The sequence below is a fragment of the Pseudomonas putida genome (genome assembly GCF_025905425.1).
In the GTDB taxonomy this organism is placed as follows: Bacteria; Pseudomonadota; Gammaproteobacteria; order Pseudomonadales; family Pseudomonadaceae; genus Aquipseudomonas; species Aquipseudomonas putida_AF.
The window spans coordinates 113163-340293 of record NZ_CP109603.1 but is presented as its reverse complement, the minus strand read 5'-3'; the positions used below and the strand labels follow the sequence as shown (position 1 = coordinate 340293).

At 62.5% G+C, this 227131-nt stretch carries 211 protein-coding genes, 1 tRNA gene, 1 other RNA gene and 1 pseudogene (3 of these 214 cut by a window edge); 95 read left to right on the top strand and 119 right to left on the bottom strand.

Annotated features, from left to right (window positions below; translation table 11 throughout):
- Positions 1-5, bottom strand: the 5' portion of a protein-coding gene (era, locus tag OGV19_RS01595) for a GTPase Era (RefSeq protein ID WP_027594149.1). Its footprint begins 898 nt before the window's first position; 5 of the gene's 903 nt are visible here — the first part of the coding sequence; it begins with the start codon at positions 3-5; its stop codon lies beyond the left edge, outside the window.
- A protein-coding gene (gene rnc / locus OGV19_RS01590; RefSeq protein ID WP_264311826.1) for a ribonuclease III crosses the window boundary here: on the bottom strand, positions 1-687 show its 5' portion. It extends 3 nt beyond the left edge of the window; the window shows 687 of its 690 coding nt (coding positions 1-687); its start codon is at positions 685-687; the stop codon falls past the left edge of the window. The genes era and rnc overlap by 8 nt, the downstream gene beginning before the upstream one ends.
- A 161-nt stretch (positions 688-848) precedes the next feature.
- Positions 849-1703 (bottom strand): signal peptidase I, encoded by an 855-nt coding sequence (gene lepB, locus OGV19_RS01585; RefSeq protein WP_264311825.1) that lies wholly within the window; start codon positions 1701-1703, stop codon positions 849-851.
- 5 nt (positions 1704-1708) lie between these two features.
- Positions 1709-3508 carry a translation elongation factor 4 gene (lepA, locus tag OGV19_RS01580; RefSeq protein ID WP_264311824.1) on the bottom strand — a complete coding sequence of 600 codons (1800 nt, stop codon included), beginning with the start codon at positions 3506-3508 and terminating at the stop codon, positions 1709-1711.
- A gap of 363 nt (positions 3509-3871) precedes the next feature.
- Positions 3872-5272, bottom strand: coding sequence for a DegQ family serine endoprotease (locus OGV19_RS01575; protein WP_413470123.1), 1401 nt, complete (start codon positions 5270-5272; stop codon positions 3872-3874).
- 208 nt (positions 5273-5480) lie between these two features.
- A complete protein-coding gene (locus OGV19_RS01570; protein ID WP_264311822.1) occupies positions 5481-6446 on the bottom strand; it encodes a MucB/RseB family sigma factor regulatory protein in 966 nt (321 codons plus the stop codon).
- A gap of 8 nt (positions 6447-6454) precedes the next feature.
- Entirely contained in the window at positions 6455-7051 is a 597-nt protein-coding gene (locus OGV19_RS01565) for a sigma-E factor negative regulatory protein (RefSeq protein ID WP_264311821.1), read from the bottom strand.
- 31 nt (positions 7052-7082) lie between these two features.
- Positions 7083-7664: an RNA polymerase sigma factor RpoE/AlgU gene (gene rpoE / locus OGV19_RS01560; RefSeq protein ID WP_010220971.1), complete on the bottom strand. Its 582-nt coding sequence runs from the start codon at positions 7662-7664 to the stop codon at positions 7083-7085.
- Between the two features lie 434 nt (positions 7665-8098).
- Between rpoE and nadB the strand changes: the two genes are divergently transcribed.
- The gene (gene nadB, locus OGV19_RS01555; protein ID WP_264311820.1) at positions 8099-9703 is read left to right on the top strand and encodes an L-aspartate oxidase; all 1605 of its coding nucleotides are present in this window, start codon (positions 8099-8101) and stop codon (positions 9701-9703) included.
- A gap of 117 nt (positions 9704-9820) precedes the next feature.
- Here the strand turns inward: nadB and OGV19_RS01550 are convergent, their stop codons facing one another.
- The gene (locus OGV19_RS01550; protein WP_264311819.1) at positions 9821-10279 is read right to left on the bottom strand and encodes a protein YgfX; all 459 of its coding nucleotides are present in this window, start codon (positions 10277-10279) and stop codon (positions 9821-9823) included.
- Complete coding sequence (locus OGV19_RS01545; RefSeq protein WP_027594141.1) at positions 10263-10517, bottom strand: FAD assembly factor SdhE; 255 nt, start codon at positions 10515-10517, stop codon at positions 10263-10265. The genes OGV19_RS01550 and OGV19_RS01545 overlap by 17 nt, the downstream gene beginning before the upstream one ends.
- A gap of 134 nt (positions 10518-10651) precedes the next feature.
- On the opposite strand from OGV19_RS01545, the gene OGV19_RS01540 reads away from it, so the two are divergent.
- Positions 10652-11593, top strand: a complete 942-nt coding sequence (locus tag OGV19_RS01540) for a CAF17-like 4Fe-4S cluster assembly/insertion protein YgfZ (protein ID WP_264311818.1) — start codon at positions 10652-10654, stop codon at positions 11591-11593.
- Positions 11594-11648: 55 nt separating this feature from the next.
- On the top strand, positions 11649-12455 hold the full coding sequence (locus OGV19_RS01535; protein WP_264311817.1) for an HDOD domain-containing protein: 807 nt from the start codon (positions 11649-11651) through the stop codon (positions 12453-12455).
- 106 nt (positions 12456-12561) lie between these two features.
- On the opposite strand, the gene OGV19_RS01530 is transcribed toward OGV19_RS01535, so the two are convergent.
- Positions 12562-13941, bottom strand: a complete 1380-nt coding sequence (locus OGV19_RS01530; RefSeq protein WP_264311816.1) for a two-component system sensor histidine kinase TctE — start codon at positions 13939-13941, stop codon at positions 12562-12564.
- On the bottom strand, positions 13934-14605 hold the full coding sequence (locus OGV19_RS01525; protein ID WP_264311815.1) for a two-component system response regulator TctD: 672 nt from the start codon (positions 14603-14605) through the stop codon (positions 13934-13936). The genes OGV19_RS01530 and OGV19_RS01525 overlap by 8 nt, the downstream gene beginning before the upstream one ends.
- A 201-nt stretch (positions 14606-14806) precedes the next feature.
- Here OGV19_RS01525 and OGV19_RS01520 point away from each other — a divergent pair, with 201 nt between their 5' ends.
- From OGV19_RS01520 to OGV19_RS01500, 5 genes are all read left to right on the top strand, one after another.
- Entirely contained in the window at positions 14807-16096 is a 1290-nt protein-coding gene (locus OGV19_RS01520; protein ID WP_264311814.1) for an OprD family porin, read from the top strand.
- A gap of 32 nt (positions 16097-16128) precedes the next feature.
- Positions 16129-17109, top strand: coding sequence for a Bug family tripartite tricarboxylate transporter substrate binding protein (locus OGV19_RS01515; protein ID WP_264311813.1), 981 nt, complete (start codon positions 16129-16131; stop codon positions 17107-17109).
- Between the two features lie 140 nt (positions 17110-17249).
- The gene (locus tag OGV19_RS01510) at positions 17250-17708 is read left to right on the top strand and encodes a tripartite tricarboxylate transporter TctB family protein (RefSeq protein ID WP_264311812.1); all 459 of its coding nucleotides are present in this window, start codon (positions 17250-17252) and stop codon (positions 17706-17708) included.
- Positions 17709-17711: 3 nt separating this feature from the next.
- A complete protein-coding gene (locus tag OGV19_RS01505; protein ID WP_264311811.1) occupies positions 17712-19226 on the top strand; it encodes a tripartite tricarboxylate transporter permease in 1515 nt (504 codons plus the stop codon).
- Positions 19219-20250 carry an AbrB family protein gene (locus OGV19_RS01500; protein ID WP_264311810.1) on the top strand — a complete coding sequence of 344 codons (1032 nt, stop codon included), beginning with the start codon at positions 19219-19221 and terminating at the stop codon, positions 20248-20250. Before OGV19_RS01505 ends, OGV19_RS01500 begins: the two co-directional genes overlap by 8 nt.
- 44 nt (positions 20251-20294) lie before the next feature.
- Here the strand turns inward: OGV19_RS01500 and ung are convergent, their stop codons facing one another.
- Positions 20295-20987, bottom strand: a complete 693-nt coding sequence (ung, locus tag OGV19_RS01495) for a uracil-DNA glycosylase (RefSeq protein ID WP_264311809.1) — start codon at positions 20985-20987, stop codon at positions 20295-20297.
- Positions 20988-21114: 127 nt separating this feature from the next.
- On the opposite strand from ung, the gene OGV19_RS01490 reads away from it, so the two are divergent.
- Entirely contained in the window at positions 21115-22221 is a 1107-nt protein-coding gene (locus OGV19_RS01490) for an enoyl-CoA hydratase/isomerase DspII (RefSeq protein WP_264311808.1), read from the top strand.
- 41 nt (positions 22222-22262) lie between these two features.
- Here OGV19_RS01490 and OGV19_RS01485 read toward each other — a convergent pair whose 3' ends face one another.
- Positions 22263-22703: a hypothetical protein gene (locus tag OGV19_RS01485; RefSeq protein ID WP_264311807.1), complete on the bottom strand. Its 441-nt coding sequence runs from the start codon at positions 22701-22703 to the stop codon at positions 22263-22265.
- 212 nt (positions 22704-22915) lie between these two features.
- Between OGV19_RS01485 and OGV19_RS01480 the strand changes: the two genes are divergently transcribed.
- The 8 genes from OGV19_RS01480 (at position 22916) to nadS (ending at position 29548) form a co-directional block, all read left to right on the top strand.
- Positions 22916-24406 (top strand): sensor domain-containing diguanylate cyclase, encoded by a 1491-nt coding sequence (locus OGV19_RS01480; RefSeq protein ID WP_264311806.1) that lies wholly within the window; start codon positions 22916-22918, stop codon positions 24404-24406.
- Positions 24399-24620, top strand: a complete 222-nt coding sequence (locus OGV19_RS01475) for a cysteine-rich CWC family protein (protein WP_264311805.1) — start codon at positions 24399-24401, stop codon at positions 24618-24620. The genes OGV19_RS01480 and OGV19_RS01475 overlap by 8 nt, the downstream gene beginning before the upstream one ends.
- A 33-nt stretch (positions 24621-24653) precedes the next feature.
- Positions 24654-25346 carry a pseudouridine synthase gene (locus OGV19_RS01470; RefSeq protein ID WP_264311804.1) on the top strand — a complete coding sequence of 231 codons (693 nt, stop codon included), beginning with the start codon at positions 24654-24656 and terminating at the stop codon, positions 25344-25346.
- 450 nt (positions 25347-25796) lie between these two features.
- On the top strand, positions 25797-26681 hold the full coding sequence (locus tag OGV19_RS01465) for an alpha/beta fold hydrolase (protein ID WP_264311803.1): 885 nt from the start codon (positions 25797-25799) through the stop codon (positions 26679-26681).
- A 111-nt stretch (positions 26682-26792) separates the two neighbouring features.
- Positions 26793-26866 (top strand) — tRNA-Gly (locus OGV19_RS01460).
- Between the two features lie 226 nt (positions 26867-27092).
- Entirely contained in the window at positions 27093-28790 is a 1698-nt protein-coding gene (locus tag OGV19_RS01455; RefSeq protein WP_264311802.1) for a SulP family inorganic anion transporter, read from the top strand.
- A 153-nt stretch (positions 28791-28943) separates the two neighbouring features.
- On the top strand, positions 28944-29264 hold the full coding sequence (locus OGV19_RS01450) for a type II toxin-antitoxin system RelE/ParE family toxin (protein WP_264311801.1): 321 nt from the start codon (positions 28944-28946) through the stop codon (positions 29262-29264).
- Complete coding sequence (nadS, locus tag OGV19_RS01445) at positions 29261-29548, top strand: NadS family protein (protein ID WP_264311800.1); 288 nt, start codon at positions 29261-29263, stop codon at positions 29546-29548. Before OGV19_RS01450 ends, nadS begins: the two co-directional genes overlap by 4 nt.
- A 14-nt stretch (positions 29549-29562) precedes the next feature.
- Here the strand turns inward: nadS and OGV19_RS01440 are convergent, their stop codons facing one another.
- The 4 genes from OGV19_RS01440 to OGV19_RS01425 form a co-directional block, all read right to left on the bottom strand.
- A complete protein-coding gene (locus tag OGV19_RS01440; protein ID WP_264311799.1) occupies positions 29563-31146 on the bottom strand; it encodes an esterase family protein in 1584 nt (527 codons plus the stop codon).
- A 7-nt stretch (positions 31147-31153) separates the two neighbouring features.
- Entirely contained in the window at positions 31154-33535 is a 2382-nt protein-coding gene (locus tag OGV19_RS01435; protein ID WP_264311798.1) for a TonB-dependent receptor, read from the bottom strand.
- 71 nt (positions 33536-33606) lie between these two features.
- Complete coding sequence (locus OGV19_RS01430; RefSeq protein WP_264311797.1) at positions 33607-34569, bottom strand: FecR family protein; 963 nt, start codon at positions 34567-34569, stop codon at positions 33607-33609.
- Entirely contained in the window at positions 34562-35101 is a 540-nt protein-coding gene (locus OGV19_RS01425) for an RNA polymerase sigma factor (protein WP_264311796.1), read from the bottom strand. Before OGV19_RS01425 ends, OGV19_RS01430 begins: the two co-directional genes overlap by 8 nt.
- Before the next feature lie 134 nt (positions 35102-35235).
- Between OGV19_RS01425 and OGV19_RS01420 the strand changes: the two genes are divergently transcribed.
- Positions 35236-36246 (top strand): DUF4917 family protein, encoded by a 1011-nt coding sequence (locus OGV19_RS01420; protein WP_264311795.1) that lies wholly within the window; start codon positions 35236-35238, stop codon positions 36244-36246.
- A gap of 19 nt (positions 36247-36265) precedes the next feature.
- On the opposite strand, the gene OGV19_RS01415 is transcribed toward OGV19_RS01420, so the two are convergent.
- The 3 genes from OGV19_RS01415 to OGV19_RS01405 form a co-directional block, all read right to left on the bottom strand.
- Positions 36266-36775 carry a helix-turn-helix transcriptional regulator gene (locus OGV19_RS01415; RefSeq protein ID WP_264311794.1) on the bottom strand — a complete coding sequence of 170 codons (510 nt, stop codon included), beginning with the start codon at positions 36773-36775 and terminating at the stop codon, positions 36266-36268.
- 258 nt (positions 36776-37033) lie between these two features.
- Positions 37034-38248 (bottom strand): class I SAM-dependent methyltransferase, encoded by a 1215-nt coding sequence (locus OGV19_RS01410; RefSeq protein WP_264311793.1) that lies wholly within the window; start codon positions 38246-38248, stop codon positions 37034-37036.
- Positions 38249-38343: 95 nt separating this feature from the next.
- Complete coding sequence (locus tag OGV19_RS01405) at positions 38344-38961, bottom strand: TPM domain-containing protein (RefSeq protein WP_264311792.1); 618 nt, start codon at positions 38959-38961, stop codon at positions 38344-38346.
- Positions 38962-39147: 186 nt separating this feature from the next.
- Here OGV19_RS01405 and bglX point away from each other — a divergent pair, with 186 nt between their 5' ends.
- From bglX to OGV19_RS01380, 5 genes are all read left to right on the top strand, one after another.
- Entirely contained in the window at positions 39148-41439 is a 2292-nt protein-coding gene (bglX, locus tag OGV19_RS01400) for a beta-glucosidase BglX (protein ID WP_264311791.1), read from the top strand.
- Between the two features lie 63 nt (positions 41440-41502).
- Entirely contained in the window at positions 41503-43260 is a 1758-nt protein-coding gene (locus OGV19_RS01395) for a two-component system sensor histidine kinase MifS (RefSeq protein ID WP_264311790.1), read from the top strand.
- Positions 43254-44582: a two-component system response regulator MifR gene (locus OGV19_RS01390; protein ID WP_264311789.1), complete on the top strand. Its 1329-nt coding sequence runs from the start codon at positions 43254-43256 to the stop codon at positions 44580-44582. The genes OGV19_RS01395 and OGV19_RS01390 overlap by 7 nt, the downstream gene beginning before the upstream one ends.
- 280 nt (positions 44583-44862) lie before the next feature.
- Positions 44863-46182, top strand: a complete 1320-nt coding sequence (locus OGV19_RS01385) for an MFS transporter (protein ID WP_264311788.1) — start codon at positions 44863-44865, stop codon at positions 46180-46182.
- Positions 46183-46371: 189 nt separating this feature from the next.
- Positions 46372-47511: a Fic family protein gene (locus tag OGV19_RS01380; RefSeq protein ID WP_264311787.1), complete on the top strand. Its 1140-nt coding sequence runs from the start codon at positions 46372-46374 to the stop codon at positions 47509-47511.
- On the opposite strand, the gene OGV19_RS01375 is transcribed toward OGV19_RS01380, so the two are convergent.
- On the bottom strand, positions 47490-48242 hold the full coding sequence (locus OGV19_RS01375) for a COG4705 family protein (RefSeq protein ID WP_264311786.1): 753 nt from the start codon (positions 48240-48242) through the stop codon (positions 47490-47492). The genes OGV19_RS01380 and OGV19_RS01375 overlap by 22 nt on opposite strands.
- Before the next feature lie 340 nt (positions 48243-48582).
- On the opposite strand from OGV19_RS01375, the gene OGV19_RS01370 reads away from it, so the two are divergent.
- The gene (locus OGV19_RS01370) at positions 48583-48909 is read left to right on the top strand and encodes a hypothetical protein (RefSeq protein ID WP_264311785.1); all 327 of its coding nucleotides are present in this window, start codon (positions 48583-48585) and stop codon (positions 48907-48909) included.
- Between the two features lie 117 nt (positions 48910-49026).
- Positions 49027-49638, top strand: a complete 612-nt coding sequence (locus OGV19_RS01365) for a flavin reductase family protein (protein WP_264311784.1) — start codon at positions 49027-49029, stop codon at positions 49636-49638.
- Here the strand turns inward: OGV19_RS01365 and OGV19_RS01360 are convergent, their stop codons facing one another.
- Both OGV19_RS01360 and OGV19_RS01355 read right to left on the bottom strand, forming a co-directional pair.
- Positions 49639-49872 carry a hypothetical protein gene (locus tag OGV19_RS01360; protein ID WP_264311783.1) on the bottom strand — a complete coding sequence of 78 codons (234 nt, stop codon included), beginning with the start codon at positions 49870-49872 and terminating at the stop codon, positions 49639-49641.
- A gap of 56 nt (positions 49873-49928) precedes the next feature.
- Positions 49929-50222, bottom strand: a complete 294-nt coding sequence (locus tag OGV19_RS01355) for a putative quinol monooxygenase (protein ID WP_264311782.1) — start codon at positions 50220-50222, stop codon at positions 49929-49931.
- Between the two features lie 200 nt (positions 50223-50422).
- On the opposite strand from OGV19_RS01355, the gene OGV19_RS01350 reads away from it, so the two are divergent.
- Positions 50423-51343, top strand: a complete 921-nt coding sequence (locus OGV19_RS01350; protein WP_264311781.1) for an AraC family transcriptional regulator — start codon at positions 50423-50425, stop codon at positions 51341-51343.
- 20 nt (positions 51344-51363) lie between these two features.
- Here the strand turns inward: OGV19_RS01350 and OGV19_RS01345 are convergent, their stop codons facing one another.
- The gene (locus OGV19_RS01345; protein ID WP_264311780.1) at positions 51364-53001 is read right to left on the bottom strand and encodes a 5-guanidino-2-oxopentanoate decarboxylase; all 1638 of its coding nucleotides are present in this window, start codon (positions 52999-53001) and stop codon (positions 51364-51366) included.
- 114 nt (positions 53002-53115) lie between these two features.
- On the opposite strand from OGV19_RS01345, the gene OGV19_RS01340 reads away from it, so the two are divergent.
- The gene (locus OGV19_RS01340) at positions 53116-53988 is read left to right on the top strand and encodes a LysR substrate-binding domain-containing protein (protein WP_264311779.1); all 873 of its coding nucleotides are present in this window, start codon (positions 53116-53118) and stop codon (positions 53986-53988) included.
- A gap of 43 nt (positions 53989-54031) precedes the next feature.
- Here OGV19_RS01340 and OGV19_RS01335 read toward each other — a convergent pair whose 3' ends face one another.
- Together OGV19_RS01335 and OGV19_RS01330 are read right to left on the bottom strand one after the other, a co-directional pair.
- A complete protein-coding gene (locus OGV19_RS01335; RefSeq protein WP_264311778.1) occupies positions 54032-54649 on the bottom strand; it encodes an NAD(P)-dependent oxidoreductase in 618 nt (205 codons plus the stop codon).
- 27 nt (positions 54650-54676) lie between these two features.
- Positions 54677-55552: an MBL fold metallo-hydrolase gene (locus tag OGV19_RS01330; RefSeq protein ID WP_264311777.1), complete on the bottom strand. Its 876-nt coding sequence runs from the start codon at positions 55550-55552 to the stop codon at positions 54677-54679.
- A 104-nt stretch (positions 55553-55656) separates the two neighbouring features.
- Between OGV19_RS01330 and OGV19_RS01325 the strand changes: the two genes are divergently transcribed.
- Entirely contained in the window at positions 55657-56565 is a 909-nt protein-coding gene (locus OGV19_RS01325) for a LysR family transcriptional regulator (RefSeq protein ID WP_264311776.1), read from the top strand.
- Between the two features lie 66 nt (positions 56566-56631).
- The gene (locus tag OGV19_RS01320; protein ID WP_264311775.1) at positions 56632-56805 is read left to right on the top strand and encodes a hypothetical protein; all 174 of its coding nucleotides are present in this window, start codon (positions 56632-56634) and stop codon (positions 56803-56805) included.
- 19 nt (positions 56806-56824) lie between these two features.
- On the opposite strand, the gene OGV19_RS01315 is transcribed toward OGV19_RS01320, so the two are convergent.
- Positions 56825-57694, bottom strand: a complete 870-nt coding sequence (locus OGV19_RS01315; protein ID WP_264311774.1) for an oxaloacetate decarboxylase — start codon at positions 57692-57694, stop codon at positions 56825-56827.
- 347 nt (positions 57695-58041) lie between these two features.
- On the opposite strand from OGV19_RS01315, the gene OGV19_RS01310 reads away from it, so the two are divergent.
- Positions 58042-59493, top strand: coding sequence for an MDR family MFS transporter (locus OGV19_RS01310; RefSeq protein WP_264311773.1), 1452 nt, complete (start codon positions 58042-58044; stop codon positions 59491-59493).
- A 70-nt stretch (positions 59494-59563) separates the two neighbouring features.
- Here the strand turns inward: OGV19_RS01310 and ttgR are convergent, their stop codons facing one another.
- Positions 59564-60196, bottom strand: a complete 633-nt coding sequence (gene ttgR / locus OGV19_RS01305) for an efflux transport transcriptional regulator TtgR (RefSeq protein ID WP_264311772.1) — start codon at positions 60194-60196, stop codon at positions 59564-59566.
- 255 nt (positions 60197-60451) lie between these two features.
- Between ttgR and ttgA the strand changes: the two genes are divergently transcribed.
- From ttgA to OGV19_RS01275, 6 genes are all read left to right on the top strand, one after another.
- Positions 60452-61606 (top strand): toluene efflux RND transporter periplasmic adaptor subunit TtgA, encoded by a 1155-nt coding sequence (gene ttgA / locus OGV19_RS01300; RefSeq protein ID WP_264311771.1) that lies wholly within the window; start codon positions 60452-60454, stop codon positions 61604-61606.
- A 3-nt stretch (positions 61607-61609) separates the two neighbouring features.
- The gene (ttgB, locus tag OGV19_RS01295; RefSeq protein WP_264311770.1) at positions 61610-64762 is read left to right on the top strand and encodes a multidrug efflux RND transporter permease subunit TtgB; all 3153 of its coding nucleotides are present in this window, start codon (positions 61610-61612) and stop codon (positions 64760-64762) included.
- Positions 64759-66213, top strand: a complete 1455-nt coding sequence (locus OGV19_RS01290; RefSeq protein WP_264311769.1) for an AdeC/AdeK/OprM family multidrug efflux complex outer membrane factor — start codon at positions 64759-64761, stop codon at positions 66211-66213. The genes ttgB and OGV19_RS01290 overlap by 4 nt, the downstream gene beginning before the upstream one ends.
- Positions 66214-66568: 355 nt before the next feature.
- A complete protein-coding gene (locus OGV19_RS01285) occupies positions 66569-67822 on the top strand; it encodes an OprD family porin (protein ID WP_264311768.1) in 1254 nt (417 codons plus the stop codon).
- 138 nt (positions 67823-67960) lie between these two features.
- Entirely contained in the window at positions 67961-68884 is a 924-nt protein-coding gene (locus OGV19_RS01280) for a LysR family transcriptional regulator (protein WP_047583969.1), read from the top strand.
- A gap of 193 nt (positions 68885-69077) precedes the next feature.
- Entirely contained in the window at positions 69078-69590 is a 513-nt protein-coding gene (locus OGV19_RS01275) for an Mpo1 family 2-hydroxy fatty acid dioxygenase (protein WP_264311767.1), read from the top strand.
- A 46-nt stretch (positions 69591-69636) separates the two neighbouring features.
- On the opposite strand, the gene pcaC is transcribed toward OGV19_RS01275, so the two are convergent.
- The 9 genes from pcaC to pcaR form a co-directional block, all read right to left on the bottom strand.
- The gene (gene pcaC, locus OGV19_RS01270) at positions 69637-70029 is read right to left on the bottom strand and encodes a 4-carboxymuconolactone decarboxylase (RefSeq protein WP_027594092.1); all 393 of its coding nucleotides are present in this window, start codon (positions 70027-70029) and stop codon (positions 69637-69639) included.
- Positions 70030-70039: 10 nt separating this feature from the next.
- Entirely contained in the window at positions 70040-70831 is a 792-nt protein-coding gene (gene pcaD / locus OGV19_RS01265) for a 3-oxoadipate enol-lactonase (RefSeq protein ID WP_264311766.1), read from the bottom strand.
- Positions 70832-70842: 11 nt separating this feature from the next.
- Positions 70843-72207 carry a 3-carboxy-cis,cis-muconate cycloisomerase gene (locus OGV19_RS01260; RefSeq protein ID WP_264311765.1) on the bottom strand — a complete coding sequence of 455 codons (1365 nt, stop codon included), beginning with the start codon at positions 72205-72207 and terminating at the stop codon, positions 70843-70845.
- A 9-nt stretch (positions 72208-72216) separates the two neighbouring features.
- On the bottom strand, positions 72217-73506 hold the full coding sequence (locus OGV19_RS01255) for an MFS family transporter (RefSeq protein ID WP_264311764.1): 1290 nt from the start codon (positions 73504-73506) through the stop codon (positions 72217-72219).
- Between the two features lie 185 nt (positions 73507-73691).
- Positions 73692-74897, bottom strand: coding sequence for a 3-oxoadipyl-CoA thiolase (gene pcaF / locus OGV19_RS01250; protein ID WP_264313873.1), 1206 nt, complete (start codon positions 74895-74897; stop codon positions 73692-73694).
- Complete coding sequence (locus OGV19_RS01245; RefSeq protein ID WP_264311763.1) at positions 74894-75673, bottom strand: CoA-transferase subunit beta; 780 nt, start codon at positions 75671-75673, stop codon at positions 74894-74896. The genes pcaF and OGV19_RS01245 overlap by 4 nt, the downstream gene beginning before the upstream one ends.
- Entirely contained in the window at positions 75670-76530 is an 861-nt protein-coding gene (locus tag OGV19_RS01240) for a CoA transferase subunit A (protein ID WP_264311762.1), read from the bottom strand. Before OGV19_RS01240 ends, OGV19_RS01245 begins: the two co-directional genes overlap by 4 nt.
- Before the next feature lie 134 nt (positions 76531-76664).
- Positions 76665-78011, bottom strand: coding sequence for a 4-hydroxybenzoate transporter PcaK (locus OGV19_RS01235; RefSeq protein WP_264311761.1), 1347 nt, complete (start codon positions 78009-78011; stop codon positions 76665-76667).
- A gap of 328 nt (positions 78012-78339) precedes the next feature.
- A complete protein-coding gene (pcaR, locus tag OGV19_RS01230; RefSeq protein ID WP_264311760.1) occupies positions 78340-79215 on the bottom strand; it encodes a pca regulon transcriptional regulator PcaR in 876 nt (291 codons plus the stop codon).
- A gap of 535 nt (positions 79216-79750) precedes the next feature.
- Here pcaR and OGV19_RS01225 point away from each other — a divergent pair.
- Positions 79751-79951, top strand: a complete 201-nt coding sequence (locus OGV19_RS01225; protein WP_264311759.1) for a hypothetical protein — start codon at positions 79751-79753, stop codon at positions 79949-79951.
- 313 nt (positions 79952-80264) lie between these two features.
- A complete protein-coding gene (locus OGV19_RS01220) occupies positions 80265-81737 on the top strand; it encodes an inorganic phosphate transporter (protein ID WP_264311758.1) in 1473 nt (490 codons plus the stop codon).
- A 60-nt stretch (positions 81738-81797) separates the two neighbouring features.
- Here the strand turns inward: OGV19_RS01220 and OGV19_RS01215 are convergent, their stop codons facing one another.
- Entirely contained in the window at positions 81798-83273 is a 1476-nt protein-coding gene (locus tag OGV19_RS01215) for a helicase HerA-like domain-containing protein (RefSeq protein ID WP_264311757.1), read from the bottom strand.
- 167 nt (positions 83274-83440) lie between these two features.
- Between OGV19_RS01215 and OGV19_RS27690 the strand changes: the two are divergent.
- The 6 genes and pseudogenes from OGV19_RS27690 to OGV19_RS01190 form a co-directional block, all read left to right on the top strand.
- Positions 83441-84457, top strand: a pseudogene (locus OGV19_RS27690) (cache domain-containing protein); the annotation flags it as partial.
- A 93-nt stretch (positions 84458-84550) separates the two neighbouring features.
- A complete protein-coding gene (locus OGV19_RS27685) occupies positions 84551-85315 on the top strand; it encodes a methyl-accepting chemotaxis protein (RefSeq protein WP_371097681.1) in 765 nt (254 codons plus the stop codon).
- 250 nt (positions 85316-85565) lie between these two features.
- Positions 85566-86501: an IS110 family transposase gene (locus tag OGV19_RS01205; RefSeq protein WP_264309399.1), complete on the top strand. Its 936-nt coding sequence runs from the start codon at positions 85566-85568 to the stop codon at positions 86499-86501.
- A 256-nt stretch (positions 86502-86757) separates the two neighbouring features.
- Positions 86758-87879, top strand: a complete 1122-nt coding sequence (locus OGV19_RS01200; protein ID WP_264311755.1) for an N-acetylglucosaminyl phosphatidylglycerol synthase — start codon at positions 86758-86760, stop codon at positions 87877-87879.
- On the top strand, positions 87872-88636 hold the full coding sequence (locus OGV19_RS01195) for an N-acetylglucosaminyl phosphatidylglycerol deacetylase (protein ID WP_264311754.1): 765 nt from the start codon (positions 87872-87874) through the stop codon (positions 88634-88636). Before OGV19_RS01200 ends, OGV19_RS01195 begins: the two co-directional genes overlap by 8 nt.
- Complete coding sequence (locus OGV19_RS01190) at positions 88633-89625, top strand: glucosaminyl phosphatidylglycerol flippase (protein ID WP_264311753.1); 993 nt, start codon at positions 88633-88635, stop codon at positions 89623-89625. Before OGV19_RS01195 ends, OGV19_RS01190 begins: the two co-directional genes overlap by 4 nt.
- 185 nt (positions 89626-89810) lie before the next feature.
- On the opposite strand, the gene purU is transcribed toward OGV19_RS01190, so the two are convergent.
- Positions 89811-90662 carry a formyltetrahydrofolate deformylase gene (purU, locus tag OGV19_RS01185; RefSeq protein ID WP_264311752.1) on the bottom strand — a complete coding sequence of 284 codons (852 nt, stop codon included), beginning with the start codon at positions 90660-90662 and terminating at the stop codon, positions 89811-89813.
- A gap of 282 nt (positions 90663-90944) precedes the next feature.
- Between purU and mvaT the strand changes: the two genes are divergently transcribed.
- Positions 90945-91322, top strand: a complete 378-nt coding sequence (gene mvaT / locus OGV19_RS01180) for a histone-like nucleoid-structuring protein MvaT (protein ID WP_264311751.1) — start codon at positions 90945-90947, stop codon at positions 91320-91322.
- Between the two features lie 70 nt (positions 91323-91392).
- On the opposite strand, the gene sbcB is transcribed toward mvaT, so the two are convergent.
- The 3 genes from sbcB to OGV19_RS01165 all read right to left on the bottom strand — a co-directional run bounded on the left by sbcB (position 91393) and on the right by OGV19_RS01165 (position 93766).
- Positions 91393-92829, bottom strand: coding sequence for an exodeoxyribonuclease I (gene sbcB, locus OGV19_RS01175; RefSeq protein ID WP_264311750.1), 1437 nt, complete (start codon positions 92827-92829; stop codon positions 91393-91395).
- 67 nt (positions 92830-92896) lie between these two features.
- Complete coding sequence (locus OGV19_RS01170) at positions 92897-93256, bottom strand: PilZ domain-containing protein (RefSeq protein ID WP_264313872.1); 360 nt, start codon at positions 93254-93256, stop codon at positions 92897-92899.
- 123 nt (positions 93257-93379) lie between these two features.
- Positions 93380-93766, bottom strand: a complete 387-nt coding sequence (locus OGV19_RS01165; protein ID WP_264311749.1) for a tetratricopeptide repeat protein — start codon at positions 93764-93766, stop codon at positions 93380-93382.
- 206 nt (positions 93767-93972) lie between these two features.
- Here OGV19_RS01165 and pyk point away from each other — a divergent pair, with 206 nt between their 5' ends.
- Positions 93973-95427: a pyruvate kinase gene (pyk, locus tag OGV19_RS01160; RefSeq protein WP_264311748.1), complete on the top strand. Its 1455-nt coding sequence runs from the start codon at positions 93973-93975 to the stop codon at positions 95425-95427.
- Between the two features lie 139 nt (positions 95428-95566).
- On the opposite strand, the gene OGV19_RS01155 is transcribed toward pyk, so the two are convergent.
- Positions 95567-96487, bottom strand: a complete 921-nt coding sequence (locus OGV19_RS01155; RefSeq protein WP_264311747.1) for an iron-sulfur-binding ferredoxin reductase — start codon at positions 96485-96487, stop codon at positions 95567-95569.
- Positions 96488-96737: 250 nt separating this feature from the next.
- Between OGV19_RS01155 and OGV19_RS01150 the strand changes: the two genes are divergently transcribed.
- A complete protein-coding gene (locus OGV19_RS01150) occupies positions 96738-98261 on the top strand; it encodes a fumarate hydratase (protein WP_027594070.1) in 1524 nt (507 codons plus the stop codon).
- A 50-nt stretch (positions 98262-98311) separates the two neighbouring features.
- Here the strand turns inward: OGV19_RS01150 and OGV19_RS01145 are convergent, their stop codons facing one another.
- Positions 98312-99184: a carbon-nitrogen hydrolase family protein gene (locus OGV19_RS01145; RefSeq protein WP_264311746.1), complete on the bottom strand. Its 873-nt coding sequence runs from the start codon at positions 99182-99184 to the stop codon at positions 98312-98314.
- A complete protein-coding gene (locus OGV19_RS01140) occupies positions 99181-99771 on the bottom strand; it encodes a GNAT family N-acetyltransferase (protein ID WP_264311745.1) in 591 nt (196 codons plus the stop codon). Before OGV19_RS01140 ends, OGV19_RS01145 begins: the two co-directional genes overlap by 4 nt.
- Before the next feature lie 115 nt (positions 99772-99886).
- On the opposite strand from OGV19_RS01140, the gene OGV19_RS01135 reads away from it, so the two are divergent.
- A complete protein-coding gene (locus OGV19_RS01135; protein WP_027594067.1) occupies positions 99887-100285 on the top strand; it encodes a nuclear transport factor 2 family protein in 399 nt (132 codons plus the stop codon).
- Positions 100286-100390: 105 nt separating this feature from the next.
- On the opposite strand, the gene OGV19_RS01130 is transcribed toward OGV19_RS01135, so the two are convergent.
- The 6 genes from OGV19_RS01130 to OGV19_RS01105 form a co-directional block, all read right to left on the bottom strand.
- Positions 100391-100972, bottom strand: coding sequence for a DJ-1/PfpI family protein (locus OGV19_RS01130; RefSeq protein WP_264311744.1), 582 nt, complete (start codon positions 100970-100972; stop codon positions 100391-100393).
- 48 nt (positions 100973-101020) lie between these two features.
- Positions 101021-102178, bottom strand: coding sequence for a phospholipase D-like domain-containing protein (locus OGV19_RS01125; RefSeq protein WP_264311743.1), 1158 nt, complete (start codon positions 102176-102178; stop codon positions 101021-101023).
- Position 102179: 1 nt separating this feature from the next.
- Positions 102180-102761 (bottom strand): YceI family protein, encoded by a 582-nt coding sequence (locus OGV19_RS01120; protein WP_264311742.1) that lies wholly within the window; start codon positions 102759-102761, stop codon positions 102180-102182.
- 43 nt (positions 102762-102804) lie between these two features.
- A complete protein-coding gene (locus OGV19_RS01115) occupies positions 102805-103113 on the bottom strand; it encodes an amidase (RefSeq protein WP_264311741.1) in 309 nt (102 codons plus the stop codon).
- Complete coding sequence (locus tag OGV19_RS01110; protein ID WP_264311740.1) at positions 103110-104171, bottom strand: serine hydrolase domain-containing protein; 1062 nt, start codon at positions 104169-104171, stop codon at positions 103110-103112. Before OGV19_RS01110 ends, OGV19_RS01115 begins: the two co-directional genes overlap by 4 nt.
- A 154-nt stretch (positions 104172-104325) precedes the next feature.
- Positions 104326-105213: an acyl-CoA dehydrogenase middle domain-containing protein gene (locus OGV19_RS01105; RefSeq protein WP_264311739.1), complete on the bottom strand. Its 888-nt coding sequence runs from the start codon at positions 105211-105213 to the stop codon at positions 104326-104328.
- A 150-nt stretch (positions 105214-105363) separates the two neighbouring features.
- Between OGV19_RS01105 and olsB the strand changes: the two genes are divergently transcribed.
- The gene (gene olsB, locus OGV19_RS01100; RefSeq protein WP_264311738.1) at positions 105364-106119 is read left to right on the top strand and encodes an L-ornithine N(alpha)-acyltransferase; all 756 of its coding nucleotides are present in this window, start codon (positions 105364-105366) and stop codon (positions 106117-106119) included.
- Positions 106119-106907 (top strand): lysophospholipid acyltransferase family protein, encoded by a 789-nt coding sequence (locus OGV19_RS01095; protein ID WP_264311737.1) that lies wholly within the window; start codon positions 106119-106121, stop codon positions 106905-106907. Before olsB ends, OGV19_RS01095 begins: the two co-directional genes overlap by 1 nt.
- Positions 106908-107039: 132 nt before the next feature.
- On the opposite strand, the gene OGV19_RS01090 is transcribed toward OGV19_RS01095, so the two are convergent.
- Positions 107040-107624, bottom strand: a complete 585-nt coding sequence (locus OGV19_RS01090; protein WP_264311736.1) for an acyl carrier protein phosphodiesterase — start codon at positions 107622-107624, stop codon at positions 107040-107042.
- Between the two features lie 152 nt (positions 107625-107776).
- Between OGV19_RS01090 and OGV19_RS01085 the strand changes: the two genes are divergently transcribed.
- Positions 107777-108079 (top strand): ArsR/SmtB family transcription factor, encoded by a 303-nt coding sequence (locus OGV19_RS01085; RefSeq protein ID WP_264311735.1) that lies wholly within the window; start codon positions 107777-107779, stop codon positions 108077-108079.
- 12 nt (positions 108080-108091) lie between these two features.
- Positions 108092-109141 (top strand): alkene reductase, encoded by a 1050-nt coding sequence (locus OGV19_RS01080; protein WP_264311734.1) that lies wholly within the window; start codon positions 108092-108094, stop codon positions 109139-109141.
- Positions 109142-109188: 47 nt separating this feature from the next.
- On the opposite strand, the gene OGV19_RS01075 is transcribed toward OGV19_RS01080, so the two are convergent.
- From OGV19_RS01075 to OGV19_RS01065, 3 genes are all read right to left on the bottom strand, one after another.
- Positions 109189-110103, bottom strand: a complete 915-nt coding sequence (locus OGV19_RS01075; protein ID WP_264311733.1) for an ATPase — start codon at positions 110101-110103, stop codon at positions 109189-109191.
- A 79-nt stretch (positions 110104-110182) separates the two neighbouring features.
- Positions 110183-111187, bottom strand: coding sequence for an NAD-dependent epimerase/dehydratase family protein (locus OGV19_RS01070; RefSeq protein ID WP_264311732.1), 1005 nt, complete (start codon positions 111185-111187; stop codon positions 110183-110185).
- A 49-nt stretch (positions 111188-111236) separates the two neighbouring features.
- Positions 111237-112127 carry a LysR family transcriptional regulator ArgP gene (locus tag OGV19_RS01065; protein WP_264311731.1) on the bottom strand — a complete coding sequence of 297 codons (891 nt, stop codon included), beginning with the start codon at positions 112125-112127 and terminating at the stop codon, positions 111237-111239.
- Between the two features lie 103 nt (positions 112128-112230).
- Here OGV19_RS01065 and OGV19_RS01060 point away from each other — a divergent pair, with 103 nt between their 5' ends.
- From OGV19_RS01060 to OGV19_RS01020, 9 genes are all read left to right on the top strand, one after another.
- Positions 112231-112830, top strand: coding sequence for a LysE/ArgO family amino acid transporter (locus OGV19_RS01060; protein WP_264311730.1), 600 nt, complete (start codon positions 112231-112233; stop codon positions 112828-112830).
- Positions 112831-113035: 205 nt separating this feature from the next.
- Entirely contained in the window at positions 113036-113632 is a 597-nt protein-coding gene (locus OGV19_RS01055) for a superoxide dismutase (RefSeq protein WP_095064204.1), read from the top strand.
- Positions 113633-113897: 265 nt separating this feature from the next.
- Positions 113898-115949, top strand: coding sequence for a putative bifunctional diguanylate cyclase/phosphodiesterase (locus tag OGV19_RS01050; protein ID WP_264311729.1), 2052 nt, complete (start codon positions 113898-113900; stop codon positions 115947-115949).
- A 147-nt stretch (positions 115950-116096) separates the two neighbouring features.
- Positions 116097-117431 carry an imelysin family protein gene (locus tag OGV19_RS01045; protein WP_264311728.1) on the top strand — a complete coding sequence of 445 codons (1335 nt, stop codon included), beginning with the start codon at positions 116097-116099 and terminating at the stop codon, positions 117429-117431.
- 270 nt (positions 117432-117701) lie between these two features.
- A complete protein-coding gene (locus OGV19_RS01040; RefSeq protein ID WP_264311727.1) occupies positions 117702-119129 on the top strand; it encodes a di-heme oxidoreductase family protein in 1428 nt (475 codons plus the stop codon).
- An 18-nt stretch (positions 119130-119147) separates the two neighbouring features.
- Positions 119148-120212: an imelysin family protein gene (locus OGV19_RS01035; RefSeq protein WP_264311726.1), complete on the top strand. Its 1065-nt coding sequence runs from the start codon at positions 119148-119150 to the stop codon at positions 120210-120212.
- Positions 120213-120214: 2 nt separating this feature from the next.
- Positions 120215-121312, top strand: a complete 1098-nt coding sequence (locus tag OGV19_RS01030; RefSeq protein WP_264311725.1) for a DUF1513 domain-containing protein — start codon at positions 120215-120217, stop codon at positions 121310-121312.
- A gap of 191 nt (positions 121313-121503) precedes the next feature.
- Positions 121504-122667, top strand: coding sequence for an efflux RND transporter periplasmic adaptor subunit (locus tag OGV19_RS01025; protein ID WP_264311724.1), 1164 nt, complete (start codon positions 121504-121506; stop codon positions 122665-122667).
- Between the two features lie 12 nt (positions 122668-122679).
- On the top strand, positions 122680-125724 hold the full coding sequence (locus OGV19_RS01020) for a multidrug efflux RND transporter permease subunit (RefSeq protein ID WP_264311723.1): 3045 nt from the start codon (positions 122680-122682) through the stop codon (positions 125722-125724).
- A gap of 67 nt (positions 125725-125791) precedes the next feature.
- Here the strand turns inward: OGV19_RS01020 and OGV19_RS01015 are convergent, their stop codons facing one another.
- The 5 genes from OGV19_RS01015 to colR all read right to left on the bottom strand — a co-directional run bounded on the left by OGV19_RS01015 (position 125792) and on the right by colR (position 129495).
- The gene (locus OGV19_RS01015) at positions 125792-126019 is read right to left on the bottom strand and encodes a hypothetical protein (protein ID WP_264311722.1); all 228 of its coding nucleotides are present in this window, start codon (positions 126017-126019) and stop codon (positions 125792-125794) included.
- Positions 126016-126717, bottom strand: a complete 702-nt coding sequence (locus OGV19_RS01010; RefSeq protein ID WP_264311721.1) for a lipopolysaccharide kinase InaA family protein — start codon at positions 126715-126717, stop codon at positions 126016-126018. The genes OGV19_RS01015 and OGV19_RS01010 overlap by 4 nt, the downstream gene beginning before the upstream one ends.
- Positions 126718-126723: 6 nt before the next feature.
- Positions 126724-127404, bottom strand: coding sequence for a class I SAM-dependent methyltransferase (locus OGV19_RS01005; RefSeq protein WP_264311720.1), 681 nt, complete (start codon positions 127402-127404; stop codon positions 126724-126726).
- A gap of 107 nt (positions 127405-127511) precedes the next feature.
- Positions 127512-128822, bottom strand: coding sequence for a sensor histidine kinase (locus OGV19_RS01000; RefSeq protein ID WP_264311719.1), 1311 nt, complete (start codon positions 128820-128822; stop codon positions 127512-127514).
- On the bottom strand, positions 128812-129495 hold the full coding sequence (colR, locus tag OGV19_RS00995; protein ID WP_003255215.1) for a two-component system response regulator ColR: 684 nt from the start codon (positions 129493-129495) through the stop codon (positions 128812-128814). The genes OGV19_RS01000 and colR overlap by 11 nt, the downstream gene beginning before the upstream one ends.
- Positions 129496-129675: 180 nt before the next feature.
- Here colR and OGV19_RS00990 point away from each other — a divergent pair, with 180 nt between their 5' ends.
- Positions 129676-130404: a phosphatase PAP2 family protein gene (locus OGV19_RS00990; RefSeq protein WP_264311718.1), complete on the top strand. Its 729-nt coding sequence runs from the start codon at positions 129676-129678 to the stop codon at positions 130402-130404.
- A 103-nt stretch (positions 130405-130507) separates the two neighbouring features.
- On the opposite strand, the gene groL is transcribed toward OGV19_RS00990, so the two are convergent.
- The 5 genes from groL to OGV19_RS00965 form a co-directional block, all read right to left on the bottom strand.
- Complete coding sequence (groL, locus tag OGV19_RS00985) at positions 130508-132151, bottom strand: chaperonin GroEL (RefSeq protein ID WP_264311717.1); 1644 nt, start codon at positions 132149-132151, stop codon at positions 130508-130510.
- A gap of 48 nt (positions 132152-132199) precedes the next feature.
- Positions 132200-132493, bottom strand: coding sequence for a co-chaperone GroES (locus OGV19_RS00980; RefSeq protein WP_012274036.1), 294 nt, complete (start codon positions 132491-132493; stop codon positions 132200-132202).
- Positions 132494-132741: 248 nt separating this feature from the next.
- Positions 132742-133206: an FxsA family protein gene (locus OGV19_RS00975; RefSeq protein ID WP_264311716.1), complete on the bottom strand. Its 465-nt coding sequence runs from the start codon at positions 133204-133206 to the stop codon at positions 132742-132744.
- A 65-nt stretch (positions 133207-133271) separates the two neighbouring features.
- Positions 133272-134003: a HugZ family pyridoxamine 5'-phosphate oxidase gene (locus tag OGV19_RS00970; protein ID WP_264311715.1), complete on the bottom strand. Its 732-nt coding sequence runs from the start codon at positions 134001-134003 to the stop codon at positions 133272-133274.
- A gap of 90 nt (positions 134004-134093) precedes the next feature.
- On the bottom strand, positions 134094-135104 hold the full coding sequence (locus OGV19_RS00965) for a DUF481 domain-containing protein (protein ID WP_264311714.1): 1011 nt from the start codon (positions 135102-135104) through the stop codon (positions 134094-134096).
- 153 nt (positions 135105-135257) lie between these two features.
- Here OGV19_RS00965 and OGV19_RS00960 point away from each other — a divergent pair, with 153 nt between their 5' ends.
- Together OGV19_RS00960 and OGV19_RS00955 are read left to right on the top strand one after the other, a co-directional pair.
- Positions 135258-135611: an MGMT family protein gene (locus OGV19_RS00960; protein ID WP_264311713.1), complete on the top strand. Its 354-nt coding sequence runs from the start codon at positions 135258-135260 to the stop codon at positions 135609-135611.
- 43 nt (positions 135612-135654) lie between these two features.
- The gene (locus OGV19_RS00955) at positions 135655-137202 is read left to right on the top strand and encodes an AmpG family muropeptide MFS transporter (RefSeq protein WP_264311712.1); all 1548 of its coding nucleotides are present in this window, start codon (positions 135655-135657) and stop codon (positions 137200-137202) included.
- Between the two features lie 61 nt (positions 137203-137263).
- Here the strand turns inward: OGV19_RS00955 and OGV19_RS00950 are convergent, their stop codons facing one another.
- The 3 genes from OGV19_RS00950 to OGV19_RS00940 form a co-directional block, all read right to left on the bottom strand.
- The gene (locus tag OGV19_RS00950) at positions 137264-138508 is read right to left on the bottom strand and encodes an MFS transporter (RefSeq protein WP_264311711.1); all 1245 of its coding nucleotides are present in this window, start codon (positions 138506-138508) and stop codon (positions 137264-137266) included.
- A gap of 208 nt (positions 138509-138716) precedes the next feature.
- Positions 138717-139559, bottom strand: a complete 843-nt coding sequence (locus OGV19_RS00945) for a mechanosensitive ion channel family protein (RefSeq protein WP_264311710.1) — start codon at positions 139557-139559, stop codon at positions 138717-138719.
- A 113-nt stretch (positions 139560-139672) separates the two neighbouring features.
- Entirely contained in the window at positions 139673-140158 is a 486-nt protein-coding gene (locus tag OGV19_RS00940) for a YajQ family cyclic di-GMP-binding protein (protein ID WP_264311709.1), read from the bottom strand.
- A 100-nt stretch (positions 140159-140258) separates the two neighbouring features.
- Here OGV19_RS00940 and OGV19_RS00935 point away from each other — a divergent pair, with 100 nt between their 5' ends.
- Genes OGV19_RS00935 through OGV19_RS00925 form a run of 3 tightly spaced genes read left to right on the top strand, consistent with a single transcriptional unit; the run spans position 140259 to position 143814 of the window.
- Positions 140259-141176 (top strand): putative 2-dehydropantoate 2-reductase, encoded by a 918-nt coding sequence (locus OGV19_RS00935; protein ID WP_264311708.1) that lies wholly within the window; start codon positions 140259-140261, stop codon positions 141174-141176.
- 39 nt (positions 141177-141215) lie between these two features.
- On the top strand, positions 141216-143246 hold the full coding sequence (locus OGV19_RS00930; RefSeq protein WP_264311707.1) for a HAMP domain-containing sensor histidine kinase: 2031 nt from the start codon (positions 141216-141218) through the stop codon (positions 143244-143246).
- 1 nt (position 143247) lies between these two features.
- The gene (locus tag OGV19_RS00925) at positions 143248-143814 is read left to right on the top strand and encodes a cob(I)yrinic acid a,c-diamide adenosyltransferase (RefSeq protein ID WP_264311706.1); all 567 of its coding nucleotides are present in this window, start codon (positions 143248-143250) and stop codon (positions 143812-143814) included.
- Positions 143815-143994: 180 nt separating this feature from the next.
- Here the strand turns inward: OGV19_RS00925 and OGV19_RS00920 are convergent, their stop codons facing one another.
- The 5 genes from OGV19_RS00920 to secA all read right to left on the bottom strand — a co-directional run bounded on the left by OGV19_RS00920 (position 143995) and on the right by secA (position 151052).
- A complete protein-coding gene (locus tag OGV19_RS00920; protein WP_264309399.1) occupies positions 143995-144930 on the bottom strand; it encodes an IS110 family transposase in 936 nt (311 codons plus the stop codon).
- A 262-nt stretch (positions 144931-145192) separates the two neighbouring features.
- Positions 145193-146137, bottom strand: coding sequence for a Nudix family hydrolase (locus OGV19_RS00915; RefSeq protein ID WP_264311705.1), 945 nt, complete (start codon positions 146135-146137; stop codon positions 145193-145195).
- The gene (locus OGV19_RS00910) at positions 146134-146766 is read right to left on the bottom strand and encodes a glutathione S-transferase family protein (protein WP_264311704.1); all 633 of its coding nucleotides are present in this window, start codon (positions 146764-146766) and stop codon (positions 146134-146136) included. The genes OGV19_RS00915 and OGV19_RS00910 overlap by 4 nt, the downstream gene beginning before the upstream one ends.
- Positions 146767-146902: 136 nt before the next feature.
- Positions 146903-148120, bottom strand: a complete 1218-nt coding sequence (argJ, locus tag OGV19_RS00905; protein WP_264311703.1) for a bifunctional glutamate N-acetyltransferase/amino-acid acetyltransferase ArgJ — start codon at positions 148118-148120, stop codon at positions 146903-146905.
- 196 nt (positions 148121-148316) lie between these two features.
- A complete protein-coding gene (gene secA / locus OGV19_RS00900) occupies positions 148317-151052 on the bottom strand; it encodes a preprotein translocase subunit SecA (RefSeq protein ID WP_264311702.1) in 2736 nt (911 codons plus the stop codon).
- A gap of 390 nt (positions 151053-151442) precedes the next feature.
- Between secA and OGV19_RS00895 the strand changes: the two genes are divergently transcribed.
- Positions 151443-151898, top strand: coding sequence for a DUF721 domain-containing protein (locus OGV19_RS00895; RefSeq protein ID WP_264311701.1), 456 nt, complete (start codon positions 151443-151445; stop codon positions 151896-151898).
- Between the two features lie 52 nt (positions 151899-151950).
- Here the strand turns inward: OGV19_RS00895 and lpxC are convergent, their stop codons facing one another.
- The 18 genes from lpxC to rsmI form a co-directional block, all read right to left on the bottom strand.
- Positions 151951-152862 carry a UDP-3-O-acyl-N-acetylglucosamine deacetylase gene (lpxC, locus tag OGV19_RS00890; protein ID WP_264311700.1) on the bottom strand — a complete coding sequence of 304 codons (912 nt, stop codon included), beginning with the start codon at positions 152860-152862 and terminating at the stop codon, positions 151951-151953.
- A 112-nt stretch (positions 152863-152974) separates the two neighbouring features.
- Positions 152975-154171, bottom strand: a complete 1197-nt coding sequence (gene ftsZ, locus OGV19_RS00885) for a cell division protein FtsZ (RefSeq protein ID WP_016488958.1) — start codon at positions 154169-154171, stop codon at positions 152975-152977.
- A 55-nt stretch (positions 154172-154226) separates the two neighbouring features.
- Positions 154227-155489 carry a cell division protein FtsA gene (gene ftsA, locus OGV19_RS00880; protein WP_264311699.1) on the bottom strand — a complete coding sequence of 421 codons (1263 nt, stop codon included), beginning with the start codon at positions 155487-155489 and terminating at the stop codon, positions 154227-154229.
- Positions 155490-155503: 14 nt separating this feature from the next.
- Positions 155504-156373 carry a cell division protein FtsQ/DivIB gene (locus OGV19_RS00875; RefSeq protein WP_264311698.1) on the bottom strand — a complete coding sequence of 290 codons (870 nt, stop codon included), beginning with the start codon at positions 156371-156373 and terminating at the stop codon, positions 155504-155506.
- 5 nt (positions 156374-156378) lie between these two features.
- On the bottom strand, positions 156379-157335 hold the full coding sequence (locus OGV19_RS00870; protein ID WP_264311697.1) for a D-alanine--D-alanine ligase: 957 nt from the start codon (positions 157333-157335) through the stop codon (positions 156379-156381).
- The gene (gene murC / locus OGV19_RS00865) at positions 157332-158780 is read right to left on the bottom strand and encodes a UDP-N-acetylmuramate--L-alanine ligase (protein WP_264311696.1); all 1449 of its coding nucleotides are present in this window, start codon (positions 158778-158780) and stop codon (positions 157332-157334) included. The genes OGV19_RS00870 and murC overlap by 4 nt, the downstream gene beginning before the upstream one ends.
- The gene (gene murG, locus OGV19_RS00860) at positions 158773-159852 is read right to left on the bottom strand and encodes an undecaprenyldiphospho-muramoylpentapeptide beta-N-acetylglucosaminyltransferase (RefSeq protein ID WP_264311695.1); all 1080 of its coding nucleotides are present in this window, start codon (positions 159850-159852) and stop codon (positions 158773-158775) included. The genes murC and murG overlap by 8 nt, the downstream gene beginning before the upstream one ends.
- Entirely contained in the window at positions 159842-161056 is a 1215-nt protein-coding gene (gene ftsW, locus OGV19_RS00855) for a putative lipid II flippase FtsW (RefSeq protein ID WP_413470109.1), read from the bottom strand. The genes murG and ftsW overlap by 11 nt, the downstream gene beginning before the upstream one ends.
- Complete coding sequence (murD, locus tag OGV19_RS00850; protein WP_264311694.1) at positions 161053-162399, bottom strand: UDP-N-acetylmuramoyl-L-alanine--D-glutamate ligase; 1347 nt, start codon at positions 162397-162399, stop codon at positions 161053-161055. Before murD ends, ftsW begins: the two co-directional genes overlap by 4 nt.
- A 6-nt stretch (positions 162400-162405) precedes the next feature.
- The gene (gene mraY, locus OGV19_RS00845) at positions 162406-163488 is read right to left on the bottom strand and encodes a phospho-N-acetylmuramoyl-pentapeptide-transferase (RefSeq protein ID WP_264311693.1); all 1083 of its coding nucleotides are present in this window, start codon (positions 163486-163488) and stop codon (positions 162406-162408) included.
- On the bottom strand, positions 163488-164855 hold the full coding sequence (locus tag OGV19_RS00840) for a UDP-N-acetylmuramoyl-tripeptide--D-alanyl-D-alanine ligase (protein ID WP_264311692.1): 1368 nt from the start codon (positions 164853-164855) through the stop codon (positions 163488-163490). The genes mraY and OGV19_RS00840 overlap by 1 nt, the downstream gene beginning before the upstream one ends.
- Entirely contained in the window at positions 164848-166335 is a 1488-nt protein-coding gene (locus tag OGV19_RS00835) for a UDP-N-acetylmuramoyl-L-alanyl-D-glutamate--2,6-diaminopimelate ligase (protein ID WP_264311691.1), read from the bottom strand. Before OGV19_RS00835 ends, OGV19_RS00840 begins: the two co-directional genes overlap by 8 nt.
- Positions 166335-168071 (bottom strand): peptidoglycan D,D-transpeptidase FtsI family protein, encoded by a 1737-nt coding sequence (locus OGV19_RS00830; protein WP_264313870.1) that lies wholly within the window; start codon positions 168069-168071, stop codon positions 166335-166337. Before OGV19_RS00830 ends, OGV19_RS00835 begins: the two co-directional genes overlap by 1 nt.
- The gene (gene ftsL / locus OGV19_RS00825; RefSeq protein ID WP_264311690.1) at positions 168071-168364 is read right to left on the bottom strand and encodes a cell division protein FtsL; all 294 of its coding nucleotides are present in this window, start codon (positions 168362-168364) and stop codon (positions 168071-168073) included. The genes OGV19_RS00830 and ftsL overlap by 1 nt, the downstream gene beginning before the upstream one ends.
- Positions 168361-169308, bottom strand: coding sequence for a 16S rRNA (cytosine(1402)-N(4))-methyltransferase RsmH (rsmH, locus tag OGV19_RS00820; RefSeq protein WP_413470108.1), 948 nt, complete (start codon positions 169306-169308; stop codon positions 168361-168363). The genes ftsL and rsmH overlap by 4 nt, the downstream gene beginning before the upstream one ends.
- Positions 169305-169760 carry a division/cell wall cluster transcriptional repressor MraZ gene (gene mraZ / locus OGV19_RS00815; RefSeq protein WP_004575120.1) on the bottom strand — a complete coding sequence of 152 codons (456 nt, stop codon included), beginning with the start codon at positions 169758-169760 and terminating at the stop codon, positions 169305-169307. The genes rsmH and mraZ overlap by 4 nt, the downstream gene beginning before the upstream one ends.
- A gap of 308 nt (positions 169761-170068) precedes the next feature.
- Positions 170069-170442: RNase P RNA component class A (rnpB, locus tag OGV19_RS00810), an RNA gene on the bottom strand.
- Between the two features lie 67 nt (positions 170443-170509).
- Positions 170510-171385 carry a 16S rRNA (cytidine(1402)-2'-O)-methyltransferase gene (gene rsmI, locus OGV19_RS00805; RefSeq protein ID WP_264311689.1) on the bottom strand — a complete coding sequence of 292 codons (876 nt, stop codon included), beginning with the start codon at positions 171383-171385 and terminating at the stop codon, positions 170510-170512.
- Between the two features lie 187 nt (positions 171386-171572).
- Here rsmI and OGV19_RS00800 point away from each other — a divergent pair, with 187 nt between their 5' ends.
- The 5 genes from OGV19_RS00800 (at position 171573) to OGV19_RS00780 (ending at position 175337) form a co-directional block, all read left to right on the top strand.
- The gene (locus OGV19_RS00800; RefSeq protein ID WP_264311688.1) at positions 171573-173390 is read left to right on the top strand and encodes a penicillin-binding protein activator; all 1818 of its coding nucleotides are present in this window, start codon (positions 171573-171575) and stop codon (positions 173388-173390) included.
- The gene (locus OGV19_RS00795) at positions 173390-173761 is read left to right on the top strand and encodes a YraN family protein (protein WP_264311687.1); all 372 of its coding nucleotides are present in this window, start codon (positions 173390-173392) and stop codon (positions 173759-173761) included. Before OGV19_RS00800 ends, OGV19_RS00795 begins: the two co-directional genes overlap by 1 nt.
- An 86-nt stretch (positions 173762-173847) precedes the next feature.
- On the top strand, positions 173848-174441 hold the full coding sequence (locus OGV19_RS00790; protein WP_012274070.1) for a phosphoheptose isomerase: 594 nt from the start codon (positions 173848-173850) through the stop codon (positions 174439-174441).
- The gene (locus OGV19_RS00785) at positions 174438-175016 is read left to right on the top strand and encodes a BON domain-containing protein (protein ID WP_264311686.1); all 579 of its coding nucleotides are present in this window, start codon (positions 174438-174440) and stop codon (positions 175014-175016) included. Before OGV19_RS00790 ends, OGV19_RS00785 begins: the two co-directional genes overlap by 4 nt.
- Positions 175017-175118: 102 nt before the next feature.
- On the top strand, positions 175119-175337 hold the full coding sequence (locus OGV19_RS00780; RefSeq protein WP_264311685.1) for a YgdI/YgdR family lipoprotein: 219 nt from the start codon (positions 175119-175121) through the stop codon (positions 175335-175337).
- A gap of 62 nt (positions 175338-175399) precedes the next feature.
- On the opposite strand, the gene OGV19_RS00775 is transcribed toward OGV19_RS00780, so the two are convergent.
- The 8 genes from OGV19_RS00775 to rplM form a co-directional block, all read right to left on the bottom strand.
- Positions 175400-176619, bottom strand: a protein-coding gene (locus OGV19_RS00775) for an IS3 family transposase (RefSeq protein WP_264311684.1) whose coding sequence is annotated in 2 segments (ribosomal slippage) — positions 175400-176271 and positions 176271-176619 — 1221 coding nt in all. Because the reading frame shifts where the segments join, the coding sequence is not laid out codon by codon here.
- Positions 176620-176714: 95 nt separating this feature from the next.
- Positions 176715-177146 carry a ClpXP protease specificity-enhancing factor gene (locus OGV19_RS00770; protein WP_264311683.1) on the bottom strand — a complete coding sequence of 144 codons (432 nt, stop codon included), beginning with the start codon at positions 177144-177146 and terminating at the stop codon, positions 176715-176717.
- 10 nt (positions 177147-177156) lie between these two features.
- Complete coding sequence (locus tag OGV19_RS00765; RefSeq protein ID WP_264311682.1) at positions 177157-177780, bottom strand: glutathione S-transferase N-terminal domain-containing protein; 624 nt, start codon at positions 177778-177780, stop codon at positions 177157-177159.
- Positions 177781-177898: 118 nt separating this feature from the next.
- Positions 177899-178678 carry a cytochrome c1 gene (locus OGV19_RS00760; protein ID WP_264311681.1) on the bottom strand — a complete coding sequence of 260 codons (780 nt, stop codon included), beginning with the start codon at positions 178676-178678 and terminating at the stop codon, positions 177899-177901.
- Positions 178678-179889 (bottom strand): cytochrome b, encoded by a 1212-nt coding sequence (locus OGV19_RS00755; RefSeq protein ID WP_024717460.1) that lies wholly within the window; start codon positions 179887-179889, stop codon positions 178678-178680. The genes OGV19_RS00760 and OGV19_RS00755 overlap by 1 nt, the downstream gene beginning before the upstream one ends.
- Positions 179889-180482, bottom strand: a complete 594-nt coding sequence (gene petA / locus OGV19_RS00750) for a ubiquinol-cytochrome c reductase iron-sulfur subunit (RefSeq protein ID WP_264311680.1) — start codon at positions 180480-180482, stop codon at positions 179889-179891. The genes OGV19_RS00755 and petA overlap by 1 nt, the downstream gene beginning before the upstream one ends.
- A 262-nt stretch (positions 180483-180744) precedes the next feature.
- Entirely contained in the window at positions 180745-181137 is a 393-nt protein-coding gene (gene rpsI, locus OGV19_RS00745; RefSeq protein ID WP_264311679.1) for a 30S ribosomal protein S9, read from the bottom strand.
- Positions 181138-181151: 14 nt separating this feature from the next.
- A complete protein-coding gene (gene rplM / locus OGV19_RS00740; RefSeq protein ID WP_008097538.1) occupies positions 181152-181580 on the bottom strand; it encodes a 50S ribosomal protein L13 in 429 nt (142 codons plus the stop codon).
- A 257-nt stretch (positions 181581-181837) separates the two neighbouring features.
- On the opposite strand from rplM, the gene OGV19_RS00735 reads away from it, so the two are divergent.
- Positions 181838-182878: an NADP(H)-dependent aldo-keto reductase gene (locus OGV19_RS00735; protein ID WP_264311678.1), complete on the top strand. Its 1041-nt coding sequence runs from the start codon at positions 181838-181840 to the stop codon at positions 182876-182878.
- 213 nt (positions 182879-183091) lie between these two features.
- A complete protein-coding gene (locus tag OGV19_RS00730) occupies positions 183092-184012 on the top strand; it encodes a GlxA family transcriptional regulator (protein WP_264313868.1) in 921 nt (306 codons plus the stop codon).
- 32 nt (positions 184013-184044) lie between these two features.
- Here OGV19_RS00730 and zapE read toward each other — a convergent pair whose 3' ends face one another.
- From zapE to OGV19_RS00715, 3 genes are all read right to left on the bottom strand, one after another.
- Positions 184045-185139 (bottom strand): cell division protein ZapE, encoded by a 1095-nt coding sequence (zapE, locus tag OGV19_RS00725; RefSeq protein WP_264311677.1) that lies wholly within the window; start codon positions 185137-185139, stop codon positions 184045-184047.
- A gap of 85 nt (positions 185140-185224) precedes the next feature.
- Positions 185225-186574 carry a tryptophan--tRNA ligase gene (locus tag OGV19_RS00720; protein WP_264311676.1) on the bottom strand — a complete coding sequence of 450 codons (1350 nt, stop codon included), beginning with the start codon at positions 186572-186574 and terminating at the stop codon, positions 185225-185227.
- 25 nt (positions 186575-186599) lie between these two features.
- Entirely contained in the window at positions 186600-187235 is a 636-nt protein-coding gene (locus OGV19_RS00715; RefSeq protein ID WP_264311675.1) for an alpha/beta hydrolase, read from the bottom strand.
- A 135-nt stretch (positions 187236-187370) separates the two neighbouring features.
- Between OGV19_RS00715 and OGV19_RS00710 the strand changes: the two genes are divergently transcribed.
- Positions 187371-187808: a Z-ring associated ZapG family protein gene (locus OGV19_RS00710; RefSeq protein ID WP_264311674.1), complete on the top strand. Its 438-nt coding sequence runs from the start codon at positions 187371-187373 to the stop codon at positions 187806-187808.
- A 105-nt stretch (positions 187809-187913) separates the two neighbouring features.
- Here OGV19_RS00710 and OGV19_RS00705 read toward each other — a convergent pair whose 3' ends face one another.
- Positions 187914-189110, bottom strand: coding sequence for a methionine gamma-lyase (locus tag OGV19_RS00705; RefSeq protein WP_264311673.1), 1197 nt, complete (start codon positions 189108-189110; stop codon positions 187914-187916).
- Between the two features lie 127 nt (positions 189111-189237).
- On the opposite strand from OGV19_RS00705, the gene OGV19_RS00700 reads away from it, so the two are divergent.
- Positions 189238-189717 (top strand): Lrp/AsnC family transcriptional regulator, encoded by a 480-nt coding sequence (locus OGV19_RS00700; RefSeq protein WP_027595326.1) that lies wholly within the window; start codon positions 189238-189240, stop codon positions 189715-189717.
- 90 nt (positions 189718-189807) lie between these two features.
- Here the strand turns inward: OGV19_RS00700 and cysN are convergent, their stop codons facing one another.
- The 3 genes from cysN to OGV19_RS00685 all read right to left on the bottom strand — a co-directional run bounded on the left by cysN (position 189808) and on the right by OGV19_RS00685 (position 193635).
- Complete coding sequence (gene cysN / locus OGV19_RS00695; protein ID WP_264311672.1) at positions 189808-191709, bottom strand: sulfate adenylyltransferase subunit CysN; 1902 nt, start codon at positions 191707-191709, stop codon at positions 189808-189810.
- A gap of 15 nt (positions 191710-191724) precedes the next feature.
- Positions 191725-192642: a sulfate adenylyltransferase subunit CysD gene (gene cysD, locus OGV19_RS00690; RefSeq protein ID WP_003251799.1), complete on the bottom strand. Its 918-nt coding sequence runs from the start codon at positions 192640-192642 to the stop codon at positions 191725-191727.
- 234 nt (positions 192643-192876) lie between these two features.
- The gene (locus tag OGV19_RS00685) at positions 192877-193635 is read right to left on the bottom strand and encodes a Nif3-like dinuclear metal center hexameric protein (RefSeq protein ID WP_264311671.1); all 759 of its coding nucleotides are present in this window, start codon (positions 193633-193635) and stop codon (positions 192877-192879) included.
- A 158-nt stretch (positions 193636-193793) separates the two neighbouring features.
- Between OGV19_RS00685 and algW the strand changes: the two genes are divergently transcribed.
- Positions 193794-194954, top strand: coding sequence for a Do family serine endopeptidase AlgW (gene algW, locus OGV19_RS00680; RefSeq protein ID WP_264311670.1), 1161 nt, complete (start codon positions 193794-193796; stop codon positions 194952-194954).
- A 113-nt stretch (positions 194955-195067) separates the two neighbouring features.
- Here algW and OGV19_RS00675 read toward each other — a convergent pair whose 3' ends face one another.
- The 4 genes from OGV19_RS00675 to OGV19_RS00660 form a co-directional block, all read right to left on the bottom strand.
- Positions 195068-195832, bottom strand: a complete 765-nt coding sequence (locus OGV19_RS00675) for an amino acid ABC transporter ATP-binding protein (protein ID WP_003251792.1) — start codon at positions 195830-195832, stop codon at positions 195068-195070.
- Positions 195833-195842: 10 nt separating this feature from the next.
- The gene (locus OGV19_RS00670) at positions 195843-196940 is read right to left on the bottom strand and encodes an amino acid ABC transporter permease (RefSeq protein ID WP_264311669.1); all 1098 of its coding nucleotides are present in this window, start codon (positions 196938-196940) and stop codon (positions 195843-195845) included.
- 10 nt (positions 196941-196950) lie between these two features.
- Positions 196951-198129, bottom strand: coding sequence for an amino acid ABC transporter permease (locus OGV19_RS00665; protein ID WP_264311668.1), 1179 nt, complete (start codon positions 198127-198129; stop codon positions 196951-196953).
- 67 nt (positions 198130-198196) lie between these two features.
- Positions 198197-199225, bottom strand: coding sequence for an amino acid ABC transporter substrate-binding protein (locus tag OGV19_RS00660; RefSeq protein WP_264311667.1), 1029 nt, complete (start codon positions 199223-199225; stop codon positions 198197-198199).
- Between the two features lie 332 nt (positions 199226-199557).
- On the opposite strand from OGV19_RS00660, the gene OGV19_RS00655 reads away from it, so the two are divergent.
- On the top strand, positions 199558-200214 hold the full coding sequence (locus tag OGV19_RS00655) for an alpha/beta hydrolase (RefSeq protein ID WP_264311666.1): 657 nt from the start codon (positions 199558-199560) through the stop codon (positions 200212-200214).
- Positions 200215-200315: 101 nt separating this feature from the next.
- The gene (rhlB, locus tag OGV19_RS00650) at positions 200316-201779 is read left to right on the top strand and encodes an ATP-dependent RNA helicase RhlB (RefSeq protein WP_264311665.1); all 1464 of its coding nucleotides are present in this window, start codon (positions 200316-200318) and stop codon (positions 201777-201779) included.
- Positions 201780-201953: 174 nt separating this feature from the next.
- On the opposite strand, the gene OGV19_RS00645 is transcribed toward rhlB, so the two are convergent.
- The 6 genes from OGV19_RS00645 to OGV19_RS00620 all read right to left on the bottom strand — a co-directional run bounded on the left by OGV19_RS00645 (position 201954) and on the right by OGV19_RS00620 (position 207285).
- Positions 201954-202889: an IS110 family transposase gene (locus OGV19_RS00645; protein ID WP_264310357.1), complete on the bottom strand. Its 936-nt coding sequence runs from the start codon at positions 202887-202889 to the stop codon at positions 201954-201956.
- A gap of 263 nt (positions 202890-203152) precedes the next feature.
- The gene (gene moaE, locus OGV19_RS00640; RefSeq protein ID WP_264311664.1) at positions 203153-203599 is read right to left on the bottom strand and encodes a molybdopterin synthase catalytic subunit MoaE; all 447 of its coding nucleotides are present in this window, start codon (positions 203597-203599) and stop codon (positions 203153-203155) included.
- A gap of 2 nt (positions 203600-203601) precedes the next feature.
- Positions 203602-203847 (bottom strand): molybdopterin converting factor subunit 1, encoded by a 246-nt coding sequence (moaD, locus tag OGV19_RS00635; protein WP_264313867.1) that lies wholly within the window; start codon positions 203845-203847, stop codon positions 203602-203604.
- Positions 203847-204317, bottom strand: a complete 471-nt coding sequence (gene moaC / locus OGV19_RS00630; protein ID WP_033702868.1) for a cyclic pyranopterin monophosphate synthase MoaC — start codon at positions 204315-204317, stop codon at positions 203847-203849. The genes moaD and moaC overlap by 1 nt, the downstream gene beginning before the upstream one ends.
- A 170-nt stretch (positions 204318-204487) precedes the next feature.
- Positions 204488-205882 carry a PhoH family protein gene (locus OGV19_RS00625; RefSeq protein WP_264311663.1) on the bottom strand — a complete coding sequence of 465 codons (1395 nt, stop codon included), beginning with the start codon at positions 205880-205882 and terminating at the stop codon, positions 204488-204490.
- A 266-nt stretch (positions 205883-206148) separates the two neighbouring features.
- Positions 206149-207285 carry a polysaccharide deacetylase family protein gene (locus OGV19_RS00620; protein ID WP_264311662.1) on the bottom strand — a complete coding sequence of 379 codons (1137 nt, stop codon included), beginning with the start codon at positions 207283-207285 and terminating at the stop codon, positions 206149-206151.
- A gap of 136 nt (positions 207286-207421) precedes the next feature.
- Between OGV19_RS00620 and yaaA the strand changes: the two genes are divergently transcribed.
- On the top strand, positions 207422-208201 hold the full coding sequence (gene yaaA, locus OGV19_RS00615; protein WP_264311661.1) for a peroxide stress protein YaaA: 780 nt from the start codon (positions 207422-207424) through the stop codon (positions 208199-208201).
- 8 nt (positions 208202-208209) lie between these two features.
- On the opposite strand, the gene OGV19_RS00610 is transcribed toward yaaA, so the two are convergent.
- On the bottom strand, positions 208210-208416 hold the full coding sequence (locus tag OGV19_RS00610; RefSeq protein WP_264311660.1) for a hypothetical protein: 207 nt from the start codon (positions 208414-208416) through the stop codon (positions 208210-208212).
- 651 nt (positions 208417-209067) lie between these two features.
- Here OGV19_RS00610 and OGV19_RS00605 point away from each other — a divergent pair.
- The 14 genes from OGV19_RS00605 to OGV19_RS00540 all read left to right on the top strand — a co-directional run bounded on the left by OGV19_RS00605 (position 209068) and on the right by OGV19_RS00540 (position 226746).
- Entirely contained in the window at positions 209068-210384 is a 1317-nt protein-coding gene (locus OGV19_RS00605) for a nucleotide sugar dehydrogenase (protein ID WP_264311659.1), read from the top strand.
- A gap of 81 nt (positions 210385-210465) precedes the next feature.
- Positions 210466-211947 carry a glycosyltransferase family 2 protein gene (locus tag OGV19_RS00600; RefSeq protein WP_264311658.1) on the top strand — a complete coding sequence of 494 codons (1482 nt, stop codon included), beginning with the start codon at positions 210466-210468 and terminating at the stop codon, positions 211945-211947.
- A 36-nt stretch (positions 211948-211983) separates the two neighbouring features.
- Positions 211984-213150 carry an alginate biosynthesis protein Alg44 gene (locus OGV19_RS00595; protein ID WP_264311657.1) on the top strand — a complete coding sequence of 389 codons (1167 nt, stop codon included), beginning with the start codon at positions 211984-211986 and terminating at the stop codon, positions 213148-213150.
- Between the two features lie 12 nt (positions 213151-213162).
- The gene (gene algK, locus OGV19_RS00590; protein WP_264311656.1) at positions 213163-214614 is read left to right on the top strand and encodes an alginate biosynthesis TPR repeat lipoprotein AlgK; all 1452 of its coding nucleotides are present in this window, start codon (positions 213163-213165) and stop codon (positions 214612-214614) included.
- A complete protein-coding gene (locus OGV19_RS00585) occupies positions 214611-216089 on the top strand; it encodes an alginate export family protein (RefSeq protein WP_264311655.1) in 1479 nt (492 codons plus the stop codon). Before algK ends, OGV19_RS00585 begins: the two co-directional genes overlap by 4 nt.
- Before the next feature lie 22 nt (positions 216090-216111).
- Positions 216112-217671, top strand: a complete 1560-nt coding sequence (gene algG, locus OGV19_RS00580) for a mannuronan 5-epimerase AlgG (RefSeq protein WP_264311654.1) — start codon at positions 216112-216114, stop codon at positions 217669-217671.
- A gap of 13 nt (positions 217672-217684) precedes the next feature.
- Positions 217685-219124, top strand: a complete 1440-nt coding sequence (locus OGV19_RS00575) for an alginate O-acetyltransferase (RefSeq protein WP_264311653.1) — start codon at positions 217685-217687, stop codon at positions 219122-219124.
- 7 nt (positions 219125-219131) lie between these two features.
- A complete protein-coding gene (locus OGV19_RS00570) occupies positions 219132-220235 on the top strand; it encodes a mannuronate-specific alginate lyase (protein ID WP_264311652.1) in 1104 nt (367 codons plus the stop codon).
- Positions 220236-220428: 193 nt separating this feature from the next.
- Positions 220429-221886 (top strand): MBOAT family O-acyltransferase, encoded by a 1458-nt coding sequence (locus OGV19_RS00565; RefSeq protein ID WP_264311651.1) that lies wholly within the window; start codon positions 220429-220431, stop codon positions 221884-221886.
- A gap of 11 nt (positions 221887-221897) precedes the next feature.
- Entirely contained in the window at positions 221898-223055 is a 1158-nt protein-coding gene (locus OGV19_RS00560) for an alginate O-acetyltransferase (RefSeq protein WP_264311650.1), read from the top strand.
- A gap of 20 nt (positions 223056-223075) precedes the next feature.
- Complete coding sequence (locus tag OGV19_RS00555; protein ID WP_264311649.1) at positions 223076-223723, top strand: alginate O-acetyltransferase AlgF; 648 nt, start codon at positions 223076-223078, stop codon at positions 223721-223723.
- A gap of 37 nt (positions 223724-223760) precedes the next feature.
- Positions 223761-225215: a mannose-1-phosphate guanylyltransferase/mannose-6-phosphate isomerase gene (locus OGV19_RS00550; RefSeq protein ID WP_264311648.1), complete on the top strand. Its 1455-nt coding sequence runs from the start codon at positions 223761-223763 to the stop codon at positions 225213-225215.
- A gap of 152 nt (positions 225216-225367) precedes the next feature.
- Complete coding sequence (locus OGV19_RS00545; protein ID WP_264311647.1) at positions 225368-225832, top strand: multidrug transporter; 465 nt, start codon at positions 225368-225370, stop codon at positions 225830-225832.
- Positions 225833-225921: 89 nt separating this feature from the next.
- On the top strand, positions 225922-226746 hold the full coding sequence (locus tag OGV19_RS00540) for an SDR family oxidoreductase (RefSeq protein ID WP_264311646.1): 825 nt from the start codon (positions 225922-225924) through the stop codon (positions 226744-226746).
- A gap of 133 nt (positions 226747-226879) precedes the next feature.
- On the opposite strand, the gene OGV19_RS00535 is transcribed toward OGV19_RS00540, so the two are convergent.
- Positions 226880-227131 carry the final stretch of an efflux transporter outer membrane subunit gene (locus tag OGV19_RS00535; protein ID WP_264311645.1) on the bottom strand. 1200 nt of this gene lie beyond the right edge of the window, so the window shows 252 of its 1452 coding nt (coding positions 1201-1452); its start codon lies off the right edge, out of view — the gene reads right to left on this strand; its stop codon occupies positions 226880-226882.

The window sequence follows — 227131 nt, the reverse complement described above, 5'->3', positions numbered from 1 at the left end:
GTCATTGCCATTCTCCACGCCCAGGGCGATCAGTGCAGCCGCAGCGGCGACTTGCTCGGCGATACGCCGGCTCACACCCTGACCACGGCTCTTATTGTTCAGCAGCACCACTTCGCATTCGACGAAGAAGGTCCGGCAGTGCGGTTCGCCCTGGATATCCACCACCTCGTAACGCGGCAACTCACAGCTGCGCGACTGCAGAAACTCCTGCAGGCGGGTCTTGGGATCCTTGTTGGTGTCGACCAGGGTCAGGCTTTCGAATTCATCGGCCAGCCAGGCCAGGACACGCTCCCGGGCGGTCTGCATGTCCGCGTCCAGATAGATGGCGCCAATCAGCGCTTCCAGGGCATCGGCCAGGATCGATTCGCGGCGGAAACCGCCGCTTTTCAGCTCACCAGAACCCAGGCGCAGGTATTCGCCCAAGTCAAAGCCACGCGCCAGACGGGCCAGGGTCTCGCCCTTGACCAGGCGGGCACGCAAGCGCGATAACTGGCCTTCGCGGGCCTGTGGGAAGCGCTCGAACAGCGCCTCGCCAGCCACGAAGTTGAGAATGGCATCGCCGAGAAACTCCAGGCGCTCGTTATTGCGCCCGGCGTAGCTGCGATGGGTCAGGGCCAGCAACATCTGGTCCTGGTCTTTGAAGGTGTAACCGAGCTTTCGCTCCAGAGGGGCGAGGGAAGCACTCATGCGGCCACCCGTTCGTTGTTCAACGCGTTGTTCAAATCAACATCCTGAAAGACTGTTTGGCTGTGGTCCGCCGCTGCAAGCGACGAAACTCTCGATCCCTGAGAACACAGCCTATGTCAGAAATGCATTCGGCGCTGTCTGCTGGACAGCGCCGATGGGTATCAATGGATCAGGCCGACCCGCGACAGATTGGGCATGTGGCTGAGCTTGGGCTCTGGCCAGCTCAGCCAGACCGCGAAGGCCTTGCCGACAATGTTCCGGTCCGGAACCATGCCGTGCAGTTCCTTGGGAATGTTCGGATCGTCCCAGTAGCGGCTGTCGTTGGAGTTGTCGCGGTTGTCGCCCATCATGAAGTAATGGCCGGCCGGTACGGTCCATTGCTGGTCCGGCGGCATGCGATAACGGCTCATCTCCTTGCGGATCAGGTGTTCAGCCTCGCCCAGCTTCTCCTTGTACAGCTCGGCGCTGCCCAAGGTGCCCGGCTCGGTGCCCACCAGTTGCTCGGCAATCGGCTGGCCGTTGACGTACAGCCGCTTGTCGTTGGTGTAGCGAATCTGGTCGCCCGGCAGGCCGACCACACGCTTGATGTAGTTGACGTTCGGGTCGCTCGGATAGCGGAACACCATCACATCACCGCGTTGCGGGTCACCCACCTCGATGACCTTCTTGTCGATCACCGGCAGGCGAATGCCATAGGAGAACTTGTTCACCAGGATGAAGTCGCCCACTTCCAGGGTCGGTTTCATCGACCCCGAAGGGATCTGGAACGGCTCGACCAAAAACGAGCGCAGTACCAGCACGATGAACAGCACCGGGAAGAACGACTTGCCGTATTCGACCAGCAGCGGCTCCTTGTTCAGGCGCTCGACCACCGCCATCTCGGGCGGATTGACGCGGCCCTGATAGGTAGCGATTGCCGCTCGCCGGCGCGGGGCCAGGAACAGCAGGTCGATCAAGCCCAACAAGCCACAGACGGCTACGGCGATGACTAGCAACAGCGGGAAATTTAGCGACATAGGACCTAGCTATCCAACCTGAGCACGGCGAGGAAGGCTTCTTGTGGAATCTCCACGTTGCCCACCTGCTTCATGCGTTTCTTACCGGCCTTCTGCTTCTCCAGCAGTTTCTTCTTACGGCTGACGTCACCACCGTAGCACTTGGCCAGTACGTTCTTTCTGAGCGCCTTGACGGTTGTCCGCGCGATGATCTGGCCGCCGATGGCTGCCTGGATCGCCACATCGAACATCTGCCGAGGGATCAGTTCCTTCATCTTCTCGGTCAACGCACGGCCTTTATAGGCCGCGTTGTCGCGGTGCACGATCAAGGCCAGGGCATCGACCTTGTCGCCGTTGATCAGTACATCCAGCTTGACCAGGTTGGCCGACTGGTAGCGATCGAAATGATAGTCCAGCGAAGCGTATCCGCGACTGGTCGATTTGAGGCGGTCGAAGAAGTCCAGCACCACCTCGTTCATCGGCATGTCGTAACGCACCTGAACCTGGCTGCCGAGGAACTGCATGTCGCGCTGCACGCCACGTTTCTCGATGCACAGGGTAATAACGTTACCCAGGTGTTCCTGCGGGACCAGGATGGTCGCGGTGACGATCGGCTCGCGGAAATCAGTGACAGCCGAGACATCCGGCAGCTTCGACGGGTTGTCGACGATGATGGTCTCGCCGGTCTTTAGTTCGAGCTCGTAGATCACGCTAGGAGCGGTGGTGATCAGGTCCAGGTCGTACTCGCGCTCCAGGCGCTCCTGGATGATTTCCATGTGCAGCATGCCCAGGAAGCCGCAGCGGAAGCCGAAGCCCAGAGCGTCGGAGCTTTCCGGCATGTACTGCAACGAAGAGTCGTTGAGCGTCAGCTTCTGCAGCGCGTCGCGGAAGTCTTCGAAATCGTCGGAGCTGACCGGGAACAGGCCGGCATAGACCTGCGGCTGGATCTTCTTGAAGCCCGGCAGCACTTCGACATCCGGCGTCGAGGACAGGGTCAGGGTGTCACCGACCGGCGCACCGTGAATGTCTTTGATGCTGGCGATGATGAAGCCCACTTCACCGGCCTTGAGGTCGGCGGTCTGGGTGTGTTTCGGGGTAAAGACGCCGACGCTGTCGACCAGGTGCACCTTGCCGGTGGACTTGACCAGGATCTTGTCGCCTTTCTTGACGCGGCCCTGGCGTACACGCACCAGAGAGACGACGCCCAGGTAGTTGTCGAACCAGGAGTCGATGATCAGCGCCTGCAACGGCGCGTCGATCTCGCCCTCGGGAGCCGGAATGGTGTGCACCAGGCGCTCAAGCACCTCGTCGACACCCATGCCGCTCTTGGCACTGCAGGCCACGGCGTCGGTGGCGTCGATGCCGATGATCTTCTCGATCTCGTCCTTGACGCGGTCCGGGTCAGCCTGGGGCAGGTCCATCTTGTTCAGCACCGGCATGACCTCAAGGCCTTGCTCGATAGCGGTGTAGCAGTTGGCCACGGACTGGGCTTCGACGCCTTGACCGGCGTCCACCACCAACAGCGCGCCTTCACAGGCGGCCAGCGAGCGCGAGACTTCATAGGTGAAGTCGACGTGGCCGGGGGTGTCGATGAAATTCAGCTGGTAGGTCTTGCCGTCTTGCGCCTTGTAGTGAAGCGTGACGCTGTGGGCTTTGATAGTGATCCCGCGTTCGCGCTCCAGGTCCATGGAGTCGAGGACCTGTGCTTCCATTTCGCGCGCCGACAGGCCACCGCACATCTGGATGAAACGGTCGGCCAGCGTCGACTTGCCATGGTCGATGTGGGCGATGATGGAGAAATTGCGGATATGACTCAAATCACTCACGGGTCAACACTCGAAAAGGCTGCGAGCCGGGACGCCCGCCGAAAAATAGCCGGGAATTGTACCTCAAGCAGCAGGGATATGGGAGATTCCTCTATCGGGGTGTACATAACGCCCTCCTAATATTCTGCTCACTATCTGAGCACGCCCATCCCGGTGGGAGCGGGCTTGCCCGCGAACACCGGCGCAGCCGGTGCCATACAGCGCAGTGCCAGCTTCGCGGGCAAGCCCGCTCCCACAGGGCCTGCGCCGTGTTCACGATCATTGACCACGACAACACAAGGTACATCTGAGCGACAGGGATTGATTTGTGAATACTCACGAAAAAGGCAGCCGAAGCTGCCTTTTTCCTACCGAAAAAACCGCTTATTCAGCCAGCTTGAAGGTAATGAAGCTCGCACGCCCTTGACGCAGCACGCGCATCGACACCGAGCGATTCTTCGGCAGGTCCTTGGCAATTTCGGTGAATTCCTTGGCCGAGCCGATCGCCTGGTTGTTCAGGTGGCTGATAACGTCACCTGGGCGCAGGCCGATCAACGCGGCCGGGCCATCCTGGACTTCCTTGATCACCACGCCGCCTTTGAGTTCCAGGGCTTTCTTCTGCTCGGCGCTCAGGTCAGCGACGGAAACGCCCAGACGATTGCTGCTGCGCTCGGCACTGCCGTCGGCACCGGTACCAATCTCGGCGTCATCGTCCGGCAATGCGCCGACGCTGACGTCCAGGTTCTGGCGCTTGCCGTTGCGGATGATCTCGAGTCTGGCTTTGTCGCCATCCTTGAGGCTGCCAACCAAGTGCGGCAGATCGGCCGACATGACGATCGGCTGGCCGTTCATGCTCAGGATCACATCACCCACCTGCAGGCCACCCTTGGCGGCCGGGCCGTCTTCCAGCACCTGGGCTACCAAGGCACCGGCTGGCTTGTCCAGGCCGAAGGACTCAGCCAGGTCCTTGTTGACCTCCTGAATCACCACGCCCAGCCAGCCACGGCTGACCTTGCCGTCTTTTTTCAGCTGGTTGGACACATCGATCGCCACATCGATCGGGATCGCGAACGAAAGGCCCATGAAACCGCCGGAGCGGGTGAAGATCTGCGAGTTGATACCCACCACCTCGCCCTTCATGTTGAACAGCGGGCCACCGGAGTTACCTGGGTTGATGGCTACGTCGGTCTGGATGAACGGTACGTAGGTATCGTTCGGCAGGGTCCGCCCCTTCGCGCTGACGATACCTTTGGTCACCGAGTGATCGAAGCCGAACGGCGAACCGATAGCCAGTACCCACTCACCTACCTTGAGTTTTTCGGAGTCGCCCAGTTTGACGGTCGGCAGGTTCTTGCCCTCGACCTTGAGCAGCGCCACGTCGGTGCGCGAGTCGGTGCCGACCAGCTTGGCCTGCAGCTCGCTGCGGTCCGACAGGCGGACGATGATCTCGTCAGCGTCAGCCACCACATGGTTGTTGGTCAGCACGTAGCCATCGCTGGAAATGATAAAGCCCGAGCCCAGCGACTGGGCCTCACGCTGGCGATCACCACGCGGCGAGCGGGGCTGCTGCGGCATGTTGCGCTCGAAGAACTCGCGGAACATCGGCGGCAGGCCTTCGAGGTCCGGCATCTGCCCGGCGGCAACGCGGCGGTCCGGCAGCTTCTGCTTGGTACTGATGTTGACCACCGCTGGCGAGGCTTGCTCGACCAACGTGGTGAAGTCCGGCAGGGCTTCCTCGGCCTGGGCGCTGAGCACCTGGCCGAGCATCAGCACGGCGGCGAACATCGATAGGTAGGATTTCAAGCGTGGTATTGACATACGGCTCCCGTCACAACGAGCGTGGTTAGCGTAAGGCCCCTGCACAAGCAGGAAAGGCCAGGCTCCAAGAAGCCTGACCTATAGAAAATTTACCGAAAGATTGCAAATGACAATGCTTTAATTTCATTTCAGAAGCACGTCTCTCACGCCGCAAACCTCCTGGAAAAGCACGCCATCATTGCCGCGCCTGGGCATCCTGGGCCCGCATCGAAAGCGCGATGCGCTCGGCGGTACCCAAGGGTATTTCACCTACCACAGTGACCAACACCTTGCCTTTAGGTGTATTCAGACGGCGCGATACCGCCACGGTCGGCCCCAGTTGCACGCGCGTGTCGATGCCTGAGTTGTCGTTGACCGGTTCGACGAACACCGAAACGCGGGCCAGGCCATCGTCATACATCAGGCTGCTGACCGTACTGTTGCGGGCCGGGTCGCGGCGCACCGAGCTGTTGACCAGTTCGAAACCCGGTGGCAGCCAGTCCGAGTGCCAGCCAGCGACGGCTGCCTGAGAGGTGGGCGCGCCATGCTGCACCGGTTTGCAGGCAGCACTGGCTTGCAAGTCCTGGTCGGTAGGCAGGTTATCGGTATCGAGACGGATCATCTGGAAACGCTCGAGCAATTGCCCCTTGTCGTTGAGCATGAACGAGCGCAGAGGCAAGCCGGTTCGGCGGTCCAGATGCAATTCGAAAGCGTAACGGTGCTGGTCGCGCGGAGTGAGGGTGACAATCACCGCATCGCGCCCGGCGACACGTGACTTGCCCCTGACGCGCAGATCGTACCAGCCCATCAACTTGAGGGGATCGAGCACACGCGGCGCAGCATCGGGCGGCGGCGTCACGCCGCCTACCAAGGCACCACTGACGCACGCCACTTTGCCGTCCACGCGCACGATTTCCTGGGCGGCGCCGTCGAGCTGCAAAAGCCGCTCGTTGACCTTGCCGTCCTCAACCTTGTGCCAGATCTCGTGGGAAGAAAAGCTGCCGTTGCGTTCGTAGACGAAAGAGCCTTGGTAGCTCTGCTCTTGCTCGGCCTGTGCCAGCTTGTTCAGCCACTCATTTGCCTCGGGCGAAGAGTTGGCCGCCAACGCTGGCACCGTCATGCAGCTGCCTATGAGCAGCGACAGGAGAGGTAGCGCGCGCATGATCCTCCTTACTTAGCGGGGTTATCCAGGCTGACGGCGCGGGCGTAAGGCAGAGCGGTTTCACTGCCCTTGAGCGCAGATTCCTGGGCATGCTGGCGCAGATACCCTGGCAGACGCTGATCCCAGCCGGCCTGGTTCTGCAGCACGCCGTTGGCCATCGGCCCGGTCGGTTGCTCACTGCTCTCACTATAGCCTGCCAATACAGCCGGGCCCTGAGTTTGTGGCACGCTCAGCCCCTGCTGCGCAGGTTGCTGGGAAGCCAGCTCGGCACCGGTGATCTCATCCTGGTTGTACATGCGTACACCCGCCAGCACCGCGACCGTCACCGAGGCGGCAACCGCCAGGCGGCCAATGCTGCGCCATGGGCCTTTCTTGACCTTGGCCGGTACCGCTTCGTCGGCCAATGCTGCAGAGACCGCCGAGGCGATATCGAGGTTAGGCAGCAGCAGTTCCTTGTGCATCGCTGCGCGGGCGACCTGGTAACGCGACCAGGTAGCACGGGTTTCGGCATCGTCGACGGCACTCAGTACCCGACGTAATTCCAGTTCGTCCGCTTCGTTATCCATTACCGCGGACAGCGATTCCTGCAACGCTTCACGACTCATGGCGGTTCCTCTCTTGGCTGTAGCCGCTGTCTCAGGTTTCCTGCAACAACGGCTGCAGGGCTTTGTCTATGGCCTCCCGAGCGCGGAAGATTCGAGAGCGCACGGTGCCCACCGGACATTGCATGACACTGGCAATGTCTTCGTAACTCAGTCCGTCGAACTCGCGCAGGGTCAACGCCGTGCGCAGGTCTTCGGGCAGCTGCTGGATGGTGCGATGGACAGTGCCTTCGATTTCATCCCGCAACAACGCGCGCTCTGGGGACTCGAGATCCTTGAGACCATGATCGCCGTCATAAAACTCCGCATCCTCGGAGCTCACATCGCTGTCTGGTGGCCGTCTGCCACGTGACACGAGGTAGTTCTTCGCCGTGTTGATGGCGATGCGGTACAGCCAGGTATAAAACGCACTGTCTCCGCGAAAATTGCCAAGCGCACGGTAGGCCTTGATAAAAGCTTCCTGTGCCACATCCTGGGCCTCGTGGGTATCGTGAACGAACCGCACGATCAACCCGAGAATCTTGTGCTGATACTTCAGCACCAACAGATCGAACGCTCGCCTGTCGCCGCGCTGAACGCGCTCGACAAGCTGCTGATCCTCTTCCTGGGTTAGCATGAACACTCCTCAGTGAACTCGAAGGAGCGTTGCAACAGCCATCGTTCAGGCTTGCAAACATAGACTCGGGCTTTGCGCAAAAGTTCTCCCCTCCAAGCAAGTTTCCTGCAGCCCTTGGTCGGCTCGCACGGAAGACGCGGCGCGGTCACGGCCGGCTGCGTCGATAATCAGGTTTCGAATACGCAGGAGTCAGCCCGAATAGAGCTGCCGCCGTACGTCGCCGCGACATTTGTGGCGTGCGGGCAGCCTTCATAGGATTTCCGTCGATATCGGAAAGTTCCCACAAAGGTTACCGCAACCTGGCAAGTGGCATGGAAATGGGCCACCCGGGGCTGCTATAAAGGCAACCCGGCCTGGTTTGACGATAGTTTCACAATGCCATCGGCGCGTGACTATTGTGCCGTGCCCCTTCCGAAGATTACTAGTGTCCCGACATGAGCCAACAATTCCAACATGATGTCCTGGTGATCGGCAGCGGTGCCGCCGGTCTCAGCCTGGCACTGAACCTCCCCAGCCACCTGCGTGTCGCGGTGCTCAGCAAAGGCGACCTGGCCAATGGCTCGACGTTCTGGGCCCAAGGTGGTGTCGCCGCGGTGCTGGATGACACCGATACCGTGCAGTCGCATGTCGAGGACACCCTCAATGCCGGCGGCGGCCTGTGCCATGAAGATGCCGTGCGCTTTACCGTCGAGCATAGCCGCGAAGCCATCCAGTGGTTGATCGAGCAAGGCGTGCCCTTTACCCGGGATGAGCAGCATAGCGACGACGATGGCGGCTTCGAGTTCCACCTGACCCGCGAAGGTGGCCACAGCCACCGGCGCATCATCCATGCCGCCGACGCCACCGGCGCGGCGATCTTCACCACCTTGCTGGCCCAGGCCCGTCTACGCCCCAACATTCAGTTGCTGGAGCAGCGGGTGGCGGTCGACCTGATCACCGAACGCCGCCTGGGCCTGCCTGGCGAGCGCTGCCTGGGCGCCTACGTGCTGAACCGCAATAGCGGCGAAGTGGACACCTTCGGTGCGCGTTTCACCGTACTGGCCACCGGTGGCGCGGCCAAGGTCTACCTGTACACCAGCAACCCGGACGGTGCCTGCGGCGACGGTATCGCCATGGCCTGGCGGGCCGGCTGCCGGGTGGCCAACCTTGAGTTCAACCAGTTCCACCCGACCTGCCTGTACCACCCTCAGGCCAAGAGTTTCCTGGTGACTGAAGCCCTGCGTGGCGAAGGCGCTCTGCTGCGCCTGCCCAACGGCGAGCGGTTCATGCCACGCTTCGACCCGCGTGAAGAGCTGGCGCCCCGCGATATCGTGGCCCGCGCCATCGACCACGAGATGAAACGCCTGGGCGTGGACTGCGTGTACCTGGACATCACGCATAAGCCGGCCGAGTTCATCAAGGGCCACTTCCCCACCGTGTACGAACGCTGCCTGGCCTTCGGCATCGACATCACCCGCCAGCCGATCCCTGTGGTGCCAGCAGCCCACTACACCTGCGGTGGGGTGGTGGTAGACGACCGTGGCCACACCGACGTGCCGGGGTTGTACGCCATCGGCGAGACCAGCTTCACCGGCCTGCATGGCGCCAACCGGATGGCCAGCAACTCACTGCTCGAATGCTTCGTTTATGGCCGCGCGGCGGCCGCCGACATCGAGGCGCACCTGGATCAGGTCAGCATGCCCAAAGCCCTGCCCGGCTGGGATGCCAGCCAGGTCACCGACTCGGACGAGGACGTGATCATCGCGCACAACTGGGACGAACTGCGGCGTTTCATGTGGGACTATGTCGGCATCGTGCGCACCAGCAAGCGCCTGCAACGCGCCGAACACCGCATCCGCCTGCTGCTCGACGAGATCGACGAGTTCTACAGTAACTACAAGGTCAGCCGCGACCTGATCGAGTTGCGCAACCTGGCCCAGGTGGCGGAGTTGATGATTCGTTCGGCCATGCAGCGCAAGGAAAGCCGTGGGCTGCATTACACTCTGGATTACCCGGGGATGCTGGACGAGGCCAAGGACACCATCCTCAGCCCGCTCTGAGTCGGCGTCGCGCCCTTCGCGGGCAAGCCCGCTCCCACAGGTACTGCGTAGGCCTCGAGCCGGGCGCGGTATCGGTGGGAGCGGGCTTGCCCGCGAAGAAGCCCACTCTGTCCTGACCTATGTCCGAGATACCTCAACCCACCTACGCCGGCTGAACTTCAGCCTCACCCGTAACCGGCGGTGCTCATCAGCCCCAAGGGCATCCTTCGCCACACACTGCCCCTCCCCCAGCCAACGCCCTTCCCGCACAAAGCGCAGCACCACCATTCCTGGCAACGCGACCGTGTCGCGGCACAAACGCACCGGCTGCCAACCCTGGGCGCGGCTAAATACCCGCCAGCCAAGCAGGTCTCGGCGCAGCCCGGTAACGGCATGACGATGCGTAAGCAGAATACGGCGGGGAATAACCCAGCAGGCGTGGGCAAAAGACGCGGCAGTGGCCGCCACGGACAGCCACCAGGGCAGCGCGCTCACCCACACGGTGAACACCGCCAGCACCTGGCAACTCAGGTAAGCCGTCAGCAGTAGGCGCGAGCCTTGCCAACGGCTTTCGAAACACTCACTTGGGCTGGACACGGTCCAGGATGATGCGGACCATGCGCTGCAGCTCCGGGTCTTCGGACTCGGTGCGCTCCATGAACCAGCCGAACATGTCCTGATCCTCGCAGCTCAACAGGCGTACATAGAGTTCGCGGTCAGCTTCGTTGAGGGTGGCATAGACTTCCTGAGTGAAAGGCACCAGCAGTACGTCCAGTTCCAGCATGCCGCGACGGCTGTGCCAGAAAAGCCGGTTGAGTTCAGTTTGTTCGACCATGGGGCCCTCCTCGAATGGCCCGCCAGTATACAGCCAGGCGAGCCAAGCGGCACAGGGCGTTGGTCTAGTCACCTACCTATTTTGTTACTGGCGTTCTATGATGGCCGCCAGTCTTTAAGCCACCGCGATGACCCATGGCCGATTCCGCTTTCTTCAGCCCCTTGTCCCACGAGGGCATCCTCGCTGTCCGCGGCTCCGATGCAGGCAAATTCCTGCAGGGCCAGCTGACCTGCAACATCAACTACCTCAGCCAGGAACATGCCAGCCTCGGTGCCCGCTGCATGGTCAAAGGGCGCATGCAGTCGAGCTTCCGCATCGTGCCGGAAGGCAACGGCTACCTGCTGGCCATGGCCAGCGAGCTGCTCGATGCGCAGTTGGCCGACCTGAAGAAGTACGCCGTGTTTTCCAAGGCCACCCTCAGCGACGAGAGCGCTGCCTGGGCCCGCTTTGGCCTGCAGGACGGCGATGCGGCGCTGCAAGCGCTGGGTTTGACACCGCCCACCGAAGCAGGGGCCACCGTGCGCCACGAGGGCCTGATCGCCATTGCCGTGTCGGCGGGCCGGGTTGAACTGTGGGTACCCGCCGAGCAGGCCTCCACTGTGCGCTCCACGCTGGCCGCCACCTTGCCTGAAGGCCGCCTCAACGACTGGCTGCTGGGCCAGATTCGGGCGGGCATCGGCCAGGTCACGGGCACTACCCGCGAGCTGTTCATCCCGCAGATGATCAACCTGCAGGCCGTCGACGGCGTCAGTTTCAAGAAGGGCTGCTACACCGGCCAGGAGATCGTCGCCCGCATGCAGTACCTGGGCAAGCTCAAGCGCCGCCAGTACCGCCTGGCGCTCGATCAGCAGGATATCCCGGCGCCCGGTGCCGAGATTTTCTCGCCCACCCATGGCTCGTCGGTCGGTGAAGTAGTGATCGCAGCCAGTACCGGTACTGGCTGCGAATTGCTCGCGGTGCTTAGCGCCGATGCGGTAAACGATGACAACCTGCACCTGGGCAGCCTCGAAGGGCCACGCCTGCACGTGCTGAGCCTGCCCTACGAACTGGACCGCGACCGGGAAATCCAGCGCTGACCAGCCTGCCCCGTCCGCGTGACGGGGCCGCACCACCACTGCGGTAGAGAAGTCCATGAACAAGCTGGCCGAGATGGTTCAAGCACAGTTGCTCGATGCCATCGAAAAGGATGACCTGGTCCTGCCGACCCTCCCCGAGGTTGCCTTGAGCATCCGCGAGGCCGCTGAGGATAGCGAGATCAGCGTGTCGGCCCTGAGCAAGGTGATTGGTCGCGACGCGGCCCTCTCGGCGCGCCTGATCAAGGTGGTCAACAGCCCACTGCTGCGTGCCGCAGTAGAAGTTACCGACCTGCACACCGCGATCACCCGGCTGGGTATCAACTACAGCAGCAACCTGGCCATCGGCCTGGTGATCGAACAGATCTTCCATGCGCGTGCACCGGCCGTTGAACAGAAACTGCGTGATGTTTGGGCGAACAGCCTTGAAGTGGCAGGCATCAGCTATGAAATCTGCCGCCGTTATACTGACCTGAAACCGGACCAGGCCACCCTGGGTGGGCTGGTCAACCAGATCGGGGCGCTACCGGTGCTGATCTACGCCGAAGAACACAACGAGCTGCTTTCCGACCCGGTCTGCCTGCATTACGTGATCGAGCAGATCCAGCCGGCGCTGGGCGACAAGATCCTCAAGGCATGGGAGTTTCCCGAGCAACTGGTCAACCTGCCGAGCCAGGTTCAGGACCTTGACCGGCAGACCGACAAAGTCGACTACATCGACGTCGTGCAGATCGCCCGCTGCATCAGCCAGCGAGGGCGCAACCGGCCGCTGGCGGCACTGCCGGCGTATCGGCACCTGGGGCTGCCGTTCGGGACCGAACTGGAAGTGGAAGAGCTGCTGGAAGCGCGGAGCCTGTTGCGCTAGAAGCCGCGTAGCCTGTGCGGCCCCTTCGCGGGGCAAGCCCGCTCCCACAGGTACGGCACAGCTCTCAAGGCCTGTGTTCTACCTGTGGGCCGCGAAGGCGCTGGCATCAATCAGCGATGAAACTCACACGCACCCGCAAACCACCCTTCTCCCCATCGTGCAGGCTGATCTGCGCCAGGTGCGCTCGGCAGATCTCGCCGACAATGGCCAGCCCCAGCCCACTGCCTTGGGCACTGCGGCGGTAGAAGCGCTCGAACACCCGCTCACGCTCATCTTCGGGGATCCCGGGGCCATCGTCCTCGACCTCCAGCACCGCCGGGGCCAACACCCGCAGAATCACGTTGCCACCGGCCGGGGTATGCGCCAGGGCGTTATCCACCAGGTTGCTCAGCAGTTCGTTGAGCAAGGTCGGCTCACCTTTGAGCCACACCGGCGCCTCGGCCTCCAGCGCCAGCGCCACCCCACGCTTGTGGGCCAGGGGCGCCATGGCCATGCCCAGTTCGCGGGCCAGCTGGCTGAGGTCCAGGCGCTGCGCGCCACCCTCGGCGATTGCCCTGGCGCCGTTCTCGACCCGCGCCAAGGACAGCAACTGGTTGGCCAGGTGCGTCAGGCGGTCGGTGCCTTGGGCTGCGGACTCAAGGGTCTGGCGCCACTCCTCGGGCGCTGACGAGCGCAGGCCCAACTCGACTCGCGCCTTCAGCGCTGCCAGGGGGGTGCGCAGTTCGTGGGCAGCGTCGGCGATGAACTGCGCCTGGCGTTCGAACTGGCCGCGCAGGCGCTCGGTGAAGTGGTTCAGGGCACGCACCAGCGGGCCCAGTTCGCGCTGCACCTGCACCACCGGCAAGGCCCGCAGATCGTCGGGCTGACGCTCTTCCACGGCCGTGCGCAGGCGCTCCAGCGGGCGTAGCGCCGCACTGACGGCAAACCACACCATCACCAGAGCGCCCAGCGCCAGCATCCCCAGGCGCAGCAGGGTGTCGGCCATCAGCCCACGCGCCATGCGCACCCTGGCTTCCTCGGTCTCGGCCACGCGGATCTCCGCCATGCCGTTCATGTTTGGCTCACTGACCGGTTTGAGCAGGCTGACCACCCGCACGTCCTGGCCCAGATACGTCGCGTTGTAGAACCGCGCCAGTGCCGGGTAGTCATCGGTGCGTGGCGTGCCGGGCGGCGGCGGTGGCAGGTTCTCGTAGCCGGATATCAACCGCTGCTTGATGTCCAGCACCTGGTAGTAGATGCGCCCGGCGCTGTCGTAGGCGAAGGTATCCAGGGCTACGTAGGGCACGTCCGCGCTCAACGAGCCATCGCGCTGGGACAGGCCTGCGGCAATGGTCCGTGCCGAGGCCAGCAGGGTTCGGTCGTACGCCGTGTCGGCCGCTTCACGGCCGTTCCAGTAGGCGCTCAGGCCACTGGCCAGCATCAGCACCACCAACAGTAATGCCAGGTTGCCCAGCAGCCGCCCGCGCAGGCTGCCGTTGTCACGCATCGCGATGCTCAAGCAGATAGCCCAGGCCACGGAAGGTGACGATGGCCACCGCATGGCCGTCGAGCTTCTTGCGCAGGCGATGAATGTAGATTTCGATGGCGTCGGGGCTCGCCTCCTCGTCCAGGCCAAACACCTGGGCGGCCAGTTGTTCTTTGCTCATCACCCGGCCTGGGCGGGCGATCAGTGCTTCGAGCACGCTCTGTTCGCGCGAGGTCAGGGTCAGGTTGTCCTCGCCCAGGCTGAAGCGCCGAGTGTCCAGGTCGTATACCAGCGGCCCACAGCGCTGCTGGCGCTCGCCACCCAACACGCTACGCCGCAGCAGGGCCTTGACCCGCGCTTCGAGCTCGGTCAGTTCGAACGGCTTGGCCAGGTAGTCGTCAGCCCCCAGGTTCAGCCCGTGGACCCGGTCCTTGACGTCACTGCGCGCCGTCAGCATCAGCACCGGCAGGGTCTTGCCACGGCCGCGCAAACGCGCCAGCACCTCGAAGCCGTCCATGCGCGGCAAGCCGACATCGAGCACGGCAACGGCGTATTCCTCACTGGCCAGGGCCAGGTCGGCGGCCACGCCGTCATGCAGTACATCCACGGTCAGGCCGTGGCTTTTCAAGGCCTGGGCCACGCTTTCGGCCAGTTGCAGGTGGTCTTCGACCAGCAGCACACGCATCGGATTCTCCCTGCTCGGGTGGGGGCGGTGGCGCGGAGTGTACCGCTGTGGACCCGCCTGTGAAGCCCCTTGTGACAAACCTTTCTCGCTGAAAGGTTAGCGAAAGGTTCGTTACCTAGCATCGCACCACGGTCGCCCCGCGCGCCGAAAAAAAGCACCAGCAAGGTGCGACGAATAAGAACAATAAACGGAGTCATCTCGATGCTGTCATCGCAGCCGCAGGCGTACGCGCCTACCCGTTCCTTTGCCGCACGCCCTTCTGCCATCGCCAGCGCCCTTGCGCTTGCCGGTGTCGCGCCCATGAGCCAGGCCGCCTTCTTCGAAGACAGCACGGCGACCTTCGAAACCCGCAACATGTACTTCAACCGCGACTTTCGCGACGGCACCAGCGCGCAGCAGTCCAAGCGCGACGAATGGGCCCAGGGTTTCATGCTCAACTTCGAGTCCGGCTACACCGACGGCACCGTAGGCTTTGGCCTGGATGCGCTGGGCATGCTCGGTATCAAGCTCGACTCCAGCCCCGACCGCACCGACACCGGCCTGCTGCCGACCCATGACGACGGCAAGGCCGCCGACGAGTATTCCAAGCTCGGCCTGACCGGTAAGGTCAAAGTGTCCAAGACCGAACTCAAGGTCGGCACGCTGATCCCGGAACTGCCGACCCTGCAGCCCAACGACGGGCGCATCCTGCCGCAAACCTTCGAGGGCGGCCTGCTCACCTCGAAAGAGATCAAGGGCCTGACCTTCACCGGCGGTCGCCTGGACAAGGCCAAGGACCGCAACGACACCAACTGGGAAGACCTGGCCCTCAACAACAAGAACGGCCGCTTCGGCGGCTCGTTCAGCGCCGACAACCTCGACCTCGGCGGGCTGGACTACCAGTTCACCGACCGCATCACTGGCAGCTACCACTTCGCCCAGCTCGACGACATCTATCGCCAGCACTTCCTGGGCATGGTCGCCACTCAGCCGTGGGGCCCGGGCACCTTCGGCGCTGACCTGCGCCTGGCCGTGAGTGACGATGCCGGCGCCGCCAAGGCCGGCAACATCGACAACACCACCGTCAACGGCATGCTCAGCTACGCCCTGGGCGGGCACAAGGTCAGCGCTGCCTACCAGCACCTGTCCGGCGACAGCGCCTTCCCCTACATCGATGGCGCCGACCCGTACCTGGTCAACTTCGTGCAAATCAACGACTTCGCCGGTGCCGACGAGCACTCCTGGCAAATGCGCTACGACTACAACTTCGCAGCCCTGGGCATCCCCGGCCTGACCTTCATGACCCGTTACATCAGCGGCGACAACGTCAGCCGCGCCGATGGCAGCGAGGGCAAGGAGTGGGAACGCAACACCGAGTTCAAGTACGTGGTACAAAGCGGCCCGTTGAAAAACGTCGCCGTGCGCTTGCGCAACGCCACCTTCCGCTCGAATTTTGCCCGCGACGCCGACGAAGTGCGGCTGCTGGTGAGCTACAGCGTGGCCCTGTGGTAACCCAATAACAACAATGCTCACGGAGATTGACGATGACCTTTTCACTGCGCCGCCTCGTCCTCGCTACCGGCTGCCTGCTGCTGGCCGGCAACGCCCTCGCTGGCGAACCGAAACGCCCCGAATGCATCGCCCCCGCCTCGCCTGGCGGTGGCTTCGACCTGACCTGCAAACTGGTGCAAAGCGCCCTGGTGCAGGAGAAGATCCTCAGCAAGCCCATGCGTGTCACCTACATGCCCGGCGGCGTTGGCGCTGTGGCCTACAACGCCGTGGTGGCCCAGCGCCCAGGTGATGCCGGCACCTTGGTGGCCTGGTCCAGCGGCTCGCTGCTGAACCTGGCCCAGGGCAAGTTCGGCCGCTTCGACGAGAACGCGGTGAAATGGCTGGCCGCCGTCGGCACCAGCTACGGGGCCATCGCCGTGAAAAGCGATTCGCCCTACAAGACCCTCGACGACCTGGTCGCCGCGCTGAAAAAGGACCCGAGCAAGGTCGTGATCGGCTCCGGTGGCACTGTCGGCAGCCAGGACTGGATGCAGACCGCGCTGATCGCCAAGGCCGCCGGCATCAACCCGCGTGACCTGCGTTACGTGGCGCTGGAAGGCGGCGGCGAAATTGCCACCGCACTGCTGGGTGGGCACATCCAGGTCGGCTCCACCGACATCTCCGACTCCATGCCGCACATCCAGAGCGGCAACATGCGCATCCTCGCGGTGTTCTCCGAAAACCGCCTGGACGAGCCAGAAATGAAAGACATCCCCACTGCCAAGGAGCAGGGCTACGACATCGTCTGGCCAGTGGTACGCGGCTTCTACCTGGGGCCGAAGGTGAGCGACGAAGACTACGCCTGGTGGAAGGCTTCGTTCGACAAGATGCTGGCTTCCGAAGACTTCGCCAAGCTGCGTGACCAGCGCGAGCTGTTCCCGTTCGCCATGACCGGCGAGGAGCTGGACGGCTATGTGAAGAAGCAGGTGGCTGACTACAAGGCACTGGCCAGGGAATTCGGCCTGATTCAGTAAGCCGCCAACGACCTGTCACCGATCCCTGTGGGAGCGGGCTTGTCCCGCGAATCCAGCACCGCGATCCATGGCACCGGCTTTGCCGGTGTTCGCGGGGCAAGCCCGCTCCCACAGAGTCCGCGTCCAACGAGGATTTCAAAATGATCCTGCAACGTATTTTCGCCCTGGCTCTGCTGGCGGTGTGCGCCGCCCTGGCCGTGATGGCCTGGCCGTACCAGGCTGCGTTTTCCTACGAACCGGTCGGCCCCCGCGCCTACCCGCTACTGATGCTCGGCCTGATGGGCCTGGGCCTGCTTTACCTGGCCATCCGCCCTACGCCGATCGTGCGCAAGGACGACGAGCCGGAACTGGACCGCGAAACCCTGACCAAGATCGCCATCTGTGTCGGCCTGCTGATTGTCTTTGCGGCCACCTTCGAACCCCTGGGTTTCATCCTCAGCGCCATCCTGGTCGGCCTGCCCATGGCCCGGCTGTACGGAGGCCGCTGGCTGCACAGCGCCATCGTGGTGGTCGGCATGAGCCTGCTGCTCTACTGGCTGTTCGACCGCGTGATGGACGTGCCCCTGCCCCTTGGCCTGCTGAGCGTACTGGAGAACTGACACATGGATACCTTGAGCTACCTGGGCCAGGGCTTCGGCGTCGCCCTGACCCCGTACAACCTGGTCACCGCCCTCAGTGGCACCCTGATCGGCACCGTGGTCGGCCTGCTGCCGGGCCTGGGCCCAATTAACGGCGTGGCCCTGCTGATCCCCATCGCCTTTGCCCTGGGCTTGCCGCCTGAGTCGGCGCTGATCCTGCTGGCGGCGGTGTACCTGGGCTGCGAATACGGCGGGCGCATCAGTTCGATCCTGCTGAACATCCCGGGCGAAGCCTCGACCGTGATGACCACCCTCGACGGCTACCCGATGGCCCGCCAGGGCCTGGCAGGCGTGGCCCTGTCGCTGTCTGCCTGGAGTTCGTTCATCGGTGCCTTCATCGCCACCTGCGGCATGGTGCTGTTCGCGCCGTTGCTGGCGAAATGGGCGATCGCCTTCGGCCCGGCGGAATACTTCGTGCTGATGGTGTTCGCCATCGTCGCCCTGGGTGGCATGGCTGGCGACAAGCCGTTGAAGACCTTCATTGCTGCGTTGATCGGGTTGTTCCTGTCGGCGGTCGGCATCGACGCCAACAGCGGCGTGTACCGCTTCACCGGTGACAGCGTGCACCTGGCCGACGGCATTCAATTCGTGGTGCTGGTGCTGGGGCTGTTCTCGATCAGCGAGATCCTGCTGCTGCTGGAAAAGACCCACCACGGCCACCAGGCGGTCAAGGCCACCGGGCGCATGCTGTTCAACTTCAAGGAGGCGGCTTCGGTGTTCGTGGTCAACATCCGTTGCGGCCTGCTGGGCTTCATCATGGGTGTGCTGCCTGGCGCGGGAGCGACCCTGGCCAGTGCCGTGGCCTACATGACCGAAAAGCGCATCGCCGGTGAAAGCGGCAAGTTCGGCAAGGGCGATGCCCGCGGCCTGGCGGCTCCGGAAACGGCCATCGGCGCATCCTGCTGTGGCGCCCTGGTGCCGATGCTGACCCTCGGTGTACCGGGTTCTGGCACCACTGCGGTCATGATCGGCGCACTGACCCTGTACAACATCACCCCCGGCCCGATGCTGTTCGAACAGCAACCCGACATCGTCTGGGGCCTGATCGCCTCGTTGTTCATCGCCAACATCATGCTGGTGATCCTCAACATCCCGATGATCCGCATCTTCACCCGCATCCTCGCCGTGCCGAACTGGGCACTGGTGCCGGTGATCGCGATCATCACCGGGATCGGCGTGTATGCCGTGCACGCCACCACCTTCGACCTGTTCCTGATGGTCGGTATCGGCATCATGGGCTACATCCTGCGCAAGCTGGACTTCCCACTGTCGCCGATCCTGCTCGGGTTCATCCTCGGCGGGCTGATGGAGCAGAACCTGCGCCGCGCGCTGTCGATCTCCAACGGCGAGCTGGGCATTCTCTGGTCGAGCCCGATCAGCATGGGTGTGTGGGCTCTGGTGGTGTGCATGCTGTGCCTGCCGTTGCTGCGTATCTTGCGCAAGCGCAGCCTGCAGCGTCGGGCCATGGCTGATGCCTGATCGGTCGTTGCCCCTGTATTGGGCGACCGGGCTGGTCGGCCTTGCTGGCGGGTACCTCGCCAGCCGGGTCGGCTGGCCATTGCCGTGGATGGTCGGCTCGTTGCTGGCGATCATCCTGGTGCGCTGCCTGACCCCCTGGCAGCTTTCGGAAATACCCAACGGCCGAAAATGCGGGCAATTCATCATTGGCCTGGGCATCGGCCTGCACTTCACGCCCGCCGTGATCGAACAGGTGGGCAGCCATTTCCTGCTGATCTTTTTCGCCGCACTGTTCACCACTGTTTCCAGCGGGGTCGGTGTGTGGCTGCTGCGGCGCACCGGCGAAGACCGCGCCACAGCGTTTTTCGCCAGCATGCCGGGCGGCTCGGGTGAGATGGTCAACCTGGGCGCGCGCAATGGCGCGGTGCTCAGCCAAGTGGCGGCCGCGCAGAGCCTGCGCGTGCTGGCGGTGGTGCTGTGCGTGCCGGCGCTGTTCAAGTTGCTGATGGGTGACGGGGTGTCACTGAACCACGCAGGCAGCGTCAGTTGGGGGTGGCTGGCCGTGATCGCACCGTTGGCGGTTGCCGTTGCGCTGCTCTGGCAACGCTTGCGCCAGCCCAACCCGTGGCTGTTCGGCCCCTTGCTGGTAGCGGCCACGGTGAGCCTTGCCGGTAACCTGCAAATCGCCCTGCCCAATGGCGCCAGCCAGGTCGGCCAGTGGTTGATCGGCAGCGGATTGGCGTGTCACTTCAACCGTGCGTTTTTCCGCCGGGCGCCATCCTTCCTGGGGCGCACGCTGGTGGCCACGGGCCTGTGCATGGTGATCGCTGCCAGCGCAGCCTGGGCACTGAGCGTGATGACCGCACTGGACTTGCGCTCGCTGACGCTGGGGATGATGCCGGGCGGGATTGCAGAGATGAGCCTGACGGCCGAAACCCTGCAATTGTCGGTGCCGCTGGTGACGGCGTTGCAGGTGATGCGCTTACTGTTCGTGCTGTTTCTGGCAGAGCCTTTGTTCCGGTTGTGGAACGCTGGGCAGGGCTGAAAAACGCGTCGCCTGCTTCGCGGGCGACACGGTGTTTCATGCCATCAAAGCGGTGGCAACACCCAGTTGATCGGTGCCAACCCACGCTGTTCGAGGAAGCTATTGGCCCGGCTGAAATGCCCGCAGCCAAGAAACCCGCGATAAGCCGACAAGGGCGACGGATGCACCGACTTGAGCACCAGGTGCTTGGTGCCATCGATCAGCTTCTGCTTGCCCTGGGCATGCGCCCCCCACAACAGGAACACCACGTTCGGGCACTGCTCGCTGACCACCTGGATGACGCGGTCGGTAAAGAACTCCCACCCCTTCTTGGCATGCGACGCGGCATTGGCACGTTCCACGGTCATGGTCGTGTTCAGCAACAGCACGCCCTGCTCGGCCCAACTCTGCAAGTAGCCGTGGTTGGCAATCGGGATGTTCAGGTCGCGCTGCAGCTCTTTGTAAATATTCACCAGCGACGGCGGCGTGGCGATGCCCGGCTGTACCGAAAAGCACAGGCCGTGGGCCTGGCCTGGGCCGTGATAGGGGTCCTGGCCGAGGATCACCACCTTGACCTGCTGCAGCGGCGTCGAATTGAGCGCATTGAAAATCAGTGGGCCGGGCGGATAGATCTCTTTGCCGGCCGCGTGCTCCTGGCGCAGAAATTCACGCAGCTGATGCATGTAGGGCTGGTCGAACTCGTCGCGCAATGCGGCTTTCCAGCTGGGTTCGAGTTTGATGCGATCGTCGTCAGTCATGGGGCCATCCGTAAACAATGGCGCGACACTAGGTAAGCCACTCCCGCTTGTCAAACGATCCGACCGACGACCGGCATGATCGCCCAGGCAGGCCATACTTTGTGCGATGACCTGCGAGAGGTAGTCCATGTCTATTCATTGCGAGGTACTCACCGGTGCTGATGGCGCCCACATCGGCATTGCCACCCTGGATGCGCCCAAGGCACTCAATGCGCTGAACCTGCGGATGATCGAAGTGCTCGCCGAGCAACTGCATGCCTGGGCCCGTGACCCCGAAATCGTCTGCGTGCTGCTGCGCGGCAATGGCGTCAAGGCGTTCTGCGCCGGGGGCGATGTGCGCGCCCTGGCCCAGGCCTGCCAGGCACACCCCGGCAGCGTGCCGTGGCTGGCCACCGCCTTCTTCGCCGCCGAGTACCGCCTCGACTTCGCCCTGCATACCTACCCCAAGCCCCTGCTGTGCTGGGGGCATGGGCATGTACTCGGCGGGGGTATGGGGCTGCTTCAAGGCGCGAACGTACGCATCGTCACACCCAGCAGCCAACTGGCCATGCCCGAGATCAGCATCGGCTTGTACCCGGACGTTGGCGCCAGCTGGTTCCTTGCCCGCTTGCCAGGCAAGCTCGGGTTGTTCCTGGGGCTGACGGGCGCGTCGATCAACGCCCACGACGCTTTGGACTTAGGCTTGGCCGATCGCTTCCTGGGCGAACGCCAACAGGACGCGTTGATCGACGAACTGCTGCAAATGAACTGGCAGGAACAAACTGCGGCGCAGCTGAACAGTCTGTTCAAGGCCGAACAGCACCGCGCCTGCGCCGAACTGCCCGAAGCCCAGTGGCTGCCCCGCCGGCAGGAAATCGATCAATTGCTCGACGTTGCCGACCCTGCCGCAGCCTGGCGTGCACTGGAAGGGCTGAAATACCATGATGACCCAGTGCTGGCCGACGCGGGCAGGCGGCTGCACGAGGGTTGCCCGCTGACTGCGCACCTGGTTTGGGAGCAGATTCGTCGTGCGCGGCATTTGTCGCTGGCGCAGGTATTCCAGATGGAATACAGCATGAGCCTGAACTGTTGTCGCCACCCGGAGTTCAGCGAAGGGGTGCGCGCACGCCTGCTGGACAAAGACAATCAGCCGCGCTGGCACTGGCCGGATGTGGCGCAGGTACCGGCGGCGGTGGTCGAGGCGCATTTTGCCAAGGTCTGGGAAGGGCGGCACCCGTTGGCGGATCTGGGCTGAGCACAAACAGAAAGGGCCGCTGAGCGGCCCCTTTTGTCACTTCACCGCTGCCAGTTGCGGCCCTGCCCCCGGCCGCCGTCCGGCCTGCGGTCACGATCCCCGTGCCCATTGGAATGCCAACGGTCGTTCTGATACCGCTGGCTGCCATTGCGATAGTCGTGGCGATCACGGTCGCGCCCGTAGTCATAACGCTGGCGATTGCCATAGTCATAGCGCGGGTTGCCGTGCCACTGGTTCATCCCAGGCTGCGGGTGGGACCGGTATTGCGGCACTGGCGCCGGGCGGTAATAGCGAGGCGCTGGCTGGTAGTAGTAGCGCGGTTGTGGCGCTACATAGTAGCGGTCATAGCGGTAGTACCCCGGCGATACATAGCGGTCGGTGGAGTAGTAATCCGAACGGTAGTAGCCCCCGCCACCGTAGTAAGGGGCACAGGCAGACGTCATCAGACCCAGCAGGGCGATCAACAGAATTCGATAGGACATGGCGGCCTCCTGGACCGCTGGAGTGCCCGAACAGCGGCGCTGGCGAGCATCGATGCAAAACGCGTTCATCGACACTGAATAAGACCGTCATACCTGGGTGCAGTGCCATTTTTGCAATAATTTGAAACATGTGTGATAACCCTGAAAAACTTGCAGTCAATTGCCGGTCATCTCACTAGAATGAGCGCCTCGGCACACATCACGGGAAGATCATGCCTGCACGTTCCGCTCTGTTTTCCCAGCGCTCGCTGATCATTACCTTGCTGATGTTGCTGGCCAGCGGCTTTCTCGCCACCTCCCTGCTCAGCTATTTCGCCTCACGCAGTGCCATCCGTGATGGCATCGTCAATACCGAACTGCCACTGACCTCCGACACGGTCTATTCGGAAATCCAGAAAGACCTGATCCGCCCTGTGCTGATCGCCTCGATGATGGCCCAGGACACCTTTCTGCGGGACTGGGTGCTGTCAGGTGAGCAGGATAACCAGCGCATCACCCGCTACCTCGGCGAGATCATGGGCAAGCAGGACACCTTCACCTCGTTTTTCGTCTCCGACCGCAGCCTCACCTACTACCAGGCCAAGGGCGTGCTCAAACAGATCCAGCCAGGCGCCTGGCGCGATGCCTGGTATTTCCGCCTGCGCGACCTCAAGGCCCCCTACGAGATCAATGTCGACCTGGACATGGCCAACCAGGACAGCCTGACGGTGTTCATCAACTACCAGGTGCTGGATTACCAACACCGCTTCATCGGCGCCGCCGGGGTGGGGTTGAGCGTGTCGTCGGTGGTCAAGCTGATCGATGAATACCAGCGGCGCTACCAACGCTCGGTGCTGTTCACCGACGCCAAGGGCAGGGTCCTGCTGACCGGCGCCGAGGGTGGCCCCCACGGCCTGCGCGTCGGCCAGCCGCTAAGCGACAACCCCGAACTGAGCGACCTGCTTGCCCAGCAACCCGTACCTGGCGAGGGCAGCCACGAATACCGCGACAGCGACAACCACAGCCACTTTCTCAATGTGCGCCACCTGCCAGAGCTGGACTGGTACCTGCTGGTGGACAAGCGCGAAACCGGTACCCTGGACCGCATCCGCCACTCCCTGTACCTGAACCTGGCGATCTGCACGATGATCACCCTGGTGGTGCTGTCACTGGTGCATGCGATGGTCAAGCGCCACCAGGCCAGCACCGAGGCCCTGGCCACCCTCGACAGCCTCACCGGCCTGCCCAACCGCCGCAGCTTCGACCTGCTGGCCGCCCAGGCCTTGCATGAAGCCCAGCGCGACAGCGGCCCGCTGGTGGCCCTGCTGATCGACCTTGACCACTTCAAGGCACTCAACGATACCCATGGCCACCTGGCAGGTGACGAGGTGCTGCGCCAGTTCGCCAATGTGCTGCAGGGCAGCCTGCGCCAGTCGGATATACTGTGCCGGTGGGGCGGTGAGGAGTTCATCGTGCTGCTGCGTGAGGCAGAAGGCCGGCCAGCCATCGATGTGGCGGAGAAAATCCGCCGCCGCACCGAACAACTGACCTTCAGTTACGACGACCAACCGTTGCGCCTGACCACCAGTATCGGCCTGAGCAGCCTGCAACCGGGTGATACCCTGCATGCCCTGCTGACCCGCGCCGACCGTGCGCTCTATCGGGCCAAGCAGGCCGGCCGCAACCGCGTCTGCACTGAAGCCCCTGGACCCGACCATGAATGACAGCCAGCACTGCCCCGCCTGCGGCGCCCTCAACCAGTGCAGCCTGGCCGACCCTCGCAGCGCCACGCAGGCCTGTTGGTGCTACAGCGTGACCATCGACCCCGCAGTGCTTAAGGCCCTGCCCGCCGAGCTGCGTGACAAAGCCTGCCTGTGCCCGCGCTGCGCCGCAGTCGAAGCACAACTGCAGGCAGCGCCGCCCGGTGCAAAGCGTTAGACTGCGCGGCCTTTTACTTCAGCCCTGTTCGCCATGCGCCTCGACCGTTTTCTTGCCAACCTGCCCTGCTACAACCGTCAGCATGTTCGCCTGCTGCTGGTGCAGCGCCGCGTGCGGGTCGATGGCGAAGTGGCGGCCGACCCGTTGACGGAAGTACGTGAGTTCAGCCGCGTCGAAGTGGATGAGCAACTGCTGCAGGCTGGGCGCCCAGCACGCTACCTGATGCTCAACAAACCGACCGGATGCGTCAGCGCCACGCAGGACCCCCAGCACCGCACGGTGCTTGAGCTACTGCCCGCCGAGCTGCGCGACGACCTGCACATTGCCGGGCGCCTGGACTTCAACACCACCGGCCTGCTGATCCTGACCAACGATGGCCAATGGTCACGTCGCCTGACCCAGCCAACCACCAAACTGCCCAAGCATTACCTGGTCGAGACCGAGGACGAGATTGGCGAGCACTATGCAGCCACGTTTCACGAAGGCCTGTATTTCGCCTTCGAAAACCTCACCACCCTGCCCGCCCAACTCGACATCCTCGGCCCACGCCAGGCGCGGCTGGCGATCGTCGAAGGGCGGTACCACCAGGTCAAACGCATGTTCGGCCATTTCAACAACAAGGTGGTGGGGTTGCACCGCGAGAGCATGGGCACGATTTGCCTGGATCCGGCGTTGGCGCCGGGGGCATTCAGGGCGTTGACGGCCGAGGAAATCGCTTCGGTCTAGGTTGCCTGTACCGGCCTCTTCGCGGGCAAGCCCGCTCCCACAGGTACTGCACAAGCTTCCAAAGCTGTGGAGCTCCTGTGGGAGCGGGCTCGCCCGCGAAGAGGCCAGAAAAGACAACACTGGCCGTGTCACACGACCGCCCAGCGGTCCAAGTCACATTTTCCCCCGAACGGCACTTGCGGGATCCGCAAGCCACTGCTTGAATCCAAATCGTCAGTCTGCATGTGACTCACGAGTCACGCTCGCAGTCGAAGACACCTTTTTGCCGGCTACCCAAGGCCTAGATGCCTTGGGGCACGGTAAATTGCCCGCCAAAAACAATACCGTCGACACGTGTGCCAAGGATCGACACTGGGCCCCCGGTTACTCTTCAAGGCAAATGCCTACCTGTCATAAAGAACGTGCACCCTAGGTGACGCGAATACCCTTTTTGCGCCAGGAGTCGATGACATGAGGCCAGAAATCGCTGTACTTGATATCCAAGGTCAGTATCGGGTTTACACGGAGTTCCATCGCGCGGATGCGGCCGAGAAGACGATCATCCTGATCAACGGATCGCTGGCCACCACGGCCTCGTTCGCCCAGACGGTGCGTAACCTGCACCCGCAATTCAACGTCGTGCTGTTCGACCAGCCGTACGCTGGCAAGTCAAAACCGCACAATCGCCAGGAACGGCTGATCACCAAGGAGACCGAGGCGCATATCCTCCTTGAGCTGATCGAGCACTTCCAGGCCGATCACGTGATGTCGTTCTCGTGGGGCGGTGCGAGTACGTTGCTGGCGCTGGCGCACCAGCCGCGGCGGGTGAAGAAGGCAGTGGTCAGCTCGTTCTCGCCGGTGATCAACGAACCGATGCGCGACTACCTGGATCGGGGCTGCCAGTACCTGGCCGCCTGCGACCGCTATCAGGTCGGCAACCTGGTCAATGACACCATCGGCAAACACCTGCCGTCGCTGTTCAAGCGCTTCAACTATCGCCACGTGAGCAGCCTGGACAGCCACGAGTACGCGCAGATGCACTTCCACATCAACGAAGTGCTGCAACATGACTTGGAACGGGCATTAAGCGGTGCGCGCAACATCGACATCCCGGTGCTGTTCATCAACGGCGACCGCGACGAGTACACCACCGCCGAAGATGCCCGAGAGTTTGGTCGCCATGTGGGCAAGAGCCACTTCAGCGTGATCCGCGATGCTGGCCACTTCCTCGACATGGAAACCAAGGCTGCCTGCGAAGACACCCGCAGCGTGCTGCTGGGCTTCCTCAAGCCAACCGAGCGTGAACCACGTCAACGCTACCAGCACGTACAGGGGCAGCATGCACTGGCCCTCTGAGCGCCTCGGCGTCCTGTAGCCTCTACCCGCAGGTTATGGGTCGCCGACAAGCTTTTTTATAACTTGGGCTTCTAATTCGTGGAAGGTTCTGGTAAAAAGTCGAACGCAGACGCGGGTATAGTTTAGTGGCAAAACGAAAGCTTCCCAAGCTTTAGTTGAGGGTTCGATTCCCTCTACCCGCTCCACATCGCATTCCCGCATGGCGTTCCAGCAACGTCATCGCTGTCAAAAGGAGCCTCGGCTCCTTTTTTCGTTTCTGCCTGTCGGTTTTCATGCCCTTCTCTTGATCTGGCCCATGGCCACTTCCCGGCCGCTGCGCTTGAATGCGCGACCGACGAATCCGCTTGCAAGCGAAACGGCTTGAAGCGCATATGCTTACCGGATTCGTGAAACATTTCGAAAGGACCGCGCATGTTTCTGTCCCGCTGGCTACCCGGCCTCGCCAACCTGTTGCACTACCGCCGCGAGTGGTTTCACGCCGACCTGCAGGCTGGGCTGTCGGTAGCCGCTATCCAGATCCCCATCGCCATCGCCTACGCCCAGATCGTCGGCCTACCACCGCAATATGGCCTGTATGCCTGCGTGCTGCCGATGATGGTGTATGCGCTGATCGGCAGCTCGCGCCAGCTGATGGTCGGGCCGGACGCTGCCACCTGCGCGATGATTGCCGGCGCCGTGGCACCACTGGCGCTGGGCGACCCACAGCGCATTGCCGAACTGTCGGTGATCGTCACCGTGCTGGTGGGCGTGATGTTGATCGGCGCCGGCCTGGCCCGTGCCGGGTTCATCGCCAGCTTCTTCTCGCGGCCGATCCTGATCGGCTACCTCAACGGCATTGGGCTGAGCCTGATCGCCGGGCAGTTGTCCAAGGTGGTGGGGTTCAAGATCGAGGGTGATGGGTTCATCCTGAGCCTGGTCAACTTCCTCCAGCGCCTGGGCGAGATCCACGTGGTGACCCTGGCCATCGGCCTGTCCGCACTGGCGCTGCTGATCTGGCTGCCTCAGCGCTACCCAAGGTTGCCGGCCGCGCTGGTGGCAGTGGCGCTGTTCACGGTGGTGGTGGGTCTGTTCGGCCTGGACCGCTTCGGTGTCGCCATCCTCGGCCCGGTACCGGCCGGCATGCCGCAACTGGCCTGGCCGCAAAGCAACCTGGCCGAAATGAAGAGCCTGCTGCGCGATGCCCTGGGTATCGCCACCGTCAGTTTCTGCAGCGCCATGCTCACGGCCCGCAGCTTTGCCGCGCGCCACGGCTATGCCATCAATGCCAACCATGAATTCGTGGCGCTCGGTGTGAGTAACCTGGCTGCCGGGATGTCCCAGGGCTTTGCCATCAGCGGCGCCGACTCGCGCACCGCGGTCAACGACATGGTCGGCGGCAAGAGCCAACTGGTAGGCATCATCGCCGCGTTGGTGATCGCCCTGATCCTGCTGTTCTTCACCGCCCCCATGGCCTGGATTCCTCAAGCGGCCCTGGGTGCCGTGCTGTTGATGGCAGGCTGGGGGCTGATCGACATCAAGTCGCTGAAGACCATCAAGCGCCTGAGCCGCTTCGAGTTCTGGCTATGCCTGCTGACCACGGTCGGCGTGCTGGGCCTGGGCGTGCTGCCGGGCATCGTGTTTGCCGTGACCCTGGCGATCCTGCGCCTGCTGTACAGCATCTACCAGCCCACCGACGCGGTGCTGGGCTGGCTGCCGGGCACCGAGGGCCAGGTCGACATTCGCAAGTTCAAGGACGCCCGCACCGTACCGGGGTTGGTGGTGTACCGCTTCGACGACGCGATCCTGTTCTTCAACGCCGACTACTTCAAGATGCGCCTGCTCGAAGCGGTGCAGAGCCAGGCCCAGCCCAAGGCCGTGCTGTTCGATGCCGAAGCGGTGACCAGCATCGACGTCAGCGGCATTGCCGCCCTGCGCGAAGTCCGCGACACCCTGGCCGCCCAAGGCATCTTCTTTGCCATCGCCCGCGCCCGCGGCACCTTCCTGCGCATGCTGGTGCGCTCGGGGATGGCGCGGGAGATGGAGGATAAGCTGCTGTTCGGCTCGGTACGGGCCGGGATCCGCGCGTATCGGGTGTGGCGGAATAGGAGTCGTGCTGTAGCAGCTAATTAAAGAAAAAGACTACATGCCTGCGGGAAAGAGACGATCCGTCCATTGAAGCACCATTCGTTAGCATCGCTAACCCACGCTTGATGATGCGACGGGATCTCCTCACCCCTGTAGAGCTGGGCAACCAGCGACTACGCCAATGGCGTACACCCTGCTATGCTGTTCACTGAAACTCCTCTGTTCACGAAGCGTGTGAAAGACCTCCTTGAGGATGACGAATACCGCCTTCTCCAGATCAGGCTGATGGCCCAACCTGACACTGGAGACCTGATTGAAGGAACCGGTGGGCTACGCAAGGTGCGCATCGCTGCTAATGGGCATGGAAAACGCGGCGGAGCCAGGGTCATCTATTACCATTTCATTAGCAAATCACAGATTGCAATGCTCTACATCTACCCAAAGAACGAGCAGCCTGACTTGTCCGCTGAACAGCGAAAAGCCCTGAAAAAAATCATCGAAAACTGGAGGCATGCATGAGCCGATTCTTTGAAGAGCTGATGGAAAGCGTTCAGCAGATGGATGACATTGTCCAAGGAAGGCAGGTGCCCTCCCGTGTATTCGAGGTCGATGCGCTGCAGGTCAGAAGCATCCGCAAGTCAACGGGCCTCTCTCAGGTTCGGTTTGCCGAGATGATCGATGTTCAGGTTGCGACCTTGCGTAACTGGGAGCAAGGTCGCAGAGAGCCTACTGGCCCCGCCAAAGCACTGCTGCGGGCGATTCGCAACGACCCTGAACATGTACTCAAGGCCTTGGCGTATTGAGCATGCACTTGGGACTACTTCCGCCGACACGCCTGAGAACTTGTCTCCCCCTGCCTGCCAATCAGGCTGATCAAGCCGCACGGCAGTGACCCGCGCCATTGCAGATAATCATGCCCCGCCGGGTACTCCACCGCTTGCACCGCATAACCCTTGGCACGCAGTACATCACGCAGGTGGCGGTTGGTATCCAGAATCGTCGGCCCTTCGAACAGCCCCGATTGCAGGTAGAAGCGCAGCGGCTTGGGCGCTGCCTTGACGTATTCGCGGGTCAGCCAGCCCGCCTCTTCCCCGTCCTTGGCCCACCAGTACGACCCCGACATGCTCAGCACGTTGCCGAACAACTCGGGGTGCTTCAGGCCCAGGTAGGAAGCGGCCAGCCCCCCATAGCTGGAGCCCGCGATCACCGTACTGGCTGCGGGTGCGCTCAAGCCTTGTTCTCGCGCCCAGGGCATCAGTTCTTCGGCCATGAAGCGGGCGAACCGTGGGTTGGGTGGCAGTTCCTGCTGGCGGCTCAGGTCGCTGGGGTTGGCAATGATGATGGCTGCCGTGGGCGGGATCAGGCCATCGGCGATCAGGTTGTCAAGAATCGTCGGTGTAGGCACTTGGCGGGTATAGGCATGGGCGTCGAACAGCACCAGCAAGGCCTGGCCTGCAGCAGCCGGGCGATACAAGTAGACATCGCGCGCGTTGCCCAGCACGTCGCTGGCCAGGCGCTTGCGCTCAAGCGTGCCCCGCGCGATGCCCGGCCGTTCGGCTACCCACGGTTGTGGTGGTGCATCCGCCAGCTCCAGGCGCGAGCGCGACAGCCACGGATCACCGCTGCTGTCGGCGAACGTGGCAGGGTTGAGCGGATCGCGGCGCGTGGTGGCAAGAATCACCCGGCGATCATCCGACCGTGGTACATCAGGCGCCATCTGGTAGCTGAGCCGGGTACTGGCCGGGACTTCGAAGCTGGCGTACCAGACATCGCTGGTGCCCAGCCGTTGCAGCGCTTCGTGGCGGCCCGAGGGCGCGCCGAACATGCGCACATTGTGCTGGGCGCCGCGCCACAGAAAGGTCACCAGACGCAGCTGCGGCTGGCCCGGTAGCAGCTCGACCAGCGGCGTGCCCTGGGCCTTTCGCGCGTGCCAGAAGGCCTCGGTATCGCCGCCCTGGGCAAGCTGCCCGGCCAACTGGGCCAGGGTCGGGCTGGCCAGCGGTGGTGCGCTTTGCTGCTGTTCGGCGAGCGCCAGCACCTGGTCCAGACGCAGGCTGAAAGGGGCGCCCGCGCGCCCGTCCAGTGGCTCTGCACGCAAGCCGTATGGCCCCGGGCTGTCGGCGACAAAGATGAACGCGCGGGGCTGGTCCTGGCCGTCGATCAGCAAGCGCAGGGGCCTGCCCTGCGGGTCCAGCAGGCGCAGGCTGACGTCGCCGTCGACCCGGCCGCGCACCAGGTCGCCCGCCTTGAGCGCAACGCGCCAGACCGCGCTGTCTGCCGATACAGCCTGGCCGTTTACAGTCTGACCGGGCTGCAGCGTAGGGCCTGTTGCCGCCTGCGCTGTAGCCGCGCAGGTCAAGGCCAACAGCACGGCGCAACTGAGATGAGTGATGCGGTCCATGCTCACCTCAGAAGTCGACGCTGGCGGACAGCTTCAAGGTGCGCGGTTCGCTGACGGTGGCATACCCTGGGTTGAACACCCCTGCCCAGTACGCGCGATTCTCGACGTTCTCAAGGCTCGCGCGCAGCGTCACATCCTTGCTCAGTACACGGGTGGCGTAGCGCGCGCCCAGGTCGTAGCGCGTCCATTGTGGGATTTTCAGCGTGTTCTCGTCGTCCAGGTACTGCGAGCTGCTGTGGATACCCAACGCCGTCAGGGTCAGGCCTTCGACCCAGGGCAGGTCCCACTCGGCGCCGAGGTTCGCCGACCAGGCAGGCACACCGCGCGCGGTGTTGCCATCCAGGGTGCCGTTGGCTGTCTTGCTCAGTTCGGCTCGGGTGTAGGTCACCCCGCCCAGCAGGCGTACACCAGGGGCTGCTTCACCGAACATGTTCCATTCCACGCCACGGTTGCGCTGCTCGCCATCATCGGTGTACCAGAAGGTGTCGCCGCGGGTGTTCTTGACCATGCTGGGTTTTTCGATCTGGAACATTGCCAGGGTATGGCTGAACCGGCCCAGGTCCCACTTCACACCCGCTTCCATCTGCTTGGCCACGTACGGCGCGAACTGCTCATCCTTGTTCAGCGCCCCCACTTCGGTCACCGTACCACCCTGGGTCAGGCCTTCGATGTAGTTGGCGTACAGTGAAACTGGCGCATCCCAAGGCTTGACCACGATGCCGAAGGCTGGGGTCAGTTTGCGTTCGTCATAGGCCGTTGGCTTGCTCATCTTCTGCCGCACCCGCTGGGCACGCGCGCCCAGCGTCAGCAGCACACGCTCGTCGAAGAAGCCAAGTGTGTCGGCCAAGGCAAAGCTGGACAAGGTATTGTCGCCGGTCTTGACGTTGGAGCCGTGATCACCGGCGATCACCCCTTTTACCGGGCGATACAGATTGGTGTCGTAGGTCGGGCCGGTAACCGTGGGCGCACGCCCGATGTCCTGGTGCAGCAAGGATGTGCTGAACACCAGTTGGTGGGTAACCGGGCCGGTCATGAAGTTGCCGCGCAGGCCCGCCTCGCCGGACAAGCTGTGGGTGTAGCCGGCCTGGTTGTAGGTCTGCCCCTTGGCGCTGCCATCGGCCGCCTGCACCCGGATGCGGGTGCCGTTGAGGAAACCGTCGTAGTAAGTGCGCGCACCGCCGACACTGGCAAAGGCCGTCCAGTCGTCGTTGAGCTGGTATTCACCACGCAGCATCAGCGCCTTGCTGACCTGCTTGGCATAGATGCCTTCGAGCACGTTGGTGTCGGGCTTGGGCGCCTTGGTCACGTAGCCGAGCTCGCTGAAGCCCGCCATCATCGGGCTGCCGTTATCGAGTTTTTCATGGGTCTCGTAGGCATCCAGTTCCAGCTTGAAATCGTCACCTCGGTAATCGAGCCCCAGCGAGGCCAAGGTGCGGTCCTTGGACTGCTTGTCGACACCGGTGTCGCCGCTGCCGTACACCCCGTTGAAACGAATACCGAAACGTCCGTCCTCAGAGCGCCGGCCCACGTCGATGTGCTGAGCAAAGAAGCCATCGGATACGTAGCTGGTGGTCAAGCGGGTCAGCGGCGCATCGCCGGCGCGCTTGGGAATCAGGTTGATATTGCCGCCCACCCCACCATTGGGCGCCATGCCGCTGAGCAACGCGCTCGGGCCTTTGAGCACCTCGACCCGTTCTAGGAATTCGGTGGGCACATGACCATCCGGCGCCAGGCCGTACAGGCCATTCACGGCCAGCTCGGACGATTCGAGGCCATAGCCGCGGATCATGAAGTTTTCGTAGGCATGGCCTTCGCCCGTGCTGAAGCGGATCGACGGGTCATTGCGCAACACCGCGCCAACCGTGCCGCTCTGCTGGTCGGCGATGGTCTTGGCGGTGTAGGCCGTAATGTTGAACGGCGTGTCCATGATGTCGCGATTGCCCAGCATGCCAAGCCGTGCACCGCGCGCCACCTGGCCGCCACTGTAGGTCTCGGGCAGGTCACTGTTGAAACCGGCAGCGTTGACGTTGGTGGCCCCGAGGGTCAGGGCACCGTCCTCAGCGGTGCTGCGCAGGATCACCACGCCGTTCTGCTCCTCGGCCACCAGGTCGGTGCCGACCAGCAACTGCTGCAGGGCCTGCAACACGCTGAAGCGCCCATGCAGGGCCGGAGCATTGCGGCCCGCCAGTACGCGGCTGTCGGCAGCAATGGCCACACCGGACTGCCGGGCAAGGGCATGCACGGTGGCTTCCAGCGGTTGGCTCGGAAAATCCAGGGCCAATGGCTGGCTGTCGGCCAGGGCCATGCCCGGCGACAACAGGCTGCCCAATGCACAGGCCAGGGCCAGGTGGCGCAGCGGCGCAGATAAGCGGGTGGTGGCGAACGACATGAAGGGTCCTTGCTCTTGGAGGGGTTCACCGTTGATGACGCCGCTCCAGCGCCTTACCCCTCAAAACTTTTTCAGCGGGGCAAAAGCGCCACCCTGCCCTGCCGTTCACTCACGCGCACCGGCAGAATCCGTGGCAAAGCGTCCAGCAGCTTCTGGGGTTGGTCACTGGGGAAACTTCCGGTCAGCTTCAGCTCGGCGACTTCCGGCGCCAGCAGCACGGGCTGCGCCAGATAAGCGTTGAGTTCGCCGATCACTTCACGCAGCGACTGATCAGTGTAAGACCACCAACCGCGTTGCCAATGGTCCCTGTCCGGGCCGAGCTGCCCCTGTGCATGCAGACTGCCCAGATGCCCCTGGCCATCGATGCAGACACGTTCCCCCGCGCCAAGGGTACGTTCACCACCGTGCAGGTCACGGACCTGCACCCGGCCGCGGGCCACCGCCACGAATACCCGGTCGCCCCGGTCACTGACCGTAAAGGCCGTACCCAACACCTGCACACTGCCCACCCGGGTGCTGATGTGGAAAGGCCGCCAGCGCTCATGGGCGACGTCGAAGAAGACATTGCCGTGCAGCAGCATCACCTGGCGCTGGCCGTGATCGAAACGGATGCGCAGGTTGCTCTCGGCCGCCACCAGCAGTTGGCTGCCATCGGGCAAGGCCAGGCTGCGGGGCTGTTCGCCGTGTGCGGTCTGCAGGTCCTGCTGGAATGCTGCGGTGCGCTGCCACATCCAACCCAACCAGCCACCTGCCGCCAGCACCACTGCCAGCGCGCCGCCTTGGCGCAACAGGCGCCGTCGGCTCGGATCGAACGGCTGCGGTTGCAGGGCGCCGCGCAGTTGCGGCGCCAGGCGGTGCACCAACTGCCAGCGCTGTTCAGCCTCTTGCCAGGCCTGCTCATGCTCATCGCTCTTGTGCCGCCAGCGCTGTGCCTGGCCGCTGGCTTCGCGCACCCGTGCGGGGTCGTCACCATGCATGGCGGCGAGGTAGACCAGGGCCTGCTGTACCTTGCGTGCGGCTGCAGGTTCAGCCATGACGGCTGGCCATGCGCAGTTCGGAGAGGTCGAACACCGCGCGGGCGATGTGCAATTCCACCGACTTGGCCGACAGCCCCAGCGCATCGCACACTTCCCGGTGGCTCTGGCCATACAGCCGCACCCGCACGAACACTTCGCGGCGCAGGCGTGGCATGCGCTCGATCATCGCGATCAATTGCTGCAGTTGCTCACGCGCGATCATGATGTCTTCGACGCTGGGGCTCAGCCCGTCCACCCGCACCAGCCAGTCTTCCAACGCCGCCAGTTCAGTACTGCGACGGCGGTACTGGTCAATGCACAGGTTACGCGCGGCCTGAAACAACAACGCGCGGGCATTGAGCACCGGCGCATTCAGGGCATGGGCGTAGGCCTGGGCGAAACTGGACTGGGCAATGTCTGCGGCGTCGTCGGGGTTACGCAGGCGCCCGCACAGGTAGCGACGCAAATCACTGTAGTTGGCCAGCAGGTCATCGACGACTGCCTGAAACGTCGAAGCAGTGCCAGCCCAGGGCGTGGTAATGGAGGTCATTGAAGGCGAGCGTCGTTAATAGGAATTCCTATCATTCTCACACATGACTTCTTGCCATCGCCAGCCTCAATAACCGGGTGTTTGCATGGCATGCTAAAGTCGCCCCGTTTTCCGCTTCGCCCAACGGACCCCGCATGCCCGCACTTGACGCTCACCTCGCCCCTTGGCCTGAACTCGACCAACGCCACCCTTGCGACGCCCTGTTGCTGGGCAATGGCGCCAGCCGTGCACTGTGGAAGCCGTTCGGCTATTTCTCACTGTTCGAGCAAGCGCAACGCGCGGGCCGCAAAAAGGGCCTGGCAATCAGCGACCAGGCCCTGTTCAAGTCGCTCGCCACGGAGCTGTTCGAGCCTGTGCTCAGCGCCCTCAATACCACCGTACGAGCCAACGCCGCCCTGGCTATCAACTCCACCGCACCGCTGAACCGCTACTACTCGATCAAAGAAGCGTTGATTCATGCCGTGCGCACGGTGCATCTGCCATGGCCGCTGATGCCGGCAGCCGCGCTTGCCAAGCTCAACCAGGCGCTGCGTGGCTATCGCAGCATCTACACCAGCAACTACGACCTGATCCTGCCGTGGGCCGTGCAGCACGCCCCACAAGGCTTTGCTGAACTGTTCGATGAGCAAGGCTTCTTCGACGTACGCCGCACCCGCACCGAAGGCACCCGGCTGCTGCACCTGCATGGCGGCCTGCACCTGCTGAAACTGCCTGATGGCGCCACCCGCCAACGCAGCGCCGAAAGCGCCGAATTGCTTGATGGCTTTGCTGTGAACATTCCGGGTGAAGTGCCGCTGTTCATCAACGAAGACCGTAGTGACGAAAAGCTGCGCGCCATCCGTCACTCGGACTACCTGAGCTGGTGCCTCGGCCAACTGGCGCAGGAAAGCCAGGGCCTGTGCCTATTCGGGCAGCATCTGGACAGCAGTGACCAGCACCTGGTCGAGGCTGTGCGCCAGGCACAACCCCGTCACTTGTCGATAGCCATTCGGCCGTTGGGGGATGCTTCGGTGATCAATCAGAAGCAGCATTTCATTGATCGGTTCGGGGATTTGCCGGCGACTGGGCTGCACTTTTTCGACGCGAGCACGCACCCGTTGGGGTTGGCCGAACTGGCGATCGAGGTACCGGTTGCTCGACGTTGAGGCGCGCCCTGGCTTAGGTTCAATAGGCCTGTTTCGGTGAATGACCGAAGACCCGCTCATAGGCACTCGAAACATTGACCGTCATCGCTACGCGAGCCAGGTCAAGGGTTTCCGGGCCGATAGCGTAGCTTCCGCGTGCCTGTAACCAGATCAGAACCTCGGCCAGGTGCCAAAGCGAAGTACTGCCCTCGTGAATAGGTGCAGGAAAACTATGGCTGTGTACGAGCATCAACTTACGCATGTTCTGGCGCGATACGCCCACAATTTCGGCTACATCGGTAAGCCCGACGAGGTCTGGCGTCGCCTCGATCAGACGCGCGCCCGGCACCGCCTCACGAACATCATTGAGGGCGCTCTCTATGGCTTCTCTGGCCGTTGAAGACTCGCGGATAAAAGCCAGTGCCAAGCGACCGGGCTGCCCTACGCCAACCAAAGCGTCCTCACAACCTGCCTTGGCCAGACGTTCCAGAAGCGCATCGGGATCTTCGTTTTCGTTCAGTTGATACTTGAGGGTGAACTCGTATTCCATCGCTACTGTTCCTCAGCAGCATGACTGGGGCGTGACATCAGCTTTTCTCCAGTGTGGACTCACACCCATCAGGTTGTCAAACGACAACCATGAATGGCTTGCACGTGCAGGCCACACTACAGATTTCTTCACGCCAAACACCGTCGAGAGATGCTCGGGAGGAATTTCCTACTTACATTCAGGATCAGCGCTCAGCGAGCGTTGGGAGCGCCAGCGGGGAGGAAGGGACTTATCGGCGCTTCATCCAGTTTGCCGCATTCAGATCAACCCATCCCCTCGCAACAACGTCTCCAGGCAATGCTCCTGCACCCCATAAAACCCCTTGAGCTGCGCAATCTTCTCCAGCAGCGCCCCGTTATCCACCGGCTGTTTGCGCTTCACTGCCAGAATCATCTTGTTCTTGTTGGTGTGCTCCAACGAAATGAACTCGAACACCTTGGTTTCATAACCACAGGCTTCCAGGTACAGCGCGCGCAGGCTGTCGGTGAGCATTTCGGCCTGCTGCCCCAAGTGCAACCCATACTGCAGCATCGGCTGCAGCAACCCTGGGCTGTGCAGTTGCGGGCGGATCTGTTTGTGGCAGCACGGCGAGCACATGATGATTGCGGCGTTGCAGCGGATGCCGGTGTGGATGGCGTAGTCGGTGGCGATGTCGCAGGCGTGCAGGGCGATCATCACCTCGATGGCTTCGGGCACCACGCTGCGCACATCACCGCACTGAAACTCAAGGCCTGGGTGCTCCAGGCGCGAGGCCGCGGCGTTGCACAGGTCGACCATCTCCTGGCGAAGCTCCACGCCAGTCACCTGGGCTTCGCGGCCCAGGGTATTGCGCAAGTAGTCGTGCATGGCAAAGGTCAGGTAACCCTTGCCCGAGCCAAAATCGGCCACGCGCAGGGCCTGCTCGGCAGGCACCGGCGCGCTGGCCAGGGCGTGCTCGAACACCTCGATGAACTTGTTGATCTGCTTCCACTTGCGCGACATCGACGGAATCAACGCGCCTTGTGCATCGGTCACGCCCAGGTCACGCAGAAAAGGCCGCGACAACTCCAGGTAACGCTTTTTCTCCCGATCATGGCCGCTGCTTGCCGCCGCTTCACGCGGCGCCTGGGCGCCGTGGCGCTGGAGCATGGGCTTGCCCTTCTTGCTGAAGGTCAGCTGCACTTCGCCGTCGGCCTCGAACAGGTGGGCATTGCGAAAGCTTTCAGGCAGCAGTTCGGCAACCAGTGCCTCGGCCTGCTCCAGCGGCAGGTTACGGGTGATGTCACGGGTCTGGTGGCGATACACCAGCGACAGGCAGGGCTGGCCCTTGACCTGCAACGGCTTGGCGATGATCCGCTGCAGGGTCTGATCGGCACCGACATGGCGCGCCAGCACCAGTTTGACCAAGGTATTACCGTGCAGGGCAGCGCTCAGCAGCTCAAGGAACTGGGCGCGCGCATCTGGCGCAGTGGAAGCGGAAGGACTGGCGGACATGAAAAACGGTGCCTCGAGTTGCAGGGAGCGCGTTGCGCAATGCCACGCATTCTACAGGTGTGGAGCTGGCCCCCCAATCCGTATGCCCGCTTTTGTCAGTCCAGAATCACCAAACGGTTGGGCAGTTCGTTGCGGCTATGGGTGGGCGGCACATGTTCGCTGAGCAACTCGCCGCAGGCCTCGATGCAATCGACAAAGCCCTGCAAGGTCCGGCCCTGGCGGACCTGTTCGGCAAAACGGCCGACGATGGCTGCACGGGCGGTGGCATCGAGGCACTGCTCGACCCCCTGATCGACCAGGATTTCCACATGCCGCTCCGCCTCACTGACGAAAATCAGCACCCCCGTGGCACCTGTGGTGCGCTGCAGGTTCTGCTCGCGAAACTGCTGACGGGCCAGGCTCGACGCACGCCGGCGGCGCCAGGCACGGGGGATCAGCCAGCCGGCCAGGCGCGGGTTGCGCAACAGCAGGCACAAACCGATGAACAGCACGACGTTAGCCACCAGCAAACCACGCACACCGGGCCAGCCCAGCAGCATCTGCAGCAGGCCAGGCACGGCCAGCGCCAGCACAGCAGCCCATAACAGTGGCAGGTAGGCGTAATCGTCGGCACGGCGGGCCAGCACCGTCACCAATTCGGCATCGGTGCGCCGTTCGGCACGGGCAATGGCTTCGGCGATCTGGCGTTGATCGTATTCATTGAGGGGGGTCATGCCAGCGGTCTCTCGATCGTTCTTATTGTTGTAATACGGGCATTCAGGGTGCCATCGGCAGCCGACATATTCAGGCATAATCCGCCGCTGGAAGAATCGCCCCCGAACTGTACAACAATAGCCGCCTGAAAACTTCGGCCGCGCGCGTATCACTGTGGATACGGCACAGGCCCCACAACGGAATCCATGATGAAACTGTCTTTGCTGGGCCTGGCCATGGGCCTTGTCAGTCAGGTGGCCCTCGCCGCCCCCACCGCCCCGCCTCTGCAGGACAAGCAGGCGTTCATCGATCACCTGATCAGCCAGATGACCGAAGCCGAAAAAATCGGCCAACTGCGCCTGATCAGCATCGGCCCGGAGATGCCGCACGACAAGATCCGCGAAGAAATCGCCGCTGGCCGCATCGGCGGCACTTTCAACTCGCGCACCGCGCCCGAGAACCGGCCGATGCAGGACGCGGCCATGCGCAGCCGCCTGAAGATTCCGATGTTCTTCGCCTACGACACCGTTCATGGCGAGCGCACCATTTTCCCGATCGGCCTGGGCATGGCCGCGACCTGGGACATGGACGCCGTCGCCAAGGTCGGCCGCACCGCGGCCATCGAAGCCGCTGCCGACGCCCTGGACATGACCTTCGCACCGATGGTCGATATCGCGCGCGACCCGCGCTGGGGCCGTACCAGTGAAGGCTTCGGCGAAGATACCTACCTGACGTCGAGAATCGGCCAGGTGATGGTGCGCTCGTTCCAGGGCAGCAGCCCGGCCAACCCCGACAGCATCATGGCCATCGTCAAGCACTTTGCCCTGTACGGTGCGGTGGAAGGCGGCCGCGACTACAACACAGTCGATATGAGCCTGCCGAAGATGTACAACGACTACCTGCCGCCCTACCGCGCCGCGCTCGATGCCGGTGCTGGCGGGGTCATGGTGGCGCTCAACTCTATCAATGGCGTGCCGGCCACCTCCAACACCTGGCTGATGAACGACCTGCTACGCAAGGAGTGGGGCTTCAAAGGTGTCACCATCAGCGACCACGGCGCCATCCAGGAACTGATTCGCCACGGCGTCGCCCGCGACGGCCGAGAGGCCGCCAAGCTGGCGATCAAGGCCGGCATCGACATGAGCATGAACGACACCCTGTACGGCGAAGAACTGCCCGGGCTGCTGAAGTCCGGCGAAGTGACCCAGGGCGAACTGGACCAGGCAGTGCGCGAAGTGCTTGGCGCCAAGTACGACATGGGCCTGTTCAAGGACCCGTACGTGCGTATCGGCAAAGCCGAAACCGACCTCAAGGACTACTACGGCAACGACCGCCTGCACCGAGAAGCCGCGCGTGACGTGGCCCGCCGCAGCCTGGTCCTGCTGGAAAACCGCAACCAGACCCTGCCACTGAAGAAGGCTGGCACCATCGCCCTGGTCGGCCCGTTGGCCGACGCGCCGATCGACATGATGGGCAGCTGGGCAGCCGACGGCAAACCGATGCATTCGGTGACGGTACGCGAAGGCCTGCGCCGCGCCGTGGAAGGCAAGGCCAAGCTGGTCTACGCCAAGGGTTCCAACATCACCGGCGACAAGGCGATCTTCGACTACCTGAACTTCCTCAACTTCGATGCCCCGGAAATCATCAATGACCTGCGCCCCGCCGCAGTGCTGATCGATGAAGCGGTCAAGGCCGCCCAGCAGTCCGACGTGGTCATTGCGGTGGTCGGCGAGTCGCGTGGCATGTCCCACGAGTCGTCGAGCCGCACCACCCTGGAAATCCCGGCCAGCCAGCGCGAACTGATCAAGGCCCTGAAAGCCACTGGCAAGCCGCTGGTCCTGGTACTGATGAATGGCCGGCCGCTGTCGATCGCCTGGGAGCGTGAGCAGGCCGACGCCCTGCTCGAAACCTGGTTCAGCGGCACCGAGGGCGGCAATGCCATCGCCGACGTGCTGTTCGGCGACTACAACCCGTCCGGCAAGCTGGCCATCACCTTCCCGCGTTCGGTCGGGCAAATTCCAATGCACTACAACCACACGCGCATTGGCCGGCCGTTCACACCCGGCAAGCCAGGCAACTACACCTCCCAGTACTTCGAGGAGCCCAACGGGCCGCTGTATCCGTTTGGTTATGGCTTGAGCTACAGCAGCTTCGAGTTGTCGGGCCTGGCCCTGTCGAGCAAGGACCTCAAGCGTGGCGCTACGCTTGAGGCCAAGGTCACGGTGAAGAACACCGGCAAGCGAGACGGCGAGACTGTGGTGCAGTTGTATCTGCAGGATGTTACGGCGTCCATGAGCCGCCCGGTCAAGGAGTTGAAGAACTTCCAGAAGCTGATGCTCAAGGCCGGCGAATCGCAGACATTGACCTTCCGCATCAGCGAGGAAGACCTGAAGTTCTACAATGGCCAACTGCAGCGGGTTGCCGAGCCTGGGGAATTCAATGTCCAGGTAGGGCTGGATTCCGAGGCGGTGCAGCAGAAGAGTTTCGAATTGCTGTAAGCAGTTGAACGCCAGTACCGGCCTTATCGCCGGTACTGATTCTCCCTCTTTCGGATCCGCCCCATGCCGTTTTCCTTTCGCGCCCTGCGTCTGGGGCTGATGATCTTGTTCATCTTGCTTGGCACCGCCCTCAGCGCGGGCTGGGCCATGCACCAGGCCAAGCGCCAGGCCATGGAAGACGACGCCCAGCGTGCCAGCCAGCAGCTGGGCTTGTATGCCAACGCATTGCATACCCTGATCGAACGCTACCGCGCGCTACCTGCCGTGCTGGCGCTCGACCCTGAACTGATCGAAGCCTTGCGCGGCCCGGTCAGCGAGCCGGTACAGGACGCTTTGAACCGCAAGCTCGAACGCATCAACGGTGCCGCCAATTCGTCCACCCTCGAACTGCTCGACCGCACCGGGCTGGCCATCGCGGCCAGCAACTGGCGGCTGCCGAGCAGCTACGTGGGCTCCAACTATGGTTTTCGCCCCTATTTCAAGCAGACCCGCAGCCAGGGCAGTGGCCGCTTCTACGCGGTGGGTGTGACCAGTGGCGTGCCGGGCTACTTCCTGGCCAGCGCAGTGAGTGATGAGCATGGCCGCTTCCTCGGCGCCATGGTGGTCAAGCTTGAGTTTCCGGAGCTGGAACGTGAATGGCGCCAGGGCAGCGATATCTTGCTGGTCAGCGATGCCCGTGGCATCACCTTCATCGCCAACCAGGACGGTTGGCGCTACCGCGAGCTAAAGCCGCTCAGCGGCCCTGACCGTGCAGAACTGGCCGAAACCCGCCAATACGACAAACAACCCCTGGTGCCCCTGCAGCATCAGGTACTGACCCGCTTTGCCGACAACAGCCACCTGACCCGCGTGCAAGGCCCGGAGGGCGTCGCCGAATACCTGTGGGAAAGCCTGCCACTGCAAGGTGAGGACTGGACCTTGCACCTGCTGCGCAAACCCCAGGTCACCGCCGACAGCCGCGCCGCAGCCCTCGGCGCTGCCGCCGTGTGGCTGAGCCTGGTCTTCGCGGCGCTGTTCGTCAGCCAACGGCTGCGCCTGGCGCGCTTGCGCCAGCGCAGCCGCGAAGCGCTCAAGCGCCAGGTCGAGGAACGCACCCGTGAGCTGCGCACCGCACAGGAAGGCCTGGTGCAATCGGCCAAGCTGGCCGCCCTCGGGCAAATGTCCGCGGCCATGGCCCACGAGATCAACCAGCCGCTGACCACTCAGCGCATGCAGCTGGAAACCCTGCGCCTGCTGCTCGACCATGGCCGCTACGACGAAGCCCGCAAGGCCCTGGAGCCACTGGAGCAGATGCTCACGCGCATGGCCGCGCTCACCAGCCACCTCAAGACCTTCGCCCGTAACAGCCCGGTCGGGCTGCGCGAGCGCCTGGACTTGGCCGGCGTGGTCGACCAGGCCCTGCACCTGCTCGATACGCGCATCCGCAGCGAAGGTGTCGAGGTGGCGTTGTACCTGGCGCGCCCGGCCTGGGTACGCGGTGATGCGATCCGCCTGGAGCAAGTGCTGATCAACCTGCTGCGCAATGCCCTCGACGCCATGGCCGACAAGCGCTACAAGCGCCTGGAAATCCGCATCGAGCGGGATAACGAACAGTGGCGCCTGAGCGTGCTCGATTCGGGGGGCGGTATTTGCGAGGCACACCTGGCCAAGGTCTTCGACCCGTTCTTCACCACCAAACCCGTGGGTGAAGGGCTAGGCCTGGGCCTGGCCATTTCCTATGGCATCGTCCATGAGGCCGGTGGCCAACTGCAGGCCGAGAACCTGGCCGGCGGCGCACGCCTGAGCCTTACCCTGCCCCGCGACCTGGAGCCTGTATGTTGAATTCAGTGATCGTCGTCGATGATGAAGCCAGTATCCGTAGCGCGGTCGAGCAATGGCTGAGCCTGTCTGGCTTCAGCGTGCAACTGTTCGCCCGCGCCGAGGATTGCCTGGCGCAGCTGCCAGAGCACTTTGCGGGCGTGATCATCAGCGATGTGCGCATGCCGGGCATGGATGGCCTGCAACTGCTCGAACGCCTGCAAAAGGACGACCCCGACCTGCCGGTGATTCTGCTGACCGGGCACGGCGACGTACCGATGGCGGTAGATGCCATGCGCAACGGCGCCTACGACTTCCTCGAAAAACCCTTCACCCCGCAGCATCTGCTGGGCAGCCTGCGCCGCGCCCTGGAAAAGCGTCAACTGGTGCTGGAGAACCGCCGGCTGCACGAACAGGCCGACCTCAAGTCGCGCCTCGAAGACATGCTGCTAGGCATGTCCCAAGGCTTGCAGCAACTGCGCCGGCAGGTGCTGGACCTGGCCGGGCTGCCGGTCAATGTGCTGATTCGTGGTGAAACCGGCAGTGGCAAGGAGCGCGTGGCCCGCTGCCTGCACGACTTCGGCCCGCGTGCGGGCAAACCCTTCGTGGCCCTCAACTGCGCGGCGATCCCCGAGTCACTGTTCGAGGCCGAGCTGTTCGGCCATGAGAGCGGTGCCTTTACCGGCGCCCAAGGCAAGCGGATCGGCAAGCTTGAGTATGCCAACGGTGGCACGGTGTTTCTCGACGAGATCGAGAGCATGCCGCTGGCCCAGCAGGCAAAACTGCTGCGGGTGATCCAGGAGCAGAAGCTCGAACGGTTGGGGGCCAACCAGAGCATCAGCGTCGATTTGCGCATCATCGCCGCGACCAAACCGGACCTGCTGGAAGAAGCCCGGGCCGGGCGCTTTCGGGAAGACCTGGCCTATCGCTTGAACGTAGCCGAGCTGCGGCTGGCACCCTTGCGTGAGCGACGTGAGGATATTCCCTTGCTGTTCGAGCACTTTGCCCGTGCTGCAGCTGAAAAACTGGGCAGGACAGCGCCGGCGCTCAGTGGCAGCCAGTTGGCGCAGCTGCTTTCCCACGACTGGCCGGGCAACGTGCGCGAGTTGGCCAACGCGGCCGAGCGGCACGCCCTGGGGCTAGGCTCGCCGAACATTGAAGCAGCGCCGGCCGGCCAGTCGCTGGGCGAGCAGATGGAGGCGTTTGAAGCGCAGTGTTTGCGGGTGGCGTTGCGTCAGTGCAAAGGGGAGATCAAGGGAGTGATGGAAGCATTGCAGCTGCCGCGGCGTACGCTGAACGAAAAGATGCAGCGGCATGGGTTGGTGCGGGAGGACTACCTGCAATAGGCGAATTTCTGCTTACTACCAGAGCGTGATAAGCGGAAATCCGCTGATCACTGATGCCTCGGCTGTACCTGCAATGGGCTGCCTTGCAGCCCTTCGCGGGGCAAGCCCGCTCCCACCAAACCCATTGAACATGAGGGCTCGGTGGGAGCGGGCTTGCCCGCGAAGGGGGGCGCCGCGCCCCCAAATGAATCACCCCGCACCCATTTGGCACACCTTCTGCAATCACTGTGGCAAGCAGCGCTCAGGCGCGCTCCACAAAAACAACGAGAAGGTATCCCTGATGGATAACGCCACCTCCCTGCCAACCGGGGCGGCCATCGCGCCGGCCGCCGAAAAAACCACCGCCAGCCGCCTGAAGTCGATCTTCAGCGGGTCCATCGGCAACATGGTCGAATGGTACGACTGGTACGTCTACGCCGCATTCTCGCTGTACTTCGCCAAAGCCTTCTTCCCCGCTGGCGACACCACCGCACAACTGCTCAATACCGCTGCGATCTTTGCCGTGGGCTTCCTCATGCGCCCGATCGGTGGCTGGCTGATGGGCCTGTATGCCGACCGCAAAGGCCGCAAAGCCGCGCTGATGGCCTCGGTTCTGCTGATGTGCGGGGGCTCGCTGCTCATCGCCCTGACGCCCGGCTACGAAACCATCGGCGTCGCCGCCCCGATCCTGCTGGTCTTCGCACGCCTGCTGCAGGGCCTGTCGGTGGGCGGTGAGTACGGCACCTCGGCCACCTACCTCAGTGAGATGGCCAGCAAGGAGCGCCGTGGTTTCTTCTCCAGTTTCCAGTACGTGACGCTGATCTCTGGCCAGCTCATCGCCCTGGCGGTACTGATCATCCTGCAACAGACGCTCACCACCGAGCAGCTGTATGCCTGGGGCTGGCGTGTTCCCTTCGTGATCGGCGCGCTGTGCGCGGTGGTGGCGCTGTACCTGCGTCGCGGCATGGAAGAGACCGCCTCCTTCACCAAGAAAGAGAAGTCCAAGGAAAGCCTGATGCGCACCCTGATGCGTCATCCCAAGGAGCTGATGACCGTGGTCGGCCTGACCATGGGCGGCACCCTGGCCTTCTATACCTACACCACCTACATGCAGAAGTACCTGGTCAACACCGTGGGCATGAGCATCAGCGACTCGACCACCATCTCGGCCGCCACGCTGTTCCTGTTCATGTGCCTGCAACCGGTGATCGGCGGCCTGTCCGACAAGATCGGCCGGCGCCCGATCCTGATCGCCTTCGGCGTGCTCGGCACGCTGTTCACCGTGCCGATCCTCAGCACCCTGCACACTGTGCAAACCTGGTGGGGCGCGTTCTTCCTGATCATGGCGGCGCTGATCATCGTCAGCGGCTACACCTCGATCAACGCAGTGGTCAAAGCCGAGCTGTTCCCGACCGAGATCCGCGCCCTGGGTGTTGGCCTGCCGTACGCCCTGACCGTGTCGATCTTCGGCGGCACCGCCGAATACGTGGCCCTGTGGTTCAAGAGCAACGGCATGGAAACCGGCTTCTACTGGTACGTCACCGGCTGCATCGCCTGCTCGCTGCTGGTGTATGCGACCATGAAAGACACCAAGCAGCACTCGCGGATCACCACTGACTGATACGGATTCGGTGGTTATTAAAAAGGGGCGCTCCGTTGTACGGGCGCCCCTTTTTTGTCGCGTTCACGGTGAATGAGCCGATTAGCTGCGTTATTCGGCTCACATAATGAGCCGAATAGCAGTATTATTCGGCTCATCCAGTGAGCCGAATAAGCTGCTCATTCGGCTCACGGGCAGGGTGAAACCATCATGAACAGCACGTTGTGGATCTGGCAGCAATCCGACTGGCCCCATTTTCAATGGCAAAGCGACGCTCTCGCACCCTTGCTCCGCAGTTGTGTCGAAACCCAAGGACGCTTGCTGGGCAAGATCGGGGGCGTCGATGAGCTCAGCGAATGCCAGAATGTCCTCGATACGCTGCTGCAGAACATAGTCACCTCATCGGCGATCGAGGGTGAACAGTTGAACGTGGGTTCGGTGCGCTCCTCCCTCGCACGGCGGCTGGGCGTCCAGGAACAAGGCCCGACCAACGCCCGTAGCGAAGGGCTCGCGGAGCTGATGCTGGATGCGACACAGAAGTACGACCAGCCACTGACCTTGCAGCGCCTGTTTACCTGGCATCACTGGTTGTTTCCTACGGCGGAGGAAGGCCTTAGCAAAGCGGTACTAGTGGGCCAGCTGCGTGACGAGACAACCATGCAGGTGATCTCCGGTCGCCTCGACAAGCCAACGGTGCATTTCCAGGCACCGCCCCGTGACGGCCTGAAAGACCAGGTCAGCGTTTTTCTCGACTGGTTTGCCAGTAGCCGTCACGCACCCCATCTGGACCCGCTATTGCGTGCAGGTATCGCGCACTTCTGGTTCGTCACGCTGCACCCTTTCGACGACGGCAATGGCCGCCTGACCCGTGCCATTACCGACTTAGCGTTGGCCCAGGCCGAACAGCAGGCAATCCGTTTCTATGCCATGTCTGCCAGCATCCTCGACGACCGGGCAGGCTATTACCAGATACTGGAGAGCAGCCAGAAAGACGGCCTTGATATCACCCGGTGGCTGATGTGGTTCCTCGAAACCCTGCTACGCAGCCTCGAACAGGCGTTGGTGAATATCGACCGCATACTCACCAAAGCCAGGTTCTGGCATGTGCATCGGGCAGACGGCCTGTTACCCGAGCAGGTCAAGGTGCTCAACCGACTGCTCGACGGGGGCCCACGCGGATTCGAAGAAGGCATCAGTGCCGCGCAGTACCAGGCCGTTGCGAAAGTCTCCAAGGCCACTGCAACCCGCCACCTCACCGACCTGCTCGACAAGGCGTGCCTGGCCCGCCTGCCAGGTGGAGGCCGCAGTACACGTTATCGAGTCAATACTCAGGACATCTCCAGCACCTGACGCGGCTCACGCCGCTGGTAATAGGTCGCCATCAGCACCAGTACCAGCAACACCCCTGCCAGCACTGCCGATGAACCGACCGTGCCGAAATCCAGCCCGCCCTTCTCGTGGGGCTTGGTCAGGAAGTCGCCCAGGGTGGCGCCGAACGGGCGGGTCAAGACGAACGCGACCCAGAACAGCACCACGCCTGGGATGCGTGTCCAGTAACGGGCCACGACCACCAGCGCGATGGCACTGCCGACCAGCAGTGCACCACCGGCGAAGCCGAGCCCCGAATCATCCGCCAGGTAATCGCCCAGGGCGGTCCCCAAGGTGTTGGAGAACAGAATCGCCACCCAGTAGAACAACTCACCCGCGCGGTTCTTGATGCGGGTGACGTCCAATGGGTTTCCACTCAGGCGCCACACCAGGAAGGTCAGCAGCAAGATGCCGATCAAAATCGACGAACCCGCGGCGTAGCCCAAGCCAAGCGTGCGGTCCATGAAGTCGGACATGGTGGTGCCCGCCGTGCTGGTGGAGAGGATCACCAACCAGTAGAGCATCGGGTGGTAGCGCCGTGAGTAGAGCTGGCCAAGCAAGGTCAGCAGAAACACGCTGATCAACATCAGCGAGCTCAACGCGTAGCCAATATTCAGGGTCATCGACAGCAAGTCGCCCGCCGTTTCACCTAACGTGGTTGCGCAGATCTTCATGACCCAGAAGGCCAGGGTGATTTGCGGAAGTTTATTCATTGTTTGCCGCTCCGGTTTTGAGTGCGGCGATGGTGCTGAGCAAAGCCTGAAAAATCGGTTTATGGCGTATGAAAAAAGCGTTCATTACTGCCTACAGACTGATTTTCGTTCTTAACGCCCCATTAATTCGACGTCGTCATCCTGCAATGGCTGGCGAAACGCTGATCCATACCCTGCTAGATGCCCGTCAGTCCATTGGCTGATTCACCGTTCTCGCGGGCACATGCATCGATTAAATAGATATTTAGACGCTATTTTTTGCGCTTTTTTATCAATTTTATCGGCGTAGGATTAAACCCATAGAAGCAAACAACCTCTCGCAACCCCTGGAGCAACGACCATGAAAAACAAACTGATCCTCACCCTGGCCCTCTCGGTTATCGCGACTGGCGCCTTCGCCGAAGACGGCTTCGACCGTACCAACGCCCACACCTTCGCAGCCGTGCAGAGCCAATCGGCCGCGTACGCTGAAGATGGTTTTGACCGCACAGGCGGCCAGCGCTTCGCTGAAGACGGCTACGACCGCACTGGCGCCCAGCGCTTTGCCGAAGATGGCTACGACCGCACCGGCGCGCAACGCTTCGCTGAAGATGGCTTCGACCGTACCGGCGGCCAGCGCTTCGCCGAAGACGGCTTCGACCGCACCAATGCTCACCGCATCAGCTAACCCCTGATGCGCGCACCCAGCCCGGCTTCGGCCGGGCTTGATCATTTCCAGACGGGCACAGGCTTGGCACACTAGCGCCTCGTTCCCCAAGAGGTAGGGCCAGCAAGCCCAGCACCGATGTACTACTACGAACCCGCCAAAGGCCATGGCCTGCCCCACGACCCCTTCAACGCCATCGTCGGCCCCCGCCCTATCGGCTGGATTTCCTCCCACGACCGCGAAGGCCGCCTGAACCTGGCGCCCTACAGTTTCTTCAACGCCTTCAACTACATCCCACCAATCATCGGCTTCTGCAGCGTCGGGCGCAAAGACAGCCTGAACAACATTGAGCAGACCGGCGAGTTTGTCTGGAACCTGGCGACCCGGCCTTTGGCCGAGGCGATGAACCAGAGCTGTGCGGCGGTAGCGGCAGACATCGATGAGTTCGAATTGAGCGGCCTGACGGCAACGCCGTCGCGCATCGTCGAGGTGCCACGCGTGGGCGAAGCCCCGGTGGCGTTCGAGTGCAAGGTCAGCCAGATCGTCCAGCTGAAGCGGGCAGACCAGGAGCTGGTGCCCAGCTGGCTGATCCTCGGCGAAGTGGTGGCGGTGCACATTGCCGAGCACCTGCTGAACAACGGCATCTACGACACCGCTGCCGCCGAACCGATCCTGCGTGGTGGCGGCCCGGCGGACTATTTCGAACTGGGCAACCTGTTCAAGATGGCCAGGCCCCAGGTGGGCAACTGATCACCAGATCAGCTCACCCTCTTCACTAACGCCCTGCAGGCGTGCCAGCTCGGCGCAGGCGGCCTCATCGGCCGCCATGGCGCCCTTGAACACCTGGCCATCCAGTACCTTGTGAAAGCGCGGCGCCCCGCCCATGCCCAGCGCTTTCACCGCGATGGCTGCGTTGTAGCCACCACCTTCCACCGGGACCATCGCCGAAACCGCTTCGAACTGCGGGAATTCTCTACGTGCCATGCTGCGCTCTGGGTAATTGATAAAGGGGCAGCATTCTAACCCGTGCCCCTGCGCAATCAATCGAAGGTATGCAGGTCCAGGCTGCTGACCACCTGGGCCTGCACCAGCTCACCGAACAGTTCCAGGGTCGGCGATGCAAAGTAGCCGCTCATCGCTTGCTGATCGCGCCAGCTGCCGCTGAGCAGCCAGAGGTCAGCGTCGGCCTGCGAGCGCTGGACCGTGAAGCTCAGGCAACCCGGCGTGCGCAACGAGGGTTCGAGCAGGTCGCGCAGGCGCGCGCCGAGCTCCGCCGAACGTCCGTTGCTGGCACGAATGAAAGCCAAGTGAGTGACCGGTTGTCGTTGGGTCATTGCACGATCTCCTTGAACAGGCGGACGAAAAACCAGGCTGCCAAGGTTAAGGGCTGGCCCGCGCGCCGCGTTAGGCCATTACTGCTGGCCGATTGCCTGATCCTGCAGCGTGGCAGGATCAGGCAATCGGCGTGCAGCTTTCGACTAGCGCCCGCCATTGCCCAAACCTATGCTGCGTCAGTCAGTAGAGGAAAGCCATCATGACCACCGCCACGTCCATCGACCCAACCCTGGAAGTGCAACGCCAGGAGCTGGCCGAACTGATCCGCCGCCATGCCGCCGAACCCCACAGCACGATGTCGGCCATCGACGACCTGTACCTGGTCAGCTATCGGGAAAGCGTCCGCTCGGTGCCCACCCTGGCCCAGCCGGCTTTGTGCGTACTGGCCCACGGTAGCAAGAGCCTGTTTCTGGGCGACGAGCAGTATATCTACGACCCGCTGCATTACATGGTGGTGTCGGTGACCTTGCCGCTCAGTGGCGTGAAGCTCGATGCCAGCCCCGAAAACCCAAGCCTGGGCCTGCGGCTGGACCTGGACCCGGCCGAGATCAGCCAGCTGATCGCCGAAAGCGGTCCGATGCTGGTGCCCAGCCTGCCTTCCGGGCGTGGCTTGTACGTGGAGAGGACCGATGCGCAGTTGCTCGATGCCCTGCTGCGGCTGATCCGCCTGCTGGATTCGCCACGGGACATTGCCATGCTGGCGCCGCTGATCCGCCGCGAGATTCTCTACCGCCTGCTGCGTGGGCCGCAGGGTTATCGGCTGTACGAAATCGCCTTGGCCAACAGCCAGACTCATCGGGTCTGCCAGGCCATTACCTGGCTCAACCAGAACTTCCAGCAACCGTTGCGCATCGAGGACCTGGCCCGTGAGGTCAACCTCAGCACCTCGACCTTGCACCATCGGTTCAAGGCCGTGACGTCCATGAGCCCGTTGCAGTACCAGAAGCAATTGCGCCTGCAGGAAGCCCGGCGGCTGATGCTCAACGACGGGCTTGAGGCGGCGGTGGCGGGGTATCGGGTGGGGTATGAAAGCCCTTCGCAGTTCAGCCGCGAGTACAGCCGGCTGTATGGCGCGCCGCCGATACGCGATGTGGCGCGGTTGCGCGCCACAGCGGAGTAATGTGTTGCCGGCAGCTTCAGTTAACCTGCAACTGCCGCCTGCCACTGATTCTGATCAACCTGAATCAACGTCGGCCCCTTGCGCTCCACCGCACGCCCCAGCGCCGCCTGCAACTGCGCGACATCCGCCACATGCTCCGCGTCAGCGCCCAACGCACGGGCCACGCCGATGAAGTCCGGGGTATGGATATCCACCCCGACCGGCTCGATGGCGCGGTTGACCATGTACTTCTTGATTTCCTCGTAGCCTTGGTTGTTCCACAGCAGCACGATCAGCGGTACCTGCGCCTCTACCGCACTGGCCAGCTCCGGCAAGGTGAACTGCATGCCACCATCGCCAATCAGGCAAACCGACGGCGCACGCTCGGCGATCTGCGCGGCGCTGCCCAGCCAGGCGCCCATCGCCGCCGGCAATGCATAGCCCAGGGTGCCGTAGCCGGTCGAGGCATTGAACCAGCGGCGTGGCTGATCCATGTCCAGCGTGAGGTTGCCGGAGTACACCGGCTGGGTCGAATCCCCGACCAGGATGGCATTGGGCAGCGTCTCGAGGATACTGGTCAGCAGGCGAGTCTGGCTCAGGGTCGGCTGATCCCAGCTGCCCGCCAGCGACTGGCGCAGACGCGCGACGCGCGCTTGCCCCCAAGCACTTTCACGCGCTGGCAGCGGCTGATGCTGCAAGGCGGCGACCAGCGCCTCGGCGGCCAGGTCTGCGTCTGCAACCAGCGCCAGCTCCGGCAGATAGTTGCGCACGGTCTGGTCCGGGTCGATGTCGATCCGCAGCAGGCTGCCGGGGATCTCGAAGCCGCCCTTGAAGGTCACGTCATAGTCGGTCTCGGCCAGCTCGGTGCCGATGGCCAACACCACATCCGCCTCCGCCACCAGTGCACGGGTAGCCGGCAGCGACTGGGTAGAGCCGATTTGCAACGGATGGTCAGAGGCCAGCAACCCTTTGGCATTGATGGTCAATGCCACCGGTGCCTGAAGCTGCTCTGCCAAACGTGCCAGCGAAGCGCCAGCGTTCAACGCACCACCACCGGCCAGGATCAACGGGCGCTTCGCCTGCGCCAGGCGCTCGGCCATCAGCGCCACGGCCTGCGGTGCGGCACCGGCACGGCTGCTACGGACCGGGCGGGCCGGCAACAGGTGATCGGCCGGTTCGACCAGTACGTCCAGAGGAATCTCGATATGCACCGGGCGCGGTCGGGCGCCATCGAACACGGCAAAGGCCCGGGCCAGTACCTGGGGCAGGTCGTCGGCGCTCATCAGGGTCTGGGAGAAGGCAGCCACACCCGACACCAGTGCAGACTGGTTGGGCAACTCGTGCAGCTTGCCACGGCCTCCGCCCAGCTGATCGCGCGATTGCACGCTGGAGATCACCAGCATCGGGATCGAATCGGCATAGGCCTGGCCCATGGCGGTGGTGATGTTGGTCATCCCCGGGCCGGTGATGATGAAGCACACACCCGGTTTGCCACGTGTCCGTGAATAGCCATCAGCCATGAAACCGGCACCTTGCTCATGGCGCGGGGTGATATGACGAATGGAGGACGTTGCCAGGCCGCGATAGAGCTCAACGGTATGCACGCCTGGAATGCCGAAGACATGGTCCACACCATAGCCTTCAAGGAGTTTGACCAGTACTTCGCCGCAGGTTGCCATGTGTATTTACCTTGAGTCTCGTTGGAATCTACGCGTATTGGACCCAAGGCAGCGCTATCGCCACAATGCAAAAAAACACATACTAGCCATGTCTTCAAATCATGGCTCAGCGCAATGAAACGGCTCCCGCCCCTGCCCGCCCTGCACACCTTCCTGATCACTGCACAGCACTGTAATTTCACCCGTGCCGGGCAGGAGTTGCACATCACCCAAGGCGCCGTCAGCCGGCAGATCGCCGCACTGGAGGAGCACCTCGGTTACGCCCTGTTCCAGCGCCAGGCGCGCGGCCTGAGCCTGACGCGTGAAGGCCAGGACTGGCTGCCGCGGGTGCAGCAGGTGTTTGCGCTGATCGAACAAGGGGTACGGGAAGTCGGCGGGCATCACGCCACCTTGCAGCTCAAGGCCCCGACCTGCGTGATGCGCTGGCTGCTGCCGCGTTTGATGGAATGGCAGGCGCTGCGCCCCGATGTACCGGTAGAGCTGACCACCACGGTGCAGCATGGCGTGGATTTTCGCCGCGAAGGCTTCGACGCAGCGGTGGTGTACGGCAGCCTGCCGAACCATGGGCTGCAGGTGCGCAAACTGTTCGACGAACAACTGACCCCCGTGTGTGCACCTTCGCTGCTGCAAGGCCCCTTGCCGCTGGTGAAGATCGACGACCTGATGCGGCACATGCTCCTGCACCCCTCGCGTGACGAGCATGACTGGCGGTTATGGCTGCAGGCGGCCGGCGCAACATTCGATGCACAGGGGCCGAAACAGCATTTCGAGACATTGGACATGGCGATGGCCATGGCATCGCAAGGGACTGGCGTGGCCATCGGCGATTGGTCGCTGATCGGCGATGACTTGCACAGCGGTCGGCTGTGCATGCCATTTGCCTTGAAGGTGACCACCGGCAAAGGCTATTACCTGGTCAGCCAGGCCAAGCACCTGCCAGCCGGGCTGGTCGAGTTGATGGACTGGCTGCAGGCGCGAGCCTTGTAGGAGCGGCCTTTCGTGACGCAAGGCCGCTCCTACAGGTCCCCAGCTAGAGGTAACCGACCGTGAACCGCGTCCGCGAATGCGCTGGTTTCTCAAGCTCATCGAGCATGGCAATCGCATAGTCGGCAAAAGTGATCCAGCTCTTGCCCTCGGCACCTATCAGCAGATGATCCTTGCCCAGCGTGTAATGCCCGCTGCGTTCGCCTTCGACAAACTCCGCCGACGGCGACAGGAAGGTCCAGTCCAGGTTCGGCTCCTGGCGCAATACCTCAAGAAAGCGCACCCCGGCACTCGCCTCGGCCTTGTAGGCCTCGGGGAAGTCCGGGCTGTCGATCACCCGATGCCCCGATGGCAGCAGCAGGCTACCGGCCCCGCCCACCACCAACAGGCGCTTGACCCCGGCACGCTTGACCGGCTCGATGATCGCGTGCGCTTCGAGGGTCGAAAAATGCGCAGCGCTCAACACCGCGTCCACACCGGCGACAGCCGCTTGCAGCGCCGCCCTGTCCTTGGCGTCCAGTGCCTTGACCGTTACCCCCTCACGCCCCTGCAGCCGCGACGGGTCACGGGCAATGGCCACGACACTGTGGCCGCGACGCAGGGCCTCTTCCAGCAACTGGCTGCCGGCGCGGCCGGTGGCACCAATGATTGCGATCTTGCTCATGGGAAATACTCCATCAATTGAACGGAATTACCACTTCATCTCGCCCTTGGCGACCTTGGCGCCGAGCTCCAGCGAGCTCTCATCGGCCAAGTCGGGGTAGCGTTTTTTCATCGCGACGACCAATGCAGCAGCATCGTTCGCCTTGGCGGCTTCGGCATCGAACGCCTGTATATAGTCGGCGGTGAAGCGCACGGCTGTGAGCGAACGGCTGCTCTGGCCCAGGTAATGCCCAGGCACCACGGTGCGCGGGGCCAACTGCTCGATCCGCGCGAGCGTGCCTAGCCAGTCGGCATGCGACTTGGCCGACTGGGTATCGGCCATCCACACATGGATATGTTCTGCGACCACCACCCCGCCGACGACCGCCTTGATCGACGGAATCCAGACAAAGCTGCGATCGGGCTGCGGGCCGTCCAGGCCAACCACATCGAGCGCTTGGCCTTCCAGGGTCAGGCGATGGCCTTCAAGCACCTGCGGCACGACCAGCCGAGCCGGCTTGTCCGCGCCCATCTGCGGGCCCCAGTAGGCCAACTTGGCGTCCATGGTCTGGCGGATATGGGCGACGGTGGCGGCCGAGGCGACCACCTTGGCAGCGGGGAAGGCCTGGGTCAGCGTGTCGAGACCGAAGTAATAATCCGGGTCGCCATGGCTGATGTAGATGGTTGTCAGCCGCTTGCCACCGGCGCGCAAGCGCTCGACCACCTGTTCGGCCTGGGCCTTGCCGAACTGGGCATCGACCAGGATGGCATCCTTCGCGCCACTGACAATCACCGAACTGACCGGGAAAATTGCCTCGTGCCCAGGGTTGTAGACGTCCAACTGCAACGGTTCGGCCGCCAGCGCCTGGCCGGTCAGTGCAACACAGGCCAGCAGCAGGCCACGCAAGGGAGTGAATAGTGACATCGCAACGATCCGTCCTTTAGAAGAATGCTCAACAGCTTAGTTGCCCGATCCATGACAAAAAATGCGATGCTCGAACATAGTTTGTTTCTAAAATCGAGCAAATCATGGACCGTCTCAACGCGATGCGCGTTTTTGTCACTGTCGTCGACCTGGGCAGCCAGTCTGCGGCAGCCGATCACCTGCAGCTGTCCCGGCCAGTGGTTTCACGCTACCTGGCGGAGCTTGAGGATTGGGTCGGCGCACGGCTGATGCAGCGCACCACGCGCAAGTTGAGCCTGACCGCCGCCGGCCAGGAAACACTGCCCCGCTGCCGCCAACTGCTGGAACTTGCCGGCGACCTGCAGGTTGCCGTGCGCCAACCGGACGACGCCCCCCGTGGTGCGCTGCGCATCAGCGTCAGTACCTCATTCGGCCAGGCTCAATTGGTGGACGCAGTGGCCGCGTATGTACGGCGCTATCCCGGGGTGAAGGTCGAGCTGCAGATGCTCGATCGCACGGTCAACCTGGTGGACGAGCGCATCGACCTGGCCATCCGCACCAGCAACGACCTGGACCCGAACCTGATCGCCCGGCGCCTGACCGTGTGCCGCTCAGTGGTGTGCGCGGCCCCAGGCTACCTGCGTGAGCATGGCACGCCGCAGCGGGTCGAGGAGCTGAGCGGGCACAACTGCCTGACCCATGCCTACTTCGGCCACCACCTCTGGCACTTCGAGGTGGAAGGCCAGGCGATTGCCGTTCCGGTCGAGGGCAACATCAGTGCCAATGAAGCCATGACGCTGCAAAAGGCGGCGCTGGCTGGCGCGGGCATTGCCATGTTGCCGACCTACCAAGCCGCCGCCGCCCTGCGCACGGGCGAGCTGGTGCGCCTGTTGCCCGAAGCACGGCCACGGGAGCTCAATTTGAATGCGGTGTACACCTCACGCAAGCACATGCCGGCGACCTTGCGCAGCATGCTGGACTTTCTTGCGCAGCGGTTCAGGGACGAACCGGAATGGGATCAGGACCTGGTGTAACCCAGCGCCGGGGGATTGGCCTACGCTTAGAGGTATCACCTGGCGTTGTAACAGGAGGTGAGCACCATGGGCATCAAAACAAGAAGGTTTGCGCTGGTGATGGCGCTGTTTGCCGTCGCCGGGCTATACGGCTCGGCCTGCTGGCGGGTCGAGTTGCTGCGCAACCAACCCAGCTCGGCAGCCAACTGTCAGCACGCGCACTGCGTGCCACAAAGCGCAACCTTGAGCGCCGTCCGTTGAGCTGACGGCGCCCTGCCGGTCACTCCTCGACGCTCATGTACTCCTTGGCCCAGCGGATGTAATCCTCGGGTTGGGTGTAGGTGTGCGAGAGTTCGGTGGCGCTGAGGTTCTCGGACTTGTTCTGCTGGCCGCGCTGCAGGCGCAGGCAGTCGTAGGTAGCCTTGATGGCGGCAAAGTATGCCGCATGGCCATCGACCACGATGCGTACGCCCAGGCGCGCCAGACGCTCGTCATCGCGCAGGTTGGGGTTGGCGTAGGTCACCAGCATCAACGGCACGGTCAGGTGCTCGGCGATCTGTTCAAGCTGCTCGAAGTCCTTCACCCCAACCATGCAGATACCGTCAGCCCCGGCCTTCTGGTAGCTCTGGGTGCGTACGATGATTTCTTCGGTGGTGAGCACACCGGCGTTGGTGCGAGCAATGATCGACAGCGACGAATCGACCCGCGCTTCAAGCGCTGCGCGAATCTTGCCGACGCCTTCATCGACCGGAATCAGATCGGTGGACTTGCGCCCGAACTGGGCCGGCAGCAGCGTATCTTCGAGGGTCAGTGCCGCCACGCCGGCACGCTCCAGCTCGATGACCGTACGCATGACATTCAGCGCGTTGCCATAGCCGTGGTCGGCATCGGCGAGCACCGGCAACTGCGCCACACGGCCAATGCGCGTGGCCTGCTCGACGAACTCGCTCAAGGTGATCAAGGCAAAATCCGGTGCGGCCAGTACCTGCAGCGAAGCCACCGAACCGCCAAGAATGCCGACCTCGAAGCCCAGGTCAGCGGCGATGCGTGCCGACATCGGGTCGAATACCGACGCTGTGTGGTAGCAGGAACCTGAAGCGAGCAGCTCGCGGAAGGCAAAACGCAAATCTTGGTGGGAAGCCCTGGGCATGATCACTCCGCAATAACGTGAAATTGAACGGTTGCTACCGACCCCTGAATCGGGTCTACCTGACCTGTTCCAACCGTCGCCATCTGGGCGGTCATGCTCGACATGCAGGCAGAGGAATAAAAGGTGTGGGATACAGCGGCACGAAAACCCTGCGGCAAATCGCTGCACCAAGCTGGTGCAGGCCACGGATTACAGCCCCTGCGGTAAAGCCACGATATCACGCAGCCATGCCTCACTGGATGAATGCGCCAATGCCGATCTTGCATAGGGGATGCAGATAGTACATAGGAAGCTACCTAAGTCAGGTTACAATTCATCGGCCTCATCGCCATTGCCAAGGTAATTCCGTGACCGCCGCCCTGCCCCCGACCGTCCTGCGCAACGTGCTGACAGCCCTGATGCTGGCCATCTTCCTCGGCGCGCTCGACCAAACCATCGTCGCCGTCTCGCTACCGGCCATTTCCGCACAGTTCAACGATGTCGGCCTGCTCGCCTGGGTGATCTCCGGCTACATGGTGGCGATGACGGTGGCGGTGCCGATCTACGGCAAACTGGGCGACCTGTATGGTCGGCGGCGGATGATCCTGACCGGTATCTCGCTGTTTACCTTGGCGTCGATTGCCTGCGCCCTCGCTCAGGACATGCAGCAGTTGGTGCTGGCGCGCGTGCTGCAAGGGGTTGGCGCGGGTGGCATGGTGTCGGTAAGTCAGGCGATCATTGGCGACTTCGTGCCACCGCGGGAGCGTGGCCGTTACCAGGGCTATTTCAGCAGTATGTACGCCGTGGCCAGCGTTGCCGGGCCGGTGCTTGGCGGCTGGCTGACCGAGTACCTGTCCTGGCGCTGGGTGTTCTGGATCAACCTGCCACTGGGTGTGGTGGCGTTGTGGGCGATTCAGCGCGCGCTCGGCGACATGCCGGTCAAGCGGCGCAACGCCCAGGTGGATTACCTCGGCGCCGTGTTGCTGACGGTTGGCCTGGGCAGCCTGCTGCTGGGCATTACCCTGGTCGGCCAGGGCCAAGCCTGGACCGCGCCGCCGGTGCTGGCGCTGTTTGCCTGCGCCGTGCTCGGCCTGGTGCTGTTCATCGGCCATGAGCGGCGCTGCCAGGAGCCACTGCTGCCCCTCGGCCTGTTCGGCAACCGCGTGGCGGTGCTGTGTTGGGGTGTGATCTTTTTCGCAAGCTTCCAGTCGATTTCCCTGACCATGCTCATGCCCTTGCGCTATCAGGGCATCACCGGTGCCGGTGCCGACAGCGCTGCGCTGCACTTGCTGCCACTGGTCATGGGCCTGCCCATGGGGGCCTATACCGGTGGTCGCATGACCAGCCGCACCGGGCGCTACAAACCGCAGATTCTGGCCGGTGCGCTATTGATGCCCGTGGCCATCTTCGCCATGGCGATGACACCGCCGCAGTCGGCCCTGCTCAGCGCTGTGTTCATGCTGCTGGCCGGCATTGCCTGCGGGCTGCAGTTTCCGACTTCGCTGGTGGGCACGCAGAGTGCGGTGGACAGCAAGGACATCGGCGTGGCCACCAGTACCACCAACCTGTTCCGCTCGCTCGGGGGGGCCATGGGGGTGGCGTGCATGTCCAGCTTGCTGCTAGCGCTGCTGCACCAGGGTGGGTTCGAGCTGCTGGGCAATCCATTGCTGGGGAGCCTGAAAGCTGGCGAGGCAGACCCCGTGACACAGGCAAGGTTGCTGGAGACCTTCAGGCATCTGCTGATGGGCAGTGGCGGGGTCGCACTGCTGGGGCTGGTGGTGGCGCTGGCGTTGCCGGACCGGCAACTTCGCGGGCATTAAAAGCACAGGCCGCTTTTAATGCCCCGTTAATACAATGAGGAAACACTCCCTCACAATCCTTAACAAAGAGTCATTTGCGCAGAGCCGGGCTCAAGCGCAGCATATCCAGCCCGGTGTCGACCCATTTTTCGACATCACGCAGCAGATCGAAACTGTCCGGCAGCAGCAACCAGCGCCCGATCAGGCCATCGACATAGGCAAACATGGCCACCGCCGCGCGCTCGGCATCCAGCTCGGCAGGCAACTGGCCCCGGCGTACTGCATTGGCAAGCGCCAGGGTAATGCCCTTGTGGCAATCCAGCACCGTGCTCTGGCGCTGCTGGCGAATTTCACACATGTCATCGGTGAACTCGCACTTGTGATGCAGGATTTCGTTGATACGCCGGGTTCGGGCATCGAGCACCAGCTCGTTGAACACTTGCAGCAGCAGCTTGCGCATGCAACCCAACGGGTCGAGTTCGTCCTCGCTTTCGCTGGCGCGGGCCAGGTGGTCATGCGCTTCGTGCAGGCTGTCGAGCAGCGCCTGCACCAGTTCCGCCTTGTTATTGAAGTGCCAGTAGATCGCACCTCGGGTCACACCCGCCAGTTCGGCAATGTCAGCCAAGGTGGTTCGCGCAACCCCGCGCTTGTAGAAGGCCTTTTCCGCCGCCTCGATGATCTGGGCGCGGGTTTCCTGGGCTTCTTCTTTGGTTCTACGGACCATGGCAGTACAACCTCATCTGGGCCCGGGCGCGCGGCGCGCTCGGGGAAACCGCCGGGGTCGCCTCTGCAGGGCGTCTCCCGGATGGGCTAATCAAGGGCTGGGGGAGTAATCAACTACTCCCCCAGCGGTATTTACAAACAACCATGAATGTAAGTATATTCCTTAGCAAGCTATTTATCCACCGGATAGCATTTTTCTGATCAGACTCTTCCATTACTCTTGAGCGTCTCCTGCTCCAGCGACCCGAGGATCCTCATGCAATTCAAGCCAGCCGTTACCGCTCTGGTTTCCGCCGTCGCCCTGGCAACTCTGCTCAGTGGCTGCAAGAAAGAAGAAGCAGCGCCCGCGGCGCAGGCTCCTCAGGTCGGCGTCGTGACCCTCCAGCCACAAACCTTCACCCTGACCTCGGAATTGCCGGGGCGTACCACGTCCTATCGCGTCGCCGAAGTGCGCCCGCAGGTCAATGGCATCATTCTCAAGCGCCTGTTCAAGGAAGGCAGCGACGTCAAGGAAGGCCAGCAGCTGTACCAGATCGACCCTGCCGTCTACGAGGCCAACCTGGCCAATGCCCAGGCCAACCTGCAGGCGACCCGCTCGCTCGCCGAGCGCTACAAGCAGCTGATCGATGAACAGGCTGTCTCCAAGCAGGAATACGACGACGCCAATGCCAAACGATTGCAGGCAGAAGCTGCACTGAAAAGTGCCCAGATCGACCTGCGCTACACCAAGGTTCTGGCACCGATCAGCGGCCGCATCGGCCGTTCCACGTTCACCGAGGGCGCGCTGGTGAGCAATGGCCAGACCAACGCCATGGCCACCATCCAGCAACTCGACCCGGTCTACGTCGACGTAACCCAGTCCACCGCCGAGCTGCTCAAGCTGCGCCGTGACCTGGAAAGCGGTCAGTTGCAGAAGGCCGGCGATAACGCCGCCTCGGTGCAACTGATCCTCGAAGACGGCAGCCTGTTCAAACAGCAAGGTCGCCTGGAGTTCTCCGAAGTCGCGGTCGACGAGACCACCGGTTCGGTGACCTTGCGCGCGATCTTCCCGAACCCCGACCACACCCTGCTGCCAGGCATGTTCGTGCATGCCCGCCTGCGCGCCGGGGTCAACGCCAACGCCATCCTGGCCCCACAGCAGGGCGTGACCCGCGACCTCAAGGGCGCACCGACCGCACTGGTGGTCAACCAGGAAAACAAGGTCGAACTGCGCCAGCTCAAGGCCAGCCGTACCCTGGGCAGTGACTGGCTGATCGAGGAAGGCCTGAACGCAGGCGACCGCCTGATCACCGAAGGCCTGCAGTACGTACGCCCAGGTGTCGAGGTCAAGGTCAGCGAAGCCACCAACGTCAATAAGCCGGCCAGCCCTGATCAGGCCAACGCGGCGAAAGTAGACGCCAAAGCGGAGTAAACCATGTCGAAGTTCTTTATCGATCGCCCGATCTTCGCCTGGGTGATCGCCTTGGTGATCATGCTGGTCGGGGCACTGTCGATCCTGAAGTTGCCGATCAACCAGTACCCGAGCATCGCGCCACCGGCCATCGCCATCGCCGTGTCCTACCCGGGCGCCTCGGCGCAGACGGTGCAGGACACCGTGGTGCAGGTCATCGAGCAGCAGCTCAACGGTATCGACAACCTGCGTTATGTGTCTTCGGAGAGTAACTCCGACGGCAGCATGACCATCACCGCCACCTTCGAGCAAGGCACCAACGCCGACACCGCGCAGGTTCAGGTTCAGAACAAGCTGAACCTGGCCACCCCGCTGTTGCCGCAAGAAGTCCAGCAACAAGGTATTCGCGTTACCAAGGCGGTGAAAAACTTCCTGCTGGTGATCGGCCTGGTGTCCGAAGATGGCAGCATGACCAAGGACGACTTGGCCAACTACATCGTCTCGAACATGCAGGACCCGATTTCGCGGACTGCCGGCGTGGGTGACTTCCAGGTGTTCGGTGCCCAGTACGCCATGCGTATCTGGCTCGATCCGGCCAAGCTGAACAAGTTCCAGCTGACGCCCGTCGACGTCAAGACCGCAGTCGCTGCGCAGAACGTGCAGGTGTCGTCCGGCCAGCTCGGCGGCCTGCCGGCCATGCCGGGTACCCAGCTCAACGCCACCATCATCGGCAAGACCCGCCTGCAGACCGCCGAGCAGTTCGAGAAGATCCTGCTCAAGGTCAACAACGACGGCTCGCAGGTTCGCCTGGGCGATGTCGCCGAGGTTGGCCTGGGCGGCGAGAACTACGCCGTCAGCGCCCAGTTCAACGGCAAGCCTGCTTCGGGCCTGGCGGTCAAGCTGGCGACCGGCGCCAACGCCCTGGACACCGCCAAGGCACTGCGCCAGACCATCAGCGACCTCGAACCGTTCTTCCCGCCGGGCGTGAAGGCCGTGTTCCCGTATGACACCACACCCGTGGTCACCGAATCGATCAGCGGGGTAATCCACACCCTGATCGAAGCCGTGGTCCTGGTGTTCCTGGTGATGTACCTGTTCCTGCAGAACTTCCGTGCCACCATCATCACCACCATGACCGTGCCGGTGGTGTTGCTGGGTACCTTCGGCATCCTTGCCGCTGCGGGCTTCAGTATCAACACCCTGACCATGTTCGCCATGGTCCTGGCCATCGGCTTGCTGGTGGACGATGCCATCGTCGTGGTGGAGAACGTCGAACGGGTGATGTCCGAGGAAGGCTTGCCGCCCAAGGAAGCCACCAAGCGCTCCATGGAGCAGATCCAGGGTGCTCTGGTGGGTATTGCCCTGGTGCTGTCGGCGGTACTGCTGCCAATGGCCTTCTTCGGCGGCTCCACGGGTGTGATCTACCGGCAGTTCTCCATCACCATCGTCTCGGCCATGGGCCTGTCGGTGCTGGTGGCGCTGATCTTCACCCCGGCATTGTGCGCAACCATGCTCAAGCCGCTGAAGAAGGGCGAGCACCACACGGCCAAAGGCGGTTTCTTCGGCTGGTTCAACCGCAACTTCGACCGCAGCGTGAACGGCTACGAGCGCAGCGTGGGTACCATCCTGCGCAACAAAGTGCCGTTCCTGCTGGCCTACGCCCTGATCGTGGTGGGCATGATCTGGCTGTTCGCCCGCATCCCGACTGCGTTCTTGCCTGAAGAAGACCAGGGCGTACTGTTCGCCCAGGTGCAGACCCCGGCTGGCTCCAGTGCCGAGCGCACCCAGGTGGTGGTCGACCAGATGCGTGAGTACCTGCTCAAGGAAGAAGCCGACACCGTGGCTTCGGTATTTACCGTGAACGGCTTCAACTTCGCGGGCCGCGGCCAGAGCTCGGGCATGGCGTTCATCATGCTCAAGCCATGGGGGGAGCGTTCGGCAGAGAACAGCGTGTTCAACCTGTCTACGCGCGCCCAGCAGCATTTCTTCAGCTTCCGCGATGCGATGGTGTTCGCCTTCGCCCCGCCGGCTGTACTCGAACTGGGTAACGCCACCGGCTTCGATGTGTTCCTTCAGGACCGCGCCGGGGTTGGCCATGCCAAGCTGATGGAAGCGCGCAACCAGTTCCTGGCCAAGGCCGCACAAAGCAAGATCCTCATGGCAGTGCGCCCGAACGGCCTGAACGATGAGCCGCAGTACCAACTGACCATCGACGACGAACGTGCCAGTGCCCTGGGCGTGACCATCGCCGACATCAACAACACCCTGTCGATTGCCCTGGGTGCCAGCTACGTCAACGACTTCATCGACCGTGGTCGGGTCAAGAAGGTCTACATCCAGGGTGAACCGAACGCCCGGATGAGCCCGGAAGACCTGCAGAAGTGGTACGTGCGCAACGGTAAGGGCGAGATGGTGCCGTTCTCCTCCTTCGCCAAGGGCGAATGGACCTACGGTTCGCCGAAACTGTCGCGTTACAACGGCGTGGAAGCGGTCGAGGTGCTGGGTGCTCCGGCTCCGGGCTACAGTACCGGTGAGGCCATGGCTGAAGTCGAGCGAATCGTCGGCGAGTTGCCTAGCGGCATCGGTTTCTCCTGGACGGGTATGTCCTACGAGGAAAAACTGTCTGGCTCGCAGATGCCAGCGCTGTTCGCCCTCTCGATCCTGTTCGTGTTCCTGTGCCTGGCAGCCCTGTACGAAAGCTGGTCGATCCCGATCGCGGTCGTACTGGTAGTACCGCTGGGTATCATCGGTGCGCTGATCGCCACCAGCCTGCGCGGGTTGTCCAACGACGTGTACTTCCTGGTCGGCCTGTTGACCACCATTGGCCTGGCGGCGAAGAACGCGATTCTGATCGTCGAATTCGCCAAGGAACTGCACGAGCAGGGCCGTAGCCTGTATGACGCCACCATCGAAGCATGCCGCATGCGTCTGCGCCCGATCATCATGACCTCGCTGGCGTTCATCCTCGGCGTGGTACCGTTGACCATCGCCAGCGGCGCGGGCGCCGGCAGCCAGCATGCCATCGGCACCGGTGTGATCGGCGGCATGATCAGTGCGACCGTGTTGGCAATCTTCTGGGTACCGCTATTCTTCGTCGCTGTGTCGTCGGTGTTCGGCAGCAAAAAGCCGGAAACAGACGCCACCCCTGAAACTCCACGTTATGAGGCTGGGCAATGACCAAGTCTTTGTTGTCCCTGGCGGTATCTGCTTTGATTCTTGGCGGCTGCTCGCTTATTCCTGACTACCAGACCCCGGATGCGCCGGTGGCTGCGCAGTGGCCGCAAGGCCCTGCGTACTCGCCGACCGAGTCGGCAGACGTTGCCGCCGCCGAACAGGGCTGGCGCCAGTTCTTCCACGACCCGGCGCTGCAGCAACTGATCCAGACCTCGCTGGTCAACAACCGCGACCTGCGTGTCGCGGCGCTGAACATCGACGCCTACCGCGCGCAGTACCGTATCCAGCGGGCCGACCTGTTCCCGGCGGTTTCGGCCACGGGCAGCGGCAGCCGCCAGCGCGTACCGGCGAACACGTCGCAGACCGGCCAAGCCGAAATCACCAGCCAGTACTCGGCCACCCTCGGCGTCAGTGCCTATGAGCTGGACCTGTTCGGCCGTGTGCGCAGCCTGAGCGAGCAAGCCCTCGAAACCTACCTGTCCAGCGAGCAGGCGCGACGCTCCACGCAGATCGCCCTGGTGGCCAGTGTGGCCAACGCCTACTACACCTGGCAGGCGGATCAGGCGCTGTTCAAGCTGACCGAAGAGACCCTGAAGACCTACCAGGAAAGCTACAACCTGACCCGCCGCAGCAACGAAGTTGGGGTAGCCTCGGCCCTCGACCTCAGCCAGGCACGTACTGCCGTCGAAGGCGCGCGGGTCAAGTACTCGCAGTACCAGCGCCTGGTGGCTCAGGACCTCAACAGCCTGACCGTGCTGCTGGGCACCGGCGTACCGGCCGACCTGCCCAAGCCGCTGGAGCTCAATGCCGACCAGCTTGCCGAAGTACCGGCCGGCCTGCCGTCGGACATCCTCCAGCGCCGCCCGGACATCCAGGAAGCCGAGCACCTGCTCAAGGCCGCCAACGCCAACATCGGCGCAGCCCGTGCAGCGTTCTTCCCGAGCATCAGCCTGACCGCCAACGCCGGGACCTTGAGCCCGGACATGGGCGGCCTGTTCAAGGGAGGGTCGGGTACCTGGCTGTTCCAGCCACAGATCAACCTGCCGATTTTCAACGCCGGCAGCCTGAAGGCCAGCCTGGACTACTCGAAGATCCAGAAGGACATCAACGTCGCCCAGTACGAAAAGACCATCCAGACTGCCTTCCAGGAAGTCTCCGATGGCCTGGCTGCGCGCAAGACCTTCGAAGAGCAGCTGCAGGCGCAACGTGACCTGGTGCAAGCCAACCAGGATTACTACCGCCTGGCAGAGCGTCGCTACCGGATTGGTATCGACAGCAACCTGACCTTCCTCGACGCCCAACGTAACCTGTTCAGCGCCCAACAGGCACTGATCGGTGATCGCCTGTCGCAGCTGACCAGCGAGGTCAACCTGTACAAGGCGCTCGGCGGTGGCTGGTACGAGCAGACCGGGCAGGCCAATCAGCAGGCTTCGGTGCAGACACCGAAAGGCTGAATGATCTGGTAGCAGCATCAAGCCCACCTTCGCGGTGGGCTTTTTGTTTTCGGTTGCCAGTGCCGGCCTCTTCGCGGGGCAAGCCCGCTCCCACAGGCTCCATGCAATTGGGAATTGTGCGGTATCTGTGGGAGCGGGCTTGCCCCGCGAAGAGGCCGGCACTGACAATAGTTAACCAACTGGAACATTCCGTTCGATTATCGCCCCATACCGTCCGCGACGAATTGCCTCGCCCCTTCCCAACCCCGCACCATCCGCTCACGCAACGTTGCCCACGTTCATCAAAAGACCCGCACCTGCAGGCCGCATCCTGCAGCACGACGGCTCGCCCATAAAAACAAGAGATCCACGACAGATGAGCATTTCGCACCCCGCACGCCAGCTGCTGCCAGGCCTGTTGGCCATGTCCTGCACCCTCCCCGTTATCGCCGCCGACGGTGGTTTCATGGAGGACGCCAAGGCCACCCTCAACCTGCGCAACTTCTACATCAACCGCAACTTCGTCGACCCGGCGCACCCGCAGGCCAAGGCCGAGGAATGGACCCAGAGCTTCATCCTCGATGCCCGTTCGGGCTTCACCCAAGGCACCGTCGGTTTCGGCGTGGATGTACTGGGCATGTACTCGGTCAAACTCGATGGCGGTAAAGGCACCACCAACACCCACCTGCTGCCGGTGCACGACGACGGCCGCCCTGCAGATGATTTCGGCCGCCTGGGCGTGGCCCTGAAAGCCAAGGTCTCGCAGACTGAGCTCAAAGTCGGGGAATGGATGCCGGTGCTGCCGATCCTGCGCTCGGATGATGGCCGCTCGCTGCCACAGACCTTCCGCGGTGGCCAGCTCACGTCCAAGGAGATCGACGGCCTGACCCTGTACGCTGGCCAGTTCCGCGCCAACAGCCCGCGCAACGACGCCAGCATGGAAGACATGTCGCTCAATGGCCGCGGTGCATTCACCTCCGACCGCTTCAATTTCGGCGGCGGTGAATACACCTTCAACGACAAACGCACGATGATTGGCCTGTGGAATGCCCAGCTCAAGGACATCTACCGTCAGCAGTACCTGAACGTGGTCCATAGCCAGCCTCTGGGCGACTGGACCCTGGGCGCCAACCTCGGTTACTTCATCGGCAAGGAAGACGGTGCCGAGCGCGCCGGCGAACTGGACAACCGCACCGCCTCGGCGCTGCTTTCGGCACGCTACCAGGGCCATACCTTCTACGTCGGCCTGCAAAAGGTCAGTGGCGATGATGCCTGGATGCGCGTCAACGGCACCAGTGGCGGCACTTTGGCCAACGACAGCTACAACTCAAGCTTCGACAACGCCAAGGAGCGCTCCTGGCAGGTCCGGCATGACTTCAACTTCGCCACCGTCGGGGTACCGGGGCTGACCCTGATGAACCGCTACATCAAGGGTGACAACGTGACTGCAGGTGGCGTTGACGACGGCAAGGAGTGGGCACGGGAAACAGAGCTGGCCTACGTGGTGCAGTCAGGCAGCTTCAAGGACCTTTCGCTGAAATGGCGCAACTCGACCATGCGCCGGGACTTCAGCACCAACGCATTCGATGAGAACCGCTTGATCGTGAGCTACCCGTTGAATCTGCTGTAATTTCGACGGTGTCTTCGCGGGCAACCCGCGAAGACACCTTAAATAACCACATCGAATAACAACCTAAACAAACCTTCGTTGACGACATAAGCTGTAACAGCTTAAATCGAGCCCTGATCCCCGCCCCAGAGCCGCGACATGGACCTCCGTCAACTGCGCTACTTCATCGCCCTCAACGAATACCGCAGTTTTGTCCGCGCCGCCGAAGCCATGGGCATCACCCAACCTGCCTTCAGCCGCGCCATACAGGGCCTGGAGCAAACTTTCGGTTGCCCTTTGGTAGACCGCGCCAGCAAAGCATTACCGCCCACCCCCGAAGGCCTGGTGGTGCTGCAGCACGCACGCCGCCTGGTGCAAGGCGCCGCGCAACTGAGCAACGAAGTGCTGCAGATGACCAAACTCGACGCGGGCGAGCTGCACTTCGGCAGCGGCCCGGCCCTGGCCGTCCGCCTGGTCCCCGAAGCCTTGCGCCACTTCATCGACAGCCACCCGGGTATCCGCACCGCGCTGCTGGTGGACAATGCCGAACGCCTCGGCCAGGCATTGCGCCGTGAGCAGATCGAGTTTTTCGTCGACGACATCCGCCCCTTCGAGGCCGACCCCAACTTCCATACCGAGCCCCTTTCGCCACGGCCCGGCCTGTTCTTCTGCCGCCCCGGCCACCCACTGCTGGCCAAGGACAGCTTGTCGACCAACGACCTGTTCACCTACCCGCTGGCCAGCGCCCTGCTCGCGCCGGGTGTACGCAAGCGCCTGGCCAACCTGAGCGGGCGCAGCGACTTTACCCCGCACCTGCAGACCGAGCACCTGGCGGTGCTGCGCAGCGTGGTGCAGGCCAGCGATGCGATCGGCACCGCCAGCGAAGAAGCCGTTGCCGAAGACCTGGCTGCCGGCCGCCTGGTGCGCCTGCACTGGCGCAACCTGCCGCCAGCGCTGGAGGTACTCAGCGTGCGCTGTGGTGTGGTCAGTCGCAGCGGCTATCGGTTGTCACCGGCGGCGCGGGCAATGATCGAGACCCTGGTAGGGCTGGATGCGCCCCTGCGCAGTGCCGCTATTCGCTGAACGGATGATGATGGTGGGCAGCAGGCTATCCTGAGCACTATAGGTTGCCTGTGCCGGCCTTTTCGCGGGCAAGCCCGCTCCCACCGGAGGGGGCCCAACCTGAGGGCAGCGAGGTTCTTTGGGAGCGGGCTTGCCCGCGAAGAAGCCGGCACAGGCAGCAAAATCCGATCAGGCAAACCAGGGAGGCACAACAATGAAAAACCTCGTCGAGCACCTGAGCCAATACGCCAACTACCACCGCGACCCCCGCAATATCGCCACCCATTTCGTCGGTATTCCACTGATCGTGCTGGCGGTGACCATCCTGCTGTCGCGCCCAGGCTGGGACATTGCAGGCATGTGGCTGTCACCCGCCCTGCTGGCCGCAGCGGCTTCGGTGTGGTTCTACTTGCGCCTGGACCTGCGCTTCGGGCTGGTCATGGGCCTAGTGCTGGGGTTATGCCTGTGGGCTGGCCAGGTACTGGCGGTGCAAAGCACCGGGCTGTGGCTGGGTGCCGGGCTGGGGGCATTCGTGGTGGGCTGGATCATCCAGTTCGTCGGCCACTATTACGAGGGCCGCAAGCCGGCGTTCGTCGACGATATCAGCGGGCTGATCATCGGGCCGTTGTTCGTGGTGGCGGAAGCGGCATTCATGCTGGGGTTGTGCCCAGCGCTGAAACAGGCCGTAGAGGCCAACGCCGGGCCGGTAGCACTGAGGTCGGTGTAGGAGCGGCCTTGCGTCGCGAAAGGGCGCTCCTACAAAACCGCAAGGATCAAGCGCGCGACTCGACCCCCAGCTCATCCCACACCGACTCCGCCAGGTGGAAGGTGGCATTGGCCGCCGGAATACCGCAGTAGATCGCGCTCTGCATCAACACTTCCTTGATCTCGTCGCGGGTCACGCCATTGTTGGCAGCGGCCCGCAGGTGCAGCTTGAGCTCGTCGTTGCGGTTCATGCCGATCAGCATGGCGATGGTGATCAGGCTGCGGGTGTGGCGCGGCAGACCGGGGCGGGTCCAGATATCACCCCAGGCATGGCGAGTGATCATTTCCTGGAACTCGCCATTGAAGTCGTTGAGCTTCTCCAGGCTGCGGTCCACGTGGGCATCGCCCAGCACCGCGCGGCGCACCTGCATACCGGCGTCGTAGCGTTGTTTCTCGTCCATGGCGTTGTCCTCAGTGGGCCAGCAGGAAGTCGAGCACACGGCGGCTGAAGCGCTCGCCAATCTCGACGTTGGACAGGTGCGCAGCCGGGAAGTCGACATACTCTGCGCCGACAATACCGGCCTGCATGAAGCGGCCATGTTCCGGCGTGGTCACCACGTCTGCGGTACCCGCCACGATCAGTGTCGGCACCTGGATGCGGCTCAATTGTTCGCGGTAATCGGCATCGCGCACCGCCGCACAGTTGGCGGCATACCCCTCAGGGCTGGTCTGCGCCAGCATCTGGCAGATCCGCTGGGCTTGCTCAGGCTGGGTTTCGGCGAAGGCCGGGGTGAACCAGCGAGCGATAGAAGCATCGCGCAGGTTGACCATGGCCTGCTGGCCATCCTTGAGCACGGTGTCGATGCGCGGGTTCCAGACCTCGTCGTTACCGATCTTGGCGGCGGTGTTGCACAGGGTCAGGCTCGACAGGCGCTCGCCCGCGTTGATGCCCAGCCACTGGCCGATCAGGCCGCCCATCGACAGGCCAACAAAATGCGCCTTTTGGATGTCCAGGGCGTCGAGCAAGGCCAGCACATCGCGGCCAAGCTGCTCGACATTGTACGGCCCCTCGGTCACCAGCGAAGCGCCGTGGCCACGGGTGTCGTAGCGCAGCACCCGGAAATGCTCGCTCCACAACGGGATCTGCGTGTCCCACATGCCCAGGTCGGTGCCGAGCGAGTTGGACAGGACCAGCACCGGAGCATCCGCCGGGCCATCGATTTGATAGTTCAGTACGCCATCGGCCAGTTGCAAATGTGCCACAGCAGTCTCCTTCAGGCAGTGAAACGTTGATGTTCAGCCACGGCGCGCGCCACCCAGACGCGGGCCTGGCCGAGGTAATGGGCAGGGTCGAGCAGGCGATCGAGTTCTTCCGCCGACAGTTCGGCACTGACCTGCGGCTCGTCACCGAGGACCGCGCGCAGGTGGCGCTGCTCGGCAACGGCGCGCTGGCAGCACTGCTCAAGCAAGTGGTGGGCGCGGTCACGGCCCAGGCGCTGGGCCAGGACGATGCTGACCGCCTCGGCCAGCACCAGGCCCTGGGTCAGGTCGAGGTTGCGGCGCATGCGCTCGGCATCGACCTGCATGCCTTCGGCGATCACCTGGGCCTGGCGCAGGGCGCCAGAGACCAGGCAGCAGATATCCGGCAGGGTTTCCCATTCGGCATGCCACAAACCCAGGCTGCGCTCATGCTCTTGAGGCATGGCGGCAAACAGCGTCGACAACAGGCCAGGCACCCGCGTCGCAGCGCCGATCAGCACGGCGGCGCCCACCGGGTTGCGCTTGTGCGGCATGGTCGAGGAGCCACCCTTGCCCGGCGCGGACGGTTCGAACACCTCCCCCGCTTCGGTCTGCATCAGCAGGCTGATGTCGCGACCGAACTTGCCCAGGCTGCCAGCGATCAGGCCCAGCACCGAGGCAAACTCCACCAAACGATCGCGCTGGGTGTGCCACGGTTGCTCGGGCAAGTGCAGGTTGAGCTGCTCGGCCAACCCCTCGGCCACCGGCATGGCTTTGCTGCCCAATGCCGCCAGGCTGCCGGAAGCACCGCCAAACTGCAGGCACAACAGACGCGGGCGCAGTTCCTGGAGCCGCTGGCGATGGCGGGTCAACGCGCCCAGCACACCGGCCAGTTTCATGCCCAGGGTGACCGGCGTGGCATGTTGTAGCCAGGTGCGCCCTACCAGCGGTGTATCGGCATGCTGCAAGGCCTGGCGCGACAGCGTCTCGGCCAGTTGGCCAAGGTCCGCCTCGATCAGGTCGAGGGCATCGCGCAACTGCAGGACCAACCCGGTATCCATGGCGTCCTGGCTGGTGGCGCCCAGGTGCACGTAGCGCTCGGCCTCAGGGACGCCGCTGGCGATCACCTTGCCCAGTGCTTTGACCAGCGGAATCGCCGAGTTGCCGGCACTGGCGATGGCATCGGCCAGGGCGTGAGCGTCGTAGCGCTCGGCCTTGCAGGCCGCTTCGATGGCCGCCACCGCGCTGTGCGGCACCAGCCCGGCGGCCGCTTCGGCGCGGGCCAGGGCGGCTTCGAAATCGAGCATGCCCTGCAGGCGGCCACGGTCAGAGAAAATCTCGCGCATGGCCGGCGCGGTGAAGTAGGCATCGAACAGCTGGTTGTCCGCACGGTACGTCATTGCAGGTCCTTAATCATCATGGTGCAGGTACGCCGCCTGCTTGGGCAGGCGCAGGCTGAACAAGAAAGCCACCGCCATCATGGCCGTCACGTACCAGTAAAAGGTGTTTTCCATGCCCAGCGTCTTCAGGCCCAAGGCCACATATTCGGCAGACCCGCCGAACATGGCGTTGGCCACCGCATACGCAAGGCCCACCCCCAGTGCGCGCACCTGCGGCGGGAACATCTCCGCTTTTACCAGGCCGCTGATAGAGGTGTAGAAACTGACGATACACAAGGCCAGGCTGATCAGCACGAAGGCCAGGAACGGGCTGGTCACGGTCTTCAGTGCCATCAACAGGGGCACAGTGAACAGCGTACCCAGGGCGCCGAACAGCAGCATGGAGTTACGTCGGCCGATACGGTCGGAGAGCATGCCGAAGAACGGCTGCAGGATCATGAACAGGAACAGCGCGCCCGTCATCACATAGCTGGCGCTCTTGGCGTTCATCCCGGCCGTGTTGACCAGGTACTTCTGCATGTAGGTGGTGAAGGTGTAGAAAATCAGCGAACCGCCGGCGGTGTAACCCAGCACAGTGATAAACGCTGCAGCATGGTTGCGGAACAGCCCGCTGATCGAGCCGGCGTCCTTGTCATTGCGAGTCTCGGCGTTGCTGGTTTCGTGCAGCGAGCGACGCAGCATCAGCGAGATCAGTGCGGCCACCGCGCCGACCACGAACGGAATGCGCCAGCCCCAGGCGCGTAGCTCATCCTCGGTCAGCAACTGCTGCAGGATCACCACCACCAGCACCGCCAACAGCTGGCCGCCGATCAGGGTCACGTACTGGAACGAGGCGAAGAAGCCGCGCTGGCCACGCAGTGCCACTTCACTCATGTAGGTGGCGGTGGTGCCGTACTCGCCGCCCACCGACAGCCCCTGGATCAAGCGGGCGAGCAACAGCAGCGCCGGCGCCCAGGCACCAATGCTGCCGTAAGTTGGCAGGCAGGCGATCATCAAGGACCCGGCGCACATCATTAGCACCGAAATCATCAGGGAATTCTTGCGGCCATGGCGATCGGCCAGGCGGCCAAAGATCCAGCCACCAATGGGGCGCATCAGGAAGCCCGCAGCGAATACACCTGCGGTGTTGAGCAACTGCACGGTGGGGTCGTCGGAGGGGAAGAAGGCCGGGGCGAAGTAGATCGCGCAGAAGGCATAGACGTAGAAGTCGAACCATTCCACCAGGTTGCCTGAAGAGGCACCCACGATTGCGAAGATACGCTTGCTGCGTTCTTCGCCGGTGTAATAGGTTGAGGTCATGAGGTTTTACTCCTGGAGGGTCCTAGGTAATTCTAGACATACCTAGTAACACACTCGTTCCGCTCACAGGCTGGCAATTGGCCTTGAGTCTTACAGGGCCGGCCTCTTCGCGGGCAAGCCCGCGCCCACAGAAGAGGCGTGGTCCCCTGTGGGAGCGGGCTTGCCCGCGAAGAGGCCGGTACAGGTCAAACCCGCTCGATGGCCAACGCCAACCCTTGGCCGACACCCACGCACATGGTCGCCAGGCCTTTACGCCCGCCGCTCTTCTCCAACTGATGCAGCGCCGTCAGCACCAGGCGCGCACCGCTCATGCCCAGCGGGTGGCCCAGGGCAATCGCGCCGCCATTGGGGTTCACGTGCGGGGCATCATCGGCCACACCCAGTTCACGCAGCACGGCCAGGCCTTGGCTGGCGAACGCTTCGTTCAGCTCGATCACGTCGAAGTCGCTCATCGCCACGCCCAGGCGCTCGGTCAGCTTGCGCACCGCCGGCACCGGGCCAATGCCCATTACCCGAGGTGCAACGCCGCCACTGGCCATGCCCAGCACTCGGGCACGTGGGGTCAGGCCGTGTTTCTTCACCGCTTCGGCCGACGCCAGGATCAGTGCCGCAGCACCGTCGTTGACACCCGAAGCGTTGCCAGCTGTGACGGTCTTGTCCGGGCCATTGACCGGCTTGAGCTTGGTCAAGGCTTCAAGGGTGGTTTCCGGGCGCAGGTGCTCATCGCGCTCGACGACGGTCTCGCCCTTTTTGTGGGCAATACGCACCGGCACGATCTCTTCGGCGAAGAAGCCAGCAGCCTGGGCCGCAGCGGCTTTCTGCTGGCTGCGCAGGGCGAAAGCGTCCTGGTCGGCGCGGGACACTTGGTAATCGTCAGCCACGTTATCGGCGGTTTCCGGCATCGAATCGACGCCGTACTGGCTTTTCATCAACGGGTTGATGAAGCGCCAACCAATGGTGGTGTCTTCAAGCTTCATGTTGCGCGAGTAGCCGCTCTCGGCCTTGCCCATCACAAAGGGTGCACGCGACATCGACTCGACGCCACCGGCGATGGCCAGTTCCATTTCGCCACTGGCGATCGCGCGGAACGCCGTGCCGATGGCATCCATGCCCGATGCGCACAGGCGGTTTAGGGTTACGCCTGGAATGGTCTCGGGCAGGCCCGCCAGCAGCAGCGCCATACGGGCCACGTTGCGGTTGTCTTCACCGGCCTGGTTGGCACAACCGAAGAACACTTCGTCGACCTGATCCCACTGCACCGACGGGTTGCGCTCGATCAGCGCCTTCAGCGGCACTGCCGCCAGGTCATCGGCGCGCACGCCGGCCAGGGCGCCGCCGAAGCGGCCGATTGGGGTGCGGATGGCGTCACAGATGAATACGTCGCGCATCAGGCTTCTCCTGCCACCTGGCCATGGGCCGCGGCGGTACGGGCTTCGAGGTCACGCAGGGCGGTCAGTTCGACTTCGGTGGGTGCGGCGCTGGTCTGCACGTCATCGGCAAAGCGAATCGCCCAGCCGGTGGCAGCCACGATCTGCTCGCGGGTCACACCCGGGTGAATCGCGGTGACCACGAATTCATGGGTGCCGGCTTCTGGCTCCATGATGCACAGGTCGGTGATGATGCCAACCGGGCCTTCACCTGGCAGGCCAAGGCGTTTGCGCGAATCGCCACCCTCGCCGTGACCGACCGAGGTGATGAAGTCCAGCTTGTCGACGAAGGCACGCGGAGACTGCTTGAGGATGATCAGCACCTGCTTGGCGGAGCCGGCGATCTCTGGCGCGCCACCGGCACCCGGCAGGCGGGTCTTCGGCGCGTGGTAGTCACCGACCACTGTGGTGTTGATGTTGCCGAAGCGGTCAACCTGCGCAGCGCCGAGGAAGCCCACGTCGATGCGGCCACCCTGCAGCCAGTAGCGGAAGATCTCGCCGGTCGGGACCACGGTGTCTGCGGTTTCGGCCAGTTCGCCATCGCCGATCGACAGTGGCAGCACGCTTGGCTTGGCGCCGATCGGGCCAGATTCGTAGATCAGTACCACGTCTGGCGACGAGGTCAGGCGCGCCAGGTTGGCGGCCTTGGACGGCAGGCCGATACCGACGAAGCACACAGCACCGTTGCGCAGGCGGCGGGCGGCGGCCACGGTCATCATTTCAGAGGTGGAGTAGCTCATTGTGCAGCCTCCGCAGCGCTGGCCAGCTTGGCCTTGAATTCGTTGAAATCGGCGGTACCACGGATGTAGGTATCGATCCAGGCACTGAACGTCTCGCGGTTGCGCGCGATCGGGTCCCAGGCCTGGTAGAAGCGGTTGTCACGCTCGTAGTAGCCATGGGCGTAGGACGGGTGTGCGCCACCGGGTACCAGGCAAACGGCGCTCAGCGCCCAGGTCGGCAGGACGCACGCGTTCATCGGCGCCTGCAGGTCGTCGACGATCTCCTCGACCGTGACGATGCAGCGCTTGGCCGCCAGGGCTGCTTCCTTCTGCACGCCCAGAATGCCCCACAGCAGCACGTTGCCCTTGCGGTCGGCCTTCTGTGCGTGGATCACGGTTACATCCGGGCGTACCGACGGTACGGCGGCCAGCACTTCGCCGGTGAACGGGCAGGCCACGCTCTTGATCAGCGGGTTGACCTTCGGCAGGTCGGAGCCTGCGTAGGCACGCAGTACCGCGAAAGGCAGGCCGGAGGCACCGGCGACGTAGGCGTTGGCCAGGTCGGCATGGCTGTGTTCTTCGATTTCGATCGCATGCGGCCACTGCTTCTCGACCGCGTCACGCAGGCGGTGCAGCGAGCCGACACCTGGGTTGCCGCCCCAGGAGAAGATCAGCTTGCTGGCGCAGCCGGCGCCGATCAGCTGGTCGTAGATCAGGTCTGGCGTCATGCGCACCAGGGTCAGGTCGCGCTTGCCCTGACGGATGATCTCGTGGCCGGCAGCGGTCGGGATCAGGTGAGTGAAACCTTCGAGGGCGACGGTATCGCCGTCCTGTACGAACTGCTTCACGGCTTCGTGAAGCGAGAGAATTGCAGCCATTTGGAGACTCCTGGTCAGGGTGCATCGGTGAGTTCAGATTAAGGAGACTGGCAGGTAGCTTACAATCCGATAATCGAACTTTTGTGCGATTATCGAACAATTTGTTGTCCTGCTAACCATCCAATTCCAGCGTTTCAGGTCGCGTCCGCGTGGCTGACCAACCCCTTCACGATCACACCCACCGTCGCCAATGCAGCCGGTACCAGCAATGCCGTCAGCACCTGTTCGAAATTCCAGCCCAGGCCCAACAGCGTCGCACCGCTCCAGGCGCCCAGAATCGCGCCAAAGCGACCGATGCCCAGCATCCACGAAACGCCTGTGGCACGGCCCTGGGTCGGGTAGAAGCGTGCTGCCAGCGACGGCATGGCCGACTGCGCACCGTTGACACACATACCCGCAACCAGCACCAGGGTCGCAAGCACGGTGATGTTGCCCAGGCTCTGCCCGACGGCGTAGGCAAACACCCCGGCCAACAGATAGAAAATGCCGATGACCTTGTGCGGGTTGAAGCGGTCCATGGCCCACCCCACTCCCACTGCACTCAGCACGCCACCGAACTGGAACAGCGCGCCAATGAAGGCTGCCTCTTCCATGCTGGCACCACTGTCACGCATCAGGGTCGGCAGCCAGCTGGTCAGCAGATAGACAATCACCAAGCCCATGAAGTAGGTCAGCCACAGCAGCATCGTGCCCAGGCCGTAGGTGCCGGAGAAGATCACCGCAAACACGTTGCGCGCAGCCACCGCCTTCTGCTCGGGCACGCTGAAACTGGCCGCCTGGGCCACCACCTGCGGCGCAATCGGCGCCAAGGCCTTGCGCACCTTGTCGGTGCCGCGATTACGCACCACCAGGAACCGCGCCGACTCCGGCAGCCAGACCATCAGCACTACCACCAGCAGCAGCGGCAGCACGCCACCGATCACCAGCAGGCTATGCCAGCCGTAGGCCGGGATCATCTTCGCGGAGATGAAGCCACCCCCCGCCATGCCCAGGTTGAAACCACAGAACATGCTGGTTACCAGCAGCGACTTGAGGCGCTCGGGGGTGTATTCGGACAGCAGCGTGGTCGCATTGGGCATACCCGCACCCAGCCCAAGCCCGGTCAGAAAACGCAGGATCAGCAGTTGGTCGACATTGGTCGCGTAGGCCGAGGCCAGGCTGAAGCCGCCGAATACCAGCACCGCGCCCACCAGCACGCCCTTGCGCCCGAAACGGTCGGCCAGCGGCCCGGAGCCCAACGCGCCAAACACCATGCCGATCAACGCGGCACTCATGACCGGGCCGAGGCTGGCGCGGTCGATGCCCCACTCCTGGGACAGGGCCGGGGCGATGAAGCCCATGGCAGCGGTGTCCAGGCCATCGAGGAAGACAATCAGAAAACACAGCAACACGACCCGCCATTGATAGCGGGACAGCGGCTGGTCATTGATGAACGACTGAACGTCGAGGCAATTGCCGACGTTGGATTGTGGTTGGTTCATTGTTGTTATCCAGAATTAGGGCACAGCCATGCCACCGCACTCAGGGCGCGAGTACAGGGTTCGATAATGGGGTGATGGCGGCCTGCGTCAGCCTGGATACAACACTACTGCGTGCGGGTGCGGCCGCGGCAGCGATGGGACAGTAGTCATGGTATGTGCCTCTTATGTTTTTCTTGTTCGGTCGGCAAGCCGACCGTTGCGAGAGACATTAATCAGCAGACGGGGGGGACGCAATTCGCTGGGAGCGACATTGTGCGTTTATCGAACAGGAAACAGCTGAAGTGTTCGATTGTGGGACATGGAGGGGGCGATAGACCCCCTGCACAGTTCAACCAAACAACTGATGGCAAAGATCCCGACTGGCCGCCAACAGGATCGGCAAGAACCGCTGCTCAAGTTCGCTACGTGTCACACGCCCAACATGAGTGCTGACATTCAACGCGGCAAGCACCTGCCCCGACGCGTCATAAATAGGCACGGCAATAGAACGCAGCCCTTGCTCCAGCTCCTGGTCCACCACGCACCAGCCCTGGGCACGCACTTGCTGGATGCAGGCAAACAACGATTCGGCATCATGCAAGGTCCTGCTGGTGCGCGCCTTCAGGTCTGCCCGGTCCAGGTACTCGCGCAGGCTGGTGTCATCCATCGCCGCCAGCAGGATTCGCCCCATGGACGTGCAATACGCCGGCAAACGCCCGCCAACCGACAGGTCCACCGAGATCAGCCGCTCCACTGTCGCCGATCGGGCTATATAAAGGATGTCGTCGCCTTCGAGGGTGGCCATGTTGGCCGCCTCGTGCAACTGGTCACTGATGCGGTCCAGGTACGGCTGTGCGGAAATCGCCAAAGGCGTCGACGAAAGGTAGGCATGCCCCAGGGTGAGCACCTTGGGCAACAGCGAATACGTGCGCCCGTCAGTTGTCGCATAGCCCAGCTTGATCAACGTGTGCAGGCAGCGGCGCACCGCCGCGCGCGGGATCTCGGTGCGGTGGCTGATCTGGGCGATGGTCAGGTGGCGCTTGCGCTCCTGAAACGCCTGGATCACCGCCAGCCCCCGCGCGAGCGAGGTCATGAAATCCGGGTCGCCGGTAAACGCCTGAATACGCTTGGCCGGCGATGCCACGATCGGCGGCGCCAGTGCCGGTGCGGCAGGGCGTACCGCCTCTGGGTTGGCAGATTCGTTGGCCGGTGTTTCGTCGCTCATCGCTCACCTCAAAAAAATCGCTGGTTCGTGCGATTATCGAACGAACGGCCGATAATCGCAATTGACCGCTGACACTTTTGCTTATACCTTTCTCCTGCCACTTGTGGCTTCTTTGGAGAGACTGGTCAGGTACCCACCGTAGAAGTCCCAGGCAACGGCCTCGCCTTGTGCGAGGCCGTTTTTACATCCCCTCCTCGCTACTGTGTCGCGACGAACTTTTGCCCGTCACGCCTTTCAAAGTTATACGCACGACGTGACGCGTTGCCGAATGAAACCGACAACTTCTACTGGCGCTGTCAGGCTGGGGTAAATAACCCTGTTCGAACAATTGTCGGTTGCTATAATCGATTGGGTTGAACGCCCCGATGCTGGGGTAATGGAATACACCGCTGTATCCAGCACTTACGCTCAACCCACGCCTGTACAGGCGCTGTATGGCATCCCCACTGCTTTCCAGGTGGCATCGCTGTGCGCGCTGGGGCACGCTGTACAGCAAACAACAACAGTCCTTAATTCAACTTACTCAGGTACTACTGTGACGAAAGATGAACTGCGCGTAGAACTCGAGCGCCAGGCTGAACGTTACAAGGATGTTTACGGTGGTGAAGTCACCACTTACGCAGCTCAACCGGACCCGGAACGCAAACCTTGGCGCAAGCGCGCCAGCGTGCGTGACCAGGCGTTCAACGAGGAGCTGGAAAAAATGGAAAAGGAACTGCGCAGCGACAAACCCTGAGCGCCAGGTTCCGCCTTCCGCGTCGTCGCCCGGCACGCCCGGGCGCGGTCGATCTTTACCCATCGGTCGAAGATGAAATGGAATTACACAAATTTCATACGGCCGTTTGAATTGATACATCCCCTCATACTTTGCAGAAATTTGACGATTTTCCGCATATTTTTCGCTTTTTAGCCGACATTTATTCACCCAAACGCGTAAGCATGCGCTTGAAGGTCGCAGCGTCAGGCATGCCACCGGTCTGTCGCGGGTGCATCGATTGCCAATATTTTCTGGCATAATCCCGCCCCCCTAAGACCGCCAGACAACCTTCATGATCGATTTATTCAGCGGACTGGATGCCTGGGTGTTGGTGAGCCTGCTGCTCGCCTTGACCTTCGTACTCGCCTTCGAGTTCATCAATGGCTTTCATGACACCGCTAACGCGGTAGCTACCGTCATCTATACCAAAGCCATGCCGCCGCACCTCGCCGTGTTTTTCTCCGGCGTGTTCAACTTCCTCGGCGTTCTGCTCGGTGGTGTCGGGGTGGCCTATGCCATCGTTCACCTGCTGCCGGTAGAGTTGCTGATCAATGTGAACACCGGGCACGGCCTGGCCATGGTCTTCTCGCTGCTGGCTGCAGCCATCACCTGGAACCTGGGCACCTGGTACTTCGGTATCCCGGCCTCCAGCTCGCACACGCTGATCGGCTCGATCCTCGGTGTTGGCCTGGCCAATGCCCTGATCAACGACATCCCGCTCGGCGATGGCGTCAACTGGCAGAAGGCGATCGACATCGCCATGTCGCTGGTGGTCTCGCCAATGGCAGGCTTCGCCGTCGCGGCCCTGGTGCTGATCGGCCTTAAATGGTGGCGGCCTCTGTCGAAGATGCACAAGACGCCCGAACAGCGCCGCAAGCTCGACGACAAGAAGCACCCACCCTTCTGGAACCGCCTGGTACTGGTGATTTCGGCCATGGGCGTGAGCTTCGTTCACGGCTCCAACGATGGTCAAAAAGGCATCGGCCTGATCATGCTGGTGCTGATCGGTATCGTGCCGGCCAAGTTCGTTCTCGACCTGAACAGCACCACCTATCAGATCGAGCGTACCCGCGACGCCACCCTGCACATGAGCCAGTTCTACCAGCGCAACGAAGCCACCCTGGGTGAGTTCCTGGCGCTGGGCAAGGCCAAGTCGAGCGACCTGCCAGAGCAGTTCAGTTGCAACCCGCAGCAGACCGAGCCGACCATCACCGCACTGCAGGCCTCGCTCAAGGGCGTGACCGACTACCACACCCTGGATGCCGACAAGCGCGTGGAAGTACGCCGCTACCTGCTCTGCCTGGATGACACGGCGAAAAAGGTCGGCAAGCTGCCAGGCCTGGACGCCCGTGAAAAGGCGGACCTTGAGAAGCTGCGCAAAGACCTCACCGCCACCACCGAATATGCACCGTTTTGGGTGATCGTGGCCGTTGCCCTGGCCCTGGGCCTGGGTACCATGGTTGGCTGGAAGCGCGTGGTACTGACGGTTGGCGAGAAGATCGGCAAGCAGGGCATGACGTATGCCCAAGGCATGTCGGCGCAGATCACCGCAGCCTGCGCCATCGGCATGGCCAACGTGTTCAGCCTGCCGGTATCGACCACCCATGTGTTGTCATCCGGTGTTGCCGGTACCATGGTCGCCAACAAGAGCGGCCTGCAAGGCGGCACCGTAAAGACCATCCTGCTGGCCTGGATACTGACCCTGCCCGCCTCGATGGGCTTGGCAGCTGGCCTGTTCTGGCTGGCGTCCAAGGCGATTGGCTGAGCGATACCGCTGTAGAAAAAGGCGCCTTTGCAGGCGCCTTTTTCATAGGCCTCGATACTGCTAACGCTTCTTGCCGCCCAACAACGACCCCATCAACCCCCGCACCAACTGCCGCCCCAACTGATTGGCAGCCTGGCGCACCGCAGACTTGATCGCCTGCCCCGCCGCACTCTGCAAAAAATCTCCGGCCTTGTCGGCAAAACTCTCTTCACCGGCCTTTGGCACCGGCGTCGGCTCGACAGGCTCACCCTTGCGCTGGGTGAGCATTTCATAGGCCGACTCACGGTCCACCGGTTTGTCGTAGCGCCCGGCCAGCGGCGACAAGGCTATCAACGCGCTACGTTCAGCCACGCTCAAGGGGCCGATGCGCGATTGCGGTGGGGCGATCAGCACCCGCTGCACCATGGCGGGCGTGCCCTTTTCCTCCAGCGTGCCGACCAAGGCTTCACCGATACCCAGCTCGGTCAGCACCGCCAGGCTGTCGAATGCGGGGTTGGGGCGAAAGCCATCGGCCACGGCCCTGAGCGACTTTTGCTCTTTTGCGGTGAACGCACGCAACCCATGCTGGATGCGCAGGCCCAACTGGGCCAGCACGGCATCTGGCAGGTCACCCGGCGACTGCGTGACGAAGTAGACCCCCACGCCCTTGGAGCGAATCAGCCTTACCACCTGCTCCAGGCGGTCCTGCAATGCCTTGGGCGTGCCGTTGAACAGCAAATGCGCTTCATCGAAGAACAGCGCCAATACCGGCTTGTCGGCATCGCCACGTTCCGGCAACTGTTCGAACAATTCGGCCAACAGCCACAGCAGGAAGGTCGCATACACCTTCGGCGCCTCGTGCACCAGCCGGCTGGCATCGAGCAAATGGATACGCCCACGGCCGTCACTGCCGGGGCGCAGCAAGTCTTCTAACTGCAACGCCGGCTCACCGAACAGCGCTTCGGCGCCTTGCTGCTCAAGGGTCGCCAGGCGACGCAGCAAGGCCTGGGTGGAGGCGCTGGTCATCAGCGCGCTGTCTTCACCCAGCATTTGCGGGTTGTCCTTCAGGTGCGCCAGCAGCGCCTTGAGGTCTTTGAGGTCAAGCAGCAGCAGGCCTTCACGGTCGGCCACCTTGAACGCTGCATACAAGGCTGCCTGCTGGCTGTCGGTCAGCTCCAACAGGTTACCCAGCAGCAGCGGCCCCATTTCGCTGAGGGTCGTGCGCAAGGGGTGGCCGGACTGCCCGGCGATGTCCCACAGGCTCACCGGGTAAGCCTGGGGCGTATGCCCCAACCAGGGCATGCCGGCAATGCGCTCGGCCACCTTGCCCTGCGGCGCGCCTGCCGCCCCCAGGCCGCAGAGGTCGCCTTTGACGTCGGCCGCGAATACCGCCACGCCGGCATCACTGAATACTTCGGCAAGGTGCTGCAAGGTGACGGTTTTACCAGTGCCCGTGGCGCCGGCTACCAGCCCGTGGCGGTTGGCGAGGCGCATGGCTTGATTCACAGGCAAGCCATCAAGGCCCGCCCCTACAACAATTTGCGAAGGATCCGACATCTTCTTTCATCCTCTTCTCAAGCTTTGCCGCGTATCGGCCGATACCTCGGGGTGATATTCGCCTAGAACACAGTAACAACCCAACTAGGACTTCCCGGGATGTTGCACTGTCTTGCAGATGTATTCGTGCGAACGCCCGATAAAACCTTAGCGGAACCGATTACACCATGAGCAAAAGCCTTCGTTTCAGCCACAAGATTCTCTTGGCGGCATCACTGATCGTGATACTCGCCTTCAGCCTGTTCACCCTCTATAACGATTATCTCCAGCGTAATGCGATCAGAGAGGATCTGGAGAATTATCTGGCTGAAATGGGCGAATCCACTTCGACCAATATTCGCAACCTGTTCGAAGGGCGTATCAAGCTGGTGCAGAACCTGGCACAGAACATTGCCCAGTCACCCAGCGACGCCGAAACCCTGATGGGGCAAAATGCGCTGCTCACAAGCTTCCTCACGGTGTACCTGGGCAAGGTCGACGGTGGCTTCAGCGTGCGCCCGGACGCCGCGATGCCCGACGGCTACGACCCACGCACCCGCCCCTGGTACAAGGACGGCATGAACGCCTCCGGCGCGACGCTGACCGAACCGTACATCGACATGACCACCAACAAGATGGTCATCGGCATCCTCAGCAAAGTGTCCAACAGTGTGGGCGTAGTCGGTGGCGACCTGGCCCTCGACGGCCTGGTTGAGATCATCAACTCGCTGAACTTCGGTGGCATGGGCTACGCGTTCCTGGTCAACGACCAAGGCAAGATCCTTGTCCACCCGGACAAGGATCTGGTGATGAAATCGCTGTCGGACCTGTTCCCGCAGCACACGCCGACACTTTCCGGTGAGCTGACTGAAGTCCAGGCTCAGGGCCAGACCCGCCTGCTGACCTTCACCCCGATCAAAGGCCTGCCGTCGGCCAACTGGTACATCGGCCTGTCGGTGGACAAGGACAAAGCCTTCTCCATGCTCAGCACCTTCCGCACCTCGGCGGTGATCGCCACGCTGGTTGCGGTGGTCATCATCATCGGCCTGCTCGGCCTGCTGATTCGTGTGCTGATGCAACCGTTGCTGACCATGACCCGCGCCATGGAAGACATCGCCGAAGGTGAAGGCGACCTGACCAAACGCTTGCGCATCCAAAACCAGGACGAATTCGGCATTCTCGGTACCGCCTTCAACCGCTTCGTCGAGCGCATCCACGGCTCGATCCGCGAAGTGTCCTCGGCCACCGAGCAGGTCAACGAAGTGGCCCTGCGAGTGATCAGCGCCTCGAACTCGTCGATGACCAACTCCGACGAGCAATCCAACCGCACCAACAGCGTCGCCGCCGCCATCAACGAGTTGGGCGCCGCTGCTCAGGAAATCGCCGGCAACGCCGCCCAAGCCTCGCAACATGCAAGCTCCGCACGCTTGCTGGCTGAAGAAGGCCAGCAGGTGGTGGAACGCAATATTGCGGCGATGAATCGCCTGTCCGACCTGATCGTCACCTCCAGCGCGCACATCGAGACGCTCAACAGCAAGACCGTCAACATCGGCCAGATTCTCGAAGTTATCACCAGCATCTCCCAGCAGACCAACCTGCTGGCCTTGAACGCGGCGATCGAAGCCGCCCGTGCCGGTGAAGCCGGGCGCGGCTTTGCGGTGGTTGCCGACGAAGTGCGCAACCTGGCGCACCGCACCCAGGAGTCGGCACAACAGGTGCAAACCATGATCGAAGAGCTGCAGGTCGGTGCCCGCGAGTCGGTCGACACCATGGGCCAGAGCCAGCGCCACAGCCAGGACAGCGTGCAGATCGCCAACCAGGCCGGCGAGCGCCTGGACAGCGTGACCGTGCGTATCGGCGAAATCGACGGCATGAACCAGTCGGTGGCCACGGCCACCGAAGAACAGACCGCCGTGGTCGAAGCGATCAACATGGATATCAATGAGATCAACATGCTCAACCAGGAGGGCGTTGAAAACCTGCAAGCCACCCTGCGCGCCTGTTCGGACCTGGAGCAACAGGCTTCGCGCCTGAAACACCTGGTGGGCAGCTTCCGTATCTGACCCCAGACCGCACCGCCTGCTTCGCGGGTGAACCCGCTTGTGTCTTGGAGAGGGAATAGAATCTGAAGTGAGAGCGGTGAATGGCAAGCTGATAGCCCGAGGTGCCCAGAGCACGTGTGGGAGCAAAAGCTGCCATTCACCGTTCCACTTTGGCGAGAGCCCGAACAGTTGGATGAGGGGCGTAATCTCGAATCACAAGCGTGGGCCAAGCCAAAGCGCTCTCACTCCTTGAGTTTAAGAGGGTTTGGCCATGTCTTCCTCTGTCGGCATCGATGTTTCCAGTGCCACACTTGCTGTTCACATCCGCCCTGAGGGGGTGAACTTCAGTGTTTCCAATGACTTGAAGGGATTCCAACTGCTCGTCGAAAAGCTTGGCGGGTATGCAGTTTCAATGGTCTTGCTCGAAGCTACCGGTGGCTACGAGTGCAATGTCCTCAAAGCGCTGCAGGATGCCGATTTTCCGGTTTGCCGGATCAATCCCAGTCGTGCCCGGGACTTTGCCAAGTCGATGGGTAAACGCGCCAAGACCGATCCCATTGACGCAGCTGTTTTGGCTCACCTGGCTGAAGTTATGCCCCCACGGCCTTGCCAGGTGATGACACCCGAGCGGGCCTTGCTGCGCGAACTGCTTATGCAGCGGGATCGCTTCGTCCAACAGCGCGACGATGACAAGCGGCGCCTGAAGCAGGCGCGGGCTCCCAGTGTTTGTTTGCGGTTGGAACAACACATCGCCTATCTGAAGGGTGAAATTCGAGCGCTGGAACAAGAGATCGCACAGCAGGCAGCAGCTTTGCCTGATGACCGGGTTAAACAGCTCACTCAAGTCAAAGGAATTGGTCTGATTACTGCCGGAAAGCTGATGGCCTTGCTGCCAGAGCTGGGCCAGGTGGATAAGAAGGAAATTGCCGCCTTGGTCGGTGTTGCGCCGTTCAACCAGGACAGCGGCAAGCAGTCGGGCAAGCGTTCAATCTGGGGGGGGCGCTCACAAGTCAGGCGGGCGCTCTATATGGCCTGCTGGGTGGTGATACGGCACAACAAGGACTTCTGCGAGCGCTACAAAGCACTGCGAGCCCAGGGGAAGTGCGCGAAAGTATCGGTGGTGGCGTGTATGCGAGTATTGATAGTGAGGCTAAATGCGATGCTCAAGACCGGAACGCCCTGGAAGGAGCAAATAGCTCATTCGTAGGAGCAAGCCTTGCTGGCGATGCCCGGCACAGCCGGGCCTGGGGCGCTACGCGCCCCATCGCCGGCAAGGCCAGCTTCCACAAGAAGACAGTTGCTCCCACACGATCGTTGTGGGAGCTGTACCTGCGAAGCAACCAACACAGCTCCCCCCCACCCAACCCGATCGAACAAACTATCCTTCTGGTAGGTCAACCTTTAGGCGCGTCATCGCCGGCCCCTTACAGCCGGCTGACAGACCCGAAGACGATCCCGGAGGGATGCTGATCGTGCACATCGCCGACATCACCATGTTCTACGCCCCGGCAAGCGGTGGCGTACGTACCTATCTTGATGCCAAACACCGCCGCCTCGATGCCATCCACGGCGTGCGCCACAGCCTGCTGATCCCCGGCGCCAGCGCGCAACACACCGATGGCATCTACCAGGTGCCCGCGCCTCCCCTGCCCTTCGGCAACGGCTACCGCTTCCCGGTACGCCTGGCGCCCTGGTGCAATGTGCTGCGCAGCCTCAAACCCGACCTGATCGAAGTCGGCGACCCCTACCTGACCGCCTGGGCTGCCCTGGAGGCACGCCGCCAGCTCGACGTACCGGTCATCGGCTTCTACCACTCCGACCTGCCGCTATTGGTCAGCAACCGCATGGGCAACTGGTTCACGCCCAATGTCGAGGCCTATGTCAGCAAGCTGTACGGCAACTTCGACCGGGTCCTGGCGCCCAGCCAGGTAATGGCCGACAAACTGCGCCGCCTGGGCGTGCGCGATGTGCATGTGCAGCGCCTGGGGGTGGACCTGGCCACCTTCAACCCCGACCACCGCGACCCGCACCTGCGTGCCGAACTCGGGATTGCCGACACCAGCCGCCTGCTGATCTACGCCGGCCGGGGCTCGCGGGAGAAGAACCTGCCGGTGCTGCTCGACTGCATGCAGCACCTGGGCCGCCCCTACCACCTGCTGCTGGTCGGCTCCAACATGCCGGTGAACGTGCCACAGAACGTCAGCGTGATCGACCACTTCTGCCCGCCGCAGGAAGTCGCCAGGCTGATGGCCAGTGCCGACCTGCTGGTGCACGCCGGCGACCAGGAAACCTTTGGCCTGGTCATCCTCGAAGCGATGGCCAGCGCCACGCCGGTAGTGGCTGTGCGCGCCGGCGCCTTTGGCGAGATCGTCAACGAACAGTGCGGGCGCCTGTGCCAGGCCAATGACGGGCCGGCCATGGCGCAGGCCGTGCGCCAGGTGTTCGAAGAAGGCGTGCGCGCGCTCGGCACCCAGGCCCGCCGCCATGTCGAGCAACACTACTCATGGGACAACGTGGTCGCCGGCTTGCTTCAGCATTACCAGGCCGTACTCGGCCACCAACCGCGGGTGCGCGCCCATGGCTGAAAGCACCAGCGCACCCCGCAGCCTGATGCTGGTGCTGCACGATGTCGCGCCCGAGACCTGGCCCGACTACCAACCCTTCGTCCAGGCCATCGATGAAATCGGCGGCGTGCCCATGACCTGGCTGGTGGTGCCAGACTTTCACCACCGCAACCCCCTGCAGCGCTCGCCTACCTTCTGCCGCCTGCTCGAACGGCGCCTGGCGCTGGGCGATGAGCTGGCGCTGCACGGTTTCTACCATGCCGACGACGGCTCGCCACCGCGCAGCCCCGGGGCGTTTTTCATGCGCCGCATCTATACCCACGAAGGCGAATTCTACGGGCTTGATAAGCAGCAGGCGCTGCAACGCCTGGAGCAAGGCCTGGCAGTGTTTGACCGACAAGGTTGGCCGGTTGCCGGCTTCGTCGCCCCGGCCTGGCTGATGAGCCAAGGCACCCGCCAGGCACTGCGCCAGCTTCCGCTGCGCTACACCAGCACCCCGCAGCACCTGTATCGCCTGCCGGACTTTACCGCCATCGAAGCGCCTGGCCTGGTGTGGAGCGCACGCAGCGCCTGGCGCCGAGGCTTATCGCGGTTGCTGTGCGACTGGCAATGCCGGCGCTGGCGTGAAGCGGGCACCGTGCGCCTGGGCCTGCACCCGGTGGACATGCGCCACCGCACCTCCCGCGAGTACTGGCTACAGACCTTGCGCACGCTGCTGGCACAGGGCCGCGTGCCGTTGACCAAGTCCGCCTGGCTGGACCGCCAGGCCAGCGCATGAACCGCCTGGGCTGGCTGGCACTGGCTTTGCTGGGCGCCGTGCTGGTGCCAATCGTGCTGGGCGGTAGTGACCTGCTGCCAAGGCTTCAGCGCTTCGACCCAGGCTTGCTGCTGACGCTGCTGGGCATGATCTTGCTGTGCTGGGTGATAAATGCCATTCGCCTGCGCCTGCTGCTCGGCCAGCAAGGCGCGCAGCTTCGGTACTTGCGCAGCCTCAGCGTGGTCATGGCCACTGAGTTCGCCATCTGCACCACCCCAGGCGGCAGCGGCGGCCCGCTGACCCTCATGGCCCTGCTGGCGCGCGACCGCATTGGCCCAGCGCGCAGTGGCGCAGTATTTGCCATGGACCAACTGAACGACCTGGTGTTTTTCTTCTGCGCGATGCTGGCGATTGCCGGCTATGCGTTGTTCCACAGCCTGGGGCACAGCCAGCAAAGCATGCTGCTGGGCAGCGCACTGCTGCTGTGTTCGGCATTGATCGCGGTACTGGGGTTGCTGCGCTACCGGCGCGGGATGATGCGTTTCAATGGCCGTCTGTTACAGCGCCTGGGCATGCCTGAATGCCGTAAACGCCGCTGGGCGCGCAAGGTACTGCACTTCATCGATGCCCTGGCGCAGACCTGGCGCCTGCCCAAACGCACGCTGGCACTGGTGTTCACCCTGACCTGCCTGCATTGGGGCCTGCGCTACAGCGTGCTGTACCTGGTGCTGAAGGGTTTGGGCGTGGAGCTGTCGTGGATCCCCAGCTTTCTGGTGCAGATGCTCTCGCTCAGCGCCGGGCAGTTCAGCCTGCTGCCAGGTGGCGCGGGCGCTGCCGAGCTGACATCGGCAAGCCTGCTGACGCCCATGGTAGGCAGTTCGACAGCGGCCGCAGCGATCGTGATCTGGCGCGCGGTCACTTACTACTTTTATCTGCTGGCAGGTGGGCCGGTGTTCGTTTGCCTGCTGGCGCGCCCGCTGCTGGAGCGCTGGCGGCGTCAGGCGGGTTGAGCTGTTGCCAGAGGTCGGCAGCGCCGGGGAAGTCGGTGCCGTCGGCGTCGCTCAGGGCCTCTGGGTCATAGCGGGCCAGGCAGCCTTCGCCGAGGGTTGGCGGTGCTGAGGCGGTGGGCTTGTTGCGCGAGTTTGCCATCCAACACTCCCAAGGCTTGGGGCTGCGGCGCAGCCCCGGGTCCGTATCAGTCGAACACCACAGTCTTGTTGCCATGCACCAGCACGCGGTCTTCGAGGTGATAACGCAGGCCGCGGGCCAGCACCATCTTCTCGACATCACGGCCGAAGCGCACCATGTCTTCGATGCTGTCGGCATGGCTGACACGCACCACGTCCTGCTCGATGATCGGGCCGGCGTCCAGCTCTTCGGTCACGTAGTGGCACGTTGCACCGATCAGCTTCACGCCACGCAGGGCCGCTTGATGGTAGGGCTTGGCACCGACGAACGAGGGCAGGAAGCTGTGGTGGATGTTGATCACTTTTTCAGCGTAGTCCTGGCACAGCTGCGGCGGCAGGATTTGCATGTAGCGGGCCAGTACCACCACATCGGCGGCGTGCTCCTGGACCAGGCGCGACACTTCGGCGAAGGCTGGCCCCTTGTCCTTGGGGTCGACCGGCACATGGAAGAACGGAATGCCGTGCCACTCGACCATGCTGCGCAGGTCGTTGTGGTTGGAAACGACGCACGGGATGTCGCAATCCAGCTCGTCGGTGTGCCAGCGGTGCAGCAGGTCGGCCAGGCAGTGGGATTCGCGACTGGCCATCAACACCACGCGCTTCTTCTGCGCCGAGTCGGTCACACGCCAGGTCATGGAGAACTCTTCAGCGATCGGCGCGAACGCCTCGCGGAATGCCTCGATACCGAATGGCAAGGATTCGGCACGGATTTCATGACGCATGAAGAACCAACCACTCTGTTCATCGGAGTGGTGGCTGGCTTCGTTGATCCAGCCATTGTACAAGGCCAGGAAATTACTGACTTTCGCCACGATGCCAACACGGTCGGGGCAGGCGATCACCAGACGATAGGTGCGCATGAATGAGACTCCAGAACTTCGCAAAGGCGCTCATTCTAGCGGCCCGCCAGAAAAAACGCAGTATGGATTGCACCACCCGCGCTGTGTGCACCTGTCGGCACACAACGCGAGCACCGTGCATAGCCATGACAAAATGCAGGGCTTATGTAAATTTTTGTTCACGCGGAGAAATGTTGTCACAGCTTAATTAACAGTTAATTGCCGATTTGTATGTTTACTTGCGAGTATCGCCTGTCTATTATTGGCCCACACATTTCTGAACACGTATTTAAGGAACACTCCATGTCCCTGATTAACGAGTACCGCGCCACCGAAGAAGCCATCAAAGAACTTCAGGCCCGCCTGGCCAACCTGTCCCAGGATGACAAGCTGAAGCAAGAGCTGGAGTTCGAAGGCAAACTGCGCACGCTGATGGGCGAGTACTCCAAGTCGCTGCGTGATGTCATTGCCCTGCTCGACCCAGAGTCTAAACTGAGCAAAGCGCCACGTGGCGCGGTCAAGGCCACCGCCACTAAACGTGCGCGCAAGGTCAAGCAATACAAGAACCCGCACAATGGTGAAGTGATCGAAACCAAAGGCGGCAACCACAAGACCCTGAAAGAATGGAAAGCCAAGTGGGGTGGTGACGTGGTTGAAAGCTGGGCGACCCTGCTGGACTGATTGTCCGCACGCTCACTTTGCTTAACGCAACAAAAACGCCGGCTCAATGCCGGCGTTTTTGTTTTCCCGCTCACGGCACAATTGCAAATTGTGTCTGCAGTTTACGGGCGTGTTCCTGCCAGGCGTCCAGTACCCGACGCCCCGCTTCGTCAGCGCTCTCCCACGCACGTTGCCGCGCCTGCTCGAAATCACCCAGGGTATTCGGCGCGCCCCATTGCGGGTCACTCAGGCGTTGCTGGCAGAAGCCATACCAGCGCTGACGCTCTTCACTGTTCAAGGTTTCAGGGAAGTTACGTGCCCGATAACGGAACAATAGTTCAGGCATCCGCGGGTCATCGAACATCCAGTGCCCATGGCCCAACTGCGCGGGTTCCAGCGTACGAACTTGCTCGCACAATCGGCGATCACGATCCCCCAGAAAACCGTCATACAACTGTTGTTCAGGATCTTCACTCGGCGTGAAGTCATCCTTGCCGTAGATGTGTTCCAGCTTGTCTTGCCATTGCGCCTGTTGATTGGCCAGCTGTTCACCGCGCAATTGTAACAACGTCAAGTCCACGCCCAGGCGTTGTTGGTCGGCCGGGCGCAATACCGAGAGGGGCGCCAGCACCGGGCAACGATTGATCTGCACCAATTTAAGCGGAACGGGTAAATCACCTTCGGCCAGGTCTTCATGGCGGGTATACAAACGCTGGCGAAGTACTTCGGCACTTTCCCGCAATAACGGTAGGGTTTCCTGATGCAGGTCGCAGACAATCAGGGCATTGCGATTGCGCGGGTGCCACGCCAACGGCAGGACCACCCCCAGGTAATTACGTGCCGCCGAAAAACGCCCTGAAATATGTACCAGCGGCTGCAACAAACGGATCTGCTCCATCACTTTATGTTTGCTGCGCAGCTGGAACAGCCACTCATACAACTTTGGCTGTTTCTGCCGAATCAAGCGCGCCAGGGCAATCGTGGCCCGCACGTCGGAAAGTGCTTCGTGGGCATGGCCATGGTCGATGCCATTGGCTTGACTGAGCAGTTCCAGGCGCAGGCTGGTGCGTCCATCCTGCTGCGGCCATTCGATGCCTTCAGGACGCAGGGCATAAGCGGTGCGCACGATGTCGATCAAATCCCAGCGGCTGTTGCCACCCTGCCACTCACGGGCGTAGGGGTCGAAGAAGTTGCGATAAAGGCTGTAACGCGTCACTTCGTCGTCGAAGCGCAGGGTGTTGTAGCCGGCACCACAGGTGCCAGGGCGCGCCAGTTGCTCGTGCACCCGGGTCATGAACTCGGCTTCGCACAGGCCTTGGGTTGCCAGTTGTTGCGGGGTGATACCGGTGACCAGGCAGGCGGCCGGATGCGGCAGAATGTCGTCGGAAGGGCGGCAGTAGAGGCTGATCGGTTCTTCGATCTCGTTGAGGTCGAAGTCGGTGCGCACACCGGCCACCTGCAGCGGCCGGTCGCAGCGCGGGTTGATGCCTGTGGTTTCGTAGTCGTGCCAGAAAATGCTGGAGCTCACGGGGTCGTCCTGTATCGAGGTCGACCCGATTCTAGCGCGATTCTGGCGAGCCAAGGCTCACAGGGGCTCAGGCAGAAGCGTTGGCGGGGCGGAAACTGAAATAGTCGCGCAACGAGCGAACGAATTCGTCGTACTCGCGAGGCACCTGCAGCAACATGAAGCCCGAATCGTAGTGGCCGGGCGTTTGGTCTTCGCGGCACCACAGACAACTGGCGGTGAGGTTGATGAACTGATGCCCACCACCGGCCAGCGGCAAGCGCAACTGCAGCTCGTAGTCGGGCCCGACCAGCACCGGCAGCTGGCTGATCAGCATCAGTCCGTCTTCGGAGGCATTACCCAGCTGGCCGATCGCCTGATCGGTAAAACGGTTGAAGACCTTGAGAACGCAAGGCAACTGATGGCGTTCGATATGCCGCTTGTTGAACATGATCACAAGTGCAGTCCGTACCCGATGCCAGGAATACGAGGTACTGGCGGTTGTTGTAACAGCTGAGTTACAGATTAGCGCAGCGCGCACGGTAAATCCCGAAAAATAAATCACACCTTGGTGTTAACGCCAAGGGGTAGCCTGTACCGGGTTGGCCACGGCGGCCTCGGCCCCACGGTAATGGCCGAGCTTCTCGAGCGTCTGCAGGCGGGCCTGGGCGCGGTAGGCGTATTCGTTACCCGGGTACGCCTGAATCATGTACTCGTAGGTCTGCGCGGCATCCACGAAAAGCTTCTGCCGCTCCAGGCACTGGCCACGCAACAGCGACACCTCAGGGTGGACGAACGGTCGCGTGCGGCTGGTGCGGTCGACCTGCGACAATTCCAGCATCACCCGCTGGCAGTCGCCGCGGTCGTAAGCACGGTAGGCATTGTTCAAGTGGTGGTCCATGGACCAGCGGGTGCAGCCGACGGCGCTGGCCGCCAAGGCTAAAACGATCAGGGCTCGCATGAGGGGTCTCCTTTAATAGGCAGTGTATCGGCCTGCCGGGATATTTCTTCAGCCTCAAGCGGCAAGCGACAGACATGCGCTTGTAGCTTGCCGCTTGTAACTTGCAGCTGCCCTATCTGCCTTGGTCGCAGGTAGTGCAACGGAACAATGACTACAGCGAGATTCAGGAGTAGCCTTTCGCTGCGCTTCACTATAGGAGTCTGTGCATGACCATCCGCCGTACCAAAATCGTCGCCACCCTTGGCCCCGCCAGCAACTCGCCGGAAGTGATCGAACAACTGATCCTTGCCGGCCTGGACGTGGCACGTCTGAACTTCTCCCACGGCACGCCGGACGAGCACAAGGCGCGCGCTCGCCTGATCCGTGACATCGCCGCCAAAAACGGCCGCCATGTCGCACTGCTGGGCGACCTGCAAGGTCCGAAGATCCGCATCGCCAAGTTCAGCAACAAGCGCATCGAACTGAAGATCGGTGACAAGTTCACCTTCTCCACCGCCCACCCGCTGACCGAAGGCAACCAGGACATCGTCGGTATCGACTATCCCGACCTGGTCAAGGACTGCGGCGTCGGTGACGAACTGCTGCTCGACGACGGCCGTGTGGTCATGCGCGTCGAGACCGCCACCGCTGATGCACTGCACTGCGTGGTGATCATCGGTGGCCCGCTGTCGGACCACAAAGGCATCAACCGCAAAGGTGGCGGCCTGACCGCGCCGGCCCTGACCGAAAAAGACAAGGCCGACATCAAGCTGGCTGCGGAAATGGATCTGGACTACCTGGCCGTGTCCTTCCCGCGTGACGCCAGCGACATGGAGTATGCCCGCAAGCTGCGTGACGAGGCCGGCGGCAGCGCCTGGCTGGTGGCCAAGATCGAGCGCGCCGAAGCCGTTGCCGACGACGAAACCCTCGACAAGCTGATCGCCGCCTCCGACGCCGTCATGGTTGCCCGTGGTGACCTGGGCGTGGAAATCGGCGACGCCGAGCTGATCGGCATTCAGAAGAAGATCATCCAGCACGCCCGCCGCAACAACAAAGCGGTGATCGTGGCGACCCAGATGATGGAGTCGATGATCCAGAACCCGATGCCAACCCGCGCCGAAGTGTCCGACGTGGCCAACGCCGTGCTGGACAACACCGACGCGGTAATGCTCTCGGCCGAAAGTGCCGCCGGTTCCTACCCGATCGAAGCCGTCCAGGCCATGGCGCGGATCTGCCAGGGTGCCGAAAAGCACCCGACCAACCAGAAGTCCAGCCACCGCCTGCACACCACCTTCGAGCGTTGCGACGAAAGCATCGCCCTGGCGGCCATGTACACCGCCAACCACTTCCCCGGCGTGAAGGCGATCATCGCCCTCACCGAGAGTGGCTACACCCCGCTGATCATGTCGCGCCTGCGTTCGCACGTGCCGATCTTCGCCCTGTCGCCGCACCGCGCTACCCAGGCTCGCGCCTCGATGTTCCGCGGTGTCTACCCGATCGCCTTCGACCCGGCTTCGCTGCCGGCCGACAAGGTGAGCCAGGCGGCGGTCGACGAGCTGCTCAAGCGTGGTCTGGTGCAACAGGGTGACTGGGTGATCCTGACCAAAGGCGACAGCTACCACACCATCGGTGGCACCAACGGCATGAAGATCCTGCATGTCGGTGATCCGCTGGTCGGCTGATAGCCTGCAAAAGGGCCGCTCTGCGGCCCGTTCGCGGGGCAAGCCCGCTCCCACAGTACCCCGCTGAACTCAAGGCAGTAAGGTCTCTGTGGGAGCGGGCTTGCCCCGCGAAAGGGCCAGCATAGGCGCCCAAAATTCCTCAGGCATGCTCGACAAACACATCGGCAAACACCTGATTCCTCGGCACCCCTGCTATGAACAGCCGCCGTGCAAAGCGCTCCACACTCCCCGGCGAGCCACACACCAGCGCGAGGGTCTGCCGCGATGACGGCCGCAACCCCGCCAGCGCTTCATCCAGCTGATCCGTCAGCACCAGCTCGACGTTCACCCCTTCGATTTGCAGCAACGGCTCGGCCAGGTAATGCCCGGCGTGGTCATGTGCCACATGCATCACCCGGATCTCACCTCGATGCCCCTGCCGCAAAGCCTCCCGCATAAGCCCCCACAGCGGTGCCAGCCCCGTCCCCGCCGCCAACAGCCAGAGCGGACGCTCCTGCCAGTCCGGGTCATAATGCAACGCCCCACCCCTGAGCTCGCCCAGGCGCAGTTCATCGCCAACCTGCAACGCCCGCGCCTTGTCACAAAAGGCCCCTGGCCGCTGGCAATCGATATGAAACTCCAGGCAGTCATCCTCACCCGGCAGGCTCGCCAAGGAGTAAGGCCGCGCTATCGAGCCACTCCACAGCACCACATGCTGACCGGCCTGGTAACGCAACGTGCGCTCAGGCCGCAGGCGCAAGCGCAACACATCGCCAAACCAGTCCAGTTCACACGCCTTCGCGGGGATACCTTCCTGCAGGGGGTCGAACAGCGCCACGCGCAGGTCATCCACCACCCGACACTGGCAGGCCAGGCGCCATCCCTGTGCGTGTTTCTCCAGCGCCAATGCCTCGGGCAAGGCATCCGCCGGCTGCCCGTCCAGGCAATGCACCAGGCAGGCATGGCAACTGCCTGCACGGCAGCTGTAGGGCACATTCAAGCCCGCCTCGTTCAAGGCATCGAGCAGGTTACTGCCGGTGGGCACCGTCCAGCGGCGCTCGCCCACACAGAGTTCAGGCATGGTCATCATTTCTCCGGGTACACATCGCCACTCTAAGGCAAGCCGCCATTGGCAGCAAAAAGGATGCCCACCACCCAGCCGACCATGGTCCAGACCACACGCAGGTGTTTCGCACGGTGAGGCGCGCTATACTGCCGCGCCTTTTTACGTCGGCCTGACCTGCCGACGCCTTGCCAGGCGTTTCGACACACCGGTGTGCAGTGTCGAAGGGCCTTTACGAATGTTCCCGTCTTTAAGAGGAGCGCGCTGCATGACCGTGATCAAGCAAGACGACCTGATTCAGAGCGTCGCCGACGCCCTGCAATTCATTTCGTACTACCACCCCGTCGATTTCATCCAGGCGATGCACGAGGCCTACCTGCGTGAAGAGTCGCCTGCCGCGCGCGACTCCATCGCCCAGATCCTGATCAACTCGCGCATGTGCGCCACCGGCCACCGCCCGATCTGCCAGGACACCGGTATCGTCACCGTGTTCGTGCGCGTCGGCATGGACGTGCGCTGGGACGGCGCCACCCTGAGTGTCGACGACATGATCAACGAAGGTGTGCGTCGCGCCTACAACCTGCCTGAGAACGTCCTGCGCGCCTCGATCCTGGCCGACCCGGCCGGTGCTCGCAAGAACACCAAAGACAACACCCCGGCCGTCATCCACTACTCGATCGTCCCTGGCGACAAGGTCGAAGTCGATGTCGCAGCCAAAGGCGGCGGTTCGGAAAACAAGTCGAAGATGGCCATGCTCAACCCGTCCGACTCGATCGTCGACTGGGTACTGAAGACCGTTCCGACCATGGGTGCTGGCTGGTGCCCACCTGGCATGCTCGGCATCGGCATCGGCGGTACCGCCGAAAAAGCCGCGGTCATGGCCAAGGAAGTGTTGATGGAGTCCATCGACATCCATGAGCTGAAAGCCCGTGGCCCGCAAAACCGTATCGAAGAGATCCGCCTGGAGCTGTTCGAGAAGGTCAACCAGCTGGGCATCGGTGCCCAGGGCCTGGGCGGCCTGACCACCGTGCTCGACGTCAAGATCATGGACTACCCGACCCACGCCGCCTCGCTGCCGGTGTGCATGATCCCGAACTGCGCCGCCACCCGTCACGCGCACTTCGTGCTCGACGGCTCCGGCCCGGCCGAGCTGGAAGCGCCGTCGCTGGACGCCTACCCGGAAATCGTCTGGGAAGCTGGCCCAAGCGCCCGCCGCGTCAACCTCGACGACATCACTCCGGAAGAAGTCGCCAGCTGGAAGCCGGGCGAGACCATCCTGCTCAACGGCAAGATGCTCACCGGCCGCGACGCCGCGCACAAGCGCATGGTCGAGATGCTCAACCGTGGTGAAGAGCTGCCGGTCGATCTGAAGGGCCGCTTCATCTACTACGTCGGCCCGGTTGACCCGGTCGGTGACGAAGTGGTTGGCCCAGCCGGCCCGACCACCGCCACCCGCATGGACAAGTTCACCCGCCAGATCCTCGAACAGACCGGCCTGCTGGGCATGATCGGCAAGTCCGAACGTGGCCCGACCGCCATCGAAGCGATCAAGGACAACAAGGCCGTGTACCTGATGGCCGTCGGCGGCGCCGCTTACCTGGTGGCCCAAGCAATCCGCAAGTCGAAGGTCCTGGCCTTCGCCGAGCTGGGCATGGAAGCGATCTACGAGTTCGATGTGAAAGACATGCCGGTCACCGTCGCGGTGGACAGCAACGGTGAGTCGGTGCACATCACAGGCCCCGCGCTGTGGCAGAGCAAGATTGCCGAAAGCCTGGCTGTTGAAGTGAAGTAATTCACCTCTGGCCTGATCGAAAACGCCCGGCAGATGCCGGGCGTTTTCATTTACAGCATCCGCTCGAACTGTTCTGGCCAATCGCGCCGGATGAACACCTGCCCCTCCTCCCTCACCCGCCGCACCGCCGCAAGGTCCACGTCACACATCAGCCACTGGCTGCCGACCGGGCTGAGTTCGTCACTCAGGGCCACCACCCCATCCCCCGGCATCCCATGATCCGGCGGCACGAACAACCCGGCACGTCCAATGTTCTCATCCAGTGCCGGCGACCACGGCGCCAGCCCCACGGTGGGGCTTTGCAGCACCGCAATCTGGTTCTCCAGCGCCCGCGCCTGGGCGCCAATGCGCACACGGTGGTAACCGGCTTCGGTATCAGTGCAGCTAGGGGCCAGAATCAAGTCGGCGCCCATTTCGGCTAGGCGCCGTGCCAGCATCGGGAATTCGTTGTCGTAGCAGATCAGAATGCCCAGGCGCCCCAGCTGGGTGTCGAACACCTTCAGGCCCTCACCCGGCGCAATGTCCCATTGCTCCCGCTCGAAGCGGGTCATCATCAGCTTGTCCTGATGCCCCAGCACACCCTCGGGGCCAAATAGCCAGGCACGGTTGCGATAGCGGCCATCGCTGTCCTGCACCGGCAGGCTGCCGGGCTGAAGGTAGATGCCCCAGCGCCGGGCAATGCGCTCGCACAGCGCTTTCCAGGGCTCGATCAAGGGCTGGATACCGGCGATGGAGCCCTTCAGGTCACCACGTTGCTCCGCGCGTAACAACCCGCTGAGTACCAGGCCTGCGTACTCTGGCAACAGCAGCAGCTGGGCACCGGCTTGCACGGCTTCGGCGCACAGGCGCTGCAGGTGGTCGACATAAGCATCCCAGGTCTTGTGCAGCTCAATGGCATACTGGCAGGCCGCCAGGCGGATCATATCGGCAGTTCCTTGAGCCAGAACGACATGATCTTTTCAGAAGATTCCTGCTCGTCCAGGTCGCGCCAGGCATAGTGGGTGCGCAACGAAGGGTCGTGCAGGAACCCGCGATTACGCCAGAACCCATGCAAGGGTTTGTAGTGCGCCGGGCGCAGCGGGTGCACGCCCGGCCGTTCCACGGCAGAAAAGGCGCAGTAATCGAATTCGGCGAGCTTGTGCGCATAGGACTCGCGCTCGATGAAAAAGCGCACCCCCAGGCCTTGGCCTCGGTACTGGGGCAACACCACCGACTCACCGAAGTAATACACGCTTGCAGGGTCACGCCCTTGGGCCAGGAAGGGTTGCTGGAACTCGGCGGCAACGTCCACCAGCGGCAGGCCGGTAGCGGCGCCCACCACCTGCCCTGCGTCCAGCGCCAATACCACCAGGCTGCGCCCGGATTGGACGTAAGCCGATAAATAGTCGGCCTCGTACTCCGGCGTACCGTCGTACAGGTAGGGAAACTCGCGGAACACGGTAAGGCGCAGGCGAGCGAGGTCATCGATGTAAGGCGCGATAGCGGCGCCGTGCAACAGGCGAATTTCCATGCTTGGCGGTCGTTTTGTCGATGTGGATGACGCGCTCGGCTAAGCCGGGCTTGAGGGGAAACCCTATCATCCAAGCCAACGCTCCGCCTTTTCCCTACACGACAGGTATTGTTCCATGACCGCTACCGAACTGGTAAATGCATACTACGCAGCCTTCAATGCCGGTGACATGCCGGGCTTTCTGGCGCTGTTGAGCGAGGATGTGATCCACGACATCAACCAGGGCGAGCGGCAGATGGGCAAGGCCAGGTTTGCCGCGTTCATGGACAAGATGAACCGCTGCTACCGCGAGCGCCTGGCCGATATCGTGGTGATGCAGAATGCCGACGGCAGCCGGGCGGCGGCAGAGTTCACGGTGCATGGTGAATACCTCGCCGACGACGAAGGGCTGCCGGCGGCCAATGGGCAGACGTATGTGTTGTCGGCGGGGGCGTTCTTTTATATTCACTGCGGCAAGATTGCCCGGGTGACCAACTACTACAACCTCAATGATTGGGTTGAGCAGGTAGGCTGAGCCACTGGCCTCTTCGCGGGCAAGCCCCCTCCCACAGGCTACCCCACGGTTCTTGAGCCCAGTTGGGTAACCTGTGGGGGCGGGCTTGCCCGCGAAAGGGCCGGTTCAGGAAATGCGAGTCCCCAGCACCTTCAAAAATGCCGCCAGCCAGGCCGGGTGTGCAGGCCACGCAGGGGCGGTCACCAGGTTGCCATCCACGTGCGCCTGGTCCACCGCAATGTCGATGAACGTGCCGCCCGCCAACCGCACCTCCGGAGCACACGCCGGATACGCACTGCATTCGCGCCCTTCCAACACGCCAGCCGCCGCCAGCAACTGAGCCCCATGGCACACGGCTGCAATCGGCTTGCCCGCCTGGTCGAACGCCCTGACCAGCTCCAGCACTTTTTCATCCAGACGCAGGTATTCCGGGGCACGGCCACCTGGGATCAACAAGGCGTCATAGCTTTCGGGGCGTACCCGCACGAAGTCATAGTTCAGGGCAAAGTTATGCCCTGGCTTCTCGCTGTAAGTCTGCTCACCCTCGAAATCATGGATCGCGGTGCGCACGGTCTGCCCCGCGAGCTTCTCGGGGCACACTGCATGCACCGTATGGCCAACCATGCTCAGGGCCTGGAACGGCACCATCGCTTCGTAATCCTCAACGTAGTCGCCTACCAGCATGAGAATTTTCTTCGCCGTCATCACATCCACTCCTTCCATTGCCTGTGAACAGTCACTGCACGATAGTCGCTCTTAGTCACGCCGGTCGAGCAGGTTGACCACCAGCCGGTCGAGCCACCCCCAGACCCGCTGCTTCACCCGCCGCCACAGCGGCCTGGCATGCCAACGCGCGAGGTCGACTTGTTCGCTCAAGGCGAAGTCACGTTCGAAGCTGGCCACCACGGCAGCCGTCAGCGGCGGGTCCAGCGCCTCGATGTTGGCTTCGAGGTTGAAGCGCAGGTTCCAGTGGTCGAAGTTGCACGAACCCACGCTGACCCAGTCGTCCACCACGGCCATTTTCAAGTGCAGGAAACACGGCTGGTACTCGAATATCTTCACCCCGGCGCGCAGCAGGCGCGGGTAATAGCGATGCCCGGCATAGCGCACCGAGGGGTGATCGGTACGCGGCCCGGTCAGCAACAGGCGCACGTCCAGGCCTTTGCTGGCGGCACGGCGCAACGAGCGACGCACACTCCAGGTCGGCAGAAAATACGGCGTGGCCAGCCACACCCGCTGCTTGCCGCTGTTGAGCGCGCGCACCAGTGAATGCAGGATGTCCTGATGCTGGCGGGCGTCGGCATAGGCTACCCGGCCCATGCCCTGCCCCTGCGCCGGCACCTTGGGCAGGCGTGGCAGGCCGAAGCCTTCGGCCGGCCGCCAGGCGGTGCGGCGGTTGTTGGCGTGCCATTGGCGGTCGAACAGCAACTGCCAGTCGGTGACCACCGGCCCTTCCATCTGCACCATCACCTCATGCCACTCGCTGGTATCGGCGCCCGGCGTCCAGAACTCGTCGGTGACGCCCGTGCCTCCCACCGCTGCCCAGCGCTCGTCCACCAGCAGCAGCTTGCGGTGATCGCGGTACAGGTTACGCAAACCACGCTTCCAGCGCAGGCGGTTGTACCAGCGCAGGTACACGCCTGCCTCCAGCAGACGTTGGCGCAGGACGCTGTTGAAGGCCAGCGAGCCATAGTCATCAAACAGGCAACGCACCCGCACACCACGCCGCGCGGCTTGCTCCAGCGCTTCGACCACCGCTTCGGCGCAGGCGCCAGCCTCGACCAGGTACAGCTCAAGGTCGACCTGAAACTGCGCCCCCGTGACCGCCTGAAGCATGCGTGGAAAGAATTCGGGGCCGTCGATCAGCAGTTCGAACTGGTTGCCATCCCGCCAGGGGAAGACCGGCCCCGGCATGTCAGCGGGCGGTGAAAATCAGCACCGCATTGACCGGTACCGAAGGGTTGATGGATTTGAGCCCGGCGAACTTGCGCAGGCTTTCCAGCCCCGGCACCAGGCCAAAATCCTCGGCGCGCAGCACCAGGGGCTCCAGGGTGACCACCTGGAAGCGCCGCTCGTCCAGCCGCGTGGCCAGCAGCAAGGCGTTGTAGCTGTGGGACTGGCCACGCAGCGTCACCGTCAGCGGCAGGCGCAATTCGATTTGCGCGCCGTTGGCCAGGTCGTTGATCGGCCGCAGGTCCAGCTGGGCCTTCACGGTCGCCTCGGCGAAACGCTCGACTTCAAACAGGCCATCACGCATACGCTCATCGCGCAGGGGGATGCCGCTGCTCACCGAGTCCATTTCGATACTCAGGCCAGCCATACCCTTGCGGTCTACCGTGCCATGCAGCACCAGAAAGCGATGAACTTCGGCGGTATCACCGTTTTTACCGGTAATAAACGACAGGCGCGACGACTCGCCATCGAGGTGCCAGTTGGCATGGGCGGGAAGGCACAGCGCCAGCAACAATGCGGGCAAAAGACGGGGCAACTTGAACATGACAGATCTCGTGAAACAAGACCGCAACCTTACCCGCCCGCCATCATGGCAGCAAGCGGCAGCCCGCGCGTGGGCCCTGCCATGCGGCCTGATTACGCCGGCCCAGGCCCTCGGCCGTGACCAGACGCTGCGCGGTGCTTTCTTCCAGCAGGCCAAGGGGCAGCCACTGCTTCACGTAGCCTTTGCAGTACGTGGGGTCAAAGCCCATGACGAAGCGGCACGAACAATACTCCTTGGCCGAGTAGGCCGAAAGGATGCCCGGGAAATCCGCCAAGGCCTGGCGCGCCTGCCAAGCGCTCCAGCCCAGCGACCCGACAAGCAGTACCAGAAGCACTAGCAGCGCCCGTTTCATGCGCCCTCCCCGGCCAGCGCAGCCAGCACCCGCTTGAGCAGTTGGTCATGCTGGTAGGTGCCGTCGCGGTCATCGGCATAGCGGACAATCAGCAGTTTCTGCGTCGGCAGCACGTACAGCGCCTGGCCCCAGTGACCAAGCGCGGCGTAGGTGTCAGCCGGCGCATTTGGCCACGCCTGCGCATGGTTGAGCCACCAGTGGCCGCCAGGGCTGGCCTCGCCGGGTACAGGCTCGGCCTGTGCAAACGGCGTGCGATTGAAAGCCACCCAGGTCGCAGGCAGCAATTGCCGATCACCCCAGCGCCCCTCGCGCTGCATCAGCAGGCCTATGCGCGCCAAGTCCCGGGCAGTGAGGTACAGGTACGAAGAACCAACGTAGGTACCCGCAGCGTCGCGTTCCCACACTGCGCTGTTGATACCCAGCGGCGTGAACAGCGCCTGCCACGGGTAGTCGGCGTACTGCCCCGTATCGAGCATGCCGCGTAACGCCGCAGCCAGCAGGTTGCTGTCGCCGCTGGAGTACACAAAGCGCTGCCCCGGTCTGCGTGCCGCTGGCCGCGCCGCCGTATAGGCCGCCATGTCCGCGCGACCGCGGGTATAAAGCATGGCCACCACGGAGGAGTTTAGCGGTGCGTATTCGTAGTCTTCCTGCCAGTCCAAGCCGCTGGCCCAGTGCAGAAGGTCGGCCAGGCGCACGTCCGGGTGTGCCCGCATGGGTGGATAGACGTGGGCTACCGGGTCCTGCAACCGAAAGCGCCCTTCGCCTTGGGCGATACCCAGCACCGTGGCCAGCACGCTCTTGCTCACCGACCAGGTGAGGTGCGCGGTATGGGCCGTTGTGGGGTTGGTGTAGCGTTCATAGAGAATGCGGCCGTCGCGGATGATCAGCAGGGCATCGGTGCGAAGGCTGCCGTCAGCGGGGAAGGCGTAGGCATCGACAGCTTGCCAGTCGATGACTGTAGGGTCGGTTTGCCAGTCGGGGGCTGGCCAGTCTTCGGCGCAGGCTGAAGCGGCTACCCAGATGAGCGTTGCCAGCAAGGCTTTTAAAAGGCTGTGCACGTGGGCCTCGGGGTGCAGGCATTGGGGCTGCTGCGCAGCCCTTTCGCGACGCAAGGCCGCTCCCACAGCGCCGGTTTGTGGGAGCGGCCTTGCGTCGCGAAAGGGCCGCAAAGCGGCCCCAAACTTCAACAGTTCAACCGAGTCTGCCGGCCTTTCATGACAATCCTGCAGCCGCCCATGCCTTGGCCAGGCGCTTCTCCCGCGCCGCCGCAGCCAACGCCATCACCCCCTGATCACGCTGCCAGATCTGCGCCCAGTGCGTTGGCCCAGCCAGCAACGCCTCATCGATATCACCCCGCAGCGCCTGAAACTGCGCAAACAACCCTGCCAACAACAAATGGCAAGCCACACTGTCCGCACACTGGCGGCTGCCCTCGGCACACCCGGCCAATAGGCTCAGCAAACGCAGGCGCAGCGCCTGTGGCCACGCACATTCCTGGCCCACGCCATACAGCCAGGCCGTCAACGCAGCAAGCACATACAGGTCTTCGAGCGAGCGGAACGGTTTGACGTAAGCGTCCCAGCCATCGCCCGCCAGCAACTCGCAAGCCGCTTGCTCCAGCAGCAAGCGGCCATGGCCGACTTCAGGCATCAGCGGCAAAATCGGCAGCGCCTCCAGCGTCACGCCCGGCTCACCGGGGTACACCACCGCCAGCTTCAGCCGTGGCGCCTCGCCTGCCGCTTCGCTGCGCGCCGCTACCAGCAACCACTCCGCCTCAAGGCCGGCGGTGACGAAATCCTTGCTACCGGTCAGCCGCAACCCGTCGACACGGGTGCGCATGTCTGCCGGCCGCACGCTACGCCGTTCGGTCGCGCACAAGGCGCCGAGGCTGGGCGGTGCGCTGGGCCAGAGTACGCGCAAGGCAGCCTGGTAGCCGATCAGAAACGCCAGGCCCGGGGTGGCCATGGCGCGCCCGCCGAGCACCGCCAGTTCGAAGGGGGCAACCTGGCCAAGGCGCTCGAGCAGCGCGGCGTAGGTTTCGCCCAGGGTGCCGGCCACAGGTTGGCGCAGCGGGTCGTTGAGTCGTTGTAACCAGGCCATCGGACACAGCTCCATGCTGGGGTTTGTCGGAGGGTGTCACGCAAGCATCACCAAAGATTCACAGGGGTGACACCCCGTCTACCTAGGCTGACTTTGCACAACAAAGCCGACCGGCCGCAACCCTTCATGGCTGGCTTATGGAGACTCGTAATGACTCGGATCGCTCACACTGGCGACAACAGCACTGAACGCCGTCTGCAAGCCGAACGCCTGGTCGGCGCCACGGCCCTGCAGGAAGCACAGGCCTTGCGCTACAAAGTGTTCAGCGCAGAATTCAAGGCCAAGCTCAACGGTGCCGAACACGGCCTGGACATGGACGATTACGACCCGCACTGCCGCCACATCGGCGTGCGCGACCTGAGTACCGGCGAACTGGTCGCCACCACGCGGCTGCTCGACCACCAGGCGGCCAGTAGCCTGGGCCGCTTCTACAGCGAAGAAGAGTTCCGCCTGCACGGCCTGCTGCAGTTGCAAGGGCCGATCCTTGAACTGGGCCGGACTTGCGTGGCTGCCGAATACCGCAACGGCGGCACCATCGCCGTGCTCTGGGGCGAGCTTGCCGAAGTGCTCAACGAGGGGCGTTACAGCTACCTGATGGGATGCGCCAGCATTCCCATGCAGGACGGTGGCGTGCAGGCCCATGCGGTCATGCAGCGCCTGCGCGACCGTTACCTGTGCACCGAGCACCTGCGTGCCGAGCCGAAAAAGCCCCTGCCGAACCTGGCCCTGCCACACAACGTCATCGCCCAGATGCCACCGCTGCTCAAGGCATATATGCGCTTGGGCGCGAAGATCTGCGGCGAGCCGTGCTGGGACGAGGATTTCCAGGTCGCCGATGTGTTCATCCTGCTCAAGCGCGACGACCTCTGCCCGCGCTACGCCCGCCACTTCAAGGCGGCAGTCTGATGCCCAAGTTGCGGGTACTCGCCCGCCTTGCACGGCTGATCCTGGTACTGCTATTGGGCATGCTGATGGCCAGCGTGATTGCGTTGGGTGAACGCCTGGGCCTGAAGCCCTCGACCGAGCGCCGTCAACGCTGGGCCTGCCTGTTCATGAAACGCCTGGTCGCCGCCTTGCCCTTCGAGGTTCGGGTGCTTGGCGAGCGGCCAAAGCTGCCGATGCTGTGGGTCAGCAACCATGTTTCCTGGACCGACATACCCCTGCTCGGCATGCTGCTTCCGCTGTCGTTTCTGTCCAAGGCCGAAGTACGCCACTGGCCAGTAGCCGGCTGGCTGGCGGAGAAAGCCGGCACGCTGTTCATCCGTCGCGGCGGTGGCGACAGCCAGCGTCTGCGAGAGCAGATCGGCGAGCAACTGGGCGACGCCCGGCCGCTGTTGATCTTCCCGGAAGGCACCACCACCGATGGCCGCCAGTTGCGTACCTTCCACGGTCGATTGCTGGCAGGAGCCATCGATCAAGGGGTGCCGGTGCAGCCGGTGGCTATCCAATACTTGCGTAATGGCGAAGCTGATCCGATTGCGCCGTTCATTGGCGATGATGACCTGGTGTCGCACCTGATGCGCCTGTTTGCCCAGCCGCGTGGCGAGGTGTGCATTCATCTGCTGCCGCCAATAGCCAGTGCGCAGAAGGAGCGTGCGGTGCTGGCATTGCAGGCGCAGCAGGCCATTCATGTGGCGTTGTTTGGGGTTGATGAGGCAGAGCTGGTGCCGCGGCGCCAAGCGCGGGCTGCCTGATTCGTCTTCGACAGTACCGGCCCTTTCGCGGGGCAAGCCCGCTCCCACAGATACTCCACTGGACTTGATGGCATGGAGTACCTGTGGGAGCGGGCTTGCCCCGCGAAAGGGCCGGCACCAACTACCGAAAACTCAACTGTCAGACACCCGCCCAGCCGCCGCAAACGCCTGCAACTGGGGATAAAACTCACGAAAATCCGCCATCAGCGGCTCATACAACCGCTCCAGCTCCCCCATCACACCGCTCATCCCCTCCGGCCGCGACAGCCGTCGCGCGATGCCGTTGAACACCTGCTCCAAGATCTCAAAATCGCCATACGCCCCCAGCCAGTCATCCGCCGCCATGAACGGCGCGATGCGCGCCAGACGCCCCGGCAACTCAGGCTCGGCCAGCAGCACCCGATAGAAATCGCCGGTGAACTGCAGCAACGGCTGCTCGGCATAGTCCGCCCAATGCCGGGCCAGGCAATGGTCGAAAAACACATCGAGGACGATGCCGGCAAAGCGCCGCCGCTGCGCGGGAAACCGGGCCAGCGCGGCCAGTACCAGGGGATGACGGTCGGTATAGCTGTCGATATGCCGGTGCAGGCGGATCGCCGCTTCCAGCGTTGGGGGAAAGCGCCCTTCCAGCGAGCCCTTGACGAAATCGCCATACAGGCTGCCGAGCAATTGCTGCGGCGCGGGGCCGCCCAGGTGCAAGTGTGCGAGGTAGTTCATGGCGCAAGTTTAGCACTGCCGCCCTTTATATCGTCATGACACGATATAACGATTAGTGCTCAGCTCAGCACCTCTTCATATTTGTATATCGCGAAATACCGATTTACATTTTGCCCTGTCGCGAGCTACCGCTTCACCACGAGCCCTACCCCATGCCCCTCGATCTGGACGAAATAATAAAAGCCCTGGCCCACCCGGTCCGGCGAGAAATCCTCGACTGGCTGAAGGACCCGGCTACGCAGTTTCCTGACCAGCACCACAGCACCGAACACGGTGTCTGTGCCGGGCAGATCGACCAACGCTGCGGCCTGTCGCAGTCGACCGTCTCCGCCCACCTGGCCATCTTGCAGCGCGCCGGCCTGATCAGCAGCCAGAAGATCGGCCAATGGCACTTCTTCAAACGCAATGAGGAGACCATTCAGGCCTTCCTCGCACAGTTGAGCCAAGCGCTCTGAAAAGGAAACCGCATGACTACGCTCTTCGATCCGATCACGCTGGGCGACCTGCAACTGCCCAACCGCATCATCATGGCCCCGCTGACCCGCTGCCGCGCCGATGAAGGCCGGGTGCCCAACGCGCTGATGGCCGAGTACTACGTGCAACGTGCCAGTGCCGGGCTGATCCTCAGCGAAGCGACTTCGGTGACGGCGATGGGGGTCGGCTACCCGGACACCCCTGGCATCTGGAACGATGAACAGGTACGTGGCTGGAACAACGTCACCAAGGCCGTGCACGGCGCCGGCGGGCGCATCTTCCTGCAACTGTGGCACGTTGGCCGCATCTCGCACCCCAGTTACCTGAACGGCGAACTGCCGGTGGCACCCAGCGCGATCCAACCCAAAGGCCATGTCAGCCTGGTGCGCCCGCTCAGCGACTACCCGACCCCGCGTGCGCTGGAAACCGAAGAGATCGTCGATGTCGTCGAGGCCTACCGCAGCGGTGCCGAAAACGCCAAGGCCGCAGGCTTCGATGGCGTGGAGATCCACGGTGCCAATGGCTACCTGCTCGACCAGTTCCTGCAGAGCAGCACCAACCAGCGCACCGACCGCTACGGTGGTTCACTGGAAAACCGCGCACGCTTGCTGCTGGAAGTAACCGACGCCGCCATTGAAGTGTGGGGGGCAAACCGCGTGGGCGTACACCTGGCGCCGCGCGCCGACTCACACGACATGGGCGACGCCGACCGGGCCGAGACCTTCACCTACGTGGCAGGCGAACTGGGCAAGCGCGGTATCGCCTTCATCTGCTCACGTGAAAAGGAAGCTGACGACAGCATCGGCCCGCTGATCAAGCAAGCGTTCGGCGGCCCTTACATTGTCAACGAGCGCTTCACCAAGGTCACTGCCAGTGCCGCGCTGGCCAATGGCCGGGCGGACGCCGTGGCGTTCGGTGTGCCGTTCATCGCCAACCCGGACCTGCCAGCACGCCTGGCGGCGGATGCGCCGTTGAACCAGGCACACCCGGAAACGTTCTATAGCAAGGGGCCGGTGGGGTATATCGACTACCCACGGATGTGATCGTGCAGGAGCAGCCTTGTGCTGCTCCTACCCGCTACACGGGGTATTCAAGGCCGCGCGTTGATCTGCTGCTGCAGGTTCTGGATCTGGCTCTGCAGCGTGTTGATGCTACGGGTCATCTGCCCACGGAACGCATCGAACTCCTGCACCGAAGCACCGCTCGACGACGCCGCAGCCGCCGGGCGATTGTCGATCTGGCTCTTCAACACCAGCATGTCCTGTTCCAGGCTCTGGATCGCCGCACTCGGGTTGCCCTGTTTCTTCAGCGCCGCTATATCGCTGCCCAGGCTCTTGAGTTGCCCATCGAGCTTGCCGCCATCGACCTGCGCTGCTTTCAAGGCTGCCACATCAGTGGTCAAGGTCTTGAACTGGGTATCCAGCGTGTTGAGCTGGGTATCCAGCTTGCTGAACTGGGTATCCAGTTTGCCGCCATCGACCTGGCCCGACTTCAACGCCGCCAGTTCGCCGTTCACCAATTTCAACTGCGCCTGCAATTGGGTCTGTAGCTCGGTCACGGCCTTTTGCTGTTCACGGGTATCGGCCAGCACCTGCTCCAGGCGCTTGCCCAGGTCGCCAGTCTGCCCGGCCACGCCTTTCTGCAACTGGCGTAGCTGCAGTTTCAGCTCCTCGCTACCCGTGGTCACGCTGGACTCGCTGGCCGCCACCTTGCCGCTGATCGCCTGCAGGCGCCCGGCTGCCTCTTCGCTGATGCGGGCAAAGCTTTCCTGGGTTGCGACCAGTTGCTGCTCCATCAGCGAGATCTGCTGGAAGCTCCACCAGCCCAGCCCCGCCAATGCAATGAACGAAGCCCCGAGCAACGCCCACAGCGGCGCCGTGCTGGTACCGCGAGCGGCTTTCTGGCGGCTGCGCACCACGTGCGCCGGCATCAGTTCGTCATCATCAACGGTGCCCGCCCGCAAGGTAGGCACGTCATCGTAGTCATTGTGAGCATGGTTACGCATGGATACATTCAACCGCGGTAGTCGCAAAGAGGCACGAGTATAAACCGCAAGCACGGCGCATTGATGACCATCATCATCTTCAGCCGATCTTCAGGCCTTCGGGCTGGTGCTTCCACCAGGCGCAGAACTCGTCCAGCGCCGTCCACAAGCTCACCTTGGGCTGATAGTCCAGGTATTGCCGGGCGCGGCTGATGTCCAGGGTGAAATCGCGGCTCATCACCTGCATGCCCAGGCGCGACAGGGTCGGCTGTGGCCGGCCCGGCCACAGCATGCAGGCGGCCTCGTTCAACGCGGCCATGCTGTAGGCAAGGCGGTAGGAGCGGTAGCGGGTAACCTGGGGCAGTTGCATCTGGCGCATCACGTAATTGACCACATCCCACAGCGGCAGCGGGTGGCCATTACTGATGTTGTAGGCTTGGCCAAGGGCGCGATCGTCGGCGAACAGGGCGCTGAGCAACGCTTCGTTGAGGTTGTGCACGCTGGTGAAATCGACCTTGTTCAGGCCGTTACCGATGATTGCCACGCGGCCCTTGCGTTGCATCTGCATCAGCCGTGGAAAAATACTGGCATCACCGGCCCCGGTGACGAAGCGCGGGCGCAGCGCCAGCACCTCAAGGCCGAATTCCTGGGCACCGAACACCTTCTGCTCGGCCAGGTGCTTGGTCAGTGCATAGTGATCATGGAAGCGGCGCGGCACCTGGTCTTCACGGATGTCCAGGCGCGAGCGGCCATTGAAGTAGATCGACGGCGACGACAAGTGCACCAGGCGCCGCACATGCTCCTTCAGGCAACCCTCGACCACGTTTTCAGTGACCACCACATTGCCCTGGTGAAAATCCTGGAAACGCCCCCAGTTGCCCACCGCGCCCGCGCAATGGACCACCGCATCGACACCTTGGCACAGGCGCCGGGCCAGCTCGGCATCCCCCAGGTCACCAGGGATGAACTGCGCGCCGCGCTTGACCAGGTGCTCGACACCTTCGGCACGTCGGCCGCTGACCCGTACGTCAAGGCCCTGCTCCAGGGCGAAGCGCGCAAAGCGCCCGCCGATGAAGCCGCTCGCGCCGGTGACCAGAATTCGCATGTAAGACTCCGCCTTGCCAGATTTCAGATGCAACTGACGCCAGCCGTGGCTACAAGGGCACCAGCCATTGCCGTGCCGTGTGCCGCAGGTGATCGGTCAATTGCGCGAGCAATTGCCCGCCATTGCGCCAATGATGCCAGTACAGCGGCACATCGATGGGAGTATCGGCGCATATTTCCACCAATTGCCCGCAGGACAGTTGTTCGCGGGCCTGCAACTCCGGCACCAGCCCCCAGCCCAGCCCGGCTTCAGTCATGCGCAGAAAACCTTCGGACGACGGGCACAGGTGGTGCAAGAAACCGTCCTCGATGCCCAGCGATGCCAGGTAGCGGTGTTGCAGGAAGTCGTCCGGGCCGTACACGATCGCCGGCGTACGCGCCAGGCGCTTGACCTCGAACCCCTGTGGGAAATGCCGCGCCATGAACAACGGGCTGGCCAGCGCCCGATACCGCATCGCCCCCAAGGGCAGGCTGCGCGCGCCGGCCACAGGCCGTTCGCTGCCACACAGGCAGGCTGCCACTTCACCCGCACGCATGCGTTTGAGGCCCACGTCCTGGTCTTCCACCACCAGGTCGGTCAACACCCGCTGTTCGGCGCAGAACGCCCCTACCGCACCCGCCCACCAGGTGGCCAGGCTGTCGGCGTTCAGGGCAATCCGCAAACGCTCCGGCATGCCCTCCTCGTCCAGCGCTGGCACCTGGCGTTGCAGGTCGCGCTCAAGCAGACGCACCTGCTGCACATGGTTGAGCAGCTGGCGCCCGACTTCAGTCGGGCTCGGTGGCGTGGCACGCACCAGCACGGGCTGGCCAACCCGCGCTTCGAGCAACTTGATGCGCTGGGAAATAGCAGATTGCGACAGCCCAAGCACCTGCGCCGCGCGCTCGAAGCCACCTTGTTCGATCACCGCCGCGAGGGCGGCCAGCAGCTTGTAGTCGAACATCGATTTTCCTAATGCCAGATCAGCTTTATTTGTTTTTCTTATACAGCGCGAGTCACCACAATAGCCAGCATCATTTATGGTCCTTTTTCTGGAGTACCCCGCCATGTGGCAAAGCTATCTGAACGGCATGCTGGTGGCCTTCGGCCTGATCATGGCCATTGGCGCACAGAACGCCTTTGTCCTCGCGCAAAGCCTGCGCCGCGAGCATCACCTGCCAGTGGCCGCACTGTGCATCGTCTGTGACGCCCTGCTGGTGGCTGCCGGGGTGTTCGGCCTGGCCACGGTGTTGGCCCATAACCCGACCCTGCTGGCCATCGCCCGCTGGGGCGGCGCGGTGTTTCTGCTCTGGTACGGCGCCAAGGCCTTGCGCAGCGCCTGTTCCAAACAGAGCCTGCAACATCAGCAAGGCCAGGGCATGCGCTCGCGCCGCGCGGTGCTGCTCAGTGCACTGGCGGTGACCTTGCTCAACCCCCATGTGTACCTCGACACCGTGCTCTTGATCGGCTCGCTCGGTGCCCAGCAGACGGTGCCTGGGGCCTACGTGGCGGGGGCGGCCAGTGCGTCGTTGCTGTGGTTCTCGACCTTGGCGATCGGCGCGGCCTGGCTGGCACCGTGGCTGGCACGGCCAGCGACCTGGCGGATGCTCGACCTGATGGTGGCGGTGATGATGTTCGCGGTGGCGGCGCAGCTGATCTTCAACTGACCGGGGGCGCTAACTGGCCATTGGTCGGCAGCGGCCAACCGCTCTGGAACCTCTATTCCCTATCTTTGTTGCGTGGTTATGCGCAAGTCCCGGTGCTATGATCCAGCCCTTGCGTCGCAAAGAGTACAAACTCGCCGACGCTTATCGGGCCGCCCGTGATCGGCCTTGCGCAAACCGCAAATAGACCTGAATCAGGAGATCCACCATGGCTTTTGAATTGCCGCCGCTGCCGTACGCCCACGATGCCCTGCAGCCGCACATCTCCAAGGAAACCCTGGAGTATCACCACGACAAGCACCACAACACCTATGTCGTGAACCTGAACAACCTGGTCCCAGGCACCGAATTCGAAGGCAAAACCCTGGAAGAGATCGTCAAGACCTCTTCGGGTGGCATCTTCAACAACGCCGCTCAAGTCTGGAACCACACCTTCTACTGGAACTGCCTGGCACCTAACGCCGGCGGCCAACCGACCGGTGCTTTGGCTGAAGCCATCAACGCCGCTTTCGGTTCCTTCGACAAGTTCAAGGAAGAGTTCACCAAGACTTCGGTTGGCACCTTCGGCTCTGGCTGGGGCTGGCTGGTCAAGAAAGCTGACGGTTCCCTGGCCCTGGCCAGCACCATCGGCGCCGGCAACCCGCTGACCAACGGCGACACCCCGCTGCTGACCTGCGACGTCTGGGAACACGCCTACTACATCGACTACCGCAACGTACGTCCGAAGTATGTCGAGGCGTTCTGGAACCTGGTCAACTGGGCATTCGTTGCCGAACAGTTCGAAGGCAACACGTTCAAGGCCTGATGCCTATTCAGCCTTGAATGAAAAACCCGGCCTTGGTGCCGGGTTTTTTTATGCCCCTTCAATGGCTCTTGCTCAGCCCGGAATGCGCGCTAACATCAAACCTCTGGAAAGTTGATGCAGCGCACTCAAGTTGCAGGGCCTGGCGACCGATATACTGCCAAGGACAACCCCGCCTCTCGCGCTGTGTCCGTGGCACACCGGCCGATAGTGTATTGGTTTCATTGATGGCAAAATGATGCCGCGCGCATGGATTAAGGAAACCCCATTGAAGCTGGAATTGCGGAACAGCTTGTCGGTCAAGTTGCTCAGGGTCGTGCTGCTGTCGGCGCTCGCGGTGGGCGTCGTGCTCAGTTGTGCGCAAATCGTTTACGACACCTACAAGACCCGCCAGGCTGTCAACAACGATGCCCAGCGCATCCTCGACATGTTCCGCGACCCTTCGACCCAGGCGGTGTACAGCCTTGACCGGGAGATGGGCATGCAGGTCATGGAAGGCCTGTTCCAGGATGAATCGGTGCGCATGGCGTCCATCGGTCACCCCAACGAAACCATGCTGGCCGAAAAATCCCGCCCGCTACAGGACATGTCCATGCGCTGGCTGACCGACCTGATCCTCGGCCAGGAACGCACCTACACCACCCAGCTGGTCGGCCGCGGCCCCTACAGCGAATACTACGGCGACCTGAGCATCACCCTCGACACCTCGTCGTATGGCGAAGACTTCCTGATCAACGCCGTGATCATCTTCATTTCCGGCGTGCTGCGTGCCCTGGCCATGGGCCTGGTGCTGTACCTGGTCTACCACTGGTTGTTGACCAAGCCCCTGTCGAAAATCATCGAGCATCTCACCCAGATCAACCCCGATCGCCCCAGCCAGCACCAGATCCCGCTGCTCAAGGGCCACGAGAAAAACGAACTGGGGCTGTGGGTCAACACCGCCAACCAGTTGCTGGCCTCCATCGAGCGCAATACCCACCTGCGCCACGAAGCCGAGAACAGCCTGCAACGCATGGCTCAGTACGACTTCCTCACCGGCCTGCCGAATCGCCAGCAACTGCAACAGCAACTGGACAAGATCCTCGTCGATGGCGGCCGCCTGCAACATCGCGTCGCGGTGCTGTGCGTGGGCCTGGACGATTTCAAAGGCATCAACGAGCAGTTCAGCTACCAGGTCGGTGACCAGTTGCTGCTGGCCCTGGCCGACCGCCTGCGCGCCCACAGTGGCCGCCTGGGGGCGTTGGCGCGTCTGGGGGGCGACCAGTTCGCCCTGGTCCAGGCCAATATCGAACAGCCCTACGAAGCTGCCGAACTGGCCCAGAGCATCCTCGACGACCTGGAAGTGCCGTTCGACCTCGACCACCATCAGATCCGCCTGCGCGCCACCATCGGTATCACCCTGTTCCCCGAAGACGGCGACAGCACCGAGAAGCTGCTGCAAAAAGCCGAACAGACCATGACCCTGGCCAAGGCCCGCTCGCGCAACCGCTACCAGTTCTACATCGCCAGCGTCGACAGCGAGATGCGTCGCCGCCGCGAGTTGGAAAAAGACCTGCGCGAAGCGCTGCCGCGCAATCAGCTGTACCTGGTGTATCAGCCGCAAATCAGCTACCGCGACCACCGCGTGGTCGGCGTCGAGGCCCTGCTGCGCTGGCAACACCCGGAGCTGGGCATGGTCCCGCCCGACCAGTTCATCCCGCTGGCCGAGCAGAACGGCAACATCATCACCATCGGCGAGTGGGTACTCGACCAGGCCTGCCGACAACTGCGCGAATGGCACGACCTGGGCTTCAGCGACCTGCGCATGGCGGTCAACCTGTCGACCGTGCAACTGCACCACAGCGAACTGCCCCGCGTGGTCAACAACCTGCTGCAGGCCTACCGCCTGCCGCCCCGCAGCCTGGAGCTGGAGGTGACCGAGACTGGCCTGATGGAAGACATCAGCACCGCTGCCCAGCACCTGCTCAGCTTGCGCCGCTCCGGGGCGCTGATCGCCATCGACGACTTCGGCACCGGCTATTCGTCACTCAGTTACCTGAAGTCGTTGCCGCTGGACAAGATCAAGATCGACAAGAGCTTCGTCCAGGACCTGCTCGACGACGATGACGACGCCACCATCGTCCGCGCCATCATCCAACTGGGTAAAAGCCTGGGCATGCAGGTGATCGCCGAGGGCGTGGAGACCGCCGAGCAGGAAACCTACATCATCGCCCAGGGTTGCCACGAGGGTCAGGGCTACCACTACAGCAAGCCGCTTTCGGCACGCGAACTGACCAGTTTCCTCAAGCAGGCACAGCGCAATCAGGTTTCCATGTTCTGACCCTGTCAGCCCTGGTTACAGGCGGTGACGGGCATTTACATGAATTGCGCGCTCGCCCCTTTACAGCAAATGCAAATCTTTCGCATGATGTTGCGGTTTCGCGTGCCACGGCGCACGGTCCAACCACACGACGCAGGGAAACCAACAATGATTCGAATGCCTCTGGCCTCCGCCAGTCTGCTGGCCATCGCCATCGCTCTCGCCGGTTGCGGCGAAAAGGATGACAAGGCCGCTGCTCCGCAAGCTCAGGCACCTGCTGCCGCCACCACCCCCGCCGCGGCGCCTGGGGCTGTCGATGAAGCGGCCGGCAAAGCCGTGGTCAAGCATTACGCCGAACTGGTCTACGCCGTGTACAGCGACTCGCTGAGCACCGCCAAGACCCTGCAGACTGCCGTCGACGCGTTCCTCGCCCAGCCCAACGACGAAACCCTGAAGGCCGCCAAGGAAGCCTGGTTCGCCTCGCGCGTTCCCTACCTGCAGAGCGAAGTCTTCCGCTTCGGCAACACCATCATCGACGACTGGGAAGGCCAAGTGAATGCCTGGCCCCTGGACGAAGGCCTGATCGACTACGTCGACAAGAGCTACGAGCACGCCCTGGGCAACCCGGCCGCCAACGCCAACATCATCGCCAACACCGAGATCCAGGTCGGCGAAGAGAAGGTCGACGTCAAGGACATCACCCCTGAGAAGCTGGCCAGCCTGAACGAGCTGGGCGGTTCCGAGGCCAACGTCGCCACCGGCTACCACGCCATCGAGTTCCTGCTCTGGGGCCAGGACCTGAACGGCACCGGCCCAGGTGCTGGCAACCGCCCTGCTTCCGACTACCTGGAAGGCAACGGCGCCACCGGCGGCCACAACGACCGCCGTCGCGCCTACCTGAAAGCGGTCACCGACCTGCTGGTCAAAGACCTCGAAGAGATGGTCGGCAACTGGGCACCGAATGTTGCCGACAACTACCGCGCCAAGCTGGAAGCCGAGTCGGTCAACGATGGCCTGCGCAAGATGCTGTTCGGCATGGGCAGCCTGTCGCTGGGCGAACTGGCGGGCGAGCGCATGAAAGTCTCGCTGGAAGCCAACTCGCCTGAAGACGAGCATGACTGCTTCAGCGACAACACCCACTACTCGCACTTCTACGACGCCAAGGGCATCCGCAACGTCTACCTGGGCGAATACACCCGCCCGGATGGCACCAAGCTGACCGGCCCGAGCCTGTCGTCGCTGGTGGCCAAGGTTGACCCGGCCACCGACGCCACCCTGAAGGCCGACCTGGAAGCCACCGAAGCGAAGATCCAGGTGATCGTCGACCACGCCCTGAAAGGCGAGCACTACGACCAGCTGATCGCCGCTGACAATACTGCCGGCAACCAGATCGTGCGTGATGCCATCGCCTCGCTGGTCAAGCAGACCGGTGCGATCGAGCAGGCCGCAGGCAAGCTGGGCATTGCCAACCTGAACCCGGATACTGCGGATCACGAGTTCTGATTCGGCTGTAGCGGTTCTGAAAAGGCGGCCTTCGGGTCGCCTTTTTGTTTTGTGCTGTCTGTGCCGGCCTCTTCGCGGGGCAAGCCCGCTCCCACAACCTCCTCGGTTTTGAGAGCAATGCAAACCTGTGGGGGCGGGCTTGCCCCGCGAAGAGGCCAGCACAGGCAAGCTGACACGGATTTCATCCAGCAATTGCAAATTGCTCTTATTCAAACACCCCCACTTTGCTAAGCTTGCACGCCGGTTTTTCGCTCACGCCCAGGATCCTTGATGTCCTCGTCGCTGTTCCGACTCTCTCCCCTGCTGCTGGCCTTTGCCCTCGCCGCCTGTGACGACGCCCCGCGTTTTACTCAGGCCGAGCCCGGCGAAGCGCTGTCGGGTGGCAAGGCGACTGTCCAGCGCAGTGATCGCAATGCCTATTCCCTGCCCTCGGCCAACCTCTCGCCCGAGCGGCGCCTGGACTTCGCCGTCGGCAACAGTTTCTTCCGCAACCCGTGGGTGATCGCCCCGTCCACCACCACCGCGCGTGATGGGCTCGGCCCGCTGTTCAACACCAATGCCTGCCAGAACTGCCACGTACGCGATGGCCGAGGCCATCCACCCGAGCTCGATGACAGCAACGCGGTGTCGATGCTGGTACGCCTGTCGATCCCCGACCAGCCTTACCTGGCCAAGGTGGTCGAGCGCCTGGGCGTGGTCCCCGAGCCGGTGTACGGCACCCAGTTGCAGGACATGGCAATCCCCGGCGTGGCACCGGAGGGCAAGGTGCGCGTGACCTACGCCAACCAAGCCGTCACCTTCAAGGACGGCCATCAGGTCGAGCTGCGCCGCCCAAGCTTGCAGATCACCCAGCTGGGCTACGGCGCAATGCACCCTGATACCCGCTTCTCGGCCCGTGTGGCACCGCCGATGATCGGCCTTGGCCTGCTCGAAGCCATCCCTGAAGCCGACCTCCTGGCCAACGAAGACCCGGACGACCGCAACCACGACGGCATCCGCGGTCGGGCCAACCGGGTCTGGGACGACGCCCAGGGCAAGACCGTGGTTGGCCGTTTCGGCTGGAAAGCCGGGCAACCCAACGTCAACCAGCAGAACGTCCATGCGTTTGCCGGCGACATGGGCCTGACCACCACCTTGCAACCCAAGGATGACTGCACCGCAGCGCAAGTCGACTGCCTGGCCGCGCCCAATGGCGATGGCAACGGGGGCGAAAAGGAAGTCAGCGACAACATTCTGCGCCTGGTGACCTTCTACACCCGCAACCTGGGCGTGCCTGCCCGCCGCGAGGTGGGTTCACCCCAGGTGCTGGCAGGCAAGAACCTGTTCTTCCAGGCCGGCTGCCAGGGCTGTCATACCCCGCAGTTCACCACCGCCACAAACGCGGCCGAACCCGAGCTGGCCGGCCAGGTAATCCGCCCCTACAGCGACCTGCTGTTGCATGACATGGGGCCGGGCCTGGCCGATGAGCGCACCGAATTTGCGGCCAATGGCCAGGACTGGCGCACCCCGCCGCTGTGGGGTATCGGCCTGAGCGAAACGGTCAGTGGCCACAGCCAGTTCCTGCACGACGGCCGCGCCCGCAACCTGCTCGAAGCTGTGCTCTGGCACGGTGGCGAAGCCCAAGCGGCGCGCGATTTCGTGCTCACCTTCAATGCCGAGCAGCGCGCCGCGTTGCTGGCTTTCCTGAACTCACTTTAAACGCGCAAGGAGCCGGGCATGTTCCGACCCAAACTGTTGTTCACCAGCCTCGCCGCACTCGCCCTCGGCGCCTGCTCGCCGCAGGACCCGCAAGCCGTGACCTCCGCCGCCATCGCCAAGCAGGTGATCCTGCCGACCTACAGCCGCTGGGTCGAAGCCGACCGCCAACTGGCCGTCAGCGCCCTGGCCTATTGCGAAGGCAAGGCCAGCCTGGACACCGCCCGCGCCGACTTCCTCATGGCGCAGAAAGCCTGGGCCGAGCTGCAACCGTTGCTGGTCGGCCCGCTGGCCGAAGGCAACCGTGCCTGGCAGGTACAGTTCTGGCCTGACAAGAAGAACCTGGTCGGCCGCCAGGTCGAGCAACTGGTCAACGGCGACAAGCCCGTCGACGCCGCTGCCCTGGGCAAGGCCAGCGTCGTGGTGCGCGGCCTGTCGGCTTACGAGTACATCCTCTTCGACAGCAAGCCGGACGTTGCCACGGCTGAGCAGAAAGCCCGCTACTGCCCACTGCTGGTGGCCATCGCCGAGCACCAGAAGGCCCTGGCCGAAGAGATCCTCAAGGGCTGGAACAGCACCGACGGCATGCTCTCGCAGATGACCAAGTTCCCCAACCAGCGCTACGCCGATTCCCACGAGGCCATCGCCGACCTGCTGCGCGCTCAAGTCACCGCGCTCGATACCCTGAAGAAGAAACTCGGTGCCCCCATGGGCCGCCAGAGCAAGGGCATCGCCCAGCCGCTGCAGGCCGAAGCCTGGCGCAGCCACTCGTCGCTCAAGAGCCTGGAGGCCAGCCTCAAGGCTGCCCAAGCGGTCTGGGTCGGGGTCGACAACCAGGGCCTGCGTGGCCTGCTGGGCAGCGACCAGAAGGCCTTGGCGGACAAGATCGACGACGCCTACGCCAGCGCTGTCAAACTGCTCGCCGACAACCAGAAGACCCTGGGCGAACTGCTGGCCGACGACGCTGGCAAGCAGACCCTCAACCAGATCTACGACAGCCTCAACGTCGTCCATCGCCTGCACGAAGGCGAGCTGGCCAAAGCGTTGAACATCCAGCTGGGCTTCAATGCCAACGACGGTGACTGATCATGCTGCGACGCCAGGCCCTCAAACTCGGTAGCGTACTGCTCAGCGCCCTCACCCTGGGCGGCTGGAGCCTGTTCCGCAACAAAGGCAGCGAACCTCTGCTGCTCTCGGCGCGTGACGACGGCGATGGCAAGCATTACGCCGTCGGGTTCCGCCTGGACGGCACCCAGGTGTTCAGCACCCAGGTTGCCCAGCGTTGCCATGCCATCATCAACCACCCCGAGCTGCCGATCGCCCTGTTCGTCGCCCGCCGCCCAGGTACCGAAAGCTACCTGGTCGACCTGCGCGACGGGCGGCTGCTGCAAACCGTGGTCTCGCAGCCCAACCGCCACTTCTATGGCCATGCGGTCATCCACAAGGGCGGCGAGTGGCTGTACGCCACCGAGAACGACACCACCGAACCTGGGCGTGGCGTGCTGGGTGTCTACCGTTTCGAAGGCGAGCGCCTGGTGCACAGCGGCGAGCTTTCGACCCACGGTATCGGCCCGCACGAAGTGGCCTGGCTGCCGGATGGGGAAACCCTGGTGGTGGCCAACGGTGGCATTCGCACCGAGGCCGAAAGCCGCGTGGAGATGAACCTCGACGCCATGCAACCGAGCCTGGTGCTGATGCAGCGCGACGGCACCTTGCTGAGCAAGGAAACCCTCGCCCAGCAGATGAACAGCGTGCGTCACCTGGCCATCGGCGACGACGGCACCATCGCCGCCTGCCAGCAGTTCATGGGCGACGCCGACGAAACCGCCGAGCTGCTGGCCATCAAGCGCCCAGGCGAGCCGTTCAAGGCCTTCCCGGTGCCAGAGCGGCAGTTGCAGGCCATGGCCCAGTACACCGCCAGCGTTGCCATTCACAGCGACCTGCGGCTGGTGGCGCTGACCGCGCCACGGGCCAACCGGTTGTTCGTCTGGGACCTGGACAGTGGCGCGGTGAAGCTGGATGCGCCGATGCCCGACTGCGCAGGCGTAGGTGCGGTGAAGGATGGCTTTGTCGTAACTTCTGGCCAGGGGCGTTGCCGCTTTTATGACTGCCGCAAGGCCGAGCTGATCGGCCAGCCGATGGACCTGCCCTCCGGGTTCTGGGACAACCACCTGCACCTGGCCTGATTATCACCGGCCTTGTAGGAGCGGCCTTGCGTCGCGAAAGGCCGCTCCTACAGGGACCGCGTATAACTAGCGGTTCAATTCCTTTCCCCACTTACAAAAAACAGTCAATACTTCCCCCATCCACACGTGGGCAGGATCGCCCGTTGTCGTGTCAATACGAATAACAACCACGCATCCAAGGAACCGGACCTATGCTGCGCCGCCGCATGCTCATCATGTTGGCCGTCGTTCTGCTGATCGTGTTGGCACTGGGGGGCTACAAGGCCTTCTCGATATACCAGCAGATCCAGGTGTTCGCTGCCCCCAAACCGCCCATCACCGTGTCGGCGGCACTGGCCGAAGAACGCCAGTGGCAAGCGCGCCTGCCCGCCGTCGGCAGCCTCAAGGCCCTGCAAGGTGTCGAGCTGAGCCTTGAAGTCGAAGGCATCGTCAAAAGCCTGCACTTCGACTCCGGGCAGAAGGTCAAGGCCGGGCAACTGCTGCTGCAACTCAACGACGACCAGGAAACCGCCCTGCTCGGCACCGCCCAGGCCGACCTGGGCCTGGCCAAGGTCGATTTCGGCCGTGGCAGCCAGCTGGTCGGCGACTCGGCCATTTCCCGCGGCGAGTACGATCGCCTCACCGCCCAATACCGGCGCAATCAGGCAGTAGTCGATCAGCTCAAGGCCTCGAAGACCAAGAAAAGCATCAGTGCCCCCTTCAGTGGCACCATCGGTATTCGCCAGGTCGATGTCGGCGATTACCTGGCAGCCGGCACGGTGATCGCCACCCTGCAAGACCTGTCCAGCCTCTACGTCGATTTCAATGTGCCCGAACAGGCCCTGCCCCACCTGAGCCTGGGCCAGCAAGTGCTGGTCCAGGTCGCCGCCTACCCTGGCCAGACCTTCCCCGCCAGCCTCAGCGCCATCAACCCCAAGGTCGAGGAAAGCACCCGCAACCTGCTGGCCCGCGCCACCCTGGCCAACCCTGACGGCAAGCTGCTGCCGGGCATGTTCGCCAACCTGCTGATCCTCTTGCCCGCTCCACAGCCGCGCGTGGTGGTCCCGGAAAGCGCCATTACCTACACCCTCTATGGCAACTCGGTGTATGTCGCCACCGCCAAAAAGGACAAGGATGGCAACCCGGAAAAAACCGACGACGGCCAACCGCAGCTCATCGCCGAACAGCGCACCGTGCAGACCGGCGAGCGCCGCGACGGCGTGGTGGTGGTCAGCAAGGGCCTGAAGGCTGGCGAGCAAGTGGTCACCGCCGGCCAACTCAAGCTCACCCCCGGCGCGGCGATCCGCATCGGCCAGGACAAGGCGCTCACGCCTGATCAAGGCACACCTGATCAAAGCACCCCGCACAACGACTGACAGGAGGCAGGCATGGCGTTCACCGACCCGTTCATCCGTCGCCCGGTCCTGGCCACCGTCGTCAGCCTGCTGATTCTGCTGCTGGGCTTTCAGGCCTGGAGCAAACTGCAGATCCGCCAATACCCGCAGATGGAAAACGCCCTGATCACGGTGACCACCGCGTACCCTGGCGCCAACGCCGAAACCATCCAGGGTTACATCACCCAGCCGTTGCAGCAGAGCCTGGCAAGCGCCGAAGGCATCGACTACATGACCTCGGTGAGCCGCCAGAACTTCTCGATCATCTCCATCTATGCGCGCATCGGCGCCGACAGCGACCGTTTGTTCACCGAATTGCTGGCCAAGGCCAACGAGGTGCGCAACAAGCTGCCGCAAGATTCCGAAGACCCGGTGCTAAGCAAGGAGGCGGCCGATGCCTCGGCGCTGATGTACATCAGCTTCTACAGCAAGGAGATGAGCAACCCGCAAATCACCGACTACCTGTCACGGGTCATCCAGCCCAAGCTTGCCACCCTGCCAGGCATGGCCGAAGCGGAGATTCTCGGCAACCAGGTGTTTGCCATGCGCATCTGGATCGACCCGGTGAAACTGGCCGGCTACGGCCTCTCGGCAACTGACGTGACCAACGCCGTGCGCCGCTACAACTTCCTCTCTGCCGCCGGTGAGGTGAAGGGCGAGTACGTGGTCACCAGCATCAACGCCAGCACCGAGCTCAAGTCCGCCGAGGCGTTCGCCGCCCTGCCGGTCAAGACCAGCGGCGACAGCCGGGTGCTGTTGGGCGATGTGGCACGGGTGGAGATGGGCGCTGAAAACTACGACACGGTCAGCTCGTTCGACGGCATTCCCTCCGTCTACATCGGCATCAAGGCCACACCGGCCGCCAACCCGCTGGAGGTGATCAAGGAAGTCCGGCGCATCATGCCGGAGCTTGAGAGCCAGCTGCCCTCGGCACTGAAGGTGTCGATTGCCTACGACGCCACGCTGTTTATCCAGGCCTCCATCGACGAGGTAATCAAGACCCTCGGCGAAGCGGTGCTGATTGTCATCGTGGTGGTGTTCCTGTTCCTCGGCGCCTTGCGCTCGGTACTGATTCCGGTGGTGACCATCCCGTTGTCGATGATCGGCGTGCTGTTCTTCATGCAGATGATGGGCTACTCGCTGAACTTGCTGACCCTGCTGGCGATGGTGCTGGCCATCGGCCTGGTGGTGGACGACGCCATCGTCGTGGTGGAGAACATCCACCGGCACATGGAGGAAGGCAAGACGCCTTTCGATGCGGCGCTGGAAGGTGCCCGGGAAATCGCCATGCCGGTGGTGTCGATGACCATCACCCTGGCTGCCGTGTACGCCCCTATCGGCTTCCTTACCGGGCTCACAGGTGCGCTGTTCAAGGAGTTCGCGCTGACCCTGGCCGGTGCGGTGATCATCTCTGGCATCGTCGCCCTGACCCTTTCACCGATGATGTGCGCGCTGCTGCTGCGCCAGGAACAGAACCCCACGGGCCTTGCCCATCGCCTCGACGTGCTGTTCGAGGGCCTCAAGGTGCGCTACCAGCGCCTGCTACACGCCACCCTGGAAAGCCGGCCAGTGGTGCTGGTGTTCGCGGTGATCATCCTGTGCCTGATCCCGGTGCTGCTCAAGTTCACCCAGAACGAGCTGGCGCCCAACGAGGACCAAGGGGTGATCTTCATGATGAGCAGCTCGCCGCAAACAGCCAACCTCGACTACCTCAATGCCTACACCGACCAGTTCACCCCCCTGTTCAAAACCTTCCCCGAGTACTACTCGTCGTTTCAGATCAACGGTTTCAACGGTGTGCAGAGCGGCATCGGCGGCTTCTTGCTCAAGCCCTGGAACGCACGCGAGCGTACGCAGATGGAACTGCTCCCGCTGGTGCAGGCCAAGCTCGAAGAAATCGGCGGCCTGCAGATCTTCGGTTTCAACCTGCCGTCGTTGCCCGGCACCGGCGAGGGCCTGCCGTTCCAGTTCGTGATCAATACCGCAGGGGATTATCCGGCGTTGCTGGACGTGGCCCAACGTATCAAGGCACGCGCCCAGGAATCGGGCAAGTTCGCCTTCCTCGACATCGACCTGGCTTTCGACAAACCTGAGGTGGTGGTCGATATCGACCGGGCCAAAGCGGCGCAGATGGGGGTCTCGATGGACGCCCTGGGCGGCACCCTGGCGACCTTGCTGGGCGAGGGGGAAATCAACCGTTTCACCCTGGAGGGCCGCAGCTACAAGGTGATTGCCCAGGTCGAGCGGCCTTACCGCGACAACCCCGGCTGGCTCAACAACTACTACGTGAAGAACGACCAGGGCCAACTGTTGCCGCTGTCCACCCTGATCACCCTCAGCGACCGCGCCCGTCCGCGCCAGCTCAACCAGTTCCAGCAGTTGAACGCGGCGATCATCCAGGGCGTGCCCATGGTCAGCCTTGGCGAGGCCTTGCAGACCGTGCAGGACATCGCCCGTGAAGAGGCCCCGGAAGGCTTCGCCTTCGATTATGCCGGCGTGGCACGCCAGTACGTCCAGGAAGGCAGCGCGCTGTGGGTGACCTTCGGCCTGGCGCTGGCGATCATCTTCCTGGTGCTGGCAGCGCAATTCGAGAGCTTCCGCGACCCACTGGTGATTCTGGTGACGGTGCCGCTGTCGATCTGCGGTGCGCTGTTGCCGCTGTTTCTGGGTATCTCCAGCATGAACATCTATACCCAGGTGGGGCTGGTGACACTGATCGGGCTGATCAGCAAGCACGGCATTCTGATCGTCGAGTTCGCCAACCAGTTGCGCGAAGAGAAAGGCCTGAATGTGCGTGAGGCGATCGAGCAAGCAGCCGCCATTCGCCTGCGGCCGGTGCTGATGACCACGGCGGCGATGGTGTTTGGCATGGTGCCGTTGATCCTGGCGACCGGCGCAGGCGCGGTGAGCCGGTTCGATATCGGTACGGTGATTGCGACCGGGATGTCGATCGGGACGCTGTTTACCTTGTTCGTACTGCCTTGTATCTACACCTTGCTGGCGCACAAGACGGTGGCCAGGGAAACGTCGACTGCCTGAACCAGCCATACAAGAAAGCCAGAGGCCCCGCCATGCAGGGCCTCTGGCTTTTCCACTCAATCAGGGCTCAGCCGAACGGCCGCAACCCCTGACGCATGCCGAACAGGAACAGCAACAGGTCCTGATCCGGCTTGGCCTGTTCTTGCTGCTTTGCCACCCGTGGCAATGCGCACTGGTCCGCCAACTCAGCCTTGCTGAACACCATCGGCTTCGGCTCTTCCCAGGCAGCCACCGCCACGGTGGTCACGGCCAACCCGGCCACCAGGAACAAAGCTCGAGCGATTTCTAGTTTCATTGCCCTAACCCTTTGACAACGCTGCCAAACGCCATCTGGTAAAAGTAGAGCAATGTCTGCCACTCCGCGTCATTGAACGACGAGTGGCGGCGCAACTGACGCAGGTCGTTACCTGCCGCTCGCTGGCAACTGATGCGCCGCCGACACTTCTCCAGGTCCAGCAGGGCGACTTCGACCCGGGCCTGTTCGCCCTCGCCGATGACCTTGATGAAGACATGCTTGCCATACAGGCAACCGTGCTGCCAATGCCCCAAGTGCATGCGCGCCAGGTTATCGGCCAGGTCCTTGAGCATGCGCTCATGCACCACCTGTGGATAACGCTCGCGGGCACCTTCGGCATGCCAGGTGTCGAGTTCGACAAAGCCATCCAGCGCTTCGCTGACCAGCAGCGCCCGCCATTGATGGTCGGCATCGCGCTCGGCACCACAAAAGACGATGCGCGGTACACGCACACCCAATTGCTCGAAGCTGTTGAGCGCATCGAGTTCACGCAATACGGTCGGCCGGCCAAAGGGGTGGAGCAGGCTGCGGTAGATGTGCCCGACCTGGCGCTTGGCATACAACAGCTTGCCGCTGGCGTCATTGAGGCGCTGCACGCCACTCTCGCCGCCACGCCGCTGGTTGGGTTCCTCAACCCATTCACCCTGCTGGCGCCAGTAAAAATCGAACCGCGACTCCCCATTCTGGGCTACAGCCATCAAACACTACCCCTTGCGCAATACATAGACTCGCCACATGGCATAGAACGGCAGGAAGTCCAAGCGTTCCTGAATTCTGAAACCGGCTGCCTTGAATTCTTCTTCGACCGTGTCTGCTGGTAACACGAAACGGTTCTGGTAATTGTCCTGTTCAGACTTGGCGCTACGGCGCTGCTCGAGCTTTTTCCGTCGCCAGGCTTTGAAGTTGCCATCCACCCACAACGACAGGATCACACTATCACGGCTAACTCGTTGAAATTCCGAAAGAATAGTCTTTCTGTGGGCGGCTTCGCCAATGTGGTGAAACAATCGCATGCAGAAAATGCTGTCTACCGAGTTGTCCGGCAAATCGATGTCGAACGCAGACGTCTGCAAGGGACGTACCCGTGCAACCACCTCTGGCGGTTGCGCGGCACAGGCTGTCTCGATCATCGCCTCGGAGTTGTCGGCACCGATGATCACCCGATTGGGTTTTTCCGCCAGCAGCGGCCAGAAGCGACCGGCACCGCAAGGCAGGTCCAGCACCAGGCCGGGCTCACCGGCCAAGGCCAGTGCGCGACGTGCCAGCTGCTCGTCACGTTTATGGGAAAGGCGTCGGGCCAGGCCATCCTGATGCTTGAGAAAATACTCACGCGCGTGGTCTTTGTCGTATTTCTCGGAAAATTCAAGCTTGATGGGGCTACGCATTGGGCATCTCCTGACTCCAGTGCGCTCACCTTAGGTAACCAAGCGTTGGAATCAGGTCATGCCAATGTGAAAAAAGTGTTAGCTCTTTCGATAGGTATTACAAATCATTACTCGACAAGCGCCGAAGGGTCAGCCTTCTCCACACTTTTGCTGAGGTCCACCTGGAAGCGGCAGCCGTGCGGCAAGGTCGATGTCAGGGTGACACGCCACCCCTGATCGTCACAGATACGCTGCACCAGCGACAGCCCCAGGCCCAGCCCTTCGCCGCGCCGTTCGTCACCGCGCACGAACGGTTTGAACATCGCCTCGCGCTGCTCCTCGGGGATGCCCACACCACTGTCCTCAACACTGAACCCATTCGCTTCAAGGCTCAGGCGAATGTAACCGCTGTCGGTGTAGTGCGCGGCATTGCGCAGCAGGTTGCCCATCACCGATTGCAGGAAGGTGGCGTTGTACAGCACCGGGCTTGCACTGACGCGCCCATCGAAATAAAGGGTCAGCCCCTTCTGCTCGATGGTATCGCGCCAGACGCCGGTGAGTTCGTCGGCAACCTCGCGCAAGGTCGCCTGCGAGGCCACCGCACCCTCGTCGCGCTGGGCACGGGCGAGCATCAGGAAGGTCTTGACCAGCTCGCGCATTTCTTCAGTAGCCCGAGCAACACGCTCGACCTGGCTACGCGCACGCGGGTCCAGGGTCTGGTTTTCCATCAGCAGCTCGCACGAGGTGGCCAGCACCATCAACGGGGTGCGCAGTTCGTGGCTGACGTCGCTGGTGAACAACCGCTCACGGGTCAAGGCATCGCGCAGGCGGCCCAGGGTATCGTCGAAGGCTACCGCCAACTGGCCCACTTCGTCCGCCGCGTAATCGGGTGCCAACGGCGGTGCCAGGCCGAGCAACTGGTCGCGATGGCGTACCTGACGCGCCAGGCGGATCACCGGTGCCATCACCCTGCGCGCCACCAGCCAGCCAAGGATGACGGCCAGTACCAGGCTGAGCACAAAGCCCACGACGACAACCGCGAACAGCACGCGCTCGCGCTCTTCGAAATCGCTCTGGTCCTGCAGCAGCACGTAACGGCGACCGTCAACGATCTCGACCATCGCGTGGTACGACAGCTGGTCGCGAAACACTTCATGGAAACCGCTGTTGAGATGGCGCAAGTCTTTGGGCAACTCGAAATCGTCACGCCCACCACTGAAGTAGAACAGCTGGTCAGGGCGCGGCCGATGGCTCCAGTCGCTCACGCTGTCCATGCGCAGCAGGCGTTGCAGATCGCCGCCCAGCACCGTGGAAATCAGCCGCTCTTCAACCAGGTGCACGGTGGCGACAATGCCGAAGGCGAAGGCGCCGGCGACCAGCGCGCTCATCAACGCAAAGGCGATGATGATGCGCTGGGCAAGGCTTTGCTTAAACTCCATCGCGGCCCTCGGCGAGGCGATAGCCGACGCCATGGACGGTATGCAGCAGCGGTTTTTCGAACGGTTTGTCGATCACCTGGCGCAGCTGGTGCACATGGCTGCGCAGGCTGTCGCTGTCAGGGCAGTCGTCGCCCCACAGGGCCTCTTCCAGTACCTCGCGACGCAGTACGTGCGGGCTTTTCTGCATCAGCACGGCAAGCAGCTTGAGGCCGACCGGGTTGAGCTTGAGCAGGCGCCCCTGACGCGTGACCTCCAGGGTATCGAGGTCGTAGCTCAGGTCGGCGACCTGCAAGGTGCGACGGCCACCGCCCTGGGCGCGGCGCAGCACCGCTTCGATACGGGCGGCCAGCTCTGACAGTGCAAAAGGCTTGAGCAGGTAATCGTCGGCCCCGGAGCGGAAGCCTTGCAGGCGGTCGTCCAGTTGATCGCGAGCGGTCAGCATGATCACCGGAGTGTCACGCCGAGCGTCTTCGCGCAGGCGTTTGCACAAGGTATAGCCATCGATGCCGGGCAACATGATGTCGAGCACGATCAGGTCGTAATGCTCGGTGGCGGCCAGGTGCAAGCCCGACAGGCCGTCCTGGGCGCAATCGACGGTGTAGCCTTTCATGCCCAGGTAATCGGCCAGGTTGGCAAGGATATCGCGGTTGTCTTCAACCAATAGAATGCGCATCGGGGTCTCCTTGTGCGGCGCTTCGCTGTGGTGCGCGGCAGGCGCAGCTTAAGGCCAATGCCTGCACTGTGCCACCCCCAGGCGAAATTCGCCGGAGTTGACAGTTTTTTCACTGATCCTTCACGGACACAGGATAGCGGCCACTCGATAATGCCCGATCTTTTTTCCCCTGGAGTCGCCATGCACGCACGTACCCGCCCTCGGCCGATCAATCTCTGGCTGTACCTGGGCATCCCGCTGGTGACGGCAGTGGCCTTGATCCTGTTAGAGCTGACATCGGTCGACATGGACGTGGCCAACCTGTTCTTCGACCCGGCCGCCGGGCAATTCATCGGGCGTCACAGCTACTTGCTGGAGAACGTACTGCATGACGGGGTCAAGCAGGTGGTGATCCTGTTGGGGCTGTTGGCACTGCTGACATTTGCCCTGAGCTTCTTCTGGGCGCGCTTGTTCGGCTGGCGCCGAGAACTGGGCTGCCTGGTGCTGGCGCTGAGTGTGTCCACGGCATTCGTCACACCGCTGAAAAAGGTCACTCAGGTGCAGTGCCCCTGGAGCCTGAGCCAGTTCGGTGGCAAGGAAACCTACAGCAAACTGCTGGAGGCACGCCCTGCCACCGACAAGCCTGGCCTGTGCTGGCCGGGGGGGCATGCCGCGACCGGTTTCTGCCTGTTCGCCTTGTTCTTCGCACTGCGCGACCGGCGCCCGCGGCTGGCCAGGGTGGCGCTGGTGGTGGCGGTGATAGCCGGTTCGGTGCTGTCGGCCGGGCGGATGATGCAGGGCGCGCACTTCTTGTCGCACAACGTGTGGACGGCGGTGTTCTGCTGGTTGATCGGGTTGGGATCGTATTATCTGGTTCTGTATCGGCGAGGGCGGGTTGGAGCGCCGGCCGTTGAGGGCAGTGTTGCCTGAGCGAGGGGCCGCTTTGCGGCCCCAATGATCGGCACCGAAGCACAAAAAAAGCCCCGGTTCTCACGAACCGGGGCTTTTTGATGGTGCAGGGGGTAAGGCTGGCTTACATCATGCCGCCCATGCCACCCATGCCGCCCATGTCTGGCATGCCGCCGCCAGCTGGAGCATCGCTCGGGGCATCAGCAATCATGGCTTCGGTGGTGATCATCAGACCGCCAATCGAAGCAGCAGCTTGCAGGGCCGAACGGGTGACCTTGGCTGGGTCCAGGATGCCCATCTCGATCATGTCGCCGTACTCACCGGTAGCAGCGTTGTAACCGAAGTTGCCCGAACCCTGCTTGACCTTGTCGGCCACAACGCTTGGCTCGTCGCCGGCGTTGGCAGTGATCTGACGCAGCGGCGATTCAACGGCGCGACGCAGCAGCGCGATACCGACGTTCTGGTCTTCGTTGTCGCCTTTGAGGTCAACGATAGCGTTCAGAGCACGCACCAGGGCAACACCACCGCCAGGCACCACGCCTTCTTCAACGGCTGCACGGGTAGCGTGCAGGGCGTCTTCAACGCGGGCTTTTTTCTCTTTCATTTCGACTTCGGTGCCAGCACCGACCTTGATCACGGCAACACCGCCAGCCAGTTTGGCCAGACGCTCTTGCAGCTTCTCACGGTCGTAGTCCGAGGAAGTCTCTTCGATCTGGGCACGGATCTGCTTGACGCGTGCCTGGATGTCGTCTTCAACGCCAGCACCGTCGATGATGGTGGTGTTTTCCTTGGACAGGATGACGCGCTTGGCGTTACCCAGGTGCTCCAGGGTAGCGGTTTCCAGGGACAGGCCGATTTCTTCGGAGATGACCTGGCCGCCGGTCAGGACAGCGATGTCCTGCAGCATGGCCTTGCGGCGGTCGCCGAAGCCTGGTGCCTTGACCGCAGCAACTTTGACGATACCGCGCATGTTGTTGACTACCAGGGTAGCCAGCGCTTCGCCTTCGACGTCTTCTGCAACGATCAGCAGTGGGCGGCCGGACTTGGCAACAGCTTCCAGTACTGGCAGCAGTTCGCGGATGTTGGAGATCTTCTTGTCGACCAGCAGCAGCAGCGGGCCATCCAGCTCGGCAACCATGGTGTCCGGCTTGTTGACGAAGTAAGGCGACAGGTAACCACGGTCGAACTGCATGCCTTCAACGACAGACAGTTCGTTTTCCAGGCCCGAGCCTTCTTCAACGGTGATCACGCCTTCTTTACCGACTTTTTCCATGGCTTCGGCGATGATTTCACCGATGGAAGTGTCGGAGTTGGCAGAGATGGTGCCAACCTGGGCAATGGCTTTCGAGTCCGAGCATGGCTTGGACAGGTTTTTCAGCTCGGCAACGACAGCGGCGGTGGCCTTGTCGATACCGCGCTTGAGGTCCATTGGGTTCATGCCGGCAGCGACGGCTTTCAGGCCTTCGTTGACGATGGCTTGAGCCAGAACGGTAGCGGTGGTGGTGCCGTCACCGGCTGCATCGTTGGCCTTGGAAGCGACTTCCTTGACCAGCTGGGCGCCCATGTTTTCGAAGGCGTCTTTCAGCTCGATTTCTTTGGCAACGGAAACGCCGTCCTTGGTGATGGTCGGTGCGCCGAAGCTCTTGGCCAGGACCACGTTGCGGCCTTTCGGGCCCAGGGTCGCTTTTACCGCGTCAGCCAGAACGTTGACGCCAACCAGCATTTTTTTACGGGCGGAATCGCCGAATTTTACGTCTTTAGCAGCCATGATCGTTTAATCCTTGAAATTCTTTGGAATAACGGGAAATCGGGGAAATCAGCCTTCGATAACGGCGAGAATCTCGTTCTCGGCCATTACCAGCAGGTCTTCGCCGTCGACTTTCACGGTGTTGCTGCCCGAGTAAGGGCCGAAAACCACTTTGTCACCCACTTTCACGGCCAGCGCGCGTACTTCGCCATTTTCCAGGATGCGACCGGTGCCGACGGCGACAACTTCGCCGCGGTTTGGTTTTTCAGCGGCCGAACCCGGCAGGACGATACCGCCAGCGGTTTTCGATTCTTCTTCGCTGCGACGGATGACTACGCGGTCATGCAGAGGACGAAGCTTCATTGTCGATCTCTCCCAAATTGTGGTTTTCATCGGCCGGTATCGACACCGGCGGGTTGATGCGGTCCGGCGTTGCCGGGGGTGGCCCGCGCGGGGCGAACCACCTGAGTTATGTCTGGTGTCGCCACCAGAAACCTTGCGGTGACCCATACATGAGGCCGCCATATGCAATTACAAGGCTTGATACGGAAATTTTTTCATTAGCGGATGAACCTGAGATAGAGCCGGGGCCGCAAAGCGGCCCCGGATTGTTACTTGTCGCGACGTTCGTACTCGCCCTCGATCACATTTGGCCGGTGGCCGGCATCACGAGGTGGCTGCGCCTGAAACGGATCGTCCTGAAACGCCCGCTGGCGCATGGCCTGCTCCTCGGCACGCTGGCGCATCTTGCGCGCGGCCAGGTGACGGGTGAACGGCAACAGGCAGATCAGGCCCAGCACATCGCTGATGAAACCCGGCAACAGCAGCAAGCCGCCACCCACCGCCAGCATCATCCCCTGGAACATGTCCTCAGCGGGCAGTTCGCCGCGCTGCAGGCTTTCACGGGCACGCAGTGCGGTGGCCAGCCCGGCCACCCGCATTACCAGCACACCCAGAGCGGAGCCAGCGATAATCAGCAGCAGCGCCGGGAAAAACCCGATGGCCGCACTGACCTTGACGAAGACAAACAGCTCCAGCACAGGAAAAAGCAGAAACAACAGTAGAAAAGCACGCATCAAAGATTCCTCGACGGAAGAGAACCTTCCAATAAGACCTCAGATGGATGCGCGTGCTCCCAATTTCAACCCTCGACTTCAGCAGCAACCGGCCACTGGTCGGCACGCGCCAGCAATACCAGGGCTTCGCGTACTTGTGTCGGCGTATTGCACGGGCTCGGGAATGGCAGCCAATGCACCGCCTGACCAATGCGCAAGTGCATGCCTTCGCTGTCGATACCGACCATTTGCGCAGGCACAGTGCCTGGCAGGTCGGTCAGTTCGACGTAGTGGGCGATGGCATTGGCGTGATCGCTGTTCATGTGCTCGATCATGCTGGCCTCGGCCTTGCCCGCGAACGGGTTGGCCAAGGTCACATGGTCAAGCCAGTGGATGGCGCCAAAGCCGCCGATGTAGCGGTGGCGCACCGGCTGCAGCACCCAGAAGTCGAAGTCGTGGGCTTTGTGGTAGTCGGCAGCGTCGGGGAAGTACCGGTAGTAGCGCTCGGCCGCAGCTTCGATGGCGGCGTCATCCACCACCTTGTGCGCTTCGGCCATCACCGTGAGGCGGCCGACCGCCTGCACATCCTCTGCTTCGCGTTCACCGACCAGCAGCGAGCACTTAGGGTCTTTTTGCAGGTTGTGGGTGTGTTGGGCGATGCGGCTGATGAGGATCAGAGGGTTGCCCTGCGCATCCAGGCAATACGGCACGACCGAGCCAAACGGGAAACCGGGCATGGACTTGGAATGGGTCGAGAGCACGCCGCGGTATTCCTTGAGCAGCAGTTCCCGGGCGGGGCGGATGGCTTTGGTACTCACGAAAGGCGCTCCTGGCAGCGGACTGAATGGGTGACAAGATAAGCATAATCACCCGCCGCTGCCACCGGTGGCTTCACCCTTGCGCCTACGTTACCAGGTCACGCCAAAGCCTGCGGTATAGCGGGTCTTGTCCAGGTCACTGTCACGTGTGCCGCTGATGATGTCCTTCTCCGCCTTGAGGTTGAGCGAGGCCCATTCAGTGACTTTGTAGCGCAGGCCAACCTCGGCATCCAGCGAGTAGTCGGCCACGTTGCCCAGCGGCTTGGCGAGTTCGCCATTGGTGAACAACTGCACGTTCTTGCCGATCAGGTAGCGGGTGTAGTCCCACTTGACCGCTGCGGAATAGAAGTTGTCCTTGGCGCCATCCTGGTATTCGAAGTCGGTACGGTTGACCAGCGAACCCAGCGAGAACGCGCCCAGTTCGTCGTCCCAGAACTGGTAGCCCGGGCCGGTACCCACAGTACGCTGGCGTGCCAGGTCTTCGATGCGGTCGCGCTTGTACTCCATGCGCCCCTGCCAGAACCATTTCTCGGTGATGAAGCGGTCCAGCGCGTACTCGGCGCTCCAGTTGTCGGTGGTGGTGACGTCGTCCTTGGTCTCGCGGTTGTATTCGCCCTCGGCGTTGTGCCGCCAGCGGCCGTGACGGGCGGTGGTCTTGAAGCTGACGTCGTAGTCGTCGGTGTCATTCTCGGCACGCTTGTAGTCCAGGGCGACATCGACATTGCCTTTCCAGACCAGGTCCTCAACCACAGGCTTGGGCTTCATGATCTGCTCGATGCTGGCCAGGTCGACGGTCTTGGGCGCCTCGCCATTGGCCAGGGTGACCTTGCCGGCTTCGGCGGCCTTCAGCGACTTGGCCCGCTCGCCGCTGTAGGCGTCCTGCTTGACCAGCATTTCCTGGTCGCTTTCCAGGGTTTGGACTTCTTTCCAGTCCAGCGCGATAGACCCGCCATAAGGGGTCTCCAGCAGCAGTTTGCCGCCGTCGAAGACTTTGATCTTGCCACTGAGGCGGTCACCGTTTTTCATCCACACGGTGTCGGCAAACGCGGGCGCGGCGCACAGGGAAGCAGCTAGCAGGCACAACAACGATCTAGAATACATAAGCGGACTATGGGTTCGATTCGACGAAAAAAGCCGGGCATTATCCAGATACCGACAACCAGAGCAAGGAAAGACCGAGCGCATGCCGTTGAGTTCAACTCTCATTTACCCCTTCCGCTGGTCCGGTTTCATCCACAGGGCACGGGGGCACTGATGTCAGAGGCATACGAGCACGCCCAGGAAACCGCAGAAGCCCGACGAACGGCGCTGTATTCGGTGCTCGGGCAAGTGCCCGAAGGCAAGGTGGTCAGCTACGGCCAGCTCGCCGAGCTGGCCGGCCTTGGCCGCGCGGCACGCTGGGTTGGCCGCACCCTCGGCCAGCTTCCCGCAGACACCCGCCTGCCCTGGCACCGCGTACTGGCTGCTGGCGGGCGCCTGAGCCTGGCATTGGGCACCCCGTCAGGCGACGAACAACGGGCGCGGTTGCGCGCAGAAGGCGTTAATGTGACCAATAATCGTGTGGATATGACGCGCCATGGCTGGCGCCCGATGGAGCACAGCGGTTAGAGTGCGCGCTTTGTTTTCGAAAACTTGAGGCAGATGTTGGCCCATGCCCCGTAAAACCTGGCGCGCTGCGCTCGCTGCCTATGCCAGCCCGTCAACCCTGGTACTTCTGCTGCTCGGCTTCGCCGCCGGCCTGCCCTACATGCTGGTGTTCTCGACCCTTTCGGTATGGCTGCGTGAAGCAGGCGTGGCCCGCGAGACCATTGGTTACGCGAGCCTGATCGGCCTGGCCTATGCCTTCAAATGGGTCTGGTCGCCATTGCTCGACCAATGGCGCCTGCCATTGCTTGGCGGCCTGGGCCGCCGCCGTTCGTGGCTGCTGCTGTCGCAGGCGCTGGTGGTGATCGGCCTGGTCGGCATGAGCCTGTGTGACCCACAGCAACACCTGTCATGGCTGATTGCCTTGGCCGTTCTCGTGGCATTTGCCTCGGCGACCCAGGACATCGCCGTCGATGCCTATCGCCTCGAAATTGCCGACGACCAGCGTCAGGCCGCACTCGCCGCCAGCTACATGGCCGGCTACCGGGTGGCGGCGCTGCTTGCCACTGCAGGCGCGCTGTTCTTCGCCGAATGGTTCGGCTCCACCGGTTTCAGCTACCTGCACAAGGCCTGGGCCGGCACGTACATCATGTTTGCCCTGTTGATGCTGCCCGCGCTCTTCACCACCCTGGTCATGCGTGAACCTTCGGTACCGCTGCGTACCCAGCTGTCGGCGGCGCGCTATGGCCTGGTGCACCAGCTGGCGTCGGTGTTCGTGCTGATCGTGCTGTTGGTGTCGGTACCTGCCAGCTTCACCCAGCTGTTCAATACCGACTGGGCCAGCGTGATCTTCGGCGACGCGACGCCACTCGACCTGCTGCTGGAAGACCGCGCCTTCCTGCGCCTGATTCTGTACGTGCTGCTGACCTGGGCCTGCCTGTCGACCATGGGCCGCCGCGGCCTTGCGCCGGTGCTGACCCCGGTCAACGACTTCATTGCCCGCTACCGCTGGCAAGCCCTGCTGCTGCTCGGGCTGATCGCCACCTATCGTATGTCGGACACGGTCATGGGGGTGATGGCCAACGTGTTCTATATCGACATGGGCTTCACCAAGGACCAGATTGCCAGCGTCAGCAAGATCTTCGGCCTGATCATGACCTTGGTCGGCGCCGGGGCCGGTGGCCTGCTGATCGTGCGCTTCGGCATCATGCCGATCCTGTTCATCGGCGGCGCGGCATCGGCGGCCACCAACATCCTGTTCCTGATGCTGGCCGACATGGGCCCGAACCTGGACATGCTGGTGGTCACCATCTCGCTGGACAACTTCAGCTCCGGCATGGCCACCTCGGCGTTCGTCGCCTACCTGTCGAGCCTGACCAACCTGAAGTTCTCTGCCACCCAGTACGCACTGCTCAGCTCGATCATGTTGCTGCTGCCACGGCTGATCGGGGGTTACTCGGGGGTCATGGTGGAGAAGTTCGGTTACCACGACTTCTTCCTGATCACTGCCCTGCTGGGTGTGCCGACGCTGATCCTGATCGCCCTGCAGTGGCGTCAGGAAGCCGGGCGCGGCAAGCCGGTGCCCGAAGAGAACCCAGCGGCCGAGCGGCCCTGAGGGTATTACGGTGCCTGTATTGGCCCTGTCGCCGGCATGCCGGCGACAGGGCCAATGAAAGCTACTGAGCCACAGCCCCTTCGCCAGACCGGCCGCCTACCACAAACCACAGCGGCCACAGCGCCAGCGCACCCGCCACACTGGCTGCCAAAGCGAAGTGCAACAAACTGGCCCCCGCCCCGATCATCGCTAGCAGCGCCCCTCCCAGGCCCAGCAAGGCAATGGTGATCATCCCCAGCATGGCCGAGACCAACCCCTTGCTTTGCTCGCTGGAGAACAGCGTCATGCGGTACAGCACGGCGTTGGCAACGCCCAGCCCCAAGGCATACAGCGACATGCCGGCAACCACGCTGGTCACGCTCGGCCAGAACCAGGTCGCCAGCACCATCAGCGACAGGCCGGCCAGGTAGGGCCAGAGTGCGCCACGTACCAGCGCCGGCAGCGGGTAACGGTCGGCAATGCGGTTGATGATCAGATTGCCGAGGATCAGCCCACCAAACACCGGCAGCTGCCACAGCGCATATTCCATCGTGCTCAGCCCTTCATCATGGATGAGCAGCACCGGCGACAGGCCAATCCAGCCAATCAAGGGCAGACCGACCAGGCCAAGGGCCGCGCTACCGGCGACAAAGCGTCGGTTGGCCAGCAATTGACCGTAGCCGGACAACAGTGGCAGCAAGTGGATCGGCGTAAACGGCAGCTTCGAACCGTCGCGGCGCTCCACGCCCAGGGTTTCTGGCATCAACCGGTACAACAGCACCCAGGCCAGCACCGCGCCGATGGCGAACGCCACGAACAGCCAGCGCCAGTCCAGCCATTGCAGCAGCAAGGTACCCACCAGTGGGCCAAGCAGCGGCGACAGCAGGGCAATGTTGGCCAACAGGGCCATCATGCGCACCGCGTCGGCTTCGCTGAAGGCCTCGTTCAGGGCCGGGTAGCTGACCGTGACCACAAAGCCCAGGCCGATGCCCTGCAACAGGCGCAGCAGGTTGAACATGCCGATGTCGTTCACCCAGAAGGTCGCCAGGCACGCCACGCCGAAGAACACACAACCGCCCAACAGCAGTGGGCGGCGGCCATAGCGATCGGCCAGTGGGCCGATCAGCCACTGCAGGACCACGCCACCGAGCAGGTACAGGTTCAGGGCGTGGGGGATGTATTCGGGGCTGGCGTTCAGGTCGCCTACTACCACGGGCATGGCCGGCATGACGGCGTCGCTGGCCAGGTAGGTGAGCAGCTCGAACAGGGCCAGGGTGAGGCCGAACAGCAGCGCTCGAAGGGGGGTGATGTACAGCAGTGGTTTCATGGCAGGTTTCGGGTAAAGGCAGGTGGGGTCAGGCTATATGCCAGAAATATCAGGGCTTGGCTGTGAACAAGTGTAATGGGGCCGGAAAAAGCTGGGGCCGCTGTGCGCCCCTTCGCGCGCAAGCCCGCCCCCACAAGTACGGTGTTATCCCTGTGGAAGCGGGCTTGCCCGCAAAGGGGCGCACAGCGGCCCCAGTTACAATGCGGTGTTATTGAGTAGCCGTTTCCTGCACCACGCGAATCACCCGCTGCGGGAACGGAATATCGATGCCCTCTGCCTTGAGCCGGTCACGGGCATGCTCATTGAGCATGAACATGACATCCCAATAGTCGGACGTCTTGGTCCAGATGCGCAGCGACACGGTAATCGAGCTGTCGCCCAGCGTCGAAATCACCGCCTGCGGTGCCGGGTCTGCCAGCACGCGCGGGTCCTGCGCAAGCTCCAGCAGCACATTACGCGCCTTCTGCAGGTCGGCTTCGTAATCCACGCCCACGTCGAACACCACCTTACGGGTCGGCTGACGGTTGGTGTTGGTGATGATGCCGTTGGACAGGCTGCCGTTGGGCATGATCACCGTCTTGTTGTCACCGGTGCGCAGCACGGTATGGAAAATCTGGATGCTGTCCACGGTGCCGCTGACACCCTGCGCTTCAATCCAGTCGCCTATGCGGAACGGGCGGAACATCAAAATCAGCACGCCACCGGCGAAGTTCGCCAGGCTGCCCTGCAACGCCAGGCCAATGGCCAGGCCAGCAGCACCGATAGCGGCAACGAAGGAGGTGGTCTCGATGCCGATCATCGACGCCACGCTGACGAGCAGCAGGATCTTCAGGATGATATTGGCCAGGGTGCTGATGAACCCCTGCAACGCCAGGTCGGCATTACGCAGGCCGACCAGCTTGCCCAGGCGTGCGCTGACCTTGTTGATGATCCACCAGCCGATGGCCAGGGTCAGCAACGCCAGGCACACACGGCTGCCGTATTCCATGATCAAAGGGACCCAGGTCTGCGATTGGCGGACCAGCTGATCGACTTCAGCGTTCAAATCCATGTTCATCTCCTGATGCCGAACGGCATGTACACGGTAAAACTGGCCGCAGCATTTGCGCGGCCATGGCCCCCATGGACATCATTGCGCCATCGAGGTTCCTGACAACGCCCGGATCAATCGCGGAAGTTGTTGAACTGCAGCGGCATGTCGAATTCCTTGGCGCGCAGGGCGGCGATCGCCTCTTGCAGGTCGTCGCGCTTCTTGCCGGTGACACGTACCTGTTCACCCTGGATGGCAGCCTGAACCTTGAGCTTGGCATCCTTGATGTGCGCAACGATCTTCTTGGCCAGCTCTTTGTCGATGCCTTCGCGGAACTTGGCTTCCTGTTTCATTTCTTTGCCGGAAGCGTAGGCATCCTTGGCTTCCAGGCATTTGACGTCGATCTTGCGCTTGACCAGGGCACCGCGCAGGATCTCGAGCATCGCTTCAAGCTGGAACTCGGCCTCGGCGGTCAGCAGCACGGTCTGATCCTTGTCCTTGAACTCGAAGCTGCCCTTGCCCTTGAGGTCATAACGGCGATCGAGTTCCTTGACGGCGTTGTCTACAGCGTTCTGCACTTCGTGCTTGTCCAGTTCCGATACCACGTCGAACGAAGGCATGGGTATTCTCCAAAAATAAAAGCGCGCTCGGCCTGAAGATGGAGCACGCTGAGTTAGACGGTTAAAATGCGGGCTCATTATAACGGGTTGCGAAACGCATATGAGCAGCACCTGGCATATTCTCGGCGCGGGTAGCCTGGGCAGCCTCTGGGCTTGCCGCCTGGCGCGCGCTGGCAAGGCGGTACGTCTGATCCTGCGCGACGAGCAGCGGCTGCAGGCCTATCAACGGGTGGGCGGCCTGACGCTGGTCGAACAGGACACGTCCAGGCACTACGCGATCCCTGCCGAAACAGCCGACGCCCACGGCCCGATCCACCGCCTGCTGGTAGCCTGCAAGGCCTATGACGCCGCGCCGGCCATCAAGCGCCTGGCGCCGCGGCTGGCCGAGGGCGCAGAGCTGGTGCTGCTGCAAAATGGCCTTGGCAGCCAGGACGAAGTCGCTGACCAGGTGCCCCATGCCCGTTGCATCTTCGCCTCCAGCACCGAAGGGGCTTTTCGCGAGGATGACTGGCAGGTGCGCTTTGCCGGTCACGGCTTCAATTGGCTGGGTGACCCACTCAAGCCCGGGATCCCGGCATGGTTCGATGACCTGCACGATGCCGGCATCCCGGCCGAATGGACCGTGGATATCCTCACCCGCCTGTGGCGCAAACTGGCGCTCAATTGCGCGATCAACCCGCTGACCGTGCTGCACGACTGTCGCAATGGCGGCCTGCTCGAGCACCTGGCTGAAGTGACCGCCCTGTGCGACGAACTGGGCGAACTGCTGCGTCGCTGTGGCCAACCCCAGGCTGCCGAAGATCTGGACGAAGAAGTACAACGGGTAATCCTCGCCACCGCCGCCAACTACTCTTCCATGTACCAGGATGTGCGCGCTGGCAGGCGTACCGAGGTCCATTACCTGCTCGGCCATGTGTGCCGCGTCGGCGAGCGTCATGGCCTGCCGTTGCCGGAACTGGAACACCTGCACCGGCGCCTGGTCGATAACCTGCAGGCACGTGGCTTGCCCAGTGCCTGACGCTGGCCCTTTCAACCGGATACGGACATTGCCTTGCCCATGACCCTGCGCCAACGCCTGGAAAACCTGCCGGTCGGGCAAAAGCTGCTGGCGGCCCTGCTGGTGCTGCTGGTGACCATCTTGCTGGTGGCCAACCTGACCTTCATCAGCGCCGCCTACTGGATCACCCAGGAAAGCATGGCGCCCCAGGCCCTGCAGACCATCGGCCGGCTGATAGCCAACCCGCAGCTGTCGGCCCGTGCAGGCGACACCCCGGAAACCGCCAACGCCCTGCTCAAGGAGCTGGACAGCTACACGCCACTGCGCGCCGCCGCCGTCTACGGTGGGGACGGCCGCATACTTGCACAACTTCAGCACGGCGAGCCGTTGGCACTGCCCAAGCGCTTTCGCAACATCGACGGCTGGCGCCTGATGGAGTTTCGCAGCACGCAGCTGATACGCATACCGCGCGATGCCAACCCGCCAGCGCACCTGCTGCTGGTGTCCAGCAGCGAGCTGCCGACAGCCTTCTACACCGGCACGCTCAGCGCCAGCCTGGGCATTCTGGTGTTCAGCATCCTGCTGTGGATTGTCGTCGCCCGGCAAATCAAGCGCTTGATCACCCAACCGATCAACCAGCTCGAAGAGCTCAGCCGCCAGGTCACCCGCGAAGAGAGCTACGCCCTGCGTGCCCGGCGCGGCAACGACGACGAGATCGGCAGCCTGGCCGAGGCGTTCAACACCATGCTCTCGCGCATCGAAGCCCGCGAGCAGCAACTCAAGCGCACCCGCGATGAATTCCAGACGGCCTATGACCAGGCCCAGGGCCTGGCCGAAGAAACCCGCCATACCAACCGCAAGCTGGAGCTGGAAGTCCAGGTGCGCAGCAAGATCGAGAAAAAACTCACGGGCTTCCAGAATTACCTCAACAGCATCATCGACTCCATGCCCTCGGCGCTGATCGCCCTCGACGAGCAACTCTATGTCACCCAGTGGAACCACGAAGCCACCATGCTCTCCGGGACGCCGCTGGACGAGGCGCTGAACCAGCCGATCTTCATCGCCTTCGAGCCGCTCAAGCCATTTTTGCCACAGCTCAAGGAAACCGTGGAGAAACACCGGGTGGCGAAGATCGAGCGGGTCACCTGGCCCAAGGACGATGACCTGCGCCACTATGCCCTGACCTTCTATCCACTGATGGGCGGGGGCGGTCGCGGCGTGGTGATCCGCATCGATGACATCACCCAGCGCCTATCCCTGGAAGAGATGATGGTGCAATCGGAAAAGATGCTCTCGGTAGGTGGCCTGGCCGCGGGCATGGCCCACGAGATCAACAACCCGCTGGGGGCCATTTTGCACAATGTGCAGAATATCCGTCGGCGCCTGTCCCCGGAGTTGCCACGCAACCAGGAGCAGGCCGAGGAGCTTGGCATCGACCTGCCCACCGTCAACCGTTACCTGGCCAGCCGCGAAGTGCCACAGCTGCTCGACGGGATTCAGCAGGCCGGTGCACGCGCTGCGAAAATCGTCACCCACATGCTCAGTTTCAGCCGCCGCAGCAATCGCCAGCTGGCGCCTTGCGACTTGCCGGCGCTGATCGACCAGGCCGTGGAAATCGCCAGCAACGATTTCGACCTGGCCATCGGCTTCGACTTCAAGGGCCAGGCGATCGTGCGCCAGTTCGACCCGCACCTCGGGCCGGTGCCGTGCACCGCCAACGAACTGGAGCAGGTGCTGCTCAACCTGCTGAAAAATGCCGCCCAGGCGATCCACCAGCGCCCGCAACCCAGCGAGCCTGGGCGCATTATCCTGCGCACGCGGCTCAACCCGCCTTGGGCCGAAATCCAGGTCGAGGACAACGGCGTGGGCATGCCCGAAGCCGTGCGCAAGCGCACCTTCGAGCCGTTCTTCACCACCAAGGAGATTGGCCAGGGCACCGGCCTTGGCCTTTCGGTCTCGTATTTCATCATCACCAACAACCACAAGGGGCAGATGGAGGTGCAGTCCACGCCCGGCCAGGGCACCTGCTTCACCCTGCGCCTGCCCCTCGGCCAGCCGGCAGCGACGGCACCGAACACCACGGAGGCATGACATGGGCTACCGCCTGTCGAAGATCTACACCCGCACTGGCGACAAAGGCGAAACCGGCCTTGGCGACGGACGCCGGGTGCCCAAGGACCACCCGCGTATCGAAGCCATTGGCGAGGTGGATAGCCTCAACAGTCAACTGGGCCTGCTGTTGGCGGGGCTGACCGAGCAGGGGCTGGCTGAGGTAAACGATGTATTGGCCCCCTGTCAGCACCGCTTGTTCGACCTCGGCGGCGAACTGGCAATGCCCAGTTACCAGGCATTGAACCTGGCCGAAGTGGAGCGCCTGGAAGCGGCAATCGACCTGTGGAACGAGGAGCTGGGGCCGTTGAAGAATTTCATCCTGCCCAGTGGTTCGGCGTTGGTGGCGCAGGCGCATGTGTGCCGTTGCCTGGCGCGCAGTGCGGAGCGACGGTGTCAGCAGCTGAATGCAGTGGAGCCGCTGGAGGGGGTGGGGTTGGCGTATATCAACCGGCTATCGGACCTGCTGTTCGTGGCGGCACGGATCATTGGGCGGCGGCAGGGGGTTGCCGAGGTGTTGTGGCAGCCAGCGCCGAAGCCTGAAGGCTGAGAGTGCCGGGGCTGCTACGCAGCCCATTCGCGGGCCGCTCCCACAGGTACTCCACAGGGTTCGAATACTGTGGGCTTCCTGTGGGAGCAACTGTCTTCTTGTGGAAGCTGGCCTTGCCGGCGATGGGGCGCGTAGCGCCCCAGGCCCGGCTGTGCCGGGCATCGCCAGCAAGGCTTGCTCCTACGAATGAGCTATTTGCTCCTTCCAGGGCGTTCCGGTCTTGAGCATCGCATTTAGCCTCACTATCAATACTCGCATACACGCCACCACCGATACTTTCGCGCACTTCCCCTGGGCTCGCAGTGCTTTGTAGCGCTCGCAGAAGTCCTTGTTGTGCCGTATCACCACCCAGCAGGCCATATAGAGCGCCCGCCTGACTTGTGAGCGCCCCCCCCAGATTGAACGCTTGCCCGACTGCTTGCCGCTGTCCTGGTTGAACGGCGCAACACCGACCAAGGCGGCAATTTCCTTCTTATCCACCTGGCCCAGCTCTGGCAGCAAGGCCATCAGCTTTCCGGCAGTAATCAGACCAATTCCTTTGACTTGAGTGAGCTGTTTAACCCGGTCATCAGGCAAAGCTGCTGCCTGCTGTGCGATCTCTTGTTCCAGCGCTCGAATTTCACCCTTCAGATAGGCGATGTGTTGTTCCAACCGCAAACAAACACTGGGAGCCCGCGCCTGCTTCAGGCGCCGCTTGTCATCGTCGCGCTGTTGGACGAAGCGATCCCGCTGCATAAGCAGTTCGCGCAGCAAGGCCCGCTCGGGTGTCATCACCTGGCAAGGCCGTGGGGGCATAACTTCAGCCAGGTGAGCCAAAACAGCTGCGTCAATGGGATCGGTCTTGGCGCGTTTACCCATCGACTTGGCAAAGTCCCGGGCACGACTGGGATTGATCCGGCAAACCGGAAAATCGGCATCCTGCAGCGCTTTGAGGACATTGCACTCGTAGCCACCGGTAGCTTCGAGCAAGACCATTGAAACTGCATACCCGCCAAGCTTTTCGACGAGCAGTTGGAATCCCTTCAAGTCATTGGAAACACTGAAGTTCACCCCCTCAGGGCGGATGTGAACAGCAAGTGTGGCACTGGAAACATCGATGCCGACAGAGGAAGACATGGCCAAACCCTCTTAAACTCAAGGAGTGAGAGCGCTTTGGCTTGGCCCACGCTTGTGATTCGAGATTACGCCCCTCATCCAACTGTTCGGGCTCTCGCCAAAGTGGAACGGTGAATGGCAGCTTTTGCTCCCACACGTGCTCTGGGCACCTCGGGCTATCAGCTTGCCATTCACCGCTCTCACTTCAGATTCTATTCCCTCTCCAAGACACAAGCGGGCTTGCCCGCGAATGGGCCGCACAGCGGCCCCTCTCACAAGCGGCTCAGGCCTCAGGCCAGAACGCCCGAATCCCCGCCACACCCTGCGCCCCAACTTCCCAGGCCCGCTCACGATCATCCGGCCCTACCCCACCCAGCAAGAACACCGGCCGGCTGAAGCCCGCAACCAAGCGCTGGGCCTCGTCCCACCCCAAAGGCACCGCCTCAGGATGCGTCTGGGTCGCCTGCACCGGCGACAGGGTGACGAAATCGACCCCCATCTGCTCAGCCAATGCCAGCTCTTCTGCGCTGTGGCAAGACGCCGCCAACCAGCGGTGCTCAGGGAATGGCCGCCCCTTGGCCGCATACTTGCGCAATTGCGCGGCCGTCAGGTGCCAACCTGCCGAGGGGAAATCGCCCAGCCACTCCAGCGGCCCTTTGAGCATCAACTGCGCCTTGCCACCGCACAAACCGACCGCATCCACCGCCACATCGCGGTACTTCGGGTCGTACATGTCCGGCGCACGCAGCTGGATCAGACGGGTACCGTTTGCCACTGCCTTTTGGATGCCCTTGAGCATCTGGGGCACTTCCAGGCCGTCCGGGGTGATCAGGTAGTGGTCCGGCAGGCGTGCGGCGGCCACGATTGGCTTGTTGGCCTCGGGGAAGTCGTACTGCGTCAGCTCGCGCGGTGTCACCCAGGCCAGAGGCTGGCCCTCGGCGCCATGGGGCTCGCCGGTGAACGCTTCGACGACGCGAACGTTCAACAGCACTTGTTTGTCGGGGTAATCGTGGCTGACCTTGATCAGCGCCCGTGAACGGGTCACGTCGATGCCCAGTTCCTCGCGAAGCTCACGGGCCAGCGCCGCTTCGACGCTCTCGCCCGCTTCCACCTTGCCCCCCGGAAACTCCCAAAGGCCGCCCTGGTGCTGGGTATCTGCCCGCCGCGCAATCAGAATGCGGCCTTCGGCGCTGCGGATCACCGCGGCCGCTACATGAATGCGTTTCACCCTTCGCGCTCCGCCAGGCCAGCCTGCTGCCAGGCCTTGAAAGCCGGCCACTGGTAAATAGTCTCGATGTACGCAGCCGCCTCTGCCGGCACTGCCACACGGTAGGTGCGCAGGCGCACGGCCACTGGGGCGAAGTAAGCATCGGCCAGGGTCGGCTTGCCGAACAGGAACGGGCCACTGTCCTTGGCAACCAGACGGCATTCGGACCACAGCGCGACGATACGGTCGATGTCGACCTGCACGTCCAGCGGTACCGTCTCCAGGGCCTGGTCACGGGACAGGTCGAACGGCATCGCCCCGCGCAAGGCGAAGAACCCACTGTGCATCTGCGCGCAGGCCGAACGGGCCTGTGCACGGGCAGCCACGTCGGCAGGCCACAGCTGGGCTTCGGGATGGCGCTCGTTGAGGTATTCGGCGATGGCCAGGGAGTCGGCGATCACGCCATGCTCTGTCTTGAGCAGCGGCACCTTGCCAGTGGCCGAGTAGGCGAGCAGACGCTGACGGGTGTCAGGCTGGTTGAGTTTGATCAGGGTTTGTTCATAGGGGACGCCGGCCAGCTCGATGGCCAGGGCGCCGCGTAGCGACCAGGAGGAATACAGCTTGTCGCCGATGATCAGGTGGTAGCTCATGGTTCGGCTCCATTTGTCGAGGGTTTGAGGCTGCTTCGCAGCCCTTCGCGACGCAAAGCCGCTCCTACAGGTACAGCGCAGACCGGTGTAGGAGCGGCCTTGTGTCGCGAAGGGCCGCAAAGCGGCCCCAATTGAATCACGTGCGGTATTCGGCGTTGATCTTCACGTACTCGTGGGACAGGTCGGTGGTCCAGATGGTTTCGCTGCACGCACCGCGGCCCAGCTCGATGCGGATGGTGATCTCTTCCTGGGCCATGACTGCAGAGCCTTGCGCCTCGGTATAGCTCGGGCTGCGGCCGCCTTGGCTGGCGATGCAGACGCTGTCCAGGTACACGTCGATCAGGCTGACATCCAGCTCCGGCACGCCAGCACGGCCAACGGCGGCCAGGATGCGGCCCCAGTTAGGGTCGGAAGCGAACAGGGCAGTCTTGATCAGCGGCGAGTGGGCCACGGCGTAACCGACGTCCAGGCATTCCTGGTGGTTACCACCACCGTTGACCTGCACCGTGACGAACTTGGTGGCGCCTTCGCCGTCGCGGACAATGGCCTGCGCCACGTCCATGCACACTTCGAACACAGCCTTTTTCAGGGCTTCGAACAGCGCACCGCTGGCTTCGGTGACTTCCGGCAGGTTGGCCTTGCCGGTAGCGATCAGCATGCAGCAATCGTTGGTCGAGGTGTCGCCGTCGATGGTGATGCGGTTGAACGACTTGTTGGCGCCGTCGAGCATCAGGTCCTTGAGCACCGCTGGGGCAACCTTGGCGTCGGTGGCAATGTAACCGAGCATGGTGGCCATGTTCGGGCGGATCATGCCAGCGCCTTTGCTGATGCCGGTAACGGTCACGGTCACGCCATCGTGCTGGAACTGGCGGCTGGCACCCTTGGGCAGGGTGTCGGTGGTCATGATGCCAGTGGCGGCTTCAGCCCAGTTGTTTTCCGACAGGTCGTCCAGGGCGGCCTGCAGAGCGCCTTCGATCTTCTCGACCGGCAGCGGCTCGCCGATCACGCCGGTGGAGAACGGCAGCACCGACTCAGCCGGTACGCCAGTCAGCTCGGCGAGCTTGGCGCAGGTGCGTTCGGCAGCGGCCAGGCCGGGTGCGCCGGTACCGGCGTTGGCGTTGCCGGTGTTGGTCAGCAAATAACGCACAGTGCCCTGAACACGCTGTTTGGAGAGGATCACCGGGGCCGCGCAGAAGGCGTTGAGGGTGAATACGCCAGCGACGCTGGAGCCTTCGGCACAGCGCATGACCACCACATCCTTGCGCCCAGGGCGCTTGATGCCGGCAGAAGCGATACCGAGTTCAAAACCCGGAACCGGGTGCAGGGTGGGCAAAGGACCAAGACCAACAGCCATTAGAGCGCTCCTAGAAAAACGGTGAAATGATGATGGAAGAGCGGGGCCGCTTCGCGCCCCATTCGCGGCACAAGGCCGCTCCCACAAGGGCCTCGCAACCTTCTGATTCAGGCGCGATCCCTGTGGGAGCGGCCTTGTGCCGCGAATGGGCCGCACAGCGGCCCCGGTGATGTCACGTTACTGCGAGTGGATCAGATCAATCGATCTGCCCGTGGCAATGCTTGTACTTCTTGCCCGAACCGCACGGGCATGGCTCGTTGCGGCCCAGCTTCTGGTCGTTGCGCACCGGTGCTGCGGCCACGGCCACGTCGGCACCCTCCTCGCTCAGTTGCTCGCTTTCAAGGCCTGGAGCGGCGGCATGCTGGAACTGCATGCGGCTGGCCAGCTCCTCGGCTTCGCGGCGCAGACGGGCTTCCTCTTCGATCGGGTCTTCGCGGCGCACCTGGACGTGCGACAGCACGCGGATGGTGTCGCGTTTGATCGATTCGAGCAGTTCCTGGAACAGCGTGAACGACTCGCGCTTGTACTCCTGCTTCGGGTTCTTCTGCGCATAGCCACGCAGGTGAATGCCGTGGCGCAGGTGGTCCATGGTCGACAGGTGGTCTTTCCACAGGTCGTCCAGTACTCGCAGCAGAATCTGCTTCTCGAAGGTACGCAGGGCGTCGATGCCGGCCTGGTCTTCCTTCTCGTTGTAGGCGTCGGTGATTTCCTTGATCAGCTTCGCGCGCAGGGTTTCCTCGTAGAGGTGGTCGTCCTCGTCGAGCCACTGCTGGATCGGCAGCTTCATGGCGAAGTCGCTGGACAGCGAAGCCTCCAGGCCGGCCACGTCCCACTGCTCGGGCAGCGACTGCGGCGGGATGTGCTGGCTGATGGTGGCATCGAGCACTTCCTGGCGGAACTCGGCAATGGTATCGCCGATGTTCTCGGCCGCCAGCAGGCTGTTGCGCATGTGGTAGATCACCTTGCGCTGCTCGTTGGCCACGTCGTCGTATTCGAGCAACTGCTTGCGGATGTCGAAGTTGCGGCCTTCGACCTTGCGCTGGGCTTTCTCGATGGCGTTGGTGACCATGCGATGCTCGATCGCCTCGCCAGACTGCATGCCCAGCGCCTTCATGAAGTTCTTCACCCGATCAGAGGCGAAGATGCGCATCAGGCTGTCTTCGAGCGACAGGTAGAAGCGGCTGGAACCCGGGTCACCCTGACGGCCGGAACGACCGCGCAGCTGGTTGTCGATACGGCGCGATTCGTGACGCTCGGAGGCAATCACGTGCAGGCCACCCGACTCGATTACCTGCTGGTGACGCTTCTGCCAGTCGGCCTTGATCTGGGCGATCTGTTCGGCGGTCGGGCTGTCGAGAGCGGCCACTTCGGCTTCCCAGTTACCACCCAGCAGGATGTCGGTACCCCGGCCAGCCATGTTGGTGGCAATGGTCAATGCACCCGGAGCGCCCGCCTGGGCGATGATCTCGGCTTCTTTCTCGTGGTACTTGGCGTTCAGTACCTTGTGCTCGATGCCTTCCTTCAGCAGCAGGTTCGACATGTGCTCGGACGTTTCGATGGTGGCAGTACCCACCAGCACCGGGCGACCCTGGGTCATGCTTTCCTTGATGTCGGCGATGATCGCGGCGTATTTCTCGTCGGCGGTCAGGTACACCAGGTCGTTGAAGTCCTTACGCGCCAACGGTTTGTTCGGCGGAATCACCATCACGTTGAGGCCGTAGATCGACTGGAACTCGAACGCTTCGGTGTCGGCGGTACCGGTCATGCCGGACAGCTTGGTGTAGAGACGGAAGTAGTTCTGGAAGGTGGTCGAGGCCAGGGTCTGGCTTTCGGCCTGAATGTTCAGGTTTTCTTTCGCTTCGATGGCCTGGTGCAGGCCTTCGGACAGGCGACGACCGGGCATGGTACGGCCGGTGTGCTCGTCGATCAGCAGGACCTGGCCGTCCTGGACGATGTACTCGACGTTGCGGTGGAACAGCTTGTGCGCGCGCAGGCCAGCGTAGACGTGGGTCAGCAGGCCCAGGTTATGCGCCGAGTAGAGGCTCTCGCCCTCGGCCAGCAGGCCGGCCTGGGTGAGCATCTCTTCGATGAATTGGTGACCGGCTTCGTTGAGCTCGACCTGGCGGCTCTTCTCGTCGATGGTGAAGTGGCCTTCCTGGGTGACCTGGCCTTCGACTTCTTCGATGTGCTGGGTCAGGCGCGGGATCAGGCGGTTGATCTCGATGTACAGCTTGGAGCTGTCCTCGGCCTGGCCGGAGATGATCAGCGGAGTACGGGCTTCGTCGATGAGGATCGAGTCGACTTCGTCGATTACCGAGAAGTTGAGTTCACGCTGGAACTTCTCTTCCTGGCTGAACGCCATGTTGTCGCGCAGGTAGTCGAAACCGAATTCGTTGTTGGTGCCGTAGGTGATGTCGGAGGCGTAGGCAGCGCGCTTTTCTTCCGGCGGCTGGAAGGCCGAGACGATGCCCACGGACAGACCGAGGAACTCGTACAACGGGCGCATCCAGTTGGCGTCACGGCGGGCCAGGTAGTCGTTGACGGTCACCACGTGCACGCCTTTGCCGGACAATGCGTTGAGGTAGACGGCCAGGGTACCGACCAAGGTCTTGCCTTCACCGGTGCGCATTTCTGCGATCATGCCCTCGTGCAGGGTCATGCCGCCGATCAGCTGCACGTCGAAGTGGCGCATACCCATCACGCGCTTGCCGGCCTCACGGGCCACGGCGAAGGCTTCAGGCAGCAGTTGGTCCAGTGTCTCGCCTTTGGCCAGGCGCTCCTTGAACTCTGCGGTCTTGCCCCGCAGTTGCTCATCGGAGAGGGCCACCATCTTCTCTTCGAAGGCATTGACGATAGTCACCGTCTTGAGCATGCGTTTGACTTCACGCTCATTCTTGCTTCCAAAAAGTTTCTTTAACAAAGGCGCAAACATATCGGCAGGATCTTCCACACGTAGGGATGGAGGGCGGCCCCATGAGTCGCCCGTGCAGCCCTTAGGCCGCATGCGAACGAGCATTCTACCCGGAAACGATGGTGAGGAAAGTGGCTGATTTCCACGATGCTGATACAGCGTTTTGGCAGGGGCATTTCTTAGATAGGGTCATTTTCGCTGAGTTCAAGGCTCAGGAAGATGAAACGTATCGAGAATGAGTCTTATCTTGTGTTGTCTGTACCGGCCTCTTCGCGGGCAAGCCCGCTCCCACCGGCATTACGCTCGCCTCAAGACAGCAGCAACCCTGTGGGCGCGGGCTTGCCCGCGAAGAAGCCGGTACAGGCAACAGAGGTGTTAAACTGCCGCTCTTGTAACCTCCTGCGTACCCCCATGGCCTACAAACCCTCCCCCGCTCAGCAACCGTCCGCACTGCTGCGCCAGGTGCGCCCGCTGCGCCTGCTGCTGAACCAGGCCGAACGCCTGGAGCACCTGCAGCGCCTGCTGGAAAGCCAGCTGCAGCCGGCTGCCCGCGAGCACTGCCACGTGGCATCGTGGCGTGATGGCATATTGTTGCTGGTGGTTACCGACGGTCATTGGGCCACCCGTTTGCGCTATCAGCAAAAACGCCTGATGCGGGAGTTACAGGCCATGGAAGCATTCGGCAACCTGCGGCGCATCCTCTACAAGGTGCAACCACCCCTGGTGCCGGCCAAGCGTGGCGGGCATGCCGCCGAGCTGTCGAGCAATGCCGCCGAAAGCCTTCGCGATACCGCCGAAGGGATTGCCGACCCCAAATTGCGCGCTGCCCTGGAGCGGCTCGCCAGCCATGCCCGGGGTAAAAGCTGAAATAAAAAAGGCCACCCGAAGGTGGCCTTAATGAACTAGAGAGTGTTCGAACTTACACGGCCGCAACAGGGCGCATGTACGAGATCGGTGCCGTGCTGGCATCTTCGAAAGTGACCACTTCCCAGGCATCGGTTTCAGCAATGAGCTTGCGCAACAGCTGGTTGTTCAGCGAATGGCCGGACTTGTAGCCCTTGAACTCGCCGATCAGGCTGTTGCCCAGCAGGTAGAGGTCACCGATGGCGTCGAGGATCTTGTGCTTGACGAATTCGTCTTCATAGCGAAGGCCGTCTTCGTTCAGCACCTTATCTTCATCCACCACGATGGCGTTTTCTACACTGCCGCCCAACGCAAGGTTATGCTTGCGCAGGTACTCGATGTCCCGCATGAAACCGAAGGTGCGGGCACGGCTTACTTCTTTCACGAACGACGTGCTGGAGAAATCCACACTGGCGCTCTGGGTCCGGCCGCTGACGACCGGATGATCGAAGTCGATCTCGAAGCTCACCTTGAACCCCTCGAAAGGCAGGAAGGTAGCGCGCTTGTCGCCCTCTTCCACAGTTACCTCACGCAGAATACGGATGAACTTCTTGGCTGCGTCCTGCTCTTCCAGGCCGGCAGACTGAATCAGGAATACAAAGGGTCCGGCGCTGCCATCCATGATCGGCACTTCCGAGGCGGAGAGCTCGACGTAGGCGTTATCGATGCCCAGGCCCGCCATAGCGGAGAGCAGGTGCTCGACCGTATCGACCTTGACGTCACCGTTGACCAGCGTCGTCGACATGGTTGTCTCGCCGACGTTGGCCGCACGCGCTGCGATTTCGACCACAGGGTCGAGATCGGCGCGGCGGAAGACGATGCCGGTGTCAACAGGTGCAGGCTTGAGGGTCAGGTATACCTTCTCCCCGGAGTGCAGACCGACACCTGTGGCACGGATGGTATTCTTCAGGGTGCGTTGTTTAATCATGGCATTGGCCGCTTCAGCGCAAATTGCGAACAGGTATCAACAAAGGCTGGGGATGATAACAGACCCGACCTTTGCTGAATACCAATCACCTTTATACCCCTGATAAATTCCATTAATCAGCCTGGCGACGCAGGAAAGCCGGGATATCGAGGTAGTCCAGATCGTCCTGAGGGTTGAGTTTAGCGGCTGCTGCGGCACCTGCATGGGCCTGGTTGCGCATGACAGTCGGGCGCTCCAGGTCACGGTAGTTGACCGCTGGCTGCTCTTGGCGAACCGGCGCAGGGTTGGACGCTTCGTATGCCTGCTGAGCGGTCTGCAGGGTGTTGTCCACCACTTTGACCGGCTTCTCGATGCGTGCGCCCAGGCCAGTGGCGACCACGGTCACGTGCAGCTCATCGCGCATGTCCGGATCGATCACGGTGCCGACCTTGACCATCGCGTGGTCGGAGGCAAAGGCTTCGATGATGCTACCCACATCGGAGTACTCACCCAGCGACAGGTCAGGACCTGCGGTGATGTTCACCAGGATGCCGCGGGCGCCCTGCAGGTTGACGTCTTCGAGCAACGGGTTGCGGATCGCCGCCTCGGTCGCTTCACGCGCACGGTTCGGACCGCTGGCGCAGCCAGTGCCCATCATGGCCATGCCCATCTCGCCCATCACGGTGCGCACGTCGGCGAAGTCGACGTTGATCATGCCAGGGCGCTTGATGATGTCGGAGATACCGCGCACGGCACCGGCCAGCACGTCGTCAGCCTTGGCAAAGGCGGACAGCAGGCTGGCATCCTTGCCCAGGATGGTCAGCAGCTTCTCGTTGGGGATGGTGATCAGCGAGTCGACGCTCTCGGCCAGCATGCGGATGCCTTCATCGGCGATCTGCATACGTTTGCGGCCTTCGAACGGGAACGGACGGGTCACCACGGCAACGGTGAGGATGCCCATTTCCTTCGCCACTTCGGCGATGATCGGGGCCGCACCAGTACCGGTACCGCCACCCATGCCGGTGGTGATGAACACCATGTTGGTGCCCTGCAGCACCTCGGCGATGCGCTCACGGTCTTCCAGCGCGGCCTGACGGCCGACTTCCGGATTAGCGCCTGCACCCAGGCCTTTGGTCACGCCAGTGCCCAATTGCAGGATGGTGCGCGCGCCAATGCTTTTCAGCGCTTGAGCATCAGTGTTGGCGCAGATGAATTCCACGCCTTCGATGCTGCTCTTGACCATGTGATTGACGGCATTGCCGCCACCACCGCCAACGCCGATCACCTTGATGACCGGACTTTGCGGGACGTTGTCTACGAGCTCGAACATTTTCCCTCTCCTTACAGTTCTCTAGTTGTCGCGCCTACCACTACTGCTTTGAAACTTAGAAATTGCCCTGGACCCACCGCTTGAAGCGCTCAAGCACTGGGGCCTTCGGTTCATCGCCATAGCTGTTGTTGCTGCTGTTGCTGTTACCGGTCAGGACCATGTCCTCGGACTGCTTCAGCAGGCCGTAGGTGAGCAGGCCCACGCCGGTGGAATAGATCGGGTTGCGCACCACGTCGCTCAGCCCCCGAACGCTGTGCGGTACGCCCAGGCGTACCGGCATGTGGAAGATTTCCTCGGCCAGTTCTACGGCGCCTTCCATCTTCGCGGTACCGCCGGTCAGCACGATGCCGGCCGGCACCAGGTCCTCGTAACCACTGCGGCGCAGTTCGGCCTGGATCAGGGTGAAGAGCTCGTCGTAACGCGGCTCCACCACTTCGGCCAGGGCCTGGCGCGACAGCTCACGCGGCGGGCGATCGCCCACACTTGGCACCTTGATGGTTTCGCCGGCGCCCGCCAGCTTGGCCAGGGCGCAGGCGTAGCGGATCTTGATTTCTTCGGCGTATTGGGTCGGTGTACGCAGGGCCATGGCGATGTCGTTGGTGACCTGGTCGCCGGCAATCGGGATGACCGCGGTGTGACGAATCGCACCTTCGGTGAAGATCGCGATGTCAGTGGTACCGCCACCGATGTCCACCAGGCACACGCCGAGCTCTTTTTCATCGTCGGTCAGCACCGAGTAGGCCGAAGCCAGCTGCTCGAGGATGATGTCGTCGATTTCCAGGCCGCAGCGGCGTACGCACTTCTCGATGTTCTGCGCAGCGTTGACCGCGCAGGTGACCACGTGAACCTTGGCTTCCAGGCGCACACCGGACATGCCCAGTGGCTCGCGCACGCCTTCCTGGTTGTCGATCACGTAGTCCTGCGGCAGGGTGTGCAGCACGCGCTGGTCAGCCGGAATGGCCACGGCCTGGGCGGCGTCGAGCACGCGTTCGAGGTCGGCAAGGCTGACCTCACGGTCGCGGATGGCGACGATGCCGTGGGAGTTCAGGCTGCGGATGTGGTTGCCGGCCACGCCGACGAACGCCGAGTGGATACGGCAGCCGGCCATCAGCTGCGCTTCTTCCACCGCGCGCTGGATCGACTGCACGGTCGATTCGATGTTCACCACCACGCCTTTTTTCAGGCCGCGGGACGGATGGGTACCGATCCCGACGATCTCCAGTGTGCCGTCTTCGCCCACTTCACCCACCAGCGCCACCACCTTGGAGGTGCCAATGTCCAGCCCGACGATCATTTTGCCGCTATGCGCGTTTGCCATGGTCCTGCCTCTCTCTAATTCTTCGCAACGGCGGGTTGGGCCGTCGTCGGTGCAATCGGTTCCCGCCAACCAACGGCAAGTCCGTTGGAATAACGCAGATCAATGCGGGCGATAGTGGTGATCTGGTCTTTGAGTGTCTTGTCGTAAATGGCAATGAAACGGCGCATCTTCTCCACCAGATGGTCGCGCCCCAGTAGCAGTTCGATGCCTGGCCCGGTGCTGCCCGCACCGGTGGTCAGGAACCAACTGCCTCGCTCGCGCAGCTCCAGGCGAGCGATGGAAAAGCCCATGGGGCGCAGCATCTGGCTCAATACCTGATACTGCTGCATGACTTGTTGCTGGGCACGCTGCGGCCCGAATAGCTGCGGCAGGTGCTCATAGTTGGCCAGCTCGCGCGGGGTAAAGGCCTGGCCCTGGTTATTGAGCAAGGCTTCGTCACCCCAGCGTGCCACTGGCAGCTGTTCTTCCAGGCGGATCACCACCTCGTCCGGCCACACGCGGCGGACCTCGGCATGGGCGATCCACGGCATCTGCTCAAGCTCCGCTCGCATCGCCGGCAGGTCGACGCTGAAGAAGCTCGCCGCCATGAACGGGGCGATTCGCTGCTGCACCGCCTGTTGGCTGATGTAGCTGAGGTCGCCCTGCACGGCGATCCGGGTGATCGGCCGGTCAGCGTAAGGCATCAGGCGAATGGCGCCTTCATAGGCACCGAAGCCTGCCGCGACCAGCAGCACCGGCCAGAGCAGGCGCTTGAGTCCACTGAAGTTGGCCTTGGGCAGGCGCGCCGACATGGGCTCTTTGGCCACCATTCGGCTGGCACCACGCGGCACCGGCTTGTTGCGGCCGGTGGCGGGTTGCTGATGACGTAACATCGCGCCTTGCATGGCTGTTAACCTCGCGTCTCGACGCTGGCAGCCAGGATTGCCAGCACCAGTTGCTGGAAGTCCAGGCCGGCCGCGCGGGCCGCCATGGGCACCAGGCTATGATCAGTCATGCCCGGTGCGGTGTTGACTTCGAGCAGCCAGAACCGGCCCTGCTCGTCCTGCATCACATCCAACCGCCCCCAGCCCTCGATGCCGATGGCATCGCAGGCGCGCGCGGTCAGGTCGATCAGTTCCTGTTCCTTGACGCTGTCCAGGCCGCACGGGATGCGGTACTGGGTATCGTTGGCGATGTACTTGGCGTCGTAGTCGTAGAACACGTGCGGCGTACCCAGGGCGATTGGCGGCAGCACCTGGCCACGCAGCACCGCGATGGTGAACTCCGGGCCGTGGATCCACTGCTCGACCAGAACCTGGGAATCGTATTGGCCGGCGTCCTTCCAGGCGGCGATCAATTCCTGCTCGCTGTTCACCTTGGCCATGCCGATGCTAGAGCCTTCATGGGCAGGTTTGACGATAAGCGGGAAACCCAGTTCCGTACTGGCCACCACACAATCGTTTTCGCTGGCCAAAACCGCGTGACGCGGGGTCGGAATGCCCAGGCTCTGCCACACCTGCTTGGTGCGCAACTTGTCCATGGCCAGGGCCGAAGCGAGGATGCCACTGCCGGTGTAAGGGATGCCCAGGCACTCGAGCAGGCCTTGCATGCTGCCGTCTTCACCACCACGGCCGTGAAGGATGATGAACGCGCGGTCGATCTTCTCGCTTTGCAGGCGGTCGAGCAGGTCGTCGCCCACATCGATGGCGACCACATCGACACCGGCAGTGGTCAGCGCATCGATCACCGCAGCGCCGGACTTGAGCGACACCTCACGCTCGGCGCTCTTGCCACCGTACAGCACAGCAACGCGGCCAAACGCCTTGACGTCCAGGGTAGAGTGCAGCTTTTCGTAGGCGCTGGTCATTTCGACTTCTCCTGCTTGGCGCCAGCGAACAGCGGGCTTTTCATCAATTGCGGGGCCAGGCCACCGACATCACCGGCACCCTGGCAAAGCAGGATGTCGCCGGCGCGCAGCAACGGCTGGACCAACGGCGCAAGCTCGGCGCCACGCTCGATGTAGATCGGGTCCAGCTTGCCGCGCTGACGAATGCTGTGGCACAGCTGGCGGCTGTCCGCCCCGGGGATCGGCTCTTCGCCGGCCGGGTAGACCTCCATCAACAGCAGCACGTTGGCGTCGCCCAGCACTTGTACGAAATCGTCGTACAGGTCGCGGGTGCGGCTATAACGGTGCGGCTGGTAGACAATCACCAGGCGACGGCTTGGCCAGCCGCCACGCACGGCCTTGATCACCGCAGCGACTTCGGTCGGGTGGTGGCCGTAGTCATCGACCAGCATTACGCTGCCGCCGTCCACCGGCAGCTCGCCGTACACCTGGAAGCGTCGGCCGACGCCCTGGAAGCCGGACAGCCCCTGGACGATGGCCTCGTCGCTGATACCTTCGTCAGTGGCGATGGCAATGGTTGCCAGGGCGTTGAGCACGTTGTGGTTGCCGGGCATGTTCACCGACACCTCCAGCGGCTCGCAGTCGCGGCGTAACACGGTGAAATGCGTCTGCATGCCCTGCTGGCGCACGTTGATGGCGCGGATGTCAGCCTCTTCGCTGAAGCCGTAGGTCACCGTCGGGCGTTTGACCTGCGGCAGGATCTCGCGCACCACCGGGTCGTCCAGGCACATCACCGCCAAGCCGTAGAACGGCAGGTTGTGCAGGAACTCGACGAAGGTTTTCTTCAGTTTGTTGAAGTCGCCTTCGTAGGTCGCCATGTGGTCGGCGTCGATGTTGGTGACCACGGCGACCATCGGCTGCAGGTGCAGGAAGCTGGCGTCGCTCTCGTCCGCTTCGGCGATCAGGTAGCGGCTGGTGCCCAGCTGGGCATTGGTGCCGGCGGCTGTCAGGCGGCCACCGATGACGAACGTCGGGTCCAGACCGCCCGCGGCGAACACCGAGGCCAGCAGGCTGGTGGTGGTGGTCTTGCCGTGGGTACCGGCCACCGCCACGCCGTGGCGGTAGCGCATCAGCTCGGCAAGCATCTCGGCACGCGGCACTACCGGAATACGCCGCTCCAGGGCGGTGGCGACTTCCGGGTTGGCCGGGTTGATCGCGCTGGACACCACCAGCACATCGGCGGTGGCGGCGTTTTCGGCGCGGTGGCCGACGAAGATCTCGGCGCCAAACGACTCCAGGCGCTCGGTTACCGGCGACGCCTTGAGGTCGGAGCCGGAGACTTCATAGCCCAGGTTCAGCAGCACTTCGGCGATGCCGCACATACCGACGCCGCCGATACCGACGAAGTGAATACGACGGATACGGCCCATCTTCGGCTGGGGAATGGCTTTCTGGCTCTCAACCATGGGCCACCTCCAGGCAGATATCGACCACGGTGCTGGTTGCGGCAGGTTTGGCCAGGCGCCGTGCGGTGCCAGCCATGGTGTTGAGTTTCTCGGGTTGCATCAGCACCTCGTTCAGGCGTTCAGCGAGCTGCGCTGCGCCAGTTGTCGCTTGCGGCATGAGGAAGGCGGCGCCTTCCCGAGCCAGATATTGGGCGTTGTGGGTCTGGTGGTCATCGATTGCATAGGGCAAAGGCACCAGCATCGAAGGCAGGCCTGCCGCCGCGAGTTCGCTGACGGTCAGGGCACCGGCCCGGCACACCACCAGGTCGGCCCAGCCATAGGCATGGGCCATGTCCTTGATGAACGGCTCTACCTGAGCCTCGACACCCGCCTCGTGATAACGCTCGGCGGTGATCGGCGCATGATGCTTGCCGGCCTGGTGGAACACCTCGGGCCGCAGGTTCGCAGGCACCTCGGACAGGGCCTTAGGCAACAATTTGTTCAATGGTTCCGCACCGAGGCTGCCACCCATGACCAACAGGCGCGCACGGCGCTCGGCCAAGGGCGCACGTTGTGCATCCATGAACAACTCTGCGCGCACCGGATTGCCGGTGGTACGCAACTTGTCATTGGCCTCGAACGTGCCTGGGAAAGCTTCGCAGACTCGCGCCGACAGCGGCACCAGCAGGCGATTGGCGGTACCGGCGCGGGCGTTCTGCTCGTGGATCACCAGCGGCACGCCACACAGCCGCGCGGCCACGCCGCCTGGGCCTGTGAGGTAGCCACCAAAGCCCACCACGCACACCGGCTTGAGCTGGCGAATGATGCGCCGCGCCTGCACCACCGCCTTGATCAGGGTGAATGGCGCCTTGAGCAACGACAGCTTGCCCTTGCCGCGCAGGCCACTGACCTGGATCAGGTGCAGCGGCAAGCCGGCCTGCGGCACCAATTCGTTCTCGATGCCACGCGGCGTGCCCAGCCAGTGCACGCTGTAACCACGCGCCTGGAACTCACGGGCGCAGGCCAGGGCCGGGAACACGTGGCCCCCGGTGCCGCCTGCCATGATCAGTACGTTTTTGCCGTCAGCGGCCATGACTGGTCTCCTCGGCAAAATCGCTTTCGTTGAATTCGTGTTCCTCACTGCCCAGGTGCGTGCGGCTCTCCCACTCGATCCGCAGCAGCAACCCCACACAGGCACAGCAGATCACCAGCGAGCTGCCCCCGTAACTGAGGAACGGCAAGGTCAGGCCCTTGGTCGGCAGCAGGCCGACGTTCACCCCGATGTTGATCAGGAACTGGCCGATCCACAGGAAGGCCAGGCCGAACGCCATGTAGGCGGCAAAGAACTGCTTGGCCTTCTCGGCCCACAGGCCGATGTACAGCGCGCGCACGGTGACGAAGACGAACAGGGCAATGGTGACCAGCGAGCCGACCACACCGAGCTCTTCGGCCAGCACCGAGAACACGAAGTCGGTGTGCGCCTCAGGCAGGTAGAACTGCTTCTGCACGCTGTTGCCCAGGCCAACGCCCAGCCACTCGCCGCGGCCAAAGGCAATCAGTGCCTGGGTCAGCTGGTAGCCCGAACCGAACTGGTCGGACCACGGGTCGGTAAAGGTGATCAATCGCGCCATCCGATACGGCTGGGCCTGCACCAGCACAAACACCGCGACCACTGCCAGCACCACCATCAGGCTGAAGCGGAACAACCCCACCCCACCGAGGAACAGCATGGCCGCCGCAGCGCCCATCATTACCACGGTGGCACCGAAGTCTGGCTCCATTAGCAGCAGACCGGCCATTGGCAGCAGCACGATGAACGGCTTGAAGAAGCCCATCCAGCTCTCGCGCACCTCGGTCTGCCGACGCACCAGATAGCCGGCCAGGTAGATGACCACGAAGACCTTGGCAATTTCCGAAGGCTGGACGTTGAAGAAGCTGAAGCCGATCCAACGCATGGAACCGTTCACTTCCCGGCCGATACCGGGCACCAGCACCAGCACCAGCAAACCGAAGGCGCCGAGCAGCATCATGAAGCCCATGCGCTGCCAGGTGGCGATCGGCACCAGCATGGTGGCACCGCAGGCGACCAGGCCGATGAACACATACACCAGGTGGCGGAACATGTGGTAAAGCGGGTTGCCCGACTGCACCGCGGCCACTTCCGAGGACGCCGAGGTGATCATCACCAGGCCCAGGCCCAACAGTGCCAGGCAACCGGCAAGCATGGCGAAATCGAGGTCGATGCCACGGCCGCTGATCAGCGGCGACGGGTATGGCTTGAAGATACCGAAGATCATGCCAGCCCTCCCGCCGCCTGGGCGAACAGGCGCCCGCGTTCTTCGAAGTTCTTGAACATGTCGAGGCTGGCGCAGGCCGGCGACAACAGCACTGCATCGCCCGGCTGCGCCAGGGCGGCGCACTGCTGGACGGCTTCATCCAGGGTCTTGACCCGAACCTGCGGTACACCTTCACCCAACGTCTCGGCCAGGCGCTCGGCATCACGGCCGAGCAGCACCACGGCACGACAGAAGCGCGCCACCGGCTCACGCAGCGCAGCGAAATCGGCACCTTTGCCGTCGCCGCCCGCTATCAGTACCAGCTTGCCGGTGATATCCGCGCCCAGGCCTTCGATGGCCGCCAGTGCGGCACCCACGTTGGTGGCCTTGGAATCGTCGTACCAGTTGACGCCGTTGCGCTCGCGAACCCACTGGCAACGATGGGCCAGGCCACCGAACTCACGCAGGGCGTCGAGCATCGGCGCGAACGGCAACCCGGCGGCATGGCCGAGGGCCAGGGCTGCGAGGGCGTTGCTCTGGTTGTGCGAGCCACGAATCTTCAGCTCGCGAACCGGCATCAGGTTCTGGAATTCGAAGGCCAGGTACTTCTCGCCATCGACCTCACGCAGGCCAAAGGCCTTGAAGTCAGGCGCGTTCAGGCCGAAGCTCCAGCACGGCCGGCCTTCCACCGGCAATGGCCGGCTCAGGGCGTCCTGGCGGTTTACCACCACCTGATGGGCGCCACGGAAGATGCGGTGCTTGGCCAGGTGATAGGCCGGCAGCCCGCTGTAGCGGTCCATGTGGTCTTCGCTGATGTTCAGCACGGTGGCGACTTCGGCGTTGAGCTGGTCAGTGGTTTCCAGTTGGAAGCTGGACAGCTCCAGCACATACAGCTCGACATCATCGCCGAGCAGGTCCAGAGCCGGCGTACCGAGGTTGCCGCCCACGGCCACACGCTTGCCCGCCTTGGCGGCCATTTCACCCACCAGGGTGGTCACCGTGCTTTTGGCGTTGGAGCCACTGATGGCGATGATCGGCGCCTTGACATGGCGGGCGAACAGCTCGATGTCGCCCGACAGGGCCACACCACGCGCTGCGGCCTGCTGCAGCGCCGGGGTGGACAAGGCCAGGCCCGGGCTTACGTACAGTTCGTTGGCGCGGCAAAGGAAATCCACGTCCAGCTCGCCACAGCGCACTTCCACCTGCGGGTAATCACGGCGCAGGGTGTCCAGTTCCGGCGGTTGCTCGCGGGTGTCGGCGACCGCAAAGGCAATGCCCCGGCTCGCCAGGAAGCGAACCAGGGACATGCCGCTCTTGCCGAGGCCGACAACGATGCGGAATTGGTCGGAAGCGATCAGTGACACGCTCATCTACCTCAGTTTCAGGGTTGCAAGGCCGACCAGCACCAGAATCACGGTGATGATCCAGAAACGAACGATCACCCGTGGCTCAGGCCAGCCCTTGAGTTCAAAGTGGTGGTGAATCGGCGCCATGCGGAACACGCGCTTGCCAGTCAACTTGAAGGAGGCGACCTGGATCACCACCGACAGGGTTTCCACCACGAAGATGCCGCCCATGATGAACAGGACGATTTCCTGCCGGACGATCACCGCGATGGTGCCCAGCGCGGCGCCCAGCGCCAGCGCACCGACGTCACCCATGAAGACTTGTGCCGGATAGGTGTTGAACCACAGGAAGCCCAGGCCGGCACCGATCAGCGCGCCGCAGAAGACGATGAGCTCACCCGAGCCCGGCACGTAGGGGATCAGCAGGTATTCTGCAAATTTCACGTTGCCCGACAGGTAGCAGAAGATGCCCAGAGCGCCGCCCACCATCACGGTCGGCATGATCGCCAAGCCATCGAGGCCATCGGTGAGGTTGACCGCGTTACTGGAGCCGACGATGACGAAGTAGGTCAGAACGACGAAGCCAACGCCCAGCGGAATGGTGACATCCTTGATGAACGGCAGGATCAGTGTGGTTTCGACGCTGGTCGGGGCGGTCTTGTAAAGGAACACTGCCGCCGCCAGGCCAAACACCGACTGCCAGAAGTACTTCCAGCGGCTTGGCAAGCCACGGGAGTTCTTTTCGATCACCTTGCGGTAGTCGTCGACCCAGCCGATGGCGCCAAACGCCAGGGTGACGATCAGCACGACCCACACGTAGCGGTTGGACAGGTCGGCCCACAGCAAGGTGCTGACGGCAATGGCCGACAGGATCAGCGCGCCGCCCATGGTCGGGGTGCCGGATTTGGACAGGTGCGATTGCGGGCCGTCATTACGGACAGCCTGACCGATCTGGCGGATCTGCAGGGTACGGATCATCCACGGGCCCAGCCACAGCGCCAGCGACAACGCGGTCAGTACACCGAGGATCCCGCGCAGGGACAGGTACTGGAAGACCGCGAAGCCTTTATGGAACTGTTGCAGATACTCAGCCAACAGCAGCAGCATTAATGTTTCTCCCCGCTTGAACCACACAAAGCCGCCACGACGTTTTCCATCGCAGCGCTACGCGAGCCCTTGATCAAAATAGTGGTGTCGCTGGCATTTTCGACGCGAACCGCATCGATCAGCTCAGCTTGAGTAGCGAAATGACGGCCATTGGCGCCGAACGCCGCGACCGCGTGTGTCATGTTGGTACCCACTGCGTACAGGGCATGGACCTTGCCACGCGCGTAGTCACCCACCTGACGGTGGCCTTCTTCCGCCCATTGACCCAGTTCGCCGATATCCCCGAGCACCAGGACGGTGCGGCCGGAAAAGCCGGCGAGTATATCAATGGCCGCGCACATCGAGGTGGGATTTGCGTTGTAACTGTCATCGATGACCCGCACACCGTTCGGCGCAAGTTGCGCCACGGTACGGCCCTTGACCGGTTGCACGGCATTCAGGCCGGCGGCAATGCCACTCAGGCTCAGACCGACGGCATGCGCAGCGGCGGCAGCGGCCAGGGCGTTGCTGACGTTGTGGGTACCCAGCACATTCAACTGCACCGGGACCGAGCCATCCGGGCCATGCAAGGTGAACGACGGGCAACCACGGGCATCGCGACCGATTTCGCTGGCGTGGAAATCTGCCTGCGTGTTGCTTAAGGCGAACGTGATGACAGGGTGCTCGCCAGCGCGCTTCTGCCAGATGCCAAAGGCCTTGTCGTCCAGGTTGAGGATGGCCGTGCCGCCCTCGCCCAGGCCCTCAAGGATTTCGCCTTTGGCCTCGACGATTTTTTCCGGGCCGCCAAACTCCCCCACATGGGCAGTACCGGCGTTATTGATGATCACCACCTGAGGCCGGGTCAGGCCGACGGTGTAGCGGATTTCGCCAAGGCGCGAAGCGCCGAGCTCGATCACCGCCGCGCTGTGCTCCGGGGCGATTTCCAGCAGGGTCAGCGGGGCACCGAGGTCATTGTTCAGGTTGCCACGGGTGGCATGCACCAGGCCACGGGTACGCAGGATGCTGGCCAGCATTTCCTTGACCGTGGTCTTGCCGCTGGAGCCGGTGATGGCCACGACCGGCTTGTCGAAAGCGGCGCGATTCAAAGCACCCAACTGACCCAGCGCGACACGGCAATCCTCGACCAACAGCTGTGGCAGGTCGACATCAGCCACTTCACGCTCGACCAACGCCGCCACAGCGCCTTTGGCCTGCACGTCAGCCAGGTAATCGTGACCATCGAAACGCGGGCCTGTCAGGGCGACGAACAGTTGCCCGGCTGCGACGCTGCGGCTGTCGATGCTGACGCCGCTGAAGCTGGCGTCGGCGCTGACCAGGCGAGCACTCAGTGCTGTGGTCAGCTGGCTGAGTGTCATGGGCTTAAGCATGTGGAGCCCCCCAGGCTGCAAGTGCCTTCTCGGCTTCGACCAGATCGGAGAAATCGTGGCGCTCGCCGCGAATCTCCTGGTAATCCTCGTGGCCCTTGCCGGCCAGGACGATGACGTCATCTGCGCCGGCGGTGGCAATCAGGTGGGCAATGGCCGCGCCGCGGCCTGCGACGAATTCGACGCTGTCTGGCTTGGCAAAACCCGGGCGGATATCGTCGAAGATCCGCAGCGGGTCTTCGCTGCGCGGGTTGTCATCGGTGACCAGCACGCGGTCGGCCAGGCGTTCGGCGACCTCGGCCATCAGCGGGCGCTTGCCACGATCACGGTCGCCGCCACAGCCGAACAAGCACAGCAGCTTGCCGTGCGCGTGCGGGCGCAGGGCCTCGAGCACTTTTTCCAGGGCATCCGGGGTGTGGGCGTAATCGACCACCACCAGCGGCTTGCTGCCACCGCCAAGGCGCTGCATGCGGCCAACCGGCCCTTGCAGCTGCGGGGTGACCTTGAGGATTTCGTCCAGCGAATAATCCAGGGCGAGCAGCGTTGCAACGGCCGCGAGCATGTTGCTCAGGTTGAAGCGGCCAAGCAGCTGGCTGCGCAAGGTACGCTCACCTTGGGCGGTGACGAGGATGGCGCGCACGCCATCGTCATCGAACCTGGCTTCACGGCAAAACAGCGAGGCCTCCGGGTTTTCCAGGCTATAGCTGAGCAGCCGGGTCTGGAGATGATCGGCACTCGGACGACGGGCATACGCCATCGCCAGGCGGCGCCCAAAATCATCATCCAGGTTGACCACCTGGCAACGCAGGCTGCGCCAGGCGAACAGCTTGGCCTTGGCGGCCTCATAGGCCTCCATGCTGCCGTGGTAGTCCAGATGATCACGGGACAGGTTGGTCATCACCGCGATGTCGAACTCCAGCGCAGCGACACGGCCCTGCTCCAGGGCATGCGAGGAAACCTCCATCGCCACGGCCTTGGCGCCGCCCTTTTTCAGGTCGTAGAGTGTCGACTGCACTGCGATCGGGTCCGGCGTCGTCAGGCGGCCGCTCTGCAGCTCACCGTAGAAGCCGGTACCCAGTGTGCCGATCAGGCCGCAACGCTGGCCAAGCACGTCAAGCGCCTGCGCCACCAGTTGAGTGACGCTGGTCTTGCCGTTGGTGCCGGTAACCCCGACCAGGTTCAACTGACGGCTCGGCTCGCCATAGAAGCGACCGGCGATATCCGACAGCTGGGCGATCAGGCCTTTGACCGGAATCAGCGGCATGTCGGTAATCGGCAGTACGGTTGCGCCCTGCTCTTCGTAGGCAACCGCGGCAGCGCCACGGGCCAGGGCATCGGCGATATGGTCGCGACCATCGACCTTGGCACCCGGCACCGCCAGGAACAGGTCACCCGGACGCACGGCTCGGCTGTCCAGGGTCAGCTCACGGATCAGCGGATCGCGGCTGGCTTGGGCGAAAAGCTTGCTCAATGGCATTGTCATTATCCACGCCCTCCCTTGGCGGCTGCTGTAGTGACTTGTGGTTGTGCGGCGGCTGGCGGCGGCAGGTTGTCTGGCGGCACGTTCATCAAACGCAGGGTGCCGGACATGACCTTGCTGAACACAGGCGCCGAAACCAGGCCGCCGAAGTAGCCGCCCTTGCTCGGTTCGTCGATGACCACGACGATGGCGTAGCGCGGATCGCTCATCGGGCCGAAGCCTGCGAACAGCGAGCGGTAGGCGTTCTCGGTGTAGCCCTTGGAACCCACGGTCGCCTTACGCGCCGTACCCGATTTGCCACCCACGTGATAGAACGGCACCTGGGCACGGAATACCCCGCGCGGCGCCTCGATGACTTGCTGCAGCATGCCCTGGACGGTTTCGGCGGTTTCTTTCGGAATCGCCTGAACGGCCTCCGGTGCTTTATCCACCTTGAGGATCGACAGCGGCACCATCTTGCCGTCGTTGGCCAACGCCGCGTAGGCATGCACCAGCTGCAGAGCAGTCACCGACACGCCATAGCCGTAAGACAGGGTCGCGGTCTCGGCCTTGCGCCACTCACGGTGGTTAGGCAGGTTGCCCACCCGCTCGCCTGGGAAGCCCAGGCCGGTGTATTGCCCCAGGCCGACCTGAGACATGACCCGGTAGATGGCCTCGCCGCCGATGTCGAAGGCGATCTTGCTCATGCCGACGTTGGAGGAGTTGATCAGGATGCCGGTCAGGTCGAGGATCGGGCCCTCGCTGCGGGAAACGTCCCTGATGGTGTATCGACCAATCTGCAGGGTACCGGGGTAAACCTCGACCTTGTCGGTGATTTTCCAACGCCCGCTCTGCAGCGCCGCACTCATGGTAATCGGTTTCACGGTCGAACCGGGCTCGAACACGTCGATGATCGCCCGGTTGCGCATCGCGGCGGGGAACATGCTGCGGCGGTTGTTCGGGTTGTAGGTCGGCTGGTTGACCATGGCCAGGACTTCACCGGTCTTGACGTCCATGATCACCAGGCTGCCGGCCTTGGCTTCCTGTTCCGCGATGGCGTTGCGCAGCTCACGGGTGGCCAGGTATTGCAGGCGCAAGTCTATCGACAACGCCAAGGTCTTGCCGGCCTTGGCGTTTTTGGTTACCTGAATGTCCTTGATCAGCCGGCCACGCCGGTCCTTGATCACCTGTCGCTTGCCGGGCACACCGGCCAGCCATTCGTCGTAGGCAAGCTCTACCCCTTCACGCCCGTGGTCATCGAGGTCGGTGAAACCGACCATGTGCGCAGTAACATCACCGGCGGGATAGAAGCGGCGGAACTCTTCCAGGCCATAGACACCCGGCACTTTCAGGTCGAGCACCTGCTGGCCCTGCTCCGGGGTCAACCCACGGACCAGGTAGATGAACTCCTTGTTGGCCTGCTGAGTCAGGCGCTCAGTCAGTTGCTGGGCGTTTTGCCCGAGCGCTGCGGCCAATTGCGGCCAGCGGTCCTTGGCGACCTGCATCTCCTTGGGGTTGGCCCACAGGGTGGTGACCGGCGTACTGACAGCAAGGGGTTCGCCATTGCGGTCGGTGATCAGACCACGGTGCGCAGGAATGGGAATATGCCGCAGGCTGCGGGCATCACCCTGACCTTTGAGGAAGTCGCGATCGACCACCTGCAAGTCGATGATGCGCCAGCAGATGGCACCCACCATCAGTGCGAGCAAGCCGATGACTACCCGGAAGCGCCAGGGGTAGAGTGCGCCTTCGAGCTTCATCATGGCGCCACCATCCGCACTTCGTCAGCCGCAGGGATGCGCATCTTCAATTGCTCGGCGGCCAGGCTCTCGATACGGCTGTGCGCAGTCCAGGTGCTCTGTTCCAGGATCAAACGCCCCCATTCGGCCTGAGCCTTGTCGCGCTCGCTCAACTCGCCATACAGGGTATTGAGCAACTGACGGTTCCAGTGGGCGCTGTAGGACACGGCGATGGCCGAAACCAGAACGCCGACGAACAGCAGAAGCATCAGGAAGCTTCCGCCTGGCAATGGCTTGGCAAACAGCCTGCTCACCGCAGCTTCTCCGCCACCCGCATGACGGCGCTGCGCGACCGCGGGTTGGCTTTGAGCTCGGCTTCGGAAGCAAACTGCGCCTTGCCGATGAGTTTGATCTTGGGTTCGAAGACCTTGTGCTGTACTGGCAGGTTGCGCGGCAGGTTGTCTGCCTCGCCCTTGACCAGCTTGCGCATGAACAGCTTGACGATGCGGTCTTCGAGCGAGTGGAAGCTGATGACTACCAGGCGGCCACCTACTTCCAGCGAATCGAGGGCCGCCTCAAGACCGGTTTCGAGGTCGCCCAGCTCATTGTTGACGTGGATACGCAGGCCCTGGAAGGCACGAGTGGCTGGGTTCTTGCCCTTTTCCCACGCCGGGTTGGCTACCTTGAGCACTTCGGCAAGGTCGCCAGTACGGGTGAACGGCTGCTTTTCACGGCGCTCCACTACCGCACGCGCCATGCGCCCGGAGAAACGCTCCTCGCCGTATTCCTTGAAGACGCGGGCGATTTCCTCGACCGGCGCACTGGCGATGAATTCGGCAGCACTGACCCCAACGCCTGGGTTCATGCGCATGTCCAGCGGGCCGTCATTGAGGAAGCTGAAGCCACGCTCCGGGTCATCGAGCTGCGGCGAAGACACGCCCAGGTCGAGCAGCACACCGCTGACCTTGCCGGCCATGCCGCGCTCAGCCACTTCCGAGCCCAGCTCGGCAAAGCTGCGCTGCACAATGACAAAGCGGCCGTCTTCGGCCGCCAGCGCTTGCCCTGTGGCAATCGCCTGTGGATCTTTGTCGAAGCCCAGCAGCCGCCCTTGCGGCCCGAGCTTGCTGAGAATCAGCCGACTGTGTCCGCCCCGGCCGAACGTGCCGTCCAGATAGCAACCGTCGGGGCGCAGGGCCAATGCCTCGACAGCTTCGTCGAGCAGGACGGTAATGTGGTTGAAGCCGCTATCTATGGTCACAGGATCAGGTCACGCAATTCGTCGGGCATGGCGCCCGGTTGTTGAATAGCTGCAAGGTCGGCTGCCGAAACCGCGTTCCAGGCATCTTCATCCCACAGCTGGAATTTGTTCAGTTGCCCCACCAGCATCGCCTTCTTGTCGAGCTTGGCGTACTCACGCAGACGGGGCGGAACCAGGAAACGCCCACTGCCATCGAGCTCCAGGTCCACCGCATTGCCGATCAGCAAACGCTGCAGGCGACGGTTTTCCTCACGCAATGACGGCAAGGCACGCAACTTGGCTTCTATCTGTTCCCACTCATCGAGGGGGTAGACACACAAGCAGGGGTCTACAGCATCAATGGTCACGATCAGCTGACCATTGCAACGCGAATCGAGCTCGTCGCGGTACCGGCTCGGCATGGCGAGACGGCCTTTGGCATCGAGGCTGACGGCGTTGGCTCCGCGGAACACGGCTGCGATTCCCCACAATGGTAGCTTTTTTGTGCCAGAAAACCCACTTCATCCCACTTTCTGCCACTTGCGCACACTATAGGAATCCGCCCGCCGCACCGTCAAGGCACGTTCATAAGGAAAAGCCTTACAGGACCGAGATTTAGCGCGATAAAGGAATGCGGAAGGATTTCAGAGCGAAAAAAAACACGAGAAAAATCAAACCCACGCAAGCGAATGGAGTTCGAAGTTAAAGTGATTTATTAAGAGTAAGATTTTTTCGGTATTACCAGAGTACGCCTGCTATCGATTCAAGCAGGGAGGGAGAGGTGGAGAGTCGATCTGTAAGCCGGGTTTTGTCGAGGACAGTCATTCCTCTACGACGGCCATCACTGGACGCCTCTAGCAACCTACCCGGTTCCGACGCGGGCCACGCCTAATGGAACCCTATTTGGTCTTGCTCCGAGTGGGGTTTACCTAGCCACGAACTGTTGCCAGTCGTGCGGTGCGCTCTTACCGCACCTTTTCACCCTTACCGGCACCGAAGTGCTTAGGCGGTTATTTTCTGTGGCACTTTCCGTAGGCTCGCGCCTCCCAGGCGTTACCTGGCACTCTGCCCTATGGAGCCCGGACTTTCCTCCCCCTGCTGTTTCGCAACAAAAGCTGCGGAACAAAAACAGGCAGCGACTGTCCGATCGACTCTCCGCCGCCAAGATTAACGGCACACGCGCTCAAGAACAAGTGATAGCGCAAACTATATCAATTTGCCACTACTCTGCTTTCTGTTTTTCCAGGGCAAGTTGATACAACAGGTTCTTGCGTACACCGGTAATTTCCGCCGCAAGTGCCGCCGCACGCTTGAGCGGCAACTCGGCCAACAGCAAGTCCAGTACCCGCTGTGTCTCGGCACTGATCGCCTGCTCGCCCTCAGGCGCGCTCCAGCCACCGACCAGTACCACGCATTCACCGCGCTGCTGATTGCTGTCGGCCGCGACAAACGCCCGCAATTCGGCCAAGGGCAGGCCCTTGAGGGTCTCGAAAGTCTTGGTCAGCTCGCGCGCCAGCAGCGCCGGGCGCTCTGCACCGAACACGGCCTCCATGTCCTCCAGGCACTCGAGGATACGGTGAGGGGCCTCATAGAAAATCAAGGTCCGCGGTTCTTCCTTTACCTGCTCCAGCCGCGCCCGGCGCCCCGCCGTCTTGGCTGGCAGGAAGCCTTCGAAGATGAAACGGTCGGAGGGCAGGCCCGCCGCCGAGAGCGCGGCGATCAGCGCGCACGCACCCGGCACCGGCACAACATTCACACCCGCCGCACGCGCCTGGCGCACCAGGTGGTAGCCGGGGTCGGAAATCAACGGTGTGCCAGCGTCAGAAACCAGCGCCACGTTGTCGCCGGCCAGCAACTTGGTCAGGAAACGCCCGCCCTCGTCACGCTCATTGTGCTCGTGACAGGCCGCCAGCGGCGTGTCGATACCGAAATGCTGCAACAGACGGATCGAGTGGCGCGTGTCCTCGGCCGCGATCAGGGCGACATCCGCCAGCACCTTCAGCGCCCTGGCGCTCATGTCGTCGAGGTTGCCGATGGGCGTTGCGACCACATACAGCGTACCCACGGTGGATTTCGAAGCCCCTGCCACATCAGTCACTGCGCACACCTGTCTTTCGGATCAAAGGCGCCATTGTAGCCCGACCGCCCGCAACAGGGCGCAAAGAACTTCGCAAGCGTTCACCCAGCAGCCGCCTATAGTGAAGGATCAGCATCAGCAAGATCGCGCCCCGGCCAGTGCTTGGGTACAATTGCCGGCCAACTTGATCGAGTAACAGGACCTTTACATGATCGCTTGCCTGCGGCTGCTCTCAGCCCTCTGCCTCGCTACCCTGCTGGCAGCCTGCGCCAGCTCGCCCTCATCCAGCCTGGGCGAGCTGCCACGCACCCCGGACGCCAGCATCGAGCAACTGCTCGAAAAGGCCGCCTCCAGCAAGTCCGCGGAAGACGCCGCCCTTTTGCGCCTGAGCGCCGCGGACCTGGCGTACAAGCAGAAGGACTACCCGCGCGCCGCACGCATTCTCGAGCAGGTCCCTCTAGACACGCTCAAGCCCGCCCAGCAAGTGTTCGCCAGCACCCTTGGCGCCGAGCTGGCCATGAGCCGCAATCAGCCCAAGGCCGCCCTGACCGCCCTGTCGCACCCCAGCCTGCAGCGCATTGCCGAGCTGCCAGCAGAACAACAGGTGCGCACCTATAGCGTGCACGCCGTTGCCCTCGAAGCCGACGGCCAGGCCCTGGCCGCTGCGCAGCAGCGTGTCCTGCTCGCCCCGCTGCTCAGCGGCCAGGCCGCAAGCGCCAACAACGACTCGATCTGGGCGCTGGTCGCCGCGCTGCCAGCAGAACAACTGCAACAGCCGGCAAGTGACCCCGTCCTGGCCGGCTGGGCCAGCCTGGCCCTGGCCGTGAAAACCGCCGGCACCCTTGAGCAACAGCAAGCTGCCATCGATGCCTGGCGTAAACAGCACCCTGATCACCCAGCCGCCCAGCAACTGCCGGTAGCGCTGGTCAAGCTCAAGGAGCTGGCCAGCCAGCCATTGACCAAGATTGCCCTGCTGCTTCCCCAAGAAGGCCCTTTGGCGGGTGTCGCTCGCGCGCTGCGCGATGGCTTCATGGCCGCTCACTTCCAGGCTCAGCAGTCTGGCCAGCCGGCGCCGGCCGTGCAGGTATTCGACAGCTCGCGCATCACCTCGCTTGACGAGTTCTATCGCCAAGCCCAGGCGGCTGGCGTGCAACTGGTGGTCGGCCCACTGGAAAAACCACTCGTGAAGAAGCTCGCCGCCAATGCGCAGCTGCCGATCACCACGCTCGCGCTGAACTACGCGGACGTCGGCCAGATAGCCCCGCCGCAGCTCTTCCAGTTCGGCCTCGCCGCCGAGGACGAAGCCCGCGAAGTCTCACGTCGCGCCCGCGCCGACGGCATGGTGCGCGCCGTTGCACTGGTACCGAGCGGTGAATGGGGTGACCGTGTGCTCGCCGCCTTCCGCAAAGATTGGGAAAGCAACGGCGGCACCCTGCTGGCCGCCGAGCGCATCGCCCAACCCGTCGCCCTGGCCCAGCAGATTGCCGAGCTGTTCCAACTGCGCCAAAGCGAAGGCCGCGCCAAAAGCCTGCAAAGCACGGTGGGTGGCAACATCGCCGCACAGCCGTCGCGCCGCCAGGACATCGATTTCATCTTCCTCGCCTCGACGCCGCAACAGGCCCAGCAGATCAAGCCGACCCTGAACTTCCAGTACGCTGGCGACGTGCCGGTCTACGCCACCTCGAACCTGTACAGCGCCAGCGGTGACGTCAACCAGTACAACGACATGAACGGCATCCGCTTCTGTGAAACGCCGTGGCTGCTCGACTCCAGCAACAGCCTGCGCCAGCAAGTGGTCCAGCAATGGCCGCAAGCTGCCGGCAGCCTGGGCCGTCTGTACGCCATGGGCGTCGATGCCTACAGCCTGGCACCGCGCCTGGGCCAGCTGAAAGCCCTGCCTGACAACCGCGTACTGGGCCTTTCCGGCAGCCTGAGCATGAACGCCAACCAGCGTATCGAACGCCAGCTGCCATGGGCCGAGTTCTCTGGCGGCCAGGTCAAGCGCCTGCCAGACACCGCCCGTTGATGCCAGACGCATCGCCCACCCACGCCGGGCAGACAGCCGAAAACCAAGCCCTTGAGTACCTTCAAGGGCAAGGCCTGCAGCTGCTGACGCGCAACTGGCGATGCAAAGGCGGTGAGCTTGATCTGGTCATGCTCGACGCCGATACAGTAGTATTCGTCGAAGTCCGCTACCGGTTGCACGCGAGCTTCGGTGGCGCCCTCGGCAGTATCGACGGGCGCAAGCAGAAACGGCTGGTGCTGGCTGCCAGCCTTTTCCTGCAGAAGGAACCGCGCTGGGCCGCACACCCCTGCCGCTTCGACGTTGTCGCCCTGCAGGGCAGCCACCATGCAGGAAGACCGCTTCAATGGCTGAAAAACGCCTTCGAATGCTGAACCCACTTCATATTTTTTGCTCTATGTTTCGCGGGCTGGTCGTTGATGCGCGCAGCAAAGGCCACCGCCCCACTTAAGGTCACCAGATGGACATGCAATCCCGAATTCGCCGGCTGTTCCAGGCCAGCATCGATACCAAGCAACAGGCAATGGACATCCTGGCACCGCACATCGAGCAGGCCAGCCTGGTCATGGTCAATGCGCTTCTCAACGAGGGCAAGATGCTCGCTTGCGGCAATGGCGGCTCGGCCGGCGATGCCCAGCACTTCTCCTCGGAGCTGCTCAACCGCTTCGAGCGCGAGCGCCCGAGCCTGCCGGCCATCGCATTGACGACCGACAGCTCGACGCTGACCTCGATCGCCAATGACTACAGCTACAACGAAGTCTTTTCCAAGCAGATCCGCGCCCTGGGCCAGCCCGGCGATGTACTGCTGGCGATTTCCACCAGCGGCAACTCGGCCAACGTGATTCAAGCGATCCAGGCCGCACATGATCGCGAAATGATTGTCGTAGCATTGACCGGACGTGACGGCGGCGGCATGGCTTCGCTGCTGCTGCCCGAGGACGTGGAGATCCGCGTGCCCTCGACGGTCACTGCACGTATCCAGGAAGTCCACCTGCTGGCGATCCACTGCCTGTGCGATCTGATCGACAGCCAACTGTTCGGGAGTGAAGAATGACCCCTATGCGCCTCGGCCTGATGGCCCTGACCCTGTGCCTGAGCGTCACCGGCTGCAGCTCGGTGCTGACCTCGACCCGCAACTCGCCGATCGAGGATGATCGCGGCACGCGCACCATCGGCAGCAAGATCGATGACTCGCTGATCGAAACCAAGGCCGCAGTGAATATTTCCAAAGCCAGCCCAGACCTCGACAAAGGCTCGCACATCGTTGTCAGCAGCTACAACGGTATCGTCCTGCTCGCAGGCCAAACGCCACGCGCCGACCTCAAGAGCCTCGCCGAGCAAACGGCCGGCCAGGTGCAACGCGTGAAGAAGGTGCATAACGAACTGCAGGTGATGCAGCCCTCTTCCATCCTCGCGCGCAACAACGACGCCTGGCTGACCACCAAAATCAAGACCCAGATGCTGACCGACAACTCAGTGCCAAGCTCGCGCATCAAGGTGATTACCGAAAACGGTATCGTCTACCTGCTCGGCCTGGTGACCCAGCAGGAGGCCAATGCGGCCACTGGCGTGGTCCAGAGCGTGTCGGGCGTGCAGAAGATCGTCAAGCTGTTCGAATACATCGACTGATTGACTGACTGCCTGATCCGGCCCCTTCGCGGGCAACACCGCGAAGGGGCCGCACCGGCAACCAAGATGCACCAATCCTTCCAGATATCCAGGAAACACTGCATGAAAAAGCTTTTGCTGCCTGCCCTGCTGATCGGCACCTTCGCCACCCTGGCCGGCTGCTCCACCCCAAGCCTGATCACCCTGAACGACGGCCGCGAAATCCAAGCCGTCGACGCACCGAAGTTCGAAAAGGACTCCGGTTTCTATGAGTTCCAACAGCTCGACGGCAAACGCACCCGCATCAACAAAGACCAGGTGCGCACCATCAGCGACCTGTAATCACAGGCGCGCGTGTCTAGTCCTGAAATAGGTTTACACCTGTTCAGGTAGGCCGACAGGCCTCAAAACGCCCGATGCACTGCATCGGGCGTTTTATTTTTCAGGGCCATATGGGGCCGTTCTGTGTTGTAGATCTGCACTGCCTCGTCAACCATCTGCCTCGCCTGCTCAAGATCTTCAGGGCTGCTCAACAGCAGCTCCATCTTGAGGATTCCGTTGATTCGCTCGGCCAGCGCGTTCTGGTAGCAGTCATACCCATCAGTCATGGAGCACTGAACATCGTGCCGTTGGTGCAGTGACTGGTACAGCGCCGAGCAATATTGGATGCCTCGATCCGAATGGTGGACTAATGGCTGGCGACGACGTCGCTTTCGTAATGCCTGCTTGAAGGCTTGCGCCACTGACTCGGCATGCAGGCTTTCATGGACGTGGTGGCCAACAATTTTCCTGGAGTACGCATCCGTTACCAGGCTCAGGTATAGCGGGCCGTTACGTGCGGGCAGGTAAGTAATATCGGCAACCCAGACGTGCTCCGGTCTTGTCGGAACGACTTGGCTTGGGCCCGGCTTGAGTAAGTTGGGATGGCGGTAGAAGCGATGAAAGCTTTGTGTTGTCTTGTGGTAGGCCCGCTTAGGCAGCACTAGCAGACGGCGCTCTCCCAAGACCTGGAACAGCCTATCTCGGCCGACTTGGAATCGTTTGTCCGGTTGGCAATGCAGCAGATAGTGCAGCTTGCGTGTACCCAGACGAGGCTGGCGCATCCGGACTTGCTGAACAAACTCAACCACCCGATCTGCCTGGCGCTCTTTGCCATCAGCAGCTCGGTTGCGCTTGTAGTAAGCCTGTCGACTGATGCCTAGAAACTGACAAGCCCTGGCAATGCTCAGTCCTGCGACTTGACCTTGCGAGAGGACTTGCCGGATCGCTTTTTTACGACCGAGACACCATAGTCATTTTTCAGAACATCAACGACCGTTTCAAAAAACTGGGCCTTCTGGCTCATCAGCTCAAGCTGTAGCTCAAGCTCTTTGATCCGCTGCTCTGGAGTAAGCGTTTTGGGGTCAGACATCGCGCAGCTCCTCTCGTCGCGGATCGAGGCCCCCTGGCTCCAATCCTGCCGACCGTGCTTACGCAACCATACCAGAACCGTCGACCGACCCTGGATGCCATACCGCACCTGGGCCTGCTTGTAGGTCAGTTCGCCTTTTTCAATCTGATCAACCACCGCCAATTTAAAAGACAGTGAGTAATCCCGCTGTGTGCGCTTTACACCTTGCTCCATCTGACTCTCCGGAAATTCGGGATGGGAGGTGTAAACCTTATTCAGGACGGGACAGCGGTAAATAAAAAGGCGATCCGGTTGGATCGCCTTTTTTGTTACTTGACCACCTTGAGACTTGGCCGACCCGTCGGACGCGGCGGCTGGCCACCCCCTTCTGGCGGGCCATCATCATCCGGCTCGACATCGTCGTCTTCTAGGTCCTCGCCTTCCAACAGCGACGGCTCCAGCTCGAAGACCATGCCCTGGCCGTTTTCGCGGGCGTAGATACCGAGGATCGCACCAATCGGCACATACAACGTATGGGCGACGCCGCCGAAGCGGCCCTCGAAGCTCACCGCCTCGTTATCCATGTGCAGGCTGCGCACGGCGCTTGGCGAAATATTCAGGACAATCTGACCATCACTGGCAAACCCTTGAGGCACCTGGACTGCCGGGTACTCGGCATTGACCAGCATATGGGGCGTGCAATCGTTGTCGACGATCCACTCATACAGTGCTCGAACCAGATAGGGGCGACTGGAGTTCATCAACAGCTCCTTAAAGCTTGCGCATTTCACGTTCTACGGAGGACAGGCTCGCCAGGAAAGGCTCGCGGGCGAACTGTCGCTCCATGTAATCCAGCAGCGGCTTGGCTTGCCGCGGCAATTCGATACCCAGTACCGGCAAACGCCAGAGTATGGGCAATAGACAACAATCGACCAAGCTTTGCTCATCACTCATGAAGCAGGCGAACTCATCGAACAGTGGCGAGACGCCCGTCAGGCTCTCACGCAACGCCTTGCGCGCCTCGGCACGGGCAGCATCGCCGCTGCGCGCGTCGAGCACCGTATCGGCCAGGGCGCACCAGTCGCGCTGGATACGGTGCATGAGCAGGCGGCTGTTGCCACGCGCCACAGGGTACACCGGCATCAACGGCGGATGCGGATAACGCTCCTCGAGGTATTCCATCACCACGGTCGACTCATACAACGCCAGGTCGCGGTCGACCAGGGTCGGCACGCTCCCATAGGGATTCACCTCGACCAGCTTGGGCGGCAGACGACCAGGATCAACGTCGATGAGCTGCACGCTGATGCCCTTCTCGGCAAGAACGAGGCGTACCCGATGAGAATAGTGATCAGCGGGATCGGAATAGCAGGCTAACCTGTTGGTTGCGCCCATGTAGCGCCTCCTCGTACGGGATGCTCGTAACACTCAAAATGAAAACGCGCCCGGGGCGCCCTGGCATATCTGCCAGAGCCCCCCCGGGCGCGTTCAACTACCAGAAATTACTGCGTGATCAGTGCACGTCCTTCCAGTATTCACGCTTGAGCAAATAGGCGAATACGAAGAAGAAAGCCAGGTACAGCAACACATAGGTACCGATGCGCTGGCTCTCCAGTTTGACCGGGTTGGCCGAATAGGCCAGGAAGGTCACCAGGTTCTTGACCTTCTCGTCGAACTGCTCGGTCGTCAGGGTACCGGAATTCGGCGTAATGGTCAGCTGGTCACACGCTTCGTGGGTCAGCGGGCTGCCCGTCAGCGGGTCAAACTGCTTCTTGCCATCGACCACGCTTTGCACCTGCTTGCAGCCAACCACCTGGTTGCCCTGCAGGCCGACCAGCACGTTGGGCATGCCGACGTTGGGGAACACCTTGTTGTTCACCCCATAAGGACGCGACTTGTCCTCATAGAAGCTGCGCAGGTAGGTGTAAAGCCAGTCGGTGCCTCGCACCCGGGCGACCAGGGTCAGGTCGGGCGGCGCAGCGCCGAACCAAGTCTTGGCATCGTTTGGCTTCATGCCGATAGTCATATGGTCACCAATCTTGGCACCGGTGAATACCAGCTTCTCGAGCATCAACTCGTGAGGGATCCCCAGGTCATCGGCCACCCGCTCGTAGCGTTGGAACTTGGCACTGTGGCAACCCATGCAATAGTTGGCAAAGGTACGCGCGCCATCCTGCATGGCAGCCTTGTCGGTCAGGTCGATGTCGACCTTGTCCAGCTCCAGGCCATGTTCTGCGGCGAAGGAGAAGGCAGGCATCACTGCCAGCAAAAATACTGCAATCAACTTTTTCATCAGCCAGTCACCCTTTCCGGAACCGGTTTGGTCTTCTCAAGCCTTGTGTAGAACGGCATCAGCAGGAAGTAGGCGAAGTACAACACCGTGCACACCTGCGACAGCAAGGTGCGCCCTGGTGTCGGCGCCAGCACGCCCAGCACGCCGAGGATGACGAAGGCCACGCAGAACACCAGCAGGAAGAGCTTGCTGATCCAGCCCTTGTAGCGCATGGAGCGCACTGGGCTGCGGTCGAGCCAGGGCAGCACGAACAGCACGGCGATCGCAGCGCCCATGGCGATCACACCCATCAGCTTGTCAGGCACCGCACGCAAGATCGCGTAGAACGGCGTGAAGTACCACACAGGTGCAATGTGCTCAGGTGTCTTGAAGGCGTTCGCCTGCTCGAAGTTCGGTTTCTCCAGGAAGTAACCACCCATTTCTGGGAAGAAGAACACCACGGCACAGAACACGAAGAGGAACACCACCACGCCGACAATGTCTTTGACGGTGTAGTACGGGTGGAACGGGATGCCATCCAGCGGGATACCGTTTTCGTCCTTTTTCTTCTTGATGTCGACGCCGTCAGGGTTGTTCGAACCCACTTCGTGCAAGGCCAGGATGTGCAGCACCACCAGGCCGAGGATAACGATTGGCAGGGCGACCACATGCAGGGCGAAGAAGCGGTTCAGGGTGATGCCGGAAATCAGGTAATCACCACGAATCCACTGGGTGAGGTCGTCGCCGATCACCGGAATGGCGCCGAACAGCGAGATGATCACCTGGGCACCCCAATACGACATCTGCCCCCAAGGCAGCAGATAGCCCATGAAGGCCTCAGCCATCAGCGCCAGGTAGATCAGCATGCCGAACAGCCAGACCAGCTCACGTGGCTTCTGGTAGGAGCCGTAGAGCAGTCCGCGGAACATGTGCAGGTAGACCACGATGAAGAACGCCGACGCACCCGTGGAGTGCAGGTAGCGCAGGATCCAGCCGTATTCCACATCACGCATGATGTACTCGACCGAGGCGAAGGCCTCTTCTGCCGAGGGCGTGAAGCTCATGGTCAGCCAGACACCGGTGACGATCTGGTTGACCAGCACCAGCAACGCCAGGGAGCCGAAGAAATACAGGAAGTTGAAGTTCTTGGGCGCGTAATACTTGCTCAGGTGGTCTTCCCACATCTTGGTGGCGGGGAAGCGAGCATCAATCCAGTCCATGAACTTGCTCATCATGCGTTCTCCTGATCGACGCCGATGACAATGATGTCGTCCGACTCATACGAGTGCGGCGGCACTGGCAGGTTGAGAGGCGCCGGCTGCGACTTGTAGACACGGCCAGCCAGGTCGTAGTGGGAGCCGTGGCAAGGGCAGAAGTAACCCCCCACCCATTTCGGACCGAGATCGACGGGCGCGACCTCCGGGCGGAACGTCGGCGAGCAGCCCAAGTGGGTACACAGACCGACGAGAATGAGTATTTCCGGCTTGATCGAGCGCACCTGCGGGTCGACGTAGGTCGGCTGCACCGAAGCCTTCGACTCAGGGTCGGACAGGTCTGCAGTAATTTTCTTGAGGTTCCCGAGAATTTCTTCCGTTCGCCGTACGATGAACACCGGCTGGCCACGCCACTCGGCCACCATCTGTTGCCCAGCCTCCACCTTGGCGATATTGACCTTCACCGGTGCACCCGCGGCTTTCGCCTTGGCACTGGGAAACCATGACCCCACGAACGGTACCGCAGCCCCCACTGCCCCCGCCGCCCCGACCACAGAGGTCGCGGCTACGAGGAAGCGGCGCCGGCCTGCGTTGACGCCGTCATTGCTCATTCAGTCCTCTCCCATCAGCTTGCTTGGCCTGTTGGATCAGGCCTGTACTTAGGTAATGTCTGTGGCACTAAAAATTGGCCGCCATGGTAAGAAACAAATCCACACACTGACAAGGTGATTACCCAGTTGCGGGCTACAACCCTCGCTTTGCTTGATCTGCGTCTATGCGGTAAGCCGTCACGGACATGCTGACAGGTTAGTTCAAGACATAAAAAAAGCCCGGTTCCAAAGGAACCGGGCTTTTTCGACTGCCGAAGCGGTATTAACGCTTGGAGTACTGAGGACGCTTACGCGCTTTACGCAGACCCACTTTCTTACGCTCAACTTCACGAGCGTCGCGGGTGACGTAGCCAGCACGACGCAGAGCGCCACGCAGGGTTTCGTCGTATTCCATCAGAGCGCGGGTGATACCGTGACGGATCGCACCGGCTTGACCGCTGACACCACCACCAGCAACGGTGACGTAGATGTCGAACTTCTCGGTGGTCTCGGTCAGCTCAAGCGGCTGGCGAACAACCATGCGAGCGGTTTCACGACCGAAGAACACGTCCAAAGAACGGTTGTTGATGGAGATGTTACCAGTACCCGGACGCAGGAAAACGCGAGCGGTTGCGGTCTTGCGACGGCCAGTGCCGTAATTTTGAGTCGCCGACATAATGAACTATCCCGTTAGATCTTCAGTTCTTGAGGCTGCTGAGCAGTGTGTGGGTGAGCAGCACCCGCGTACACTTTCAGCTTACGGTACATGTCGCGACCCAGCGGGTTCTTCGGCAGCATGCCTTTGACCGCGGTTTCGATAACACGCTCAGGGGCCTTGGCGATCAACTTCTCGAAGTTGATTTCCTTGATACCGCCTGGGAAGCCGGAGTGGGAGTAGTACATCTTGTCGGAAGACTTGGCACCAGTTACACGGATTTGCTCGGCGTTGATGACGACGATGTAGTCGCCGGTGTCAACGTGAGGGGTGTATTCTGGTTTGTGTTTGCCACGCAGACGGCTAGCGATTTCGGTAGCCAGACGACCCAGGGTCTGGCCAGCGGCGTCGACTACGAACCACTCGCGCTTTACTGTTTCCGGTTTAGCAGTAAAAGTTTTCATTCTCTAAAGCCTCAGAGGCCGCCCAGCGAAAAATAGACGGCGAATCTTACTGGATAGTGCACAGCTTGCCAAGGGCAAGCGCGCAGCCGAACACAGACGCTTTTGGGGGCTCGGGTCGGGCACGCCAATGTTCGACGGGGTTCTTCCTGCGCGATGGTGCATCACTCCCACCACACGGAGAGGTGCCGAATTATCCAGATTGCGCGAAAAATTTCAACCTGCTTTTATGGGCTTCTTTGCCAAGGAGTGTTTTCCCGATGGAATACCGCCAGCTCGGCCGTACCGACCTCAATGTCAGCGCCCTGTGCCTGGGCACCATGACCTGGGGCGAGCAGAACGTTCAGGACGAGGCCTTCGAACAGATTGCGCTGGCCAAGGCCGCCGGGGTCAACTTCATCGACACCGCCGAAATGTACCCGGTGCCGCCCCGCCCCGAGACCTACGCCGCGACCGAGCGCATCATCGGCAACTGGTTTCGCCAGAATGGCGATCGCGACGACTGGATCCTGGCCAGCAAGGTCGCCGGGCCCGGCAACGGCATCAGCCACATCCGCGACGGCCAGCTCAAGCACAACCGCCAGCACATCGTCGCGGCGCTGGACGAGAGCCTCAAGCGCCTGCAGACCGACCGCATCGACCTGTACCAGCTGCACTGGCCGGAGCGCAGCACCAACTTCTTCGGCAAGCTGGGCTATCAGCACCTGCCACAGGACCACTTCACCCCACTGGAAGAAACCCTCGAAGTGCTCGACGAGCAGGTACGCGCCGGCAAGATCCGCCACATCGGCCTGTCCAACGAAACGCCGTGGGGCACCATGAAGTTCCTGCACCTGGCAGAAGCCCGTGGCTGGCCGCGCGCAGTGTCGATCCAGAACCCGTACAACCTGCTCAACCGCAGCTTCGAGGTGGGCCTGGCGGAGGTCGCGATCCGGGAGCAGTGCGGGCTGCTGGCCTACTCGCCGCTGGCCTTCGGCATGCTCTCGGGCAAGTACGAGAACGGCGCCCGACCGGAACAAGGCCGCCTGACCCTGTTCAGCCGCTTCGCCCGCTACTCCAACCCGCAGACCGTAGCCGCCTGCAGCCGCTATGTGCAGCTGGCCCAGGCACATGGGCTGGACCCGGCGCAGATGGCCCTGGCCTTCGTCACACGGCAGCCGTTCGTGACCAGCAACATCATTGGGGCGACCAGCGTCGAACAGCTGCAGAGCAACCTGGCGAGCCTGGACCTGAACCTGGGCGATGAGCTGTTGGCGGCGATCGAGGCGATTCATCAGGATCAGCCCAACCCGGCGCCTTGATCCGAGTGCAACGCGGCCCTTTTCGCGGGTTCACCCGTGAAAAGGGCGCTGAAATTCTGCGGGGTAGACACAATCGCCAAAAAATAAGACGATCCAGCCGGTGATTGACCACTCTACCCTATAAGAACAATGACAATGATGTTTACCCAACCCTCCGCGTCGCTGCGGCGCGTCAGCATCCTGGCCATTGACAAGGTATTCGCTTCGACCTTGATGCAAGCCAAGGATTTTTTCCACCTCGCCAGCCTGCGTTACAGCAAGCAACTGGGCCTGGGCCTGCAGCCCATGTTCGAAATCGGCCTGGTGAGCCCGGACGGCCAGCCCGTGGACAGCTTCAGCAATGTCCAACTGCCGGTCGACAGCGGCCTGAACGACGCCGATATCATCATCCTCCCTGCGTTCTGGGACGACTTCGACAACCTCATGCAGCGTTATCCACAGGTCTTGCCGTGGTTGCGCGAACAACATGCCCGCGGTGCAGTGCTGTGCGCTGAAGCCAGCGGCGTGTTCTGGCTGGCCGAGTCTGGCCTGCTCGACGGCAAGGAGGCGACGACCTACTGGCGTTTCTTCGCCAATTTTGCCGAGCGCTTTCCGAAAATCCGCCTGAACCAGGACAAGCACCTGACCGATGCCGACAATATCTATTGCGCGGGCGGTGCTACCTCGGCCTGCGACTTGTATATCTACCTGATCGAACGCTTCTGCGGGGCCAACGTAGCGCGCGCCGTGGCCCGCGACATCCTCTACGAAGTGCAGCGCAACTACACGCCGGGGCGCATGGGTTTTGGTGGGCAGAAACTGCACCAGGATTTGATCATCCTGCAGATCCAGCATTGGCTGGAAGAGCACTTCGCCGACAAGTTCCGCTTCGAGGACGTGGCCCGCAACCATGGCATGAGCATTCGCAATTTCATGCGACGCTTCCAGGGCGCGACGGGCGACAAGCCGCTGCATTACCTGCAACGGCTACGGATCGAGACGGCCAAGGGCTTGTTGTCGAGCACGCGCAAGAGCATCAAGACCATCAGCTACGAGGTCGGCTACGACGATGCCAGCTTCTTTGCCCGGTTGTTCCGTCAGCACACCGAGTTGTCGCCGAACCAATATCGGCAGCAGTTCATGCAAGAGGCTTGAGGCCAATGGGGCTGCTTTGCAGCCCCAAGAACTTATGGCTTGTGCGCGCGGGACAGGAACTCGTGCGACTGCATTTCCAGCAATCGGCTCAGGGTACGCTGGAACTCGAACACCAGCCGCCCGCCGGTGTACAGGTCTTTCAGCTCCACCTCAGCCGAAATGATCAGCTTGACGTTGCGGTCGTAGAACTCGTCCACCATGTTGATGAAGCGGCGGGCGATGTCGTCGGTGGTGACACTCATCTGCTCGACGTTGCTCAGCAGAACAGCATGGAAGATCTTGCCCAGCTCGATGTAGTCGTTCTGGCTGCGCGGCCCGTCACACAGGGCACGGAAATCGAACCAGGCGACGTCGTCACAGGTACGCAGGGCGTTGATCGGGCGGTTCTCGATCATCAGCACGTCGTTCTCGACGGCCTGGGTGCATTCAGGGGTCAGCGCCTTGAAGCTTGCGCGCATGCTCTGGTGTGCGGCGTCATCGAGCGGGAAGTGGAACAGTTCAGCCTGCTCCAGGTGACGCAAGCGATAGTCGACGCCACTGTCGACGTTCACCACGTCGGTGTACTGCTTGATCATGGCGATAGCCGGCAAGAAGCGCGCGCGCTGCAGGCCGTCCTTGTACAGGCCGTCCGGCACGATGTTGGAGGTCGCCACCAACGAAACGCCATTTTTGAACAGCTCTTCCATCAAGGTACCGAGGATCATGGCATCGGTGATGTCGGAGACGAAGAATTCGTCGAAGCAGATCACCCTGGCTTCGTCGCTGAAGCGCTTGGCGATGAGGGTCAGCGGGTTCTTCTCGCCCTTGAGGGTTTTCATCTCCTCGTGCACACGCTTCATGAAGCGGTGGAAGTGCGTACGCATCTTCTGCTTGAACGGCAGCGCCTCGTAGAAGGTGTCGACCAGGTAGGTCTTGCCACGGCCCACCCCGCCCCAGAAGTACAGGCCCTTGACCGGCGTCTGTTCCTTCTTGCCGAACAGCTTGCCGAACATGCCCGGCTTGTTGTTCTGCGCCTGAACCAGGTCGTCGTAAAGGCGCTGCAGGTGACGCACCGCAGTCTCCTGCGCCGCATCATGGAAGAAGTCGGGACGTTTCAGATCTGCTTGATATCGTTCTAGGGGCGTCATGATTTCGTTAGCGAGGCAACAAAAAACGGGCCGTCACTGTAGCGACAGGCCCGCTTAATGGCAATGAGACTTGCGTCAAACTGTCTCAGTCCTGCTGTGGCGTCAGTGCCTCATGCAGGCTTTGAACCGCCGCATCACGGGCTTCGGCGCTGTCGAACTGCGGCCCGTCGGCCACCTGTTCGCCATTCAGCCACAGGCTGAAACCCAGGCCTTCGACACGCACATCGGCTTCGCTGCCTTGCTGCAATTGCTTGCTCACGGCACCGGCGCTCTTGCCGTCGGCGAAGCTGCGCGAGAGCAGCAGTTGCTCGCCGTCGGCTGCCAGCAGGCGGAAGCGGAAGCTGCCGTCTTCGTCACGGAAGCTGACGAAGCGCGCGCTCTTGGACGCCTTTTTCTTCACTTCGGTGGTGGCCTGGACGCTGCTGCGGAACGAACGCAGGCCAACAGCCTCACGCAGTTGCTCAAGGAAGGGGGTAGCGATCTTGCGGGCCTTGGCAGCGCCGGCCAACAGGATGTCTTCCAGGTCCGCCGGGCGGGCGATCAGCTGGTGGTAGTACTCACGCTTCTCTGCAAGCTGCCCATCCAGCAACTGGAACAGGCGCTGTTTGGCCTCGCCCCAGCCCAGGCCCTGCAGCAGCTCTTCGCGGAACTCGGCGCATTGCGCCGGCGTCGAGAACGCCTGGAACAGGGTGAACAGGTGCGCGTTGTCCGGGTCCTTCGCTTCGCCCGGCGCGCGCGAGTCGGTCACGATGCGCGAGATGGCGTCTTTCATGTCCTTGGCGCTGGTGAACAGCGGGATGGTGTTGTCGTAGCTCTTGGACATCTTGCGACCGTCCAGGCCCGGCAGCGTCGCCACGCTTTCCTCGATCACCGCCTCGGGCAGGGCGAAGAAGTCCTTGCCCTGGCCGAACAGGTGGTTGAAGCGCTGGCCGATGTCACGCGCCATTTCCACGTGCTGGATCTGGTCACGACCAACCGGCACCTTGTGGGCGTTGAACATCAGGATGTCGGCGGCCATCAGGACCGGGTAGCTGTACAGGCCCATGGTCACGCCGGCATCCGGGTCTTCGCCGCCCTCAAGGTTCTTGTCCACCGAGGCCTTGTAGGCATGCGCACGGTTGAGCAGGCCCTTGGCCGCGACGCAGGTCAGCAGCCAGGTCAGCTCGGGGATCTCGGGGATATCGGACTGACGGTAGAACGTCACCTTGTCCGGATCGAGACCACCGGCCAACCAGGTGGCGGCGATTTCCAGGCGCGAGCGCTGGATGCGCAGCGGGTCGTCGCACTTGATCAGGGCGTGGTAGTCGGCCAGGAAGTAGAACGAATCGGCACCGGGTTGCTGGCTGGCGCGGATCGCCGGGCGGATGGCGCCGGCGTAGTTGCCCAGGTGCGGGGTGCCGGTGGTGGTGATACCGGTAAGGATGCGCGTGGTCATGGGTGTTCGCTTATTCAGGCTTGGCTCAATTCGAAAGGCGCGGCAGCAGCAGATCCTTCAGATCGGTCAGCTTGCCATGGAAGAAGTGTCCGCATTCTGCCACTTTCAGCAGCTCATGGGGGCGCGACAGGGCGTCAGACCATTCGTAGACCCGTTGCGGATCGACGACTTCGTCGCTGTCCGGCTGTACCACCGTGATCGGGCAACGCTGCGGCAGCGGGAATTCGTCTGTCAGGCGCATCACCGCCGGGGCAATCATGAACAGCTGCTGCAGTTCGACGCCTGCGCTTTCCAGGCGCCCTGCCAGGCTGGTCGCGACAAAACCGCCAAACGAGAAGCCCATCAGCACCACGGGCAGTTCGGGGTGTTTCGCGCGCAGCCAAGCTGCCGCAGCCTCGGCATCGGCCACCTCGCCAGCCCCCATATCATGGCTGCCAGCGCTTTGGCCGACGCCACGGTAGTTGAAACGCAGAGTTACATAACCGGCGTCACGCGCGGTGCGTTGCAGGGTCGAAACCACCTTGTTGAGCATGGTGCCGCCCTGGACCGGGTTGGGGTGGCAGATCAGCACCGCGCCACGGGCATCGGCCACGTCGAGGTACAAGGCTTCCAACTGGCCGCAAGGGCCATCGATGAGCAAGGGGGTTTCGCGGACAAGCAAGGCACTACTCCGTGACCTCGGGAAGGGTCGATTCGTCTAGGTGAGGAATTCTGTTCTGATTTGCGATCGCTCGCGGTATACAGCGCAGGTCTGAGCCGTTAACGTAAAGCAAAGCCGTTTATAGAGGAAGGACTCGTGGAACTCTCGCTCCTTGTTTGGTTGTTGCCGACCCTGGCCCTGGTCATCGGCGTGGTGGTTGGTTTCGTCGTGGCCCGCCTGCTGCCCAATGCCGCGCCGAGCAGCACTCAACGTCAGCTGGATGACATCCAGCAGCGTTTCGACAGCTACCAGAACGAAGTGGTCACCCACTTCAACAGCACCGCCGTACTGGTCAAGAAACTGACCCAGAGCTACCAGGATGTTCAGGATCACCTCGCCGATGGCGCCAACACCCTGGCCCTCGACGACGTCACCCGCCAACGCCTGCTGGCCGCCCTGCACTCCGAAGCGGCCCACGGCCCACGTGACCGCCTGACCCCACCGAAGGACACCGCCGAAGTGCCACGCGATTACGCGCCAAAAACGCCGAACTCGCCGGGTATGCTCGATGAGAGCTACGGGCTCAAGCGTTGATCCGCTGAACATGAAAAAGGCCTCTCAGGAGGCCTTTTTTGTGGGCTGGATTCACTGGCCCCTTGTGGGAGCGGGCTTGCCCGCGAAGAGGCCAGCTCAGGCAACCTAGCTGCAGGCCTGCAATGCCTGCTCAACATCCGCCAGCAAGTCCTCGATGTCCTCCAACCCCACCGACAGGCGCACCAACCCCTCCGATATCCCGTGATGGGCCCGCTCCTGCGGCGTATAGCTGGAATGGGTCATGCTCGCCGGATGCTGCGCCAGTGATTCGGCATCCCCCAAGCTCACCGCCCGCGCAAACAACTGCAACGCATTCATGAAGCGCCGCCCCGCTTCGATCCCGCCCTTGAGCTCGAACGCGATCATCCCGCCCGGCAATCGCATCTGCCGCTGTGCCAGTTCGTACTGGGGGAACGACGGCAGCCCCGGGTAGTGAATCAGCTCCACCAGTGGCTGGCGCGCCAGAAACTCCGCCACCTGCTGGGCATTGGCGCAGTGGCGATCCATGCGCAGGGCCAGGGTCTTGATCCCGCGCATCAACAGCGAAGCATCGTGCGGCGACAGCACCGCGCCGGTCATGTCTTTCAGCCCTTCAAGGCGTATCCGATCAATCAGCGCCTTGCGCCCGACCACCAGCCCTGCAGTGATATCACCGTGGCCACTCAGGTATTTGGTCGCCGAATGCACCACCAGGTCGGCGCCCATTTCCAGAGGCCGCTGCAAATAAGGGGTGCAATACGTGTTGTCGACCACGATATGCACATCATGCCCACGCGCGGCGTCAGCCACCGCCGCAATATCGACAAGGTGCATGTTGGGGTTGGCCGGCGTTTCGAAGTAGATCATCCGCGTTTTGCTGTTGATCGCCGCTTTCAGGGCTTTGGCATCGTTGAGGTCGACATGGTGAATCTTGACCCCGAACTCGCCAATGCCATGGTGCAGGAAGGCGAAGGTGCAGCCATACAACGTGCGCCCAACGATCAGCTCATCGCCAGGCCGTAACAGCGTCCAGATCGTCGAGGTGATGGCCCCCATCCCCGAAGCCAGTGCCAGCCCGGCTTCGCCCCCTTCGAGCGACGCCATGCGCTGTTCGAGCAAGGCCAACGTTGGGTTGGAAATGCGGCTGTAAAAGTGCCCCGCCTCCTCTCCCGCAAAGCAGGCAGCGCCATATTCGACAGTCGGGAAGGCATAAGTCGCGGTCTGATACACCGGCGGCACGAGGGCGCCGCCGTGGGACAGCGGGTCATAACCATGGTGGATGGCCCGTGTGGAAAAACCGGTGTTGTTATGGGAGTCGCGCATGGCAACAGCCTCTTGTGGTTTGCTATAAGCTTATGCCACCGAGCTGCCTGAATTTTTCCAAAATAGCCCACGCAATCGAGCACTTTTTGGAACAAAAACAACAATTATTCGACCAGGAGGGCAAAACATGCCTTCGAGCCTCGACCGCACCGACCGCGCCCTGCTGGCCGCCCTGCAGGACAACGCCCGCCTTACTGTTTCCGAACTTGCCGACCAGGTGGCGCTGACCACTTCGCCTTGCTGGCGACGGGTCAAACTGCTGGAAGATAACGGTTACATCACCGGCTATCAGGCCATTCTCTCGCCCAAGTCATTGGGGTTTGGCGTCACCGCTTTTGTCAGCATCATGATGGACTCGCATACCAAGGACATGGCCTTGGCCTTTGAGAAGCGGTTGATGGAAATACCCGAAATCGTTGCCTGCCATAATATTTCCGGGCGGTATGACTTCTTGCTGGAAATACTGGCGCGGGACCTTGAATCGTTTGGGGAATTCACCCGGGAAGTGCTGCAGCGGTTGCCGGGGGTTAAGGAGATTTATTCGAGTTTTTCTTATAAGGCAGTGAAAGAGAGACGAGTGATTCCTGTGTCGGAAAAGCATATCTAAGCCAGCACTCTGCGCTGGAAAAGAGCACTTCCTTAAATAGGTGCCACAAAAAACCCCGCCGAAGCGGGGTTTTTCATGCAGCTTCAGCGCTTAGATCGCGCCACGCTGACGCAGCACGTCCAGCACCTGCTTCACGCCTTCGTCGACACTGGTGTTCTGGGTATCGATCACCAGGTCAGCGTCCAGCGGCACATCGAACGGGAAGCTTTCACCCGGGATGTTGTCGCCACCGGCGGCATACAGGCCCTGTGGGTCGCGCTCGCGGCAGGCGATTGGCGAAGCCTGGACGTAAACGGTCACCAGGCGCTCCTTGCCGATCAGCGCCTTGGCCTGTTCGCGGCCTTCGGCATCCGGGGCGACGAAGGCGGCCAGAGTCAGCATGCCGGCTTCGTTGAACTGGCGCGCCACATGGGCGGCGCGGCGCCAGTTCTCGGTGCGGCCAGCGCGGTCCTGTGGCAAGCCCTTGTTCAGGTCGTGGCGCAGGTTCTGGCCATCGAGCACATACACCGCACGGCCCATGTCGAACAGCTTGCGCTCCACGGCATACGCCAGGGTGCTCTTGCCAGCGCCGGACAGGCCGCTGAACAGCACGGTAGCCGGCTCCTGGCCGAAACGCAGGGCGCGTTCTTCGGTGGACACGTGGGCCTGCTTGCCATGCTGGCCGGTGCTGCCGTGTGGCAGTACGGGCTGTGCGATGATCATGCCGGCGCCGACGGTGCCGTTGGTCAGGCGGTCGATGACGATGAACGCACCGGTGGTGCGGTTGCTGTCATAGCCATCCAGCGCAATGGCGCTGTCCAGGGACACCTTGACGCGACCGATCTCGTTCAGTTGCAGCGCGCTGGCAGCATCCTTTTCGAGGGTGTTCACATCGACCTTGTGGGTGATGCTGGCGATCGAGCCAGGCACATAGCTGGTGGCGCGCTTGATGTCATATTTCTTGCCTGGGAGCATCGGCTCTTCAGCCATCCACACCAGCATCGCGTCGAACTGGTCGGTCACCGGTGGCACGTTGTCGGCATGCACCAGCAGGTCGCCACGGGAGATGTCGATCTCGTCTTCCATGGTCAGGGTCACTGCCTGGCCTGGGCCGGCGTTTTCCAGTTCACCTTCGTAGGTGACGATGGACTTGACCCGGCTGCTCTTGCCCGACGGCAGCACGACGATCTCGTCACCCTTGTGCACCACGCCGCTGGCGAGGGTGCCGGCAAAGCCGCGGAAGTTCAGGTTAGGACGGTTGACGTACTGCACGGGGAAGCGCAGGTCGGTGAAGTTGCGGTCGGCCGCCACTTCCACGGTTTCGAGGATTTCCATCAGCGCAGGGCCGGTGTACCACGGCGAACGCTCGCTGCGGTTGACCACGTTGTCGCCCTTGAGCGCCGACATCGGCACGAAGTGCAGGCTGCTCGGCGTCAGGTTGATGGCTTCGGCGAACTTCAGGTAGTCGGCCTTGATTTCTTCGAAGACGCCTTCGTCGAAACCTTTGAGGTCCATCTTGTTGACCGCGACGACGATGTGCTTGATGCCCAGCAAGGAGGCAATGTAGCTGTGGCGACGGGTCTGGGTCTGCACGCCATAGCGGGCATCGACCAGGATGATCGCCAGGTCACAGGTGGACGCACCGGTGGCCATGTTGCGGGTGTACTGCTCGTGGCCCGGGGTGTCGGCAATGATGAACTTGCGCTTGGCGGTGGAGAAGTAGCGGTAGGCAACATCGATGGTGATGCCCTGCTCGCGCTCGGCCTGCAGGCCATCGACCAGCAGCGCCAGGTCGACTTCTTCGCCGGTGGTGCCGGACTTCTTCGAATCACGGGTGATGGCTTCGAGGTGGTCCTCGTAGATCATCTTCGAGTCGTGCAGCAGGCGCCCGATCAGGGTGCTCTTGCCGTCGTCGACGTTGCCGCAGGTCAGGAAACGCAGCAGTTCCTTGCGCTCGTGCTGGGCCAGGTAGGCGAGGATGTCCTCGCTGATCAGATCAGATTGGTGCGACATGGAGTAACCCTGAAATTAGAAGTAGCCTTGGCGTTTCTTGTCTTCCATGGAGCCGGCGCCATCGTGGTCGATGACACGGCCCTGGCGTTCGGACGTACGGGTCAGGAGCATTTCCTGAATGATGTCCGTCAGGGTCTCGGCTTCCGACTCGACAGCACCCGTCAGCGGGTAGCAGCCGAGGGTACGGAAACGCACCTTCTTCTTGACGATGCGGGCCTTTTCTTCCTCGGAGAGGTGCTCAAGGATGCGCTCGTCGTCGATCATGATCAGGGTGCCGTTCTTCTCGATGACTTCACGCTCGGCGGCGAAGTACAGCGGCACGATCGGGATGCCTTCGAGGTAGATGTACTGCCAGATGTCCAGCTCGGTCCAGTTCGACAGCGGGAAGACGCGGATCGACTCGCCTTTGTTGACCTTGCCGTTGTATACGTTCCACAGCTCGGGGCGCTGGTTTTTCGGGTCCCAACGGTGCTTGCTGTCGCGGAACGAATAGACGCGTTCCTTGGCCCGGGACTTCTCTTCGTCACGGCGGGCACCACCGAAGGCGGCGTCGAAACCATGCTTGTCCAGCGCCTGCTTGAGGCCCTGGGTCTTCATGATGTCGGTGTGCTTGGAGCTGCCATGGGTGAACGGGTTGATGCCCTGCGCCACACCCTCGGGGTTGACGTGGGTGATCAGCTCCAGGCCCATTTCCTCGACCATCTTGTCGCGGAAGCTGTACATCTCCTGGAATTTCCACTGGGTGTCGACGTGCATCACCGGGAACGGCAGCTTGCCCGGGAAGAAGGCCTTGCGCGCCAGGTGCAGCATCACGGCGGAATCCTTGCCGATCGAGTACAGCATCACCGGGTTGTCGAACTCGGCGGCCACCTCGCGGATGATGTGGATGCTCTCCGCCTCCAGCTGTTTCAAGTGCGTCAGTTTGTCGACCATGGCTACTCACGAAAAACGATCTTATGGACGGCCTGCGGGCCGTGTTCGAGCGAGCCACTTTATCACAGCGGCTGATTCTATTTAGGAGGCGGGCTAGATCGAAAAGGTCTAACGATATGACTGTGGGTTTGGCCCGCAGGGCGGGCCATTCGCGGGCAAGCCCGCTCCCACAGATGCTGTGTCGCCCTAAATCCTGTGGGAGCGGGCTTGCCCGCGAAGAGGCCGATGCAGGCCTCAGATCGGGTTCGGGCAATCGATGAACAGATGCTCAACGGCAAACCGCCGGGCCAGGTAATCCCCCAGCGCCTGCACACCATAACGCTCGGTGGCATGGTGCCCGGCGGCAATGAAGCTGACACCGTTTTCGCGGGCACTGTGGTAGGTCTGCTCCGAGGCTTCGCCACTGATGAACAGGTCAACCCCGGCAGCAATCGCCGTGTCGATATAGCCCTGCCCGCCCCCGGTGCACCAGCCAACCCGGCGGATCATCTGGTCGCCTTCGACCAGCAGCGGCTCACGCCCCATCACCTCCTGCACACGCCGGGCAAAATCCCGCGCGGTCATCGGCTCGGCCAACGAACCGACCAACCCGACCACTCTCGGGTTTTCAGGGTCCAACGGCCCCTCGACGGTGATGTCCAGCTGACGCGCCAGTTGCACGTTGTTGCCCACCTCCGGGTGCACATCCAAGGGCAAATGGAACGCCAGCAGGCTGATGTCGTGCTTGAGCAGCGTTTTCAAGCGACGCTGCTTGATGCCGGTAATGCACGGGTTCTCACCCTTCCAGAAATAACCATGATGCACCAGTACCAGGTCGGCCTCGGCCTCGACCGCAGCATCCAGCAGCGCCTGGCTGGCGGTGACGCCGCTGACGATGCGACTGACCTGCGGCCGGCCCTCGACCTGCAAGCCATTGGGGCAGTAATCCTGGATTTTCGCACTGCCCAGGTAGCGCTCGGCTTCCTCGACCAGGGTGTTGAGGGCGACGGCCATGGAAAATCTCCTCGAAATCTGCACGTTCAACGGAAACAACGTCCGTATAATGGCCGCCATTATGGGCCGTCGCCGGCGTTGGGGAAACCGGTGTATGATCGCGCGCGTTTGCGCCCTGCTGCGCCACCATGGCCCTCGCCCACTCCCAGGATTCGTTCATGTTCAAGGCTTTGCGTTATTTCGGCTGGCCCCTGCTTACCGGCGTACTGATCGCCATGCTGATCATCCAGCGCTTCCCGCAATGGGTCGGCCTGCCCAGCCAGGACGTCAACCTGCAGCAGGCCCCGCAAACCACTCGGATCATGCAGGGCCCGGTATCGTACGCCGACGCCGTGACCCTGGCCGCACCGGCGGTGGTCAACCTGTACACCACCAAGGTGGTCAACAAGAGCGCCCATCCGCTGTTCGAAGACCCGCAGTTCCGCCGTTTCTTCGGCGACAACCTGCCCAAGCAGAAGCGCTGGGAGTCGAGCCTGGGCTCGGCGGTGATCATGAGCCCTGAAGGCTACCTGCTGACCAACAACCACGTCACCAGTGGCGCTGACCAGATCGTGGTGGCGCTCAAGGATGGCCGCGAGACCTTGGCCCGAGTAATCGGCAGCGACCCGGAAACCGACCTTGCAGTGCTGAAGATCGACCTCAAGAGCCTGCCGGCGATCACCATCGGCCGCTCCGACAACATTCACATCGGCGACGTCTCGCTGGCCATCGGTAACCCCTTCGGCGTCGGCCAGACCGTGACCATGGGCATCATCAGTGCCACTGGCCGCAACCAGCTGGGCCTGAACAACTACGAAGACTTCATCCAGACCGACGCGGCAATCAACCCTGGCAACTCCGGTGGCGCGCTGGTCGATGCCAACGGCAACCTGATCGGTATCAATACGGCGATCTTCTCCAAGTCCGGCGGCTCGCAGGGCATCGGTTTCGCGATCCCGGTGAAGCTGGCGCTGGAGGTGATGAAGTCGATCGTCGAGCACGGCCAGGTGATCCGTGGCTGGCTGGGTATCGAAGTACAGCCGCTGAGCCAGGAGCTGGCTGAGTCGTTCGGGATGCAGGATCGGCCGGGCATCGTCGTGGCGGGGATCTTCCGCGAAGGGCCGGCGCAAAAAGCCGGGCTGCAGCTGGGAGACGTGATCATGAGCATCAACGGCGAACCGGCGGGCGACGGGCGTAAGTCGATGAACCAGGTGGCGCGGATCAAGCCCAACGAGAAGATCACCATCGAGGTGATGCGCAATGGGCAGCAACTGAAGCTGGTCGCCGAGGTGGGGCTGCGGCCACCGCCTGCTCCGGCCGCCGCTCAGGAACAGAAGTAAGGCTTCAAATCTGGGGCTGCTTTGCAGCCCTTCGCGGGGCAAGCCCGCTCCCACAGGTAATTTGTGGGAGCGGGCTTGTCCCGCGAAGGGGCCGCTAAGCGGCCCCAGTTGCATCAATGCAGAATCTGGCTCAAGAACAACTTGGTCCGATCACTGCGCGGCCGGTCGAAGAAGTCATCTGGCGCCGCCTGCTCCACAATCTCCCCCTTGTCCATGAAAATCACCCGGTTCGCCACGGTGCGGGCAAAGCCCATCTCGTGGGTCACGCAGAGCATGGTCATGCCATCCTCGGCCAGGCCCACCATGGTATCGAGCACTTCCTTGACCATCTCCGGGTCGAGCGCCGACGTCGGCTCGTCGAACAGCATGATCTTCGGCTTCATGCACAGCGCGCGGGCAATCGCCACACGCTGCTGCTGGCCACCGGACAACTGCCCTGGGTACTTGTGTGCCTGTTCCGGAATACGCACCCGCTCCAGATAATGCATGGCGATTTCCTCGGCCTTGCGCCGCGGCATCTTGCGCACCCACATCGGGGCCAGCGTGCAGTTTTCCAGAATGCTCAGGTGCGGGAACAGGTTGAAGTGCTGAAACACCATGCCCACCTCCCGGCGAATCGCCTCGATCTGCTTGAGGTCGTTGGTCAGCTCTACGCCATCGACGACGATGCGCCCTTGCTGGTGCTCCTCCAGCCGATTGAGGCAACGGATGGTCGTCGACTTGCCCGAGCCGGACGGCCCGCACAAGACGATACGCTCACCCTGACGCACGTTCAGGTTGATGTCCTTGAGCACATGGAACTGGCCGTACCATTTATTCACACCCTGCATTTGGATGATGCCTTCGGGGCCAGCAGGCTGCTTGATCGCTTCACTCATTTCGAAACTCCTAACGCTTGTGGCCAGTGTCCAGCTTGCGCTCCAAGTGCATGGAGTAGCGGGACATACCGAAACAGAAAATCCAGAACACCAGGGCGGCGAACACGTAGCCCTCGGTGGCCATGCCCAGCCAGGCCGGGTCGGCGGCGGCTTGCTTGACGCTGTTGAGCAGGTCGAACAGGCCGATGATGATCACCAGGCTGGTGTCCTTGAAGAGGGCGATGAAGGTGTTGACGATGCCGGGGATCACCAGCTTCAGCGCCTGGGGCAGGATCACCAGGCCCATTGCGCGCCAGTAGCCCAGGCCCATCGCTGCAGCCGCTTCGTATTGCCCCTTGGGGATGGCCTGCAGGCCACCGCGCACCACCTCGGCGATGTACGCCGACTGGAACAGGATCACGCCGATCATCGCCCGCAGCAGCTTGTCGAAGCTCATGCCTTCGGGCAGGAACAACGGCAGCATCACCGACGACATGAACAGCACGGTGATCAGCGGCACGCCGCGCCAGAACTCGATGAAGGTCACGCACACCACCTTCACCGCCGGCATCCGCGAACGGCGCCCAAGGGCCAGCAAAACACCCAGCGGCAAGGCGCCGACGATACCCACAGTGGCAATCACCAGGGTCAGCATCAGCCCGCCCCACTGGCTGGTCGGCACGCTTTCCAGGCTCAGGTAGCCGCCGTGCAGCAGCGTGTAGGCAAGGACCGGGTACAGCACCAGGAAACCCACGCCATAAACGGCCTTGCGCGGGAAGCGCTTGATGAACAGCGGCGCGGCGCCAAGCACGGCTAGCCACACGGTCAGGTCCACGCGCCAGCGCAGTTCCGTCGGGTAATAGCCGTACATGAACTGGCCGAAGCGCTGCTGCACGAACACCCAGCAGGCGCCCTCCTTGGTGCAGTCCGCGCGAGTGCTGCCGACCCAGTTGGCATCGATCAGCGCCCACTGCAGCAAGGGCGGCACGATCAGCCATACCAAATAAATGGCGAACAGGGTCAGCAGGGTATTGAGCCAGCTGGAGAACAGGTTGGCACGCATCCATGCGAGCGCGCCGACGGTTTTCACCGGAGGCGGCATGTCAGGTTTGAAAACATGAGCATTCACGGGCGTATCCTCACCGCTCGATCAGCGCAATGCGCTTGTTGTACCAGTTCATCAGCAGCGAAATGCTGATGCTGATGGCGAGATAGACACTCATGGTGATGGCAATCACCTCGATAGCCTGGCCGGTCTGGTTGAGCACGGTACCGGCGAACAGCGACACCATCTCCGGGTAGCCGATACCGGCTGCCAGCGACGAGTTTTTCGCAAGGTTCAGGTACTGGCTGGTCAGCGGCGGAATGATCACCCGCAGTGCCTGGGGGATGATCACCTTGCGCAAGGTCGGCCCCTCACGCAGGCCGAGCGAACGCGCAGCTTCGGTCTGGCCATGGCTGACCGAACGAATGCCCGAGCGCACGATTTCGGCGATGAACGCTGCGGTATAGATCGTCAACGCCAAGGTCAGTGCCAGCAATTCGGGAATCAGCACCCAACCGCCAACGAAGTTGAAGCCCTTCAACTGCGGCACTTCCCAGTGCACCGGGCTGCCAAACAGCAATACGCAGAGGCCTGGAATGACCAACAACAGCGCCAACCCCACCCAAAACGTATGAAACGGCTTGCCCGTCTCGTTGAAGCGTTTGTTGGCAACCCGCACCATCACCACGATGGCCGCGATCGCCAAGGCCAAGGCAATGACATACGGCCAGAAACCATCTGCCATGGAGGCGCCGGGCATGTTCAGGCCCCGGTTGCTGATGAAGAACGTGTCGTCGATGTTGATGCTGCCCCGCGGCCCCGGCAGGGTCAGAAACACCGCGAAGTACCAGAACAGGATCTGCAATAAAGGTGGGATGTTGCGAAAGGTCTCCACATACACGGTTGCCAGCTTGTTGATCATCCAGTTCGGTGACAGGCGCGCCACACCGATGATGAACCCCAGGATCGTCGCCAGGATGACGCCAATGAACGTGACCAGCAGGGTGTTGAGCAGACCAATGACGAACACCCGTGCATAGCTGTCGGATTCAACGTAAGGGATCAGATGCTGAGCGATGCCAAAGCCGGCACTGCGATCGAGGAAGTCGAAGCCGGAGGTGATACCCCGGTGCTGCAGGTTGGTTTGCGTGTTGTGAAACAGGTACCAGCCCAGACCGACCACGAAAACGATCGTGAGTATCTGGAACAGCCACGCGCGCACACGCGGATCGTTCAGGGATAGCCCCTTTTGTGCGCCGATTCGATTTTGCATGAAGTGCCCCGAAAAGTAGGGATTCGAACAGCCTGCGGCGGCGGAATGCCGCCGCAGGGTGCATCCATCAGCGCACAGGAGGTGCGTACTGGATGCCGCCGTTGTTCCACAGGGCGTTCATGCCGCGGTCGATCTTCAGGTCGGTGCTCTGGCCCAGGTTCTTCTCGAACACTTCGCCATAGTTGCCGACTTGCTTGACGATCTGGACTACCCAGTCTTTGGGCAGCTTGAGGTCTTTGCCGTATTCACCATCCGCGCCGAGCAGGCGGGCGACGTCCGGGTTTTTGGTAGCCTTGGCTTCAGCCTCGACGTTCTTCGAAGTAATTGCCGCCTCTTCGGCGTTGAGCATGGCGAACAGGGTCCACTTGACGATGCTGAACCATTCTTCGTCGCCCTTGCGCACCACCGGGCCCAGCGGCTCTTTGGAGATGGTTTCTGGCAGCACCACATAGTCGGTTGGCGCGGCCAGCTTGGAGCGCTGGGCGAACAGCTGCGACTTGTCCGAGGTCAGCACGTCGCAACGGCCCGACTCCAGCGACTTGGCGCTTTCGTCGGAGGTGTCGAAGGTGATCGGGGTGTACTTGAGGTTATTGGCACGGAAGTAGTCGGAGACGTTGAGCTCGGTGGTGGTACCGGCCTGGATGCAGATGGTCGCGCCATCAAGCTCCTTGGCGCTGGAAACCCCCAGCTTCTTGTTGACCAGGAAGCCGACGCCGTCATAGTAGGTGACACCGGCGAACACCAGGCCCATGCCGGCGTCGCGCGAGCTGGTCCAGGTGGTGTTGCGCGAGAGCACATCGACTTCGCCGGACTGCAGGGCTGTGAAGCGTTCTTTGGCGTTGAGCTGGCTGAACTTGACCTTGGTCGCATCGCCGAATACCGCAGCGGCGACGGCGCGGCAGACATCGGCGTCGATACCGACGATCTTGCCTTGCGCATCAGGTACCGAGAAGCCTGGAAGGCCGTCGCTCACGCCACACTGGACGAAGCCCTTCTTCATTACCGCATCGAGCGTGGCGCCGGCCTGGGCGGTCGTCACGGCGCCCAGTGCAGCGGCAGCGGTCAGGACTGCCAGGGTGGTTTTCAGCATCTTCATTCACAACCTCCAAATCGCTCTTGTTGTACCGAGCCGGAATTGCACCGCACCCTTTTGAGGCGTATCCGACCCGTGTTGGCTTGTTATTGGGTCAATTGGCGCAATGGGCTGTTCTATGACAGCCTTCGCTTGCAAAGGGTGTTACCGTCACGGCCTGTCCCTTGCATCGAATGATTAATAGCAAAGGGCGTACCACAGTTGACGGCTTAAGCGTTTAAGTGCTCGTCAAGTAGGGAAAGTTGTATCGTTGCGACATTCTTTTTCCGACAATCATTCCCTGCGCCTTCTTTTTACGCACGCCATAACAAGACCCGCACATTTTCGGAGCAGTCATGACCAACCCGCTGATTCTCGAACCGCAGAAAACCGCTGACGCCTGTGTGATCTGGTTGCACGGCCTGGGCGCCGACCGTTACGACTTCCTACCGGTTGCCGAATTCATGCAGGAACGACTGCTCAGCACCCGCTTCATCATGCCCCAGGCCCCTACCCGCCCCGTCACCATCAATGGCGGCTATGCCATGCCCAGCTGGTATGACATCAAGGCCATGACCCCGGCGCGCGCCATCGACGAGGCGCAGCTGGAGGAATCGGCCGAACAAGTCATTGCCCTGATCAAGGCCGAGCAGGCCAAAGGCATCAACCTGGCGCGGATCTTCCTGGCCGGTTTCTCCCAAGGGGGCGCGGTGGTACTGCACACGGCTTATATAAAGTGGCAGGAAGCCCTGGGGGGTGTGATCGCGCTGTCCACCTATGCCCCGACCTTCAACGATGACCACGAGCTCAAGGCCTGCCAGCAACGCACCCCGGCCTTGTGCCTGCATGGTGTACACGACTCGGTGGTGATCCCGGCCATGGGCCGCACCGCCTTCGAATACCTCAATACCTGGGGTGTTGCCGCCCAATGGCACGAGTACCCGATGGAGCATGAAGTGGCCATCGAGGAACTGAGCGATATCCACGACTGGTTGAGCAAGCAATTGCAATAAGCCAGGCTCGCCCATCGTTGTGGGCGTATTCCGCTACGCCGTGTCCGGTTCTTGCTTTACACTGCCCGGCGTACATTCCTTAACCAGTTGATGAGACGATCGTGCTCAAGGCACTCAAAAAAATATTCGGCAAAGGAGACGCCGCGCCTCAGGCCGTCGATCCCGCTGCCAGCGTGAAAACGCCCGCGCCTGCTCCCGCGGCTGAGGCTCAACCTGAGTCTCAGCCAGCGCCTCAGCCGGCCCCACAACGCGCCAACGCCACCCCCGAGGCCCAAGCGCCTGCCGCCGCCGACAAACCGGCCAAGGAAAAACCGCGTCGCGAGCGCAAGCCCAAACCACAGGCCAGCCTGTGGAAGCCGGAAGATTTCGTGGTCGAGCCGCAGGAAGGCAAAACCCGCTTCCACGACTTCAAGCTGTCCAACGAAGTGATGCACGCGATCCACGACCTGGGCTTCCCCTACTGCACGCCGATCCAGGCGCAAGTACTGGGTTACACCCTGCGCGGCCAGGACGCCATCGGCCGGGCCCAGACCGGCACCGGCAAGACCGCCGCGTTCCTCATCTCGATCATTTCCCAGCTGCAGCAGACGCCTCCGCCCAAGGAACGCTTCATGGGCGAGCCACGCGCGCTGATCATCGCGCCGACCCGCGAACTGGTGGTGCAGATCGCCAAGGACGCCGAAGCCCTGACCAAGTACACCGGCCTGAACGTCATGAGCTTTGTCGGCGGCATGGACTTCGACAAGCAGCTCAAGGCACTGGAAGCACGCCATTGCGACATTCTGGTTGCTACCCCAGGCCGCCTGCTGGACTTCAACCAGCGCAGCGAAGTGCACCTGGACATGGTCGAGGTGATGGTGCTGGACGAAGCCGACCGCATGCTCGACATGGGCTTCATTCCGCAAGTACGTCAGATCATTCGCCAGACCCCACCGAAAAGCGAACGCCAGACGCTGCTGTTCTCCGCCACCTTCACTGATGACGTGATGAACCTGGCCAAGCAGTGGACCACCGACCCAGCCATCGTCGAGATCGAACCCGAAAACGTCGCCAGCGAGACGGTCGAGCAGCACGTCTATGCGGTGGCCGGCAGCGACAAATACAAGCTGCTGTACAACCTGGTGACCCAGCACAAGTGGGAACGGGTGATGGTGTTCGCCAACCGCAAGGACGAGGTGCGACGCATCGAAGAGAAGCTGGTGCGCGACGGCATCAACGCCGCTCAGCTGTCGGGCGACGTGCCGCAGCACAAGCGCATTCGTACCCTGGAAAGCTTCCGCGAAGGCCGGATTACCGTGCTGGTGGCCACCGACGTGGCAGGGCGTGGTATTCACATCGATGGCATCAGCCACGTGATCAACTTCACCTTGCCGGAAGACCCGGACGATTACGTGCACCGTATCGGCCGTACTGGCCGTGCCGGCACCAGCGGTGTGTCGATCAGCTTTGCCGGGGAGGATGACTCGTATCAGCTGCCGGCGATCGAGGAGCTGCTGGGGCGCAAGATCAAGTGCGAGATGCCGCCGGATGAACTGCTCAAGCCGGTGCCGCGCAAGCATCACTGATCGGTGATGACGTCTTCGCGGGGCAAGCCCGCTCCCACAGATTTTCCGCTGCCCTTGGGTTCAGCAGAGAACCTGTGGGAGCAACTGTCTTCTTGTGGAAGCTGGCCTTGCCGGCGATGGGGCGCGTAGCGCCCCAGGCCCGGCTGTGCCGGGCATCGCCAGCAAGGCTTGCTCCTACGAATGAGCTATTTGCTCCTTCCAGGGCGTTCCGGTCTTGAGCATCGCATTTAGCCTCACTATCAATACTCGCATACACGCCACCACCGATACTTTCGCGCACTTCCCCTGGGCTCGCAGTGCTTTGTAGCGCTCGCAGAAGTCCTTGTTGTGCCGTATCACCACCCAGCAGGCCATATAGAGCGCCCGCCTGACTTGTGAGCGCCCCCCCCAGATTGAACGCTTGCCCGACTGCTTGCCGCTGTCCTGGTTGAACGGCGCAACACCGACCAAGGCGGCAATTTCCTTCTTATCCACCTGGCCCAGCTCTGGCAGCAAGGCCATCAGCTTTCCGGCAGTAATCAGACCAATTCCTTTGACTTGAGTGAGCTGTTTAACCCGATCATCAGGCAAAGCTGCTGCCTGCTGTGCGATCTCTTGTTCCAGCGCTCGAATTTCACCCTTCAGATAGGCGATGTGTTGTTCCAACCGCAAACAAACACTGGGAGCCCGCGCCTGCTTCAGGCGCCGCTTGTCATCGTCGCGCTGTTGGACGAAGCGATCCCGCTGCATAAGCAGTTCGCGCAGCAAAGCCCGCTCGGGTGTCATCACCTGGCAAGGCCGTGGGGGCATAACTTCAGCCAGGTGAGCCAAAACAGCTGCGTCAATGGGATCGGTCTTGGCGCGTTTACCCATCGACTTGGCAAAGTCCCGGGCACGACTGGGATTGATCCGGCAAACCGGAAAATCGGCATCCTGCAGCGCTTTGAGGACATTGCACTCGTAGCCACCGGTAGCTTCGAGCAAGACCATTGAAATTGCATGCCCGCCAAGCTTTTCGACGAGCAGTTGGAATCCCTTCAAGTCATTGGAAACACTGAAGTTCACCCCCTCAGGACGGATGTGAACAGCAAGTGTGGCACTGGAAACATCGATGCCGACAGAGGAAGACATGGCCAAACCCTCTTAAACTCAAGGAGTGAGAGCGCTTTGGCTTGGCCCACGCTTGTGATTCGAGATTACGCCCCTCATCCAACTGTTCGGGCTCTCGCCAAAGTGGAACGGTGAATGGCAGCTTTTGCTCCCACACGTGCTCTGGGCACCTCGGGCTATCAGCTTGCCATTCACCGCTCTCACTTCAGATTCTATTCCCTCTCCAAGACACAAGCGGGCTAGCCCCGCGAACCGGGGCAAAGCCCCGGCCATCAAACAGAAACCTACCAGCGCTCAGCGGCATCCTGGTCACTCTGCTTACCTTCCACCCAACGCGGCCCCTCCTGGGTATTCTCCTTCTTCCAGAACGGCGCCCGGGTCTTCAGGTAATCCATGATGAAGTTGCAGGCATCGAACGCCGCCTGCCGATGGGCACTGGCCACGCCGACGAAAACAATCGGCTCGCCCGGCCCCAGCGCACCAATCCGGTGCAACACCTCGACTTTGAGCAAGGGCCAGCGCTGTTCGGCCTCAACCACGATCTTGGCCAACGCCTTCTCGGTCATCCCCGGATAGTGCTCAAGGAACATCCCCGCCACTTCCCGCCCATCATTGAAATCCCGCACGTAGCCAACGAACCCGACCACCGCGCCCACACCCACATTTGCGGCATGCATGGCATTGACTTCGACACCGGGGTCAAACGCCCCGTGCTGCACTCGCACCGTCATGTTCAGCCTCCGGTCACCGGCGGGAAGAACGCCACTTCATCACCCTCCTCCAGCGGCTCGTCGAGTTTGCACAACTCCTCGTTGCGCGCGCACATCAGGTTCTGCTCCGCCAGCAACGCATACTGTCCGCCTTTGCCCACCAGCACCTTGCGCACATCGTCGATCACCGTGAAGTCACCTTCCAGGCGCTCGCTATCTACCCCGAGCAATTCCCGGTAACGGGCAAAATACATCACCTTGACCTTCATCATGCGCCCACCTTGTAGTGGCCGCTCTTGCCGCCGAGTTTCTCTAGCAGGCGCACTTGCTCGATCACCATGCCCTTGTCCACGGCTTTGCACATGTCGTAGATGGTCAGCGCGGCAACACTGGCAGCGGTCAGTGCTTCCATTTCCACACCGGTCTGCCCGGCCAGCTTGCAGCGCGCGACGATACGCACCGCGTCTTGCCCTTCGGCACTGAGCTCGACCTTGACGCTGGTCAGCATCAGCGGATGGCACAGCGGGATCAGGTCGCTGGTTTTTTTTGCCGCCTGGATCCCGGCAATGCGCGCCACGGCGAACACATCGCCCTTGGGGTGCTCGCCGTCGACGATCATCTGCAAGGTCTGCGGCAACATGCGCACCCGCGCCTCGGCAATCGCCTCGCGCTCGGTCACGGCCTTTTCAGTGACGTCGACCATGTTGGCCCGCCCCTGGGAATCAAGATGTGTCAGCACTGCTCTGCTCCTGTGAAGGGAACACAGAGTGTAAACCTGTGGGTCAGGTTTGAGCAGTGGAATGTACTCTCAGCCCCGGCCTTTTCGCGGGGCAAGCCCGCTCCCACAGGATTGTGGGAGCGGGCTCGCCCCGCGAAAAGGCCGGGCGGCGCACCGCCCGGCTGGAAGGGTTACAGATGCGACTCGGCGTACTCGGCCAGCACCGACCTTGGCACACCCTGCAGGGTGATGTGCACGCCATGGGGGAAGTCCTTGAAGCGCTCGGTCAGGTAGGTAAGACCCGAGCTGGTCGCGGACAGGTAAGGGGTGTCGATCTGCGCCAGGTTGCCCAGGCAGACCACCTTGGAACCGGAGCCGGCACGGGTGATGATGGTTTTCATCTGGTGCGGCGTGAGGTTCTGGCACTCGTCGATCAGGATCAGGCTCTGCTGGAAGCTGCGACCGCGAATGTAGTTCAGCGATTTGAACTGCAGTGGCACCCGTTCGAGGATGTACTCGACACTGCCGTGGGTGCTCTCGTCATCCATGTGCAAGGCTTCGAGGTTGTCGGTGATGGCACCCAGCCAGGGTTCCATTTTCTCCGCTTCGGTGCCCGGCAAGAAGCCGATCTCCTGGTCCAGCCCCTGCACGCTGCGGGTGGCGATGATGCGCCGGTAGCGCTTGCTGACCATGGTCTGCTCGATGGCTGCGGCCAGGGCCAGGATGGTCTTGCCCGAGCCGGCAGCGCCGGTCAGGTTGACCAGGTGGATATCCGGGTCGAGCAGGGCGAACAGTGCCAGGCTCTGATGGATGTCTCGCGGTTTCAGGCCCCAGGCCTCCTGGTGCAACAGGGGTTCCTGATGCAGGTCGAGCAACAGCAGTTCATCGTCGCGGATGCCCTTGATCCAGCCGACGAAGCCTTGCTCATCGATGATGAACTCGTTGACGTGCACGGCCGGCAGGTTGTCGATCATTTGCACCCGATGCCAGGTGCGGCCACGTTCCTGGCGGGTGTCGACTTTGCTGACCCGGTCCCAGAACGAGCCGGTGACAGAATGGTAGCCCTTGGACAACAGCGACACGTCATCGACCAACTGGTCGGTGCTGTAGTCCTCGGCCGCGATACCGCAGGCACGCGCCTTCAGGCGCATGTTGATGTCTTTGGTGACCAGCACCACGTCGAGGTCGGTGCGCCGGGCACGTACTTCGAGCAACTGGTTGATGATGATGTTGTCGTTGAGGTTTTCCGGCAGCAGCTTGTTCGGCTCGTTGCGCGGGGTCATCAGGATGGACAGGAAGCCCTTGGGCCCACTCTTGTTACGCTGGATCGGTACGCCCTGCTCGACATCGCTGGGCGAGGCGTTACCTAACGTCTGGTCGATGAGGCGAATGGCCTGGCGACATTCGGCGGCGATGCTTTGTTTGCCGGTCTTGAGCTTGTCGAGTTCCTCCAGCACCGTCATCGGGATGGCGACGTGGTGCTCCTCGAAGTTGAGCAATGCGTTGGGGTCGTGAATCAGGACGTTGGTATCGAGCACATACAGGATTGGCTTGCTGGAGGAAGGGTTGCGTCCTTGGTCATCCATACTCGGTCACCTTATGTCGAAGCCACACGGCGCGGTCTGCTGCGCCGCAGAGTGACTGCCGGTCTTCCCGTATCCGCGTTGCTACGGGCGGGAAGCGAACCTGACACGGTGGATGACGCCACCTGTGCTGCAGGGCTCGGCTGTCTGGTTTCTTCATACCGCATAAACGATGACTAAAAAAAGTATTTTTACGTGCAGGTGAAGTTTATTTTTCCGATTGACGAACAGGGGTTGGCGAGGGGGCAAGGGGGGTCTACAGTCAAATATTAATCCCCCTGCTCACGACGACCGTAGGCTTGGCAACTCTCCCAGCCGATGCCGCTCTGCGCGGTGTTGCCCAGCAACCATTGCACCGCCGGCTGGGCCTTGGGCAAGCTGTCATGGAACTGGATCACCCCCTTGCGCCACAGCAGCATCAAGGTCAGTACGCGTTGCGCCGATGCCTCTGGGCTCAGCGCGCCATCATCCTGGGCATCGATGTCCCACAACGACACCCGCAACTGCTGGCTGGCCATGAACGCTTCGCCATCGGCCCGGCGCTGCCCGTAAGGCGGGCGGAACAACGGCACGTACTGCTCCGGCAAGTCAGCCTGCACCCGCGCCAGGCTGCGCCGTAACGAGTCCTGCCAATCCGTCCACTGCGCATGGGAGCGATACTCCCACCCCTGGATACCCACGCATTGCCCGCGGTAGAGCTGGCGCAGCGCATTCACCGCAGCGCTGTCACGGCGTTGCTGCAGGCGATTGCCAAGCACGAAGAACGTGCCTTCGAGCTTTTGCCTGCGCAGGTAGGCACTGAGTGTATCGGTGTTGCCCCCAGCAGGGCCTGGGCCGCCAACGAAGGTCAGCAGGAACATGCGATCGTTGAGCTCATCGCCATTGCGTTCACGGCTGGACAGGCGCTCGACCCCGCTGCTGGTTTGCCCCAGCAGCGCTGCCTTGCGCAGTTGCTCGTCCAGGTAACGGGTATGGAACTGGTGGCTGGGCTCGATCCAGTCGGTATAGAACGTGCCAACATCTGCAGCGAACGTAGCGGCCTTCGTGCGCAATTCAGCCATCGAAGTAACCGGGTAACAGAACGAGGCATCCTGCGCGCAGCTGCGCTGGGCCTGTTGATAACCCTGCCACAAGCGCTGCCACATGCGCGCCCGCACCAGGCGGACCTTTTGCATACTGATCTGCCGCAAGCCCAACCGCGCCGCCAGCTCGCCCTCATCGAGCAGCTCGCTCTCGTGCAGCACCTGGGCGAACGAGAGGATCTCGGCACGCGAAGCAACGTCGAACAGCGCCGGGCTGTCCAGTTTCTCGGGCCACAGGCTGCGGTCCAGGCTCACCTGGGGGGAAGGGGCGGCCTGCACGGTCAGGCTCAACAGCGCGGCCAGCAAGGCCGATGCAATGCGCACGGTGGGAAGCTCCGCAACGGCAAAACGCGCACTATAACGCCTGGCATGCCGATGGTCTGTGACTATCGTCGGCATAGTTTGGACTTGCCAGGCCCAGCCCGTAGAATCCCCGCCAACGATTCCAGGAGCCGACCCGATGCTGACGGTGATTTCCCCCGCCAAGACCCTCGACTACGACACCCCGCCGGTGACCGAGCGTTTCACTCTGCCCCAGTACCTGGACGACTCCCAGGCACTGATTGTGCAATTGCGCGAGCTGTCGCCCGCCCAGATCAGCGAACTGATGCACCTGTCCGACAAGCTCGCCGGCCTCAACGCCGCCCGCTTCGGCAGCTGGACCCCAGACTTCACCCCGGCCAACGCCAAGCAGGCGCTGCTGGCGTTCAAAGGCGACGTGTACACCGGCCTCGATGCCCAGAGCCTTGGCGAAGACGACTTCAGCTATGCCCAGGACCACCTGCGCATGCTCTCTGGCCTGTATGGCCTGCTGCGCCCGCTCGACCTGATGCAGCCTTACCGCCTGGAAATGGGCACCAAGCTGGCCAACGCCCGCGGCAAGGATCTGTATGCCTTCTGGGGTACACGCATCAGCGAATGGCTGAACCAGGCTCTGGCCGACCAAGGGGATGACGTGCTGCTGAACCTGGCCAGCAATGAGTACTTCAGTGCGGTGAAACGCAGCGCGTTGAAGGCCCGGGTGATCAATGTCGATTTCAAGGACTTCAAGAACGGCCAGTACAAGATCATCAGCTTCTACGCGAAGAAAGCCCGCGGGATGATGAGCCGCTTTGTGATCGAGCAGCGCATCAGCGACCCGGAGCAATTGAAGCAGTTCGATGTGCAGGGGTACTACTACAGTGCCGAGCAGTCGAAGGCGGATCATCTGGTGTTTTTGCGGGATCACGCGGAGGGTTGAAACCTGCTTCAATCCCGGGGCTGCCAAGTGTCCGCCATGATGGCGGCGACGCCCTTGAGATCGAGCGCCGCGCGGGCGGCGCTCAATCTCAAGACCGCAGCAAATTCCCCGCCATGCACCCGCCACCATACAAACCCACCCTGAATCAAATCGCCATCACGCCACAACCATGGCGCCAAAATATCAGCACGCCTTCCTTTATCGCCAAACGCCATAAGACCGTTCGTACCTTTTTTGACGTTTTTTGAAAAATATTTTCCGATACTGGCATAAAAACATCCTCCATCAGTCTCGCCCTTTATATACAGGGGCGAAACAGCCCAGTGCTATCAGATTGAAACTATTTGTCACTGAAGAATTATTTAGAAATCTTTCATCGCTGCAGAATTCACCCAGGAACTTCTGCTACGCCCAATCGCTCATAGTGCCGTAACGATTTTCCTGCCTCTGGGCTGTGAGAGATGACTTACAGATGACAACGGCAGGTATCCACTACCCGCTTTGACAACTTCGACAGGTATAACGGGCATACCCCAACAACCCTGTCCCCGCAGGAGAGACGCGCCCTTACAATTCGTCCTAGTGGTTGATTTCAAAGGATTTTTCCACTTGAAAAAACAAGCACAGCAACGCGCCAAGTAGCGCATTGCAATAAAGACGGCTGCAGATCAAGGCACGTTTTTTTAATAATGGCTTTTTACTGCCAAGTTTGAGCGCATAACAGTTCGCGCTCCGGATTTATTTTGCCTGCGCTCGGCGAAGTGTGCATTCGCCATGGACCCGTGCGCCCGAAAACTGTTGTTAATCAACCTGGCCCGGCTCTTCCTGAAGGAGCTGGCGTGATAAACACACATGAGGTGATAGCGATGCGTATCAGCATCTTTGGTTTGGGTTATGTAGGTGCAGTCTGTGCAGGCTGCCTGACGGCGCGAGGCCATGAAGTGATTGGTGTGGACGTGTCCAGCACCAAGATCGACCTGATCAACCAGGGCAAGTCGCCCATCGTCGAACCTGGCCTGGAAGCACTGCTGCAACAGGGCATCGCCAATGGCCGCCTGCGCGGCACCACCGACTTCGCCGAGGCCATCCGCGCCAGCGATGTGTCGATGATCTGCGTCGGTACACCCAGCAAGAAGAACGGCGACCTGGGCCTTGAGTACATCGAATCGGTGTGCCGCGAAATCGGCTACGTGCTGCGTGACACCACGCGCCGCCACACCATCGTGGTCCGCAGCACCGTGCTGCCAGGTACCGTCAAGAACGTGGTGATCCCGATCCTCGAAGACTGCTCGGGCAAAAAAGCCGGGGTCGACTTCGGTGTGGCGGTCAACCCTGAGTTCCTGCGTGAAAGCACCGCGATCAAGGACTACGACCAGCCACCGATGACCGTCATCGGTGAACTGGACAGCGCCAGCGGCGACGTGCTGCAAAGCCTGTACGAAGAGCTCGACGCCCCGATCATCCGCAAGCCGATCGAAGTGGCCGAGATGATCAAGTACACCTGCAACGTATGGCACGCCACCAAGGTCACCTTCGCTAACGAAATCGGCAACATCGCCAAGGCCGTGGGTGTCGATGGCCGCGAAGTGATGGACGTGGTCTGCCAGGACAAAGTGCTGAACCTGTCGCAGTACTACATGCGCCCAGGCTTCGCCTTCGGTGGCTCGTGCCTGCCCAAGGACGTGCGCGCCCTCACCTATCGCGCTGCCAGCCTCGATGTGCGGGCGCCTCTGCTCGATTCGCTGATGCGCAGCAACGAGTCGCAAGTGCAAAACGCCTTCGAGCTGATCGAAGCCCACGACAAGCGCAAGGTCGCCCTGCTCGGCCTGAGCTTCAAGGCCGGCACCGACGACCTGCGTGAAAGCCCGCTGGTGGAGCTGGCCGAGCGCCTGATCGGCAAGGGCTACCAGCTGGACATCTACGACGAGAACGTCCAGTACGCCCGTGTTCACGGCGCCAACAAAGACTACATCGAATCGAAGATCCCGCACGTTTCCTCGCTGCTCAACGCCGACTTCCAGCAGGTCATCGACAACGCCGACATCATCGTGTTGGGCAACCGTGACGAGCAGTTCCGCGCCCTGGCCCAGCAGGCACCTGCTGGCAAGCAGGTGATCGACCTGGTCGGTTTCATGAGCAAAGCCACCTGCAACACCAGCCGTACCGAAGGCATCTGCTGGTAACACCCTTGGCCGGGCAGCGCAGGTGCTCCTTGCGGCACTTGCCCTGCCCTTCCTTCCCTGATTTCGCGACGGATGCTGAACATGCAAAGGCTCCAGACAGTGCTGTTGCAGTGCGCCGGATGGCTGCTCTACATGAGCCTGCTCATGTTGATCGCCCTGGCCCTGCCGGCCGATATCTTCGACTCGCAGTCGAAGCACTTCATCTTCCTGGTCGGCGCAGTCGGCATCTGGCGCTACTCGATGGGCGCCACCCATTTCATTCGCGGCATGATCTTTCTGTACGGCGTCTACCCGTACCTGCGCCGCAAGGTGCAGAAGCTGGGCAAGGCCGCGGACCCTTCCCATGTGTACCTGATGGTCACCAGCTTTCGCATCGATGCGCTGACCACCGCACAGGTGTACAGCTCGGTAATCCGAGAAGCCATCAACTGCGGTTTCCCCACCACCGTGGTCTGCTCGCTGGTGGAGATGTCGGACGAACTGCTGGTGAAAAGCCTGTGGGCCAAATACAACCCGCCCGGCCACGTCAAGCTGGACATCGTGCGCATCGCCGGCACCGGCAAGCGTGACGGCCTGGCTTATGGCTTTCGCGCCATCTCGCGGATGCTGCCAGACGAAAACGCCGTGGTGGCCGTGATCGACGGTGACACCGTGCTGGCCGATGGCGTGGTCTGCAAGACCGTACCCTGGTTCAAGCTCTACCCCAATGTCGGTGGCCTGACCACCAACGAATTCTGCGAAGTGCGCGGCGGCTACATCATGAGCGAGTGGCACAAGCTGCGCTTCGCCCAGCGTCACATCAACATGTGTTCGATGGCCCTGTCCAAGCGCGTGCTGACCATGACCGGGCGCATGTCGATGTTCCGCGCAAGCGTGGTGACCAACCCGGAGTTCATCGCCGACGTCGAAAGCGACTCGCTGATGCACTGGCGCCTGGGCCGTTTCAAGTTCCTCACTGGTGACGACAAGTCCAGCTGGTTCAGCCTGATGCGCCTGGGCTACGACACCTTCTACGTGCCAGATGCCGCCATCAACACGGTCGAGCACCCGCCGGAAAAAAGCTTCCTCAAGGCCAGCCGCAAGCTGATGTACCGCTGGTACGGCAACAACCTGCGGCAGAACTCGCGCGCGCTGGGCCTTGGCCTGCGGCGCCTGGGGCTGTTCACCAGCATCGTCCTGTTCGACCAGCGTGTGTCGATGTGGACCAGCCTGCTGGGCCTGACCGTGGCGGTGATCGCCAGCCTCAAGTTCGGCCTGGGCTTCTTGCTGGTGTACCTGCTGTGGATCGGCATCACCCGCCTGATCCTGACCGTGATGCTGCTGTGCTCGGGCCACAAGGTCGGGCCGGCCTATCCGCTGATTCTTTATTACAACCAGATCGTCGGCGCGATGATGAAGATCTACGTGTTCTTTCGCCTCGACAAGCAGTCCTGGACCCGCCAGCCCACTGCCCTCAAGCGTGACCTCGCCAGCTTTCAACAATGGTTCAACACCTGGTCCTCGCGGACCATGACCTTCTCGGCGGCCAGCATCTTCGTTGCTGTGCTGTTCATGGTCGTGTGAGCCCAACCGGATCGGATCTAACAGGAACAAACCACCATGAATACCGCCGTGAACGTTAACGTCGTGCATGAGTCCGAAGCCCAGCGCCAGCACGCCCGGGTGCGCATTCCAGCCAAGCTGCGCTTTCTGGATAACCAGCGCCAAACCCACGAAGTGAAGGTCGATGACCTGTCTGCCGGTGGCCTGAGTTTCCACACCAAGCAGCAACTGTCGATGGGCGATGTGCTGCGCGGGCGTCTGCAGTTCGTGGTCGACAACCTGGGCCTGTCGATCGACATCGAGTTCCAGGTGCGCTCCTACAACCCGAGCAATGGCCGTACCGGTGCGCAGTTCCAGAACCTCGAACCGCGCGATATCGCCACCCTGCGGCACATCATCACCAGCCACCTGTCGGGTGAGCTGATCAGCATCGGCGACGTGCTCAGCACCCTGCAGCGCGACAACTTCACCAAGGCGCGCAAACAGAAAGATGGCGGCAGTGGCCTGACCGCCTTCGGCCGCCTCAAGGCCGTCAGCCTGACCCTCGGCGTGTTCGTGGTCGGCGTGGCCGCCTTCGGCTTCGTCGCCAAGTCGCTGTACGGCATGTACTTCGTCAGCCACGCCGAAGCCGGTGTGGTCGCGGTGCCCACCACCAGCGTCACCATGCCCCGCGACGGCACCGTGAACAGCCTGGTCGAAAGCGGTGGCCAGGTGGTCAAGGGCGCGCCCCTGGCGAGTTTCAGCACCAGCATGCTGGACATGCTCAAGGGCCACCTGGACGACTCGCAGCTGGAACCGGCCAAGGTCGAAGAGCTGTTCGGCAAGCAACTCTCCGGCACCCTCACCAGCCCCTGCGACTGCGTGGTCGCCCGGCAACTGGTGGACGACGGCCAGTACGCCGCCAAGGGCCAGCCGATCTTCCAGTTGATCCCGCGCACCAGCAACCCGATGGTCGAAGCACGCTTCAGCTACCGCCAGTTCGACGAGGTCAAGCCAGGCACCCAGGTCAACTTCCAGGTGGCCGGCGAAGACGAAGTGCGCACCGGCCAGATCGTCAGCAGCGCCAGCCTCGACAACGAAAACCTGGCCTCCGACATCCGCGTGCAGATCAAGCCGGACAGCGGCCTGCCGGCAGAACTTGCCGGGCGCCCTGCGGCGGTCAGCAGCGACCGTGGCCCGTCGCTCAACTGGCTGATCGACAAAGCCGTGGCCCGTGGGCTCTAAGAGGATCAAACAATGATCTCCAACACGCACACCGCCGCCCGCTCCCACAGGGTCCGTGTGAACCTTGGGTTGTGCGCCTTGACCGCAGCAATGGTGCTGGCCGGCTGTGCCGGCCTGCCCGACCAGCGCCTGGCCAACGAAGCCCTCAAGCGCGGCGACACCGCCCTGGCCGAGCGCAACTACAAAGCCCTGGCCGACCTGGGCTACAGCGACGCGCAAGTGGGCCTGGCCGATATCAAGGTCGCCACCGGCGACCCGAGCCAGTTCAAGGAGGCCGAGGCGACCTACCGCGCCGCCGCTGCCACCTCGCCCCGCGCCCAGTTACGCCTTGGCCGCCTGCTGGTGGCCAAGCCCGACAGCACCCAGGCCGAGCGCGAAGAGGCCGAAACCCTGCTCAAGCAGGCCGCTCAGCAGGGCGAGCAAAAAAACCTGATCCCACTGGCCATGCTCTACCTGCTGTACCCGCAGAGTTTCCCCAAGGTCAACGCCCAGCAGCAGATCGACCAGTGGCGCGCCGCCGGTTACCCAGAAGCAGGCCTGGCGCAGATTCTGCTCTATCGCACCCAAGGCACGTACGACCAGCACCTGGACACCGTCGAGGCACTTTGCAAGCAAGCCCTGAACACTCTGGACGTGTGCTACGCGGAACTTGCCACCGTCTACCAAAAGCGTGGCCAGGCCGAACAGCAGGCCGCCTTGCTGCAACAGTTGAAAGCGGCCTATGCCCGGGGCACCGTACCGGCCACCCGAGTCGACAGCGTCGCCCGTGTGCTGGCCGACCGCAGCCTTGGCCAGACCGATGAAAAAACCGCCAAGGACCTGCTCGAACACATCGCCCCGGCCAACCCAGCCTCCTGGGTCAGCCTGGCGCAACTGGTCTACGACTTCCCCGAACTGGGCGACACCGACCAACTGATGACCTACATCGACAAGGGCCGCGAAGCGCAGCAGCCACGTGCCGAACTGCTACTGGGCCGCCTGTATTACGAAGGCAAGACCGTGCCGGCTGATGCCGAAAAAGCCGAGCAGCATCTGCAGGCTGCCGCCGACGCCGGCGAAGTCAGCGCCCACTACTACCTCGGCCAGCTGTACCGCCGTGGCTACCTGGGCGAGGTCGAGCCGCAGAAGGCCGTGGACCATCTGCTCAGCGCCGCCCGCGGTGGCCAGAACAGTGCCGACTACGCCCTCGCCCAGCTGTTCAGCGAAGGCCATGGCATCCGCCCGCAACCCGGCAACGCCTGGGTGTTCGCCCAGCTCGCGCAGGCCAACCCGACGCCGCAGTCGAGCGAAATGCTGCAGCAACTCGACCAGCAACTCACGCCTGACCAGCGCGGCCAGGCACAGCGCCTGCTGGCGCAGGAAAAGCAGGCACGCGGCAGCATGGCCCAGGTGGGCAACAGCTCGCTGGCCATCGAAGCCTTGCAAGACGACGACAAAGAAGTAGACGGTGAGGACTCGCTATGACGCTCAATCCCTTCGTGAAAGCCGGCATCGGCCTGAGCTTCGCCCTGCTGTGGTCCTGCCCGACCCTGGCCGACATGACCGCCCAGAAAAACTTCGGCCTGGACGTGAAAATCACCGGCCAGTCTGAAGACGACCGCGACCTCGGCACTCGCCCCGGCGGCGACGTCAACGGCCTGGGCCTCGACCTGCGCCCTTGGGTGTACGGCGAACGCGGCAACTGGAGTGCCTACGCCATGGGCCAGGCCGTCGCGGCCACCGACACCATCGAAACCGACACCCTGCGCCAGAACGACGACGGCACCACCACCGACACCGGTGACGACAGCCGCAAGCCAGACAAAAGCTACCTGGCCATGCGCGAGTTCTGGGTCGGCTACAGCGGCCTCACCGCCTACCCGGGCGAGCAACTGCGCTTTGGCCGTCAGCGCCTGCGCAGCGACGACGGCATGTGGCGCGACACCAACATCGAAGCGCTGAACTGGGCCTTCGACACCACCCTGCTCAAGGCCGACCTGGGCGTGGCCCAGCGCTTCAGCGAATACCGCACCGACCTTACCGAGCTGGCCCCCGAAGACAAGGACCGCACCCACGTCTACGGCAACATCGCCACGCAGTGGACACCCGGCCACTGGGTCGGCGTTCGCGCCCACCACACCCATGACAGCGGCAGCCTGAAAAGCCCCGGCGAGACCCTCGACGCGCTGGACAAGACCCGTACCGGCGATCTCACCTGGCTGGGCCTTGAGGCCAACAGCGACGCCTACAACTGGCGCAACGACCACACCGTCAACTACTGGGGCAGCCTGACCTGGCTGACCGGTGACCGCGACAAACTCAGCAGCCAGCAGGTCGGCGACGACCAGGTGGCCAACGGCAAGCAAAGCGGCGACGTCAACGCCTGGGCCACCGACCTTGGCATCCGCCTGCGCCTGGACCCCAACTGGCAAGTCGGCGCGGCCTATGCCCGTGGCAGCGGCGGCGGTGGCGATGACGGTTCGAACAACTTCGAGCAGACCGGCCTTGAAAGCAACCGCTCCAACTTCACCGGTACCCGCTCGCGTGTGCACCGCTTCGGCGAAGCCTTCCGTGGCGAGCTGGGCAACCTGCAGGCCGCCACCTTGTTTGCCTCCTGGCAACTGCGCGACGACTACGACGCCAGCTTCATCTACCACAAGTTCTGGCGCGTCGATGGCCAGCAGAACATTGGGTCCAGCGGCATCAACGCTGCGGTCAACGACAACGGCGTCAGCCGCCCGCTGGCCAATGGCGAGAAAGACCTCGGCCAGGAAATGGACGTGGTCGTGACCAAGTACTTCAAGCAAGGCCTGCTGCCGGCTTCGATGAGCCAAGCGATCGACGAGCCGTCGGCGCTGGTACGTCTGCGTGCCGGTGTGTTCAAGCCAGGCGACGCCTATGGCAAGGAAGCGGACTCGTACATGCACCGTGCCTTCGTCGACGTGATCTGGCGCTTCTGAGGCCGGTAGAGGATTTGTTGCCATGAACCTTCACCCGCACCTACGTCACAGCCTGCTGGCCAGCGCCTTGCTGCTGGCCTCAGGCCTGGCAGCCGCCGCCGAACCCACGGTGATTGCCAAGGAACTGCAGCAGGCCAAGACCTACACCATCTCTGCCGCACCGGTCGAGCCGCTGCACATGGACCCGCCGAAGCTGCCCGACCTCACAGGCTTCACGGCCGAGGCCGTGCAGAAAAAGATCGACCGCAGCCACACAGGCAAGGTCAGCGTGCGGCGCATGCTTCAGGAAGTGTCACTCAAGGAATTCATCGGCGGTGACAACAAGGCCGCCGAGTGGGTGCAGCGTCAGCATGGCATCCCGCAGGCGATCTTCGTCGACGACGGCCATGTGGACCTGGTCGAGTTGAGCAAGCAGGTACCCAAACAGTACCTGCGCGAAGTCGAGCCGGGCGTGTACCTGTCGCGCCTGCCGATCGTGGTCGGGCACAAGGGCATCCTCGAGATCGACGGCAAGGTCAAGCAGCTGCGCCTGTCCCAGGAAGGCGGCGCGTTTCTGGTCAACGACGGCAAGCTGTTCGTCACCGACACCCAGGTCACTGGCTGGCGCGAAAAGGACAACGGCCCTGCCACCTTCCGCTCGCCGAAAGAGTTCCGCCCGTTCCTGCTGTCGTGGGGCGGTACCGAGACTTACATCGTCAATACCAAGATGGCGAGCTTCGGCTATGCCAAGTCCAAGTCCTACGGCGTGAGCATCTCGCAGTACACCCCGAACATGTCCAAGCAGATGGGCCGCGCCGAACCTACCGGCTGGATCATCGGCTCGGAATTCAGCGACATGTGGTACGGCTTCTACTGCTACGAGACCCAGGACTTCGTGGTCAAGGACAACACCTACCGCGACAACATCGTCTACGGCATCGACCCGCACGACCGTTCGCACCGCCTGATCATCGCCGGCAACACGGTCTACGGCACCAAGAAAAAGCACGGGATCATCGTCTCGCGTGAGGTCAACGACAGCTGGATCATCAACAACAAGAGCTACGACAACAAGCTCTCGGGCGTGGTGATCGACCGCAACAGCGTCAACAACCTGATCGCCTACAACGAGATCTACCGCAACCACACCGACGGCATCACCTTGTACGAAAGCGGCGACAACCTGATCTGGGGCAACAAGCTGATCAACAACCGCCGCCACGGCATCCGCGTGCGCAACAGCGTGAACATCCGCCTGTACGAAAACGTCGCCATGGCCAACGGCCTGGTCGGTGTGTACGGGCACATCAAGGACTTGTCCGACACCGACCGCGACATCGCACTCGACCCCTTCGACACCAAGGTATCGCTGATCGTGGTGGGTGGCGAGCTGGCGGCCAACGGCTCCGGCCCGCTGTCGATCGACTCGCCGCTATCGGTCGAGCTGTACAAGGTTTCGATGCTCGCGCCGCGCAAGGCCAACGGCATCAGCCTCAACGGCATCCTCGGCGAGCGCCAGGACGAAATCCTCGACCTGCTGGTGCGCCAGCAAAAGGCTGTGCTGATCGACCCGGTCGAACGCCAGACCGAAATGATCGATTAAGGAAGCCCAGACCATGACTCCACACCTGATGAAACTGCTGGGCCTGTCCGCCGCCCTCCTGGCGATCAGCCAAGGCGTGCGCGCCGACGAGGTGAAAGCCCCGACGTTCAGCGCCGAACCCTGCTGCCAGCTGTGCCCCGAGGCGCACGACGCCAGCCGCTACACCACCCGCTACCAGCAGAATTTCACCACGCTGGTGCAGGCCCAAGGCGACTGGCTGTTCCGTACCCGCGAAGACCTGCGCACCGAGTTCACCACCACGCCGGCCGGCTACAAACGCCTGCAGCAGGTGCATGACGCGTTCAAGAAGCGCGGCGTGGAACTGGTCGTGGTCTACCAGCCGACCCGTGGCCTGGTGAACCGCAACATGCTCAAGCCCGAAGAAAAAGCCGCCTTTGACTACCAGAAGGCGCTGGGCAACTACCAGGCCATGCTCAAGCGCTTCGCCGGCATGGGCTACAACGTCCCCGACCTGTCGCCGCTGACCAACGAACAACTGGCCGCCGCCGACCAGGGCAAGAATTTCTACTTCCGCGGCGACCAGCACTGGACGCCCTACGGCGCCGAGCGCGCGGCCAAAATCGTGGCCGACACCGTGCACCATATGCCGGCCTTCGAAGGCATTCCGCGCAAGGAGTTCGAAACCCACAAGTCCGGGCGCATGGGCAAGACGGGCACCCTGCACAACGTCGCCGGCCAGCTCTGCGGCACCAGCTACGCCGTGCAGTACATGGACCAGTTCGCCACCGAGCCAAAAGGCGCGAGCGGCGGCGACGACCTGTTCGGCGATGGCGGTAACGCGCAGATCACCCTGGTCGGCACCAGCCACAGCGGCAAGAACTACAACTTCTCGGGTTTCCTCGAACAGTACATCGGCGCCGACGTGCTCAACGTCGCCTTCCCCGGTGGCGGCCTGGAAGGTTCGATGATCCAGTACCTGGGCAGCGAAGAATTCCAGAACAACCCGCCGAAGATCCTCATCTGGGAGTTCTCGCCGTTGTATCGCCTGGACCAGGAAACCATCTGGCGGCAGATCCTCGGCCTGCTCGACGATGGCTGTGACGCGCGCCCGGCCCTGATGAGCGCCAGCAGCACGCTCAAACCCGGCAAGAACGAGCTGATGGTCAACGGCAAGGGCGGCGTGATCAAAGACCTGATCAACCGCAACCTGCAGATGGACGTCAAGTTCGAAGACCCTTCGGTGAAGGTGCTGCAGGCCACCCTCTGGTACCTCAACGGCCGCCACGAGGACATCAAGCTCGAGAAGCCGGAAACCTCCGACACCGACGGCCGCTTCGTCTTCCAAATGCGCGAGGACGAAGACTGGGCCAACCAGAACCTGCTGGCCTTCGAGGTCCAGGGGCCGGAAAACGGTACCCAGAAGGTCGAGGCCAAGCTCTGCAAACGCAACAACTTCGCCGTGCCTGCGCAGACCGCGCAAGCCGGCCAGTGAGGCGACCATGACCACTATCACGCGAACCTTCAGCCCCGCCCTGCTCGCCCTGGCCCTGTTCGGCGGTGCCGCGCATGCCGCGCTGGTGCCGCCCCAGGGCTACTACGAGGGGATCGAAAAGATCAAGACTCGCGACGGCAAGTTCCGCTGCGAATCGGCGCCCAAGCCCTACACCGGCGCGCTGCAGTTTCGCAGCAAGTACGAAGGCTCTGACAAAGCCCGGGCGACCTTGAACCGGGATTCGGAACAGGCCTTCCGCGACTCCACCAAAGAGATCACCACGCTTGAGCGTGGCGTCGCCAAGATGGTCAACCAGTACATGCGCGACGGCCGCCCGGCGCAGCTCGACTGCACCCTGGCCTGGCTGGGGACCTGGGCGCGGGCCGATGCGCTGATGTCGACCAACTACAACCACACCGGCAAGTCCATGCGCAAATGGGCGCTGGGCAGCATGAGCGGTTCGTGGTTGCGCCTGAAGTTCTCCAACTCGCAACCGCTGGCCGCGCACCAGGCCCAGGCCGAGCTGATCGAGAAGTGGTTCGCCCGCCTCGCCGAACAGACCGTGCGCGACTGGAGCGGCCTACCGCTGGCGAAGATCAACAACCACAGCTACTGGGCGGCCTGGTCGGTGATGGCCACCGCCGTGGCCACCGACCGTCGCGACCTGTTCGACTGGGCCGTGAAGGAATACAAGGTCGGCGTCAACCAGGTCGACGACCAGGGCTTCTTGCCCAACGAAGTCAAGCGCAAGCAGCGCGCCCTGGCCTACCACAACTACGCCCTGCCGCCGCTGGCGATGATCGCAAGCTTTGCCAAGGCCAATGGCGTGGACTTGCGCCGCGAAAACAACTTCGCCCTGCAGCGCCTGGGCGAAGGCGTGCTGGCCGGGGCTCGCGACCCGCGTCACTTTGCTGAGCGTGCCGGTGAAAAACAGGACATGAAAGACCTCAAGGTCGACAGCAAGTACGCCTGGCTCGAACCCTGGTGCGCGCTGTACCAGTGTGTCGGCGACACGCTTGAGCGCAAGCATGGCATGCAGCCGTTCGACAGTTTCAGGCTGGGCGGCAACCTGACCCGGGTCTATGACCCGAGCGCACAAAGCAAGAAGTAACACCCCGATGCGGGAGTAATCCCTGTGGGAGCGGGCTTGCCCGCGAAGAAGACACCGCGGTGTCTGGCAATGGCTTCGCCATTGTTCGCGGGCAAGCCCGCTCCCACAGGGAATGAGTTGCTCTTCAGTCATGGACTGGGGGGTTTGGGGGGCGCTTTGCCCTGGATGCTGTGAACAACTTAGGAGAACCGGGATGGTCTTCTCGTCCAACGTGTTCCTGTTCCTGTTCTTGCCGATCTTCCTCGGCCTGTATTACTTGAGCGGGCAACGCTATCGCAACCTGCTGTTGCTGGTCGCCAGCTACATCTTCTATGCCTGGTGGCGCGTGGACTTCCTCGCCCTGTTCGCCGGCGTGACCCTGTGGAACTACTGGATCGGCCTGAAAGTCGGCGCGGCTGGCGTGCGCACTAAACCGGCCCAGCGCTGGTTGCTGCTCGGCGTGGGTGTGGACCTGGCAATCCTCGGCTACTTCAAATACGCCAACTTCGGCGTCGACAGCCTCAACGCGATCATCAGCTCGTTTGGCCTGGAGCCGTTCATCCTCACCCACGTGCTGCTGCCAATCGGCATCTCGTTCTACATCTTCGAGTCGATCAGCTACATCATCGACGTGTACCGCGGCGACACCCCGGCCACCCGCAACCTGATCGACTTCGCAGCGTTCGTGGCGATCTTCCCGCACCTGATCGCCGGCCCCGTGCTGCGCTTCAAGGACCTGGTCGAGCAGTTCAACAACCGCACCCACACCCTGGACAAGTTCTCCGAAGGCTGCACCCGTTTCATGCAGGGCTTCATCAAAAAGGTGTTCATCGCCGACACCCTGGCGGTCGTCGCCGACCATTGCTTCGCCCTGCAGAACCCGACCACCGGTGACGCCTGGCTGGGCGCCCTGGCCTATACCGCGCAGCTGTACTTCGACTTCAGCGGCTACAGCGACATGGCCATCGGCCTTGGCCTGATGATGGGCTTTCGCTTCATGGAGAACTTCAAGCAGCCGTACATCAGCCAGTCGATCACCGAGTTCTGGCGCCGCTGGCACATCAGCCTGTCGACCTGGCTGCGCGACTACCTGTACATCACCCTGGGCGGCAACCGCAAGGGCACCTTCAACACCTACCGCAACCTGTTCCTGACCATGCTGCTGGGCGGGTTGTGGCACGGCGCCAACTTCACCTACATCCTCTGGGGCGCCTGGCACGGCATGTGGCTGGCCATCGAACGGGCGCTGGGCCTGGACACCAACCCGCAACGCTTCAACCCGGTCAAGTGGGCGTTCACCTTCCTGCTGGTGGTGGTTGGCTGGGTCATCTTCCGTGCCGAAAACCTGCACGTGGCCGCACGCATGTACGGCGCCATGTTCAGCTTCGGCGAATGGCAGCTGTCCGAGCTCAACCGCGCCCAGCTCACCGGGCTGCAGGTGGCCACCCTGGTCATCGCCTACATCACCCTGGCGTACTTCGGCCTGCGCGACTTCTACCGCAATGCCAAGCCAACCCCCAAGGCGACCCCGGTGCAAATCAATGCTGACGGCTCGATTGGCCTGGACTGGACCCGGGTCATGACCCGCGCCCTGATCCTGCTGCTGTTCGTGGCCTCGATCCTCAAGCTTTCGGCGCAGAGCTACTCGCCGTTCCTTTACTTCCAGTTCTGAGGTTGATGACCATGACCCGGACATTACGCATCACCTATTCGCTGTCGTTCCTCGGCCTGCTGGTCGGCATGGGCGCCTGGTCCACCGGCGGCCTGGAAAGCTTCCAGCGCACCGCGCAGATGACCCTGCTCAACGGCAAGCTGGCCAAGGCCGCCGAGACCCACTACGACGAGCAGTTCCCGATCAAGCGCCTGGGCACCAACCTCTGGGCGGCGCTGGACTTCAAGCTGTTCAACGAAGGCCGCCCGGGCGTGGTGCTCGGCCGTGACCAGTGGCTGTTCAGCGATGAAGAGTTCAAACCCACCGCCGGTGCCGAGCAACTGATGCAGGAAAACCTGGCGCTGATCCGTGGCGTGCGCGACACCCTGCAACAGCACGGCAGCCAGCTGGTGCTGGCGATCGTACCGGCCAAGGCACGGGTCTACTCGGAGTATGTCGGCAAGGCGCTGCCCGCCAGCCTGCATGACGACCTGTACAACCAGTTCCACGCCCAGGCTCGGCAGGCCAACGTGTTCGCCCCTGACCTGATGGCGCCAATGGAACAGGCCAAGGCCCGCGGCCAGGTGTTCCTGCGCACCGACACCCACTGGACGCCGATGGGCGCCGAAGTCGCCGCTCAGGCCTTGGCCGAAGCTGTCAGCCGCCAGAGCCTGCTCAACGGCGACCCACAGACCTTCATCACCGAAGCCGGCAGCACGGCCCCCTACAAAGGCGACCTGACCAATTTCCTGCCGCTCGACCCGCTGTTCAGCAACCTGCTGCCGGCCCCGGACACCTTGCAGCAACGCACGACGCGCTCCGTTGATGCCGACGGCGATGCCGGTGACGCGCTGTTCGCCGACCACCAGATCCCCGTCGCGCTGGTGGGCACCAGCTACAGCGCCAACCCGCACTGGAACTTCCTCGGCGCCCTGCAGCAGGCCCTGCGCAGCGACGTTGCCAACTACGCCGAAGACGGCCACGGCCCGCTGCTGCCGATGCTCAAGTACTTGCAAAGCGATGCTTTCAAAAACGCCGCGCCACAGGTTGTGGTGTGGGAATTCCCCGAACGCTATCTGCCCATGAAAAACGACCTCAGCAGCTTCGATCCGCAGTGGATCGCGCAGTTGAAGAACTCACGTAAATCCGAAGAAAACCTGGCCCTGTCGTCCACCCGGACGAACCCCTGATCGATAGAGAGGAAATGCACATGACTACCAAGACTTCCATTGCCAAAGCCCTCACCCTCGCGGCCGGCCTTTCCCTTGCGTCCCTGCAGGCCTTCGCCGGCGCCGACGCCGCGCTGTACGGCCCGACCGCACCGAAAGGCTCGACCTTCGTGCGCCTGTACAACGCGGCCAGCGCGCCTGCCGCCGCCTCGGTCGGCAACACCCAGATCAAGCAGGTTGGCGCCCAGGCCAGCAGCGACTTCAGCTTCCTGCCCGGTGGCGACTACACCGCCCAAGTCGGCGGCAAGAGCGTGCCGGTCAAGCTGGCCTCGGACAAGTACTACACCCTGGTCAACAGCGGCAGCGGCAGCCCGCAGCTGATCGAAGAACCGCCGTTCAAGAACAAGCAGAAAGCCCTGGTACGCGTACAGAACCTCAGCGACCAGTCGTTGACCCTGAAGACCGCCGACGGCAAGACCGAAGTGGTCACCCCAGTGGCCGCCAAAGGCCGTGGCGAGCGTGAGATCAACCCGGTCAAGGTCAACCTCGCTCTGTATGCAGGCGACAAGAAAGTCAGCGACGTCAAACCCGTCGCCCTGGAGCGCGGCGAAGCGGCCGTGCTGTACGTCACCGGTTCCGGCAGCAGCCTGTCGCCGGTCTGGGTCACTCGCCCAGTGTCCACCAACTGATCCCCTGCCTCGTTAACGACCTTATTGGAGAAACATCATGATCCCGGTAATTCTTTCTGGTGGTAGCGGTTCGCGTCTGTGGCCTCTGTCGCGCAAGCAGTTCCCCAAGCAGTTCCTGGCCCTGACCGGTAAACACACACTGTTCCAACAAACCATCCAGCGCCTGGTGTTCGAAGGCATGGACGCGCCAATCGTGGTCTGCAACAAGGACCACACGTTCATCGTCCAGGAACAGCTGGGCGCGCTGAAACTCGAAACCCAGGCCATCCTGATGGAGCCCTTCGGGCGCAACACCGCCCCCGCCGTGGCGATGACCGCGATGAAGCTGATCAGCGAGGGCCGCGACGAGCTGATGCTGGTGCTGCCTGCCGACCATGTGATCGACGATCAGAAAGCCCTGCAGCGCGCCCTGGCCCTGGCCACCGTGGCCGCCGAGCGTGGCGAGATGGTGCTGTTCGGCGTGCCGGCGACCAAACCCGAGACCGGCTATGGCTACATCCGCTCCAGCCAGGACGCGTTGCTGCCCGAAGGCGTGGCGCGGGTCGCGCAGTTCGTTGAAAAGCCCGACGAGAAACGCGCCGCCGAGTTCGTCAAGGCCGGCGGCTACTTCTGGAACAGCGGCATGTTCCTGTTCCGCGCCAGCCGCTTCCTCGAAGAGCTGAAAAAGCACGACGCCGACATTTACGACACCTGCGTGCTGGCCCTTGAGCGCAGCCAGGAAGACGGTGATGTGCTGAGCATCGATGAAGCCACCTTCGCCTGCTGCCCGGACAACTCCATCGACTACGCGGTGATGGAGAAAACCCAACGCGCCTGCGTGGTGCCGATGTCGGCCGGCTGGAGCGACGTGGGCTGCTGGTCGTCGTTGTGGGAAGTGCACGACAAGGATGACAACGGCAACGTTACCAAGGGCGATGTGGTGGTGCAGGACAGCCGCAACTGCATGATCCACGGCAACGGCAAGCTGGTGTCGGTGATCGGCCTTGAAAACATCGTCGTGGTCGAGACCAAGGACGCCATGATGATTGCCCACAAGGACAAGGTCCAAGGCGTCAAGCAGATGGTCAAGACCCTTGACGAGCAAGGCCGCAGCGAAACCCAGAACCACCTGGAAGTGTACCGCCCATGGGGCTCGTACGATTCGGTGGACATGGGTGGGCGCTTCCAGGTCAAGCACATCACCGTCAAGCCTGGCGCCAGCCTGTCGTTGCAGATGCACCACCACCGCGCCGAGCACTGGATCGTGGTGTCCGGTACCGCCGAGGTGACGTGCGACGAGAACGTGTTCCTGCTCACCGAGAACCAGTCGACCTACATTCCCATCGCCTCGATCCACCGCCTGCGCAACCCGGGCAAGATCCCGCTGGAGATCATCGAAGTGCAGTCCGGCAGCTACCTGGGCGAGGATGATATCGAGCGTTTCGAGGACGTGTATGGGCGCACCTCGACGCCGGTCGAGCGTGGGATTTCGGTGAAAACCATTGCGCAGTAAGTGAAGCCCCGGGGCCGCTCCCTCAAAGGTCACACGATCCTGTAGGAGCGGCCTTGTGTCGCGAAAGGAGGGCAAAGCCCTCCCACTTTTGAGCCCTCCCCCATTTCACGCTACGATGGTCAGACCCCGCGCAACCAAGGTCTGCAAGCCCCATGATCATCGGTGCCTTCCTCATCCTCACCTGGCTGGTGCTGCTGCTGCGCTACCCGGCCAAAGCCCTGCCAATATCCCTGGCCGCTGTCTGCGGCCTGGGCCTGGTCGCCCTGTTCGTAGCCTGGCAAGACACCCGCGAAGCCACGCAACTGGCACGCCTGGACCTGCGCCTGAACTACGCCCCGGACGAGTGCCCCGCCGACCGTGCGCTGCGTGTGCAGATGAAGAACGGCAACAAGGCCCCGCTGACCGAACTGCGTTGGCGGGTGGGGGCGTATGCGCCGGGCGATACCGTCAACCTTGCCGAGAACACCTACAGCGCGCCGCGTTATCGCGGGCCGGGTGAGCTCCAGCCGGGTGCCGAGTGGAAGGATTGCCTGCCGGTACCGCCCCTGCGCTCTGGCTATCGGCCACAGACGCTGGAGTTTCGTGCCGAGCATCTGCAGGGTACATTTGCCAACTGATGCATTGCCTGTACTGGCCTCTTCGCGGGCAAGCCCGCGAAGAGGCCAGTACAGACAACACAAACTTACCCGACCCAAGGCCCTCCCCCATGCCCACCGTCCTGATCACCGGTTGTTCCAGCGGCATCGGCCGCGCCCTGGCCGACGCCTTCCGCGATGCCGGCCATGAAGTCTGGGCCACCGCCCGCAAACCTGAAGACGTCGAGCATTTATCCGCCGCCGGTTTCACCGCCCGGCAACTGGACGTCAATGATGGCCAAGCCCTGACCCAACTGGCCGAGGAGCTGCAAGCAAGCCACGGCCGCCTCGACATCCTGATCAACAACGCAGGCTTCGGCGCCATGGGCCCGTTGCTCGACGGTGGCGTAGACGCCATGCGTCAGCAATTCGAAACCAACGTCTTCGCCGTGGTCGGCGTGACCCGCGCGTTGTTCCCGCTGCTGCGCCGCGCGCGTGGGCTGGTGGTGAACATCGGCAGCGTTTCCGGCGTGCTGGTCACACCATTTGCCGGTGCTTACTGCGCCTCCAAGGCTGCGGTCAACGCCCTGAGCGATGCCCTGCGCCTGGAGTTGGCGCCGTTTGGCATTCGGCTGATGGAAGTGCAGCCGGGGGCGATCGCCTCGCAATTCGCCAGCAACGCCCAGCGCCAGGCCGATCAGGTGCTGGCCGCAGATTCGCCATGGTGGCCGCTGCGCGAATACGTCCAGGCACGGGCACGGGCCTCACAGGACCGGCCGACGCCGACGGCGGTTTTTGCTCAAGGGGTGTTGGCGGCTACGCGCAAAACGGCGGTGCCTGCGGTGGTCAGGTTGGGCAATGGCAGCACGGCGTTGCCGCTGATCGCCAGGCTGTTGCCGCGGCGGCTGCTGGGCTGGGTGTTGCGCAAGCGGTTCGGGTTGCTGCGGCCGCTTTGATTTTTGGCTGGCTGTGCTGGCCTCTTCGCGGGGCAAGCCCGCTCCCACAGATACTCCACTGCCCTCAGGTTCAGTGAGTTACCTGTGGGAGCGGGCTTGCCCCGCGAAGAGGCCAGCACAGCCACCGCAACCGTCAAACCTCTTTCGACGGCTGTGTATCAAACACCTGCCAGCCTCCACCCAACGCCTTGTACAACCCCACCAACGCCTGGGAAACCGCCGCCGAGCTGTCGATCCACTGCTCTTCGCTGGCCAGCAACGCCCCTTGCACGGTCAGCACATTGAGAAAGTCCACCGCCCCTTCCACATACTGGCGCTGGGCAGTCTCCAGGGCGATACGGTTCTGCCGCACCGCCTCGGCCAAATGGTCACGACGCAGTTGGCT

What these genes read in the sequence shown, in the direction of transcription:
- lepB (WP_264311825.1), bottom strand. Translation starts at nt 1,703, where the DNA reads ATGTCGCTAAATTTCCCGCTGTTGCTAGTCATCGCCGTAGCCGTCTGT.
- OGV19_RS01575 (WP_413470123.1), bottom strand. Translation starts at nt 5,272, where the DNA reads ATGTTCGCCGCCGTGCTGATGCTCGGCCAGGTGCTCAGCGCCCAGGCC.
- OGV19_RS01570 (WP_264311822.1), bottom strand. Translation starts at nt 6,446, where the DNA reads ATGCGCGCGCTACCTCTCCTGTCGCTGCTCATAGGCAGCTGCATGACG.
- OGV19_RS01565 (WP_264311821.1), bottom strand. Translation starts at nt 7,051, where the DNA reads ATGAGTCGTGAAGCGTTGCAGGAATCGCTGTCCGCGGTAATGGATAAC.
- rpoE (WP_010220971.1), bottom strand. Translation starts at nt 7,664, where the DNA reads ATGCTAACCCAGGAAGAGGATCAGCAGCTTGTCGAGCGCGTTCAGCGC.
- nadB (WP_264311820.1), top strand. Translation starts at nt 8,099, where the DNA reads ATGAGCCAACAATTCCAACATGATGTCCTGGTGATCGGCAGCGGTGCC.
- OGV19_RS01545 (WP_027594141.1), bottom strand. Translation starts at nt 10,517, where the DNA reads ATGGTCGAACAAACTGAACTCAACCGGCTTTTCTGGCACAGCCGTCGC.
- OGV19_RS01540 (WP_264311818.1), top strand. Translation starts at nt 10,652, where the DNA reads ATGGCCGATTCCGCTTTCTTCAGCCCCTTGTCCCACGAGGGCATCCTC.
- OGV19_RS01535 (WP_264311817.1), top strand. Translation starts at nt 11,649, where the DNA reads ATGAACAAGCTGGCCGAGATGGTTCAAGCACAGTTGCTCGATGCCATC.
- OGV19_RS01530 (WP_264311816.1), bottom strand. Translation starts at nt 13,941, where the DNA reads ATGCGTGACAACGGCAGCCTGCGCGGGCGGCTGCTGGGCAACCTGGCA.
- OGV19_RS01525 (WP_264311815.1), bottom strand. Translation starts at nt 14,605, where the DNA reads ATGCGTGTGCTGCTGGTCGAAGACCACCTGCAACTGGCCGAAAGCGTG.
- OGV19_RS01520 (WP_264311814.1), top strand. Translation starts at nt 14,807, where the DNA reads ATGCTGTCATCGCAGCCGCAGGCGTACGCGCCTACCCGTTCCTTTGCC.
- OGV19_RS01515 (WP_264311813.1), top strand. Translation starts at nt 16,129, where the DNA reads ATGACCTTTTCACTGCGCCGCCTCGTCCTCGCTACCGGCTGCCTGCTG.
- OGV19_RS01510 (WP_264311812.1), top strand. Translation starts at nt 17,250, where the DNA reads ATGATCCTGCAACGTATTTTCGCCCTGGCTCTGCTGGCGGTGTGCGCC.
- OGV19_RS01505 (WP_264311811.1), top strand. Translation starts at nt 17,712, where the DNA reads ATGGATACCTTGAGCTACCTGGGCCAGGGCTTCGGCGTCGCCCTGACC.
- OGV19_RS01500 (WP_264311810.1), top strand. Translation starts at nt 19,219, where the DNA reads ATGCCTGATCGGTCGTTGCCCCTGTATTGGGCGACCGGGCTGGTCGGC.
- ung (WP_264311809.1), bottom strand. Translation starts at nt 20,987, where the DNA reads ATGACTGACGACGATCGCATCAAACTCGAACCCAGCTGGAAAGCCGCA.
- OGV19_RS01490 (WP_264311808.1), top strand. Translation starts at nt 21,115, where the DNA reads ATGTCTATTCATTGCGAGGTACTCACCGGTGCTGATGGCGCCCACATC.
- OGV19_RS01485 (WP_264311807.1), bottom strand. Translation starts at nt 22,703, where the DNA reads ATGTCCTATCGAATTCTGTTGATCGCCCTGCTGGGTCTGATGACGTCT.
- OGV19_RS01480 (WP_264311806.1), top strand. Translation starts at nt 22,916, where the DNA reads ATGCCTGCACGTTCCGCTCTGTTTTCCCAGCGCTCGCTGATCATTACC.
- OGV19_RS01475 (WP_264311805.1), top strand. Translation starts at nt 24,399, where the DNA reads ATGAATGACAGCCAGCACTGCCCCGCCTGCGGCGCCCTCAACCAGTGC.
- OGV19_RS01470 (WP_264311804.1), top strand. Translation starts at nt 24,654, where the DNA reads ATGCGCCTCGACCGTTTTCTTGCCAACCTGCCCTGCTACAACCGTCAG.
- OGV19_RS01465 (WP_264311803.1), top strand. Translation starts at nt 25,797, where the DNA reads ATGAGGCCAGAAATCGCTGTACTTGATATCCAAGGTCAGTATCGGGTT.
- OGV19_RS01455 (WP_264311802.1), top strand. Translation starts at nt 27,093, where the DNA reads ATGTTTCTGTCCCGCTGGCTACCCGGCCTCGCCAACCTGTTGCACTAC.
- OGV19_RS01450 (WP_264311801.1), top strand. Translation starts at nt 28,944, where the DNA reads ATGCTGTTCACTGAAACTCCTCTGTTCACGAAGCGTGTGAAAGACCTC.
- nadS (WP_264311800.1), top strand. Translation starts at nt 29,261, where the DNA reads ATGAGCCGATTCTTTGAAGAGCTGATGGAAAGCGTTCAGCAGATGGAT.
- OGV19_RS01440 (WP_264311799.1), bottom strand. Translation starts at nt 31,146, where the DNA reads ATGGACCGCATCACTCATCTCAGTTGCGCCGTGCTGTTGGCCTTGACC.
- OGV19_RS01435 (WP_264311798.1), bottom strand. Translation starts at nt 33,535, where the DNA reads ATGTCGTTCGCCACCACCCGCTTATCTGCGCCGCTGCGCCACCTGGCC.
- OGV19_RS01430 (WP_264311797.1), bottom strand. Translation starts at nt 34,569, where the DNA reads ATGGCTGAACCTGCAGCCGCACGCAAGGTACAGCAGGCCCTGGTCTAC.
- OGV19_RS01425 (WP_264311796.1), bottom strand. Translation starts at nt 35,101, where the DNA reads ATGACCTCCATTACCACGCCCTGGGCTGGCACTGCTTCGACGTTTCAG.
- OGV19_RS01420 (WP_264311795.1), top strand. Translation starts at nt 35,236, where the DNA reads ATGCCCGCACTTGACGCTCACCTCGCCCCTTGGCCTGAACTCGACCAA.
- OGV19_RS01415 (WP_264311794.1), bottom strand. Translation starts at nt 36,775, where the DNA reads ATGGAATACGAGTTCACCCTCAAGTATCAACTGAACGAAAACGAAGAT.
- OGV19_RS01410 (WP_264311793.1), bottom strand. Translation starts at nt 38,248, where the DNA reads ATGTCCGCCAGTCCTTCCGCTTCCACTGCGCCAGATGCGCGCGCCCAG.
- OGV19_RS01405 (WP_264311792.1), bottom strand. Translation starts at nt 38,961, where the DNA reads ATGACCCCCCTCAATGAATACGATCAACGCCAGATCGCCGAAGCCATT.
- bglX (WP_264311791.1), top strand. Translation starts at nt 39,148, where the DNA reads ATGATGAAACTGTCTTTGCTGGGCCTGGCCATGGGCCTTGTCAGTCAG.
- OGV19_RS01395 (WP_264311790.1), top strand. Translation starts at nt 41,503, where the DNA reads ATGCCGTTTTCCTTTCGCGCCCTGCGTCTGGGGCTGATGATCTTGTTC.
- OGV19_RS01390 (WP_264311789.1), top strand. Translation starts at nt 43,254, where the DNA reads ATGTTGAATTCAGTGATCGTCGTCGATGATGAAGCCAGTATCCGTAGC.
- OGV19_RS01385 (WP_264311788.1), top strand. Translation starts at nt 44,863, where the DNA reads ATGGATAACGCCACCTCCCTGCCAACCGGGGCGGCCATCGCGCCGGCC.
- OGV19_RS01380 (WP_264311787.1), top strand. Translation starts at nt 46,372, where the DNA reads ATGAACAGCACGTTGTGGATCTGGCAGCAATCCGACTGGCCCCATTTT.
- OGV19_RS01375 (WP_264311786.1), bottom strand. Translation starts at nt 48,242, where the DNA reads ATGAATAAACTTCCGCAAATCACCCTGGCCTTCTGGGTCATGAAGATC.
- OGV19_RS01370 (WP_264311785.1), top strand. Translation starts at nt 48,583, where the DNA reads ATGAAAAACAAACTGATCCTCACCCTGGCCCTCTCGGTTATCGCGACT.
- OGV19_RS01365 (WP_264311784.1), top strand. Translation starts at nt 49,027, where the DNA reads ATGTACTACTACGAACCCGCCAAAGGCCATGGCCTGCCCCACGACCCC.
- OGV19_RS01360 (WP_264311783.1), bottom strand. Translation starts at nt 49,872, where the DNA reads ATGGCACGTAGAGAATTCCCGCAGTTCGAAGCGGTTTCGGCGATGGTC.
- OGV19_RS01355 (WP_264311782.1), bottom strand. Translation starts at nt 50,222, where the DNA reads ATGACCCAACGACAACCGGTCACTCACTTGGCTTTCATTCGTGCCAGC.
- OGV19_RS01350 (WP_264311781.1), top strand. Translation starts at nt 50,423, where the DNA reads ATGACCACCGCCACGTCCATCGACCCAACCCTGGAAGTGCAACGCCAG.
- OGV19_RS01345 (WP_264311780.1), bottom strand. Translation starts at nt 53,001, where the DNA reads ATGGCAACCTGCGGCGAAGTACTGGTCAAACTCCTTGAAGGCTATGGT.
- OGV19_RS01340 (WP_264311779.1), top strand. Translation starts at nt 53,116, where the DNA reads ATGAAACGGCTCCCGCCCCTGCCCGCCCTGCACACCTTCCTGATCACT.
- OGV19_RS01335 (WP_264311778.1), bottom strand. Translation starts at nt 54,649, where the DNA reads ATGAGCAAGATCGCAATCATTGGTGCCACCGGCCGCGCCGGCAGCCAG.
- OGV19_RS01330 (WP_264311777.1), bottom strand. Translation starts at nt 55,552, where the DNA reads ATGTCACTATTCACTCCCTTGCGTGGCCTGCTGCTGGCCTGTGTTGCA.
- OGV19_RS01325 (WP_264311776.1), top strand. Translation starts at nt 55,657, where the DNA reads ATGGACCGTCTCAACGCGATGCGCGTTTTTGTCACTGTCGTCGACCTG.
- OGV19_RS01320 (WP_264311775.1), top strand. Translation starts at nt 56,632, where the DNA reads ATGGGCATCAAAACAAGAAGGTTTGCGCTGGTGATGGCGCTGTTTGCC.
- OGV19_RS01315 (WP_264311774.1), bottom strand. Translation starts at nt 57,694, where the DNA reads ATGCCCAGGGCTTCCCACCAAGATTTGCGTTTTGCCTTCCGCGAGCTG.
- ttgR (WP_264311772.1), bottom strand. Translation starts at nt 60,196, where the DNA reads ATGGTCCGTAGAACCAAAGAAGAAGCCCAGGAAACCCGCGCCCAGATC.
- ttgA (WP_264311771.1), top strand. Translation starts at nt 60,452, where the DNA reads ATGCAATTCAAGCCAGCCGTTACCGCTCTGGTTTCCGCCGTCGCCCTG.
- ttgB (WP_264311770.1), top strand. Translation starts at nt 61,610, where the DNA reads ATGTCGAAGTTCTTTATCGATCGCCCGATCTTCGCCTGGGTGATCGCC.
- OGV19_RS01290 (WP_264311769.1), top strand. Translation starts at nt 64,759, where the DNA reads ATGACCAAGTCTTTGTTGTCCCTGGCGGTATCTGCTTTGATTCTTGGC.
- OGV19_RS01285 (WP_264311768.1), top strand. Translation starts at nt 66,569, where the DNA reads ATGAGCATTTCGCACCCCGCACGCCAGCTGCTGCCAGGCCTGTTGGCC.
- OGV19_RS01280 (WP_047583969.1), top strand. Translation starts at nt 67,961, where the DNA reads ATGGACCTCCGTCAACTGCGCTACTTCATCGCCCTCAACGAATACCGC.
- OGV19_RS01275 (WP_264311767.1), top strand. Translation starts at nt 69,078, where the DNA reads ATGAAAAACCTCGTCGAGCACCTGAGCCAATACGCCAACTACCACCGC.
- pcaC (WP_027594092.1), bottom strand. Translation starts at nt 70,029, where the DNA reads ATGGACGAGAAACAACGCTACGACGCCGGTATGCAGGTGCGCCGCGCG.
- OGV19_RS01260 (WP_264311765.1), bottom strand. Translation starts at nt 72,207, where the DNA reads ATGACGTACCGTGCGGACAACCAGCTGTTCGATGCCTACTTCACCGCG.
- OGV19_RS01255 (WP_264311764.1), bottom strand. Translation starts at nt 73,506, where the DNA reads ATGACCTCAACCTATTACACCGGCGAAGAACGCAGCAAGCGTATCTTC.
- OGV19_RS01245 (WP_264311763.1), bottom strand. Translation starts at nt 75,673, where the DNA reads ATGAGCTACTCCACCTCTGAAATGATGACCGTGGCCGCCGCCCGCCGC.
- OGV19_RS01240 (WP_264311762.1), bottom strand. Translation starts at nt 76,530, where the DNA reads ATGGCTGCAATTCTCTCGCTTCACGAAGCCGTGAAGCAGTTCGTACAG.
- OGV19_RS01235 (WP_264311761.1), bottom strand. Translation starts at nt 78,011, where the DNA reads ATGAACCAACCACAATCCAACGTCGGCAATTGCCTCGACGTTCAGTCG.
- pcaR (WP_264311760.1), bottom strand. Translation starts at nt 79,215, where the DNA reads ATGAGCGACGAAACACCGGCCAACGAATCTGCCAACCCAGAGGCGGTA.
- OGV19_RS01220 (WP_264311758.1), top strand. Translation starts at nt 80,265, where the DNA reads ATGATCGATTTATTCAGCGGACTGGATGCCTGGGTGTTGGTGAGCCTG.
- OGV19_RS01215 (WP_264311757.1), bottom strand. Translation starts at nt 83,273, where the DNA reads ATGTCGGATCCTTCGCAAATTGTTGTAGGGGCGGGCCTTGATGGCTTG.
- OGV19_RS27685 (WP_371097681.1), top strand. Translation starts at nt 84,551, where the DNA reads ATGACCAACTCCGACGAGCAATCCAACCGCACCAACAGCGTCGCCGCC.
- OGV19_RS01205 (WP_264309399.1), top strand. Translation starts at nt 85,566, where the DNA reads ATGTCTTCCTCTGTCGGCATCGATGTTTCCAGTGCCACACTTGCTGTT.
- OGV19_RS01200 (WP_264311755.1), top strand. Translation starts at nt 86,758, where the DNA reads ATGCTGATCGTGCACATCGCCGACATCACCATGTTCTACGCCCCGGCA.
- OGV19_RS01195 (WP_264311754.1), top strand. Translation starts at nt 87,872, where the DNA reads ATGGCTGAAAGCACCAGCGCACCCCGCAGCCTGATGCTGGTGCTGCAC.
- OGV19_RS01190 (WP_264311753.1), top strand. Translation starts at nt 88,633, where the DNA reads ATGAACCGCCTGGGCTGGCTGGCACTGGCTTTGCTGGGCGCCGTGCTG.
- purU (WP_264311752.1), bottom strand. Translation starts at nt 90,662, where the DNA reads ATGCGCACCTATCGTCTGGTGATCGCCTGCCCCGACCGTGTTGGCATC.
- mvaT (WP_264311751.1), top strand. Translation starts at nt 90,945, where the DNA reads ATGTCCCTGATTAACGAGTACCGCGCCACCGAAGAAGCCATCAAAGAA.
- OGV19_RS01170 (WP_264313872.1), bottom strand. Translation starts at nt 93,256, where the DNA reads ATGTTCAACAAGCGGCATATCGAACGCCATCAGTTGCCTTGCGTTCTC.
- OGV19_RS01165 (WP_264311749.1), bottom strand. Translation starts at nt 93,766, where the DNA reads ATGCGAGCCCTGATCGTTTTAGCCTTGGCGGCCAGCGCCGTCGGCTGC.
- pyk (WP_264311748.1), top strand. Translation starts at nt 93,973, where the DNA reads ATGACCATCCGCCGTACCAAAATCGTCGCCACCCTTGGCCCCGCCAGC.
- OGV19_RS01155 (WP_264311747.1), bottom strand. Translation starts at nt 96,487, where the DNA reads ATGCCTGAACTCTGTGTGGGCGAGCGCCGCTGGACGGTGCCCACCGGC.
- OGV19_RS01150 (WP_027594070.1), top strand. Translation starts at nt 96,738, where the DNA reads ATGACCGTGATCAAGCAAGACGACCTGATTCAGAGCGTCGCCGACGCC.
- OGV19_RS01145 (WP_264311746.1), bottom strand. Translation starts at nt 99,184, where the DNA reads ATGATCCGCCTGGCGGCCTGCCAGTATGCCATTGAGCTGCACAAGACC.
- OGV19_RS01140 (WP_264311745.1), bottom strand. Translation starts at nt 99,771, where the DNA reads ATGGAAATTCGCCTGTTGCACGGCGCCGCTATCGCGCCTTACATCGAT.
- OGV19_RS01135 (WP_027594067.1), top strand. Translation starts at nt 99,887, where the DNA reads ATGACCGCTACCGAACTGGTAAATGCATACTACGCAGCCTTCAATGCC.
- OGV19_RS01125 (WP_264311743.1), bottom strand. Translation starts at nt 102,178, where the DNA reads ATGCCGGGGCCGGTCTTCCCCTGGCGGGATGGCAACCAGTTCGAACTG.
- OGV19_RS01120 (WP_264311742.1), bottom strand. Translation starts at nt 102,761, where the DNA reads ATGTTCAAGTTGCCCCGTCTTTTGCCCGCATTGTTGCTGGCGCTGTGC.
- OGV19_RS01115 (WP_264311741.1), bottom strand. Translation starts at nt 103,113, where the DNA reads ATGAAACGGGCGCTGCTAGTGCTTCTGGTACTGCTTGTCGGGTCGCTG.
- OGV19_RS01105 (WP_264311739.1), bottom strand. Translation starts at nt 105,213, where the DNA reads ATGGCCTGGTTACAACGACTCAACGACCCGCTGCGCCAACCTGTGGCC.
- olsB (WP_264311738.1), top strand. Translation starts at nt 105,364, where the DNA reads ATGACTCGGATCGCTCACACTGGCGACAACAGCACTGAACGCCGTCTG.
- OGV19_RS01095 (WP_264311737.1), top strand. Translation starts at nt 106,119, where the DNA reads ATGCCCAAGTTGCGGGTACTCGCCCGCCTTGCACGGCTGATCCTGGTA.
- OGV19_RS01090 (WP_264311736.1), bottom strand. Translation starts at nt 107,624, where the DNA reads ATGAACTACCTCGCACACTTGCACCTGGGCGGCCCCGCGCCGCAGCAA.
- OGV19_RS01085 (WP_264311735.1), top strand. Translation starts at nt 107,777, where the DNA reads ATGCCCCTCGATCTGGACGAAATAATAAAAGCCCTGGCCCACCCGGTC.
- OGV19_RS01080 (WP_264311734.1), top strand. Translation starts at nt 108,092, where the DNA reads ATGACTACGCTCTTCGATCCGATCACGCTGGGCGACCTGCAACTGCCC.
- OGV19_RS01075 (WP_264311733.1), bottom strand. Translation starts at nt 110,103, where the DNA reads ATGCGTAACCATGCTCACAATGACTACGATGACGTGCCTACCTTGCGG.
- OGV19_RS01070 (WP_264311732.1), bottom strand. Translation starts at nt 111,187, where the DNA reads ATGCGAATTCTGGTCACCGGCGCGAGCGGCTTCATCGGCGGGCGCTTT.
- OGV19_RS01065 (WP_264311731.1), bottom strand. Translation starts at nt 112,127, where the DNA reads ATGTTCGACTACAAGCTGCTGGCCGCCCTCGCGGCGGTGATCGAACAA.
- OGV19_RS01060 (WP_264311730.1), top strand. Translation starts at nt 112,231, where the DNA reads ATGTGGCAAAGCTATCTGAACGGCATGCTGGTGGCCTTCGGCCTGATC.
- OGV19_RS01055 (WP_095064204.1), top strand. Translation starts at nt 113,036, where the DNA reads ATGGCTTTTGAATTGCCGCCGCTGCCGTACGCCCACGATGCCCTGCAG.
- OGV19_RS01045 (WP_264311728.1), top strand. Translation starts at nt 116,097, where the DNA reads ATGATTCGAATGCCTCTGGCCTCCGCCAGTCTGCTGGCCATCGCCATC.
- OGV19_RS01040 (WP_264311727.1), top strand. Translation starts at nt 117,702, where the DNA reads ATGTCCTCGTCGCTGTTCCGACTCTCTCCCCTGCTGCTGGCCTTTGCC.
- OGV19_RS01035 (WP_264311726.1), top strand. Translation starts at nt 119,148, where the DNA reads ATGTTCCGACCCAAACTGTTGTTCACCAGCCTCGCCGCACTCGCCCTC.
- OGV19_RS01030 (WP_264311725.1), top strand. Translation starts at nt 120,215, where the DNA reads ATGCTGCGACGCCAGGCCCTCAAACTCGGTAGCGTACTGCTCAGCGCC.
- OGV19_RS01025 (WP_264311724.1), top strand. Translation starts at nt 121,504, where the DNA reads ATGCTGCGCCGCCGCATGCTCATCATGTTGGCCGTCGTTCTGCTGATC.
- OGV19_RS01020 (WP_264311723.1), top strand. Translation starts at nt 122,680, where the DNA reads ATGGCGTTCACCGACCCGTTCATCCGTCGCCCGGTCCTGGCCACCGTC.
- OGV19_RS01015 (WP_264311722.1), bottom strand. Translation starts at nt 126,019, where the DNA reads ATGAAACTAGAAATCGCTCGAGCTTTGTTCCTGGTGGCCGGGTTGGCC.
- OGV19_RS01010 (WP_264311721.1), bottom strand. Translation starts at nt 126,717, where the DNA reads ATGGCTGTAGCCCAGAATGGGGAGTCGCGGTTCGATTTTTACTGGCGC.
- OGV19_RS01005 (WP_264311720.1), bottom strand. Translation starts at nt 127,404, where the DNA reads ATGCGTAGCCCCATCAAGCTTGAATTTTCCGAGAAATACGACAAAGAC.
- OGV19_RS01000 (WP_264311719.1), bottom strand. Translation starts at nt 128,822, where the DNA reads ATGGAGTTTAAGCAAAGCCTTGCCCAGCGCATCATCATCGCCTTTGCG.
- colR (WP_003255215.1), bottom strand. Translation starts at nt 129,495, where the DNA reads ATGCGCATTCTATTGGTTGAAGACAACCGCGATATCCTTGCCAACCTG.
- OGV19_RS00990 (WP_264311718.1), top strand. Translation starts at nt 129,676, where the DNA reads ATGCACGCACGTACCCGCCCTCGGCCGATCAATCTCTGGCTGTACCTG.
- groL (WP_264311717.1), bottom strand. Translation starts at nt 132,151, where the DNA reads ATGGCTGCTAAAGACGTAAAATTCGGCGATTCCGCCCGTAAAAAAATG.
- OGV19_RS00980 (WP_012274036.1), bottom strand. Translation starts at nt 132,493, where the DNA reads ATGAAGCTTCGTCCTCTGCATGACCGCGTAGTCATCCGTCGCAGCGAA.
- OGV19_RS00975 (WP_264311716.1), bottom strand. Translation starts at nt 133,206, where the DNA reads ATGCGTGCTTTTCTACTGTTGTTTCTGCTTTTTCCTGTGCTGGAGCTG.
- OGV19_RS00965 (WP_264311714.1), bottom strand. Translation starts at nt 135,104, where the DNA reads ATGTATTCTAGATCGTTGTTGTGCCTGCTAGCTGCTTCCCTGTGCGCC.
- OGV19_RS00960 (WP_264311713.1), top strand. Translation starts at nt 135,258, where the DNA reads ATGTCAGAGGCATACGAGCACGCCCAGGAAACCGCAGAAGCCCGACGA.
- OGV19_RS00955 (WP_264311712.1), top strand. Translation starts at nt 135,655, where the DNA reads ATGCCCCGTAAAACCTGGCGCGCTGCGCTCGCTGCCTATGCCAGCCCG.
- OGV19_RS00950 (WP_264311711.1), bottom strand. Translation starts at nt 138,508, where the DNA reads ATGAAACCACTGCTGTACATCACCCCCCTTCGAGCGCTGCTGTTCGGC.
- OGV19_RS00945 (WP_264311710.1), bottom strand. Translation starts at nt 139,559, where the DNA reads ATGGATTTGAACGCTGAAGTCGATCAGCTGGTCCGCCAATCGCAGACC.
- OGV19_RS00940 (WP_264311709.1), bottom strand. Translation starts at nt 140,158, where the DNA reads ATGCCTTCGTTCGACGTGGTATCGGAACTGGACAAGCACGAAGTGCAG.
- OGV19_RS00935 (WP_264311708.1), top strand. Translation starts at nt 140,259, where the DNA reads ATGAGCAGCACCTGGCATATTCTCGGCGCGGGTAGCCTGGGCAGCCTC.
- OGV19_RS00930 (WP_264311707.1), top strand. Translation starts at nt 141,216, where the DNA reads ATGACCCTGCGCCAACGCCTGGAAAACCTGCCGGTCGGGCAAAAGCTG.
- OGV19_RS00925 (WP_264311706.1), top strand. Translation starts at nt 143,248, where the DNA reads ATGGGCTACCGCCTGTCGAAGATCTACACCCGCACTGGCGACAAAGGC.
- OGV19_RS00920 (WP_264309399.1), bottom strand. Translation starts at nt 144,930, where the DNA reads ATGTCTTCCTCTGTCGGCATCGATGTTTCCAGTGCCACACTTGCTGTT.
- OGV19_RS00910 (WP_264311704.1), bottom strand. Translation starts at nt 146,766, where the DNA reads ATGAGCTACCACCTGATCATCGGCGACAAGCTGTATTCCTCCTGGTCG.
- argJ (WP_264311703.1), bottom strand. Translation starts at nt 148,120, where the DNA reads ATGGCTGTTGGTCTTGGTCCTTTGCCCACCCTGCACCCGGTTCCGGGT.
- secA (WP_264311702.1), bottom strand. Translation starts at nt 151,052, where the DNA reads ATGTTTGCGCCTTTGTTAAAGAAACTTTTTGGAAGCAAGAATGAGCGT.
- OGV19_RS00895 (WP_264311701.1), top strand. Translation starts at nt 151,443, where the DNA reads ATGGCCTACAAACCCTCCCCCGCTCAGCAACCGTCCGCACTGCTGCGC.
- lpxC (WP_264311700.1), bottom strand. Translation starts at nt 152,862, where the DNA reads ATGATTAAACAACGCACCCTGAAGAATACCATCCGTGCCACAGGTGTC.
- ftsZ (WP_016488958.1), bottom strand. Translation starts at nt 154,171, where the DNA reads ATGTTCGAGCTCGTAGACAACGTCCCGCAAAGTCCGGTCATCAAGGTG.
- ftsA (WP_264311699.1), bottom strand. Translation starts at nt 155,489, where the DNA reads ATGGCAAACGCGCATAGCGGCAAAATGATCGTCGGGCTGGACATTGGC.
- OGV19_RS00875 (WP_264311698.1), bottom strand. Translation starts at nt 156,373, where the DNA reads ATGCAAGGCGCGATGTTACGTCATCAGCAACCCGCCACCGGCCGCAAC.
- OGV19_RS00870 (WP_264311697.1), bottom strand. Translation starts at nt 157,335, where the DNA reads ATGACCAGCGCCTACGAAAAGCTGCACTCTACCCTGGACGTCAAGGCG.
- murC (WP_264311696.1), bottom strand. Translation starts at nt 158,780, where the DNA reads ATGGTTGAGAGCCAGAAAGCCATTCCCCAGCCGAAGATGGGCCGTATC.
- murG (WP_264311695.1), bottom strand. Translation starts at nt 159,852, where the DNA reads ATGGCCGCTGACGGCAAAAACGTACTGATCATGGCAGGCGGCACCGGG.
- ftsW (WP_413470109.1), bottom strand. Translation starts at nt 161,056, where the DNA reads ATGATCTTCGGTATCTTCAAGCCATACCCGTCGCCGCTGATCAGCGGC.
- mraY (WP_264311693.1), bottom strand. Translation starts at nt 163,488, where the DNA reads ATGCTGCTGCTGTTGGCTGAGTATCTGCAACAGTTCCATAAAGGCTTC.
- OGV19_RS00840 (WP_264311692.1), bottom strand. Translation starts at nt 164,855, where the DNA reads ATGCTTAAGCCCATGACACTCAGCCAGCTGACCACAGCACTGAGTGCT.
- OGV19_RS00835 (WP_264311691.1), bottom strand. Translation starts at nt 166,335, where the DNA reads ATGACAATGCCATTGAGCAAGCTTTTCGCCCAAGCCAGCCGCGATCCG.
- OGV19_RS00830 (WP_264313870.1), bottom strand. Translation starts at nt 168,071, where the DNA reads ATGAAGCTCGAAGGCGCACTCTACCCCTGGCGCTTCCGGGTAGTCATC.
- OGV19_RS00800 (WP_264311688.1), top strand. Translation starts at nt 171,573, where the DNA reads ATGATCGCTTGCCTGCGGCTGCTCTCAGCCCTCTGCCTCGCTACCCTG.
- OGV19_RS00795 (WP_264311687.1), top strand. Translation starts at nt 173,390, where the DNA reads ATGCCAGACGCATCGCCCACCCACGCCGGGCAGACAGCCGAAAACCAA.
- OGV19_RS00790 (WP_012274070.1), top strand. Translation starts at nt 173,848, where the DNA reads ATGGACATGCAATCCCGAATTCGCCGGCTGTTCCAGGCCAGCATCGAT.
- OGV19_RS00785 (WP_264311686.1), top strand. Translation starts at nt 174,438, where the DNA reads ATGACCCCTATGCGCCTCGGCCTGATGGCCCTGACCCTGTGCCTGAGC.
- OGV19_RS00780 (WP_264311685.1), top strand. Translation starts at nt 175,119, where the DNA reads ATGAAAAAGCTTTTGCTGCCTGCCCTGCTGATCGGCACCTTCGCCACC.
- OGV19_RS00770 (WP_264311683.1), bottom strand. Translation starts at nt 177,146, where the DNA reads ATGAACTCCAGTCGCCCCTATCTGGTTCGAGCACTGTATGAGTGGATC.
- OGV19_RS00765 (WP_264311682.1), bottom strand. Translation starts at nt 177,780, where the DNA reads ATGGGCGCAACCAACAGGTTAGCCTGCTATTCCGATCCCGCTGATCAC.
- OGV19_RS00760 (WP_264311681.1), bottom strand. Translation starts at nt 178,678, where the DNA reads ATGAAAAAGTTGATTGCAGTATTTTTGCTGGCAGTGATGCCTGCCTTC.
- OGV19_RS00755 (WP_024717460.1), bottom strand. Translation starts at nt 179,889, where the DNA reads ATGAGCAAGTTCATGGACTGGATTGATGCTCGCTTCCCCGCCACCAAG.
- petA (WP_264311680.1), bottom strand. Translation starts at nt 180,482, where the DNA reads ATGAGCAATGACGGCGTCAACGCAGGCCGGCGCCGCTTCCTCGTAGCC.
- rpsI (WP_264311679.1), bottom strand. Translation starts at nt 181,137, where the DNA reads ATGTCGGCGACTCAAAATTACGGCACTGGCCGTCGCAAGACCGCAACC.
- rplM (WP_008097538.1), bottom strand. Translation starts at nt 181,580, where the DNA reads ATGAAAACTTTTACTGCTAAACCGGAAACAGTAAAGCGCGAGTGGTTC.
- OGV19_RS00735 (WP_264311678.1), top strand. Translation starts at nt 181,838, where the DNA reads ATGGAATACCGCCAGCTCGGCCGTACCGACCTCAATGTCAGCGCCCTG.
- OGV19_RS00730 (WP_264313868.1), top strand. Translation starts at nt 183,092, where the DNA reads ATGCAAGCCAAGGATTTTTTCCACCTCGCCAGCCTGCGTTACAGCAAG.
- zapE (WP_264311677.1), bottom strand. Translation starts at nt 185,139, where the DNA reads ATGACGCCCCTAGAACGATATCAAGCAGATCTGAAACGTCCCGACTTC.
- OGV19_RS00720 (WP_264311676.1), bottom strand. Translation starts at nt 186,574, where the DNA reads ATGACCACGCGCATCCTTACCGGTATCACCACCACCGGCACCCCGCAC.
- OGV19_RS00705 (WP_264311673.1), bottom strand. Translation starts at nt 189,110, where the DNA reads ATGCGCGACTCCCATAACAACACCGGTTTTTCCACACGGGCCATCCAC.
- OGV19_RS00700 (WP_027595326.1), top strand. Translation starts at nt 189,238, where the DNA reads ATGCCTTCGAGCCTCGACCGCACCGACCGCGCCCTGCTGGCCGCCCTG.
- cysN (WP_264311672.1), bottom strand. Translation starts at nt 191,709, where the DNA reads ATGTCGCACCAATCTGATCTGATCAGCGAGGACATCCTCGCCTACCTG.
- cysD (WP_003251799.1), bottom strand. Translation starts at nt 192,642, where the DNA reads ATGGTCGACAAACTGACGCACTTGAAACAGCTGGAGGCGGAGAGCATC.
- OGV19_RS00685 (WP_264311671.1), bottom strand. Translation starts at nt 193,635, where the DNA reads ATGGCCGTCGCCCTCAACACCCTGGTCGAGGAAGCCGAGCGCTACCTG.
- algW (WP_264311670.1), top strand. Translation starts at nt 193,794, where the DNA reads ATGTTCAAGGCTTTGCGTTATTTCGGCTGGCCCCTGCTTACCGGCGTA.
- OGV19_RS00675 (WP_003251792.1), bottom strand. Translation starts at nt 195,832, where the DNA reads ATGAGTGAAGCGATCAAGCAGCCTGCTGGCCCCGAAGGCATCATCCAA.
- OGV19_RS00665 (WP_264311668.1), bottom strand. Translation starts at nt 198,129, where the DNA reads ATGCAAAATCGAATCGGCGCACAAAAGGGGCTATCCCTGAACGATCCG.
- OGV19_RS00660 (WP_264311667.1), bottom strand. Translation starts at nt 199,225, where the DNA reads ATGAAGATGCTGAAAACCACCCTGGCAGTCCTGACCGCTGCCGCTGCA.
- OGV19_RS00655 (WP_264311666.1), top strand. Translation starts at nt 199,558, where the DNA reads ATGACCAACCCGCTGATTCTCGAACCGCAGAAAACCGCTGACGCCTGT.
- OGV19_RS00645 (WP_264310357.1), bottom strand. Translation starts at nt 202,889, where the DNA reads ATGTCTTCCTCTGTCGGCATCGATGTTTCCAGTGCCACACTTGCTGTT.
- moaE (WP_264311664.1), bottom strand. Translation starts at nt 203,599, where the DNA reads ATGACGGTGCGAGTGCAGCACGGGGCGTTTGACCCCGGTGTCGAAGTC.
- moaD (WP_264313867.1), bottom strand. Translation starts at nt 203,847, where the DNA reads ATGAAGGTCAAGGTGATGTATTTTGCCCGTTACCGGGAATTGCTCGGG.
- OGV19_RS00625 (WP_264311663.1), bottom strand. Translation starts at nt 205,882, where the DNA reads ATGGATGACCAAGGACGCAACCCTTCCTCCAGCAAGCCAATCCTGTAT.
- yaaA (WP_264311661.1), top strand. Translation starts at nt 207,422, where the DNA reads ATGCTGACGGTGATTTCCCCCGCCAAGACCCTCGACTACGACACCCCG.
- OGV19_RS00610 (WP_264311660.1), bottom strand. Translation starts at nt 208,416, where the DNA reads ATGGCGTTTGGCGATAAAGGAAGGCGTGCTGATATTTTGGCGCCATGG.
- OGV19_RS00605 (WP_264311659.1), top strand. Translation starts at nt 209,068, where the DNA reads ATGCGTATCAGCATCTTTGGTTTGGGTTATGTAGGTGCAGTCTGTGCA.
- OGV19_RS00600 (WP_264311658.1), top strand. Translation starts at nt 210,466, where the DNA reads ATGCAAAGGCTCCAGACAGTGCTGTTGCAGTGCGCCGGATGGCTGCTC.
- OGV19_RS00595 (WP_264311657.1), top strand. Translation starts at nt 211,984, where the DNA reads ATGAATACCGCCGTGAACGTTAACGTCGTGCATGAGTCCGAAGCCCAG.
- algK (WP_264311656.1), top strand. Translation starts at nt 213,163, where the DNA reads ATGATCTCCAACACGCACACCGCCGCCCGCTCCCACAGGGTCCGTGTG.
- OGV19_RS00585 (WP_264311655.1), top strand. Translation starts at nt 214,611, where the DNA reads ATGACGCTCAATCCCTTCGTGAAAGCCGGCATCGGCCTGAGCTTCGCC.
- algG (WP_264311654.1), top strand. Translation starts at nt 216,112, where the DNA reads ATGAACCTTCACCCGCACCTACGTCACAGCCTGCTGGCCAGCGCCTTG.
- OGV19_RS00575 (WP_264311653.1), top strand. Translation starts at nt 217,685, where the DNA reads ATGACTCCACACCTGATGAAACTGCTGGGCCTGTCCGCCGCCCTCCTG.
- OGV19_RS00570 (WP_264311652.1), top strand. Translation starts at nt 219,132, where the DNA reads ATGACCACTATCACGCGAACCTTCAGCCCCGCCCTGCTCGCCCTGGCC.
- OGV19_RS00565 (WP_264311651.1), top strand. Translation starts at nt 220,429, where the DNA reads ATGGTCTTCTCGTCCAACGTGTTCCTGTTCCTGTTCTTGCCGATCTTC.
- OGV19_RS00560 (WP_264311650.1), top strand. Translation starts at nt 221,898, where the DNA reads ATGACCCGGACATTACGCATCACCTATTCGCTGTCGTTCCTCGGCCTG.
- OGV19_RS00555 (WP_264311649.1), top strand. Translation starts at nt 223,076, where the DNA reads ATGACTACCAAGACTTCCATTGCCAAAGCCCTCACCCTCGCGGCCGGC.
- OGV19_RS00550 (WP_264311648.1), top strand. Translation starts at nt 223,761, where the DNA reads ATGATCCCGGTAATTCTTTCTGGTGGTAGCGGTTCGCGTCTGTGGCCT.
- OGV19_RS00545 (WP_264311647.1), top strand. Translation starts at nt 225,368, where the DNA reads ATGATCATCGGTGCCTTCCTCATCCTCACCTGGCTGGTGCTGCTGCTG.
- OGV19_RS00540 (WP_264311646.1), top strand. Translation starts at nt 225,922, where the DNA reads ATGCCCACCGTCCTGATCACCGGTTGTTCCAGCGGCATCGGCCGCGCC.